Below are 230,686 nucleotides of genomic sequence, written 5' to 3' on the forward strand. Positions count from 1 at the left end.
GCCGCGCAGCTGTGCGCCGACTCGGTCCTCGTCTCGTCCAGGCGCGGGATAGACGCCGACGAGCCCGCCGCGGCGGCCAGGCTGGAGGCGATAAGGGACTGCCTGCGCCGGGGGCTGTCGCCCGAGCAGATGGCGGCGCGCAACGGCGGCCCGGTGGACCTGTCGCCGTCGACCATCTACCGCTGGGTCTCGGCGGGCTACGACGGCATGACCAACATGGAGCTCAGGCGCAAGGTCGGCTACAGGCCGAGGAAGCGCGCCGCGTGCCGGGCGGCGACCCGCCACTCCGCCCGCAGGTCACATGCCGCGTTCCTCGCCCTCGGGGAGGACGCGTGCGCCGCGGCCTGGGAGATGGACACCGTCGAGGGGGCCCGGGAGGACAGCGCCTGCCTGCTCACGCTGCTGCACCGCCCCAGCAGGCTCCAGCTCGCGCTGCCGCTGGAGGAGAAGACCGCCGGGTGCGTCGCGGGCGCCCTGGAGGGCGTCCGGGCGGTCCTCGGCGCCGACGGGACGCGCCGCGTGTTCCGCGCCGTGCTCACCGACAACGGCCCCGAGTTCTCCGACGAGGGCGCGATCGCCGCGCTGCTCGGCGAGGGGCGGGGCGAGACGAGGCTGTTCTACTGCGACCCCCGGCGCAGCGACCAGAAGGGCGCCTGCGAGCGCAACCACGTCGAGATCAGGAAGCTGCTGCCCAAGGGCCGCGGCCTCAGGTTCGACCGGCTCGCCCCGGCCGACCTGGCGCTGGCCATGTCGCACGTGAACTCCGAGCCCCGCGGCGCGCTCGGCTTCGCGACGCCCGCCCGCGCCTTCCGGGCGATGCTCGGCGGCGACGCGGCGGCGCTGCTCGAGGCGTACGGCGTGGAGGACGTGCCCGTCGAGGAGCTCGACCTGACGCCGGGGCTCATCGAGCGGGCGCGCGCGGAAAGGGGCGATGCCCCGCTGTCCTAGCCTAGAAGGAAAAACGGAATAGACGGACCGACCGTCCGGCTGAGTCTGGGAAGAGGCGCCGGGCGGCGGGCGGAGCATGGCCACCGGACCCATCGAAACACATCTCCACCGTTCCTTCAACTGGGAAAATGCCGCCCCCGGACCCCGGGAGGGGCCGCGGGGGCGTTCGGCTAACTGCGGGAATGGGCTATTTGCTCAATGTGTTCGGCTGAGATTGGAAATCAACCACGGAGTGGTGATTAGGCTGTTCACACCCCGACCGAGGTTCGAATCCATGCGGCGTCTGCCTAAAAGAAAAGCCCCCGTTGCCGGAGGCTTTCAAGTTCAATTGGTGCGGCGTATAGGATTCCGCGCATCCGCTTCGCGGATCCGCACCGGCTTCGCCCGCCCGCCGGCGGACTCGCCCGCTCGCTGCGGACGCTCCGCGTCCGCTTCACGCCCGCGCCTCGACCGAGGTTCGAATCCATGCAGTGCCGGCGTAAAAGAAAAGCCCCCGTTGCCGGAGGCTTTCGATTTCAATTGGTGCGGCGTATAGGATTCGAACCTATGACGTTCTGATTCGTAGTCAGACCCTCTATCCAGCTGAGGTAACGCCGCAGCGCAAGACATATAAAACCACTTTAGTTCGTTAGAGTCAAGCAAAATCTCAAACTTTTTTTCGCGCGGGCCGCAATTTGTCACGCTGCACCACAAGCATCAGCGCTTCTTGTGCGATCGATTGGCTTCTCAATCACATCGAACCCGGCGCCAAGCTCCCCCAGAAGCGAACGCACCCGTTGGGCACAGTCGTAGTCGGCAAACGAGATACTCAGCATGCGCGCCACCTGGTTAGAAGTTCCCACCTCATAAAACCGCTCAAGCGCCACAAGCCCCTCGTGCGTCACAAAGGTCTCGACCACATGCGGCGACTCCTCATAGCACCATTGCGTCAATGGTCCCTCACTCGTCTGCCGAACCACCAAGCCACCCATACCCGACGGCTCGCACGTTACCAGCAGGTGTTCCCCGCCCTCATCGCTCTGGAACAAAACAACCCGCTCGTCGAACAGCTCCATCGCGTCCCCTTTCTCTCGCTCTTATCTAGTAAAAGCATAGCAGGTAGATGACTGTATACAGAACAGTTGTTCGTGTATTTTCTATTGAGCTGTCCGCACGGCATGGTATGGACCTGCGCACGAAATAGGGCGCCCCCGAAGGAGCGCCCTTGCATATCGCCTATGCAGCCAAGTTATGCGACCGGCTCGATCTTCTCGAGGCCGCCCATGTAGGGACGCAGGACCTCGGGGATCGTGATGGTGCCGTCGGCGTTCTGGTAGTTCTCCAGAATGGCAGCCATGGTACGGCCAGCCGGCAGGCCGGAACCGTTAAGGGTGTGCAGGTAGCGCGAACCCTTGAAGTTCTCGGGGTCGCGATACTTGATGTTGGCGCGACGGGCCTGGAAGTCACCGCAGTTGGAGCAGGAGCTGATCTCCTTGTAGGCGTTGTAGCTCGGCAGCCAGACCTCGATGTCGTAGGTCTGACGGGCAGAGAAGCCCAAGTCGCCGGTGCACAGGCTAATCACGCGATACGGAAGGCCCAGCTGCTGCAGCAGGTACTCGGCCTCGGCGGTCATGCTCTCGAGCTCCTCGTCGGACTCCTCCGGCTTAGCGAACTTGACCATCTCGACCTTGTCGAACTCGTGCTGACGGATGATGCCACGGGTATCGCGACCGGCGGAACCGGCCTCCTCGCGGAAGCAGGGGGTGAAGGCGGTGTAGCGGCGCGGCAGGGTGTCGGCGTCGAGGACCTCACCGGCGTGCAGGTTGGTGAGCACGACCTCGGCGGTAGGGATCAGGAAGTTGTCGCCCGAGACGTGATAGGCGTCGTCCTCGAACTTGGGCAGCTGACCCGTACCGAACATGGTCTGACGCTTGACGACGATGGGCGGCCACCACTCCTTAAAGCCACGACTCGTGTGCGTGTCCAGGAAGAAGTTGATAAGGGCGCGCTCCAGGCGGGCGCCGGCGCCACCGAGAACGGTGAAGCGGCTGCCGGAGAGCTTGTTGCCGCGCTCGAAGTCAAGGATGTCGAGGTCGGTGCCCAGATCCCAGTGCGGCTTAAAGTCGAAGTCGAACTCGCGCGGGGTGCCCCAACGACGGCGCTCGATGTTCTCGTCCTCGTCCTTGCCGTACGGCGTGGCCTCGCAGGGAATGTTGGGCAGGTGAGCCATGAAGTCGTACTGCTCCTGCTCGAGGGCGGTGCGGCGCTCGGCCAGACCGTCAATCTTCTCGTTGACGGCGCGCACGGCCTCCTTGGCGGCCTCGGCCTCGTCCTTCTTGCCCTCCTTCATCAGGGCGCCGATCTTCTTGGACTCGGCATTGCGCGTGGCTTGAAGTTCCTCAACCTCGGTGATGACGGCACGACGCTCGTCGTCGAGCTCAAAGAACTTCTCGCGATCCCAAGACGTCTGGCGGTTAGCCATGGCGACATCGATGGCATCGGGGTTCTCGCGAACAAACTTGATATCAAGCATTAGATCCTCCGGCGATATACATTCCATTTAGGTTGCAACCTTGTACATGTATGGGCAAGTATATACTTATGAGCGTTTACGACCCAACTCAACTACGCAAGAAGGCACCCAATGGACGCAGTTTTTTCCTTTTTGTTTGGCACCCGCACCGGTTTTGCCATCCTTTTCGCCGGCGGCATCCTGCTGTTTGCGATTATTGCCTTTGTAATGGAGAAGCGCACCCATAAGATGTATGTCGACCGCGGCCCCAAGTCCGAGGACGAAGAAGACAGCTTCTGGGACTAACCTGCCAAAAAGGGACAGGTTTATTTTGGTCGGTTTTATCTGGGCAAACGCAAGTGCCCCGCAACTGGAATTGAGCCAGTTGCGGGGCACTTTTCGCTAAAAGGACAAAACCGCAGGAAAAACCTGCCAAAATAAACTGTCCCTTTTTTGGTCGGTTTTACTGGAGGGTTGCGTCGATTGCCTTGACCAGGGCGCTGCGCATGCCGGCGTCCTCGAGTGCAACGACGCCCTTGATGGTGGCACCGCCGGGCGAGCATACGGCATCCTTCATCGCCGCAGGATGCTGGCCAGTTGCAAGCTGCAGCTTTGCCGTACCCAGCACCATCTGGCTCACAATGCGATAAGCATCCGCACGCGGGATACCGTGCTTGACCGCCGCATCGCCCAGGGCCTCGATTGCCATGGCGACAAACGCCGGAGCGCAACCACCCACCGTGCCGCCCACAAACAGCAGGCTTGTGTCGAGCTCGACGACAGCGCCAAGCTTACCGAGCAGGTCGAGCACCACAGCACGCTGCTCGTCGTTAAGCGTCGAAGCCTTCTCGCAGGCGATGACGCCCTCGCCCACCGAAACCGGCGTGTTGGGCACCGTCGAGATATGCGCGACGCCCGGCAGGACCTGCTCCCACTTGGCACTGTCCCAGGTCCAGGCGACCGAAAGGATGATCTTGTCGGCTAGCGTATCCTTGAGTGAAGCGAAGACTTTCTCAATCATGTACGGCTTGACCGCCGCAACCACGATATCGGACGCGGCAACAACCTCCGCCGCATCATGGCAGGCAGCCATGCCCCGCGCCTCGCAACGCTCGACCAGAGCATCGTAGCGGCCTGCGCAGGCGCACATGTCGCCCGCGGCCACGCCGGCGGCAATCCAGCCATCGGCCATAGCGCTCGCCATATTGCCAAAACCGACAAATCCGATCTTCATATCACACAGTCCTCTCAGATGCGTTCCTCAAAACGAAAGCCATTGTCCCACGCTATTGTTTCGTATTGCCGACCTACTTGTGATACGGCTCGCCACGGCTGATCTTGCAGGCGCGGTAGATCTGCTCCAGCAGCACCACGCGCGCCAGGTTGTGCGGCAAGGTAATGCGCCCAAAGCTGAGCATCTCGTCGGCGCGGGCGCGCACGGCATCGCTCACGCCGTCCGATCCGCCGATTACAAAAGCGATGTCGCTGTTGCCTCGCAGCATGAGGTCATCGAGACGGGTCGAGAGCTCCTCACTCGAACGCTCCTTGCCCTCGATAGCCAGCAGAATCACATGTGCCCGCGGTGGCAGAGCGGCAAGAATCGCCGCACCTTCTTTGTCGCGCGCGGCATCCACGCCGCCCGCCTTGGCCGGATCGATATCGGCAACCTCGCGCATATCTACCTTGGCATAGGCACCTAGGCGCTTGGTGTACTCGGCGCACGCGTCCTTCCAAAAGCGCTCTTTGAGCTTGCCAACGCAAACAACAGTATATTTCACGCGCGTTTACTCCTTCGACTCGTTCTGAGCTTTGCCGGCGGTCAGCATCTGCTCGAACATCGAGGCCGACTGCGAGAAATCGCTCGGCAGCACGACCGTCGAGGTTTTGCCCGTGCGAGCGAACTCCGTCATCATCTCGGACCACTGCGTAAACATGAACAGCTGGTTAGCCTCGTCGTTACCGACGCCCGTCTCCTGGATGATCTCGAGCGAATCTTTGATGCCCAGCGCGATGGCCTTGCGCTGGTTGGCGATGCCCTCGCCCGCCTTTTCCATTGCCTCGGCCTCGGCGGTCGCCTCGGTAACGCGCTTGATGCGATCGGCCTCGGCGAGCTCCTGCGCAGCGGCGCGCTTTCGCTGGGCGGCGTTGATGTCGTTCATGGAGTTCTCGACCTCGGTCGGCAGCGCGATCTTGGTGATAAGTGTCGACACGAGGGTGAAGCCGTAGGCGGCCATTTGCTCGGACACGGTGGCGTTGACGTCCTTGGCGATATCGTCTTTTTTGGCAAAGACCTCATCGAGCGTGTAGACGGGGATGGAAGAGCGCAGGGCATCGGTGATGAAGTCACGCATCTGGTCGACGGGCTCCTGCAACATGTAGTAGCTCTTGTAGATGCCCGAATCTGCCGGGCCGGCGCCCATGTCATAGCTCACGTGGTACTGAGCAGAGACCTCAAGGCCGATAGTCACGTTGTCCTGGGTCTTAACGTCGATGCCAAAGCCGTTTTTCATGGTGCGCAGACTCACCGTGGCGGCTTTGCGGTCGATCACGGGCACCTTCATGTGGAAGCCCGCGTTGACGATGCGGTTGAACTTGCCCAGGCGCTCGATGATCACAGCATGCTGCTGTTCAACGACATAGCAGGCGTTGGGGAGCAGCAGCAACAAAATGATGATGGGAAGTAGAAGGCTCGTAAGGGTAGCGATGATACCGGACAACAGCATGGTTTCTCCTCTGAAAGGCACACGTTGACACTAGGATACCCGCACGAAGCAGCCACGTGACACCAACAGGAGGCCCATAACAAAAAAGCTCCCATTGCTGGGAGCTCTTTCATTTAATGGTGCGGGCGAAAGGACGTCCGCGTATCCGCTTCGCGGATCCGCACCGGCTTCGGCCGCCTGCCGGCGTCCTCGCCAGCTCGCTAAAAACGCTCCGCGTTTTCTTTGCGCTCGCTCCTTCACAGGTTCAAGTCCCTGCAATGGGCCCATAACAAAAAAGCTCCCATTGCTGGGAGCTCTTTCATTTAATGGTGCGGGCGAAAGGACTTGAACCTTCATGGGGTTGCCCCCATACGGACCTGAACCGTACGCGTCTGCCAATTCCGCCACGCCCGCGTGCAGGAATTAGAATAACGGAGCGCCACCGCGAACGCAAGAACTATTTTTGAAAAAGTTTGCGAGCATTTTCCCAGGCGGCCTGCGCAATCGGTTCAGGATCCTCACCGGTACGATCGACACGGTCATTGACTAGCGTGTTTGCCGTGATGGAAATCATTGCCGGCTCGCACTCAAGACCACGAATGGGCTCCGGCGCCATATACGGGCAATCCGTCTCGAACAAAATGCGATCGAGCGGGGTTGCCGCAAATGCCTCGCGCACGTCGTCGTTGCGCTTAAAGGTGGCCGCGCCACCATAGGCGATATAGCAGCCCAAATCCACAAAGCGCTCCATCGTGGCTCGATCCTCGCCAAAGCAGTGCAGCACGCAACCGGCCTGAGGAACACCCACCTCGCGCAGCACGTTGTACGCATCCATATGCGAGGTGCGCTCCCCATCCGAGTCCTCGTGCCGCAGGTGCAGCTCCACCGGCACATTGCGGCGCACGGCAACTTCGAGCTGACGCGCCATGCAATCAATCTGCACACTGTGGGGCGCCGGCGCGATGTCGTCGTCGTAATCCATGTGGTAGTCCAGACCGATCTCGCCGATACCGGCGCACAAAGGGTCATCGAGCGCAGCAACAACCTGCGCGTGAATGTCATCGGTATAATCCGGCGCGCCATAGGGGTGAACGCCAGCGAGATACTTAATCTGCGGAATATCCCGCATCGGCAGAATTTCGCGCACGAGCCAGTCGCTATAGTCCGTCACGCTGCGCTTGTCGGCGATGGGGTCGAGCATCGTCACCAACAGGTCGACGCCCGCGGCTTTGGCGCGCACGAGCGTCTCGGGCACCTCCTTGCCCCAAAACGAGAGCAGGTGCGCATGCGTATCGGCAAGCGGCGCCAGCGGCTCCGAACACGCAACCGTTTTCTTTTTCTTGGTAAACGTCACGCGTTCGGCATTAGGCGTCATGGATGAGCTCCTGGGCCAGACGGACAAAGTCGGCAACATCGAGCGTCTCGGCGCGCGTAGTGGGTGCGATACCGCAAGTCTCAAAGGCGGCATCGAGCACGTCCTTGGCAAAGCCGTTGGCGCTCATGGAATTGCGGATGGTCTTGCGACGCTGAGCAAATGCAGCGTCAATCACGCGGGCCACGAACTCGCGATCGAGTCCTTCGGGCACCACACCGTCAACACGGTCGATACGCACGACGGCCGAGTCCACGTGCGGCGCCGGCATAAAGCAACGCGGCGGCACCTCAAAGCGACCCGTAACCTGCGCATACAGGCCGAGCTTTGCCGTGTAGCCGCCATAGGTCTTGTTGCCCGGCGTTGCGGCAATACGATCTGCAACTTCCTTTTGCACCATGACGACAGCGCGCTTAAGTGCGGGCATCGTCTGGAAGAACTGAAGGATGATCGTCGCCGCCACGTTGTAGGGCAGATTCGCGACAAACACCGTCGGCTTACCGCCCGCAACCTGCTCGATTTGTTCCGGCGTCACCTTGAGCGCATCGCCCATGATAAAGCGGAAGTTGGCATAGTCGGCGGCGTGGGCGTCAAGCACCGGCTCAAGCTCGGGATCGGCCTCAATCGACGTGACGCACGCCGCCTCCTGCAGCAGGGCCAACGTCAGCGTACCGCAACCCGGGCCGACCTCGAGCACGCGCTCATCGCCCGCAAGCTCAGCGAGCTCACAGATACGTTCGATCACATGGTTGTCGATCAGGAAGTTTTGGCCCAGGCGATGCTTGGTCGCAAGGCCAAACTCCTCTAGCAGTTCCCTTGTTGCCGTGGGGTTTGCCAAAGGCGAAGTTGTCATAGTTGCCTCCTTAGCATGATGGCGGCGTCTTGAAACAAAAGGGCATGGACCGTTGCGGCCATGCCCTTACATCTAAACAGCAAATTGCCGATATGGCGCGCGGCGTCTTAGCCCAGACGCGGGAACAGCGGCTCACCCTTCTCGACGGGCTGACCACCGGCAAGCAGGCCCCAAGCGCAAATGCCCTTGAGGTCGTCGCTCGCGGCCTCGTCCTCGCAGGACAGGCGGCGCAGGGCTTCGGCAGAGGTCTGGGGCATGAGCGGCATCAGCAGGTGAGCGGCAATGCGGATGGCCTCGAGCAGGTTGTAGATCACAAATGCCAGCTCGTCAGCCTTGGCCTCGTCCTTGGCAAGTGCCCAGGGCTCAGAGTCCTCGATGTAGTGGTTGGCGGCGTGGATGAGCTCCATGACCTCGTCCTTGGCTCCGCCGTAATCGAGCACGTCCATCTTGGCCATGTAGCGCTCGACCAGGCCGTCGGCGATCTTTGCCAGCGGGTTGTCGAACGCATCGAACGATGCGGGCTTAGCGGGCGCGCAGCCGTCAAAGTACTTGCCGCTCATGTTGAGCGAACGCGAGATGAGGTTGCCCCAGCTGTTGGCCAGGTCGGCGTTGTAGACCTGCTCCATGCGATCGAAGCTGATGGCGCCGTCGGTGCCGGGGACGACGTCGGTCATAAAGTAGTAGCGATAGCCCTCGACGCCCAGCATGTTGATAACGTCCTGCGGAGCGATAGCGTTGCCGCGGCTCTTGGACATCTTCTCGGCCTTGCCGGTCTCGGCATTGCGCACGGTCAGGAAGCCGTGGGCAAAAACGTGCTCGGGCAGGGCCTCGCCGATGGCCATGAGCATGGCGGGCCAAATGACGCAGTGGAAGCGGATGATGTCCTTGCCCACGATGTGGAACTGCGCGGGCCAGCGATAGGCCAGCTCGGCACGTGCCTCGTCGGTGTCGACACCGTAGCCGACGGCCGTCATATAGTTGAGCAGCGCATCGAACCACACGTAGGTCACGTGGCCCTCGTCAAACGGGACCTGAATGCCCCAGTCAAAGCTCGTGCGGCTCACGGAAAGGTCGTTAAGGCCGCCCTCGACAAAGCTGCGCACCTCGTTCATGCGGAACGCAGGCTCGACAAAGTCGGGATGCTCGTCATAGAGCTTGAGCAGCTTGTCCTGGAAGGCGGAAAGCTTAAAGAAGTAGGACTCCTCCTGCACGCGCTCAAGCGGACGGTGGCAGTCGGGGCACAGGTGCTGGCCGACGCTGCCGTACTCCTCGTCGCCCTTCTGGACCTGCGTATCGGTGAAGTAGGTCTCGTCAGGCACGCAATACCAGCCGTCGTAGCTGCCCTTATACAGGTAACCGGACTCCTTCATGCGCTCCCACAGGTACTGCACGGCATGATGCTGGCGCGGCTCGGTGGTGCGGATGAAGTCGTCGTTGGAAATCTCGAGCTTGCTCCAAAGCTCCTTGAAGCGCGGGGCCTGGCTGTCGGTCCACTCCTGCGGCGTCATACCATGCTTGGCTGCGGCCTCGGCGACCTTCTCGCCGTGCTCGTCCATGCCGGTCAGGAACTTGACGTTATAGCCGGCGGAGCGGCGATAGCGAGCCTGAACGTCGGCGATGATGGTGGAATAAGCCGTGCCCAGGTGCGGATCGGCGTTGACGTAGTAGATGGGCGTCGTGATAAAGAACGAAGGCTTGCTTTGATCCATGGGGTTTGTCCTCCAGAAAAACGTTGCATACAGGGGATGATTCTAGCGCAAGGGCTGGATATCCTCCATCTATTGCATATCGAGCACTATGGCATAGACATCGCGCTTGCGGCGCGAATACTTCTGAGACAGGCGCTTGGCCACCGCAGAGGCGGGCTCCCCCTCCTCGAGTGCGGCGCGGATATCCTCGCGCAGGGCCTCGTCGGGATCCGCTGCCGCGGCGCCAACCGGCACGATGCCGGCATCCTCGTCCTCGCTCGGCGGCGCGATGACCAGCGCAATCTCGCCCTTTACCTCGCCGCGAGCACGCAGCTCTTCGGCGAGCTGGGCGGCGGGCCCGCGCAAGACCTCCTCGTGCAGCTTGGTGAGTTCGCGGCAGACGGCAACCTCACGCTGGGGAAAGACCTCCGCCACGGCCTCGAGCGTCGCCACGATGCGATGTGGAGACTCGTAGAAGATGAGTGCGCCGGGCACCACGGCAAGGCGCTGCAAACGACGCACGCGGTCGCCGTGCTTTCGGCCCAAAAAGCCCTCGAAGAAAAAATGCTCACAGGGAATGCCGGACGAAACGAGCGCCGTGACGCAAGCAGAGGGCCCGGGGATAACTTCGACGGGCACATCAGCCTCGCGCGCCGCCTCGACCAGCGCCTGGCCGGGGTCTGACACGCTCGGCATACCGGCATCCGAGGCAAAGGCGAGGGTCTCCCCCGCCAACAGACGGTCGACCAGACCGGCGGCACGGCTGGCGATCACATTCTCGTCGCAACGGACAAGCGGCTTGGAAATTCCCAGGTGCATCAGCAGCTTTGACGTCACACGCGTGTCTTCGCAGCAAATGGCATCGGCGACGGCAAACGCCTCGCCAACGCGCGGGGACAGGTCGCCCAGGTTACCGATGGGCGTACCGACCACATAGAGTTTGCCCGTGTGGGCGCTGTTTTGCGTCATATCAACCTATTCAATCATGCCGCGCTCGAGCGTACCGAGCGCCGCGCGAGCGTCCCATGCTGCAATGCGCTTCTCGGTCTTCCACGTTTGGAAGAACCAACCGGCAGCCGGCGCAAACGAAGCCAGCTGGTTGGCGATAAACACGCGCTCGTAGGCATTGCGGCCCTCGGGCGTAACCGACGAGTTGGCAAAGATCGCCGCACCCGACCATTCGCCCACCAGCACGGGGAACCCAGTCGAAATCGCTTCTTTAAGCTCGCGCTTGTTACGCGAAATCGCCGTCGTCAGCCCGCGGGGGCTCGTGATGTCGAGCGCATGCTCGTCGCGGTAATGGTACAGGTGAAGGTCCATGTAGACGTTCTTGTACTTGGCGCCGCGCATAAAATGCTTCCACTCGCTGGGATGCCCCGAAGACGAGAAGACGACGATCTTATCCTCGGGCATATACGAACGGACGAGCTCGTAGGCATCGCGATAGAAATTGCGTAGGTAGTGGGCCGGAATGCCATCCGTCATGGTAAAGAGACTCTTGCGGACGCTCATCTGTGGCGTATCCAGCAGCTCAATGCCCAGCAGGCTCTCGGCCTCGCCGTAGCGATCGGCCAAGCGCTCGAGCACGTCGAGCGCGACATGACGGCCGTTGGTGGACGAATGCCACTCGGCAACAGCCTCCGGCGTGGTGGGCGAATCATTGGAATCGCCCTGGCCACCGGGCACCGTCGCCAGATCGAGCAGCACGCGGATGTCATACTTGGCAGCCCACTCAATTGCACGGTCGATGTAGTCGACAACCGAGATGTAGGACGCATCGGACTCCTGCGAGCCAAAGGCATACCAGGGCACCGGCAGGCGCACGGCATTGAGACCGATCTGCGCCATGCGGCGAAAATCGTCCTCGCTCACAAACGTCTCGTAATGACGGCGCATGCGCTCGTTATAGGCGGCGGTGCCCATGGCCTCCTGCAGCTCGGCCGCGTTGGATGCACCGGTCGCCGCGTATAGCGACGGGGTCACCCAAGGCTCGGGAATAAACCAGCCAGAGAGATTAACGCCGAGTGTCCTCTCCATCACTGCCCCCTTCGGATCGTGCAGGCCGAGCCTGCATCGTATTGCATAGGAAAAGTATCGTTTTGAGTATACCCGCGCGTGCGGACAGACGACCGAACGGTCTGTAAAGTGGCGCAAAAGCGGGAGGAATGTCTGGGCGGGCGGGCACGAGCTGGTGCGCCGAGATGTGCACGCACGTCGGAAGTAAGCACCGGAAAGCGCATGCCGTTTTCTCGTTCAATAACGGGATGCATTTCCGCGGGTCTACATAAAAGAAAAGGACCCCTTTGCAGAGGTCCTAGTCAATTCAAGGTGGCGGGGAAGGGAATCGCGTCCGCGCGCTGCGCGGACGGACCGCTGCGGCGCTTGCGCGCCTTGCGAGCTACGCTGGCAAACGCTAACGCGTTTCCTCAGCTCCGCGCCCTCACGGGGTTCGATTCCGTGCAGGGTCTATATAAAAGAAAAGGACCCCTTTGCAGAGGTCCTAGTCAATTCAAGGTGGCGGGGAAGGGAATCGAACCCCTGACACGAGGATTTTCAGTCCTCTGCTCTACCAACTGAGCTACCCAGCCATTTGAGGTGTGCCTTGTTTCAAGACTTGATTAGTATAACCAAGGACACGCTCCGGTCAACCGAGAATTTGAAAAAAGTTTTTGAGCACGGCGTCGGCCACAAGTCCGACCCTATAGAACAGCACGTTGGAGACATCAACCCGCCGCAAGAAGTTTTTCGCTCAGGGCTGCACGGGCAAACTCACTTGGCGTCATTCCTTCAGCCGCCGCCCGTCGACGAATCGCCTCCTTCATCCCTAGGGGAATCTTGACCGATAGCGTTGCCGTCCCTTCGCTTGAGAGTGGAGGCCGCCCGTGCACGATCCCCCCAACGGTATGCTCGCCGTCCGGAAACTCGCCATGCTCGTACGACTCGCACCACGTGTCAATCATTTCATCCGTTATAACCTGACCATTGGCAGCCGTATACGCCTTGCTCATCATCGGCCCTTCCGTCAAGTGTTTTTTGGCGTTCGGATGGATCTCAACATCCATGCACCTTCTCCTCCATCTTACCCAATTTCGTATGACGAAAGTCCGCTGTCGCCAATTCTTACGCCGGCACTTGTTGGAGGGCGGGAGGTGTAGCGAGGATTGAAGGGCGTTCCAGCACCGCCCAGGCACCGGGACAGGAACACATGCGCCAAGGACGGACGTTTTCGTAGTGCGCGAGGACGTTGCCGTTTCGATCGATAAAGGCAATGTCGATGGGATAGGCCATAAAGCAGGTGTGAACCGAAGAGCAGCGTGGAAACGCCATAACGAGCGGCAACCCGTTGGCAGCAATCGGAGACTGTCTCAGCATGCCACGCAGGCGCACGGCAAACGACTCCGCCACCACAAACTCGGCAGGCGTCCAACCCAGCCTGTTGAGCGCCCGCGCGTAGGCAATGTAGGATGAGACCGCGGTCACATAACCACCCCCGGACGCCACGGATCGACTGTCACCGCGCGCTCGTGCGACAACTTTGCCGGCGCCCCCAGCGAAACGCCGGCGATGCTGAGCGAGCTCGGCCACGGCTCGTAGCGCATGGTGCAGGTATAGGTCCTAAACGTACCGGAAAGCGAAAGCAGACCGCCATCCGATGTCGTCGCACCCTGTTTGCTTGAGACCTCGATCTGCAAGCCATAGCCTTCCATGGCATGTTGAATCTGAGCCTGAACGGTCGCGGAGGCATCGATGGAGCTGTCGTCGCCCTCCCCGCTCGGAGCCACGGCGTGTGCTAGCACGATATCGGGCACCACGCGGTCGAAGCGTGCGACCGCACCGGCAAAGATCATGACGTTGTACACGATGAGTGCCAGAACCAGCAGGACGGGCGTGACCACGGCCATCTCGACCGTCGCCTGGGCGCGCTCCTCGCGCAGGCGCTTGCGGATGCTCATTACGACCCACCGCCCAGGGCACCCGCCAGCGTGGCAACATCGACGGTAAGTGGGATGGAACCGCCGCCGGGCAGCGGAATCTCCGCTAGCGTGAACACCGCACCGCTGATAGTGCGCTCGACTTGATATTCCAGCGCCTCGCAAAGCGCCTTGGGGTCGGTCACGCCCAGCGGAATACTTCGTAGCTTGTCCTGCACTTTAGAAAGACCTGTGATGTCAGACCCCGGGCTCTTGATGACATTGGCGGTGTCGGTCAGCACCGGCTTTCGTAGGCGCAAGTCGCACGGCTCCAAGCCCAGCGCCGCCACGGACGCCGAAACGGTATCGCCGAGCCACGACGCAATGGAGCCCAACGCACCGCTGCCCCCTCCCAGGCCATCGATCATCTCGCCCATGAGCTCGTCAGCCGAGCCTTGGATGTCTCCGTATCCCACAAGCAGCCGTCCCCAGACATCCATGACGCCATCGAGTACGCCGGCAACGCCACCCGAGCGTTCCTTCAATGTCGAGAAAAATCGCGAAAGCACGTTGTTTTGCGCCGTCGCCTCATCGGGCGCCAGCACCGCGGCAGAGATGGCACCGCGATCGCCAAGCCTGACTGCCGCGTTAAACGAAGAGTTGAGCTCATCGGGGCTCGAGATGGCACCCGAAACCGCAAAGGCAACCACGCCGTTGCGACCGGGCGGAGCGATACGCGGACGCTCGCCCGAAAGCGCTTTAATGGCCTGGTCAAACGCATTGCTCGCACGGTCGGCCTCATCCTCGGTCTGACGCATGAGCTCAAGCTCTTTGTTCCGACATTTGACGTATTCCTCCAAGGCCTTTTTGAACTCGTCGAAGTGATATTCGAAGCCGTTTTCGATAGAGGTTGAAGGCGCCGCAACAGCACCAAGCGACAAAACGCCAAAATGGCATTTGCTGCATTTATCCTGTCCATCGTAATCGGCAACCGAAGCAAATCCGCTCGGCGTCCCTTTCTTATAGTTAGGGCAGGTCGTCCCGTAATGCAGATACGCCTTGTCATCGTTCACGCTAGTCGGCCACACCGCATCGGTATAGAGTTCCGTCGCCCGAACCTCATCAGAGTTGCGCGGCAGCAGCGGAATATAGGAGGAAACCCTGTCTCCGTTCTCGGTTATATGCGCCCGATCGACCTCCGCGCTCGCATAGGTATAAAACGCCTTACGCGCCGCAGACTCTGCCTTCATCTCGACACTCGAGCCGTGGGGCTTCTCATTTGTCAGACGCCAATGGTAGTAGTCCTTCGCGCGATCAAGGGCAACTTGGGGCTCCCACGTAACGCTCGATGAGTAATGCGGATTTTGAACACCGGAGAGATCCGTTAGGCTTTTCGCACGCTCCCACATGCAAGAACAGCTGCCGACCGAGCCCTTGTCAGACCCACCACAATCCGCCAGCCAAGCACGCTCTTTAGCCTTCGCCGTGTCCTCAGAAGCCTTCCGCAGCTCCTCGGCCGCACACTCTAAATCATCTGATGTGTCTTTAATGGCATCGGTCGAGATCTCGGACCCCTCGAGCGCAGCGAAGTCAGACTCGGATGTCCTGGGCACGGCAAGCGCCGTACCGGTATAGGTCACACTATCGGTATCCTGCGCCGACACCGCCTGCGTGGCACGCGCGGCGATCAGATACGGCAGAGCCGTCTCGATTTTCTGTAAGCCTTCCGATGCGCTTTTGGCAAACTTGTTGCGCGTTTTAATGATCTCAATCCCGGTGTCGACCATATTGCCGGCAACCGGCTCGGCACCCGGGATGAGGATGGCGACCAGGCCCGTCCCGATCGTGGCAAACCCCGCCAGCCCCAGACTCAAGATGCTCGCATCAACCACCGTGGCAGCCGTGTGATAGGACGACACTACGTTGGCACCCGCCAGCGCGCCACTATCAGCCGCCACCTGAGTATCCCCGGCACGCGACATGCTCCATATCGCCGCGGTCGACGAAAACAACAATGTGAGCACCACTAGGATGACCACGGCAGAAGAAAGCGTGGTATAGGCGCCGTCTTCGATAAACAGATCGACACCGGCTCGACCCATAAAGCCGCCTCGTTTGCGGAGAGCGCCTGGTCGACGGCGGGCCGCAAACCCTTGCGTCACCCGCAACAGGCAGCGCCTAATCCCATGCAGCAATCCACGAATCATAATCTCCCTCCAGCCATTCGGGACGCGATTGATACGAGACATCGACCTTGAGCTCAACGTAGCCGCCCTCGGCGGTACCACCCATAGCCTGCGCAAACGCACCGATCACAGGCAACGGCTTGACCTCGCCGGAAACGGACACGGACGAGACGCCACCCGCACCGGCCCGGCCAAGCTCGATATCCCACGACAACGGCCCGCCGGCATGAAAGATCGAAACGTTGGGCACTGCGGCAAGTCGGCGGCGGGTGAACTCCTTAAGATCGTCGTCCTCCGCCGTCGTCGTGGTCATGAGCCGCGCGGTCTCGGCGGCGGCAGACTCCATGACCGCGCGCGTATAGAGCAGGCACACCGGTTGCAGCGCGAGAAGGATGAGTGTCAGAAACGTCGGCAGCAAAAAAGCGGCCTCGACCGTAGACTGCGCCCGGTCCTCGCGCGCGGCATCAATACAACGCGATGTCCTTAGCGGCCGCAGCGGCGTCGATAACCGACGTCGAGGTGACGCCGTGAGATGCCGTCCGCTCGACCAGCGCCGCCAAGCGCCCATCGGCACCGGCACGCCAAAGCCCTGCGATCGCCAGCACGATGGAAAGCAGTGCCACCGTGACGATGGCGTATTCGACCGTTGCCTGGGCAGATTCCTCGCGCAGGACATAATGCATTTCACGACCCCTCCTTTGAGTTCGTTGTCTGCGGGGTCAGGCGGACCACACGCAGGCAACACGAAGTATCACCAGCATCCGCGGCAACCGTCACCATATCGACCCAACCGCGTCCGTCACGCACGATGGCGCCCCACACGTTGCCCTTGATGTCGAGATAGCCGCTCAGAGCAAGTTGCGCCGTGGGCACCTCGCGATAGGCACGCAGCATATCCGCCGCCGCCTCGGTCATCGGTCGGCACTCGGACCATGCGAGACGAACAGCGACGGCATTGTTTGCAGATGAACCCGTTGCAGCGTCCGCTCGCTCGTCGAGTGCTTGCAAGAACGTTTGCGCCGTGACGGCGGCATTCGCATCGTCCGCGTCTCGCGCATCGTCTATTTGAGACGCCGCAGCCGAACCCGATCCCGCATCCGCGGCAGCCCCTAAACGTTGTTGCCGTGCTGCGTTAAGCCCCCAAACCGCCACTGCCACCGCCACGACCGCACAGGTGAGCACCAGCAACGTGCCGACGGGACGGGCGCCCTCTACAGGCTGTTGATGCCCTCGCTGATAGCGCTCCATAAATCTTGGACCTTGCCCTTAAATGCGACGATGGCAATGATGGCAATCACCACGAGCACACCGACTAGGATGGCGTACTCGGTGGTGCCCTGCGCGCTCTCCTCCCGCAGCAGTTCTTCGGCACGCTGGCGAGCGTGAATTGGCTGGCAAAACGCCAAGCTCCAGACCTTGCCAACAACGTCAGTCATCGTATTCATGTATTCCTCCCTACATCATCCCGCCTGCTCCCAGCAGCGGGCCCAATATGGACAGAAGCAACGCCGGCAAGATGAGCGTGCCGGTGGGAATCAGCAGCTTGACCGGCGCACGCTCAATCTCGCGCTCGACCGCGGCGCGATGGGCCGCGCGAATCTCGCGACTTTGGGCCGCCAGCGTCTCGGCAAGCGGGGCACCGAGGGCAAGCGCCTGCCCCGCTGTGATGGCAAAGGTCTCGAGCGCCCGCACATCCAGGTCGCGCGCGGCCGCCAGAAGCTCATCCTCTCGCGTCCCTACGCCCACACGCCATGCCATGCAGGCTCGCTCAAGGCGGAGCGCCAACGTCGATCGGCGATTGGCGCAAAAAACCTCAAGCGCCGCATCGAACGAAAGGCCGGCCGAAAGCCCCAGACGCACCACGTCGATCATCTCGGACACCTCGCCAAGCGACACCTGCGCCGTACCACCCGTGCCGAGCATGCCCCTCAACCGTGCTACCAGGACATCGGTCACCGATCGGGCAGCCGCAACAACCAGCAGCGCCTCGCGTTTGCAGACCTGGGCGATCTTGCATGCGTCCGCACGATTGAGCCCCGTCGCGACAAACACGCTGAGCGCGCACAGGCATGCCGCGACCCCGACCAGGGCGCTCATAGCTCCACCCGCATAATGCGTCGGATGACCACCAGGGCGACGGCGTTGAGGGCAAGTCCCAGTACCACGGCACCGGCACCCGCCGGCGTCGCAAGGCCGCGGCGAAAGTCGGCCGAAAGCAGCGCCAGCACCGCGCACATACCCGCCGGCATCGCCGAGACCATGTGTGCCGACATACGAGCCTGCGATGTCTTGACGTCCAAGCGGCGCTTGAGCTCAATGCGCTCCCCCACCATGCTCGACGCCTCGGACAACAGGTCGGCAAGCGGGGCACCGGTTCGCTGCGACACCTTAAGCGCCAAGGTGACAAGCGAAAGGCCGGGGGCATCGATACGGTCGAGTAGGTCATCCAACGCATCAGTCGCCGAGACGCCGCAGTCGATCGCCCCCGCCACGCGCAAAAACTCGGTATGCACCGGCTCTTGCGCGTGAGTTCCCACAAACCTCATGCCCTGGGCCAGCGAATGACCCGAGGCGAGCGACATAGAGAGCGCCGTAAAGGCCTCGGGCATGGCTTCTTCCACATCGTGTTGCTCGCGGCGACGGTCGAAGGTGTCGCGAGCGGCGCCTACGCCAAACGGCGCGAGCAACCCCAGGACAAAGCCGATGGGCGACAGCGATACGACAGTCAGGGCAATGCCGCAGACACCACTCGATAGCAGCAAGCATGCCAGGCGCGCCTCGTCATCCTCGATAACAAGGCCAACGCGATGTGCTGGAACCAGCGCCGCCCAAGAGCGGGCAATCTTTTTTAGCAGGTCGTTTTCTACCAACTCGCGCGGCAGCTTCTCGGCAACCAACTCAAGCGCATGGCTGACCAGCTCCGCCGGCGGCACGCGCGGCGCACGAGGCTCCGCCCCGCACGCCACCGCGGCAGAAAGTCCTGTCAAACCCCCTACGACGAGGGGCACAACGATCTCCACTCGTCCACCTCCTCTTGCGTGAGCGTTCCCGAGCGCAGGCCCTCTGCGATAAACGGAGGCTCGCGATCGAGCGTCCAGGCGCGCGTGGCGGCATCGAACGTCACGTAGCGCTCAAGCTCCACGCCGCCTGATGTGCCGCGTCGCACCCCCGAATAGGAGGACACGAAACGCCTGCCGTCCGCATGGCGCTCGGACATCACGATGCCGTCGAGCGCCATGGCAATCTGCTCCTCGATAAGCTCGCTCGGCAGGTCGATGCCATAGCGCGCAAGCAGCGTCAAACGCACCACGGTCTCCTGCTCGGTGCCCGCATGAAGCGTGGTGAGCGACCCATCGTGCCCGGTGTTCATGGCCTGCAGCATGTCGCAACATTCCGCACCGCGCACCTCACCCACCACGATGCGGTCGGGACGCATGCGCAGGGCGTTGGTCACCAGGTCGCGGATTGTCACCGCGCCCTCGCCCTCAATTGAAGCCTCACGCGCCTCCAGGCGAACCACATGCGGGTGATGCGCAAACTTGAGCTCGGCGGAGTCCTCGATCGTCACGATGCGCTCGCCGGTGGATATTTCGCACGATAGCGCGTTGAGCAATGTGGTCTTGCCCGACCCCGTGCCACCTGCAACCGCCAAATCCTGACGCAGCGATACCGCGCACGACAGCAGCTGTGCATACCAAAGCGGTAGCGACCCCAGGCCCACAAGCTCGTCCAACGAACAGATGCGGTCTGAAAACTTGCGGATGGTGAGGATCGGCCCATCGATCGCCACAGGCGGAATCACCGCGTTGACGCGATAACCCGTCTTGAGGCGCGCGTTGACGATGGGGCTGCGCTCGTCGATGCGTCTGCCCAGTGGCGAGATGATGCGGTCGATGAGCACGCGGATCTGCTCGTCATCCTCAAACGCATGCTCGATGGGATATAAGACGCCGCCGCGCTCAAAGAAAGCCGATCGGCAGCCGTTGACCATGATCTCGGTGACGGTGTCGTCCTCGATGAGCGGCTGCAGCGGGCCCAGGCCCACCACGTCGTCCAGGATCTCATCGATGATGGTCTCGCGCTCGGGCGTCGCCAGGTCGCCCGGCTCCTCCACGTTGAGCGCCGCCTCCACCGCAGGACGCAATTCCGAGCGGGCGCGCGCCGGATCGATGTATGCGCTAATACGCGCCACCTCGTCATAGCCCATGCGATCCATCACGGCGCGCTTGGTGCGGCGCTTGACGGCACGGTGGCGCCCTGCGTCAACAGGCACTGTCGCCGCGGCCGCGCCGGCCGCCTTAATCCTTGTTTGCAAGCTCATCGCGAATCACCCTCGCGCGACCAGGGAAGACGGATGCGCGGGCGCTCGGTGCGTGTCGCACGGTCGGTGACCATGTCACTCCAGGGACCGACGGCGCAGCCCAACTCCACGAGCATCTTGCGCGTGGCTTCGCGCACGCTGGTGGCAAAAGCGCTGGTCTGGCCCACTGCCTCGTCAGCACGGCCGAACGCCATGAGCGCCGCCAAGTCCTGCCCGCCGTCGGCGATGCGGATCTTGGAACTCAACGCACAGGTAATCTCAAAGCGCATGGCGACATCCTCGTCGGCGCCGCGCGCGCCAAACCGGTTGAACACGGCGCTCATGCGCGTACGCGGCACGCCCACACGGCTCGCCAGCTCGATGACGCGCGCCGCGGACGTCGCAGACGACACCGATGGATCGCCCACGACCAGGCAGCGGTCGCTTGCCGCCACTGCGGCCGCCACGGCGTCGCCCCAAAAGACCGAGGTGTCGACAAGAACCACGTCGGATTCGCGACGCAAGACGTCGAGCAGCAGCTCCACCGGGCGCGCCATGAGCTCAGCCTGTTCGGGCGCGGCGACCGGGCCCCAAAGCGTGACGCCCGGAGCCACACGCATCGAGGCGGCCACGATGTCCGATTCGGCAAGTGCGCCCGCAGCCGATGGCTCGATAAGCGTCGCCATGTCATGCGGGGCATCGGCACCCAACAGGTCGTAGAGGTTTCCAAACATCAGGTCCAAATCGAGCACGGCAGCACGCAGGCCCAGCAGCGACGCCGCGTGCGCCATGGCGGCGACGATTGTCGACTTGCCGCAACCGCCCGAACCCGAGACGACGCAGACAACCGGGGCTCGATGCGACGGAGCGGCGGCATCCGCTGGCGACGCGGGGGCAGGCGACGCGGGCACGGACGGCAACGCCCCCGTCTCCCCGGCAGCGCTCATATGCTGCGCCCAAGCCGGTATGGCAGGTTGCTCGGTCTGCGGAACCGAGTCTGGAGACTTCACGGTCGCATCGACACGCACGCTGTCGCTCCCGGCAAGCCCCTCCACCTCGTCGAGTTCATCGACCAGGCTTACGCCATGCACGTATCCCATATCTACAGCTAAAAGATCCTCGCCATACGGCACCGGCTCTCCGACTTCATCGTATGCAAGGGGGTCCCGGGGACACCGACCATGCTCGGCTTCCGCTTTTCCACAATCATCAACACGCGGGCCTCTTGTAGCGCGAGGCGCCCCGGGTTCCCTATCAACAAAAGCATCGGGCTCAATCGTCAGACACCGGTCGTAATCAACCGTTCCCTCGCCCGCGCGCCCGTTGCCGCATATGCTGCGCGCAGCGATAACCTCGGTCGCCCCCGCGCGAAACAGCCTCTCGATATCCGAAGGATCGAGCGTCTCTATCAGTACGACCACGCGACTCACGCGGCCCTCGGCCGTCAGACGCGCAACGGTCTTTCGCACGTCTTCGGCATCGAACAGGGCTGCCGCGATAATCGCCGCCCCGCGGCGCGACGGAAACGCCCGCGCCATGGACACCAGCCCATCCAGGTCGCCCACGCGAAGCACCTGCGCGCCCGCATCGCGGCCCTCGACTTCCCGCTGCAGCAATCCGTAATCACCGCACGCGCAGCATGCAAGCCAGATCGCCTTCATCACTCGTCGCCTCCGCTCTTTTTGCCGCGCACCGTGGCGGGGATCGTCAAACTGACCGTCCCCTTACCCGAGGCCCCCAGCAATTCCTTAACGTCTTCGGGGTCGGCCGCCAGAGTCACCCATTCGATCTTGCCTTCGCGCGTGGCGCCGGCCACTTCGCTGGTATCGATCACGCGCGCGCCGCACAGCCGATCGGTCACGCCGTCCTTTTGCACGTACACGTCCACGTAGCTGCCCACGCCCGTGGCGCCCCCGACCGAATGCTCGGCATCGACCGCCACCGAAACGGCGACCTTGCCTTTGGGCACCTCGAGCGTGTGGCTTTCGGCCTTGGTGTAGACATCGCAAATCACGGCATTTTTAGGGATGCGCGAGGTCGTCACGTCACCGCGCACCTGGCGCAGCTCGGTCGCCGCATCGCGCGGCAGCAGGCTCACCAGCCATTCCTGGGTTATGACATTGGTCTCGTCGAGGGTCTCGCCCGCATCGATATCACGCGCCGCGACGCACACCTCGACGCGATCGCCGCCGTACTTGGCCAGTGTCTCGGCCTGGGCCTGCTCTGCCTGCGAGCGAATCGATGACGCGTAAACCATACAGAGCAGCGCGGCGAGCACGCCCGCGATCAGACTGATGGCGATGCGCTTGCTCTTGTTCACGGCCGCTCCTCTCAAGGTAGCACCGGGCGGATGCCCGTACCACCATTGTCCGAGCGAGCAAGCGGCAAAACAACGCGATCGCAATCTTGGTTTTGAGTGTCAAACCAATTGCCGACCAAAAGCTGACCGGCCCGTCAAGCTCGTGGCAAGGTTTTTGTCAGCACGTCGGATAAATGCACGTTTAGGGGCGCATCGGCAATAAAAAAGCCGCCTCCCGCACCATTGGGAGACGGCTGTCATAGATAGATTCAATTACAGATGAACATCGGGATCGAGCATCTGAGCACTCACGCGCATGGATGACGCCAAGTTTTGGAACGTCTCCAAACGCAGGCTGTCGATCCGCCCGGCACCCTCGGCCTCGCGAACGGCACAGCCCGGTTCGTGAGTATGTGTGCAGTCGGCAAACCGGCACGCACGCGACGCCTCGACAATCTCGGGAAACGCGCGTGCCAAGCCCCGCTCATGCCCCACGAGCGGCAGACTGCGCAGGCCCGGCGCGTCAGCAATAACGCCGGCTTCGCCCGGCAGCGCCACCATCACGCGCGCGACCGTGGTGTGGCGACCCTGGTCATCGCGCTCACGTACGCCGCCGGTCGCCAACGTATCGTGACCCAGCAGCGCGTTAAGCAGCGTCGACTTGCCAGCACCCGATTCACCCAAGATCATGGCGCAGCTCCCGGCGGGCACGCAGGCGCGCACCTCGTCCAGGCCACGACCCTCGGCAGAGGACGTCACGATCACGCGCACGTCCGGACCCACCAAGCGGTGCACACGGTCCAGATCGCGCTCGAGCTCATCGGCGTCGCAGCGGTCGGCCTTGGTGAGTACCACCACCGGCTCGGCATCGCAGTCGAGTGCCAACACCAGCGAGCGCGCCACGCGGTCGAGCAGTACCTCGCCGGCGCCGAGCGCCTGCACGATCAGCACGCTATCCACGTTGGAGCAAAGCACCTGACGCTCGCCGCGAGCGCGTCCGCGCCAGCGCTCAAAACTCGTGCGGCGTGGCAGCACGCACTCGATCACGCCCATGTCGTGCCCGGGCGCACGACGCACCGCCACGCGGTCGCCCACGGCGGGCAGCAGAACCTCGTCCTCGCCACGCGACTTGGCAAACCCCACGGCATGCTCGGCACGAAAGGTGTCATCGGCAGTCGCCACCAGTGGAAACCCACGATCCAGGCGCACCACGGCACCAAGCTGCATCTGCTCGGGCTCCTCGGCCCGAGCACAAAAATCATCGAAGGCAGCCCGCTGAGCATCATCGACCGGCAGATCGTCGAACGCCGGAACATCCTGCAGCGCATCGAGTCCCGGCACGCTTGCCAGCAGCTCCTCGGCAGACGCGGGAGCTTCGGTCGCAAGCTTCCGACGACGATCGCGCTTAGCCCGCGCCCCCGTCGTCTTTTTCTTCGCCTTAGCCTTCGCCTTGCCCACAAGCGCCTCCCAGCACCACAAATCACAACTGAGCAGGTATTTTACCCACAAAAAAGAGCTGGTCGAGCAAACGCTCGACCAGCTCACATACTTTCCCTTAGCCAATGGTCCCGAGAGGTTATCCGAAGGCCCGCCCGCCGGGAGGGGTTTCTTCTGAGCGATCCCGCAGCGCGAAGCGCGAGGACCAGCGAAGAAGAAACCCCGCAGGCGGTCGGACCGGTGGGAAGGTTGACCTTTCGACCTACTCCTTCTCGACCGCGCGCATGATCGCCTTGTAGATCTCCATCAGCGGGATGATCAGGAAGGCAAGGCCCAGCGCGGCGATAACGCCCTTGAGCTCAAGCGTCACGGGGCCAAAGAACATCTCGGCAAGCGTCGGCTGCACGGTTACGATCACCGTCAGCACCAGCGCCAGCGCGGCAGAGGCCCACAGCCACTTGTTCTGCTTCTTCATGCTAAACAGCGACGCACGACGGCTGCGCATATTGAAGCAGTGGAAAATCTCGACCATGTTGAGCGTGATGAAAGCCATCATCACGCCTTCCTCGTCGGCATTGCCGGCGATCATATCGGCGATGTGGATGTAGCCCATGTCAAAGTACACGCCCACAAAGAAGCTCGCCAGCACCAGCACAGTGATGATCAAGCCCTGGACCACGCAGTCCAGGCCCATATTGCCGGCAAAGACACCATCCTTGGCGTTGCGCGGCTTGCGCTTCATGATGTCGCCCTCGGCATCCTCCATGCCCAGCGCGAGCGCGGGGAAGCAGTCGGTGACCAGGTTCACCCACAGCAGCTGCACCGGCTGGAAGATGGTGAAGCCGATGAGCGTGGCGATAAACACCGAGAACACCTCGGCAAGGTTAGCCGAAAGCAGGAACTGGATGACCTTGCGGATGTTGTCGTAGATGCGACGGCCCTCTTCGCAGGCACCGATGATGGTGGCGAAGTTGTCGTCGGCGAGCACCATGTCGGCGACGTTCTTGGTGACGTCGGTGCCGGTGATGCCCATGCCAACGCCGATGTCGGCGCGCTTGATGGACGGGGCATCGTTGACGCCGTCGCCCGTCATGGCCACGATCTGGTCACGCGACTTCCAAGCCTCGACGATGCGGGTCTTGTGCTCGGGCTGGACGCGAGCGTACACGCCGTAGTCCTCGATGTGCGCGTCGAGCTCCTCGTCGCTCATGCGATCAAGATCGACACCGGTGATGGCATGGCTGCGATCGGTGACGATTCCCAGCTGTTTGGCAATGGCCACGGCGGTGTCGATATGGTCACCCGTGATCATGACGGTACGAATACCGGCATCGTGGGCCTCGCGGATGGCGTCGGCGACCTCGGGGCGGACAGGATCAATCATGCCGGATAGGCCGCAGAAGACCAGGTCGTGCTCGAGCGCAGCGGGGCTGCAGTCGCTCGGGACCTCGGTGTAAGTGCGGCTTGCCAGCGCCAGCACGCGCAGGGCCTCGTCGGCCATGGCCTTGTTGGCGGCCACGAGCTCGGCGCGACGCTCCTCGGTCAGCGGGACGACCTTTTCGCCCTCGTAGATATGGGTGCACAGGCCGATCACCACGTCGGGCGCGCCCTTGGTGTACTGCTCGTACTCGCCGTCCAGGGTCTCGACGACCACAGACATCATCTTACGGCCCGAGTCGAACGGGGCCTCGCCCACGCGCGGGTGCTCGGCAGTCAGGCCGGTGAGGCCCGCCTTGCCGGCATCGTTGACGAGCGCACACTCAGTCGGCTCGCCCACGGCCTCGCCCAACTCCTCGTCCCACTGGGCATCGGAGCACAGTGCCATACCGGCCAGGAACTTCTCCTTGGGCGCAGCGAGCTCGTGCTTGACGACGGTCATCTTGTTCTGGGTAAGGGTGCCGGTCTTGTCGGAGCAGATGGTCTGCGTGCAGCCGAGGGTCTCGACGGCAGAAAGCTTGCGGATAATCGCCTGGCGCTTGGCCATCTTGGTCACGCCGAGCGACAGCACGATGGTCACGACGGCGACCAGGCCCTCGGGGATGGCAGCGACGGCGAGCGAGACAGCGACCATAAAGGTGTCGAGCAGGGCGGTCGGGTCGGTAAGGACGTTGCCCACGCCGTGGCGGAGGATGTCAACGCCAAAGATCACGACGCAGATGATAATCACCATGATGGTGAGGATGCGGCTGAGCTCGGCGAGCTTCACTTGCAGCGGCGTGAGCTCTTCCTTGGCCTCGGCCAGGGCGCCGGCAATCTTGCCCATCTCGGTGTCCATGCCGGTGCCGACCACGACGGCGCGACCACGGCCGTACACAACGGTGGAACCCATATAGCACATGTTCTTGCGGTCGCCGAGCGGCACGTCATCGGTGCCCGCGGCGAGCTCGATCACGTTGGTATGCTTCTCGACGGGCACGGACTCGCCGGTAAGGGCGGCCTCTTCGATCTTCATCGTGGCGCTCTCGAGGACGCGGCAGTCGGCCGGAACGGAGTCGCCCGCCTCGAGCATGATCACGTCACCGGGCACGAGCTCGGCGCTCGGCAGGTGCACGAGCTTGCCGTCGCGCAGTACCTTGGACTGCGCCGCGCTCATCTCCTGCAGGGCCTCGAGGGCTTCTTCGCTCTTGGCTTCCTGGACCACGCCCAGCACCGAGTTGACGATAACGACGAACATGATAATGACGACATCGGCAAAGTCGGGCTCGCCCTTGACCATGCCCGTGAGCGCACTGATGACGGCGGCAACGATCAGCATGATGACCATGGGATCGGCCATCTGCTCAAAGAAACGCTTCCACAGCGGCGTCTTCTCGGCTTCCTCGAGCTTGTTAGGGCCTGTCTTAGCGAGGCGCGACGACGCCTCGTCGTCGCTCAGGCCGAGGTTCTCATCGACACCCTGGTCGCTGAGCACCTCCGCCGCGGCGGACAGGTATTCCTTTTGCATATAGAGTCCCCTCCTGGGATTCGGGCCACTCAGCAGATTGATGCCCGATCATAATTCCCAGGAGAAGGGCAAGGGCTCATCAAGGCTGCCGTGCTGAGCGGCAGTTGATAGTGGAGCTATGGTACCCCAAAGCAACGCGTCTAGCCAAAACAATCCATTTGGAAATATGGTCCATAAGCAACGGTGCAGGCCGTGTGATGCTCAACATTGATAAAACGTTTTTTCTTCGGCGCATCATCAAACTGAAATATCGCCCAGATAACAGCGGTTAGAACGGTTGGTAAAGTTTTTGCATATACCGTTTTTCCGCAAAAAATGAACTTCTAATTCGGCATACGGTCGATTTTTTGGGGTATTCGGTCGGCATTTCGTTATAATCAACACGGTTTTATTTCTTATGGTTTATCTATCAGCGCAAGACGATGTCAGATGGAGGTCTGAATGTACAAGCGCACTAAGATTGTATGCACCATGGGTCCCGCCTGCGATAGCGACGAGACCATCCGCGAGATGATCAAGGCGGGCATGAACGTCGCCCGTTTTAACTTCTCGCACGGATCCTACGACGAGCACCACGGTCGCATCGAGCGCGTCCGTCGTATTTCCAAGGAGCTCGGTATGCCCGTCGGCATCCTGCTCGACACCAAGGGCCCCGAGGTCCGCACCGGCCTTCTGGTCAATGGCAAGAAGGTTGCCGTCAAGACCGGCGACAAGATCGTCGTCACCGCTCAGCCCACGACCGAGGATTTCCACGGCACCGCTGAGCACATCTCCCTCGACTACCTGGCTCTGCCCTCCGAGGTCGAGAAGGGCTCCCTCATCCTGATCGATGACGGCCTGGTTGCCCTCGAGGTCGAGTCCGTCGACGGCCAGGACATGACCTGCGTCGTCAAGAACGACGGCCTGATCGGCGAGCGCAAGGGCGTCAACATGCCCAACGTCAACATCTCGCTGCCCGCTATCACCGAGCGCGATCGTCAGGACATCCTCTTTGGCCTGACCGAGAACATCGACTACATCGCCGCTTCCTTCATCCGTGACGGCGAGTCCGTCCGCGGCATCCGCGAGCTTTGCCGCGAGAACGGTGGCGAGCACGTGACGATCTTCCCGAAGATCGAGTGCGCCCTGGGCGTCGAGAACTTCGACGAGATCCTCGAGGCTTCCGACGGCATCATGGTTGCCCGTGGCGACCTGGGCATCGAGATCAAGCCCGAGCTCGTTCCCCACATCCAGAAGGAGATCATCGCCAAGTGCAACGCGGCCTACAAGCCCGTTATCACCGCTACGCAGATGCTCGACTCCATGCAGCAGAACCCGCGCCCGACGCGCGCCGAGGTTGCCGACGTTGCTAACGCCATCTACGACGGCACCGACGCCGTTATGCTCTCTGGCGAGTCCGCTGCCGGTAAGTACCCGGTCGAGGCCGTTAAGATGCAGGCCAGCATTGCTCTCGAGACCGAAAAGTACCTCCCGGCTCACGCTCCGCTCGAGGTTCCGGCCGATGCCCACGGCACCCGTGTTGTCAACAACGTTGTGGGTATGTCCGCTGTGAACATGGCTACCACCGTTGGCGCCAAGTGCATCACCGTGCCGACGACCACCGGCCGCACCGCTCGCCTGATCTCGCACTTCCGTCCCAACATGCCGATCTGCGCGTTCTCCCGCCACGAGTGGGCCGTCCAGCAGATGATCATGTACTGGGGCGTTATCCCGCACCAGGCCGAGATTACCCAGGGCACCGTCAACGGCACGATCGTCAAGGCGATCGAGACCGCTAAGGAGCTCGGCTACGTCGAGGCCGGAGACCTGACCGTCGCTACCGCTGGCGATCCCCGCATGAGCGTCCAGCTCGAGGACAAGGTCTCCTCGACCAACGTCGCTTACGTCGCTCAGGTGCGCTAAGTCGTACTTGCAAGCACACTTGCATTGCAAAGGGCCCGGAAGGCAAAGCCTTCCGGGCCCTTTTTCTATGCCAATGCCGGCGCACAGCAAAACACGCACTCATTTCTTTACCAAAAGTGCGAAATCCACCCTTCGAGGCCCAATGAATAAAGTCCCAAGCGCTAAAAGTGTTCGCCCGGTGGCAAACCCACACCTTAACCGACGCTGATAAATCGTTTTAGCAAGAGCCAGATCGACCTGGTTTTCGGAAGTGCGGGGAAAAATTGCTTACCTCCGAGTACAAGCCCTTTTATTTCAACAAAACCCCTGATAAAGTTCGCTCAAATACCGCTTGTGGTTTGCCTGTTTGTCTTTTTCCCCGCACTTCCGAAACCGATAGCTTTTCTAGCCCAAACTACGCTCAAACGATCGGATCGCCATGTCATTTCTTGCCTGCGGACCCACGGCTTTTCAGTACTATCGCATCCCGCCCCAGATACTGGGACTCTATCCGGCAATCCTGCCGCCCGACCATGACCATCGCTTGGTACACTACTCAAAACAACCAGTATTTAAAGACTTGCTCGGCACACCAGTTTGGAGATTCGTGGGCGAAAGAAAACAGCGCGCGAACGGAAAGCTATTTCATAGCCGTCTGCTAACCCAAGAGCCGCCTCCTGGGTCGTTTAGGCAGACTGAGCATGGGTTTGATGTCACTTCACCGGAGTTCACGCTGCTCAGCCTTGCCACGCAGGTCTCACGCAGCCAGTTACTCATGGCTTGCTACGAGATGTGCGGCTCCTTTGCAGTGTTTAAGCCCTGCGAGCGAACGCAACAACAACTCGATGAAGCTATTTCGCTTAAGCTCATTCCGCCCAGCTGCGGCTGGGAGCGAGCTAACGACACCAAGGGCAATGACACCAACTTGTGGAAGCGCACGCCGCTTCTTACCGCAGCGGATATCGCCGCGTTCGCCAAGCAGGCCGCAGGCCTGCGCGGCGTTAAGCAGCTCCGCTGGGCCGCCGAACGCATGACAGGACAGACCGCCTCGCCCTTTGAAGTCCAGACGTCAATTCTCATCTCGCTCCCCCGCGATGAGGGCGGCCTGGGCATCGACATCACCAATAACGCGCGCATCCCGCTCAGCGAAGCCGCGCGTTCGCTGTATGACAAAACCTGCTGCTACGCCGATATCCTCATCGAAAGCGCCACCGACAGCATGGGCGTCATCCTTGAATGCCAAGGCCGCTCCGCCCACGACAGCGAAGCCGCGAGCCTCTCCGATGCCGAGCGCGCCACCGCACTCACAAGCATGGGCTACGACGTCATCCAAATTACCTATGACCAGATCAAGGAGAAGAAGAGCTTCAACCACATAGCCGAGCTCATCCATAAAAAGGCTGGGCTTCCCTACACCCCAAAGACTAAACAGGAGCGCACTGCCGAAGATGCCCTGCGGCAAGAGCTACTTGTCGATTGGGTTGAGCTATTCACTGCCGGGCCGGCCAGCTAGCAGCTAGCAATCAGGGGCAGCGCAGACACATCGGGCGATTCGACACGGGCGGCAAAACCCGCCTCGGTTAGCTCGACGACCTCGGTAAACGTTGCATCGAAAAACTCCTCGGTTAGCAAGCGATACGGCGGATGATCGGGCTCGCCGGGGTTTTCGCGCACAATCTCGTGCATGACGCCAATGGTCTTGAGCACATACTCTTGCGGAATCGAATACTGACCAAACTGGGCCGCCGCGGTATAGAGGCGATCGGTCGCACGCGGGATAGAAACGATGCCGAGCGTCTTGCCAAACCAGTCAAAGTCGCCTTGCTTTTTAATGCGGAATTCCTCGCACGGCTTGCCGCCGTGCGCCTCCAGGTACTGGTTCACGCGGGTGTTCCACACGGTATCGGCCACGAGGTGAGACCAAACGCCCAGCGTCAGATCGAGCAGCGACTGCGCCACGTCATCGGGCGCGAGCGAAAGCTCACTAGCACCGGGACCGGCAACCGGCTCGGCGTCCTTGTAACGTTGGGGATAATGTACACGATTGAGTCGCTCACGCTCCTCGACAATCGAGGTCGCGGCAGCCGGCGTACCAACAGGCGCCCCTTTGAGCAACGGTGCCACATAGGTATCCCAGAACTCATGCTCACGAGGCTTGGGGATAGGCTCGGGCTTTGCAAAGTGCGTAATGCGGTACGGGATGGGATCGGCGATGCCAGGGACCATATAGCCCACGAAGATATCCGGAACCACGCAGCCAAACAAAAAGGCATTGCGGTCGCGCACGCTATTGGCAAGCGCACCGGTGCGCTCCAGCAAACGCTCCGTCTGAGCGATATGAATGTTCCAGCTTGGCATAGCCACCCCCATAAAAACCTGGATAACTATACCATCACGGCAAAGCCGCGCGGGCGGCTACGCACGCTCTACGCAGCAACTATTCCGCAGCGCCGCTCTCGGTTCCATACGACGACACCGGCGCCTCAACCACATGGTGATATCGATCGATATAGATGGCGCGGGCACCCAGGCGCCGCACCAAATCCTGATGGTGTGTGCTCATCAAGACCGTCTTGCCGGCAGCAACATAGGCCAGTAGAAAGTTGACCACGATGTCGCACGAGTCCTCGTCAAGTCCGTTGGTGGGCTCGTCGAGCACCAGGATATCCGGGTTCATCGACACCACCGCAGCCAGCGCAACGCGCTTCTTTTGCCCGCCCGAGAGCTGATAGGGAGAGACGTCGGCAAGATCGGCAACCTGGAACAGCTCCATGGCATCGCGGACGCGGCGCTCGAGCTCGTCTGCCGGCAGCCCCATTTGAGCCGGGCCAAACGCGACTTCCTCGCCGACCGTGGCACAAAAGAGCTGCGCATCGGCGTTTTGGAACACAAAGCCCACGCGCTGATGGAACCGCTGGGCCGTCGCGGAATCCTTGAGATATGCGGCATCGACCGCATACCCGTCGAACAGGTACGCACCCGCGTCCGCAAGCTCAAGGCCGTTGATAAGACGCATGATCGTCGTCTTGCCGCAGCCGTTAGGACCAAGCAGAGCAACGAGCTCCCCACGGTTCACCTGCAATGAAACGCCGTCGACCACCGTATGACCCGCATAGGAAAACACCACGTCGCGAAACTCGATGAGCGGCGTGACCTCGGCGCCGGCAACACCGCTCACACCCATCGCGTTATTCGTATCGTTTGCCAAAACGTCGCCCTTCCCTACTCACATCGACGGTTCGACCGTCCGCGCTACAACATCGCGCACAACACGGCGAGCAACGTCACAACGGCCGCGTAAGCCGCATCGCGCCAGCCAAAGCCGCTCCGTGCAGGCGCCGGATACACGCCGGCAAAGCCGCGGCAGAGCATGGCCTCGTCCATCGCGCGGCTGCATTCCATCGCCTTGATAAACGTCATGCCCATGATACCCGCCAGCGAGTCGGTGCGCGAAAAACCCGCAGGCGCGGAACCGACGCTGCGCAGCATGACCGATTCGCACAGATCGTGCGCCGTGCGTCCCAGCACCTCGATATGCTTGAGTGCCATATCAAAGGTAAAGATAACCTCGTCGGGCAGGTGCAGCATCTTAAGCGCCGCCGACATGCGGCTCCAGGTGAGCGTCCACGAAACGCCCAGTACCAGCGACACATTAATAAACGTCTTGAGCGCGATCTTGAGCATGGCGCCCGCGGCAGAAGCGCCCAGCAGCAGGGCAGGCAGCGCCAGAACCACGGCAAGCCCCGCGGCAGCCAACGCCGGCACAAAAGTCGCCCGCAGTCCGCGCACCGGGCGCACCGCGACCAGCACCAGCGCGATAGCCGCCATCAGCATCAGGTACAGCGGGCGCTGCGTCAGACACACGCACAGGACGCAAACGAACATCCCCACCAGGCGCACCGGAGCCGAAACGGAAGAAAGGGCGCGGTCGATCATCGACCCGCCCTCGTGTGCGCCGCCGCCTAGGCGAACCCGCTCAAGCAGGCTCGCCAGGTGCAGGACGTTCTTTTGCATCACGCGATGCCGAGCCCCCACGGGCTCATATCGCTCCTCGGCCGCAAGCCAACTAGGCAGCTCGACCATCTGCATGCGCTCAGTTTTCCTTAACCGTCAGCGAGATCAGGCGGAATACGATGGTGAGCACCGCCACGCCAATCACGCCCGAAAGGATATACATGGCAGCCTGGCCGCCAAAGCCAAGGCCCTGTTCCTCGGAATAGACCTGCAGGTAATCACCCGTGGGCAGCGCGTCGGCAAAGGTCGGAGCATCGAGGCCGACCGAAGCCTGCAGGCTGTTGTCGCCAGCCTCCTGAACGGCGGTCGCGGCGCCCTCGGCGTCCCACTCACCCCAGGCGTCACCGGTGGCAAGCAAGCCGAGCGGCGTAGCCACGACAAGCACGGCAACCAAGATGAGCGTGGGGATCAGCGAGGTCTTCTTGGCGGTTGCGCCCTCGGACTCCAGCAGGCCGTCGGAAGCCTCGGGGCCGACGATAAAGCTCGGCGCCGTCTTCTTGATAAAGCCGTAGATAGCGGCGGTCGCCACGCCCTCGACCACACCGGCTACCAGCATATGCGGGATCAGCATGGCCGGAATGGAAACGGACAGCGGGAAGGGGCAGTACAGCGGAGCACCCGAGGCGTTGGTGAAGAGCATCGGCTGAATACCAAACTCGATTGCCGCGCACAGGGCCGCCAGGCACAGGCCGACCCAGCCGCTTACGATGGCCGAAACCGAGATGCCCCAGCTCTTGTCGTGCAAACGGCTGTTGAGCGCACGGAACACGATAGCAGCGGCAAACGGCAGCACGAAGGCCATGTTAAAGCAGTTGGCGCCAAAGGACAGGATGCCGCCGTCGCCAAACAGCAGCGCCTGCAGCGCCAGCGCGACCGAGACGGCAATGGCAGCAGCCTCGGGGCCTAGCAGCAGCGCGATGAGCGCGCCACCAACGGCGTGACCAGTGGTACCGCCGGGCAGCGGCACGTTGAACATCATGAGCAAGAAGGAGAATGCGGCGCAGATGCCCAGGAACGCCATGTGCTCGCGATCGAGCGTGGCGCGCACCTTCTTGATGCAGTGAACCCAAACGGGCACCATTGCCACCGCCATGACGGCATCGGTCTGCGGAGACAGATAATTATCTGGAATGTGCATGTACGCCTCCCGGTTATCGGCGCACGGAATTGCAACGCCGCTTAAATCACCTTAAGAGTGTTACGTATTGTTAGATTCGTAACACGCCGCGGGCTATCATAGCAAAACGGCGCACTGCCGACAAAGCAGCACGCCGTTATGTAATGCGCGTGTCATATATGCAGGCTCAGCGGTGTCTCATACCGAGCATAGCGGTCACGTAGGACTCAGCAGCAGCCACAGCTGACCTATACCCAGCGCAAATCCTAGCCGCGGACCTCGCCGTTTACGCCCTTGCACACCTTGGTGACGATCTTCTGGTGCGCCTTCTCGACCTCTTCGCTGGTGAGCGTGTGGTCGTCGGAGCGATACGTAAGCGCGAAGGCCATGGACTTTTTGCCCACGCCCACGCGGACCGGATCGCGATAGACGTCGAACAGACGCACGCCCTCGAGCAGCTTGCCGCCGGCGCTGGTAATGCGGCGCTCAAGATCCTCGCAGGTCACGGAGTTATCGACCACGATAGCCAGATCGTGCTCAACAGCCGGATACTGCGAGAACTCGCGGTAGTTCTCCTGATTGCGGGCGCCCTTGATCAGCTTGTCCAGGTCGAGCTCAAAGGCAACGACGACCTCATCGATGCCCATCGCCTCGCGCGCCTCGGGGTGGATCTCGCCGACCCAGCCCAGCACGGTACCGCCGGACAGAACCTCGGCGGCGCGACCCAGCTGCAAGAAGGCATAGCCCTCGCCCTCGGCGGGACGGAAGCGGACCTTCTCGATACGCAGCTGGGCGAGCAGCTCCTCGACAATGCCCTTGCCAAAGAAGAAACGCAGCTTGCGGTACTTCATGCTCCAAGACTGCTCGCTCCACTGGCCCGAGAGCACGCCCGCCACGGACTTGGTCTCCTTGGGCAGGCTGGCATTCTCGCGGCCGTGGAACAGGCTGCCGACCTCGTACAGGTGCACGTTGGGCGTGCCGTGGGCCTCGTTATAGGCCACGGATTGCAGCAGGCCCGGCAGCAGCGAGCGACGCATCTCGGTCTGCTCGGCCACCAGCGGATTCATGAGCACCACGGGGCAGCCGCGGCCCTCGGTGGACATGCCGATCTTCTCCAGGTCGCCCGGGGCGGCAAAGCCAAAGGTCGTGGTCTCGTTGAGGCCGCAGGCGCGCAGGATCTCGCCGACCTTGCGGGTGAGCTTCTGCTCGCGGGTCAGACCGCCGATGTGGTTCTTGGCGGCCGGGATGGTCGCCGTCACGCGGCCCATGCCCCACAGGCGCAGGACCTCCTCAATCAGATCGATCTCGCGCGGCAGGTCGGGGCGGAAGCTCGGCGGAGTGACCATAAAGTCCTCGCCGTCGCGCTCGACGGTGCAGCCCAGGCGGGTGAGCGAACGCTCGATAAAGTCGGGCTCGATGTCGGCGCCGCAGATGGCATGCACGCGGGCCAGGCGCAGCTTGATGCTGTCGATGGTCTTGGGCGCGGGGAACACGTCGACGTAGCCGGGAGCGACCTCGCCGCCGGCGATCTCCTCGATCAGCGCGCAGGTAACGTTGGCGACATCCACGCAGCCGGTCTCATCGACCTGGCGCTCAAAACGGATGGAGGCGTCGGAGATCAGCGACAGATCGCGGCTGGTGTGCGAGGTGCGACCGGCGTTGAAGCAGGCACTCTCGACCATCACGTCGACGGTGTCATCCTCGATCTCGGAATCCATGCCGCCCATAACGCCGGCCAGCGCCACGGGACGCTCGCCGTCGGTGATGAGGCCCATGCCGGCGTCGAGCGTGCGCTCCTCGCCGTCGAGGGTCGTGAACTTCTCGTCCTGTTGGGCGGCGCGAACCACCACGCGGCGATGGCCATCGCGTTCGGCAAAGGTATCCAGGTCAAAGGCATGCAGCGGCTGACCGGTGAGCATCATCACATAGTTGGTGATGTCGACGATGTTGTTGTGCGGACGCACGCCCAGGGCGTTGAGGCGCTTGACCATCCAGTCGGGCGAGGGACCGACCTTCACGTTGCGCACGATGCGGGCGACATAGCGGTCGCACAGGCCCTCGTCGGCAATCTCGACCGAAAGCTCGTCGTCGGTCGCGCGGCCAGTCTCCGCCTTGATGGCGGGCAGCTCAACATGGAAATCGCGGTCGAAGATGGCACCGGTCTCGCGGGCCATGCCAATCATGGACAGGCAGTCGGGACGGTTGGGCGTGATCTCGCAGTCGAGCACGGTATCGCTCGAGCCCACGTACTCGGCAAACGGCATGCCGCAGGGCGTATCCTCGGGCAGGATCATGATGCCGGAGTGATCGCCGCCCAGGCCGAGCTCGCGCGCAGAGCAGTTCATGCCCATGGACACGACGCCGCGAAGCTTGCTCTTCTTGATCTTAACGTCGCCGGGAAGCACAGCACCGATCATGGCCGTGACGATGTGGTCGCCGGCCTCAAAGTTCTGCGCGCCGCAGACGATCTGCAGCGGGGCGGGGTTGCCGTCGGCGTCGAGGTTCTTGTCGCCCACGTCGACCGAGCACACATACATGTGGTCGCTATCGGGGTGCGGGGTCTTGGTGAGCACCTTGGCAGTCACCACGTGGTCGAAGGACTCGCCCACGGTGTCGATCGCCTCGACCTCGGTGCCGGTACGGATATATTCGTCCGAAAGGGTCTTGGGATCCTCCGGAATATCGATCATGGTCTTGAGCCAGTCGTAAGAAACACGCATCTAGCTCTCCTTTCATACTGAAAGCCTGCGAAGAGATGCAGGTGGAAACTTCAACTTTGTGAACATTCCTTACAAAGCGAGGGTTGTCCAAGTGCGACAGATCGGCCCGAAAGAGGAGCGCCGCGTACTTTGGTACGCAAGCGACGAATGAGCGCCGAGGTGCCGTGCTTGGGCAAGCCGCAGCCTAGAACTGATTCAGGAAACGCATATCGCCTGTCATCAACGTACGCAGGTCGGGCAGGTCGTAGCGCAGGGCCGCGACGCGCTCGGCGCCAATGCCAAAGGCGAAGCCGGTGTACTTCTCGGGATCGATGCCGCAGTTGATCAGGACGTTGGGGTCGACCATGCCGCAGCCCAAGATCTCGATCCAGCCGCTGTGCTTGCAGAAGTTGCAGCCCTTGCCGCCGCAGACGTGGCAGCTCACGTCCACCTCGCAGCTCGGCTCGGTGAAGGGGAAGAAGTGCGGGCGATAACGCGTCTTGCGGTCCTCGCCAAACATGCACTTAACAAAGTAGTCGAGCGTGCCCTTAAGATCGCCAAAGGTGATGCCCTCGTCGACGACCAGGCCCTCGATCTGGTTGAACTGCGGCAGGTGGCAGGCGTCGGCCGTGTCGGGACGGTAGACGGTGCCCGGGCAGATCATGTAGATGGGCGGCTTCTGCGACTCCATGGTGTGGATCTGCACGCCCGAGGTCTGGGTGCGCAGCAGCACGTCGGACTCACCGTGGGCGTGAGCCTCGGGGTGCGCGACGCTGCCGGGGTTGTTGTCGACCACGTAGAAGGTATCGCGGGCCGAGCGGCTCGGGTGATCCATGGGGGCGTTGAGCGCGGTGAAGTTGTAGTAGGAGGTGTCGACCATGGGGCCGGACTCGACGGTGTAGCCAATGCCGCAGAAGATGTCCTCGGCCTCCTCGATGATCTGCTTGATCAGGTGCTGGTGACCGATCTGCGGACGGATGCCCGGCAGCGTGATGTCGACGGCCTCGTGCTCGAGTGCGTGCTTGAGGGCGGCGGCCTTCATCTCGGTGGTGCGCTCGTCGAGCATGCCCTCGATCAGCTGGCGCATCTCGTTGGCGCGCTTGCCCATCACGGGACGATCCTCGGGGGCGAGCTTGCCCATCATGCGCATCAGGCCGGTGATGCGACCCTTGCGACCGAGCAGCTCAACGCGCGCAGCCTCGAGCTTGGCGGCGTCGTCGGCGCCTGCGACGAGCTCCTTGGCCTCTTCCTCGAGTTTGACCAGATCATCAATCAGACTCATGTCTTCCCTTTCGTCTCTCGCGCATTCGCTTGCCAGGGCGACCAATGCCGCTTGGCGTTGCGAAAACGCGGCCCGGTTCGGTAACAAAAAACCGTCCTCGGGCATGTGCATTGCCCAAGGACGGTTGAATTCCGCGGTACCACCTTGTTTGACCCGACGGATGTCTGGCCCGCCGCGCCCACTCTTTGCCCCTTGTCGCGAGGCTCACGGCTTCCCTACTGGGGACATCGCCGCCGCTGGCCGCGCGCCCGTTGAGGTCGCTGCTCGGGAGTGAACGCTTGGCCCTTGTCACCGCAGGAAGGCTTGCAGCCCATGACCTTCCCTCTCTTGCCGGCGACGCGGCGGGCAAAACCCTCTCCGTCAACGCATTGGGCTACAGGATACCACATTGTTTGGGTGTATCGCCGCGTTCCGTTTTGTTCGTGCTGGGTACAAGGCAGGTAGCTGTGCAAACTGGCCGCGCCGCCGCGTGCGACGGGCGACCTGCGAGATCAAGGATATGGTATGGGAAAGAAGCACGATAAGAAGGCCGAGCCCGCAGCGGGCAAGACGCCCAAAGGCATGAAGGTCGATAAGGCCGTCAAAAAATTCCGCAAGCTCGAGGGCAAGCTGTGGACCCGCGAGTACCTGCTCAAGATTGCCGAGTTTGACGGCGCGACCATTGCCCCCGCCCATGGCGCCGCAGCGCGCGCCGACGCCATGGGCACCCTTGCCGGCGAGCATCATAAGCTCCTGACCAGCGAAAAGTCTGTCGAACTTGTGCGCTCGCTGGCACGCGAAACCGTCGCCGGCGGCAAGATCGACGACCCGCAGCTGCTCGACGAGATCCGCGTACTCGGCCGCGACCAGCGCGAAGCGAGCGTCATTCCCACCGAGGAGGCCGAGGCCTGGACCAGGCTCACCTGCGAGGCCGACGCCGTGTGGCACAAGGCCAAGACGGCCAATGACTGGGCGAGCTTTGAGCCCTATGTGGATAGAATCGTCGGCCAGCTTAAGCATCAGGCCGAGCTCATGGACCCCAAGCGCGACCCATACGATGTTTGGCTTGACCAGTACGAGCGCGGCCTTTCCGCCAAGAGCTTCGATGCGTTTTGCGATGAGGTCAAGGCGACGGTCGTGCCGCTCGTGCACGCCATCGGCGAGCGCAGCCAGCAGCCCGCTGCCGACTTTTTGCACGCCCGTGTGCCCGAGGCCGCCCAGCGCGCCATGAGCCTCGACCTTATGAAGCTCGTCGGCCTGGACCTGAACGACACCACGCTTGCCTTTACCGAGCACCCGTTTAGCGAGGGCTTTGCCGTGGGCGACGCGCGCATCGCGACGCACATCTATGAGGACGACTGCATCTCCAACGTCTACAGCATCATCCACGAGGCCGGTCACACCATGTATGAGCTGGGCGTGAACCCCGCCTATGCTCGCACCTGCCTGGAGGGCGGCACCTCCATGGGCATCCACGAGAGCCAGAGCCGCTTCTTTGAGAACACCGTGGGTCGCAGCCGCGCCTTTATGGGACCGCTGCTCGAGGTGCTGCGCCGCCACGCGCCCGAGGTCTACGGCAACGTGGACGAGGACGCGCTCTACCGCGCCGTGAACATCGCGCAGCCGTCGTTGATCCGCACCGAGGCGGACGAGCTCACCTATCCGCTGCATATTATGGTGCGTTACCAGATTGAGCGCATGCTGTTTGCCGGCGAGGCCACGGCCAAGGATATCCCCGCGCTTTGGAATCGCTTTATGAACGAGTACCTGGGCATTCCCGTTCCCGACGACACGCACGGCTGCCTGCAGGATACGCACTGGAGCGGCGGCTCGTTTGGCTACTTCCCCACCTATGCGCTGGGTAGCGCCTACGACGCCATGTTTGTGCCGGCCATGTGCCGCGACGGCGTCGACCTCAATGGCGCCTGTGCGAGCGGCGATTTGGCGCCCGTTCGCGCCTGGCTGGGCGAGCACATTTGGCAGTGGGGCCGCGCCAAAGACGCGCCGGAGCTCATCAAGGGCGCCTGCGGCATGGACTTTGACGCCCGCTACTACTGCAGCTACCTGCAGGACAAGTTCACCACGCTGTACCAGCTGTAAAGCTTAGGCAACACGTCAACGCAAAGGGGGCGCCGCGGGATCTATCCCGCGGCGCCCCCTTTTTCACCTAGTCATTGGGGACGTTTGCAGCGTCGAGCAGTTACGCGGTTTGGTAAAACCGCGTAACTATAGAGCTTCCAGCGCCGCGGCGATGCGCTTCATGGCGACGTCGGCAGCTGCCTGGTCGGGAGCTTCGGCCAAAACGCGGATCACCGACTCGGTTCCGCTCTTGCGCACCAGTACGCGGCCCTCGCCTGCCAGCGCGGCCTCGGCCTCGGCGATGGCGTTCTGCACGCCCATGTTCTCGAGCGCGGCGTCCTTGTCCGCCACGTGCACGGCCACCTGCGCCTGCGGCAGCAGCTTGCACGGAGCCGTGAGCTGCGAGAGCGTCTCGCGCTCGGCACGAATCACTTCCATCACGCGCAGCGAGGTCATAATGCCGTCGCCCGTGCGCTCGATATCGCCAAAGATCGTATGGCCCGTCTGCTCGCCGCCCAGGCTGTAGCCGCCCTCGCGCATCTTGGCATACACGTGACGGTCGCCCACGCCGCTGGTCACGGCACTCAGGCCGGCAAGCTCCAGCGACTTGACCAGGCCAAAGTTGCTGGCGATCGTCGGCACCACGGTACCGCCCGAAAGGCGACCGTGCTTGTTCAGGTACACGCCGCACACGTACAGGATCTGGTCGCCATCGACCACGCGGCCGCGCTCGTCCACGGCCAGGCAGCGGTCGGCATCGCCGTCGTAGGCAAAGCCCACGTCCAGGCCCTGCTCCACCACATGGCGCTGTAGGCGCTCCATATGCGTGGAGCCGCAGTCGACGTTGATGTTAAAGCCGTCGGGCGCGGCATTGATCACACGCACGTCGGCGCCCAGCGCGTCGAACACCGGCTTGGCCACCGAGGACGCCGAGCCGTTGGCGCAGTCGAGACCGATCTTAACGCCCTGCAGCGAAAAGTTCGCACTTGCAATGAGCGAGGCAATGTAGCGGTTGCGGCCCTGCATGTAGTCCACCGTGGCGCCAATGTGGTTGCCCGTAGCCAGCGGCACCTCGCTCTTGCCATCGATATAGTCCTCGATGAGCTCCAGCACGTCCTCATCCATCTTAAAGCCGTCGCTGTTGACGAGCTTAATGCCGTTATCGCAAAACGGGTTGTGGCTCGCACTGATCATGATGCCGCAATCGAAGCAGCCCTCCACGGTCTGATGCGCCACGCCCGGCGTCGGGATCACATGCAACATGTAGGCGTCCGCACCGCTCGCGACCAGGCCACTCACCAGCGCCGCCTCGAACATATAGCTCGAGCGACGTGTGTCCTTACCCACAATCACGCGTGCCTTGCACTCGCGGTTGGCACCGTAATACCAACCCACAAAACGGCCAATCTTATAAGCGTGCTCTACCGTCAGCCCAACGTTGGCCTCACCGCGAAAGCCGTCGGTGCCAAAGTACTTCATATCTTACTTATCCTGTTCGAACGTTTGAGCGGTTGGCGTGGTGCGAACCTTAAGCTCTTTGTGCCTAGAGTCCTTCGAAGTCGTGACCGTGTACTCGACCTTTATGTCTTGTCCAAGAAGCATGTGGACGCCGCCCCATGCAACCTTCAGGCCATCGTGCGTCGCTTCGTTCATCTCGATAGAACCGGAGCCCGAAGTCTTAATGTCCGAAATGCTGCCTCCCGCGGGAGCATAGAGATAGAGCCTCAGCACCTCGTCATCAATATCCTCGCTAATGCCGTTATGGCCCCGGAAATAACCAGGCATCTCGGCCTTCTCCTGAGGGGTCATCGTGTTCTTGAGCGTGGTGGTCACTCGATACGTCGTCGAACCATCGGCATTTTCAACCGAAGAATCGATGGTGACTCGCTTATCAAGGAACCAGTCCATCTTTGAATAGCTGTAGTTGTTCACAAAGACGCCCAAGATCGGAGCCTCAGACGCATCGTTTTGGAGAGCGCCGGAAATGCCAAGGGCCTTCGCGGCCTTTTCCTCGTCATCGTTTCTCGAATACATGAGGATGCGACCCTCGGAAGCACCCTTTTCGATGGCTCCAGCGATCTTAGTAATATCGCTGGAGCCCAGTTCGTCCACGATCTTGTTAAAAGCCGATCCGGCAACCGCCGCAAAAATGGCGTCCTGTTCCTCTACCGGGTAATTCCAATAAATATCGTGCAGCAGCACCTTTGCAGCGTTGCTTCCGTCGACGACGGTGCCGTCGGGAAGCTGCGTGCCACCTACAATGCCGAGCATATACTGCAAAAATACCGGATCGACTGCAAATACGCCGTCGATGTCATCTCCGACAATGGCCTTCTGCATATCGCTGGCAAGCTGAGCCGCACGCGGATAATCGGGCGTCATCGTAACATCGCCCATCGTGTATCCGAGCGTGTTGAATCCGGTCAGGCCCCATCCGGTCGTGAACAAGTTTGCCTCTTCATCGGTGATGGGAAGCGGGCTCAAGGGCTCTTTCATCATGTCGACTTTGACAAAATCGCCCAGTTCGAGCTTACCGTCAGTCACTGACATCACGCCGCGAGAACCCGGGAAACCGCCGCAGGCGCGGATCTCGACATTGCTCATCGCGAGCACAAGATAATGGCGCGTCTGGCCGTTGGCGCCGAGCATCTGGGGCAGAACGGGGGCGATCTTCTCTGCCGCATCGACTACACCGTCCAGGGTGGCAAAGCCGTCCTTTGCCTTATCGACCAGCTCGGTCACCTGGGCGATATGCGTATCGCCAATACCCTGCACCTTTTTGTTGGCGCCCTTGAACGCCTTCGAGCTATCGGAGAGCGAATCGGCGACCGCCTGCAGCGCGGACACGTTGATTGTCCCGTCCTGGAACAGCTTGCCGGGCGTTGCCTGAGCGAGATTATCGGCCATGGGGACCAGCGCGCCGCTCGAAACATCGGACAGAGCGTCGACCATGGTGCGGGCGGCGTTAATATCGCCGCCGTACACCGGAATGAACGAAGCCATCGTCCACACCGGACTCGAGGTCTCCTTCTTCATGCTGCTGCAGAGCTCGTCAATTTTTTTCGCATCGTCGGGCAGGGTCGAAAAATCGCCCGACGTGACCTTGTCCTTAAGGCCGCCGACGATCTCGACTGTTTCCTTTGCCTGGCTCTTCACGGTTTTTGCCGAGTTAAACAGCATGAAGCCACTCACGCCAAAAGCGACAAGAACCACCGCGACGATGACAGCAACAACGGCTGCAACGCGGCGCTTCTTGCGCTCGCCCTTGCGATGGCGATGGCGAACCAGGCCGTTCGAGGTCGGGCTCGTCGAGGAATCACCGCCGTAGTTCAAGCCAAAATCGTAATAATCTTCTTTAGAGCCCGAGCCCTTAAACTCGGCACCGTCGTCATTGAGACGGGCAAACGTGCCGGTTTCGGAAGCGCCCGTATAGATAGTGCCTAGGTTACCCGTAAGCCCTGCGTCTCCAGCAGAAGAAGCACTATTGGCGGGATTGGCAGAGTTGACGGGGCCGGCGTTGTGGGCGCGATGAGCGTTGTTAGCGGGGCCAGTGGAGCCGGCGACATTTGCACCGCCCGTTGGCGCCGGACGGACCCCGGCCGACGAAGCCGCAGAGCCCGCCCCGCCCGGAAATGCCTGCCTGCCTACGCGACCAGCCTGTTTTGCCTTTTGAGACTGTTCGTACAGAGCGGCAAACATCGCCGTTTCGCCCGGAGACGTACGGTTGCCAGCACCGTTTTGGCTGGATCCACTCGGTACGCCAGCGTTTCCAGTCCCATTTGAACGCGGCGGAACTGCAGGGCGCTCGCCGTCGCCGTTCTTAAAGTGGTTACCAGCCATAGAGGAGTCCTCGCAATACTAAAAGTCAATAACGCTATTAGTTTATGACATATTTGACATCGTCAGTTAAACTCCAGATGCAGGCACCAATTCACGAAATTGTGGTGCAACACCGTGTCCGTCTGGGCAGCGGCGTGAGCTATACCGTCAGAAACATCATCACGATGATCATGACAAAGCCAATCAAGTCGGTCGGCAAAAATACCGTGCCCAGCATAACGGCGCTGGTGATGGTCGCCGAGACCGGCTCCACGGTTCCGATGAGGCTCGCACGCACCGAGCCGATGTCCTTAACGCCCTGCATATACAGCATGTAGGCAAAAAACGAGCCAATGACCACAAACACCGCGAGCGCCTCGATACCGGCAGCATCGAGCACCGGCATATGAGCCCACGGCTGCACGAAGACGCACGAGACCACGCCCGCTGCGAGCATGGCAGAGCCTGTAACGATGGGGCTGCCGTATTCGGGCAGAATCTTGGCGGGAATCACCGCCATACAGGCTGCGCTAACCGCACACATAAGGCCTGCGACCAGACCAAGCGGCGATATGCTCAAACTGGTCGGGTCGCCGCCGGTAGCGATTAAAAAGGTGCCACCGAGGGCCAGACCAATGCCGATCGTCTCGCGAGCGCGCGGCATGCGGCGATCGACCACGCAGGCGTAACCCATGATGATGACCAGCTGCAGGCACTGGAGCACCGTCGCGGTTCCGGCATTGGTCAGACGCACGGCCGAAAGATAGCAGAACTGGTTGAACAGCAGGCCAAAAGCGGTAAAAAGCAGCAGTTGCCTACGGTCGGCGGGCGTCGTCCAAAGCTTGACCAGGCGTGCGCGGTCGTGCGTGACAACCACAGCCATAAAGAGCAGGCCGGCGAGAATCTGCCGTATGCTCATAAGCCACAGCGTATCGACATGGTAGGTATCGAACAAAAAACTCGCGCTGGTACCCGAGAAACCCCAAAACGAACCGCCCACCAGCGTGGCTAAAACACCCGTGATCATCTTGCGCGTCTGGGCATCGTTGAGGCGGTCGCGCCAGGCGCGACGGGTGTTGCGGCTGAACTCGTCAGTTCCCTCGGGCACGACAAAATCGGACGCCGCCGTCATCGGTACCGAAGTCTTTTTGCGTGCACGCTGCGCTGCGCGCTCCTGCTCCATTCCACTCCCCCGAAATCAATTGGCAACAAAGCGCTCAAACTGTAGCACGAATATCGGCATGAAAAAGCAGACGATTCGGAACATCTACGAGCATCCAAATTGCAGGGACGAAAGGCGCAGACGCGCTATGCCGAGTGGTTGGAATCGTCTAGGGCGCCGGGGTCGGCTTCCGCACTTTCATCGGTATGGCCACCGTCGTTCTGCTCCTTGGCGTTGTCCTGGCCTTCCTGCTCGCGGCGACGTTTTTCGCGAATCTGCTCCACGGCTGCGCGCAGGGCGGCCTCGTCCTCGGCGCGCGCCACCTCTTGCGTGGTCTTGACCATATGGCGAATCTCGAGCACCAGCAGCGCAATCAACGGCACCACGATCAGCGGAAAGAACAGCAGCGGATTGGTGAGCAGCGACACCACCACGCCCAGGCCTGCCGAGACAAAGACCACGCGGCCCACCACGTCGGAGGCAGGCACGGGCGCAGCATCCTCGACCGGATTGGCATCGCCCTTGGTGCGGTAGACCGGCGTGCCGTCGGCCGCATCCTCCACGGCAACGATGCGATGCGTGTTGAGCGAACCCTCCAGCGCGTCATCGGACGAATGGAAGGTGATGATGTCGCCGATCTGGTAGACCTGGCTGTTGTCGGTATCGACGACGATAAACGAATGCACGGAAATCGCCGGCTCCATCGAGCCGGTCAGCGTGCGCATAAAGCCGTAGCCCATGATGGTGGGAATCTCGCCGGCGGGCGTGAACACCGTGCGCAGCAACACCACAAAGGCGACCAGGATTACCACGGTCGCCAGCACGTTGATCACGCGGAGCACGTGCTTCATCACTTGTCGTCGTCCTTTGCGGAAAGTGCAGCGTCAGCGGCCTCGGCGGCGTCCTCTGCAGAAGCCGTAGCGTCGCCCTCGGCGCCCGCGGCCGTCTCGGCACCCGCAGCCGGCTCGCCAGCCTCGCCGCGCAAGCGGGCCAGCAGATAGCGCGACAGGCTGTTGCCCTCGGCACGGCGCTCGGCGCGGGCGCGATCGCGCTCGGCCTGCTCCAGTTCTTGCGCCAGTGCATCCAGACGCTGCTGCATCTCCGCGCGGGCGGCCTCGAGCTCACGCTCGTGCGCGGCCTTGGCGTCGGCGAGTTCCTGCTCAATACGCTCCCTCGCCTCGAGCTCGGCTGCAGCGATGCGCGCGTCGGCGTCGGCACGAGCCTCCTCGGCGGCACGCGCGGCGGCATCGCGCTCGGCAGCGGCAGCGGCGACCCTCTCGCTGGCGTCCACCGCAGCCTGCTCCACAGCAGAATCGGCGGCCGCACGGGCGGCATCGATCGCGGCATCGGCTGCCTGCTGAGCAGCGGAAACCTTTTCCTCGGCCGCGGCAACGGTGTCGGCGAGCTTCTGCTCCGCCACAGCAGCGGCGGCGTCGGCCGCCTCGGCCGCGGCACGGGCATCGCGCTCGGCCGTCAGCTGCACTTCCTCAATCTGCAGCTGGGCGGCGTCCAGCTTGGCATGCAGCTCGGCGAGCTCCTTGGCAGACGCCTCGCGCACCTCGGCGAGCTCAGCTGCGGCGGCGTCCTTGGCGGCCTGCAGCTCGGCGGCATCGGCTTCCGTCTTGGCAGCCAGGGCCGCAGTAGCGTCGCTCTTGACCTGCGCAACCTGCTCGGCGGCCGTCTGCTCGGCAGCTGCGATCTTGGCATCGGCATCGGCGTGAGCGGCCGCGACCTCGGCATCGGCCTCGGCACGCATCTGCTTAAGCTGCGCCGCCGCGGTCGAGCGTGCCTCTGCCGCAGCATCCTCGGCAGCCTTCTTGCCGGCCTCGACATCCTCCAGCGAGGCGCGCAGCTCCTCTACATCGGCCTCGGCAATCTGCGCGCGCTGCGTCAATGCCAGCTCACGCGTCTTAGCCTCGTCCAGCTCGTCGGCCAGGTCGTCACGCTCGTCGGTCAGTGCATGGGCCTGAACCTTCCAAGACTTGACCTGCCCCTGCAGCTCCTCAATCTGCTCGCGAGCCTCGGCCAGCGCCTGCTCGGCGTCGAGCTGGGCCTGAGTGACCTCCTCCACAAACACGCGACGGACCTCAACGTCGGGCAGGTCGGGGCTATCGACCTGCACCTCCTTAATCTCCTTAATAAACTTGGGCGCCACCAGCTCGGGATGCACGCTCTCGAGCTCCTGCAGATTGCGCTCGTCGTCGGTCAGGCTCTTAAAGACGGTGTAGTTGTTGATGAGGTTGGTGTACATCTGCACCATGTACTCGTCATCGAACGCCAGCGCCTGCTGCTGCACGTCGATGTTGTAGCCCACCTTGTCGTAGCGCTCCATAAACTGCCACAGCTGGTAGCACTTGCGGTAGTTGGGGTCCTTCATGATGAGGTTGGTGCGCTGGATGGGGCTGCGGACCGCGCTGCAGCCGTTCATAATCTGACAGAACGACGCACCGCGCAGCGCCATGACCAGACGGCGCACGCGGTCGATGCGCATAAAGACGTCCATGTTGTCGGCGTCGTTCTCGGCAAAGCTCTGGCGGTTCTTGACCGTCATCTCGACGTTGTACTCGATCTCTTCGTACGCGTCGTCGATCTTGCTGTGCATCTTAAAGCGGTTGCGAATCTCGTTGCCCGTCGACCAAAAGATCACGTCGGTACGCTTGTCCACAAACGTCAGCAGGCGCTGAATCAGGTGGTAGATAAAGCGGTTCTCGTACAGGTCGTACGTCTCGACGGTACTGACGTTGAGGATGCGCGTGGGGTGGACGTCACCATCGTCGCTCGGCGCCAGGAACTGCGTGTTCTGGCTCAGATGGCGAACGCTATCGGCGCTGATCTTTTTGGCGAGCGAGACCGGCACCACCTCTTCCTCGGTGGTGATAAAGCGGCGCGGATTTTCGATGATGGTGTTGATGGCGTCGAGCGAGTCCTCGATCATGCTGATCCACTCCTCGTCCACCACCTTGACGAGCTCCTCGCGCTGCTGTTCGATCGTGGTGCCCGAGGCCTGCGCCATCTCAAACAGATAGCGGAAGTAGCGGCTGCCCTCCTGGATGGGCTCCATCTGCTCGGAGAAGCTGGTATAGAGGTCCTGAATGGTCTCGGACATGGGTTACTCCATAGGTTGGATCGATCGGTAAGGGGCGTGACGACACCACACTGGGCAAACGCTACTGATTGTCTTGTCCCACGCCCCGCGCTTACGGCATTAGTAGAAGTTCTGGATCCGCTGCAGGTACATGACGGAATCGGGCAGGCCGCCCTCGCCAAAGGTCTTCTCGATGTACTCGATCAGGCCCTTCATCTCGTCGCGCACAAAGCTCACGTTCATGGACTCAAACTTCTTGAGCACCTTGCGGGCGATGATGTAGTCCATGCCGCCCAGCTCGGTGCCGCCGCACGCCACGTACACGGGAATAAAGTCGTACATCTGCTTGATGATACGGTTACCAAAGGCCAGCTTAAAGCGGGTCTGCAGGTACTGGTCCAGCTTGTGCATCTTCTGGAGCAGCTCGTCATCGATCACGTACTCGACCTTGGCCTTCTGGAACAGATACTGCAGGTGGTCGGCCGTCACATGCACGCGCTCGTGCGGCTCGCACTCAAACGCGTCGGCGCGCTCGTTGAGCTCGATGGGAATCGCGCGGTCGTACACCTTGTCCGTGATGGTAAAGGTGGAGTCGTCGTTGTTGGCCGTGCCGATAAACCACAGGCTGTCGGGAATGGTGAGCTTGCCGTCGTGCAGACCCTTGGGGTCGGCCGCCCACTGGGTGGGGACCAGATCGAGCACCCATTCGTCGTGGCTGGGCATCTCGAGCACCGACAGGATCTCGGCAAAGTAGTACTCCACGCGGGCGAGGTTCATCTCGTCGAGCACGATCATGGACGGGTCCTGGCGAAGGCCGGCCTCGTACACGGCGCGGAGAAACTCAGTCTCGTTAAAGCGCTTGGAAAACTCGTTGAAGTAGCCCAGCACCTCGGTACGATCGCGAAAACTCGGCTGCACCGACACGATGGTTGCGGGGTTGTCCAGATAGCGGCTAAAGCTGTAGGGCAGCGACGTCTTACCGGTACCCGAAATGCCCTCCAGAATCAGCAGCTTGGAGGCGGCCATGCCGGCCACAAAGCGGCGGATGACCTCGGGCGTGTAGTAGAGCTTCATCTGGCTGCAGGCGAACGCGCGGAAGCTGTCGACAAAGTCCTCCAGCGAGATGGCATCGTCGTAGGCCGGCGATTCCCAGTCGCGGTACTTAAGGTCCACAAGGGACAGCTTGGGGAAGCGGTTGGCCTGGGCGATTTCCTTTTCCTCGGCAAGGGTCTTGGCCTCGACGGTGGCCTTGGCCATGGCGGCCGCGGCATCCTTGACGCCATCGCCATCGAGCGCGAGCGACGCGTTGCCCGACACCACGGCGGCCGTGGCGCCCTCGCCCGCAGGCGCACCGGCGCCCGCAGCGGCGCCCACCACGTTGCCCACCGTGGGCAGATGGTCGTCGGCCAGGGCCGAGGCGCCCACGTACGGAATCTGCTTGGTGCCGCCCATGGCATTGACCTTGAGCGCCAGCAGCTTGTTCTTCTCGTCCATGAGGTCGAGCACCTGCTTGTTCAGGCGGCCGATCTCGCGATAGAGCGCCTTGTTGGACGTGTCGTCGCGATGCAGGCGGCGGTTGATGCGGTAGCGGTGGACCAGGATGGCCACGATCAGCACGGGGACCGCGATGAGCATGGCAAACAGAATGACCGCGCCGATCTTGCCCACCAGGTCAAACGTAGTGAAGTAGGTCATAAAGATGTTGAAGTACTCAACCCAGCCAAACACCAACAGGTTAAGGATGGAGCTCACGACGGCAACGACGTTGTAGACGACCTTTGCCAGCAGCTCCCAGGCAAATCCCAGAAACTCACTCACCGTCGGTATCCTCCTGCTTGGTCGCGTTCATCGCCGCCTCGGCCTCGGCCTTCAGACGACGGGCTTCCTCGAGCTTGGCCTCGGCCTGGGCGAGCTGCTCGGCGGCGTTATCGGCCGTGACGGCAGTGTCGCCCTTGCCCTCGGCGTCCACGATGGCAGCCGCGGCGGCAAGGCGGTCCTCCTCGGCCATAGCGCGCTTGAGGTTCATGCCCACCACGATGAGGTGATACACCTGGTAGATAAAGAACAGCAGCATGGGCAGCACAATCACAATGAGGAAGCCCATGGAGCTGGACAGGAAGTCCATGACCTTGCCCATCTGCGGCAACGCGAACAGGTACTTGCCCACGATGTCGCCGTCACTGATGATGTGCGTATCGGCCACGTCGTTGTTGTCGCCCTTGGTGGTAAAGCTGCGCATGCCGTTGACCTCGTCGATCGCGGCGATGCGGTGCGTGTTGAGCGCGTACTCGTTGTCGATAATGGTGTGGAACGTCACGATGTCGCCCACCTCGAGCTTGGAGGTGTCGCACTTTTTGATGAAGATGAGGTCGCCCTTGTTAAACGTGGGCGCCATGGAGTCGGACTGCACGGCGAGCGGGGTGAAGCCGGCGATGTCAGAAACGCTGCCGTCCTCGCGCGTGGCGAGCGTGGTAAACGCATACAGGGCCGCCACCAGGATGATGATCCACATGACGACGCTCAGCGCGATGGATGCGACTTTTTTAACAGATTGCATGATGTCCCTTACTACCGTGTCTGTCTAGGCCGTGCGCGGCCCGATGGCCGCCGTGCATATCTACTGTTCCTCGATGCCCTCGAAGCGCATCGATACCGAATAGTTAGCTCCCTTTAGCATATTAGTGCAATTTGGGTCCGTTCCCTCGAGCCATATGCGAACGGTTACTGGCTTGTCCGTTTCTGTTATCAGGTCGAACATGTCGCTGGCCGCGGTGGCAGCACCCGAGTCGAGCCCAAAGACGGTGGCCGCGCCGGACGAGCCCCCGCCCCCGTTGGGGTTGTAGACCCAGGTATGGTCGTCGGCGGTAAAGCTCATGCGCATGGCGCTGGCCATGCCCTGCGTGTCGGAGCTAAACCGCGTGCCGGACACGCCGCCGTCGCCATCCTGCCCGGTCAGGCGAACGCGCAGGTCCGTACTGCTCATAAAGTGCAGCGTAAACTTCAGGTAGGCGCCGGTGGCGGGATCGGCGGTGGAGCCGTCCTCGAAGGTGAAGGTCTGGTAGTCGCTCGTGGTGACGGGCTTGAGCTTAGACGCATCGATGTCCACGCCCTTTTCGCTAGCTATGCGCGCCGAGATCTGATCAAAGCCCAGGCTGTGCACGTATTCGTCGAACGCGGCGTGCCCGTCCAGGTCAAAGCGCAGCGAGCCGTCGGCGTTGGCGTCGATCATGAGCATGCGGGTCTTGGCGCTATCGGCGATGGAGAACCAGGCGAACGTTGCCATGGCTATCGCCACCAGGGCAAACAGGACCAGCACCACGGTGGTAGTGAGCTTGCGGCGCAGGTCGGTGTCGGCGGGCGCGGCGGCGTCGGGCTTGCCGGTGGCGGGCGTGCAGTTGGCGGCGGGTTGCTTACGCGTCATGGCTACTCACCGTCCAAGGTCGCAAAGAGCGCCAGGTGCAAGGTGCCCGGGTCTTGATGCAGGTAGTCGGCGCTATCGGGATCGGTGCCCTCGATGTAGTAATAGATATCCAAACGATAGGTCTGGTCAAGCCCCAGCGTGGCAAGCGTGTTTTGCGGACGCGCAGCCGTCTCGCTCGTGTCCAGCGTAAAGGTGGCCGGGTCCTGCGTCACGTTGGCGCCGCAGGTGAGTTGACCGTTTTGCCAGCCCAGGAGCATGCCCTCGGTGTAGCCCGCCAGGCCCACAGGCACGGTCGCGGGATGCTCGTCGCGATGGCCGCTATCGGAGCTGTCGAGCTCAAAGATGTTAGTGGCAAGCACCTGGTTGCCACTCGAAATCTTTATGCCCACGCGGGCTGCGCGTAGCAGCTCGGCATCGGCGCCCTGCGGGACCAGCGATTCGGCCAGATACAAGCTGACCTTACCCTTTACTTTGCTGGCGCCCGTTCCGGTAATGGTGGGGCGCAGATTGATCCAGCCGTGGTAGAACGCGGAACCGTTGTCTTTTGCCTGCTCAAACACCGTGGCATCGCCGGCGGAGTTGTTTTGCGCGCAGGCAGCAAAGCCGTTGAGATCGAAGGTCGAGACCGGATAGAGCGTCACGGCGCCAGTCGTATTGGAAGTCAGGGAAACATCGCCCTGCTGCGACCAGCTGCCGCGATCGGCGTCGCCCAGCTCCAGCACCAGCTTGGACGTGTCGCTGTGCACGCTCACCGAGTTGGTGTTGACCTTCATGTTGCTCGTGAACCACGCGTAGGTGGCGGCGCCCAAAGTGGCGGCAAGCGCCACCATGACGAGCGCGATGTAGGCACGCGCGCGGCGGGTGTGGCGGCGGGTGGTGGTTGCGGGCTCGGTGGGCTCGAAGGCGGCGGTTGCCGCCGTGTTGACGCGCGCCGTCTCTGCCTCGCTGCCGTCTAGCTGCATCTGCTTCTTATCTTGCATGCCACTCGTCCCCTTATGCCTTGTCCGCGGCAAAGGCAAGCTGCAGCACCACATCGCGGGCCTGAGCCTCGTCTATGCAATTGGCGTCGCAGCCTTCCATGTACACAACGTAGCGAACGCTTGCCACCTCGTTGGCGGCCAGCGTGCAGATGGGCGTGGCGCCCGCGCGCGCCGTGGGCGTGTCGCCGGTGCCATCCATGCTGTAAGCGCTTATGGCGCGGGCCGGGTCGGCGGTGTAGCTCCAGCCCGAGGCGGCGCCCGCTACGACCACGCCGCCCTGCGCCGTGGTGCGCCTGTTGGTGGCGCCTGCGGTGTTGCCCAAGTCGTCACAGGTAAAGATATGCGTCTGCGTGCCCGACTGGGTCGTGATTACCAGACCCAAACGCAACGCGGCCAGCAGCTGCGGGTCGCTCGTCATGCCCATCTGGCCCTGGTACAGGTACACGTTGAGCGCACTGTCGCTGCTCTTAAGGTACAGCGCGCCCGAAAGGGCGTAGTCATCCAGCTGCGCGGTGCAGTCGGCGTAGTCGGTCGTAATGCCCGCGGCGTTTTGGAACGTGCCGCGCCAAAAGCGGGAAAGGTCTGACGTCGAGATGGGATAGAGCGTCTTGTCGGCGGCGGCAAGTGTGGCCGTTGTGTCCCAGGGCCCGTTGGACGAAAGGCCAATCTGCAGGTCGGAGCTCTCGTCGCTTACCGCGTGTGCCACAGGTGTCACGTTGGTGTAGCGCGAGTTGCTAAACCAGGCATAGGTGGCGGCGCTCAGGGCGGCTACCAGCGCCAACATCCATGCGGCCGCGGTAACCATGCGACGGCGCGAGCCCAGGATGTCTTTGATGTTCGATGCACTCATCCCTGGTCCCCCTACGAACGTTTGCCGGCAAAGCGCAGCGCCAGCGATTGCAGGCTGGTTGCGGCCAGGTTGTTGGTACAGTCGGGGTCGCAGCCCTCCAGCCACACGTACACGTCCACGCGCACGGGCGTGCTGCGGCTGGCGCCCTTGGCGGCAGCGGGTAGGCTGCAAATCTTGGTCGTGGCCTCCTTGAGACTCACGATGCCGGTGTCTTCGTTGTAGTCGCAGAAGTTTGCGCTGGTCAGCTGGTCAAAATGGACCGTGGTGCCATCGGAGCTGCTGCTGTCGAGCACCAGGTGATTCTGCTCGTTCTCGCCGGCATCCTTGCCGTCGAGCGTGTTGTAGCGCGCCTGGGGGTTGTGCTCGCCCGAGACCTCAAAGACGTACTGACCCGTAACGGTGTCGCCCTGCCCTGGAGCATAGGTAACCAGCCCCACGCGCAGGGCGGTGGAGATGGGGTTTGCCGGATCCTGCTCGGTAAAGTCGATGCCCGACAGGTACACGTCGGTTGCGGCCGAGTTGGTGGCCAGGTACAGAGAGGTCTTGTAGTAGTCGGAATGTTCGGCCGTGCCAAACATGCTGGCAAACAGCGAGTCCTGCGTGGTTCCGCCGGTAAAGCCCGTTACCTTTTGAAAGCCGTTGAGCACGTTGTCGGTCGAGACGGGATCGAGCAGGCCCGCAAAGCTCAGGCCGGCGTTGGTCTTGTACTCGCCGTCGTACTCGTTGGAGATAAGGAAGGTCACGCCCGTGCCCGCGGCCATCTTGACGTCGGTGATATGGCGGTTAGCGTTGTAGATGTACCAGGCATACGTTACGGCTCCGGCAACAGCAAGGGCTACCAGCAACATGGCGAGCATGCGATTGAACTGTTTTTGCAGCGAACGCGCGTCCGACATGCCCCTCCCCCAGATGCCGTGTTGTAAACAGCCTGGACACCATTTGCCCATAATAGAGTTATTTTACGCGAACGTGCAGTTCATCGAGGGTACAAACGGAATATTTCGCGTGCCCTTCGCGCTGCATCGGGGCGGATAGGGTCGCAAATCGCCGCTTTTTAAAAAATAGTTCTTGCCACTGGGCGGGAGCTCCGTTATATTATTCCCTGCGCACTCGCGCACCCTTGATCGGGCGTTTAGCTCAGGGGGAGAGCGCTTCCCTGACACGGAAGAGGTCAGAAGTTCAAATCTTCTAACGCCCACCAAATGTTCGCAGCTCAGAGGCTTCGCCTCTGAGCTGTTTTGTTTTACGCCACCAAGTCAAGCGGACGCCGCGGCGCCCAAAGCCGCCTCAACAGCTCCAATAACCATCCCGGCCGAGGCCGATACCGCCTCGGCAGCGCCAGCAAACACCCCAACTGTGCCCAAAGCCGTCTCGATGCCGCCGACAGCAAACCCAACCAAGCCCACAGTCGCCCAAATAGTCTTGGCGACCGCCTCAATCGGGCTTGGATGGGCCTCGATACCGCATCCGGACAACCTTCCTATAGTCAGGTCTAATACTTTTCCGCGAAGTGAACGAGCTTATTTGGGCCCCCGAAGCATGCACACTTTTTGAAGCCAAAACCGCAGGATTCTAACGTCAAAACCGCAGGAAATGAGCCGCCAAAAGTGTCGATGCTTCGGGGGTCCATTTTGACTCGTTCACTTCGCGGAAAAGTATTAGACCTGAAAATAAGACCCCTGGCCCCACCGCCAGCAACCGCCCCTACCAATGTTGACGCGCCTCGATAACCGTTTGCCAAAGCTTAAACCGCTTCGTTTCGACGCGCTTGAGGGCAAAATATCGCTGCTCCTCGCTCATGGGCTTGTTAAAAATGGGTCGCTTATTCCGATGCAGCTTGCGCCGGATGCGCTCGCACAGGCGAACGAGTTTGTCGTAGTCGCTTGTCTGATCGGTCGTCACCGTAAAGTACGCGACCCCATTGAGCATCTGCAGCTCGTTGCGGCGCTCGGCATCCTTGTGGATTTTCTCGCTTCCATCATGAATGGCGTCGCTGTCGTAATCAACCAGCGCGGTAAGCACCTCGGGCAGCAAGCCAGCCCTTACTTTATCCAGGCCCACCTCTGCTTTCGCCGTAAGCGTGATGTCGGGCGTGCGCTCCAACACGCGCAGTTTGCGGTTGCGCCCATCGTTGTAACCGTCGCGAATGAAGTACTTCTTGTTCAGCTCGGCCTTGCCCAGTGCAAGCCCGCCGTAATGCGCAGGCAGCGACATAAACATGCAAAGCCCCGACTCCCTTGGAGACCGTGAGCCCTCTTCCACGTACGGAAGCAACGCCTTCGCCTTAGCGGCGCCTCTCACCTTTGATGCCCGGTCAAGGTACGCCGCGATGAGCTCCTTAGTCGTGAGCCTGCCATCGCGCATGCCCGTATCCCTGCTTGTTACCCCACCGGGAGCAAGGTTATCCAGCCGGTAGTCCGATGTCATGGCATAGCCGGCGTAGATGGCCGCCGCCGCATCGCCATCGTGCGCGGCCTGCAAAAACGCCAGCTCGGGAGAGCACACGTACGCATCCAGGTCACCCATCCAGTGGCCCAGCGAGATAAACGAACCCGCCGGGAGCTCGTTGGTGCACAGGTGCGTCTTAACATGCTTGCTCCGCCGACGGTCGGCTCGCGACGGCACCAACAAATCCAGCGTTTCGATCCCCAGGTCGTAGCGACCGATAAACTCCTGCGCCTCCTGGTCGCAGAGCGCGCAGGCGTCCGCAATCGACACGACCTCTGGTTCCGAATCCCCAAAGCGCGGGTTCGGGATGTGTGCCAAGAGCGCCAGCGCAGCGTTATGTGAAACGATAAAGTGCCCCATGGCGCGAAGATAGCACGCGCGTCGGCGGCGGCTCGCGACCCTGGCGAGTTTTCGACAAACAACCGGCGGTTTTTTGCCGCGGCGCGTCCAAACTGCTCATTCGTCGACGTCTAAATGCAAATCCGTCAAGCTTTTGGCAAGGTTGCCGCTCAACTGACCAAAAGCTGACCATGCACTTGCCCATTTGCTTGACGGCACGCCCCCGCCAAAATGCTCCGCGACTTCTCGGGCGGTCGAAGCGCTCGTTTAGCGACCACACACCCGCCGCTGGGGTATCCTTGGAGCACATGCACCGCAAGCCACACAAAGGAGCCGCCATGCGCACCGAGCTCGATGTTCCCTTTTCGCACAAAGACGAGGCCAAGGCCCTGGGCGCCAAGTGGGACCGGGTCAAGAAGATCTGGTACGTGCCCGATGGCGTCAACCCCGAGCCCTTTGCCGCGTGGCTGCCCGGCGTGGATCGCTCCGACCCCAGCGCGCCCTACATCTACCTGGTGCTGGGCAAGCGCGAATGTTGGAAGTGTCACGAGCAGACGACGGTCGCGGCCTTTGGCATTCCGTATTGGGCGGCCGAGGACTCGGGCAGCAAGGCTGCGCCCAGCGCAGCGCCCTCCATGGACGACGCTGGCCACATCGCAATCGACACCGCCCGCGCCAACGCCATAGCCATCGTTCCCGCGCTGGGCTGCGTGCCGGCCGAGATCCGCGACTACCTGCGCGAGCGCTGCGGCTACAAACCCGTAACGTCGCGCACCACCAAAACCGTATCGCTCGCCAGCACCTGCACCGCCTGTGGCGCGCTGCAAGGCAGCCATTACCTGTTCGAGGAGCCCACGTCGCCGTTTGCACTTACGGCCATCAACAAGCTGCCCGCGCTGGAGTTCGTGCGCGTGGAAGTCGCCGGCGTCTATGGCATCCCTGCCACCAAAGGCGACTTCGACCAGGCGCTCTTCACCTGGGCACGCGACCACCACACCCAGTTCCACAAGAGCCTGTTCGAGGGGATCTACCTGTAGGGCAAAACTCGAAAATCGAGTCCAGATTTCCTCGAAAATCGAGTGTGAAAATCCTCGAAAATCGAGTATGATTATCCTCGAAAATCGAGTATGCGCAGGTAGTGAGGTCTATCAAATCATGATCTCTTATGGTTCGGAACAGCCCAAATCCTACCGTCCTCGCCTTTTGGACGAACGACTGCAAACCCTGCTCCAGATTTTTGGAGCGGTCGAGATTCGGGGCACAAAGTGGTGCGGCAAATCATGGACCGCGCTCGCATTCGGTGAGAGCGTCGTTCATCTTGACGACCCAAACGTAAAGTCGCTGGTCGAAGCCGATCCTTCGCTCGCCCTTCAGGGCAATAAGCCGCACGTCATCGATGAGTGGCAGGAGGCCCCCGCAACATGGGACGCCACACGCCGCGCCGTAGATGCATCCGGCGGCGAGAAGGGCCTCTTTATCCTCACCGGGTCGTCAACGCCGGCAAAAGACTCTGTCACTCACAGCGGCGCCGGTCGCATAGCCCGTCTCGACATGAGCACCATGACGCTTTGGGAACGAGGGCTTTCAACGGGATCCGTTTCGCTGCAAAACCTATTCGAAGGATCATTCGAACCTTCGGCCTATACAGGCTCGCTCCCCATGCTGGCCGACGCAATTTGCTGCGGAGGATGGCCGGCGCTTGTCGGGGCGAGCCCTCAGATGGCCGCAGAGGTCGTCAACCAGTATCTCGATGCCATGTACGAAGTCAGCGTTCCGCAAAAAGGAGGCGTGGGGTCTACGGCACGGCACATTGTGTCCTCGCTCGCGCGCAACGTTGCGACCTCTGCCACGCTCAACACCATCGCGGCAGACGCCTCGTTGGGCGACAGTGACGCCCAGCCGGCAACTTCGACCGTGGCGTTTTACCTCGACATGCTGGAGAGCATGTATGCGATTGTAAATCTGCCCGGTTGGGATGCACCCGTCCGCGCAAAGTCCCGCCTGCGCACCAAGCCAAAGCGCTATTTCGCCGACCCCTCCATTCCCGCAGCCGCGCTTGGAATGAATCCCAAAAGGCTGCTTGCGGACGGTCAGACTTTTGGCCTGCTCTTTGAGTCTCTGTGCATTCACGATCTGAGCGTCTACACCTCGTGCCTGCCCGGCTCGCATCCGGGCTCGCTCCACTACTATGGCGACTCCGACGGGCTTGAAGTTGATGCCATTATCGAGTTGAACGATGGCCGCTGGGCAGCGATAGAAATCAAGTTCGGCGAATCCAAGGTTAGCGACGGAATCCGCAACATCGAGCGCCTGCGCCGCAAGGTCGCTCTGAACCCTGCCGCGCGCAACCCCCAGCCGGAGTTCTGCGCCGTCATCACCGCGACCTCGCCCTTCTGCCGCTACGACGCCGAGCACGACGTCTACGTGTTCCCCATTGGAGCGTTGCGGGCGTAGGGCGGTGATTCGGGGCACTGGGTTTGTTTAATGGGTAATTCGATCTTCGAAGCTACGGCTCCGTCTCGTCATAGGTAATGGCACATCCGCAGGTTGGGCATTGCTGAGGATAGACCGGGAGACGCAGACCTGTTCGAGCCCGCGGGTCGGTGGCGTGTTTGTCGCGGGTGTCGATGAAGCTGATGTCTAGGCATGGGAGGTCTGCGCCGCAGCGAGGGCAGGGCAGACAGATTTGGCTGCAGGTGACCTCGACGAGCGGGAACAGGCTCCGGCCCATTAACGCTCGCGGCAGGTTTCCGTACACACCTCGCGCGATATCACTTCGCCATCCCATGGTCTCCCCTTTCCCGTTTTAACTGTTGAGGAGAGAATGGCAGGATCGCGCAGCTCTCGATGCGGCGCGGCGCGATCCGATCAATCGACATGATTGGGTTGCGACGGACCGCATCTGCCTAATACGGAGCAACGGCTTCCGCCCGACGGCGCGATTCCGAGAAATCGAACTCGGCGCGGTGGGCTTCGAGGAATCGGGAATTGGGGCGCAGGCGATGCTCATCCGGCTCGCGCAATACCGACCCTGCAAACGCGGCATAGTCCGTATGCTGCAGAAGATACGACCCGCAAAGCTGATAGTCGCCGCGTACCAGCTCAAACGAAATCAGATGGGCATCGAACAGCGAGTGCAAATCGCGGCGCAACAGAATGCCGTTGCTGACAACTTGAGATTTGGGACCCGAGTAGTTCTCGATATGCGCGGCTTCGAGCGCTTCGTTAACGCTACAACCCGAGACGGCGCATCGACCAGTGTAGGCCTCAAAGAGCTCAGTGCGAAAACGCTGCTGGCCGATTCGCTCGCGACGCAGCGCATAGCGAACCTTTTCATCGTCGCTCGCTGGAGCGCCGGAAAACTCCGCTGTGACCGGAGCGTCCTTCATGTAGCTCATATCCGGGAAGAAACGAGCGTCGGGTCCGCCCTTATGGACGGGGCCGTGCAGTACAAACCAGCTGTTCTCCGGCTCGTAGCGCTCAACAAACGCTAGGCCCAGCACCTTGTAGCCAGCGCCCGTTGCAAAGAACACGCCAACGGGAACGCCGCACTCCATGCAGTTGATCATTTTTTGGTTGTAGCGCTGGTCGCGCCAGTTTTCGACCGAAGCACTTTGCGATGAATACTTGAACACCCACGTGCCGTCCTCAAGATAGAGCGGGGGAACATCGGAATAGCTCCCACTTGTAGAGTTATGCACCGAAAGCGCAAAGGTCTTTTCCACAGGATGTTTGATGCGTCCACGACCCGGCCAATAAATACCTGCATGACGCGAAACGCAAAAGGTCTCAGAGCCAATCGTCATGCGATAAGGATACTGGGGGCTATCAGCTTTAATGTTATGAAGAAGTTTTTCCCAAATCTCGCCACGCTGCTCCTCGCGCAAGAACCACTCCCAAGCCAAAACATACTCAGACGTCACAAGGCTACAAGCGCGGTCAAAACTCGGCCGAGCAATCAGCGGAACACCAGAAGCGATGCCGTCCATAAGGAACCTCCAGGAAGAACAGTTCCTCACATTATCGCCTACGCAGCAATGACGCCATACGAAAAGGGCCCACTTCCTTCGAAGCGGGCCCTTGGCAATCTGCATTTTAGCGAACGTCGGCATTACGACCTTGCGACACCGGCGAGTTTGACACTGACGTTATAGGTCGTCGGGCTGTTCTCGATGGACTTGCCGTTAACGCAATCCGCATCGGTGCCTTCCATCCAGATATAGACACGCACCGCAACGCCGTTGTAGCCAACGCCCCTAGCAATCGGCTTGGTGCCCTCAGCAACCGAGTAATCGCCGCTATCACCCTTAGTAGCAACCCATCCGTCCGTGCCGCCTTTAAAGATATGGGGATAGGTTGCTTTCGCGAGCGTCGGAGTGCCATTCTTGTTTTGGATGCTCGTCCAGCCATCGATAGCGCTTGCATCGTTACCCTTGCCCGTCTCATCGCGCATGGCATATACAACGCGCAGTTTTTCTTCGCCGACACACGACTTGCCGTCAGACCCAATCTCCTGCGTGGTAATCGCAACGCGCAGAGAACCAACCATGGTCTCCGACGCCTCGCCGCCCACGGGCTCAATCGTTACGGGCTCACCGTCAGACGTGTCAAGGTAAACGTCAGCCGTGCCAGTATCGGTAATGGTGTAGACGATGTAGTCGCTTTTAATGAAAGCGTTGTACTTCTTGCTAGCAACCTCATACTCGCCTGGCAAAGCTTCAGCAGTGGTTGAGAAAGCAGGCGTTGAGTAGTCGGTTACCAAGCCCTGGTTGTTCCAGCCGTTGCAAACGTACCAGTTTTTAAGGTCGTCAGTCGAGGACGGGCTGAGCGTGGCACCCGTGGTCTGAGCCTCCAACGACTTTTGCTCGCCACCGTGCTGGGCGCCGTTTTTGAGCTCATCGATCTGAAGGATGAAGCCATTAGTCGTCGCGCTGATGGTTGACGTGGTTGCGGAAACCTTTGTGTTCGCAACATACCACGCATAGGTCGCTGCCGACAGAGCAAATGCAGAGAGGACCACGCTAACGGCGGCCGCAACAAGTTGTGTTTTAAGGCTTTTAGACGATTGCACGTGATCCTCCTTTCAAAAACAGAACGGGCGCCCGGCGCATAAGCCGGGCGCCCGTTAAAACGCGATGGATTTGAGATTAGCCAACGTTAACAGCGTTGCCATCCGTATTGACCGGAGTAGCAGTAAACGCAACGGTGACACCACAGTTCTTCAGGCTAGCAAGGTTGTCGGAGTAGACCGCAGAAGCCGAGCCGTCGTAGAAAACATATACATCAACGGTCTCCGTGGCGTTTGCCGCAATCTCGGCAACAAGAGCATCGTCAACAGACGTTCCAGCTTTTCCAGTCAAATTGTTAGTAATGGTCGTTCCATCACCGTAGGCAGTCAGCTCGGTACCGTCGGTGGTCTCTTTGTAAACACCCCATTTGTCTCCGCACTTAACAAGAACGCAAATAGCACCCTTGAGACCTTCGGAGTTATTGCCGGCATTCACCTTTACAGACGCCACCCTGAGATTCTGGAATGAACCGGCCTTATCATCCGTGGTACCGATCTTGAAAGATTGCTTAAGCGCATAATCGGGACGATACTTCGCATCAACTCCGCCAACGGCGAAACGCGAGTCCTTAAGAATATCCGGTTTACCCGCATCAGATGCATATGCAGACTCAAACTGATAGGTACCATCGACTACCAGATGATTCCACTGAGACGGATAGAGCACGACCTTATCGTCCGTGCCCGCAACCTGAGTCTCCTCAGTCTTCGTAAGCTCGGTGTCAGTATCCTTACCAATCTTCAGGAACGGAGCGTTCGACTGAGCGGAAACCGACGCAGTCGTCGCCTTAACGCTGTTGTTGCTCACGAACCATGCGAACGTGGCGGAGCCGAGGGCTACGGCTGCCACGAGGACCATGGCGATGGCGGCGCCCATTTGCTTCTTTAGTGCCTTGGTATCCATGCGGACCCCTTTCTTTCCCCATTCATCCCAGATGACCCTCGAGAAGCCCGGAAGGGGAGCCCGCGCTTTCGTGTTGGATGTTGCTTGCCCATCCTTTAGACATGGAGTTGAGAATACCATAATTCTTACGATTTCCTTATAAGTTTTCGAGAGCTTACATTCCGGCAGATTCATAGGTCCACCTCGGGTTATATGTGGTGCTATGTGAGCATCGTTCACCTTATTTGACCTCTCCCCCGCAAAGCCGTAAGTCCCTCTTAAGCCTTGCGGCCGCAGCGCCACGCCATCGCATACATTCACCCTCCGCCGAGCTTCGCCCGAGCCTCTCCCCACTCGCTATACTGGTGCAGAACGTGTAATTTTCGCCTGTTAAACGGGCTATTTGTTGGGAGGGCCCCATGGCTGCCGCCAATCAACCCAAGGGAAGTATTTCAGCCGGATCGATCAAACCGGTGACGCGCAAGGCTGTTCGTTGTCAGCGCGAAGTCGCCTGGCTGGTCACGCAAGCGGCCGGTAAGCTCGTCGCCACCACCGACGACGTCAATGCGCCCACGCCCAGCTTTGTACTGACGGCGGCATTGTCGTACACCCGCAAGCAGGAGCAGGCCGCTCAGGACCGTGGCACCGCGATCGACTACAAGGCCGTCATGAACCCCGACCTTGCGAGCTTTTGTCAGGCTGCGGGGCTGCCCGCAGCACCCAACGCGCTTTCGGACGCGGGCTACATGTTCACGCTCTCGGGCGCGGACCTCATCCGCGACCTCTACGCCTACTGTAGCGACCTGGGCGAACGCATGGGAGACGCGGCGCAGGTCAAACCGGGCTACGCGATCAAACTCGCGCTGCGACTGTTCCTGCTGGACGCCGCCGCTGGCGACGTCACCTCTCCCAAAGACAACACCTCGGCATAGCAAAAGCGCCGGGCCGGAACATCAATCCCGGCCCGGCGCCTGTTCGTTCTACTTGCCCCCGTCTTTCACGGGCGAGTTCTTTTGGTTGCGGCGGTTACTCCACGTCACGTTGTGCTCCTTGTAGTAATCGGGCGCCTCGTTGCCGCTCGCGCTAATGGGGTCGTTGCCGGTCAGGGTGTCGGCAATATCCTGCACGAACTTAATGAACAGGCTCGAGTCGTCGGTCTCGGACGAATCAAAGTCAAAGCCAAACTCCACCGCGCCGCCGATAATCTTGTCCACGCACTCCGGGTCGTCGCCGTCCAGCCAAATGACCACGGTGTACTTGTCCACATCGCCCACGCGGAAGTTTGCGTGGCTAATGGTCGTCACCACGTCTTTGGACGCAAACGGCTCGGTGTTGGGCTCGGGATTGCCGTCGGCCGCGGCAGCCGCATAGGTGGTGGGCTCGCCATTGCGATACACCCGCACGCGCGCCGCCTTCTCCACGCCCTTGCTGGCGCTGACCACCTTGAGCTTGGCGCTGTAGCCCAGGTCGGTCTTGCCGGCGTTGCGGATATAGAAGGTGTACGCCACGTAATTCTTGCCGTTGTGGCTGCCGTCGATGTCGTCCAAGTTGTCGGGCAGGTCGTCGGCGGCGATATTGGTGCCGTTGTCCACAGCGTCGGCCGCCAGGCGCGCGGTGGCGTTGTTAAAGTCGCCGTTGTCGGCAATGGCCACGCCGCGGCGGAACAGCTCCAGGCGGTTGAGGTTGATGGTGAAGTTGCCCATGTTTTCCTGCATAAACGACAGGGCGAACAGCACGCCAAAGGCAAGTGCCAGCACCACGAGGGCCTTTTGCAGCTTGTCCATGCGCAGCAGCGCCGTGCCGATGCGCTCCATGCGGCGCTTGGGCATATACATAGATACAACCGCGTCGGGGTCGATGTCGTCGAGGTCCTGGTCGGCCAGCGCCTGCTCCAACTCCTCGATGCGCACCACGCCGCGCAGGTCGCGCTTGGGCTTGCGTTTGGGCTTGGGCTTGGATTTGCCGAAGCGCTTGCGGGAGGTGGGGTCGGTGCTGGGGGTGTCCTCGGGCTGACTCTCGGTCAAATCCTCAGTCATGCCCTCAGCCAAATCCTCGGCAGCTTGATCTTTATTGTCGTTACGCTTGAACAGTGCCATGGCGATCAGATCTTATATTTGGCGCGGATGTAGCCGACGTATTCTTTGACGAGCTCGCGCTCCATGTCGTCGGCATAGCGGAACTGCAGGCCGCAGACGTTGCGGTACAGGCTGCCCTTGGGCGCGCGGCGCACCCAACACACGATGCCCAGCTGCTCGGGCAGCTCGTGGCGCTCGCCCTGCAGGCGGATCGTGGGCATTTGCACGGCCAGGGCCTCGCCCACATCGGGGAAATCGTTGAGGTAGATAGCCAGACCGCCGGCCGAGACGTCGATGGTCATGGCGTCCTCGGGCTCGGGGGTCGGCGCGTTGTCGCGCTGGTAGGTCAGGCGCATGGCGACCTTAAAACGCTCGTCGCGGCGCTTGACAAAGGTGCGCTGCTCGGCGACTCTACGCATTTTCCAGTAGGTGCGGATGCCCTTTTTCTCGACTGCCTCGGGATAGCCGGCGAGCACGAACGTCTCCTCGCCCACTTTGTATTGCAGCAGGAGCTTTTGGTTTTCGTCCATGAGGAGCGGCTTGCCGGCGAGCATGGGCGCGCTCATAAGAAAGTACGCGTCGTCCAGGTTCTCTTTGTACGTGGCGAGCATGTTGAAGTCGGTTTTTTGGCCCATGGGCACGTCGAATGCCACCTGAAGCTTAGTCCCCGGCGTTATCTGTTGCTCTGCCATGTATTCTCCCCCAGTCGCGGGCGCCGATATCATCGTCGTGCGCGATGCGCATTGGGCTATTGTACCTGCTTTGCCGGAGGTTTCGGCGGGCAGTGCGCGAAATGGCGGGATGTGGGGCACGGGTGAACGCGCAGCCGCTCTGTGCGCGGCATCAATCTGGCAGCGATGCATGTCCCCCGACAGACCGTCTGTCTGTCTCTCAGCTATCTCTCGTAATTATCTCTCATCTCTCATTTATCTCTCAGCTTAGAGATGAGTGAGAGATGAGAGACAAATTGGCCGTTATTGGTTCAATCAAATCACGTTCGCACAGGTAAACGCATGCATGCGGGAACTATGACTCGATCCCCCGGCCACCTTGCAGCATTGCTATCTCTCATATTTATCTCTCGTCTTTCAGTTATCTCTCGTGTTAGTGACGAATGAGAGACGAGAGATGCGTGAGTGATGGACGAGTGTGATTTTTTGGACGGTCGGAAAATCCCTCAAATAAAAAAACGGGGCCGGCCTTACGCCGAGCCCCGTTTTCAAACGGTCAGTTAGTTATCCAACGCGCGAGCATTGCAGTCAACATTACGCCGCCGCGAACACTCCCAAGCCCGTTCCGATGATGCAGATTGCGAAGATGCCCAAGATGATCCAAATGGTCTTGACGCCCTTTTTATAGAGGGCAACGCAAGCGAACGTTGCCAGCAAGGGCAGCAGACCGGGGAAGATCGAATCGAACAGATCCTGCAGGACAATCTCCGAACCACCCACGTCAAAGGTCAAAGCCGTGGACAGCGAGACCTGTGCCGCAATCATGGCGCCGATAACGGTCATTCCGAGAACACCGGCAGCATGCGTCATGCGAGACATAAGGTTGCTCTCTTCGGACTGCTGCAAAAACTTGGTTCCCAAGTCGTAACCCAGATGGGCGGCGACGATACGCGTTGCAAAGTTAATCACGGAGTAGATGAGCGCGTACACGATGGGGCCGAGCGGGTTGCCCGTCGAAGCGATGCCAATACCAATGCCGGCGGCAACCACGCGGAACGTACCCCAGTAGAACGAATCGCCGATGCCGGAAAGCGGTCCCATAAGGCCGACCTTCATGGCGTTAATCGAGGACGTGTCGAAGTTCTTATCGGCAGCCGCCTGCTCTTCCATCGAAACCGTTAGGCCGGCTACAAACGGAAGCACATGAGGCGTGATGTTAAAGAACTCGGTATGGCGATCGAGCGCCGCATAGTAATCGTCGTCGTTGGGATAGATCTTTCGCAGGGGCTTCTGAATGGTGTACATGAAGCCCATTGCCATCATCTTGTCGTACGACTGCGAGCACTGGCTCGTAAACTGGCGAAGGAACATGCTCCGATACATATCGGGAGTCATAATCGCGTCCTTCTTGGCCTCTTTGAGGTCGGTGTTCTGGATAGCCATTAGAAGTCCTCCTCTTCATCTGCAGCAACCGTCTGCGGACCGGACGAGCCCTCGCGGAAGGCCAGGAGCAGCGCGACGCAAATGGCAGCTGCGGCGACGCCGACCACGTCCATCTTGAGGTAGATGACCATAATGAAGCCCAGGAACAGCCAGGGAAGGAGCTTGTTATCGCCCATGGTCCTGATAAGAAGAGCGAAGCCGATGCAGACCATGACGCCGGACGCAACGTTGAGGCCGTCCATCACAAACTGCGGAATCGCGTTGAGCGCATTGTTGATAAGGTCGGCACCAAAGAACAGCGAGCCAAACACCAGCAGTGCAGACGGAATGCCAATCGACAGCGGCACGATGGTCAGATGGTACAGATTCGCCTTGGCAAGATCGCGATTTGCCAGAGCGGTCTCAATCTTCTTGCAGGCAAAGGCACCCGGAACGGCGTAGCAGAAGTTGCGCCACACCTGAAGGAAGACGGAGACGGGAAGGGCGAGCGCGACTGCAGTTGCCGTGCCCGTACCCGTAATGACGGCAAACGCGCAGCCAAGCACGCCGGAGGCATAGACCTCGGGAGGAACCGCCGCGCCGACCATGATGGCGCCCATGAACATGGACTCCAAAGCAGCGCCGACGATAACGCCCTGCTGGACATCGCCAAGGATCAAGCCGACAAACAGGCTCGTAAACAGCGGACGACCAAGCATCGTAATGCCAAATAATTGCTCGTCCATGGACGCAATAAATGCGACCAGTGCAACTAGAAGATACTGGACAACCATTTCGATCAACCCCAGAAACAGGTCTGCAGGCGAGGCATTCTGCGCAGCTCGCCTGCAGACAACCGCAGCAATTTGAGAGGATTAGTAGTTCATCTGGTGATAGTAACGACGCGTGGTGAGCGGGTGGTTACGGACGTGCTCGAGATGGCAGCTCAGACGCTCGGTGATGGTGTAGGTGACCATCGGGGAGACGATCTTGCGGAACTCGGGGTCGCTGAACGGCAGCTCGACCTCGGCGGTGTCAAACTTGTTCACGCGGACGTTGACGCCCTTCTCGTCGGCGAGCATGTGAGTGAAGTTGTCCACGCGGTCCATGAGCTTGCGGGTGTCGTCCTCGCCGTAGAGCATGATGAGGCTCGTGCCCTCCTCGCACAGCTCGATGGTGCCGTGGAAGAACTCGGCGGCGTGGATGGACTTGGTCTTGATCCACTGCATCTCCTCGAGGATGCACATGGCGTAGTCGTAGGCCTCGCCCCAGAGCATGCCGGAGCCGATCACCATGTGGTAGTCGGTGTCCTTGAAGTCCTCGGCCATGGCGGCGCAGCGCTCGTCCTGGGCGTCCTTGGCCTTGATGAGGTACGGGGCGATGTTGCCGAACTCCTCCATGAAGGTGTCGTACTTGGGAAAGGCGCCGGCGTTCTTGAGGAAGCGGGCGACCAGCGTGATCTGGTAGGTGTAGATGGCCTCGCACAGGACGTCGTCCTCGGCGAAGCTGAAGAACTTGTAGTCGGCGTACTCGGTGGCCGGGGTATTGTCGTTGGAGACGTACATCAGCGTGCGGGCGCCCTGCTCCTGGCAGAACTTGGCAGCCTCAATGATCTCGGGGGTGGTGCCGGTACGGGTGGAGAAGACGCAGACAGAATCCTTGTTGAAGGTCTTGGGCGGGCAGGCGAGGAACTCTGCGGCGATCTCGCAGTGGACATCGACGTCGGCCGTGGTGGTCTCGACCCAATACTTCATCGGGAGCGTGTGGGCCCAGGTGCCGCCGCAGCCGATGAAGAAGATGTTGGAATAACCCTGCTCGCAGACCTCGTCCACGGCAGCCTCAATCTGAGGACGGAGAGCGAGGGCATCGCTCACAACCTTCTCGTAACGAGGCTCATCGAAATTGAACATCCCTTACTCCTAACTCACTTGGATGAACCCTTCATTCATCCCATGACGTTATAATACTTTATATAACTAACTATGCAAGAACTATTTCAGATTTTTTTGATTTTTCTTTAATCAAAACCACCCCTAAAAGGGGTGGTTTGCTCTTAGGGTATAACCCTTGGATTTCCGGCACGCGTCTAAAGGCGCCGGCCCTCACGGGGTTCGGGCCGCACTGCAGGTTGACCCGTGACGGGCCGGTCAAACCGGCGCTATTTGCGCCCCGGCCCCCTATCGAAGGGGTCCTCGTACTCCTTGACACTCAGCCGGTCGAGCGCGATGTCGGCCTTCTCCTGCTCCCGGATGTACTTCGCGATCGTGGCCTCGTTCAGGCCGACGGTGGACACGTAGTAGCCCTCGGCCCAGAACTTCCTGTTGCCGAACTTGTACTTCATGTTCGCGTGCCTGTCGAATACCATCAGCGAGCTCTTCCCCTTCAGGTAGCCCATCACGCTGGACACGCTGTACTTCGGCGGTATCGCCAGCAGCATGTGGACGTGGTCGGGCATCAGGTGCCCCTCGATGATCTCTATCCCCTTGTACTGGCAGAGCTTCCTGAAGATCTCCCCAAGGTCGGACCTTATTTGGTTGTAGATGACTTTGCGCCTATACTTCGGCGTGAACACGACGTGGTACTTGCACATCCACTTCGTGTGCGACAGGCTGTAGGCCTTCTGGGCCATACGCCACCACCGCCCTCTCGACTCGGATTCCTTGCGGCCTGAACAATCGCAAGTGTCCGGCGAGGGGGCGGCTTTGTAAAGCCGGTTGTCCCCACCCGCATAGCGGGTGGTTTCTGATGCGGCGCGCTGCGCGCCCCGCACAGGCTAAAGCCTTTAATAAAAAGCCCGCCGATCAAATGATCGACGGGCATAGGCATAGAGCATTGGTTCAATAAATGCCGAGCATCAACGTGTTTCCGGCTAGAAAACGTCCTTGGCAAACACCTTAGCGTCATTGGGGACCTGACGGATTTCGATGGCCACGCCATCGCCCAGGAGCTCTTGGATATGCTCGGCATCTTTCTCGGTCGCAAAGATCGCAGGGGTCGGATGAAGCGTGGTCTCAGGGGTCTTTCGAGTTCCGCCCAGATTGATCTCTTTGATGTCTTTGCAACCCTTAGCGAGACGATAGACATCTTCAATCGTCTCAGTGATGATAAACAGCGAATACTTGTCGGTAACGCCGCTGTTGAGCGCCTCGATAGCAGCGTCAACATCCTTGATGACGAGTTTAACGCCGTTGGGGCGGGCGAGCCTCAAGGCCGCCTTCCTCATGTCGTCTTTTGCCACAGCATCGCTGGCAAGCAAGATGCAATCTACATCCAAAGCGTGAGTCCAGGACATGGCAACTTGGCCGTGAATCAGTCGGTAATCAACTCTCGTAAGCTTAATCATCGTTATCATCTCCGCACGTGATAAAGGGAATGACAGGTGTGGCCCCTAGCAAGGGCTCGAACCAGAACTAACTAGAACTCTTCTTCCTCGGCGCCGGCAAGCATGTCCGCCGCCTCGCAAAGCTGAATAAACGAACGCGATCCCTCGACCGCGGCTTTGGCCTTGTCCGCATCCAGGGAGTCCAGCTGTGTAACCATTTCCACCAGCAGCGGCAAGTTCATTCCAGCGATTAACGTAAACGATCCGTCGGTCTGCCTCTGAATGAATTCGTTGTTTACAGAGCCGCCAAAGATGTCAGTCACGACAAACCAAGAGTCGGCAGGGTCCCTCGTCTCCATCCATGCATCAATCAACGCCGCGACGTCCCTTGAATCGTCATCGACATAGGCGCACAGGCACTCGATTCGGTCGTTGGTGCCCATCAGAATCTCCAGAGAGCTTTTCATGCCTTGGGCGAGATAACCATGACTCGCTAGCAATATCTTATTCATAGTTCTCCAATACCAATAGGACGTACTATATTGTCATAACAAAGTATATTAGCAATCTACCCTACGTGGTGTGTCTATTTTCCAAATCCGCGAACGGTAACAATTGGTCGGTAAATCGACCAATCTATCTTTAATTTACAAATAGAACTTCAGTCGCTCGGTGCAGTACACCTGACGGGAGATGAAAAGCGGCTCGCCACTTGGAGCATAACGTCTATCGACAAACAGAAGCAGCGAAGAGTCCAGCTCCACGTTAAGGTATGCCGCCTCGAGCTCGCTCGCATAGCAGACCTCGAGCGTACGCGTGTTGGGACCCATCTTGATCCCCTGGCGATCGAGTACCGCCATCAGTGAATCATCGAGGGACTCATGCTCCAAAAAAGAAAGCGCAGCGGAATAGCTATTGGTTTCCAGCATCGTGGGCTTGCCATCCACAAGGCGCAGACGACGGCTACGCAATACCTTTTGGGTATCGTCTACGCCCAGGAACTTCGCGTCTCGCAGACTTGGGAAGTCCCAGCCCATTTCGAGAACCCTGGTAGACGCCTGTTTGCCCGCAAGCTGGCACGAATGGGTAAAGCTCTCACGGTCGTCCGCGGCATACATCTGCGTGTCCGACGAAACGAACGTGCCCTTGCCGCGGGCCCTCTCAACAAGCCCAGCATCTTCCATTTCTTTAATTGCGGAGCGAACCGTTATTCGGCTCACACCAAATTGCTCGATAAGCTCCGCCTCGGTCGGAAGCTTATCTCCCGGGCGGTACGTGCCGTTGGCGATTGAATCAGAAAGCGCACGAACAATCTGTTTGTACAGGGGGATAACGCTATTTGCCTCAACCATATCAACCATACCTTTACAAGGAATCAGCAGCCTATAGATAAATGACTTATATTGTATTAGAACTTTTTAGCACTCCACGCCATTTCCTATAATGTTTTAGCAAACGAGGGGTTATTTTGCGTAAGCGGTGTAGAGTCCATCCATTTCCGCATACAGCTTCAATCTGATGGCGGTATATGCATCCGATAAGCCGATTGATTTTTATCTTCTACCTGTCTCACATTCATCCCTCGTCGTAGAGATGCATGTGAGGTGAGAGATACGTACTTGACGCGCGAGCGTGGATATTTGGACGGTTTTTGGGCTTTTGGCGGCCGATTTCGTCCGAAAATCCACGCTCATCCGGCAGATTGGTCGAGGGCCCCATATGGGTATACTCTCGAGGATTCGACTCGATTCGCCCCCGCTGGGGCGTCAAAGGAGGCTGCATATGCCCACCACCTCAACTGACCCGCGTGCCGCTGCCGCCGCGCTGCTGGTGCCCGGAACCACCTGCCACGGCTTTGCCGTCGAGCGCTGTGAGACCGTGCCCGAGCTCGACTCGGACGCTTACGTACTGCGCCATACCACCTCGGGCGCGCGCCTGCTGTACCTAGCGTGCGACGACGAAAACAAGGCCTTTGCCATTGGCTTTAAGACGCCGCCGGCCGATTCCACCGGCGTGTTCCATATTCTTGAGCACTCGGTACTGTGCGGATCGGCCAAGTTCCCCGTCAAGGAGCCGTTTGTCGACCTGATCAAGAGCTCAATGCAGACGTTCCTCAACGCCATGACCTACCCCGACAAGACCATCTACCCGGTCGCCACCACCAACGAGCAAGACCTGTACAACCTGATGGACGTGTACCTGGACGCGGTGTTCAACCCGGCCATCTATACCAAGCCCACCATTTTTGAGCAGGAGGGCTGGCACTACGAGCTGGACCTGCCGGAGGGCGCTGGCGGCGACGGCAGCGCCGCCAGCCTGCGCGAGGGAACGCTGCGCTATAACGGCGTGGTGTTCAACGAGATGAAGGGCGCGCTGTCCGACCCCATGAGCGTGCTGGACGACGCCGTCAACGCCGCGCTCTATCCCGACACCGCCTATGCGCACGAGAGCGGCGGCGACCCACGCGCGATTCCCGCGCTCACCTACGAGCAGTTCCTGGATACGCACGCGCGCCATTACAACCCCTCCAACTCCTACATCACGCTCTACGGCGACCTGGACGTGGACCGCGCGCTGGCCTTTTTGGACGAGCGTTATCTGTCGCAGTCGAGCGCCGCGAGCCGCCGCATGGACGCAGCCGTTGCCGCTGGCGAGGACCCGTCCGCGCTTGCGCCCAATCCGCTGAGCGTACAGGCACCCGTGACCTGCGAGTACAAGCGCGTCGAGATGGCCACCACGCCCGAGAACGCCCTGGTGGGCCTGGGCCTAGTACTGGGCAGTGCACTCGACCGCAAGCGCACGATCGCGGCGGACATTCTGTTCGAGGCGCTGCTTGGCTCCAACGAGGCGCCTGTTAAGAAGGCCATTCTGGCCGCCGGCCTGGGCGGCAACGTGGTGAGCTACACCGCGGCCGAGAGCCTGCAGCCCTACGAGCTCATCATGCTGCAAAACGCGCAGCCCGGCGTGGCGCGCGAGCTGCGCCGCGTGTTCCAGGACGCCTGCCGCGACCTGTGCGAGCACGGCGTTCCGCGCGAGCGCCTGGAAGCCATCATCAGCAGCAACGAATACGACCTGCGCCAGCGCGACTACGGTATCGCCGACGGCGTGGCCATTGCGTGCGACGCGCTGAGCACCTGGCTCTACGATGACGACGCCGCGACGCTGGCGCTCAAGTACGGCCCGGTGTACGAAGAGCTGCGTGGCGAGCTGGACGGCAGCTACTTTGAGAACCTGCTGCGCGAGCTGGTGCTGGAAAACGACCACATGGCGCTGGTCGAGCTGGTGCCGGTGGACGCCGCCGAGGGTTCGGAGGGCGCCGAAGCTGCCGAACTGGCAGCCAAGCGCGATGCCATGACCGATGCCGAGCTTGCCGACGTGGTCGAGCGCACGGCCGCGCTGCGTGCCGCGCAGGAGGCCGAGGACACACCCGAGGACAAGGCCACGCTGCCGCGCCTGCGCGTGTCCGACATTGGCGAGGCGCGCCCCGAGCCGCCGCTAGTCGTGGACACGACCGCGCCCATCCCCTGTCTGCGCCACGGCATCCCCACCAACCGTCTGGCCTACGCCATGCAGTATTTCGACCTGAGCTGCGTCGCGTTTGAGGACCTGCCCTATGTGACGCTGCTCTGCCGCTTGCTCAAGCAACTGCCCACGCGTAAGCATTCGGCCGAGGAACTCGACAACCTGCTCGCCGGCAAGCTGGGCTTTTTGAGCTTTACGACCGAGGTCATGACGCAGCCCAACGTGGACGGCGTGCGCCCCTACCTGCTGGTGAGCGCCGGCGCCCTGTCCGAAAAGATCGACGCGCTGGCGAGCCTGCCGCGCGAGGTGTGGTCGAGCACGCTGTTGCTCGATGCCGACGCCGACCGCGTGCGCGACGTGCTCACGCAGATTCGCATTGGGCTTGAGCAGGGCTTTATCAACAACGGCCACTCGGCGGCGCTGGGTCGCGCGATGAGTTACAGCTCGCCTTCGGCCGTGGTGCGCGAGCAACTTTCGGGCGTGGACTTCTACCTGTTCCTGCGCGATCTGCTCGAGCACTTTGACGAGCGCCTGGACGACCTGCGCGCCAAGCTTGCCGAGCTGGCGGGCCGCATCTTTGTGGCCGATGGCTGCCTGGCGAGCTTTACCGGCAGCGACGAGGACTTTGACGCGTACTGGGATGCCGCGGGTAACCTGGGGCTGGACGCTGGCGACGACGTCGATGCCGGCCGCGACGCGCTCGTGGTGCCGACGCCGCGCGACCGTCACGAGGCCTTTGTCATTCCCAGCGACATTTGCTTTGCGGCAAGCGCGTGCGACCCGCGTCGTCTGGGCATTGACGTGACGGGAGCCTGGGCCGTGGCTGCCAACGCGCTCTCCTACGACTACCTGTGGAACGAGATCCGCGTGAAGGGCGGTGCGTACGGCTGCGGATTCCGCGCAGCCGGCGAGCGCCAGACGGCGTTCTATACCTACCGCGACCCGGCAATCGACCCCTCGATTGAGCGTGTGGAACGCGCAGGCGAATGGCTCGGCAGCTTTGAGCCCGACGAGGCCGCCTTCGAGGGCTTTATCGTGAGCTGCGTAAGTGGCATGGACGCGCCGGTGAAGCCGTACGCGCTCACCAAGCGCCGCAACACGACCTACCTGGCCGGGCTCGATCCGCACGCGCGCGAGGAGCGTCGCGCCCAGATGCTCGCCGCCACGCCCGGTGAGCTGCGCTCGCTCGGCGCCGATGTGACGCGCATCGCAGCCGAGTCGCCCACCTGCGTCTTTGGCGGCCGCGACGTCATCGCAAAGAGCAACGCCGGCTTTAACGTCATCGACCTGCTGGGCTAGCCACAGCAAGCAAAACCACCACAAAGGGGACAGGCACCTTTGTAGTGGTTCGAACACTTGTTCTATACGTACACATGTTCTATAGTATGGGTGATTGCATCGGATTTAAATTGCAACTAGAATATAGTTGCAGAATGTGAGGCGGGATGACTCGAGCCGATAAACTCATCGCCCAACTGTTTAGCTGCCCTTCGACGTATCGGTATGCCGATTTTTTAAAAGTCATGGCCTCATATGGCTTTGAAATGGACAGCAAAGGCAAGACATCCGGATCGCGCGCTCGCTTCTACAGGCCCTCAGATGGCAGGATGTTCGTGATGCACGCGCCTCATCCATCTGACGAATTGACAGCGGGGACAATTCGAAACATCGTTCGATTTCTGCAGGATGTCGGAGGCAGTCATGAGTAACGTTTTGGCATACAAGGGCTATTTCGCCCCAGTCGAGTTCGATGCCGAGCAGCATGTACTAACAGGTATGGTCGCCGGCATTAGGGACGCAATCGTATTTGAAGGCTCCACGGCTGAAGAAGTGGAGCAATGCTTCCACGACGCCGTCGACGATTACCTTGAGTTTTGTGCCGAAAAGGGCAAGGAACCAGAGCGGGCTTTTAAGGGCTCGTTCAATGTGAGAACAGGCTCCGAGCTTCACAAGCAGGCAGCACTGGCGGCGGCAAAGAAGGGCGAGTCACTCAATAAGTTTGTGACCGAAGCAATCGCCGCGGCGTTATAGCGTTAACGCATGGACCAAAACCACCACAAAGGGGACAGGCACCTTTGTGGTGGTTTCGACATTTGCCCAGATAAAACCTGCCAAAATAAACCTGTCCCTTTTTGGTAGGTTTGGGAGAGGAAGCCGGGATGGACAAGACTGAGTTGCGGCGGGCGGTGATTGCTCGGCGCGATGCTCTTGATTTGGACTTGCGGGCGGCGAAGTCTGCTGATATCTGTGCGCGGCTGGTTGAGCTGCTGGGCCGCTTGGATGCCGCGGCGCCGCACACCGTTGCCGTCTATGCCGCGATGGGTTCCGAAGTCGACTCAGCCGCGTTTGCCGCAGCTGCCGCCAAACGTGGCTGGCGCGTGGCCTATCCGTGCATGCTCTCGGCAACAGACGCCGCAGCTTGTGGCCAGCGCATGTGTATGCGGGTAGTTGCTGCCGGCGACGCGGACGCGGCTCCGTTTATCGCCCACCCCACGCGGGCCTTTGCGGCCACGGACATCGACAGCAGCCGCTTCCCTATCGTGCCCGCCGAAGCTCTCGACATGATCGTCGTGCCGCTCGTAGCATTCGACCGCGCCGGCGCGCGCCTGGGCTACGGCGGCGGCTGCTATGACCGCTACCTGCCCATGCTCTCGCCCGCATGCCAAATCATCGGCATCGCCTTTGACGAGCAGCGTGTCGACCACGTTCCCACCGACGCCCACGACCTGCCGCTACCCCACATCATCAGCGCCTAACGGCTGGCGCACCTCCCGACGGCCTAGTGCTCCTCGCCGGCGCGGGCCAGGTCGTAGGGCGTGGTCTGGTAGACGTAGTAGTTGAGCCAGTTGGTGTAGAGCAGCTGAGCCTGGCTGCGCCAGACGTTACGCGGCTCGGCGGCGGGATCGTCGCCCGGGAAGTAATGCGCCGGCACCTGGGGGTTGAGCCCGCGCTTCACGTCGCGCTCGTACTCCAGACGCAGCGTGTCGGTGTCGTACTCGGGATGGCCAAAGACAAAGAAGCGGCGGCTGTCGGTCGACTTGACGATGTACAGGCCCACCTCGTCGGACACGGCCACGACCTCGAGCTGCGGCTCGGCCTCCACATCCTCGCGGCGCACGTCGGTGTTGCGCGAATGCACGGCATAGAAGCGGTCGTCGAAGCCGCGGACCAGCGGGCTTTGCGGCTTCACCAGATAATGCTCGAACACGCCGCTCGCCTTTGCCGGCAGGTCGTACTTCTGAATACCGTAATGATGGTAGAGCCCCGCCTGCGCGCCCCAGCAAATGTGCAGCGTGGAGTGCACGTGCGTGGTAGACCAGTCCATAATCTGGCAGAGTTCGGGCCAGTAGTCGACCTCCTCGAACGGCATCTGCTCCACGGGCGCGCCCGTGATGATCAGGCCGTCGTAGTGGATGTCGCGGATGTCGTCGAACGTACGGTAGAACGTCTCCAGGTGGCCGGCACTCACGTGCGTGGCCTCGTGCGTCTTGGTGCGTAGCAGGTCCACCTCCACCTGCAGCGGCGTGTTGGAGAGCTTGCGCATGATCTGCGTCTCGGTGGCGATTTTGGTGGGCATGAGGTTGAGGATGAGCACGCGCAGCGGACGGATGTCCTGGTGCAGCGCGCGGTACTCGGTCATGACAAAGATGTTCTCGCTCTCGAGCTGCGCGGCGGCAGGGAGGGCGTCGGGAATGCGAATGGGCATGGAAGCTCCTAACGAGTCAGTTGCAGCTATGGTACAACGAGCGACCCCATCCGCGCGAGCACATCGCCCAGCGATGCCGTCAGCGGCCCGAATCACTCCAAAAGTAGAGATTACGGCATGCCCCAAGAATCTACGGCGCTTTAGCCTAGCAAAGTGGGCGCAGGACGCTACAATGGTTCGACGCGAAAAACTCGGCCGAAAGGATACATATATGTACCAGACGCGTAAGATCGGTGTGGTCGGCCAGGGCCACGTAGGAGCACATGTCGCCAACAGCCTGCTTATGCAGGGCATTGCCGACGAGCTGTACCTGTGCGATATCAACGAGGCCAAGGTGACGTCTGAGGTCCAGGACCTGCGCGACTCCCTTTCGTTTGTCCCGTACAACACCAAGATCGTCAACTGCTACGACCACTACGAGGAGCTGGCCTGCTGCGACGTCATCGTCAACGCCGCCGGCAAGGTCGCGCTGGCCGCCGGTAGCCGCGACGGCGAGCTGTTCTTTACCACCGACGCCGCCCGCACCTTTGCCAAGCGCATCGTCGACGCCGGCTTCGACGGCATCTTCGTGAGTATCTCCAACCCCTGCGACGTCGTGTGCACCGAGCTGTGGCATCTGACCGGCTACGACCCCAAGAAGATCATCGGCTCGGGCTGCGGCCTGGACTCCGCCCGTCTGCGCACCGAGATCTCCAAGAAGGTCGGTGTGAGCCCCAAGTCCATTGACGCCTACATGATCGGCGAGCACGGCTTTAGCCAGCTTGCCGCCTTTAAGGCCGCAACCATCGCCGGCAAAAACCTCAACGAGCTTCAGGCCGAGAACCCCGACAAGTACGCCTTTGACCACGTGGAGGTCGAGGAGCTCGCGCGTAAGGGCGGCTATGTGACCTACCAGGGCAAGCAGTGCACCGAATACGCCGTCGCCAACTCCGCCGCGCGCGTCTGCGCCGCCGTGCTGCACAACGAGCACGCCGTGCTTTCCGCTTCCACGCTCATGACCGGCCAGTATGGCGAGGAGGGCATCTTTACCTCCCTGCCGTGCGTGATCGGTGCCGAGGGCGTCGAGGAGGTCTACACGCTCGACCTGTCCGAGTACGAGCTCGAGGGCTTCCACAAGAGCTGCCAGCACATCCGCGACAACATCGCCCAGCTCGACTGGTGGGACACCGAGGCCTACGACGCAAAGTAGGCCGATGGCTGCCGCAACCTTGCGAATCTAAGCGCGATACTAAGCGGGCCGCGCCGGAAATCCCCGGCGCGGCCCGCTTTTTTGACTCACGCAGTGCCCTTGCGAATCGAAGGTGAATACTTTTCCGCGAAGTGAACGAGCAAAAACGAGCCCCCGAAGCATCGACACTTTTCAGACGCCGTTTCCTGCGGTTTCGCCGAGTTTTTCCTGCAGTTTTGGCGTCAAAAAGTGTGGATGCTTCGGGGGTCCAAAATAGGTCGTTCACTTCGCGGAAAAGTATTCACCTTCGTTTTCGCGCAGACACGAATCCGGCCGCCACAACGCAAAACGGGGCCCGCGCGCAGCGCAGACCCCGTCAAAAAAGATAATTCCCGTTACCTAGTACTGCTCGATGCCCATGTAGCGACGAACCTCGGGGCTGTGGTCGAACACCTTGCCGCGGGCGGCGCGCAGCTCGCAGCTCATGTTGTAGAAGAAGATCGGCTCCAGGTACGAACGCACGCTGGCAGGCACGTCGCCCACGCCGTACTCGAGTGCGTCGAGCACCATGACCGTATCGGCGTGCGTGTTGAGGAACGCCAGCGCGCGCTCCTCCATGGGGCGGCACTCGCCCGATCCGAGCTGCACAAAGTAGAACACGCCGGGCTCGGTGGCTTCGAACGGGCCGTGGAAGTACTCGCCGGAGTGGATGTAGCAGCAGTGCTGCCACTGCATCTCCATGAGCGAGCAGATGGCCATGGCGTAGGTCTGGCTAAAGTTGGGGCCGGATCCCAGGATGTAGAAGAACTCGTGCTGCTGGCAGAGCTCGGCAAAGCGATCGCCCAGCTCGGCATTGACCTTCTCGCGGGCAGCGGGCAACAGCGCATCCATCTGCTTAAGGCCGGCGTACATATCGGCGAGCGCCTCGTAACCCTCCTGCTGGTCGAGCAGCTCGGCAGCCATCAGGATGCCGATACCCTGCGGTACCTCGGCCTGTGGCACGCCTTCGCCCCACGGATAGACCCAGGTGGTCCACTTGCCGTTGTCGATCTTTGAGCCCTCGCAGTCGGTGAGGGCAACGACCTTGGCTCCGGCAGCCAGCGCCATCTCGCAACCGTCGACAACCTCCTGCGTGTTACCGCTGTGGCTGCAGGCGACGACGAGCGACTTCGGCCCTAGGCTCTTGGGGGCCATCAGGCAAAACTCGCGCGCCGTGTAGACCGTCGAGGTAAACGTGGTGGCCTCGCGCTTGAGCAGTTCGTTAGCCGGCATGAGGTCGATCATCGAACCGCCGCAGGCGATCCAAAAGACATTCTCGACCTTGCCCTTGCGCTCGATAATTTCCTGAATCAGATCATGTGCGTTCATGCTGATGCTCCTCCTTGTGTGGTGGCTTTTGGCGACGGATGCTCGTAGCTGTGGTCGTTCTATGTTGTCCTATTTATAGCACGCACAACGACGCCCGTGAAGCCATTTCACTAAACTTGTTCTATGTTGTTCTATTCGTGAACGTTAGATGTCAAACACGTAGCGCGAGCCCACGATCTTTTGGCGCCCGAGCAGCAAGGGCCGCTCGTCCGCATCGGTAAAGTACGCCTCCATATAAAAGAGCGGCTCGCCGACCGGCACCTCCAGCAGCGGGGCCGCCTGAGCATCGGCAAGCGCAATCTCCACGGTGCAGGGATCGGACTTGAGCGGCGCGCGACCCGAATGCTCGGCAACGAGCGCAAAGATCGAGTTATCGGTGAGGTCCTCGGCGGCCAGCGTCTGCAGGTAGGGATGGTCGGCGAGCACAAAGGCGTTGTTCTCGAGCATGACGGGGATGCCGTCGGCCGTGCGCACGCGCTCGACCACGATAAGCTCACTGCCGGGTTCCACCCCAAAAAACGCCGCGTCCTCGCGCGTCGCCGCAACCACCGTGCGCGACACCAGACGTGCTCCGGCCACCATGTCGTTGGCAGCGCAACCCTCGGAAAAGCTCTGAACATCACCCTTCTGGACAATCTTGCGCTTGAGTTTGGGCGCACACACAAACGTGCCCCTCCCCTGCTGGCGGTTGAGATACCCCGCCCGCGACAGCTCCTCGATGGCGCGGCGCACGGTGATGCGTCCCACGCCGTAGTACTTCGCGAGCTCCATCTCGGAAGGAATGCGCGAGCCGGATGCGTACACGCCACGCGCGATCTCGCCTTTTAGGTCGTCCATTACCTGCTGGTACAGCGGCACGGCGGACACCTCAGTGCGCTCGGTTTTATCGTCGGATGCCATCGTTATGCTCCATTCCGTGCATGCTCGGACTCAAACTCTTCAATCGCCGCCATAAACTGCTCGCCAAAGGCGTCGGCCTTTTTCTCGCCGATGCCGTTGACCTGGATAAGCTCGTCGCGCGTCTGCGGGCGCAGGCGGCACAGACCGCGCAGAGCCTTGTCGGAGAAGACCATGTACGGTGCCATCTCCAGCTCGGTCGAAATCTCCTTGCGCAGGGCACGCAGGCGCTCGAACAGCTCGGCATCGTCACCCACGCGCGGGCGCTGATCCAGCTCGGCCTCCTCACGCAGCAGATCCACCGCACGGTGGGCGCGAGCCGAGGTCTTGCGCTTGGACGCGCGACGCTTAACGGTAAAGGCGAACGCTTCGTCCTCGACCTCGCCGGCGCGCGGGCCCAGCCCCACGACCGGGTACTGCCCCTGCGAGGTGGCCAGGTAACCGCGGCCGCACAGCTGGCCGATGATGTCCTTGATGCGCCCGACCGATTCGCTCGACAGCTCACCGTAGCCGCGGTCCTCGTCCAGATGCATCTGGCGAATGCGCTCGGTGTTGCCGCCGTGGAGCACGTCGGCGATCAGCGACTTGCCAAAGCGCATGGGTCGCGCGGCCACGTAGCGCACAGCGGCGCGGGCCATATCGGTGACGTCCTCGACCTCGAACTGCGTGAGGCAGTTGCTGCAGTTGCCGCAGCCGTCGGCCTCGTCCATGGCGGTGCCGCCCGCACCAGCCGCGGCAGTATGCTCGGCCGCGGCCTCGTCGCCAAAGTAGCGCAGCATGTATTCGCGCAGGCAACCGGTGGTATTGCAGTAGCCCTCCATCTGGCTGAGCAGACGATATCGATTCTGGAGCGCCCACGCGCGCTGCTCGTCGTCAAGCGCCTCATCGGCAGCATCGCCGCGGTCGATCAGAAAGCGGCGCATGCGAAAATCGTTGCCGTTCCACAGCAAGTGGCAGCTTGCCGGGTCGCCATCACGGCCGGCGCGGCCCGCCTCTTGGTAGTATGCCTCGATGCTCTCGGGCACGTTGTTGTGGATCACGTAGCGCACGTTGGGCTTGTCGATGCCCATGCCAAAGGCGTTGGTGGCAACCATCACCTGAATGTCGTCGTCGATAAAGGCACGCTGGCTCTGGCGGCGGGCGTCGTTGCCCATGCCGGCATGGTAGCGACCCACGCGAATGCCGCTGGGGCCCAGTGCCTCGGCAAGCTCGCCTGCCAGCGCGTCGACCGTCTTGCGGGTCGAGCAATACACGATGCCGCTCTCGCCCGAATGCGCAATCACATAGTCGCGCACCCAGGCGGTCTTGGCCTTGTCGCCCATCTCCTCGCAACCAAAGTAGAGGTTCTTGCGATCGAAGCCCGTCACCACCGTCGCGGGGTTTTGCAGGCCGAGCATTTGCTGAATGTCCGCGCGCACACGCTCGGTCGCCGTAGCGGTAAAGGCTGCCACGATAGGGCGCTGCGGCAGGGAATCGATGAACTCGCGAATCTGCAGGTAGGCGGGGCGGAAATCCTGGCCCCATTGGCTCACGCAGTGGGCCTCGTCAATGGCCACGAGCGGCACGCCGATGCCGCCTTCGGCCGCAGCTTCCTGCGCAAAGGCCAAAAAACGCGGCTCAAGCAAGCGCTCGGGCGCCACGTACATAAGCTGATAGCGGCCCTCGCGCGCCCGCTTGAGCACGGTGTTTTGCTGGGCCGGGGTAAGGCTGGAGTTGAGATAGCTGGGTCGCGCACCCGCCGCGAGCAACGCACGGGTCTGGTCCTCCATAAGCGACAGCAGCGGACTCACCACAAAGGTGATGCCGGGCAGCATGAGCGCGGGCACCTGGTAGCAAATGGACTTGCCGGCGCCCGTGGGCATAACACCCAACGCATCGCGACCGGCAAGGATCGCATCGACCATGCGGTCCTGTCCCGGGCGAAACGAGGTGTAGCCAAAATAGGCGCCGAGCGTGTCGAGCGCCATCTGCTGCATGCTATCGGTCATGGTTTCCTAACGTCCAAGTCATCTGCCGCCGATTATACGCCGCCACGCGGACCGGTGCCGCGCGGCTGCCGGCCACGGGCGATGCAATCCAAGGCGAACGAGCGTGGGATTTTTGGACACTTTCCGGATGAGCGTGGATAATCTCCCACTTTGAGCCCCTCACCAAACCAAAAACGGGAGATTATCCACGCTCATTCTGCGGGTAGTCGATGTTTTGGCAATGTCAGCGAAAGCCCGCCAGAGCGAGCAAGGTGCCTTGAAACAAGGCGGCATTGACCTTCTGGTCATGCCGCCGAAGTTGAAAGGCAGATTGCCGCTCTGGCGGGCTTGCAGCGTCGGCCCGTTACGCGGTTTGGTAAAACCGCGTAACTTACATCACCATAACGTAGCGCGATCCCACGTAGTACTGCTTACCCATCAGGACCGGCTCATCGTTGGGACCAGTAAAGCCGGCACGCAGGTTGAGTAGTGGATCGTGCGGAGCAATGCCCAACTCGGCCGCCTGCTCGGCATTGGCGCGAACGGCCTCGACCGTACGGTAGCCAACCGAGACAATCGGGATTCCGCCAACACGCTCGACCTCGGCAAAAATCGACTTGTCCTCAAGATCGGCCGTCAACAGCTCACGGTAAGCATCAAACGGCACAAAGATGTTCTCCTCAAAGATGGGCTCGCCGTCGGCCGTACGCACGCGCTTGATATGCAGCAGCAGCGCATCCTTCTGCAGGCCAAAGAACTCCATCTCGTTTTGACGCGCCGGCACAATCTGGCGATCGATCACGTGCGCACCGGCTTTCATGCCGTTGCCGGCACACAGCGCGGTAAACGTCTGCAGCGTCGAGGCGTGAAACTGGCGATTGATGTGCGGCGTGGAGACAAAGGTGCCGCGGCCCTGCTGCTTAACCAGGTAGCCATCGGAGCACAGCTCCTCGACAGCGCGGCGCACCGTAATACGGCTCACCTCGTACTGCTCGGCTAGTTCAAGCTCGGACGGAATACGCTCCTTGGGTGCATAAACACCTTTCTCGATCGCATCCTTGATTTCGTCGTAAATCTGCTGGTAAAGCGGTGCATTTTTGGGCGCGGGCATATCTGACCATTCTTATCGAAATATTGAAATAACTAATACGTATATAACGTCTAGTTTCATGTTACCTCATATTGATAAAACGATACACCCTCCCTACCAAAAAGCGACAGCTTCATTTTGGTAGGTTTTATCTGGGCAAACGAAAGCCCCCCGAAAGCAGCGAGGCTTTCGGGAGGCTCAAGCGGACAGGATTGCGCCAGGCCGGCAAAATGCCAAAACCCTACTTGCCGTCGTCCTGCTGCAGGCTGTCCTGCTCGCTGAGGCGCGCCTGCCTGCTGGCCATGCGTGCGGGCTTGTCGGGATCGGGAACGGCCGTGGGCATGGGCTCGTCGACATGACCGCCCCACCAGCCGCCCACAAAGTTGAGCGTGTGGAACACATTGATCACGGCGCCGGGATCAATGTCGCACACCAGCTTGATAATGTCCTGGCTCTCGTAAGTCGAGACAACGGCGTGCAGCAGGTACATCTTTTCGCGGCTGTATCCGCCGATGACCTCGGCGCAGCTAATGCCATGCTGAAAATGGTCAACATAGGCGGTCATGACCTCGTCCGCCTTGCGCGTCGTGATCTGCAGCGTTACGCGGTCGTAGCGACGATAGAAGCTGTCGATGGTCTTGGTCGAAATAAACTGGAACACGATGGAGTACGCCGCCTTGTCCCAACCAAACATAAAGCCAAAGATCGCCAGGATAAAGCAGTTAAAACCAAAGATGACGCCCCAGATGGTCTTGCCCGTGTGGTTGGAAACCCACAGCGCGATAAAGTCGGTGCCGCCGGTGGATGCGCCGGACTTAAGCGCGATGGCAGCGCCCAGACCCGAGACCACGCCGCCAAAAATGATGAGCATAATCTTGTCGCCCAAAAACGGCGCGAAGTGAAAGACGTTGAGAAACAGCGATGAGAGCACGACCTGCATCATCGAGAAGATGACGAAGCGCTTGCTAATGCCACTCCAGCATAGGAGCGCCACGGGGATGTTGAGCGCAAGCATGCCGAGAGAGATGTCGATGTGAACGCCGTCCAGCGAGGTAACGCGATCGAGCAGGACCGCGACGCCGGTAAGACCGCTCGGAAGCAGGTCGGCGGGCTGAATGAACGCCTGGATCAGGAATGTCTGGAGGACGGCGGAAATTGTGACCGCCACGGCGGTAATAGCGCGGCGAACGATGGTGAGACGGCCGAGCATGAGCACGCGGTCCGCGAGCTGATCGATGGCGTTCGCCACGTAGGCTCCTTTCGAAGGCAGATGTGGTTGTGGGGCATGCCCGCGATTGTAGCATGGAGCGTGCGGGGGCGCTTCAATTCACCCTCCCTCGACAACCAAAGCGGGACCAGCAACCCCCACGACCAAAGGCCCAAATTACAAGTGAGTAGACTTTGCGCGGCCTGCAGAACACACCCAAAACCGCCGCCTCTGTGACCTGCGGTTTTACAAAGGAAAATATGCATTGTGCTCGGCCTGCGCCAAAAAGCCTACTCACTTAGCCCGAATCGAAGCCAAACAGATCAAAATCGAAACCAAATTGAGCCAGTCCACCGCAAAAAACGTTTGAACCCGTGCTTCTTGCGGTGAATCGACGCTACAGAGCAGTCAAAATGTCGGTCAGGTTGTCGATGATAGCGTCGGCGGCGGACTGGTCCAGGTTGACGCCTTCGTGCGGGCGCAGCGCCAGGACGCGGGCGCCGGAGCGCTTGCCGGCCTCGATACCCAAAGGCGAGTCCTCGATAACCAGGCACTCGGTAGGCTCCACCCCCAACGCCTCCATGGCACGCAGGTAGATCTCGGGATCGGGCTTAAACGCACTGCACTCGTGACCGCTGATGGTGTAGTCTAGCACGTCGGCGATGCCGGCAATCTCCACCAGCTCGTCGATGAGCTCGCGATAGGACGAGCTCGCGATAGCGCACTTCACGCCACGCTCGTGCAGCTCGCGCATCACCGGCTCCGTCTGCTCGTTGAGCAGCTCGGCATACGGAACGGGATGGTCCGGGCTATAGACCTGCTTGTACTCCACGCGCAAACGCTCGCGCAGCTCAATATCGTCGGGCACCAGCGCCTCCCAAATGGCGGGCTCGTTAGACCCCGAAAGATCGGGAATCTCGTCAAAGTGGAACCCCTTCTCTTCCATAAACGCCACGCGGCGACGGTTGTAGAACCACTCGGTATCGACCAGCACGCCGTCCATGTCAAACAGCACTGCCTTGATCATACGCATCTCCTCCCACCTGCCAAAAAGGGACAGGTTTATTTTGGTAGGTTTTATCTGGGGTTTTATGGAACGACGAACACGCCCTCCCCAGAGCAAAAAAGGGGACGGGGCACAAACCCCATCCCCTCTCAATCAACCCGTAAGGTCTACTTACTTGTGATTAGTAGGAAAGCTTCCACATGTAGCGACGCATGGTCAGCGGGTGCTGACGGGCCTCGGCGATCTGGTTGCCGTACTCACGCATAACGGCGAGGTGCAGCAGCGGGTTGAAGTAGGTGATGACGCTCGCGGGCACGGCGTCAGCCAGGCCGTAGTCCTTGGAGTCGATCAGAGCGACCTTGGCGCCCATGCGCTCAAGGAAGGTGAGGGCGCGGGCGTCCATCGGACGGGTGGCGCCATCGGACATGAAGAAGACGTAGGGCTTACCCTCGGTGGAAACCTCGAACGGGCCGTGGAAGTACTCGCCGGTGTTGTAGGCGGCGGCGTCGATCCACTGCATCTCGGTGAACAGGAAGGCGGCGTGAGAATAAGCCATCTTCTCGGAGGCACCGGAAGCCATGAAGTAAATCATCTTGTCGTCCTTGAAGTCCTCGGCGAACTTCTTGGCGAGCTTCTTGCAGTGCTGAGCGGCGTTCTCGCAGAGATCGAAGATGTTGGTGAGGCCGGTGATCATGTCCTCGTAGTGGTCATAGCCCTCGGTCTGCTGAAGGATCTCGAGAGCAAGAGCGATAGCATAGCCGGGCTTCTCGCACTTGGCAGCGTAGTTGGCGTGGAAGCCGTGAACGATGACGTGGTCGGCGTCAACGGTCAGAGCGGAGCCAGCCTTGTTGGTGAGGGAGACGACCGGGCAGTTGTGCTTCTTGGCGGTCTTGTTGGCCTCGACGGTCTCGGGCGTGGAGCCACCGAGGGAGCAGGTGATCACGAAGGTGTGCTCGTTGACCCAGGAGGGCGTGTCGTAGTTGAACTCGTTAGCGGTGAAGATCTGAACGTTCAGCTTGTCCGTGTTGTTGGCCAGGAAGTACTTGGCGGGGTACAGGTCGGACATGGAAGCGCCGCAGCCGACGAAGGCGACGCTGTGGATCTCGTGGTTGGACAGGACGTCAGCGACGATCTGCTTAGGGAGGTTAAGGTCGATCTCGTACATCTGACACATTCCTTTCGATTTTTGCGGCGCCACATTGCCGGGCGCTCGCAGGGTTACCGTGGTTTGGACCGAGTCGCCGGCCCGTTGAGGATGCGACAAAGGAACTGTCCCTTTGTCACATTATTGGGGATGGAAGCCTGCCTGGGGTATGGGATGCCAGGCAGGCCCCCGGGGGAAAGCGGTTAGGCGCTTAGTCGCGACTAGGCCAGGATGCCGGCCGCGGAGAGGGCGATGCCGCCCACGATGGCGATCACGAGAAGCCAACCGGTGTTGACGTTCTTCTTGATGAGCCAGTACATAAGGCCGGTGAGGCCGAGGGAGATCATCTGGGGCATCATGCCGTCCAGGATGTCCTGGATCACGACGGTACCCTCAGCGAACTGCAGCGGGGTAGTAGCGCCGATCAGCGTAGCGATCATGCCGCCCACGGACATAAGACCCACGATGCCGCAGACATACATGAGCTTCTCCATGAGGTCGCCGCCCTGAAGCTTGCTCAGGTACTCGTGGCCACCCTGATAGCCCATCTTGGCTGCGAACCAAGTGATCAGCACAGAGGGGACGATGGAGATGAGCATGGCCAGGATCGGGCCCATGATGGAGCCCTGCTGAGCCAGCTGAACGCCCAGGCCAAAGGCGATAACGCGGATGGTGCCCTGGAAGAAGGAGTCACCGATGCCGGAAAGCGGACCCATGAGGGAGGTCTTGACCGCGTTGATCGAATCGGGATCGAAGTTCTCGGGATCCTTGGCGTACTCCTCCTCCATGGAGGCAGCGAGGCCCAGGATGAAAGCGCTCGTCTGCGGGGTGCAGTTGTAGAACGCCATGTGACGGTGGTAAGCCTCTTTCTTAGCAGCGAGCTGCTTGGGGTCGGACTCATCCGGATAGAGGCGATCGAGCGTGGGAACCATGCCGTAGAGGAAGCCCATGTTCATCTGACGCTCGTAGTTCCAAGAGGCCTGGATGGCCCAGGAGCGCCAGAAGAACTGGCTGACCTTCTTGTTCAGGGACACGTCCTTGGTTGCGGTTGCCATAGTGTGTTCCTCCTTAGTCTTCGTCGTCTTCGAGCGGATCGTAGTCGGAATCGACACCGGCGGCTGCATGGGAACCGTTGAACTTGAAGCCCATGAAGACGACAGCCAGGCACACACCGATCAGAGCGACCGCGATGACGGACAGGTTGAGGTAAGCGGCGAGCAGGAAACCGATGAACAGGAACGGAGTCATACCCTTCTTGATCATCATGGTGAGCAGCAGGGCCAAGCCGTAGGCGGTCATGATCTTGGTCGAAACGTTAAGACCAGTGGACAGCCACTCGGGAACCATGTTGACGATGGCCTGAACCAGGTCGGTGCCAACAAAGACGGCGAGGAAGATCGGCAGGAAGTACATGACGGCGTACAGACCGGAGCCGGCGCAGATGTGCATACGGTAGGCGGTCTTGAACTTTCCGTTATCGATCGCGCTATCTGCCACATGGGTGAGGGCGGCGATGATGGAACGGAACACGATGCCGAGGAGCTGACCCAGGACGGCGACCGGGATGGCGATCGTCATGGCGGTCTCGGCGGAAGCATCGGTCAGGCACGCAAAGGCAGCGGCCACGATGCCGCCCAGGACCATATCGGGCGGAACGGCGGCGCCGACCTGCACCAGGCCCATGGACACGAGCTCGACGGCGGCACCGACGGCAAGGCCGGTGGGCACATCGCCCAGCAGCAGACCGACGAGCGTAGCGCCAACGAGGGGCTGCTCGAAGTTAAGACGACCGAGCAGGCGGGAGTCCCACATGCAGAACACGCCGACGAGGCCGACGAGCACCGCACTGATGAACGTATTCATACCCTTCTCCTTTCAGTCAGGCAAAAGCCTGGTTGATTACAGCTTGGCGTCGATGTCGACGCTCTGATACGTAGGGGTCTGCTGGACGTAGAGCTTAATGCCCATGTCGAGCAGCTGGTTGACGTCGGCCTTCTGGGTGGCGTCGAGGAAGACGGAGCTGTCCTTGCCGCCGACCTGATCGGCACCGTCGTGGTTGGCGGTGGCGCCCAGGTTGATGGCGTCGAGCTTGTAGCCCTGGCAGAACTGCAGCATCTCGGCAGTGTTGCCAAAGACGAACATGACGCGCTCGCCGAGGGTGTTGAGCTTGTCCATCTTGGCGAGGGCACGCTCGACGGTGAAGACGTTCAGGCGCACGCCCTGAGGCTTGGCCAGCTTAAGAGCGCCCTTCTTGATGTCATCGTTGGCGGCAGCGTTGTCGACGACGATGATGCGCTCGGCCTGAACCTTGGTGGTCCAGGTAAAGACGACCTGGCCGTGCAGCAGACGGTAGTCAAGACGTGCGAGGACGATCTTGGCGGGACCGGAGCTGTGACGGGACGCCTTGGCCTTCTTGGCGGGAGCCGCGGCAGCCTCGACCGGTGCGTTGGGGTTGGTCAGACCGGTGCGGGCCTCGTTGATGAGGGCTGCGAGCTCGGCGCCCTTGACGGGAACGGGGCTCATAGCGAGCGTGAGCGCCAGCGGGATGTTGAAACCGCTGACAACCGTGAACTTCGTGCCGTTCTTGGAAAGCTCGACCATGTTGTTGTTGACCGAGCTGCCGAGCATATCGGTCAGCACATAGACGGTGTCGTCCGCGTTGAACGTGGCGATCATGGCGTCCACCTTATTGGTGATGGGCTCCTTGTCGTCACGAGCAAGCGACACGACGTGGACGTTCGACACGTCGCCGAGAACCATCTCGAGCGTGTCTTTGGCGCCTGCGGCCAGGCCGCCATGAGATGCGAGAATGATCTGATTCATCTTGCCTCCTCCTTTTCGTTATGGTCATTATAACGTCTTATACGTTGCTTATATTGCTAATTAGTATAAAGACCGTTCGCGGGTGAAAATCGACCGTTGACGGGTTTAACGCGATCGAAACGTTGGTGCAGGGTAGGTCGGCGCTGCCTTGGCGACGCCCGATCAGACGCCTCGCCAATCCCCTATCGCACGAAGTACCAGGGGCTTTCCTGCACGGTGGGCTCCAGCGCGATGCCAGTGCGTTCCTTAAACAGATCCATGTCCTGCGATTTCTCCGTCCACCACGCGTTGGGCTTAAAGGTCATGCTCTCAACGACATGACCGACAAACACGCTGTTGCGCAGCTTGGAGAAGTCGGTATTCATGATCAGGATGGACGCGAGCACCAGCACAATGCCCAGAACCTTGATCGCGCCGGCGGGCTCGGCATAGACACCAATGCCCACCAGTACGGTGACGACCGTCTCGAAAGACATTACGACGGGAACTTTCGATGTCTCGAGCCCCATGGACAGACCCTGCATATATAAGATGTAAGCCACGGCTGTGGGGATGAGTCCAAAGCCAAGGAACAGCAGCAGCAGCTGTGGCGACATCGCCGCGGCGACATCCGGCCACGGAGCCGCGATAGCTGCCATAACCGCACCGCCAAAAACAAAGCCCCAAAACGTGACAGCCAGCGGGTGGACCGTCTTAGTTGCTATCCGGCTAAACACCGCGAGCGACGCACCGCAAAGGCCCGCAATCACGCCCGACGTGACGCCCCAAACCGAAAAATGAAAACCGGAAAGGTCGCCATTGGTCACTGCAAGCACGCAGCCAACGATGTTGAAGACAATGGCAACGAGCTTGTTGGGGGTCACGTCCTCGCGATAAAGCACGCGACCGAGCATGACGCCAAACACCGGCGAGGTGTAGAGCAGCACCGAGGCCGTGGACATGCCCACCTCGCCCATGCACTCGTAATAGCAGGTGTTGGCGGCGGCCAAACCGACGATACCGACAAGCGCGCAGGGAACAAGCTCTTTAGGGCTTGCCTTGAACAGGGCCAGCGGACCCTGAGCCACGGTAGACCCCTCACCCGGACGGCAGCCCATAAACATCAGGACCGGCGCCAAGATAAGCGCTCCGACCAACAAGCGAAAGGCAGCCATGCTCTGGGACGAGACGCCCATGGCCGAGATGCCGTTTACAAAGATTCCGATGCTGCCCCACATAAGCGCGGCGACCAGCACCAGCACATAGCCCAGATTGCTTTTCTTCAACGCAGCCTCCTCGGTATTGTTTCCAATATGTTTCACACTACGTTATAGTCGTTATATACATTTTTCAAGACACAAATCGGCGAACGAGGAAATGATTCCCAGGAGTGTCCCCAAGTGCCAGCACAAAAGAAACGTCCCCAAGTGCCAACCACGGCAACGCCGACGTTTTGGCAATGTCAGCGAGCGCCCGTCATTTGAGCCAAGGTGCCGTGAAATGAAAAGGCGCTGACCTTCTGGTCGCGCCTTTGAAATTGAACGGCAGATTGGCCAAATGCCGGGTGCGCAGCGTCGGCCGGTCCGCCGTTCGGTAGAACGGCGGAACCAATATCCCCTAGTAATCCAGCTTCCACATGTAGCGACGCGTCATGTAGTCCTTGTGGGTGACGGCAGAGAGCGCGCGCATGTACACGTTGTTAAGGATCGGCGCAAAGATCAGGTGGTTGAAGTACTCGCTCACGCTATCCTTGATGTCGTTGAGGCCGAGCTCCTTGGCGTCGAGCTGATAGACGCGCTCGCCACCGTACTGGTTGACGAAGCGGATGCCGCGCTCGTCGTTGCAGCGGCTGCGGCCGACGCTGATGAGCTGGAACAGCGAGGTGCGCTTGTCCAGAATCTCGAAGGGGCCGTGGAAGAAGTCGCAGGTGTTGATGGTGCAGGAGTCGATCTGCAGCATCTCCTGCACGTTGCAGATGCTAAAGACGTAGGCGGCACCAAAGAGCGGGCCCTGAGCCATGACGTTGATGCAGGGCTTGTCGGCGTTCTGCTCGGCCCACTTGGCAGCGAGCGGACGAGTGTACTCGACGGCCTTGCGATAGATAGGGTCGACCAAGTCGAACGCGGCCATAGCGGTCTCGTACTCGGCATAGCCCTCGGTCTGCTGCGTGAGCTCCATGGCGATCATGGTCACGACGGCGGAGTTGGTGCGGCCCATGCAGGACTCGTCGACGGCCAGGCTGTCGTACTGGATCTTGTAGTCGCAGACCTCGGTGAGGCCGGACTCGTCAACATAGATGGCGATGGTGCTGGCGCCGTGGTCCTTGGCGACCTGGGCGGCGACGATGGTCTCCTTGGTGCCGCGCATGGACACGACGACGGCCAGGGTGTTCTCGTTGACGTAGGCCGGGGTGGCGTGCACGAACTCGTTGCTGGTGTAGCTGGAGCTCGCGACCTGCGTGGCCTCGTGCTCCATAAAGTACTGGGCAGGATAGTTGCCGCCGTTGGATCCGCCAGCGCCAATCCACACGACGCGCTTGATGCCGCCCTTGTCTGCCTTGTCAGCCAAAACCTGGGAGACGACATCCTTAACCTGTTCCTGAGTAGTCATCGTGCATCAGCCTTTCTTCTCGTTTGATGCTCTCGATGGCATACAAGTTACATACATGTTTTGGTTATGTCGACTAGTTGTATGCTATATTTGTCTTAGAAATTTTGCTGATGCGGTTTTCGATAACTAGCTACCAGCGGTTTTGTTGTTGTATTGAATACATGCTTGATTAGATACGCATACAAGTTAGATACAGGTTGATCGCATGAACGCTTCGTCTAAAAAGAAACTGAGCCAATACGAGCGTTTGGCGGACATGCTGCGCGACCGCATCGCCGCCGGCACCTACGCGCGCGGAGACAAGCTGCCGTCCGAGATGGAACTCATGGACGAATCGGGCCTGTCGCGCAGCACCGTGCGCCACGCCCTTAAGGTGCTCGTTGATGAGGGCCTAATTCGTACCGAGCGCGGGCGCGGCGCCTTTGTGGCCGACACGCCCGCGCTCCACGAGAACAACCTAGTGTTTTCGAGCTATACCAAGCAGGTCGAAGGCCAGGGCATGAAGCCCACCACGCGCACCGTGGACTCGGGCTTTGCCAAGGCGGCCGGCAGCATAGCTAAGTTCTTTGACGCCGCCGTGGGCAGCAAGCTCGTCAAACTTGTCCGCCTGCGCTATCTGGACGACGCGCCGCTGTGCCTGGAGACCACCTACCTGCCGCCAAGCTTCGAGACGCTCATCGATCGCGATATCAACGGTTCACTCTACGCCACGCTACGACAGGAGTTCCATCGCGCGCCGGCACAGGGGCATAAGACCTTTGAGGTGTGCTATGCCTCGCAAAACGAGGCGTTTTTGCTCAACGTTGAGCGCGGGCAGGCGCTGATCCTGATCACCGACTACGTCTACGACACCGACGGCCGCCCGCTCCATGTCTCCAAGCGCATCCAACGCACCGACCGTGCCAAATACACCGAACCCATCGGCTAACCAACACCAAAACCACCACAAAGGGGACAGGCACCTTTGTGGTGGTTTTAGGCGAGGAGGTCGGGGAACCAGGTTGGCTTAGGTTGGTTAGGGACGCGCTCGGCCAGGACCAGCTCCATCCAGCACATGTCGTACCAGCGGCCGAACTTTTGGGCGCAGCGGTCGAAGGCGCCCACCAGGCGATATCCCATATGGGCATGGAAATCCTGGCTGTTGTGCGTCAGGTACTCGTCGTCCTTGTCGTGCGGCACGGCAATGAGCGCGCACATGTTGGTGATGCCCATCGCGATCAGACATTGCTTGAGCGCGTCGTGCAGCTTGCGGCCCAGCCCGCCGTGGCGCACATCGCGCGCCAGGTAGATCGATGTCTCGACCGACCAGTCGTACGCCTCGCGGCTGTTAAGCGAACTCACGTAGGCATAGCCTACCGGACGCCCGTCCAACTCCATCACCAAATATGGATAGCGCTTGAGCGTACGCTCGATGCGCCCAGCGAACTCCTCAACGCTCGGCACCTCGTATTCGCAGGTAATCGCCGTCTGGCGCACATACGGCTCATAGATGGCAAGCAACGCCGGCGCATCATCGGGCGTCGCCAGGCGAATCGTCGGCTCGGACATCTCGGTCATACAACCCTTCTCCCCAAAAGCAAAGGCCGCCCTGCGCCAAGCTCAGGCGCAGGGCGGCCCCTTGTCATTACATCAGGCTACAGGACAGCCGCCAACGCGTCGATATCCTCCTGCGTCGTGGCCCAGCTGGTGCAAAAGCGCACCACCGTGTGAGTATCGTCGTACTTTTCCCAGTACTCGATCGCCGCATGCTCGCGAATGCGGGCCATGTCCTCGTTGGGCAGAATCACAAACTGCTGGTTGGTCGGCGTCTCCAAGAAGAACTGGTAGCCGCGCTCGTGCAGCACGCGACGCAGCGCCTGAGCGGTCTCAATCGCCTGGCGACCAATCTCAAAATACAGGCCATCGGTAAAAAGGGCCTCGAACTGCACACCCGTCAGGCGGCCCTTGGCAAGCAGCGCGCCGTGCTGCTTAATACGCGGAATGGGATGCGCCGGGGTGTGCATGCCGCAAAACACCACAGCCTCGCCACACAGAGCGCCGCACTTGGTGCCGCCGATGTAGAACACGTCGCACAGCTGCGCCAGCTCGGGCAGGGTAATGTCGCACTCATCGGCCGCCAGCGCATAGGCCAGGCGGGCGCCATCCACAAACAGCGGAATCTCGCGCTTCTGGCACACCGCGTGAATCGCCGCGAGCTCGGCCTTGGAGTACAGCGTGCCGTACTCGGTCGATAGGCTCACGTACACAGCGCCCGGGAACACCGTGTGCTCGTAGCTCTCGTTTTCGTAGAACACCTGGATATAGTTCTCGAGGTCCTCGGCGCGCATCTTACCCTCATAGCCGGGGATGGTGAGCACCTTGTGACCGCCAAACTCGATGGCGCCCGCCTCGTGACAGGCGACGTGGCCAGTCTCGGCAGCAACGACGCCCTCGTAGGGCGCAAGCAGCATGTCGATCACCGTCGCGTTGGCCTGCGTGCCGCCCACCAGAAAAAACACGTCGGCATCGGGGGCCTGACAGGCCTCGCGGATAAGCTGCTTGGCACGCTCGGTGTGCGCATCGGTACCGTAGCCGGGCTGCGGCTCCATGTTGGTGTCGACGAGCGCCTGCAGCACTGCCGGATGTGCGCCGTGGGAATAGTCGTTGTTAAACGCGAGCATGGCAATCCTCTCTAGCCGGGCACGGGCCCGATGATTCAAACGGGGCTATTGTACGCCGTTGGGATAGGCAACGCGCGCGGCAAGGCACTCAAGCGCCAACACCAGGGCAAAGCCGCAGCTCACGTCGCTCAAAAAGTGAGCTCCGATCACGATACGGCCAAAGGCGACGAGCGCCGCGACCACAGCCGCCGCCCAAAAGATCACGCGGCGACGCGAAGGTTTTTCCTTAAAGGCTGCCGCGGGAAGCCCGGCGAGCATAAGGCCGATCGCCGCATGCGCGGTGTGCCCGCTCGCGAACGACTTGAACCCGTCCTTGATCACGCCGGCGGCGATATAGGTCCACTTGTCGGGATTGCCGATTACCCACCACGGCTGAAAATTGAGCCCCGGCGTGACCTCGATCACGCGCATGCGCGGGCGCGACCACAGCGGCTTGACGATCACGTTGAGGATAATGGCCTGAGCGACCCACACGACAAGTACCATCAACGCCCAGCGCGTGAGCTCGTCGGGCGCGGTGTCGCGCGTAAGGCGATAGGCAATAACGTTAACCGCAATGACCAGCACAAACGTCAGCACCAGCTGAAACGCGATGAGCTTGCCGCCGACGCGCAGCGATCCGATAATCTCGTAGCCGACCAGACCCACGTTGATCAAAACGCCCAGCGCAGCGAGCCATTTGCTCCCCCTGGAATCGGGGCGTGCCGAGCGCACGAGCATAACGCCCGCGATGCTCGCCGTCAGCTCGAACGGCAGCTCGCCGGCCGCCTCGACAAAGTGACCGTACATGCTGCCGATGTTGAACAGCGCGCTCGAAATCTGATAATCGAAGAAACTGCCCACGCCCAGACAAAGGCACAGGACAACCGCGATAATGGCGACATCTTTCTTATAGATGTATCCGAACATGCTTTCCTTTCGATGGAGCCAGATTGCCCAAACGGGGCGTTTGCAGCGTCGACCCGTTAGTCGTCGTCGCTCGCACCCAGCTGCTGTAGCAGCATGAGCGCCGCGGCCACGGGGCCGGTACCGTCATTGGCGTCGAGGCCGCGACCCAGGCCGCTGCCCGCACCGGCGCCTGCCTTGTAGGGTACCGACAGCTTGCGGCTCTTGGGGAAATTCACCGCGCCATAGCGAGTCTTAAGCTCAAAGGCCACCTTCTTGGGCACGTCGACGCCCAAAAACGTGATGCGACCGCCACTGAGCGTGACGCTCTCGAGCCCCAGACGCTCGCCGCGAATGCGGATGCGCGCGCGGTTGAACAAGTTGAGCCCCGCCAACGGCAGCTCGCCATGCGCAGCCTCGGTCTCCTCCTGCACCTCATCGATGCTCTCCAGGTCCTCGGCCGCTGCGAGCCTGCGGTACACGAGCACGCGCTGATCCACCGCCGGCAGGTACTCCTCGGACAAGAAGTAGTCGGCCGGCAGGTTAATGCCCACGCTCGCCGCCTCCACGCCGGCGTCGTCATCGCCGCGCGCCTCGGCCACCGCCTGGCCCAGCATCTGCGTAAACAGGTCAAAGCCCACGCTCGACAGGTTGCCGTGCTGCTCGGCGCCCATAAGCGAGCCGGCGCCGCGAATCTCCAGGTCGCGCATGGCGATGCGCATGCCGCTGCCCAGGTCCTGGAACTCGGAAAGTGCGGTCAGGCGCGCCATCGCCTCCTCGGTGAGTGGCAGCTCGCCCGGGAACATAAAGTACGCGTAGGCCTGCGTGGCAGAGCGACCCACACGACCCTTGAGCTGGTAGAGCTGCGCCAGGCCCAAGCGCTGCGAGTCCTCGATGATCAGCGTGTTGGCGGTCGCGTTGTCGATACCGCTCTCCACGATGGTCGTGGCGATAAGCACGTCGATCTTTTTGGTCGCAAACTCGATCATCACGTCCTCGACCTCGCGCGGGCTCATCTTGCCGTGCGCCACGCCCACGCGCGCCTCGGGCGCGGCCTCGTGCACGCGCGCCACGGCATCGTCGATGGTCTTGACGCGGTTGGACACGTAATACACCTGACCGCCGCGGCCCACCTCTAGGCGAATCGCCGCACTCACCACGTCGGGGTCGTACTCCCCCACGTGCACGATCACGGGACGACGCCCGGTCGGCGGCGTGGTGATCAGACTCATATCGCGCACGCCGCTCGTGGCCATCTGCATGGTACGCGGGATGGGCGTTGCCGAGAGCGTGAGCACGTCGATTTGCTCGCGCAGGTTTTTGAGCTGCTCCTTGTGCTGCACACCAAAGCGCTGCTCCTCGTCGATGATCACCAGGCCCAGGTTCTTGGGGTTCACATCGGCAGAAAGCAAGCGGTGCGTGCCGATGAGCACATCGATCGTGCCCTCGGCAAACGCCTTGAGCGCGCGCTTTTGCTGCGCCGAGGTGCGGAAGCGGCTGAGCACCTCGACCTCCAGGCCAAACGGGGCAAAGCGCTCAAAGAATGTCTCGTAGTGCTGTTGGGCCAGAATGGTCGTGGGGCAGAGCACCATGACCTGGCGGCCGGAGTCCACGCACTTAAAGGCCGCGCGCAGGGCGACCTCGGTCTTGCCGAAACCCACGTCGCCGCACAGTAGGCGGTCCATGGGCTTGGGTGCCTCCATGTCGGCCTTGATGTCGGCGATAGCCTCCAGCTGGTCGCGCGTCTCGTCGTAGGGGAAGCTTTCCTCCATCTCGATCTGCTCGGGCGTGTCGGGCGGACAGGCGATACCGGTAATCGACGAGCGGCGCGTATACAGGTCGACCAGGTCAAACGCCAGCTTTTTGGCATTCTTGCGCGCCTTGTTGGTGGCCCGCGTCCAGTCGGCGGTGTTGAGCCTGGTCAAGCGCGGTTTATCGCCGTCGGGACCAACGTAGCGCGTAATGCGGTCAACCTGCTCCAGCGGCACGTAGAGCTTGTCGCCATCGGCGTATTCCAGCAAAAAGTAGTCGCGTTCCTTGCCGCCCACTTCCTGGCGCGCGATCTCGCTAAAGAGCGCGATACCGTGGGTAGCGTGCACCACGTAGTCGCCCGGCTTAAACGGGAAGGTGATCTGTGTAATGTCAACCTTGCGGCGGCTGCGCGCGCGGTTGGCATCCATGCGAGCGTTGAGGTCGGCGATCGAGAACACGGCAAAATTGGCGTCGGGCACCACCACGCCCTGCGGCAGGGCAGCGTCCACAAAGGTCACGCGCCCGCGCGAGATGGTGGGCACGGCGGCGCCGGCGGCAGCCTGCGCGGCGCCCGCCTCGAGCGGGCGGGCGTTGAGCGCGTCGGCGCGACGCTCGCGAATGGAAGCATGGGCCTCCTGGCGTGCGGCACGGTCGGCGGAATCCGCCGCTGCCACGCGCACGCGGTCGCCGATAGCGCCGGTATTTTCGGGCGCCGCGGTCAGCGATTCCTCAAAGGTAATGCCCTCGTCGCCAAAGGTGAGCTCCATCGACTCGCGCGCACCGCGGTCGGGGATGGCAAACACGCAGGCATAGCGCTTGCCCACGACCTCCTGGATGCGCGTCATAAAACGGTTGTCCGAGCCTGCGATAGCAGGCTGCTCAATCTTGAGCTCGGCCGTCACCGCACCGCCGGCACGGATGAGGCTCACGTAGTTCAGGCGCTGTTGAGCGCCAAAGTCGAGTTGCTGGGCACGCACGTACAGGCCGTCCAGGCGGTCGACCCCCGCCTCGCCGGCACGCGCCTCGATATCCTCGTAGACGCGCAGGCAATCGTCGAACAGCGAGCGCGGCTCGGACAAAACCACGAGCGCCTTGCCGCTCACGTGCGCCAGCGGGCTTACGGTCTGGCCGTACATCACCGGCAAAAAGCGGTCGAGTTCAGGCGTGACGATACGTGCATCCACCATCTCGAGCAGCGCCGCCAGCTTGCTGTCGTCCTGGCTTGCGCGGTAGAGCGCCACGTGCATGTTGTGGACGGCCTCGTCGGTAAGCGCCAGCTCGCGGCACGGGAAGATCTCGATGCTGTCTTCGTTGCCGATGGTCTGGCCCGTTGAACTCACCATGCGGCGGATGCGGTCGATCTCGTCGCCGAAAAACTCAATGCGCACGGGCGCCTTTTCCTGCGCGGGAAACACCTCGACGGTGTCGCCGTGCACACGGAACAGGCCGGGCGCGTCGGCGGCGCCGGCATTGGTGTAGCCCATGCCCACCAGACGCTGTGGCACCTCGTCAAAGGGAATCTCCTCGCCCACCGCAAAGGTCGTCGACTCCCAGTAGCGGCTCTCGACCGGCGGCACGCAACGCAGCAGTGCGCGGGCCGAGGCGACCATGATGCAGTTGTCCCCGCGTACGATGCGCCCGAGCGCCTCGCAGCGCTGGGCTACCACGGCGTCGTCGGGCGCCTGCTCGCGCCACGGATAGTCCTTGCGCTCGGGAAAACGGCACACATGTGCTAGGCCCACGTAGGCGGCAAGGCTGCGCGCGGCGCGATCGGCCGCGTCCTCGCCGCTCACAATGTAGACCGTCGGTCGCGGACGGCGCGCAAACTGGGCGGCCGCCATAAGCGTACGGCCCGACTGCGACACGGCCAGCGTCACGTCCTCGCCGGCATCGAGTCCGGCCTCGACGGTCTGCAAGGCCTCGGCAGTGTAGAGCTGCGCGGCTATACGGTGAATGAGCATGCTGTTCCTCCGGCATTGCAACGCCAAAAGCCCGCCGGGGCAAGCTCGGCGGGTCGTTCGTCAAAAGTCTTGATTGTCATGGTAGCGCATGAGATGGACACGCCAGCGCACGCCAAACAGCTACCCCAAAACGCGCACGCTGGGGCAAAGGTCTGCCAGCGGGCACTCGTCGCACTTAGGCTTGCGGGCATCGCAGATCTCGCGGCCAAAGGTAATCCACTGGTGGTTGACCGACTCCCAATACTCGTGCGGCAAAATCTTGAGCAGATCTTGCTCGGTCTTGAGCGGCTCCTTGGCATGCGTCTTGGGGCTCAGCATCAGGCGGTGTGCAATGCGGTTGACGTGCGTATCGACCGCGATGCCCTCGACAATGCCAAACCCCACGCTGAGCACGATGTTCGCCGTTTTGCGCCCCACACCCGGCAGTTTGACGAGCTCCTTCATGTCGGCCGGTACCTCGCCGCCGTAATCGGTGACGATCATCTGCGCGGCTTCCACGGCGTGCTTGGCCTTGCTCTTATAAAAGCCGAGTGACTTAATGGTACCGGCCACATCGGCCACGCTCGCCCCCGCCATGGCCTCGGGCGTGGGCCACTGGGCAAACAGCCGCGGCGTCACCTTGTTGACCTGCGCGTCGGTCGTCTGCGCCGAGAGCAGTACGGCAATGAGCAGCCTAAAGGGATTCTCGTGATCCAAAAAACACTCGACCGGGCCATAGCGACGGTTGAGGCGCTCGCACACCTCAACGGCGCGCTCGCGTTTGGCGGCATTGGTCTCGCGTGGCATAATGACTCCTCGCTTCAGCGGCATAACAAACCTATGGGCACGATTGTCCCACGTATGGGGTCTTTACGCCTCCAAAAATGCGCCGGTCTGGCGGCCCCACAGGCTTGCGTACTCGCCGCCCGCCTCGACAAGCTGCGCATGCGTACCGTCCTCGACAATCTCGCCGTCCGCCAGCACCACGATGCGATCGAGCGCCGCCACGGTAGACAGGCGATGTGCCACCACAATGGAGGTGCGACCGCGCATCAGGTTCTCGAGCGCCTCCTGCACCAGCGCCTCGGACTCGCTGTCCAAGGCAGACGTCGCCTCGTCGAGCACCAGGATCGGCGCGTCGGTCAGGATAGCGCGGGCAATGGCCACGCGCTGGCGCTGACCGCCCGAAAGCTTAACGCCGCGTTCGCCCACCATGGTGTCAAAGCCGTTGGGCAGACGGTCGATAAACTCCAGGGCATTTGCCAGGCGCGCGGCCTCGCGGATCTGCTCGTCGGTGGCGTCGGGGCGTCCGTAGGCGATATTCTCGCGAATGGTGCGATGGAACAGCAGCGCCTCCTGCGGCACGTAGGCAACCTGGCGGCGCAGGCTCTGCTGCGTACAGCGCGAGACGTCCTGACCGTCCACGAGCACGCGGCCGCCCTGTACGTCGTCCAGGCGCAGCAACAGCTTGGTGAGCGTCGTCTTGCCCGAGCCCGATTTGCCCACCAGGCCCACGCGCTGGCCCGCCGCCACGTGAAGCGTCAGGTCGTCGAACACGTTCTCGCCCGCCGCGGCGTCACGGTATGCAAAGCTCAGGTGCTCAAAATCAATCGCACCTTCGGTCACTTTAAGCTCGGGAGCGTTCTCGTCGTCTGCCACCAGACGCGGCTCGTCCAGCACGCGCGTCATCTCGGCCGCATCACCGAGCGCGCGGTTGATGCGCTGCATCATGGAGCTTACGTAGTTCAGACGCATGGTGAGGTTGTACGTATAGGTAAAAATCATGACGAGCGCGCCGGCAGAGATGTCAAACCACGCGTTGCCTCCCGCGACGAACACGCTCACCACGGCCATGGTGATGACGATAAGGCCCGAGGTCGTAAAGTTGCGCTGCATCATGGCGTGCATCGAAACCGTCTCGGCGTCGCGCGCGGCGCGGTCGGCGGCATCGAACAGGTCGCGCTCAAAGTCCTCGCGCCCACAGGTCTTGACGGCCAGGATGTTCGTGACCGCGTCGGACAGCACACCCGACAGCTTGTTCTGCGCGGCGGACGTCGCGGCCGAAAGCGGCATGATGCGCTTATACATAAGCCAGACAAACGCGATGTAGACGACCATGATGCCCACCAGGATCACGGTAAACGTCGGCACCACCGGAGCGAGCGCCGCCACCGTGCAGACAACCGAGGTGATAGTGGGAATGAGCGAATACACCGTCACGTCTACCAGCCCCGTATAGCCGCTCATAAAACGACTCGTCTGGCTCACGAGCGATCCGCCAAAGCGGCTGGTGTGAAATGTCATGGATTGATTGGAGAGCGTGTCGAAGCACAGGCGCGCCAAGTGATAGTTACCCGCAATCTCGAGCTTGTAGACGGTGTAGTCCTGCAGCTTGGAGAGGATCTGGCCCACTAGGTTAACGAGCACGAGCGCCAGAATGTAGGGACCAAAGACCTCGAATACTTGATCGCCCGCCACGGAACCCGCTTGGACGCGGTCGACGATGAGGGCCATCACGTAGGTGTTGGCAAACGTGAGCAAAAAGATGTAGCCCGCCGACGAGAACACCGAGAGAAAGACGATCAGCGGCTGCGTGCGCGTGACGTCCCAAAAACGCTGCAGCGTGCGGCGCACGGTGGAGCGTTTGAGCGGACTGGTGTTTCTCTGAGACATGGGCTTCCTTTCGCGTCTGATAGGGCGAAACGCCATTGTTGCACACTAAAGCGCACTTCAGGCAAGTGCGACGCGAAAAGCGCCCGCGTCCCGCGCTTGCGCAGGCGCCCCGCCGTCAGATGCAGCTAGTCCTCGTCTTTTTGGTCTGCGAGCAGCTCCGCAGACGTGAGTCCCAAGATCTCGTCGGCCTCCCGCGCGTCTTCCAGCGCGTCGATATCCTTGAGCTTGCGCTCCATAACGTTGGTACGCGTGGTGATGATGCCCTCGACCGTCTTTCCTGCGGTCTCGATCTGCTGCTGGGCGCGGCGCAGCGCCGCCTGATAGCGCGGCAGCTCGGCCTTGACGGCAGAGAGCACGCGCAGCACGTCATCGGTGCGTTTTTGCAACTTAAACGTCTGGTAGCTCATCTGCAGGCTGTTGAGGATGGCCGCCATGGTGCTGGGGCCGGCAACGTTAACGTAATAGTCGCGGCCCAGGGTCTCGATAAGCCCGGGGCGGCTGACGACCTCGGCGTACAGGCCCTCAAACGGCACGAACATAATGCCAAAATTGGTGGTCGCGGGCACGCTCAGGTACTTTTCGCAGATGTCCTTTGCCTCGCGTTTCACCATAGCGTCGAGTGTCTTGCGCGCGGTGGCCACAGCTTCGGCATCACCCGACTCTTGCGCGTCGAGCAGATGCTCGTACGCGTCGCCCGGGAATTTGGAGTCGATCGGCAGCAGCACGGGATCGCCCTCGTCCACCGGCAGCTTGACGGCAAACTCAACGCGCTCCGAGGCGCCGGGCTTGGTGGCGACGTTTTCCAGATACTGGTCGGGCGTAAGGATGTCCGCCAGGATTGCACCCAGCTGTACCTCGCCCAAAATGCCGCGCGCTTTTACATTGCCCAGCACGCGCTTGAGGTCGCCCACGCCGGTGGCGATAGACTGCATATCGCCCAAACCCTTGTACACAGCCTCGAGCTGGTCGCTCACCTGCTTAAACGATGCAGACAGGCGATCGTTGAGCGTACGGGAGAGTTTCTCGTCCACCGTCGCGCGCATCTGATCGAGCTGCACGTTGTTGTCCTTGCGGATGGCGCCCAGCTGGGCATCGACCGTCTCGCGCACCTTGTCCAGGCGGTGCTCGATGCCCTCGCGGTTGGCACCGAGCTGTTGGGCCGTCTCGCGGCGCAGGTCATCCATACGGTCGCCAGCCTGCGAGAGCTCACGCGCGATGGTCAGGTAACGCTGCTGCTCTACGGCCGCATCGGTCGTCTGCTGTTGCGCGATGGCATTTGCCGTGCGGCGGGTTTCTGCCAACGCGACGTTGAGGGTGTCGAGCGCGTTGTTGGCCTGCTCGAGCGCAGCCAGCATCTCTGCCCCGTCATCGCCACGCTCCTGCAGCTCGGCACGAAGGCCCTTAAGCTGCAGGGCACAAGCCACAGCAACCCCCACCGCCACCAAAGCAATCACAACAAGCACGATATCAATAGCAGACATAGACTCCGCCCAACAAACTCAATCGATCATCAATCAAAACCGCGGTCAATCTTACCCCGCCACACGCACCGGGCGTCACGCGGCAATCGGACAAATGGATTTTGGGCCACAGGTACTAAAACGCTAACTCTCCCAGCCGGCGCGGATGGTTGCTACGACATCGCTTAGGCGCTGGCCGAGAGCTGCTAAGTGCTCAAGCACCTCGCTGGGCGAGGCGCCGTTGAGAATGCACGTGAGGGCATATGAGGCCAAGAAGATTGCCGCGAGCCCTAACGGGATCAGCACGATCATCGCCAGCGTACGCAGGCGCTGGGTCCAACGACGGCGACGCGCACGACGCTTGTCGAACGCAAGCTCCTGCGCATATGAATCTTGTTGTACGGAATAGTTTTCTGGCGCCGATCCGCCCGCAGGCGAAACCGCAGGCGTGGCATTTTGCGCAGGGGGCTGGGCGGCTACCCCTTGCATTTGCATCTCCATGAGCCGTTGCTGCTGACGCAACATGCGCTCAGCTTGTTGCTGCGGAGTCTCAAGAAACAGGTCCATGCTGGCCTCCAAAATCGGAGCATTCGACGCTTACGCCCAGCATCCCGCACCGCCAAGGCCACGGCAACGCAATCCGTAGCAATAGCCGCAAAGTTTCTTGTTGACAAAAGCTGTCGAAAACCTCAACAACTCTCCTACCAGCACTTTCTCTGAGCTTTTTTCGCCAGCAATCTTTTGCCTTTCTGCCCTTTCGCCAACCGACCAAAACCTAACCAAAAGCTTGACGGAAATTGTGAAGACCGGGACCCCACACAAAAACGTGCCGCCCCTAAAGGGGCGGCACACAAACTTCTAATCAGCTTTTCAGTAACGAGCACGCGACGACCCAACGCCGGGGCGCGGGGCGGGAGGCCGGATTGCCTTCCCTCAACGCGACCCTGCGGAGCCGTGAGCGGGGAGGGAAGGCAATCCGGCCTCCCGCCCCGCGCCCCGCAGCAACCAGCGCCACGCGCTAGTAGTTCACCACCTGCTCCTCAAAGTACGCCTTCGGGTGGTTGCACACCGGGCACACCTCGGGCGCCTCGGCACCAACATGCAGGTGCCCGCAGTTCAAGCACTTCCACACCTTTACGCCCTCGCGCTCAAACACCTCACCCGATTCAATGCGCTCGACGAGCTTGTTATAGCGCTCTTCGTGGGCCTTCTCGACAGCGGCGACGCCGCGGAACTTCTCGGCGATCTCGGCAAAGCCCTCCTCCTCGGCGGTCTTGGCAAACTCGTCATACATCGTGGTCCACTCGTAGTTCTCGCCCGCGGCGGCGTCGCGCAGGTTGTCCAGAGTGCCCGGAACGGCGCCGTCGTGCAGATACTTAAACCACAGCTTGGCATGCTCGGACTCGTTGCCCGCCGTCTCGGCAAAGATATTCGAGATCTGAACGTAGCCGTCCTTTTTGGCCTTGGATGCATAGTAGCGATACTTGGTGTGTGCCTGGGACTCACCGGCAAAAGCAGTCTCGAGGTTCTTCTTGGTCTGAGAGTTCTCAAAATCCATAGGTGTACTTCCCTTCAACACGTGCCGCCCATAGGCTTTGAGCGGCCCTGTCTTTAGGATGCCCTCATGCCGAGAATTTAAACCTTATAATCCTGTTCTTCAGATTTGAGCGGGCTACACGCTCAACCAACGATCGCCCTCGGAGCGGCAAAAGCCCTCGCGCTCCAGATCGGCAAGGATGCTTGCGACCAGTTCGCGCTCGACCGACTCTCGGCCGGCTGCCGTCTCCATCTCGTTAACGCCTGTAACAGCTTCATCAACCGTAATACCTGCCGGCTGCCCATCGCGCGCCGCCAGCAGCATGCGCACAATGTGGGCGCGCTTTTGGCGACGCGAGCCCTCAAACTTGGACTGACGACTATAGCCCGCCGATCGCCTGGACGGATTGGGCAGCGTCTTTTTAAGATACGCGCCGTAATCCAGCAACGCGTAATACCACGCGCGCGGCGTGTCGGCATCGTCTTGAGGCGCGGCAAAGGGCGCAATTTCGTCCGCCGCCGCACCGGGGGCCGCCGGACAGGCGGCTTGAATCAGCGGCACCAGCTCGCGATCGGGAACGGCCGGCACATCGGGAAAGAAATGATGCAAAAAGACCGTGCGCACGTTGGTCTCCAGATACACGCCTGGAAGATCGAATGCAAACGAACGGATGCCCTGCGCCGTCGCCGGGCCAATGCCGGGCAGCGCGACCAGATCGTGCGTCTCGCGCGGAAACTCCCCATCCCAGTCCTCCACAACGCACTGTGCAGCCCTGTGAAGCGCCAGGGCGCGGCGATTGTAGCCCATTCCCTGCCACGCGTCCAAGACATCGGAAGGGGCGGCCTGAGCAAGCGCTTGGACAGTAGGAAAGCGATCGAGCCACGCCGGCATGCGCGTCTCCACGCGCGGCACCTGCGTCTGCTGCAGCATGACCTCGGAAAGCCAGATGATATACGAGTCGCGCGTGCGGCGCCACGGAAGGTCGCGATAACGCAGGACCCCTTCCGAACGAATCATCGAACGAAAGGGGTCCTGAATCATGACAATGCTCCTTATGCGTCGCTATTCCTCCCGGCAAGCATACGCGCAAGCGGCGTACTCGGGAAACGCATCGCGGTCGGCGAACTTGGGATCGACAGCCGGAAACTGGCGATGGGCGACGATATCGCCGAGCGAAACGGAATCGAGATAGTCGCGCATCAGCGCCTGGGCTCCGGCCCACAGGGGATGATAGCAGCACGTGCCCATGCGCGCACAGTCGCCATCGGGCGCGGTGCAATCGTTCATAACCATGGGGCCTTGAACGGCCTCTACGACCTGACGGATCGTGACATCGTCGGGGCTCACCTTAAGGCGCATGCCGCCATGAACACCACGCAGGCTCTCCACAATGCCGGCCTGAACCAAGCCGTGCTGAATCGAACGGGCAAACGAATACGGAACATTGACCTCTTCGGCAGCAGTGCGAACAGAAAGCAACCGCTCCGGCTCCTCGGCAAGCATCGCAAGCATGCGAAGGGCATAATCAGTCTTCCTCGATATGTCCATGTTTCCCCTTTCAAGGAATACGAACAGCTCGAACGAGCTCCGGGGCCGAGCTTGTGTCGAGACGCCAAATGACCGCCTGAACAACCAAATTATAAAATGGGTGTTCACTGAATGCCGCACTTGAAGACTAGCTGAATCAGGTACGGCCTAAAGTGCAATTTAGTATAACCGAACCCCCTGCTTCATTGAACAGATGTTGCGCAACAAACCCCCTGTTTGAACACATATATCAGTAGAGGCCGGCTCGCTCGTTGCGAATGCGGTGATTTGGATAAAGAGGCATATAAGATCGAGGGCCTATTAAACGCAAAAAGCCACGTCCGAAGACGTGGCTTTAATTGCGTTGGCGGGAAGTACGGGGCTCGAACCCGCGACCTCCGACGTGACAGGCCGGCGCTCTAACCAAACTGAGCTAACTCCCCAGGCAGTCGTTCGCGTTTGTTTCCGCTCGCGTGCGCTGCGGGGATTAGTATACACAGAAGTCTGTCCGGCGCGCAACAACTTTTTTGAAAAAGTTTTTCGGTCCCTCCGGGAGGGTCTCCGGGGCCGGCTGGCGCGGGTTGAGTTTGCTGCTCTACAGTCCTGCGCAAGACGGAAAGCACATTAAGTGCTTTCCTTTGCGTGCGGAACTCGCGACAAACTCAACCCGCGCCAGCCGGCCCCGGAGACCCTCCCTGCCGTCACTTGCTTCAAAGACTTTGTTCCTCGCCGCTTCCGCGGCTCGAGGTCCCCGTTCTCCTCGGCAGGGTTGTCTAAGATTGTTGTTGAACTTCGGCCTTTGGCTCAAAGAAAAACGGGAGATGCGATCTGCATCCCCCGTTTTTGTTGCACCTACTCTAGGTCAATAAATTTGGTGCTCAGAATCTTGCCGTCCTTGACGAGCATTCTGGCCATGGTGGGGCCTCGGGTGCCTCTTGGATAGCTGGCACTGCCTGGGTTGAGGACCAGGCAGCGGCCTACTTGGGCTTCTTTGGTTACGTGGGTGTGACCGTTGATGGCTACGTCCACGGATCCCACCGGAAGGTCTTCACGGTAGTGGGCTACGGCGAACTTGAGGCCTTCGTAGGTAAAGAGCGCCAAGCGGTCCACATCGGGGCCGTAGTCGCGGTAGTAGTCGTTATTACCCAGCACCGCTCGCACGGGGGCGATGGTGCGCAGATGCTCGTAATCCATCTCCGACGTAAGGTCACCGGCGTGGATAATCAGATCCGCACCCTTAAGCTCGTCCAAGAGCGCAGGCGAAAGATAGCCGTGGGTGTCCGAGATAATGTCGATACGCTTGGCGCTTGCACTGTTCATGGGATCCCTTCCGCAAAAAGATTTGGTGCATTCATGCAAAAAGCCCCACGGCTCCGCAGACGATTTTGGTCTACAGGGCTGCGGGGCCGGTGTACTAGAGGCTCAGGGCCTTTTTGAGTGGCACGACGCGACGGCGCGAAACCGGTACGCGTTCGTCGACGCCCGTAATGCCCAGCTGGATAGCGCCCGAGGGAACCGTCTCGACGTCGGTGACACACGCCAAGTTGACGATATAGCGGCGGTGAACGCGGAAGAAGCCAAAGTCGCAGAGCTTGGCCTCGAACTGTGCCAGCGAGGTCGTGGACAAAAAGCGGTCATCGACCGTATAAATACAGGAGTAATCGTCCTTGGCCATAATAAAGCGAATGTCGTCCACGGGGATGAGGACCTTGCGGCCGCCCTTTTCCACCGGGATGCGCTCGATGGTCACCTTGCTGTCCGTGACAGGCTTGGCGCGTTGCATAACCTTATCGATCGCTCGATCCAGGCGAGCCTCCTCGACCGGCTTCATCAGATAGTCGACGGCATCCACATCAAACGCCTCGACCGCATGATCGCTGTACGCGGTTACGAATACGATCGCCGGCGGATTCTTGAGCTTATGCAGTGCCTCGGCAAGTTGCAGACCCGAAGCGCCAGGCATCGAGATATCGAGGAACACAACATCGACGCGGCTCTCCATAAGCATCTCGATAGCGGAGCGAACGCTCGACGCTTCTGTGATCGTGCCGATCTTGCCCGTCTGCTCGAGCAAGAAGCGAAGTTCCGAACGGGCCGGGGCCTCATCATCCACAATCATCGCACGCAGCATAGGGATAAAACCTTTCGTCAACTAACTACGTCGGGCATCCGCCAACTAGCGTTAAACCCGTAACCTATCATTCTACTCTTGAATGTCGAAGATGCTCTCCGACAAATCGAGATGCAGGAGCACTTTAGCGCCCTTGCCCGGGGCCGATTCGACGCGTGTATAAGAGTGCGGTCCATAAAAGCGATGGATGCGCTCCGAAATATTGTGCATGGCCACACCGGCGCCGCCGCCCTGCGGGGAGCTGGCGTCGGGACGGGCGGAGCGTTCGTCAAACAGTCTGGCAGCGGTGCCTTCGTCCATGCCCACGCCGTTATCGGCGACCACAATCAAAATCGCATCTTCGCCATCCCTGTGGACCGACACGTCGATCCTCAGTGCATCGTCGTCGCCCATACCATGGCGCACGGCATTCTCGACGATTGGCTGGATTACAAATGCCGGCACCAGCGTGTCCTCGACGTCCTCGGACACGTCGAAGGTCGCCAGCACGCGATCCTCGCCAAAGCGCGCCTTCTCAAACGTCAGGTAGCGCTTGGTCTGCGCGACCTCGCGCGACACGGGAATGAGCGAGCCCGAATTGTCGAGCGTGGCGCGATAGAACGAGGAGAACTCGCGCAGCAGCTCGCGGGCGCGCAGCGGATCGGTACGCGTAAACGACGCGATGGTGTTGAGCGTGTTGAACAGGAAGTGCGGGTTGATCTGCGCCTGCAGGGCACGCACCTCGGCACGGGCCGTGAGCTCCTTTTGCACCTCGAGCTCGTGGATGGCGAGCTGCGTGGACAGGATCTCGGCAAAACCCGAGGCAAGCGCGTACTGAGTGCGGTCGACGGCACGCGGGGTCTTGTAGTAGAACTTGAGCGTGCCGACGGTGCGGTCACCCACCTTGATAGGAGCGATGATACCGGCGGGAACATGGTTGTGCGAGCCATCCGAACCCACCACGTCCACCACACGGTTGAACGACTGGACGATACCGTGCTCGATGACGTAGCGCGTGGCAAGTGTGTGGATGGGCGAATCGGGCAGCAGCTTTTCCTCAAACTCGCCCGCGCAGGCCAGCACGTTGCTCTCGTCGGTGATGGCAACCGTCATGGCACGCGTCTCGGGCAAAATGCGCTGGCACACCAGACGCGCCGACTCCTGCGTCAGACCGCCTTTGATGTCCTCGAGCATGGCAGAGGCCACCGAGAGCGTCTCTTCGGTGTACTGCGAACGCACCGAATCGGGATTGAGCGTCAAATAGATAAAAATGCACAGAAAGATGCACAGCAGTGCGCAGGCGACCACGGTCGCGATCGGCTCGATTCCAGTCGCCAGGGCAAAAATAAAGTACACCAGCACGCAAATGGCGCAGACAACGGCAATCACGCGAAAGATTGATATTGAATTATCGCGCTGGGCGCGGCGGTCGATCATTCAGTCCCCTCCAGGATGCTGGTCAGTTGTGCGTCGCGCCAGAGCCCGTCCATGATCTTGGGCCAGAAGCTCTGGAAACGCAGGTAGCTTGCGGCGTTTTGGCGCGCGTAGGTCTTGGCTTCGTCAATACCGTGACGCCAAATGCGCAGGTATCCCTCGTGCTCGCGGGTAAACATGCTGCGGACCATGGCGGTCTTGCGCACGCGGTCGTCGAGCTCGCGCGAAATCCACGGGCCCGGATAGGGCATGAGTGACGCGGCCGTGACGGGAACGAGCTCCTGCTGGTGCGCGGCAAATGTCAGCTTGGCACGCTCGTAGTACCAACGGTACACGTCCTGCATAAAGCGCGGCGAGCGCTTCTCGGACTCGGGCGGCAGGTGACGAACGACCCACTCGTTGTCAAACCACACGTCGTAGCCAAACATGCGCATGTTAAAGAGGTAATCTAGGTCCTCGCCTCGGGTGATAAACGGGTCAAACGCCACACGGGTAAAGGCGCGGGCATGAAGCGCCACAAGGCCGCCGCACACGTAGTTTGAACGAGAGATACGGGTGCCCGAGAGCGCCTTTTTCATCCAGCGATTAAACTCGATGCGTTTGGTCCACCAACGATGGCAAATGCCCACCTTGTCTGTGGGCGCCAACGGCGATCCGTCTCGATCGTAAAAGTAACCGCTCTTAACCAAAATCGGCAGGCCTTGACGCGTCTGCTGGCCCAGTGCATAGGTCGCGCGCTTCATAAAGTCGGCATCGATAACGGTCTCGTCGTCATCCAAAAAGACAACGGCATCGTGGCCGAGCACCGCAGCGCAGGCAAGCCCCATATTGCGAATGGCGCCGTATCCGCGCAGACTCACGCACTCGCCCGAGCCCTTGGGAGCAATCTGCGCCACACGGTCGGCGATACGCGATGCCTGGGTGTTGGTAACCACGGTGACCTTGAGCGTAGGGTGCGCGTCGACGATTTCGTGGACACGCTTCGACACATCAGCCGTGGCCGAGATGGGACAGACCACCAAAAGGATAATCCTCGGAATGTCGCGCACCTGCTCGAGCGAGGCCAGGCAGCGGTCGAGCTCGGGATTGGTGGCGTTGAGCTTCGTCGAGTGGTCATAGACGCCGGGAGCGTTTGCACGGGCATCATCGCCCGCCCAGTATGTTGGAATCACAACCGTGGCGTTCATGCCTTCCCTCCCTGCAACACAAAAACGGGGCGCCGCCAAACACAGGCGACGCCCCGCGACCTAGCTGATTCCATCATACCCACTTGGGCAAATCATTGCTCGCAAGTCGCAATGTTTATTGCGGATAACCCCAAAAGAGTACCGCGGACAGGCACAATAGCCGCTCGCTTCTATGCGGCCCGCTCTGCCGCCTGAGTCATGCGAGACAGGCGGACCAGCAGCACAAAGCCAACGACCAGCAGCACGCCAATGGAAAGGACGCCTAGCGACGGGTTGCCGGTCAGTGAGGTGACGACCGACACTAGGAAGGTGCCCATGACGCTTGCATAACGACCAAAGATGTCAAAGAAGCCGTAGTACTCGTTGGATTTTTCCTTAGGGATAATGCGGCCAAAGTAGCTACGGCTGAGCGCCTGCACGCCGCCCTGGAACAGACCGACCATAATGGCAAGCACCCAGAACTCAAAGGCGGTCTTTAGGAAGAATGCGGCGAACAGCACAATGCCCATGTAGGCGGCGACCGCCACCAGGATCATATTGAGCGTGCCCACGCGTCCGGCGAGCTTGCCGTAGATGATGGCGGACGGAAAGGCCACGAACTGCGTAACGAGCAGCGCCAGCACCAGCTGGGTCGAGTCGATGCCTAAAGCCGAGCCGTAGCTGGTAGCCATGGAAATGACCGTGTGGACGCCATCGATATAGAAGAAGAACGCGATCATGTAGACCAGCACGGTCTTGTTGTGGGCGATCTCGCGCATGGTGTGTCCGACCTCGGAGAACACACCGCCCACGATGTGGCCGATGGTGTCCTCGGGACCGCGCTCGCGACCGTACTTTTGCTTATAGGTGCGAATGAGCGGCAGGGTAAAGATGAGCCACCAGGCACCAGTGATGATAAACGACAGACGCGTTGCCAGCATGGTGGGGACGCCAAGAGCGGGGCCACCCATGATGAGCGCCAGGCAGATGATGAACGGCACGGTGGAACCGATGTAGCCCCAGGCATAGCCCGAGCTGGACACGGCGTCCATGCGCTCGTCGGTGGTAATGTCGGGCAGCATGGCGTCGTAGAACGTCATAGAAGAGTTAAGGCCGATGGTGCACAGCACGTACACGGTCAAAAATGCCATGGCGGACATTGGGATAGCCTGCGCCAGGCAAAGAACCAGGCCCGTGAGGAAGAAGCCCAAGAAGAACTTAATCTTGTTGCCGGCGTAATCGGCAAGCGCGCCCAGAATGGGCATGAGCATGGCAATGACCAGCGAGGCGATCGTCTGAGCGTTGCCCCAAGCGACCACCAGGTCTGCCGAGGAAGCACCGGTATTGATGGCGTTAAAGTAGATGGGCACCACCGAGGTATTGAGCAACACGAGGGCCGAATTGCCCACATCGTACATAACCCAGTTACGCTCGAGCTTGGTGTATTTCATGGACAGGGCCCCTTCGTATTCGCCCGATATGCAGTTAGTTCATCGTACCCCAATTGCACAGAAGCGCTGGTAAGGATTCGGCAAAGGGGCACGCACGGGCCCTACTCCTCGCGGTCGAACTCCTCGTCGGCGTCGAGTACGCGGCCGCTATAGTTGATATGGCCGGTCACGGCATCCATGTCACCGGTCTCGATAAAGCGGGCAACGGTGAGCTCGTAATCGGTCAGCGCGCGCTCAAAGACCTCGGGGAAGCTCTCGGTCGAGACCTCATCGGTAAAGGGATTCTTCCATGTCAGGTGGCCCAGGTTACCGGTGCGCTCGGGCAGCTCCGTCGTCACGCGATGAGCAAGGCCGTCGAGCAGCGAGTAGTCATGCACCAAGCCCTCAACCAGGGCAATCGCGCGCGTCTTTACCGAGCCGGCCGGCTCAATGGTGCGATAGAGCATCTGCATGTCCGAGACGGCGCCGGCGTACTCCCCCGCCGGGATGTCGATACCGTACACGCGCCCGGCGATGTAGCTCATCAGCACGCCGGCCACACGGTTGATGCGGTCGGTGGTGACGATCTCGCCCGCCGGCGGGTAATCGTCGACCGTAGCGCCATCGCGCTTAAGCTGCAGCATCAGTACATCCAGGTCGCTCTCGATCACGGCATGGACCTGACTGCTCGAATCCTCAAGCTCTGAATCGGACTCCACGATGCCAAACTGCTGCTCATAGACAAAGGGGTGGGCGTTGCGGTCGAGCACGTAATGAGACAGCAGGCCCAGCGCAAAGGCGCGACCCAAGCTGGCGTCGCGCGGCAGCAGATGCGACACGCCGTCGCGCAGGCACGCGAACTGGCGAGACATGCGCGAGCGATGCATGACCTGCGCCAGCAGCGTACAGTCGGAAACACGCGGTGTCAGAATGTGAAAGAAAAACGGGTCGGGGCCTTGGTTGCCCAAGATAAAGGCAATGCGCTCTTCATCGGACGTGATGACGCCCTGCGGAAGACGGTCGATGCTTTCCTCGCCAAACAGATGATGGGTGATAAGCGCGGGCATAATGATCCTTTCGATTTCATTCGATGCCACCCATTATGCCCACCGCGCGCCCATACCAAACCTGCGATGGTAAACGACGGCACGCAAGCCTCTTACGCAAGCCCCAGGTGCGACTTGACCTCGGCGGCACGACGACGGGACACCGGCACCGTCGAGCTCACGCGGTCGAGCCTGAGCTCCATCAGGCCCGTGGAGCCAATCTCAACATTGTGCACGTCTTCCAAATTGACCAGATAGCTGCGATGAACGCGAATAAAGCCCTCGGAGCCCAAGCGACGCTCGAGCGAAGAGATCGACTCATTGATCAGATACGTCCCCTCAGCGCAGACGGCGTTGCAAAAATCGGCGCGCGCCTCAAAGTAGCAGACATCCGCCACGGGAATGAACACCTTTTTGCCCCCGCGATCCACCGTCAGGCGCAAAGGCTGGTGCGGAGCATGGACGACACGGCGAGCGCCCAGGGCAGTCTCAATCTTGTCGAGCGCCTTTGACAAGCGGGCATCCTCGACCGGTTTGACGACGTAATCGACAGCATCGAGGTTGTAGGCATCGGCCGCATACTCGGCAAATGCCGTCACAAACACCACGACCGGCGGCGTCTTTAGGTTCTGCAGCGTCTCGGCAAGCTCAATTCCCGAGCGACCGGGCATGGTAATGTCTAAAAACAGCACGTCGGGCTTGTTCGACAGAATCGACTCCACGGCTTCGGTGACATTGCCCGCCTCGGCAATCTGACCCACACGCGTATCCTTTTCCAACAGATAGCGTAGCTCAGCCCTAATAGGAGGCTCGTCATCAACCACCAAGATGTTCCATCCCTCGGACATATGCGCTTCCCCTCTTTTTCTCTCAATCCAACCGCGCGCTACGCCGTCATCGGCGCCGGCTCATGCGGCTCGCCGTTCAGCTCGACGATGACCTGCGTTCCCACGCCCTCCTGGGACTTCACGCGCATGCCGGAATCTTCTCCGTAAAAGAAATGGATGCGCTGAAGCACGTTGAAGAGCGCCAGGCCGCAACCTCGCTTGATGGAGCCGTCGGCGGTAATGCTCTCGGGCTCCTCCAGGCGATGCTGCTCAAACAGATGCGCGCAGACTTCTTCGCTCATACCGATGCCGTCATCTTCGACGATGATCTCCAAGCCGTCATCGGTCTCGAAAGCCCTAACACGAATAGAAAGCGGCTCGGTCTCGCGCTGCGCATGCTTGATGCAGTTTTCGAGCAGCGGCTGCAAGATAAACGGCGGCACCAAGCTGTCGCGCACCTCAAAGTCGATATCGACCGAGACGCGCAGACGGCCGTCGCCATACCGGGCCTGCATAAGGTTGATGTAACGAGTGCCCTGTTCCACCTCGTGCTCGAGCGTGGTGAGCGTATCGGAGTCAGAAAGCGTCTGACGGTAATAATTGGAAAAATCGATCAGCAACGATCGCGCCTTGTCGGGCTCGGTTCGAACGAGCGACACGATGGTGCTGATAGTGTTGAATAGAAAATGCGGGTCGACCTGCGACTGCAGGGCACGCAGCTCCACGCGGGCCGTGAGCTCGTCCTGGCGCTCGAGCTCAAAGCTGGCGAGCTGCGTGGAAATGAGATCGGCAAAGCCCGAGGCCAACGCCGTCTGGCGCATATCGATGCTGCTCAGGCGGGGGTAATACAGCTCGAGCGTGCCCACGCAATGCCCGCGCACGGTCAGTGGCGCGACAATGCCGGCGCGCAGACGGGGAAAATAGCCGCCCGTCTCATTGGAGGCGTCGCGCGAAAATACGCTCTGTTCGCCGGACTCGATCACGTTGAGCGTGGTCTTGAGCACGACCGGGGTGCCGGCAGGGCACCTTGCCGAGTCCTCGCCCCAGCTTGCCAACACCTGTTTGCCATCGGTAAAGCAGATGGCAGAGGCGATGGTCTCGGACAGGATGATCTTAGAGGCGCCCTGGGCCGCTTCGGGCGTAAGGCCGCGCGACGTGTAGGCGAATATTTTTGATGCGATGGCGAGCGTACGGTCGGTTGCGCTCGATGTGAGGTCGTCGGGGACCACAAAGACATACGAGAAAAAGAAACACAGCATGACCAGGCCGGCAATAACGACAACGCCCGGAACGGGATTGGGATTATCGGTTAAATCCCAGATAAGCAGCAGGATAAGCGCCGGAACGACAACACCGAGCAGGATGGCCTGAACCACATGCTGGGCCGTACGAAAGACCTTGGTAGAGTTGTAGCTCTTGCCCAGAATCAGCCTGTTTAAATCCACCGTCATCCCCTCTTGTCCGTAGCACCCATAGCAATAAAGAGGGCCGCAAGCGACCCTCTCCATTGCATTATGCAATCAAAAACTGTGTTTTACATCCAGCCATCGACAAACGGTAGCTTAGGCGCTGTATTTGTTGGCCTCGCCAAAGGTGCCAGCCTCGACGATCCAGCCGTCCTTCATGATGACGTCCATGTTGTCGGTGTTGAGCACGTGGATGTCGGCGGCGACGTCACCGTTGACGACCAGCAGGTCGGCGCACTTGCCGGCCTCGATGGAACCGGTCTCGTCCTCGATGTGGCACATCTTGGCACCGTTGAGGGTGGCGCAGGTGATGGTCTCGACCGGGGTGAAGCCGATCTTGTCGACGAACTCGTACATCTCCTCGATGGAGCAGGTGCCATACGGGGTGACGAAGGAGAAGGAGTCGGAGCCGATCGTCATGACGACGCCGCGCTTCTTGGCCTCGCGCAGGCAGTCGTAGTTGCGCTGCAGCTCCTTCTCGACCAGGGTGCCCTCGTACTTGTCGTGCAGCTCGGGGACGTAGACGGGCGGATAGGTGGCGTACCAGGTGGGCAGGAAGGCGATCGTCGGGGTGAAGAAGGTGCCCTGCTCGGCCATGAGGTCCATGGTGCGCTCATCGATATCGAAGCCGTGGATCAGCTGCTCGCAGCCAAAGCGGACGGAATCGTAGGCAGCGGCGTGGTTGTTGTAGCAGTGGCTCCACACGGGGATGCCGACCATCTTTGCCTCTTCGACCACGGCCTGGATCTCCTCGGAGCAATAGTGCTGGTCGCGACCGGAGTCCCAGCGCCAGATGCCACCACCGGTAGCCCAGATCTTGATGGCATCGGGGTTCTCGCGCAGGCGACGACGGACGGCCTTGCGCAGATCCCAAGGACCGTCGACCTGGTCGCCCCAGGGATGGGATTCCTTGTTGAGCTCCTGGGTGCAGTGGTGAGAGTCGCCGTGACCGGCAACGCGGCAGAAGCCCAGGCCGGTGGCCAGAACGCGCGGACCCTTAAAGACGCCCTTGTCGATGCAGTCACGGATCTGGATACCAAAGCGGCCGATCTCGCAGACGGTGGTGAGGCCGTGGGTGAGGCAGTCGTAGGCCTGCTTGACGGCGACGGCCTGCTTCTCGAGGAGCGGCTGCATGACCCAGTCGGTGTCATCGTCGGTCAGGTTGCCCGAGAAGTGCAGGTGGGTGTCGATCAGGCCGGGAAGGACGGTCTTGCCGGCGGCGTCGATAACCTCAACGCCCTCGGGAAGGTCCTGCATGACACCGGCGTACTCGATCTTGCCGTTGTCGTCGACGAGAACGAGGGAGTTCTCGACCGGCTCGGCACCGGTACCGTCGATGAGCTTACCGCCAACGATTGCATACTTAGTGGACATGGTTCCTCCTTATGGATCCATATAGTGGGCGAGGCCATGTTGGGTTAAGGCCTCACAAAGCTACCCAAGTGGTGCCGGGTTCGGTGCGCAGAAGAGAGGGTTCCGCGCACCCGATCCGCCCCGGCTAGGCGTTACTTTTTGCGGGAATTGGTGAAAGCCATGAGGGCCAGGCCAATGGCCAGCCAGCCGATCACGATGCTCCACTCCACCATGTTGAGGGAGGCGGGAGAGAACGGGATCACGAGCAGGCCGATGATGACGGCGCAGGCAGCGACAGCGAGGCAGATGCCAAACTTGCCGCCGGGCACCTCGTAGGGACGAGGCAGGTCGGGCTCGGTGAAGCGCATGCGCAGGCAAGCGAGGGCGACCATGCCGCAGGAGAAGATGAAGGCGAGGGCCGACACATTGGTCAGAGGAATGAGCATGTTCTTGCCCAGGAACGGACCGATGACGGTGATGACGCCCAGGACGACGCAGGCGAGCTTGGGAGCGCCGGACTTGGGGTCGACCTCGGCGAATTTCTCGGGCAGCTGGCCCTTGCGGCCCATGGCAAGCATGATGCGGCTCGTGGCGCCATAGAAGGAGTTCATCGGGCCCATGGGTCCAAGCGTGGCGATGACGAGCATGGCCAGGTACAGAAGCATGTTGATGCCCTTGAGGCAGGCAAGCGCGGGAACCGGGCTCTTAACAAACTCATGCCAGTCGAGGATGGTGCCGAACGAGTAGATGCAGACCATGTAGAAGCCGCCTGCGGCCAGCAGGGCTAGGGAGATGATCTTGCCGAACTTGTTCCAGTTGAGGCCCTCGGCTGCTTCCTCAGCCTGCTGAGGAATGGTATCGAAGCCGGCGTAGAAGAACGGGGTCAGAACCAGGACCGACACGATGCCGGCGAACAGGCTGGTGCCCTCGGTAGCGGGCTTGCCGCCGCCAGCACCGGTGACCTGGGAGAACACGGGCATGGCGTGTTCCGGCGAACCGGTGAACAGCGAGACACCCATGGCGAGCAGCATGCCGCAGAGCAGAGCTTTAGTCAGGAAGGCCTGGAGCTTGGCGGCCGAGCTGGCACCGCGGAAGTTGAGGAAGATGACGTAGACTGCAAAGCCGAGCGCGATCAGCGTCGGGAACAGGTAAACGTCGGCACCTAGGATGGTATAAAGCTTGACGGCACGCAGCCACTCAAGACCGGGCAGGCTGCCGAACATCTCGGACACGAGGGTCGAGATGGCGATTGCCTCCCACGGGCACAGGATGCCGTTGCCCAGGGCCAGGAGCCAACCGGTGATGTAGCTCAGCGTACGGCCAAAGCTGCGATCGACATACTCGACGATGCCGCCCGAGATGGGGATAGCAGCCGTGAGCTCACCGAAAACAGCTCCGACGGGCACGAGGAAGATTGCACCCAAGAGGAATGCGATCATAGCGGGAACGGGACCGCCGCCCACGACCATCCAGTCGCCGACCTGCAGAACCCAGCCAGTTCCGATGATGGCACCGAAACCGATGGTGAAGAAGTTCCAGAGCGAAAGCGTTTTCTTCATGCCGCCGTTACCTTCGACTGCAACTTCTGCGTTCTTGTCCGCCATTGTTCCCCTCCTTTCCTTATTGACGCCTCTTTGGCGTCACCCCTTGCGCGGTCCGTTTTGCCGCGCGCTTTTATTTCGTGGCTTTAAGATACGGCCTTGGCACAGCAGCGCCGCTTGTGGCTCGACCGAAGGCAGAACTGCAAAACGAGCGGCGCCGTTTTTGGGACGAACGGCACGGTTTGCCGCTCATTGTTGCCGCCCGCCCGACAGGCGTACGCTCATCGGACGCATATAGAGATGTTTTTGAGGCCGTGTGTTTTGCGCCTTTCGTACCGTTTACCGAGCTTTTGACGCGCAGACCCATTTGTTGCACATCTTTTTTGTAGGATAGACAGGTTATACATGAGACAAGGCGGTACGAATGGCATACGGATACAACGACGGTGATCAACGGCGACAAAGCGTTCGCCTTGCTGGCCGCACCACGCCGACGCCCAGAAGTGCCACGAGCAGCAATCCGCAACGCCCTCAAGAGCAACCCAGGCCTTCGTCTCGGCAGCAGACAAGCAGAACACGGCAGAGTGGCCGTCCGAGCACGGGCACAAGCGCGCAGCAAGATAGCCGCTTGGGTGCGCGCACTCGACAGCGTCAGGCCGAGGTTCCGCAACTGCGCCGCAACGGCGCACGTCAGCCCGGCATCCATATCAACCGCTTCTTTTCGCATCCCCAAGGCGGACGCGACGGCAAGCCCTACCGCTCGACATCGTACGTGAATGCCCCCGCCCTGCCGGCTCGTCGGCTTCGCCTCGCACTGTGCTCTATCCTCACCTGTCTGGTCTTTGTGCTTATGAGCTCCTGTATGTCCCACGGCTCGGCCGGTCTCGAGCCCACCGCCGAGGACAAGCTGCTCAAGGCCCCCGTCGCGCCCGGTTATTCTTTCGCCTTTTCGACCCCGCGCTCGCAATGGCAAGCCGGCACGATGCCCCATATCTATCAGATCGACCCCGCGTGGTCGGAGTTGCCTTACGCCGGCGGCACCATCCGCCAAAATGCCTGCGGGCCTACGTGCCTCACCATGGTCTATATCTTTAAGACGGGACGCACCGATATGACCCCCGTCGATATGTGCGCGCTTTCCGAGGCGGGCAATTACGCCCCCACCGGTGCAACCGAATGGTCTTTTATGACGAGCGGCGCGTGGCAGTTGGGACTTAACGGAACGGAACTCCATAACGATCGTGACTCGATGACTCAGGCGCTGCGTTCGGGAGCGCCCGTCATCGCCGCCGTTCGGCCGGGCATCTTTACCAACGTGGGCCACTACATTGTGCTTTACGGTATTGACGACGCCGACCAGATTGAAGTCTTCGATCCCAACTCGGCCAGCCGCAGCGCCCGCCGCTGGGGCGTCGTAGAGGTCCTCAACGAAGTCGAAGCCATGTGGGCCTACTACTAGTCACTGGGGACAGACTTAAATGAGTGGTCTCTGGATGCCCGGAACTGCCGGCACGGAAAGCGCATCCTGCTTTGGGGCCCAATAGCGGGGTGCGCTTTCCGTTAGCGGCCCGTTTGGGAAACTAGGGACCGCTTTTCGACAATAATCCGGGATGCATTTTCCGATTGAGGGCCTCAAGGGAAACCGCACCCCATGTTGGACGCTCATTCTGGAATGTGCTTTCCGCAGTTGATCGATGCGGCCTTTAAGGACTGTCCCAAGCTGCCGGCAGGAAAGGAACGTCCCCAAGTGCCGGGTTTCCGCAGCCTGCAATGCTCCTCATGAACAGCCGCCTCAATAACAAAAGCCCCCGCGGCCGAAGCGGACCGCGGGGGCAACAGACCTGCAAGAGTTAACTCAAGTCCTCGCCATTTGATGCAATGACCTTTTGGTACCAGCAGAAGCTGTCCTTTCGGTAGCGATCGAACGTGCCTTTGCCCATATCATCGGCATCAACATAAACAAAGCCATAGCGCTTCTTCATCTGCCCCGTCGAGGCCGACACCAAATCGATACAGCCCCACGGCGTGTATCCCATCAGGTCAACACCGTCCTCGACAATTGCATCGCGCAGCGCAAGAATATGCCTTCGCAGGTAATCAATATGATACGCATCGTGGACTTTGCCGTCTTCCAGCGCATCGAGTCCGCCCACACCGTTCTCGGCGATAAAGAGCGGAAGATGGTAACGATCGTGGTAGCCGGCAAGCGTCACGCGCAAACCCAGCGCATCGATCTGCCACTTCCAGGCAGTCTCTTTATCCTTGAGGTACGGATTGCGCAGCGTCGGGAACACGTTGCCCTCCGCCTTCTCGGCGATCACCTGATCATCGGCGCACACCAAGCGCGAGCAATAGTACGAGAACGAGATGAAGTCGACCGTATGCTCTGCCAGATACTCCGTATCGCCCGGCTCAAAGGGCACGTGAACACCCTCTTTCTCGAGTGCACGCAGCTTCCAAGCAGGATAGGCGCCCGCAGCCATCACGTCTGTGTAGAAGTAGCGGCCGCGGTCCTCCTCATACGCAAGCCATACGTCCTCGGGCGCACAACGGTACGGATAGGTCGCACCGGCAGCGACCATGCAACCCACCTTGTTTGCGGGATCGATCTTGTGCAGAATCTCGACAGCGCGAGCGCTCGCCATAAACATATGGTGCGAGAACGCCGCGGTCACGGCTGCACGGTCACGCTCATCCTCGAGCGTGGCACCCGCGTTGAGATAGGACAGCGCCACGCTGTTGATCTCGTTGAACGTAAGCCAATAACGCACGAGGCCCTGGTACGCGCGTCCGACGGTCTCGACGTAGTGCGCATACCGCTCGATCATCTCTCGGCTTTGCCAGCCACCATAGCGCTCGACCAGAGCCAACGGATAGTCGTAGTGCGACAGCGTCACAAGCGGCTCGATTCCATGCTCGCGCAGCGCCTCGAATACCTGACGGTAAAACTCCAAGCCCTCGCCGTTGGGCTCGGTCTCCATCCCTGTGGGAAAAATACGGCTCCAGCAAATTGAAAGACGCAGGCACTTAAAGCCCATCTCGGCAAAGAGCTCGACATCCTCGTGCCAATGATGGAAGAAGTCGTTGCCCCAGCGGCATGGATACAGCCTGTCCGGATCGTCCACGGGCTTTTGCCTGCCAAACATTACATCCCAGCGGTCGGAACCCTGTGGGATCAGGTCGGAGTGCGACATGCCGCGGCCGCCCTCGTTCCAGCCCCCTTCGGCCTGGTTGGCGGCGAGGGCACCACCCCACAAAAAGCCCTCGGGCATACCGGCGGCAGACGTTCTGTCAAAGTAACTCATGCTACTCAGTATCCTCGGCAGAAGCTGCCGCGGCGTTCTCCTGCTCCTGAGCCAGGAGCTGGTTATCGTACACCTTAAAGAACGGGTACCAGACCACAGCCATGACCACGATCAAAACGATCGTAAACACCCAGATGCGCGGGTCGAGGCACTGGACAAAGCCCTGAACGAAGATGGGGAACGTGCCGCTCACCAAGATGTAGAAGTTAGAGACAAGACCCAGTGAGACCGCACCCCAATACAGCAGGGCCGAGATCATGCCGCCTAGCACAAACGGAATCATGAGGATCGGGTTGAAGATGATGGGCGCGCCGAAGATCGCGGGCTCGGAGATACGGAAGAAGCTCGGCACGATCGATGCCCTGCCAAATGCCTTGAGCTGCTGCGACTTTGCCCTAAACGCGCAGAGCGCCACAAAAGAGAACGTATTACCCGTGCCGCCGATGAGGTTGATGGCCAACGACATGAGCACCGGGTGGAACTCAAGCGGCTGCCCGGCAGCATAGAGCGAGGCGTTGGCGGCAAAGGCGGCAAGCGAGACCGGGGCGGTGATGGGCATTACGATCATGTTGCCGTGGACGCCAAAGCACCAAAACAGCAGAGTCATGAAGCAGATAAGCAGTGCGCCGGGCACAGAGTCAACTGCGACGGAAAGCGGGGCAGCGAGCAGCTTCTCGATAACCGAGGGGATGGACAGCGCGGGATCGATCATCTGGATCAGCAGGTTGCCGCCAAAGAAGATGAGGATGTTGGCGAGCATAGGTACGATGGCGCCAAAGGTTTCGGACAAAAACGGCGGCACGCCATCGGGCATCTTGATGGTGATGCCCTTGGTCTGGCAGAAGCGCGTGACCTCGACGGAGACCAAGGCAACGATGATGGCGGTAAACAGGCCCTGCGCACCCAGATAGGTGCAGGGGACCGCCTGGAGCACGGACTCGTCAGCAAGCTGGTAGTAGGACGACGGCGCCGCGGCGATCAGGAACATCACCAGCGAGGTCATGCCGGCGTTAAGCTTGGGCATCTTGTAGGTGCCCGCCAGGTTATAGGCGATTGCGAACGTCACGATCACCGACAGTATGCCCATCGTCATATTGAAGGGGATGAGCAGCGTGAGCTTATTGGCCGTCGCAAAATCGAGCCAAGGGCCAAAGACGGACCAGAACCCGCCCTGCGCCACCAGGTCGGCCGTGACCGGCGGGTTGGCGAGGATCATAAAGACGGCAGATACCAAGATGAAGCTGATCGCGCTCATAAAGCCCTTTTGCATGGAGGCAAAGTGGCGCTCGGTGCCGCAGAAATTGGCGATAGGGGTCAGTTTTTCCTGAAGCAGGGTCATGAACTTCTCCATGGTCGCCTCCTAACCCAACAGCGACTGGGCGAGTGCCAGCACGTTGGCGGCGTTGCCCATGCCGTAGTCCTGTGCGGGGATGACCGCGGTCGGCTTACCGCTCCCCTGCTTGACGGTGTTGAGCTGGTAGGACACCTGCGGCCCCAAGAGCAGCACGTCATAATTGGCGCACGTCTCCTGATACTCGCCGATACCCACCGCATCGATATCGAACTCGATGCCGTTTTGCTCCGCATATTTCTCGAGTTTCTTCATCAGAATGCTTGTAGACAGACCAGCTGCGCAAACAAGAAGGATCTTCATAAGGGATTCCCTTCGCATTGATTGGTTGGATAGTCACCGCACGCCGCTAGGCGTTCTTGGTTGCAGTGCACTCATACAGGCAGATCAGCTCCTGCACGAGCTCCTGAGCAAGCATGGAGCACATGAGGTGGTCCTGAGCATGGACCAGCAACACATCCACCGACAGATGCTCGCCCGCTGCCTCAGTCGAAAGCAGCTGCGTTTGAATGTGGTGAGCCTTGATTCCCGCATCCTTTGACTGCTTCATGAGTTTGGCGGCGGCGTCAAAATCCCCCGCTTTTGCCTTTTCAAGGGCTTCGAAGGCAAGGCTGCGTGCCTCTCCCGCTGCAGCGACCAGCTGAAACGAAACCATCTCGGTTCCCTGATCGTCCATAACGGTCTCCTCTCCCGTGATGTTTGGTTTGTACTTGAATATTCGAAACGCCTATCTCCCGCCCGCAATCCTCGAGGTTTATTGCAGGTAGACAGACAGGGTTATCGACAAAAGAAGTCTTAAGCCGTATGCGCTTGCACAAGCGCCATCAGCTCATGCCAGGACCGGCGCTCGCGTAGGCGCTCGACCCCCTGGCGGTCCATAAAGATCTCGGCGAGCAGTGAGCTCAAGATCCGCGCCTCATCGCCGCCCGACCGGGCAAACGACACCATAAAGACGATATCGACCTCATGGCCGTATTCGTCCCAAAGAATGGGATGTTCGAGCAGGCCCACGGTAACAAAGGCCTCGGCGCTCAAGGGATGCATCCCATGGGGCATGGCTACCCCATTGCCAAACGAGGTGGCACTCGCGCTCTCGCGCTCGGCGACCTCTTGGGCAAACGGGGCATCGACACGGCCGCTCTCGACGGCGCGCTCGGAGAGATATCGGAGAACGGCCTGCTTCGACGACGCCTCAACGCGGTTGAAGAACAGGGCACGGCTAAAGAAAGAGCTTACGGAGTCCGATTGCGCAGTGTCGTCGCTCAGCACCTTGCGGATAGCGTTGACATCGCTCGTCTCCAAGAAGAAATCGGCCTCGCGGACGGGCACGGGCAACTTGACGTTGAGCGGCACCGTTGTGAACACGTAGTCGATGTGCGAAAAATCGAACGTTCCCACGCGGGCGACATCGCATGTCTCAATCGAATCGATATACATGCCAAACTGCTTGCGGTACTGGTGCTCGAGCATACGGGCGCTTCCCGCTCCCGAGGCGCACACGATCAGGATGCGCTTGCGACGCGGCTGGTCGGCTTGCTGCTCGAGGGCCAGGGCAAATGCCATGGCGATGTAGCCGAGCTCTTCATCAGAGGGCTGGCTGCCAAAATGACGCTCGAGTACCTGCGAGGTGCCAGCTGCCATCGAATAGGCCAACGGAAACCTCGTCTTGATATCGGGCAGCATGGGGTTATCCATATGCATGTGATATTCAAGGCGATAGCCCAGAGGGCCGATATGCCGAGCAAGGTTCATGCGAAGTTCAAGATCGCCGCTAAAGTCAAACCTAAACTCATCGTTGACCGCACGTACCATCTCGGAAGCAATCTCCCACATCTCGTCCGAGATAACGACAGAGCCCTTCTCGGGCACGCCCGTGCCCCTGCCGAGCAAATGGATTGCGATAAAGGCAACCTCTTCTCGGGGCATGCTCACGCCCAGGGCATCCTTGATGTTTGCGGCAATCTGGAAAGCCGCGGCGTATTCGCGCGTTCCCTCCAGTTTTTGAACGTCCGATTCTGCAGCTGGGACATAGCAGCCCTGCTCGATGCGGCCAAGAGCAATGTAAAGATGCATGATGAGATTGCGGGATGCCAGCGAGCTCACCGTGACGGGCGAGGCCGTCAGGGCATCGTCCACACATGCGGCGATGGCCCGCAGGCGCTCGGCGAGCTTTGCATCGTCGGTGTCGGGCAACACGGGCCTCACCAGCGAGGCCAGGCACAGGCGCCGTTGTGACTCCCCGCCCGCAACGCGGATTCCGTAGCGTGGGCGCTTTTCGAGCGTTAAGTCAAATTGGGCGAGTTTCTGCTCTACCAGACGCATGTCATTGGACAGAGTTCGCGCCGAAACGTAGAGTAAATCCGCATACTCCTCAATCGTCACCCACTGGGACCGCATGAGGAGGTCGTTAAGAAGGAAGGACACACGGCCATCGCGCGTATCAGGAATGCCCGGATGGGCCAGAGCCGCACCGTCTAGCAAGCGAGCAAGCTCATCTGCACGTGCAACATCGATACGATACTGCCCCTTGCTGCCAACGATGCGTGCAACCCCTGCAAGGCTGTCGTTTGCGCGATGGATATAGTTTCTCACGGCGCGCTCGCTTACCTCGAGACGCTTGGCAAGTACCGCGACAGCGACAGGCTGAGCGTCCTCGATCATATTTACAAGCTGCTTGACGCGAGCATCCATGTCCTCCTCCTTTCCCTGCGTCTAGTCTAACGCGGTAAAGAATGACACTCCACGTCGCGCTCGTTCCGCCAACTCGGAACAGGTTGCGGGGAGTCCAGCTGAGCTATGGAGAGCCTGGGGAGAGGGCCCGAAGGCAATGCGTCGGTGTGGGATGCGCCTTCCCAGCCATTGGGCAGTCATTGGGGACAGACTTAAATGAGTAGTCGTTGGGGACGTTCTTGTTTGACTAGTCGTTTAAGAACGTCCCCAATGACTATTAAGGACTGTCCCAAGCTGCCGGCAGGAAAGGACCGTCCCCAAGTGCCGGGTTTGTCCCCAATGACTAGGTGAATAGCAAAAGCCCCGCAGTCGGAGCGGACTGCGGGGCTCATGAAGAGAGGCTAGTTTGCGGGCGTCTTGCCTGGCGCCCACGAGAGAGGCAACGAAGTAGAGACTACTCGTGGATGCGGGTACCGGAGAGACCGGCCATGGTCTCGGCGGCCTTGTCCAGGGCGCCGATGATGCAGGTGCGGCCCTTGCGGGAGCGGGCGAACTTGATGGCGGCGCGGACCTTGGGCTCCATGGAACCCTTGCCGAACTGGCCCTCGTCGGCCAGGCGCTCGGCCTCGTCGGCGGTGATGTCCTCGAGCTCCTCCTGGTTGGGCTTGCCGAAGTTGATGGCGACGTGCTCGACGGCGGTCAGCAGGAACAGGACGTCGGCGTCGCAGTCCTCGGCCAGCAGCTCGCCGCCCAGGTCCTTGTCGATGACGGCGGGAACGCCCTTGTAGCAGCCCTTGTTCTCGTAGTCGCGGACGACGGGGATGCCGCCGCCACCGCAGGCGATGACGATGAACTCGTTGTCGAGCAGGTTGAGGATGGAGTCGGCCTCGACGATCTTCTTGGGATCGGGGGAAGCGACGACGCGACGCCAGCCGCGGCCGGAATCCTCGACGAATACCTTGGAGGGATCCTCGGCCATGAACTCCTTGGCCTGCTCCTCGGTGTAGAAGGGGCCGATCGGCTTAGTCGGGTTCTTGAACGCGGGATCGTCCGGGTCGCACTCGATCTGGGTGACGACGGTGGCGGCGTGCCAACGCTTATAGCGCTTGTGCATCTCGCGGCCGATGCCCTGCTGCAGGTGATAGCCAATGTAGCCCTGGGACATGGCGCCGCACTCGGGCAGCGGCATCTCGGGGGTGCCGATGGCGTCGTGGGCGGCGGCGAAGGCGTTCTGGATCATGCCGACCTGCGGGCCGTTGCCGTGGGTGATGATGATCTCGTTACCCTGCTCGATAAGACCAAGGAGAGCGTGGGCGGTGTTGCTCACGGCCTGGATCTGCTCGACGGGGTTGTTGCCGAGGGCGTTGCCGCCAAGGGCGACGACAATACGATCGGGCTTGCCAAGAGGCTTAGACATTGCTGGAATCCTTTCTGTAAAAGGCCTACAACCCATTAATAACCCGCGTCCGTGCAATACGCGAGTTTATTAAGGTTTATATTCTCTTTATCGCTCATTTTATTCATTTTGAAAATAGTTGAACGGTGAACGGTCGTTTTTATCCGCTCAGCGTACAGAACCCCAGCTTAGGCATATCTACGCCATTTACGTGCGACTTTATTTTAATAGAGCAGGGATTAGACCAGATTATGCGAACTATATCTCCGCTAAACGCAAAACTGGCAGCGTAATATCTTACTCGCACTATACGAGATTCTATGCATTAATAAGACGAGTATGCACCTCTGCAAAAACATGGGGCTTTTCATTCAGCATAAGGAATAAAGATGAGCTCCAAAAAAGCAACCAGCCCCAAAGCACGGGGATAGAAGGTAGCAACAGCCAAAACCTCCATCCATCCCCAAAGTAACGCGAGTTTTCGCGGCAAAGCCGCGAAACAGCGAAGGGGACGGAATACCCGACCAACCACGTCCTTCATCAGCCCACACAATCCGAGGACGTAGTCGTAGCAGGATCTGAGGGCTGACCTTCGAGGACACTCCGCAGGACGAAAGAACCCCCGCCGCACGAAGTGCGCAGCGGGGGTTCTTTCATGTCCGAGGACGTCCGCGAAGGTCAGCCCTCAGATCCTGCAGTGAGAGACCTAGGCCTCGTTGTACACCGTCTTGAGCTTCAGCAGGTGAGCGTAGCGGTCCATAGCGGCCTGCTCGTTCTCCTTGAAGAGCTCCTCGGCGCGCTCGGGGAAGGAACGCGTCAGCGAAGCATAACGGGCCTCGTTCATCAGGAACTCCTGATAACCGCCCGCGGGCTCCTTGGAATCGAGCGAGAACTTCTTGCCGGCAGCAGCCTCGGGGTTGAAGCGGAAGAGGTTCCAATAACCGCACTCGACAGCCTTCTTCATCTCGGCCTGGCAGTTCTGCATGCCGCCCTTCTTGATGGAGTGCATCTCGCAGGGGCTGTAGCCGATGATGAGGGACGGGCCGTCGTAGGCCTCGGCCTCGTGGATGGCCTTGAGGGTCTGAGCCGGGTTGGCGCCCATGGCGACCTGCGCCACATAGACGTAGCCGTAGCTCATGGCAATCTCGGCCAGGGACTTCTTCTTGGTCACCTTACCGGCAGCGGCGAACTGAGCGACCTGGCCCAGGTTCGAGGCCTTGGAGGCCTGACCACCGGTGTTGGAGTAAACCTCGGTGTCGAAGACGAAGACGTTGATATTGTGGCCGGAAGCCAGGACGTGGTCCAGGCCACCGAAGCCGATGTCGTAGGCCCAACCGTCGCCACCGAAGACCCAGAAGGACTTCTTGGTGAGGTAGGCCTTGTCGGCGAGGATCGCCTTGGAAGCATCGCAGCCGCACTTCTCGAGCTCGGCAACGTAGGCAGCGGCAGCGGTCTTGGAGGCCTCGGCGTCGTTGACGGAGTCGATCCAAGCCTGACCGGCGGCCTTGAGCTCGTCGGACGGACCGTCAGCGGCGATGATCTCCTGCGTAGCAGCGATCAGCTTCTTCTGAACGGCCTCATAGCCAACGGCCATGCCCAGACCGTGCTCGGCATTATCCTCGAACAGGGAGTTGTTCCACGCCGGGCCGTGACCGTCCTTGTCCTTGCAGTAAGGAGCGGTGGCAGCGGGGTTGCCCCAAATGGAGGAGCAGCCGGTGGCGTTGGAGATGAACATACGGTCGCCGGCGACCTGGGTCACCAGACGTGCATAGGCGGTCTCGGCGCAGCCGGCGCAGGAGCCGGAGAACTCCAGGTAGGGCTGCTTAAACTGGCTGCCCTTGACGTTGGCCGCGATGAGCTCCTTCTTCTCGGAGACGTTCTCGACCATGTAGTCCCAAACGGGCTGCTGGTCCATCTCCTGCTCGGTGGGAACCATCTCGAGGGCGCCCTTGGGGCAGACCTTGACGCAGTTGGTGCAGCCCATACAGTCGAGCGGGGACACAGCCATGGTGAACTTCATGCCCTTGGCCTTGGGGCCCATAGCGTCGAGCGTGCGGGTAGCCTCGGGCGCGGCGGCAGCCTCGTCCTCGGTCATCGCAAACGGACGGATGGTGGCATGCGGGCACACATAGGCGCACTGGTTGCACTGGATGCACTTGGTCTCGTCCCAGTGGGGAACGACCACGGCGACGCCGCGCTTCTCGTATGCGGAGGCGCCCAGCTCAAACTGGCCGTCGGCACAATCGACGAAGGCGGAAACAGGCAGGCTGTCGCCATCCATGCGATCGATGGGCTCGAGCAGGTTCTTGACCTGCTGGGCGATAGCGGACTTGGTCTCCTCGGAGAGCTCGACGGGAGCGGCATCCTCGGCAGTTGCCCAGTCGGCCGGAACCTCGAACTTGCGGAAGGCGGTAGCGCCGGCATCGATGGCCTTGTGGTTGGCGTCGACGATGGCCTGGCCCTTCTTCATGTAGGACTTGGTGGCCGCGTCCTTCATGTACTGCAGGGCGTCCTCGGCGGGCAGGACCTTGGCCAGCGCGAAGAAGGCGGACTGGAGCACCGTGTTGGTGCGCTTGCCCATGCCGACCTTGGCAGCCAGATCGATAGCGTCGATCAGGTAGACGTTGACGTTGTTGTTCGCGATGTAGCGCTTGGCCACGGCGGGCATGTGCTCGGCGAACTCCTCGTCGCTCCACTGGCAGTTGACCAGGAAGGTGCCGCCCGGCTTGACGTCGCGGACCATCTTGAAGCCCTTAACGATGTAGCTGGGGTTGTGGCAAGCGACAAAGTCGGCCTTGGTCACGTAGTACGGCGAGCGAATCGGGGAATCACCAAAGCGCAGGTGCGAGACGGTGACGCCGCCGGTCTTCTTGGAGTCGTACTGGAAGTAGGCCTGGACGTACTTGTCGGTGTGGTCGCCGATGATCTTGATCGAGTTCTTGTTGGCGCCGACGGTACCGTCGCCACCCAGACCCCAGAACTTGCACTCGATGGTGCCGGGGGCTGCGGTGTTGGGCGCATCCTCGGCCTCGGGCAGGCTCAGGTTGGTCACGTCATCGACAATGCCGATGGTGAACTCGCGCTTGGGCTCGTCCTTCTTGAGCTCCTCGAAGACAGCGAACGCGGACGCGGGAGGCGTGTCCTTGCTGCCCAGGCCGTAACGGCCGCCGACGACCTTGATGCCCGTCTTGCCGGCCTCGTAGAGAGCGGAGACGACGTCCTGGTAGAGCGGCTCGCCGATGGAACCCGGCTCCTTGGTGCGGTCCATGACGGCGATCTTTTTGACGGTCTCGGGGAGAACGTCGACAAAGTGCTTGATGGAGAACGGACGGAACAGGCGAACCTTGACCAGGCCGACCTTCTCGCCGTGAGCGTTGAGGTAGTCGATGACTTCCTCGAGCACGTCGCAGAAGGAGCCCATGCACACGACGACACGATCGGCATCGGGAGCGCCGTAGTAGTTGAACAGGCCGTAATCGGTGCCGAGCTTTTCGTTGATCTTCTTCATGTAGCCCTCGACGACGGCGGGAAGCTCGTCGTAGACCTTGTTGCAGGCCTCGCGGTTCTGGAAGAAGATGTCGCCGTTCTCGTGGCTGCCGCGGGTATGCGGGTGCTCAGGGTTGAGCGCGTGATCGCGGAAAGCCTGGACGGCGTCCATGTCGCACATCTCGGCCAGATCCTTGTAGTCCCACATGGCAACCTTCTGGATCTCGTGGCTGGTGCGGAAGCCATCGAAGAAGTTAAGGAACGGGGTCTTGCCCTCGATGGCGGCAAGGTGAGCCACCGGCGAAAGGTCCATGACCTCCTGGACGTTGCCCTCGGCGAGCATGGCGAAACCGGTCTGGCGGCAGGCCATGACGTCGGAGTGATCACCGAAGATGTTCAGGGCGTGGGAAGCGACGCAACGCGCGGAGACGTGGAAGACGCCCGGGAGCTGCTCGCCCGCGATCTTGTACATGTTCGGGATCATCAGGAGCAGGCCCTGAGAAGCCGTGTAGGTGGTGGTCAGAGCACCGGCGCCCAGCGAACCGTGAACGGTACCGGCTGCACCTGCCTCGGACTCCATCTCGACGACCTTGACCGGGGTGCCAAAGATGTTCTTGCGGCCCTGGGCCGCCCACTGGTCGACATGGTCGGCCATCGGGCTGGACGGCGTAATGGGATAAATTCCCGCTACCTCGGTGTACGCATACGAAACATATGCGGCCGCCTCGTTGCCGTCCATAGACTTAAACTTACGCGCCATATACCCCTCTCCTCTCATATAGGTATACAGGCCCCGGCGATTGCCGGGATGTTGGCGTGATGGGATTTTCGCTGTTGCTTCCAATCATCTGGCAGGCAGACTGAGCAGCAGGCACATGGCGTGGAGAGAAGGCATGCCAAGGCGAGGAGGGCTGCACGCGCTCCACAGGCCCAGCTACCCGTCTTGCACATGACCGAGCGCCGCAAAGGCCGCATGCCGGATGCTCCCGGGCACGCCCCGGCGATGGGAAGCGCCCGCAACGGAAATCCGCATGCGGGCTTATTGTACCCCGCCGCCAAGCCATATTTCGACAAATATAGGTGGGCGGTAAAGGTTTACCTTAGGTGACTGCCAAGGGGCGAGATGGCCCCTCGGACGGAAAAGTCGCAGCCTGCATCGAGAGTGGATAATCTCCCACTTTTTGCCTGTATCTTGACCAAAAGTGGGAGATTATCCACTCTCATGGGTTGTGCGTCCGAAAATCCTCTCTCGTGCGTCCGGAAATCCACTCTCGTTTCTCTATCGCCGACCACACGGCAGTTGCGGTGAAATAGGGGCTGTTTTTGCCGATCGCGGCCTTAAACAGTCCCTATTTCACCGCAACTCATTGAGGGGATGAGCTAGAGGGCGCCGAGGAGGATGGCGTAGGTGGTGGATTCGCCGAGCCTGAGCTCGTCACCGGGGTTGAGCTGAGCGGAGCGGCCGGGCTCGACCTGGGTGCAGACGTTCGTCGCGCCGTTTACCACCACGGTTCCGTTGGTGGACGACAGGTCCTCGACGTACCAGGCATTTTGGTCATCGCACCACACGTGGGCATGGCGAGCCGAGACGTCATCGCCCACATCGGTGATATCGCCTTCCCCCGTCGCCAGCGCACCGATCTCCACACCCTGCTCGCTCGGCTGAATCCAGCGCGGGGCACTTACCACGTAACCGTCCTGCACGCGAAGCAGGCCCAGCGGGTGCGCAGGCGCCGCCTCGTGCTCGCCCGTGACCGTCGAGGTGCTCAGCGAGCGCGGGGTCGATGTGGCACCACCGCAAGTCGCGTGCGCATAGTCGATGGCATAGGTCACCGAGGATCGAACATCTGCCGAGCAGCCGACGGCGACAAACAGCACCAGCACAGCCTCGGCACGCTCGGCGGGCATAAGCTCCGCCGCCTGCGACAGACGCTCGGCCGCATTGCGGTAGAGGTTCGTATCCTGATGGCATTCCTCGAGCGCCCGCACCATGGGCTCGCCAGCGGGCCCGCACACCATGTTGATCACCGCCATGGCATTCATGGGATTGCGTCGGCGCAGGGCCAGATGCGACATGATGCGCGCGGCCGAGGTTCCGTAATCGGCAAAATAGCGCTCCCGCAGCGTGCCGACCGGAGCGCGCACGATAAAACGCGAGACCCAGGAGCGATCGGCGGCGCGGCTCTGGGGGCTGCGACCATCGGCCAGCGGACGGCTCGAAAGCACCATGCCACATAGCTCGATATGGCTCAGGTGCGCCGCGCGTTTAAAGATGTCGAACATGGCTCCACACGGGGTGAGCTCGATTTGAGATGCCATGGCCTAGACCTCCTTGGTCGTTGAACTCGTAACGGACGACGCCTCGGTCGCCCCGCCAAAGGCGCGAGCAGCCGCGGCTCCGCCGGCAAGCGGCGGCGCCATGGGAATTTTCGCACGTCGTGCTGACACGACGGGAAGCTCAAAGGCAAACCCCATCGCCAGCAAAAACCACACGAGCGCGTATGTTGCAATTAAGGCGGCGACAAGGCCGCTCGCTACGGCGCGCTGGGAAAACACGGTGCATGCAACCGCGATGAGCACCGGAACCTCGCAGGCAGAAAGTGCCAGCACGCCATGCAGGAACCCCGTGCGACGATCGTGCGCCATGGCGCCGGCGGCAATGCCCGCCATGCCCGGCAGTGCCAGCGCGAGCGCGGCAACGATACCCGGCAGCGTACCGGACCGCGAAATGTGCCCCACGGCAACCGTCACGCGAGCACCCGACGCCAGCAGTGCCGCCGACACCACCACAACGGCCCACACAAGGCCGCAGACAGCCGCTGTACCGATCATCGCAGCGCGACGGATCACGCGACCGGACGCATCCATGGGACAGGGCGTGAGCGGCTCGCCGCGAAGCGAACGGCCGACGTTTTGCGAGTAGTGGTCGCAAAACGTCGTAAGCGCCGCCTCCACCGCGACGGGCTCGGGACGATCGCCCTGATTACACGACAGGCAGGCCATGACAACGTCGAACAACTGGGCATCGACAAATGCCAGCGCGTCGCGAAGCTCCTCGGAGTCCGGCTCGAGCCCCATCTGCTGTGCCTGCTCGGCGGCGGCGAGCGCAACATCGGGCTCACGCCGGAGCAGCTGGGTCAGGTCGCAATCGGGTGCATGGGCGCCAACGGGATAGTCGGGGCGCGTATCCATCTTGAGACGATAGGGGCTGGCAATATCGCGCGTCTTTTTGCGCGAACCCGAGGTGCCCGATGCGCTCGGTGCCACCTCGTACGGTGCGACACCGGCGATGAGCTCATAGACCGTGCTCGCCGCGGCATACACGTCAATTGCCGGCGACATGCGCAAAACGCGCAGGTCGGCAATATCGTCGGTGAGCATCTCGGGCGGAGCGTAGGCAACCGTCGCTCGGCGCAACGTAGCGTAGCGCTCTGTAAAGGACTCCTTGCCGCCACCTCGCGCCACCGCAGAGGCGGACTCGAGCGCCAGCGACGAGCCAAAATCGATGAGGCACAAATCGAACGTGCCCTCGGCAAGCTGTCGGTCGAGCGGCAGGTGCGCCGTGCGAACCATAATATTGGCAGGCGAGATATCGCGATGGACAAAGCCCTCCCCCACCAGGTTCATGCGGCAGAGCAGGTCGAACAGGTCGCGGCCCAGGCGAGCGGCCACGAGCGGCGACAGGCGACCGGCATCGTCCACGGCAAGGCGCGAGCGCAGGCGGGCAAGCGTCTCGCCCTCGACCCACTCCATGACAATCGCGGGCACACCGTCGACCTCGCCCCATCCATACAGGCGGGGAAAGCCTTTGAGGCCCGAAAGGGCGCGATGGCATTCGTATTCCTCGCGAAACGCCGCCTTGAACTTGGTGACCAGCGCCTCGTGGGCGACATCGTCATCGAACTCGTCGCAAGTCGGCAAGATGAGCTGCTTGAGCGCAACGGCCTCGCCCTGCGCATTGACGGCACGCGTCACGCGACCGATGCCACCACGGCGCATGGTGCCGTCGTCGGCAAACAGCATCGCAAATCGACGCTGGTAGACGGGCAGCTCATCCGGACTCAGCGCAATAGCAGGCTCAAAACCTCCAACGCGCGCCAGGCGCAGGCCCACCATGGGGTCGCGGTTAAGTGCGCACGATGTGCTAGAAGCAAGGCTATTCGTCATAGGGCGATCGCCGCCACTTTGGTATTGAAGTTATTGAGCGCGACGTCGTCATCGCCGTAATGCCCCACCCATTGGCACAGGTTGGTGTAGCAGCCCCATAGGTTGGCGTATTGCTGATACCACTTTGACTGGGGAGAAAACGTTTGCCGGCCAAACTCGGCACGGATGACAAACATATCGTTGGCCAGGCTATCGCACGGTCCGGCATCGCCTGTTGCGTTATAGGTCGAGACCGCGCTATTGGCCCGAGAGACATAGCCGTCGAGCATATTGCACTTGGTCACGAGCCAGCTGTGTATGCTTTCCTCCTCGGCAGCCGAAAGGCCGCTGGAGTTTGTATTGCCACCGGTGCTACCGCCCGTCGAGCCGTTGCTCCCAGACCCACCGGAGGCGGAGCCCGAGCCGGAGCCACCGCTCGAGTTCGACGAATCGGAGCTGGAACCAGACGAACCAGAGCCGCCAGGTTTCCCCGACTGCTGCGTATCCTGACCCTTTTGCTGCTCGGCCTTGTTTACGACGGCCGAAACACTGTTATCGGAAAGGTGATGGACGATCTTGGTGTTGGTGAGCACGATGGTTTTGCCATTGGCAAGCGTGACTTCGTTGTCCGGGGCCTCGGCGCCGTCCGCATCGTCGGTGCCAAACACAATATGCCCGACCACACTTGCCCAAGCATATCCAGTCGTGGTGCCCAGATCGCTTTTGACCTCATGCCCCACGCGCGGTTCGCGTGCGGCATGCGCCTGCATCATGGACGGCACGGTCATGCCATAGGCAGAAACGCCAGCTATGACCAGCACCAGCGAGCACGATAGCAGTGCGTACGCCCGCGGCGCCAAGCCCAGTCGGCGTCGTATGCGCACCGCGGCGCCGCGCTTTGTCTGAGTGCCACCGGGCCGCATGCGTTCTCCTCCAACAAAAACACGCCGCTCGGGAGCGGCGCATTCATTCGAATCCATATTTGAGTGTATCAGCGAACCCAAAAGGTTGCGCAACGAATGAGCAAATTAAGGATGCGAGCGGAAGCATCCATGCGATAAGCGGATACGAAGCATCTTTGTTGCACAACAAACTCACAGTCGCACGGGGAAATTATGACTACCCCGTGCGACTGTGAGGAAAACATACGGCAGGAGCAGGCTCGCCACCTAGATCGCGCGACGGGCCTCGATAGCACGGCCAAGCGTGAGCTCGTCGGCATACTCCAGGTCGCCTCCCACGGGCAGCCCGCTCGCCAGACGCGACACCTCGACGCCCAGTGGCTTGATGGTGCGAGCAAGGTAGCTCGCCGTGGTCTCGCCCTCGATATTGGGGTTGGTGGCGATAATGACCTCGTGGATATCCTCATGGCCCAGGCGCGCCAGCAGTTCGCGGATATGCAGCTGCTCGGGACCGATCTTGTCCATGGGGCTTATCACGCCGCCCAACACATGGTAGAGGCCGTGGTAGCTGCCCGTGCGCTCGATTGCCTGGACGTCGCGCGGCTCGCCCACCACGCAAATGCGAGTGGTATCGCGCATCGGGTCCTGGCAGATGGAGCACTCGTCGGCCGTGGCGTAGTTAAAGCAACGGCTGCAAAAGTGGACCTCCTGCTTGACCTCCAGGATGGCCTCGGCCAGGCGGCGGGCCTCCTCGGCATCGGCCTCGAGCAGGTAGTAGGCGATGCGCTGGGCCGACTTGGGACCAATGCCCGGCAGACGACCCAGCTCATCGAGCAGTTTTTGCAGACTGTGATTCGCACTCATTATATGCGTGTCTTAGAACGGCATGCCCGGGATGTTGAGACCGCCGGTGATGGCGCCCATCTGCTTGTTGGCGAGCTCGTTGACGCCGCGGACGGCCTCGTTGACGGCAGCCATGATCATGTCCTGCAGCATATCGACGTCCTCGGGATCGAGCGCATCGGGGTCGATGGTGAGGTTGACGAGCTCCATCTCGCCGTTAACGGTCACCTTGACCATGCCGCCGCCGGCAGAGGCATCGACGGTCTGGGACTTGAGGTTTTCCTGCGCGGCGGCAAGCTGCTCCTGCATCTTGCGGGCCTGCTTCATCATCTGCTGCATGTTCATACCGGCCATGATGGCTCCTTTACGTGCGGCCGCGCGACAAGCTGCAAGGGCAGCCGAGGCGCGGCGGGACTTTCAAACTCAAAAATCGTACCACGGCGCGGGGCAAGCGAGCGGGGCGGTCGTGCTACCTCAGTCGATATACACGTCCTGGAGTGCAAGCCGCGCCCAAAGATTATGCATAGTTGAATAATTCGCATCTACATAAATGTCTCAAATTAAATCTAGCAGGGCCGGAACCCGGCATTTTCTGCATCCAGCTAGATAGCAAAATGCTAAACCGCCGCTCGAGGTGGCGCTCATGACGGCATGGTAAAATTTGATTGTCAAAGATCGCAATTTGGAGGTGCCCCATGAATGCCCCCGACGCGCTCCAAAACATCCGCTCAAAACACCCCGTTGCATATGTGGTTCTCTATCTCTTTGTCGGCTGGGCATTGCTGGTTGTCATCACCCATGCCATAGCCTTTGGAGCAGAACTGCTGATAGCCAGCTCGGACCAGCCCGTCGTCAAATGGGAAGCGGCCGATGAGTGCACCGACGGAACCCGAACCATTTACTACAACAGCCCGTCCCTCTACCAAGAGTTCAAGGTCAAGATAAAGGACTCCAAGATTGTCGATGCCGAACTGGGCTCTTTATTTACAATCGGAGCAACCGTCAACGCCGAGCAAGTCGAGTACACGGACAGCCATGCGACATATCGTATCGACCTCAGCATCCTAGGCCGACCGTCACGTGCCTGTCTGCTCGAATGCGATATACGCGGCACCACACTACACATGTCCGAAATACAGATGCGCCCGGACAAAGAGATCTCTTCTTGAGCAGCGTACCCGCCCGCACGGTTACTCCACCGGTTTGAAGATGGTGGCCTGGCCAAAGACGCTGCGGATGAGGGCTTTGGCCTCGTCCTCGGTCTGCGGGATGCTCGGGGCTGCGCCCTGGTGGCCGAAGGGACTGCCGGCGCCGGGGTTGGACTCCCAAGGGGCAGCGGGGGCGTCATCGCTTGCGGGAGCGGACGTCGCAGCTGCGGGAGCCGCGGCTGAGGCGGCAGGGCTGGGCGCAGGCACCGCGGCAGGCACGTCGAACGGAGGAAGATCCTCCCCGCCCGCATCGCCGGCAAAGCCACCGACCATGGCGTCGTCGTAGGGCACCTGCTCGGATTCCCAAGGCGCAGCCTGCGCAGACGGCTGAGCCTTGGGAGCGGACGCGCGCTTGGGCGCTCGGGGCGCGGGCTCGGTCGGGAGCTTGCCCGTGGCAGGAGCACCGGCAGGGTTGTCGGAGCGCAGCCAGGGGGCCTTAGCCAGGTCGGATGACTTGGGTGCGGGTGTGGCAGCGGGCTTGGGCGCGGGGGTCGGAGCAGCCGGTTTGGGCGCAGCAGGTTCAGGCGCCGACGGAGTCGGTGCCGCTACCGGTGCCGCTTTTGGCTGCGTCGCGCTGGCGCTCGAGGATGCAGGGACCGCCGAGGACACGGGTTGCGGGTCCGCAGATGCCGCAGCCCGTGCAGATGGAGAATGCTCCTCATGTTGAGGAGCCGGCGTGCCACCCCCATCCAGGACATAGTCGACGGTGCGACGACCGAAGACTGCACTGACTGTCGGCAAAAACACCGCCTGTGTATCAGCACGCCCGAGCATCTTGATAGCAAATGCCGTAGGGAACGAGACCGTGAGCTTAGAACCATCGTCTGCCGTAGCGCGGGCGTTCAACAGGAGAGCCGCATAAGAAGGTTGTTGGGCCTTGACGCGCTCGACGACCTCGGCCCATTTGCGCTGGAGCTCGCCGGCATCCTCGACCGCGGGGGTCTCGGCGGCGCCGGCGGCAGCAACCTGGGCGGCGCTGTTGGGCTTGAACACCGGCACGGTCGATGCCGCAGGCGCGGGAGCCGCAACGGGTTGAGGTGCAGGCGTTACAGGTTTGGGCGCCGACGCAGGAACCGCGGACTTGGGCGCAGACTGGGCCGCCGGAACAGCAGTGCCGCGGTCCCAAGGCATGCCACCCTGATGCGCGGACGTAGCAGCGGGGGCGGCAGTCGCCGCGGGAGTAGCGGCTCGGGCACCCGAAATCAGCGTCGGCTGCTGGGCAGCAGCGGGTGCGGATGCAGCAGGCGCACTCGTTTGAGCAGCAGCCACACCCGCCGGCACCGCGGCGTTGGCGACCATGGCCTCCAAGCGTGCCACGCGCTCGGCCAGGGCCTCAATGGTCAGATCGGCCTCGGGACGTGCCAGGCGCGTGCAGGCGATCTCGAGCACCAGGCGCACGTCGCTCGCGCCCCTCATCTCCAGCGCGGCATCGTCAAGCACCGTCAGCACGCGGGCCAGGCGGTCGGCCGGATGCTCGCCAAAGGCAGCGGCCTCGGCAGCAAGCGCCTCGGCCTGCTCGATCCCGCCCTCAAACAGCTCGGCACGGGCACCGGCAACGCAGGCCACATACACGTCGCGCACATGCGCCACCAGGTCGCGCGTCAGCTCAAGCAGGTCATTGCCCTCCTCGACCTGTGCGCGAATGAGCCCATAGAGCTCAGCAATATCACGCTCGGCGATGGCGCGCGCAAACTCGCCCAGAATCTGGTCCGAAACTTCGCCCAAAAGCGAGCGGGCATCGTCCGCGTGCACGGTACCGTTGCCGAAGACGCTCAGCTGCTCCAGCGTGGAGAGCGCGTCGCGCATGCCGCCCTTGGCATGACGCGCCACGATAGCCAGCGCCTCGTCGTCGTAATCGAAGCCCTCCTGCTCGCACACGTAGGACAGGCGATGCTCAATATCCTCGTTGCCGATGCGATGAAAATCGAAGCGCTGGCAGCGCGAGAGGATGGTCTCCAGAATCTTTTGCGGGTCGGTGGTGCACAGCACGAAGATCACGTGTGCCGGCGGCTCCTCGAGCGTCTTGAGCAGCGCGTTGAACGCCGCCGTCGTGAGCATGTGAACCTCGTCGATGATATAGATCTTGTACTTGCCGCGCACCGGGGCAAAGTTGACGGAGTTGATGATCTCCTCGCGCACATTGTCCACGCCCGTGCGGCTTGCGGCATCGAGCTCGTAGACATCGGGGTGGTTGCCCTCGGCGATGAGCTCGCACTCCTCACAGGTGCCGTCGGGCATGCACCCGCTTGCGCCCTCGGCGCGCGCTGCCTCGGCATTACGGCACAGCAGCGCCTTGGCAAGGATGCGCGCCATGGTGGTCTTGCCCGTGCCGCGCGGTCCGCAGAACAGGTATGCGTGGGACAGGCGCCCCTCGGTGATGGCGTGCTCGAGCGTCGAGACGATATGCTGCTGGCCCACCACGGAGTCGAAGGTGAGCGGGCGATACTTTCGGTACAACGATTCCATGGGTGCTCCCCCGGGTATACTGAGTCTTGTTGCCGCGACGGCCATGCGGTCGCACGGCATACTGCATTCATAATAACCCGTACGGCGAGCCCGCCGCGATAGGAGTCCAAAGAGCATGGCAGACGCAGAGAGCAACCTCGTCCCCTCCGAAGCAGCCGACCAGGTCGAGGTCGCGCTCGAGGAGCAGGCCGCAGCCGACGACGGCATCCTGTACCTCAACGAGTACCAGTACGAAAACGACCTGGTCACCGACTTCGCCCGCCTGGTCGCCTCGCCCAGGCGTCGCGGTTCGCTGTATGTCGCCGCGGCAATTGCCGCGCTGATCGGCATTGGCATGCTGGTGGCCGGCGGTAACTGGATCAAGTTTGGCGTCGTCCTGATCGTATTCGGCGCCTTTTTGGCCTGGTGGAGCAAAAACCTGCACCACACGCTCGCCCGTGACTTTATCGACGCCGTCGAGGCCGACGAGTCCATGGGTGGCCGCTATCGCCGCGTCGCTGCCAACGAGGACGGCCTGATGGTTTGGGGCAAGAGCGGCAAGTCGCAGTTCTTCCCGTTTGAGAAGCTCGACCACGTACTCGACGGCGAGCGCATCTTTGTAGCCATGTTCGCCGACCAGGGCGTGACTATCCCTAAGGACACCTTTATCCGCGGCGATGCCGAGCAGTTTGGCCCCTTCCTTAAGGCGCGCATCAACAAAAAGCTCCGCATCGAGACCAAGAAGAAGAAAATGAAGGCCGAGAAGGCTGCCGCCGAGGCCAAGCGGGGCGACAAGGCCGACAAGCCCCAGGACAACAAGGGCAAGCAGCGCAAGCAGAAGAAGAGCAAGAAGAAGCGCTAGGGCCGAGCGCCACTGCGAAGGGAATCTCATCCCGCTTCAGCGTAGGATGAGGCTCCCCCAACAGGGCCTTCGAGCTATTTAACTTCAAACCTGAAGAGCCTTCGCTCCGGCAGATCGGTCATCTTCATCGTATAGGTCCCGGGAAACGCTTTCTCAAAACGGACGGTCTCGTAACCTTCGAAATAGTCGTTGGTGTTTTGCATCATGAATGGGACGAGTAACTCGTTCTCCGCCCCAACCTGTACAGCAAACGCAGCAGAACCGCCCAGCACCGGCATTGCCTGCGTTATCAGATCGGTATTGACCACAAAGTCATAGTTTGGCGCAGACTCCGGCACCAAATGCCAAACATACGCTTTAATTCCGCCTTCGACATTGTCCTTATTCCTGACACGCATCTTTACGGCGATAACACACGTGATGTCGGCGTCCTTCAATTTCGTTTTCGTATCTACGATGCCATATTTTGAATAATCATCATGCGCACGCTTGAGATACTCGCGCGGCGTGAGCAGCTCTGCCCCGTCTATGCAAAACGAATACCCGTCAGTCGCCACATCCTTCGACCCCAGAAACGCCCCATCCATCGAGAGCCATTCGCCCTCCGCGTAATATTTTTCAGGAATGACTGTCCGGTTCCCGTTAACGACGCTCACCCTCATGCCCGCAAGGCCGGTAACAGCACAGCCAAAAAGCGCGAGCATCGACCTTCTCGTCAACAGGGCCTTCTTCATCGCGCTCACGACCTTTCCCGAACTTTCACAACGGCACCGTCGCGCATGCAGTAAACACGATCGGCTAGCTCCTCGAGCACCTCTCCGTCATGGCTAGACAGAAGAACCTCGCGACCCGTTGATGCCGCCATCGCCACAACGCGCTTGAGCATTTCCACGCCCGCTTCGTCGAGGGCATTCGTTGGCTCATCGAGAACAAGCAGCTTCGGCTTTTCCATAATTGCCGCAGCTATTCCCAGACGCTGCTTCATCCCAAGCGAGTATGCTCGAAACTTCTTTTTTTCGTCTGCATCGAGCCCCACGAGCCGCAGGGCAGAGCGAATGTCCTCGGGGGTGGCAACGCCATTGATTTGAGCTATGAGCTCCAGATTGTCGTAACCAGACAGATATCCTAAAAAGGAAGGCGCCTCTATCAACATCCCCAGACTCGGCGGAAACGAGATATCCGCCCCAAGTCTTTGGCCATCGATAATAATCTCGCCCTCGGTGGGTCTAATCAATCCGCAGACCGCTCGCATGAGCATGGTCTTACCCGAACCGTTTATCCCCTGAAGCCCGACCACAGTCCCAGGGTCAACCTCGATAGACACGTTGCGCAGGACATCGTTTTTGCCCATGCGCTTCGATACGTCCCTAACGATCACACTCATATCTTGTCCCTCTTTTCGATAAGGTCGGCCCTTCGAAACCACAGTCCACCCAACGATAGGCATAACGACATAATCACAATTGAAAACAAGCCACTCGAGCCCGTCGCAATTCCTTCTTTGACGATTCCACCCCAGCGCAACAGCATCAAGGCATTTCCCAGCAGCGCCCAATGCCGCGCATATGCCGAACAGATCAGGTAGCTCATTACAACCGCAAATGAGGCTGACGGCCCAAGCACAAACCCAACCGCTGCCTGTGCAAACGCAAGCGCCTCAAAAGCAAAAAAGAGACCTATGAAAAACGGCAGCGCATCCGCCTCGCCCACTTTGAGAAACCACGGCGCCAAATTAGCCAGCTGAAGCGACTCGCCATGGATGACCGCGCTGAACGAGGCGCTCACCATCAAGCTCCAAATCACAACAGAGCAAACCACCACAAGCAGCGAAAATGCCGTTATTGCCGTTACTGAGATAAAACGCGAGACCCACCAAAGGGTTCTCGCCCGGCATCGGACAAGCGTTTGCAAACCAAACCCGTGCAACGATTCGGCGGGATAATCGAGTGTTGTATAGAGAATAAGCAGAATGAGAAATAGCCATCCTAGCGGAGGCACAAACATGGCCCCGGGCCTAGGCTCAAACGGAGCAGATCCGGCAAACACGAGCGCAAGATTGTCCGCAAACCCCAAGGTATCCGTCCTGACCCCATACACAGAAGACAATCCGTAGGCGTACACCAGGTTCGCAACGGTCACTGCTGCAATCGCAATAAAGGTAATGATGTTCTTCTTCAAAACGGTCCTCAGGTCCGCGGCGACCAGCCTAAACAGCATCAGACCATCTCCCGCCTTTTCCACGCCCCAGAAAAAGCCAACGAAGCAAGGGTCAATAATATGATTTCCGCAAAACCGGCTCGAATGTCTGGCCAGTTATTCAGCGATTCCGACCTGATGCTGTTGAGGATATTGCAGTTAAACCCCACGCAAGCCATTACGCCGAAGATCCAGCCATTTGCAAAATGCCACGCAACCATTAGCAGATACGGGACAATTATCGCTTTGATTCTGCTACGAAACAAAATTGAGAAGCCAGTTACAGCCATGGATAAAGTCCCGAGCGTGACAGCATCGAACAGCGTGTATGCGAGCACATACGACAAAGGATGCGAATAAAATAGACCGGAGAAGTAGCTATGCAGGTAAAGTCCTACGTAAGTCGACTCATCGACCCGAGGAAGATACGCAGGAAAAAGCATCGAGACGATCAGGAAATTGACGAGCAGAGGAATGGCAGTCACTGTAAACGCGGAGAGGAAAGCAGACAGCATCTTTACGTTCACGTACGCCTTTCTGGAAACGCGCGTGCATATCTGCATGTCATAACCACTCAAACGCTCAAAGAGGCACGACCAAGATCCAGCCAACATTGCAAGCAGGGGCAGTGCATAGAAAAACACCGACGCAGACAGCGGCGCGTTCGCGCTCACAACAATCCAGTTACCGAAGCTGCTTTCACGTGTTTGACCGAGATAATTTTTGGCTTGCATGCCAACGCCGTAACCAAAAGAAAGAAGGTTGTGACGTTCTTTTTCCAAATTTGCCCACGGCTCCAGCGCGGCAACTATTGCAACTGCGACTGCAATCAAGAGAGCAAAGATAAAAGCTGGACGTCTTATCGTTTTCGACAGTTCGTATCTTGCGAGCTTTTGGTTCATACGTACTCCTCCCCCTTCCGACCCAGAAAGCCGGAGGGAGCCATTTAAAACAACTATGCGGGAAGCTTGCGGAAATGCCCGACGCAGTCGGGGCTCCATACACCAATAACAGTGCCGTAGCCAGACTCCGCCCATGCAGTCAGTCGCGCCGCAGATCGCCCGTTCTCACGGACGAGGTTATACATTTCCCACTGTCCCTTGTGATTCGAACGATACGTTCCCTGAGTACAATTCATGCTGCCGCTACCGCTTGTGTTATACGCACCGTCTGTATATAACCGAAGCGGATTTCCCGTATAGCCCTGGATATCCAGATAGAGCGATGAGGAATCATCCTTTTGACGGTAGCCAGTTGCACTCGTCCCGGCACATTGAAAACTAAATGCCTTATCGGCATTGTTCGTACAGGTCGTAATTCCCGTATCGGCGTTTTGAGTAATGCTGGAAACCTGAGAGGTGTCAAACTCCTCTTGAGCAAATGATGCGGCAGGTGCACCCATCGACAAGCCCGCAACAATCGCCAAGCCGACTCCGATTCGAGCAATAGCGCTCCTTGGCTTAATCATGGCCTTCTCCAATCAAAAGCGGTTAACAATGCGTCGACGCACGGCAACCTTTGCATGAATGGAGAAAGATGTCTGTAAACACTCGCTATTGAGTTGATAATCCAGGCGTTTACACGTTATCCACCTGCGATAACAATGAAATAAGCTCCGCTTTGTTCTTGATCTTCAACTGGCGATAAGATGCGGATCGCAACGCTTGCACCGTAGATGCAGCATAACCTACGTCCTCCGCAATGGTCTTTGTCGTTGCGCCCTCTGCCGTCATCAGCAAAATTTGCGACTGAACATCAGAAAGGGAGCGCGATGTAAGCAAAGCCAGCTGGCGCACGCGAGCCGTTTCGGTGAACCCATTCGCACGGTACTCCAAGACGGCCCTCTCGTTCTCAACCGAGTGGGCGAGCGCGATGTGCGTGACGAACATGGGCACAGACCAGCAGACGACCACCGTTGCCACGACGACATTGACAGCCGAACTATGCCCCAACAGCGACGCAAGGAACAGCGGCTCGAAAACCATCAGATCCTGCGCCATGTTGAGCAAGACGACCCAGACAGGAGCCGTCGCCCCAAAGCAAAGCATCCATACCCCAAGCATTTTTCGCTGCGGACAGCTTCGCAGCACTACATATGTGAGCAGTATCCCCGCCAGCACCACAAACCCATGAATTCGCCCCCTAGTGGCTGCATAGATCAAAGCGGCTACACCTATTGACACCAATGGCGCGATAGCCCGAGCACGGGCATGCACCTTAAACGGACGCAGCCCAACAGCGAGCGAAGCCGTAGACGCCACGCCGCAAAACAGGACCGGCACGGCCATCAACGGAACGCGTATGCACATCAATGCCGTGATATAGATAAAAGACCATTCCGCAGCAGACAGTATCGCCCACATGCACGGACCTCCGAGCTCAATCGCCCCATCCACTCTATCCAGATCAGCGTCATGATTCGTCTTTACAGCCGCGCAATACGGCGAAAGAAACAGTCCGAGGCCCAATGTATAGCTTGCGAGAGAAAAGGCGACTGCCCGCGTAACGCTAGATCCCCAATCACTATTCGCCATTACCAAGGGACCTGCCGCAAGGAAAATAAAAAAAGATGTGGGCAGATATCGAAGCAGCCGGCGCGTCCGAGCTAATGCCAACATATCGCCGGCATGCCGCTGCGACAGCTCAGACTCTACAGCTTCGCCCCCACCCGCAAACAGCGCCACCAGCTCACGCGAGCCCGCAACCGACGCCTTCCCGTATGCTCGATGAAGCGTGGTCCGCACCGTCGATGGCTTCGTATCCGTCTCCCTGGCAATTTCCGCCGGCGTTTTCCCTTTGAGCAACAATCGAACAAACTGCTCTTCTCGAGGCGACAGAGAGGGAGAGAACGCTCCCGCATCGAATGGGTCGGACGTGCGAGGGGTATCCGAATTGTTGTCCCGTTTCTCCCTTAGCAATGTGCATACGAAGGCGGCAACAGCAATAGCGGACCCCATCGACAGTGATGCAATGACTGCGGCATCGCTTGCAAAGTATGCCACCTCAACAGCAGGAACAAGGCCAATGGGAACTGCTACAAGCACAGAACGGGCGAACACGTCGCTCTGTCCCCGACCAAAGGCGCGGGGACAGCAAAGCAGCGGGACCGCAGCCAATACGAGATAGACCAGAGGAATTAAAAGCATAAGGCCAATTGATGCGGCCGTTACAGAGGGCATCCCCCATGGCTCGGGAACGACTCTCCATGAAACTCGACAGCAAAACAGCAGGCAAGACAGGACAACTATTGTTTCTGCAAAAAGTGCGCTCTGCGGTCGGCAGGTCCCCCTTTCGCCGTCCCGCGCCGCCCCCCGTATCAAAGGAGAGCCCGCCGTATTCCAAATTACATATGAGAGGAGCAGCGACCCAGTGAAGCACAAGGCACACGAAACGCCATGCAACAGCCAGATTGGTGCAAACACGATTGGAACAGAATCTCCGCGAGCATAGAAGGCCAAGTCGACCCATTCGGGAACCACCGCAATAGCAGAAAGGAAAACACCGAAGACGCCAAGGCGACCCGGCCGTCTTATTTCTCTCCCCTTGCGGAGCGCAACGCCATGACCAAACGCCGCGAGGCATGCGCCAAGGATAACGAGCCAGGTCATTGCACCTGATGCCAAGCCGATTGAAGATGAAAACCGGTGATAAGGGGTAACCGCCATTACGACGAGCGCAATGGCGAAAGCAGATGTGGCAGAACAGCGGGAAAAGAGCATATGACCTCCATAGCGTGTCATTATATCGCTCGGGCTGCTCGTTTATCTCCACGCCCACACCAGCCAGCATCAACGATTCAGGCGAACTCCAATCCGAGCCAGATCACGGTTCAGCTTTTGTCCGCAGTCCCCGCATCAAAGCGGGATGCGGTTTCCTTTTGAGCGTCGATCTGGAAACTGTATCCCGTTCTGAGTCAATATTCTGGGACGCAGTTTCCGCAGCACACCCCATTCGGAAAGCGTGTCCCAGTATTTGGCCGCAAACTGGGGCGCGCTTTCCGGATGGGTCGAGACGAAGGCCAAGCCAGACAGGCAGCCTCGCATCCCGCCATCCTCCCCATGCACCTGAGCGTGCTACACTAGCAGCATCTATGCCACCGCGAACGGCTCGGCCCCGCGCCCGCCGCTCGCAAACGAACTTTAAACGCACGAGGGTTGGCCATGCCGCTTTTCTCGCAACATACCGCCCGGTTCTCGCCGGACGTTCCCTTGGAGGGCACTAGCTCTCGCGAGCTGCTCAAGCGGTACCAGCCGCTCGAAACGCTTGCGACCGGCGGTTTTGGCTCCATCGAGATTTGCCGCGACACACACCTGCGCCGTCGCGTGGCCATTAAGCGCATCCCCCTCACAGACGGCGCTGGCATGCCCGCCAGCGACATTATGGATGTGCTGCGCGAGGCGCATACCGCCGCCATGCTTCAACATCCCAATATCGTGCAGGTTATCGACTTTACGCACGACACCGCCTATGCCTACCTGGTCATGGAATATGTCGACGGCATGTCCCTAGCCGAGTTTTTGCATCGCGTGGACGGCCATTCGCTCACCTTTGACGAGGCCGCTGCCATTGCCGACGCGCTGGGCCAGGCGCTCACCTTCGCCCATAGCAACGGCGTGCTCCACCTGGATATTAAGCCCGCCAACGTGCTCATCGACCATTCGGGCAATGTAAAGATCACCGACTTTGGCATGGCGCGGCTGTCGTCCGCCGGCGGCTTTGGCGGATCGCGCGGCGGCACCATCGGCTACATGCCGCCCGAGCAGCTCGATATCGAGACCGGCACGGTCGACGAACGTGCCGATGTCTTTGCCCTTGCCTGCGTGATCTACGAGGGCCTGTGCGGCAGTGCCCCCTTTATGGCGGCCACGCCTGCCGACTCGCTCGACCGCATCATCGGCGGCGCCACCTATCCCAGCGAACTGATCCCTCACTTTCCCCCGGGGGCCGAGGCGGCGCTCATGAGCGCTCTCTCCCCCATGCCGCAAGACCGCCCTGATAGCATCGAGGCATTCTGCGACCGACTCCTTGCCGGCTTGGGGAGCGTGCGCGAAGGCCGTCGCAGCTTGGAGCAGATGGTAGGCGAGCTTTCGAATGACGAGTGCGCGGCAGATGATATCGAGCCATCGAGCTACGAGGATGACACCGTCGAGGTCGACCCCGCACTTGGCTGGGCGGGCACGCGCTGGGGCCGCGCACGCAATTACACCATGCGCGGCATCTCGGCGCTCTCATGCGGAGCCTTCAGCTTTTTGCTTATGCAGACAGCCGGCGTCGCGGCGCTTCCCGGGCTGGTCGTGGCGGCCGTCGCCATTGGCGCGGCGGCAGGCTTGGCCCCGCAGATTGGCTCGGCCATCTCGGCCGTGGGCTTTTTGGTGCTCATGGCCAACGCCACCATGCAGGCGCAGGGCATCCTGTCGATGCTGCCGGTCGCGGTCATTTTTGCCGCTGCCATGTCCGGTTGGTGGATTGCTTGGGGACGCACCGAGGCAGCTGCGAGCACGACGCTCACCTGCGCGCTTGCGCTGGGTTGCCTCACCGGCGACGCCCTCCTTGCCGCCGGAGCCGCCGCGAGCATCGCGGCGTTTTGGCTCGCTCCGGCAAGTGCCGCGGCGGCTACGGGCATGGGCGCACTCTTTGCCCGCCTTGCTGCAGCGGCTCTCTCTGCGGGAGGCGTACTGGGGCTTAGCAATGTCGCCGCAGCGCTGGGAGACGCGCTCCTTCTCGCTGCAATCATGCTGGTTGCAGCAACAGCCGCGGCAACATCGCTGCTGCTCAATGCTCATGCCAAGCGCGCCGAGCAGGGATCGAACCTTGCCGCCATCGTCGCAATTGCCGTCGCCGGCATCGGCTCGGCCGTATCGTTTTGTCTTGCACACCATATGGAAATTGCCAGCCTTGCGGGCCCGGTCGTCGCCAAGGCGGCGGTTACGGGAATCCTATCCTCTATAATCGTCGGGATATGCCTTTATTTGCTCGGATACCAAAGAACCTATACGGAGAGTGATCTTTCGTGAACTTCCTGAACATCTTCGAGGACCACGTGGCCGGCATCTTCGGTGCCACCCGTGCCCCGTTCTCCTTTAAGAAGCTTGCCAAGCAGGCCGCTCGCGACATGGAGGATCAGACTCTGGTGATCAACGGCGTCAACACCGCGCCGGCACTCTATACCATCCTGATTGCCGCCGACGACGATCCCATGCTCGCCCCGTTCTATCCCGAGCTTTCGCGCGAGGTCCGCGAGTTTGTGAAAGCGCAGGCCGAAAAGCGCCGCTACGTCTTTGTCGGCGAGCCCCTCGTTCGCTTTATGATCGACCCGCAGCTGCGCGGCGGCAAGTTCTCGGTCTTTGCCGAGAACGTCGATGCCCCTACGCTCGGTCGCCTGTACGAGGAGGAGCGCGCCTACCAAAACGGCCTGGGCCAGAACAACTCGGCCGCGAGCCGAGCCGCCAGCGCCCCGCGCGCCGGCCAGCAGCAGTTTGCCGCCCCGCAGCAGCACCCCGCTGCCATGCCGCAGCAGCAGCCGGCACCTCGTGCTGCCACTCCCGACCCGCTTGCCACGGCCGACCCCTTTGCGCCCAATATGCCCGATCCCGCCGCCGCACCCATTCCCGTGCCCCAAACCATCTCGCGCGACGCGCTTGCCGGCATGGGCGGAGCCGCCGCGACCGGCGCCGCCGCTGGCCTTGGCGCCGCAGCTGGCATCGCCTCCAACATGGCAAGCTCTCGCGCCCCGCAGCGTCCGCTCGCCCAGCTCGTCGACGTCGTGAGCGGCGAGAGCCACGCCATTACCTCCGCACAGGTGACCATCGGTCGCGAGCGCTCGGTTTCCGACATCGCCCTGCGCGACCCCAACGTGTCGCGCCGTCATGCCCAGCTCACCTTTACCGGCTCGGACTGGTCGATCGAGGACCTCAACTCCACCAACGGCACGTTCGTCAACAACCGTCGCATCACGCGCTGCCCGCTGCGCAACGGCGACCTGCTGACGTTTGGCCTGAGCACGTTCGAATTTAGGGGATAGTCGCTTATGAACATCGATATCGTCCTGTTTGCAGGCCGCATCGTCCTGGTCGTCCTGCTTTATATCTTCCTGTTTGCCGTCATGAAGACCGGCGTGGGGCTCGTCCGCGGCCAGCGCCGCGACTCGGCCATCTGGACGATCGATGTGGACAAGGGCCCGCGCGGCATCCGCGGCATCCACGTGGATATGCTCGGCCCCGTCATCGTCGGCCGTTCGCCGTCGTCGGACATCTGTATCAACGAACCGTTTGTCTCGGCCTCGCATGCGCGTTTTTCGCTGCAGGGTCCGGCACTTATTATCGAGGACCTCAACTCGCTTAACGGCACACTCGTCAACGGCCGCCAGCTCGTGGAGCCCGCGACGCTGCGTGAGGGCGACGAAGTCCAGATTGGCGACGTGGTCATGAAGGTGAACCGTCGATGATCGACGAGGAGAACAAGTCCGCGACTATGACCGAGGCACCGGCTGCCGCCACAGCTGCGCCGGCCCACGCCGCTCCGGCGGGCTCCGCACCCGTGGAACCCGAGGACACCGTGTTCTCCCTGCCTCTTTCGCATGTAACGCATGATATTTCGGATCTCGCCGATAACGAGGACGAAGAGGATGCCGTAGCGGCGCCCATCGGCGCACATGCCGCGGAACAGCCCACAGCGCCCGAAGCAACCTCGGCGCCAGCTCACTTTGCAGAGCCTGTCGCCGCGGCAATCAACGAGAGCGCTGCGGTGTTTGCGGCACCCGAGCCCGCCGCGCCGGCGTTTCCCATAGCCCCGGCATCCGAGGTTGCGCCCGCGTCTACGCCGGCGCCCGAGCCTATAGACGTCAGCCCGCAAGACGACGAGTCGACCGCCCGCGTGTCCGAGGAGCCCGACTCCCCGGACACCGGCGATTCCGAATCAAACGCCGAGACCGACACCGTCTCTCCCGGTGACACAGCCGAAATCGACGTTGCCGCCGTTGAGGCCAAGCTCAAAGACCCCGGCTCGACCATGAGCTTTGAGCCCCTGACCGAGGAGCGCATCGAGACCGACTCGACCTATGATGCCGGCACCACCACGCAACTCATGTGGGGCGCCCGCTCCGACGTTGGCTGCGTACGCCCGCACAATGAGGATTCCTACCTGGTGCAGTCGCCGCTCTTTTGCGTATGCGACGGCATGGGTGGTCACGCTGCCGGCGAGGTGGCCTCTTCCATCGCCGTTGAGACTATTGCCAAGACGGCCCCGCAGTCCGCCGACGCCGCACGCCTGGCGGCAGCCGTCGAGGCCGCTAACGCCGCCGTAATCGAGGCCGCCTTGAATGGCCTAGGCAAGCCCGGCATGGGCTGCACAGCCACTTGCGCCTATATCGAAAACGATACGCTCGCCATCGCCCACGTGGGCGACTCGCGCGCCTACCTGCTCCACGAGGGCACGCTCATCCGCGTGACCCGCGACCACTCCTATGTGGAAGAACTCGTGGACGCCGGCGAGATTACGGCAGATGAGGCTCGCGTCCACCCCAACCGTTCGGTCATCACCCGTGCGCTGGGCTCGGACCCCGCCATGTATGCCGACCACTTCACTCTGCATATCGAGGAAGGCGACCGCCTGATCCTGTGCTCCGACGGCCTTTCGAGCATGATTCCCGATAGCGATATCGAGAACATCGCCACGCAGTCCTCAACCGCGCAAATCTGCGTCGACAACCTAGTGGACGCGGCGCTTGCCGCCGGCGGCCACGACAACGTGACCGTAGTAGTCGTTGACCTGGTTGACGATGGCGTTATGCGCGAGGCGCAACGCGTGCGTCGCCGCAACGTCACCATCGGCGTCGTCTTAGGTCTCGTCTTGGTGCTGGCGGCTGCCATCTGGGCCTACACGGGTGTCACCGGCTCGTACTACCTGGGTACCTACCAGGGCAATGTCGCCGTCTGGCGCGGCCTGCCCGGCAAGCCGCTCGGACTCAAGCTCCACTGGCTCGAAAGCGAAACCAGTATCAAGCTGTCCGACCTGCCCGAAGACACGCAAAACCGCCTCAAGGCGGGCATTCCGCAAACAAGTGTCGACGATGCGCAGGACACGATATCCAAGTACCGCCACCAGATCGACGAGGAGCAGACCCGCCAGGTGATCGACGCGCAAACGATTCGCGACAACACCGACCAGGGATCGACCTCCGAATCAGATTCCGAGAAAACCGCCGAACAGTCCGCCGAGGCCGAAGCCTCCGAAAAGAACTAGAAAGGGAGTGCCGCTTATGAGTCGCCGCAACACCGAGCTGCTCTTGCTCATCGCCTCGGCGTTCCCCGTCATCCTGCTGTATGCGATGTACGTCCTCACCGCGGGCGCTGCCATCTCCTTTGAGACGCTCGCCGTACCGATCGGCCTCTTTGCCGCCTTTGCCGCGGCCCACATTGCCGTGCGCATCTTGGCGCCCGGTGCCGACCCCGCCATCCTGCCCATTGTCTTTGTGCTTTCGGGCATCGGCATCACGTTCGTGACGCGTCTCGCCCCCGCTCTCGCCATCTCACAGCTCATCATCCTGTTTGTCTCGGTGGCCCTGATGGTGGGAACGCTCGCGTTGGTTAAGAACCTCGACGTAGTCATGCGCTACAAGTACACCTTTGGCATTATCGGCATCATTCTGTTGATGCTGCCTATCTTTATCGGCACCACGATCTCGGGCTCCAAGCTGTGGATTCGCATCGCGGGCTTTACCATCCAGCCCGGCGAGTTCGCCAAGGTCTTTATCGTGCTGTTCCTGGCCGGGTACCTGGCCGAGAACCGCGAGCTGCTCTCCATCTCCAACCGCAAGATCCTGGGCTTTAAGATCCCTCGCCTGCGACTGCTGCTGCCGCTGTTTGCCGTGTGGGGTGTGTGCCTGCTCGTCGTCGTCTTCGAACGCGACCTGGGTTCGGCCGTGCTGTTCTACACCATCTTCTTGCTGATGCTCTACGTTGCCACGGGGCGCTTTTCGTATGTCGTTATCGGCCTTGCGCTCTTAGCCGTTGGAGCCGTGGGCGCCTACAAGTTCCTGTCTCACGTTCAGGTGCGTTTCCAGGTTTGGGTCGATCCGTTTAAGGACGCCCAGGGCCAGGGCTACCAGATCGTCCAGTCGCTCTTCTCGCTTGCCGATGGCGGTCTGGTCGGTGTTGGTATCGGCAACGGCATGGCCAACAACATCCCTGTCGTCGAGTCCGACTTTATCTTCTCGGCCATCGGCGAGGAGATGGGCCTTTTGGGCGGCGGCGCCGTGCTCATCCTGTTTATGCTCTTTGCCGTGCGTGGCCTCACCACGGCTGCCCGCGCTAAATCCGACCTCGCCGCCTTTAGCGCCACGGGCCTTACGGCCGCCATCAGCTTCCAGGCCTTTTTAATCGTGGGCGGCGTTACCCGCCTGATCCCACTGACCGGCGTCACCCTACCCTTTATGAGCCAGGGCGGTTCCTCGCTGCTGGCAAGCTTTATCATCGTCGCGCTCCTGCTGCGCGCCGGTGACGAAGCGACCGGACGCGAGGCCGAGCTTACCGGCACCGGCACTATGGCCGCCATCACCGATGATCAGGTCGCATCTGCCGCCGCCCCGACGGGCACGCGCTTTGCCACCTCGTCTTCCTACGGCAGCGGCAGCCATTCCGTCGGCTCGCGCATGCGCCGTCGCCTGCTCGACACGCCTGAATCCGGTGTGCTCGGCCGCGTTGCGCTCGCCAACCGTCTAACCCGTGCGGTGCTCGCCTTTACGGCGCTATTCGCCATCCTTATCGGCAACCTCACCTATGTCCAGGTCATCAAGGCCAAGGACTATCAGGACATGCCGACCAACAACCACACCATCGCCCGCTCCAAGTACATCCAGCGCGGTTCCATCATCACGTCCGACGGCGTGACGCTGGCCGAGTCGCTGCAGCAGGAGGACGGCACCTACGTACGCTCCTACCCCAACGGTAACCTGGCAGCGCACGTGGTTGGCTACGTGAGCCAGCAGTATGGCACCACCGCCATCGAGAGCGTCATGAACGACACGCTCACCGGTTCTAAGGACTACTCCAGCTGGAACAACGCCATCGCGTCGCTCGCGGGCCAGACCCAGCCGGGCAACACCGCCAAGCTCACCATCGACTCGCGCATCCAGACGGCGGCCGAGCAGGCACTCAAGGGCTTTAAGGGCGCTGTAGTGGTCATCGACCCGCGTACCGGCGCGGTGCTCGCATGTGCCAGCTCGCCCACCTACGACAACACCAACATCGACGCCCTACTGCAGGCTGGCGGCGGCGAGGACGGCTCTATGTACAATCGCGCCATGGACGCGCTGTACACGCCGGGCTCCACGTTTAAGGTCGTTACGCTTTCCGCGGCACTCGAGACCGGCACCGCCAGCCTTACCAGCACCTACCAGGCGCCCGGCTCCATGGACATCGGCAACGCACCGGTCACCAACTATGCCAACGAGAGCTACGGCACCATCAGCCTGCAGCAGGCCTTTGCCGTGTCCTCCAACGTCGTCTTTGGCCAGGTGGCAAACGAAGTTGGCGCAAACACGCTCGTGCAGTTTGCCAACGCCTTTGGCTACGGCCAAAAGCTCGGCCAGGACCTGACCTCCGCGGCCTCCATCATGGCAGACCCGTCGCTCATGACCGAGTGGGAGACCGCTTGGGCCGGCGCCGGCCAGCCTGTCGGCATGGACCACACGCCCGGCCCGCAGACCACCGTCATGCAAAGCGCCGTGATTGCCGCCGCCATCGCTAACAGTGGCGTGGTCATGGACCCGTACTTTGTAGCCCAGGTACTCGCCCCGGACGGAACTGTGGTCAAGACCACGCAGTCCCGCTCGCTGGGTCAGGCCGTCAGCTCCGCCACGGCCGACCAGGTCAAGCAGGCCATGCTCGCCGTCGTCCAGTCCGGTACCGGCACCGATGCCCAGGTCCCCGGCGTCAAGGTCGCCGGCAAGACCGGCTCGCCCGAGACCGGCGGCACCAACGTCAACTCGACGTTCGTTGGCTTTGCACCTTACGATTCACCCACGGTCGCCATCTCGGTGGCCTTGGAGGATTACGACAAACACGACGTCAAGGCGGCCAAGATTGCCGGCATCGTCCTGACCGCGGCGCTCGCCGCACAGGGAGCGTGATGCCCATGATTGAATCGGACACCCGAGGCGCGCCGCGGCCGAAGAGTTAGCGGCAACGCGCCACACGGCCCCAGCGGCCACATCGTAGGTACTACACACATCGTTGAGCGAATAGTTATGTTAGGAGCAGGAATGGAACAGAGGGTCCTCGGGGGAAGATACCTCCTCAAGGATAAGGTGGGGACAGGCGGCATGGCGACCGTCTACCGTGCACAGGACCAGGTCCTCGACCGCACGGTTGCCGTCAAGATCATGCTGCCGCAGTATGCTGGCGACGCAACCTTCGCCGCACGCTTTAAGCAGGAGGCCCAGGCAGCAGCCGGTCTCTCCTCCCCCTATATCGTGGGCGTCTACGATTGGGGCAAGGACGGCGACACATATTACATCGTCATGGAGTACCTGCGCGGCACCGACCTTAAGAGCGGCATCAAGAGCCACGGCGCCCTCGACCCCAAGAAGGTCGCCCAGATCGGCTCGCAGATCAGCTCCGCGCTTTCGGTCGCCCACAAGCACGAGATCATCCACCGCGACATCAAGCCGCAGAACATCATGGTGCTGCCCGACGGCAACATCAAGGTGATGGACTTTGGCATCGCGCGCGCCAAGAACAGCCACCTCACGCAAGACAACAACGTGCTGGGAACCGCCCACTACGTCAGTCCCGAGCAGACCCGTGGTCAGGACCTCGGCCCCACCTCGGATATCTACTCGCTGGGCGTCGTGATGTACGAGTGCGCCACCGGCCGCGTGCCCTTTGACGGTGATGACGCCATCTCGGTCGCACTCAAGCAGGTCAACGAGCTGCCTATTCCGCCGAGCCAGATCAACTCCGGTGTCGACGCCGACCTTGAGCGCATCATCCTCAAGTGCATGGAGAAGGACCCGGCAAACCGCTTCCAGACCGCCGACGAGCTGCGTCAGGTGCTCAACAGCTACCTGTCGGGCCGTGCCGTCAACATCTCGGAGCCCACGCGCATCATCGGTGCCGCGGGCGACCTGGGCGCCACCAAGACCCGTGAGCTGTCTGACTCCACGCGCGCTATGGTTCGCCCCGTATCGGGCGTAAGCGGACAGACCAACCCCCGCAGCGCCGTCTCGGGTTCCACCGGTTCCTACGAGGTCGATCAGCCCAAGTCCAACAAGAACAAGATTATCGCCGCCGTAGTCGCCGCAATCGCCGTGGTTGGCGTTGTGGTGGCCTTCGCCACCGGGCTCTTTGGGGGCGAGCAGGTTACGGTGCCCGATGTGCTTAACAAGGACCAGCAGACCGCTATCGAGCTGATCAAGGAGGCCGGCCTTGAGGTCGGAACTGTCGACCAGAGCTATAACGACGATGTCGACGAGGGCAAGGTTGCCGAGCAGACCCCCAACGGCAACACTAAGAAGCCCAAGGGCTCCAAGGTTAACCTGGTGATCTCCAAGGGCCCCAAGCCCTCCGAGAAAGTTGAGGTTCCGCAGCTCGTCGGCCTAACCAAGGACCAGGCCGAGGCCGCGCTGGCAAGCGTGGGCCTGAAGGGCAACGCAACCGAGGAGGCCAACGAGGCCGACGAAGGCCAGGTCTTTGAGCAGGGCACTGATGCCGGCAAGGAAGTCGAGAAGGGCACGACCATCTCGTATAAGGTCTCCAGCGGTCCTGACACCACCTCCGTCCCCGATCTGACCGACATGACCGAGGCCCAGGCACGCAACGCTCTCGACATGGCCGGTTTTGGCGTCAACGTGAGCTACCAGGAGAACGATTCCGTCACCGAGGGCACCGTCATTAGCTGGAACCCCAGCGGCAAGCAGAAGCCCGGCGCCACGATCACCGTCGTCATCGCCAAGAAGTCTGGCAAGGCCAGCGTTCCGGGCAACCTGTACGGCAAGAGCATCTCCGCCGCCGTCACCGCGCTCAACAACGCCGGGTTCTACAACATCGCATTCTGCGATCAGAACGGCAATCCCGTGAGTGGCAACGAAAACGCCACCGTGACGGGCGTCTCCCCCACTGGCAAGCAGTCCACCGACAGCACGATCACGTTGACGGTTTCGCTTTCTGGCTCCGATTCGGGCGACGATTCCGGCACGACTAACTAGTCGAGGACCCATCACCCGCAGCGGCTAGGGCCGCAAACATATTCGCTCAACGGCGCCCGCTTGCTCCCCCGCAAGCGGGCGCTTTATTTATCGACAGACCATGGCCCCTTAGCAACGCAAAGAGGCCCGCAAAAGCGAGCCTCCCAGGTGACAACAGAATATGTAATGCAGTAATTACTGGCCGCAGAACTTCACCATGATCTCGACCATGGACTCTTGCCTATGGACAAAATGTCCATAGGCAAGGAGATGAAAGAGTAAGGACAACGCCCTCTAAAAGAAGGCCGTATATGAAGATTGCATATCCCTTTTGCCTTCATATACTCAAGAAGCACCCCTCGAAGCGCTCCTGAGAGGCCCCCTTGGATGCAACCCAGGGGATCCAGATTCTGGTAGACATCGGCGCAGCAAAATCCTGCCGCGCAGGCACGAACGGACATCTTGACTCCTAACGCAATGCGGGGCGCCCCAAGACACCCCGCCACGACAAAAAACTAGTTCTCGTAGACCAGCGGGTGGCCCCAACTGCCCTCGATCTTGCAGGTCTCCGCCGCAAAACCGGCAGCGAAGTCCAAGCTCTCGCGAATCGCGGCCTTGCCGCACTCGCCGGCCTTCTTCTTGGAAAGATAGGTGACCAAAAACGCCGTCAGCAGTGAATCGCCGGCCGCCATAGCGTCTTTGAGCTCCTCGGGCGCCACGGGCTTGATGCCCTGCTCGTAGAAGTTTTCGCCGTCATAGGCGACGGAGCCCTTGCTCCCGCGCGATGCGCATACGATTTGAGGGCCAAGGGCCTTCACCCACTCGAGCTTCGCCTTGATATCCTCCAGGGAAGCGTCGCCCATGGACATAAAGGCGTACGTCACAAATGGCGCAATCTGCCCGAAGTACTCGTCGGTGGAGTCATCGGAGAAGTCGAAGCTGATAGGCACGCCGGCAGCCTTGATCTTGGGGAGCTCGCGCTCGGTGAAGCAGTAGTTGCCGCTGTGCACCAAATCGAAGCCGCTGACGTACTCGGCGGCGAAGCGGTCTATCACGTAGCGCATGTCGCCACGTATGCCGCCTTCATTGGAGCCCAGGAAGATACGGTCCCCGGTCTCGTCAACGGTCACGCGAGCGGCGCCGTTGACGCCCAGGACCTGCTGGCAGCGAAGAAGCTCGACGCCCTCGTCCTCGAGCGATGCTATAACGTGCTCGGCCTCCTCATCTGATCCGAAGATTCCCATGTAGGCGCTGCGATCGACGCCGAGCTTCTTGGCGAAGACGGCGAAGTTAACTGCATTGCCGCCGGGATACATGGTCTTGATGTGCTCGTACTTATCGACAACGTTGTCTCCAAAGCCAAGCACGCTTATAGGATAGGCTGCCATGGTTATCTCCATTCAGGTAAACCGCCGTGGTTACGGCGAGCAGACGGGGCGCGAGGGATTCGCACGTCTCAACGCGCCTCGCGCCCCGTTTTAAAATCGCTAGTACTTCTCGATGCCCATGTAACGACGCACGTCCGGGTGATGGTCGAACACCTTGCCGCGAGCGGAGCGCAGCTCACAGTTCATCGCGTAGAACAGGATTGGATCAAGGAACGCGCGAACGCTCGCCGGTACTTGGTCCATGCCGTACTCCATGGCGTCGAGCACCATAAGAGTGTCGGTATGGGTCTCGAGGAATGCGAGGGCGCGCTCATCCATGGCTCGGCACTCACTAGAAGACATCTGCAGGAAGTAGAAGACTCCGGGCTCGGTCACCTCGAAGGGGCCGTGGAAGTACTCGCCGGAGTGGATATAGGCGCAGCTCTGCCACTGCATCTCCATAAGCGAGCAGATAGCGAAGCCATAGGCCTGGCTAAACACGGGACCGGACCCCAAGATATACAGGAACTTGTGGTCCTGGCACAGGGCGGCAAAACGGTCGCAGAGTTCGGCGTTGACCTTCTCGCGAGCTGCAGGCAGGATCTGGTCCATCTTGGCGATGCCTTCGTACATGTCGGCAAGGTCGGCATAACCTTCCTGCTGATCCAGGAGCTCGGAAGCGAGAGCCAAAGAGATGCCGGCGGGCACCTCCGCCTGCGGAACTCCCTCGCCCCACGGATATACCCAGCACGTCCACTCACCGTTATCGATGCCGGAACCCGCGTTGTCCGTCTGCACGATAACGGTCGCGCCCGCCGCCTTGGCGATCGAGCACGCATCGATTACCTCGGGGGTGTTGCCGGAGTGGCTGCAAGCGATGACAAGGGACTTTTCGCCCAGGCGCTTGGGACGCATGATATCGAACTCGCGGGCGGTATACGCCTCGCTGGCAAACGCAGTCGCCTCGCGCTTGAGCAGCTCGTGGGCGGGCAGCAGGTCGATGAGGGAGCCGCCGCAGGCAACCCAGAAGACGCTATCGAAACCGCCCTTTTCAGCGATTGCGTCGGCGATAAGATCATGTGCGTTCATTGTTATTCTTCCTTTCGATACGGCGGACGAATCCGCCAACGTTTACTGCGAGTCTTCTCGTCAAGCGTGTTGACTTCCCCACGCGAATGGGAGCTACGCGCTAGTCGACAAAATACCTCTCGAAGGCGTCCATGTTGTGCCGGTCCGCTGCTGCGGGATCATCGAAATACCTTCCATCGGTGATCTCCTGACCAAGATAGCCCTCGAACCCATGCGCGTTGAGGACGCGTACGAAATCGTCCATACTGTGCTTTCCATCGCCCCAAACCAGATGGCCATATGGGTCGCCATCAATGAAGCGCATGTTCCTTATGGCACCATCGCCAAACTCGGCAAACCACTCTTCAAGGCTCTCGCCGGCGACTCCCATAGCGGTAGTGTCCACCATTGGAGTAAGGTGCGGGCTGGCTACTTGGTCAAGCATGCGCCTGGCGTCCGCGAGTGTAACCACCAAGTTGCTCTCTTCCGGCCTCAGGCTCTCCATGCAGAGGGTCACGCCGTGCTCGCCGGCATAGTCCGCAAGAATCGCCAAGTGCTCGGCAGAGCGCTTCCAAGCCTCCTCGCGGTCCTCGTCCCAATCGCCCCAACCGGAGTTGATGGACATATACGGGGCGCCGAGCACCTCGGCGAGCTCGATGCCGTGCTTAAAGTAAGCGAGGCTCCGCTGCGCGTGGAGGGGCTTTCTGGCAGCGTACTGCCACGGATACACCACGTTCTCCGGACACAGGGAGCTCACGGAGAGTCCGCGGGACTCGATCTTGCGGCGAAGCTCGTCGGCCTCGAAATACCCCGTGTGGTCCAGCGTCACGTGCGGCTCGGCCGCCCAAAGCTCGATGGTTTTGAAGCCAAGGCGCTGCTGAGCATCAAGGAAGTAATCGAGCGACCACATGATGTAGTGAATGTTCATGCCGGCGACCTGCTCGCGACGCAGACGGGGTGTGGAAGCGCTTAAATCCATGCTGGGCACCTCCTACATCGGCAGTAGGCCGGAGATCACAGTCGCGACCAATCCGAACAGAACCATGAAGATAAAGAACTTCCAGATGGTCTTCCACCATTGCCCGAAGGAGATCTTCGCCACGGCAAGACCCGCGACGGTCATGCCCGCAACGGGGCTGATGGTGTTGACGGTCTGGTTCGCGAACTGCAGAGCGGTGACGGCAGCCCCGGGATTGAGGCCCATAAGCTCGGTCAGCGGGCCCATGACGGGCATGGTGAGTGCAGCGAGGCCGGAGCTGGAAGGAACCAGCAGCGAAAGCAGGCCGAGGACGATGTACATGAAGGTGGTATAGATGAAGGACGGAGCGCCCGCAAGGAGTCCGACGAGCCAGTTAAGAATAGAGTCGATGATCATTCCGCCCTCTGCGACGACCAGGATGCCGCGGGCGATGCCGATGATGCAGGCTGCGTAGGCGAAGTCGGCGATTCCGCGGACGAACTCCTCCGCAATGGTCTTCTCGTCCAGGCCGCCGAGTATGCCGGCAAGAAGGCCCATGGCCAGGAACACCATGGAGATCTCGTCCATATACCAGCCCTGGGTAACGAGGCCCCACACGATAACGCCCATGCCGACCGCGAAATCAATGAGGACGAGCTTGTGGCGAAGCGTGAACTCCTCTTCGATAGAGGCATCGGTGACAGAGAACTCGATGCGCTTCTGCTTATCGTCCTCATAGGTGATGGAGGACTTGGGATCGAGCTTGACGCGGCGCGCGTAGCGCATGGCCCAGAAAATGCCCGCGGCGGTGAAGATGACCCACAGGATGGCGCGGAGCCAAAGCTGGGGATTTCCCTCGATGCCGATAACGCCCTGGGCGATCAGCACGTTGAAAGGATCAATAGTGGATGCGCAGTAACCAAGGTTGGGGCCGAGGAAGCAGATGATGAACGCGGTCATGGAGTCATACCCGATGCTCAGCATGATGGGGATGAAGATCGCGTAGAACGGCAGCGCCTCCTCGGACATGCCGAACGTGGTGCCGCAGATCGAGAGCAGGATCATGGAGATGGGGATGATCAAGATGTCCTTGTTCTTCAGCTTCTTGATCACGCGGCTCATGCCGGCGTTTAGGGCGTTGGTCTTGGTGACGATGGCGAACGATCCGCCGATCAGCAGGACGAACGCGACGACATCGGCCGCAGCCTGAATGCCCTTGGCGGGAGCCTGCAGGACGGCATCGATGCCCTGTCGCAGATCGACGGTCTCCCCCGTCTCCGAATCGGTGTAGACCTTGTCGACCTCTTGGTACGTTCCGGCTACGGCGACTTCTCGCTCGCCCGCGGCCGTCTGAATGGTCTGGCGGTCGAACTGACCCGATGGGACGATCCATGTGAGCACCGCGAAGAACACGATCAGCATGAACGCGATGGTGTACACATGGGGAAGGTGGAGATGGAATCTGCGCTTGGGCTTCTCCTGTTTGGCATCCGGCATTCTTAACCTCCTGCCAGAGCAACGATGCTTGCCAAAAATCCTTCACGTATAGGCAAACATCTTAGGTTGTTCTATGTATAACCTGCATGAAGGCGTCGGTCAAGAAACATATTAGGTTGTTCTATAAGTGGTAACTTTTACGCGCTAAACGGACCTGCCGCGGCAATACGAGAACAGCGCTGTGTGAGACAGAGCCGCTAGATATCGAAGCTGTAGCGCGAACCCACGTAGTACTGTCTGCCATAGCAGAAGCGCTCTCCGTTGGAATCGAGAAAGCCCGCGTTCATGAAGAACAGCGGCTCCCCTACTGGGACCTTGAGCTCGCGGGCGGCATCAATTCCCGCACGGGCGATCTCCAGCCTGCAGGGATCGGACGAGCAGGGATACCTACCCGTACGCTCCCCCACGGCCTCGAATATCGAACAATTGGAGAGACCGATATCTTTGAGAAATTCGAATCCATCGACAGGATAGTAGTTGTTCTCGAACAGGACCGGCACGCCGTCTGCGGTACGCACGCGTGAGACCAAGATGAGGTCAGAGCCTTCATCCAAGCCAAAGAAAGAAGCGAGGTCGCGATCGGCGGCAACGGTCTTGCGGGCAACGACGCGAGCGCCCGCCTTCATGCCGTTTTCAGCGCATGCTTGGGTAAAACTCTGAACATCGTCCTTCTGATGCACCTTGCGAATTATCTTTGTCGCAGTCACAAACGTACCACGCCCCTGCCGCTTGGTGAGATACCCCTCGCCCACAAGCTCCTCTATTGCGCGGCGAACCGTGACCCTTCCCACGCCGTACATCTTAGAAAGCTCAAGTTCCGTTGGAATCTGCGAGTCAACGGGATATGTCCCCTGTTCGATATCGCTCTTAAGCAAATCGAGCACCTGTTGATACAGCGGGGCGGAAGAGCCCCCATCCAGATGCGCATCCACAAAAACTCTCCCTTTAAGGCGTTCGCGATCTCAACGACTCCATTCTACCGCACACGGAAAAATGAGGTTAAACACATAAGGGCCCTGCATGTTTGAGCGTATCGGGAATCTGGTCGCTGATTTCGTCCGCATTTGCTTGCGAAAAACCAAAACGCTCCTCGCGCTTGGCGAACACGGTGAGGCCCGCCGCCTTGCACGCAGCGATCGATGATGCTCGTGTGATGTTGGCTTCCTTCCTTTGCTTGCGAGGCGCGTCACTCGTCCTGCTGAGCCGCGGGCCCATCGTTCGGCGTGGCCTGCCTGCGCGGGGCATGCCGGGAATTGATGTAGTCGTATGCGTAGGCGATCTCCGTGACGGGGACCTCCACGTGGTAATGGGCGGAAATGTCAGAGAAGCTCGTGCGGAATGCCTCGACGAAATCGTTGTGTTCATTGGCGAAGCGCTGCTCGTCTGCGTAGTTCTCGATGGGGCTTCTGGTCACGAGGCGCTCCACGAGACAACACAGGTGCACGTAGAGCCCCATGCTCACACGAGCGCCAATCACGTCTCCGGTGAGCTGCTGGAGCCGCTCTGCGGCACTCTCGATTTCGCCGAAGAGCTTGTTGGGGTTAAGGATTGTGATGGACTCGACCACGTTCCTGAGGGTCATGTTCTTGACGAGATTCTGGTGGAACGTGCGCAAGCTGTCCGCGTCGAGCAAGCGTGCGAAGGCGCGGTCTATCTGGGCCGTTCCTTCGCCGGCGATGAGTTCCTCGAGCGAAATGAACGGGACTCCGTCGGCGTGCGGATTGTCCGTGCCGATGACCGAGCGCACGTTGTACTGGGAGAAGGCGGCATCCTCAGATCCGTTATTGGCGAGCTGCCGCCAGTCAACGGCGACAAGCCGCGCGGGGGACTCGCCAGGCAGGCTCTGCGCCACGAGATCGCGGATCCGCGCAGCTGCGTCAAGTCCGCCTTCGGAGCAGAAGACAATCGCGTCCGGTCGGGCGTTGCGCGCCACGATGTGATAATTACAGGTGCAAGCTGCCGCAGCATCGTCGAGAACCTCTCGCACGGAGCGACCCGCGATAAGTCCGGCGCCAACCTCCACCGCAAGGCCGGTAGAGGCGTTGTTTATGATGCCGAGCGTCATGCCGGAGGTGGATTCCAGACTCTTATAAATATCCTGGAGCGATCCCATGTCCACGAGGATGACGACCTCGTCTGCGTAGGAGAAGCGGTCGATGATTTGCTGAAGAGGAACAGCGACGTCCGTAACCTTCTGGTCGTAGGGCATGTCGATGGCCTCGAAGACCCTCGTGTCAAGAATCCGATTGGCGGCGTCGGCGATGCTCGTGGCGGTCGAGTAGCCATGACTGAGGACGATACCGACGCTCCGACGACGCTTAGACGGGTCGAGTGCGAGTGCCGCATGCGCAAGGACGAGCAGACACGTGAGATCGTCGAGTGCGATGCCGAGCGTGGCCTTGAGTTCATCAGCGATGCAGGCGCAGACAGTAACGGCAAAGCGGTTGCGCTGGGCCACGACGCCGCGCATGCCGGAAAGCTCGCTTGCATGGGAGCTCTTCCAACGCGAGAGGCTTGCGGGCGGCCACAGCTGGAGGCAGATGCCCTGGGCGATTAGATGCGAGCTCTTTCGGGACAAATCGATCGAGTAGAGTTCGTTCACGGAAGTGACGACGCTGTCGGCGATCTGCTCGTATGCGTCGGACTTCGAGCGGCCCGGGTTTTGCCCGAACGCCAGGTAGTCCTCGAGGTCGCGGGCTCGCTCCACCAGCTGAGCGCTGCACGCGCCCCCATCAAGCGTGCCTTCGCGATAGCTCTCGTATGGCTCCAGCATGGCGTCGAGTACATGCCGTGCGCGGTCGTCCGCCTGGCTTTGGATGCTCCGGGTGGTGTCGATGAGCTGCATGTCGTTCTCGCTGCGCTCGAGTGCGGAGCCGGCAAGGATTGCGGAGGGAAGCTGGTAGGTGCGAATCTCCAGGCTTTCACCCTTCGTGTCTAGATAGGCCTCGGCGCAACAGTTGGTGATGCAGTCGCGCAGGCCGCGTACGTTCTCCTCGAAGTTGGTGCCGGCGAGGGCTCGGAAGGCTCCGCGACTTATGAGGATGTCGCGTCCTATGCGTCGGCCCTCCTCCTTGAGGAAGTGGAGAGTCAGTTCCTCACGCTCCTCCTGGGTGCGCTCGCGCAGAGACGGCACCTGGGCGGACATGGGGATGCGACGCGTGAGGCTGCGGCACTCGGTACTGTCTGCCTCGTTTGAGGTGGCAAAGATAAGGCGCACAGCAGGGGCTGGCACAATGGCGCCCGCCTGTGCGGAGGCCCACTCCAAGAGCGCGTCCTGGGCAGCGGGTGAGAGGGCGTCGACGTCCTTGAGATAAACGATGCCGCCGCTCGCCCGATCTGCAGGCCCGCCATCTGCGCACAGGTCGTGAGTGAGCGCGCGGGCATCGTCTGCGTAATGCGAGCAGTCGATGCTCACAAGCTTGGCTTCCTGCTGCAGGACGCCGACGTTCTTGCCGTATTCGAGGGCAAGTTCGGCGAGTAGACCCTTGCCGGTTCCCGAGGCGCCACAGAGCAGGATGGGCAGGCCAGCTGGCGGGTACTTGAGCGCGGCGCAGAGCTGGCTGATGCAGGGCGCAAGGCTCAGCTCGTGACCGATTGCGCGGTCGAAGTCGAGTCGCTCGCCGTTTCCGAGCGTGGCGAAGAGCTGCTCGACCGAAGGGTAGGTGCTACGCTCAATGCGAGACTGGAAGAAGCGTTCGAGGGAGCGGCGGTGGAAGTAGCACACCGGTCGTGCCCCTGCTTTCACCACGAGGCCAGCGCGCACGAGCTCGTTGAGATACTGACTTGCCAGGCTGCGCGAGATGGCGAGCGAGTCGGTTATAGATGCCGTGGTGAAGTGGTCGAGACGGTTCTGGATGCGCCCGCCCCGCGTGCTGCCAAGCTCGCGCGTGATGCGATCGAGGTAGGCAAGCAGGTCTTTCTGTGTCTCGGGGATGTTCATGCGGCTGGTCCTCCTTTCGTCCCACACCTTACGGGCGGGGTGGTGCTCGGGACGGGTTGGCGCCCGCGTTTTGTCACGGGCACGTGAACTTCGGCACTCCATGATACATCTGTAGTGGCATATGGCGACTTCTCGACACCTGCGCTCGACACAGCGAGCGGCAACAGCGCTGTCCGCCGAGCGCCTCACGGGCGTATCCCAACCGTAGGAGTGCGCTTTGCCACCTTTGACTGCCTCCCTGTCGGCAAGCGGCTCGCCGTTCGCTCCGTCTCTGACCACATCGCTCGAATCGACTCTGCCGCCGGCGCTGTGGTGGCCGTCGTGCCCGCAAAGGTCATCAAGCAGGCCGACGAGGTCACCGCGGGCAAGGTCTCCCTCGTCGACGCACTCAGGAATCTGTAGGCGAGGCCCCTAAGGCCGCCTCGCTGTCGGCAGCCCGGGGCCATGTGCCATCAGGGCACAGGACGAGTCCGGTCGCCGGAATGCGGCCGGACCCGTTGTTCGCGTGTTTTGCTGGGGGAGTCGCTGTGGCGACGAGGTTCACTGGCTTACTTTTCCTGTTCGCGCAGCCCCTTCGCCAAGGCTATGTTGGACAGTTTGAGTTCGCCATTCGTTACCGTAACAGCAAGCGAGTGGCCGAACTTCTCGCAGACGCGTGTCGTGAGTGCGGTACCGTCGAGGTAGAGGACGAGGATGTTGTCGTCAACGATGAGCTGCAGGTGGTAAGAACGCCCGGACTCGAGCCAGACTGGCCTCCAAAGCCCCTTATCCATTACGCGGAACCACTTGTAACAGGGGCTCTTGTCGAACGAGAGCCGATTCGCGTCGAGGTCGAAGCGGTATTCGTACGACTCGTCGGTCTCGAGATTCTTGTAGGCTCGAATTGAGAAGTCGCAAGCGTCCCTGAACGTCACGTCTGCCTCGAAGCAGAAGATCTCGCCTGCGTTTTCGGTGATTACGCACTCCGTTCGTTCGTGGTCTCCGCGAAGCTCGATATCCGGGACGGCATCAGGGCACTCGAACGCATCCTTTATGCTTTGGGGAGGGCGAACGCCGAGGGTGCCATTGGGGCGCTGGTACACCTCATGGGGCATAAACGAGCCACCCCAAAGCCAGTTGGCCCGGTCATCGTCGTTCTCGCGCGTGGGGACCCAGCCGGACAGAATCCTGCGCGATCCGTCGAAGGCGGTCCGTCCGGCGTAATACGCCCTCCCGTCGAAGGCGTCATCTCTCGGCTTCTCCCACGGACCGTAGAGATCGCGGCTCATGCGGTAGACGATCTTGTTCTCGTCGCTGTACTCAGAGTAGACCAGGTACCACCAATCGCCAATTTTAAAAATGTCTGGCATTTCGAACATGGTGTAGAGGCCGGGGGCCCAGAAGTCGCCCTTGAACTGCCAGTGCTCGAGGTCCTTCGACGTAAAGTGAACGAGCCTGCCAGTTTGGAGGGTTTTGGAGGGGTCGTCTCCCTTACGCGTGCCCAGTACGAGGAGGTATTCCTTCCGGTCGTCATCCCATATTACGAAAGGGTCGCGCCAGTTGCGCCCATCGTATCCTGGCTGAGGCGTGAGCTCTACTGCAACGCCCGTCTTTTTCCACGTCGCATAATCATCCGAGCAGGCCTTCGCCTGCATGAGCACCTGGGACGTTTTGCCTTCTCGCAGGTAGTTGCGGTTAAACCCGGTATAGAAAGCGCGTACCTCCCCTTTTGCCTCGTAAACGGTTCCGGCGTAGATGAACTGGTCTTGGTCGTCTTCTCCGCCGTGGGGGATCGCCGTTCCGTGTTCCTGGTACGTCACGAAGTCCTGGGTGGTCGCGAGCGACCACCCAAAGGGCTGTCCTTCGGCAAGCGGAGCGGGGTCGCGCGTGTCACGCTGGTGGTATAGATAGAACGTGCCGTCCTTGCCGAAGGGCATGACGTCTCCCACCCACACGTCCTTCGGTTGGTAGAACAGGTGCTGGTTATTGGTCGGGACTTTGCGCATGTCTCGTCCTCCTTACTGTCGCGTCTTTCCTATTCGTCTTCTTCGTCAACGTCCGGAGTAAGATCTCCGAGGTAGACGAGCTGCTCTTTGGCTTGGGTGACGACATGCCTCACCACATCGGGAGTAAGCTGTCCGGCGTGGAGCGAGAGCTCGAGGGCCACGGGAAGGTTTACGCCGGTCACTATGAACGCGCCTCGCGGAGCCGAGCAGGCTACGAGCTGGTTTACGCTGCCCTGAAGGATGTCGGTGAGAACGAGGGTCTCGTCATCTTCGGCGATGCCCTCGAATGCGCTGGCGAGCTTCTCCTCGAGCGGGGTTTCGTCTGTAAACGCGCAGACAACCCTGATGTCGTGCCCCGGTCCTATGATGGCCTTGAGCGTGTCTCCGAGTCCGGCTGCCAGGCCGTAGTGCGATGCAATGATGATGTGCCTCATAATGCGTCCTTTGTGGGTTGGTCTAGCCCTAGGCTAGGCAGCAAGAATGCCGAAAGCCGCGCACACCCACGAGATGATGAGGATGCCGAGGACAATCTTGTTGATGCTGACCTTGCGCTTGACGAGGGCGTAGACGATGGCTGTGGCTATTACGGGCAGCATGCCGACCATGATTTGGTCGAGGATGCCCGTCTGGACGTCGAGCGTGACGTCACCCATGGTGAACGTGAGACCACACGAGACCTTGATGACGGTGGGGATGAGCGCACCGACGACCATCATGCCAAGTGCCGACGTCGACTCGGTGAAAACGGACATCTTCTCGGCAAGGGTCGTGAAGAGCTTGTCGCCGAACTTATAGCCTATGCGCCAGTCAAAGAGCTTCCATACGAAGATGGCGATGGCGACGGCGAGCCAGAGAAGCACGCCGACGGGGTTTCCCGCCTGTCCCATGTAGGCGGCGATGGAGCCGAAGATGGTGGGAATGAGGATGGCGAAGATCGTATCGCCGACTCCTGAGAGGGAGCCCATGAGGCCAATCTTAAGGTCTTGGACCGCGTCGATGGCGTCATTGTGCCCCTTGTCCTCCAAGGCTAGGCCGGCGCCGAGGAGCAGGCCGCTTACCTGGGGAGTCGCATTGTAATAGCGATAGGTGCTCAGAAGTGACCTGCGGTAGCCCTCCTCGTCTCCTGCATAGATCTTGCGCAGGGCGGGTTCGGTTGCGAACATGACCGCCGGGGCACACTGGGACTCATAGTTATAGATGGACGCGCCGAGCATCCAGCGGCGGCCGCAACGGTCGAGATCGGAAACGGTGAGGACTGGCTGGTACGTTCCGTCTGCCAGGCGGGTTGGCGCTTCGTTTGCCTTGGTGGCGTTAACTTCGTTACTCATCTTCCAGACCTCCAGCGTCGAGGGCGTTTACGGACGGATTGCTGTGCGACTTGTAGTACTCGATGGCCGCGGCGGCACCGAGCAGGGCAATGGGGAGAATGCTTATCTGCAGGTAGGCGGCCAGAACGAAGCCAACGATGGCGTAGGCGATGAATTTCTTCATTGGCATGAAGGACAGAAGCATCGCAAGGCCGACGACGGGGAGGATACCGGCGGCGATGGAGAGGCCGGTCGTGAACCAGGAGGGCATGACGGAGAGGAAAGCGTTGACGGCATCGGCGCCAAAGAGCAGTACGGCAAACGTGGGGATGGCCGCCGTAAGGCCATAGAAGACCGGACCGAGGAAAAGTACGCTCTTCATCTGCGAGTACTTGCCCTCTTCGGCAAAGCGCTGCGAGGTACGCCCGAGGAAGCCGTTTGCCGTCTTGGCGATGACGTCGAGCTGAAGGCCGAGCATGCCGACTGCGATTCCGGCGGCAACGCCGACGCTCGCCTCCTGACCCGAGGTGATGGCAACGACGGCGCCAATGATGGCGGCAGTGGGATAGTCGGGGACGGAGGCTCCTCCCATGGCCGCCACGCCCAGGCTCATGAGTTGGACGATGGCGCCGACGGCGAGGCCGGTTACGGGGTCGCCGAGCGCAAGTCCGACGAACCATGCTGGCGTGACGGACATGTTCGTGAGAATTTGTCCCGCGTTCTTCTCGGCTCCGTAGATGAAGGCGATGAGTGTAACGACGGCTATCTGGATGATGGATGGTGTCATAAGTTCACTCCCTTGCTAAAGCGTGATGATGCTGGAGAGCTCTACGGGCTTGTCGGCCGGCACATAGCGAACGGTGATGTCGCAGCCGGTGCCAGCAATCGCTCGATATGCGGGCAGCTCGTCTTTGGTGACGTAGGCGCGACTGCTCACCTGGACGGCGTCTGACCCCTCTTCGGGAAAGACTGTGCCTCCGACCACGAGTGTGGGAACAACCTGGCCCGTCTGTATGACGTCGAGGATGGTCTGGGGGTCTCGCGCCACGATGAAGACCGTGTGGTCGTCGTACTTGCCCGCCCGATAGTTCGTGAGAGCCGTCTCCTTGTTGATAATGGAGAGGGCGACTCCCGAGGGCTTTGCCATCCGCATGGCGGCCTTCTTGGTCGGGTCGTTGGCGACGATGTCATCGATGACCATGAGACGCTGCGGACGGAACTCGGGTACCCACTGGGTTGCCACTATGCCGTGTAGCAGGCGGTTGTCGATGCGTGCTGCGATGATGCTCATGTGATGTTGGCTTCCTTCCTTTGCTTGCGTGACGCGTTTCGGCATGGCCTGTGCCGAAGCGCGTCATTCGTCCTGCCGGGCCGCGGACCCGTCGTTCAGCGTGGCCTGCCTGCGCGGGGCATGCCGGGAATTGATGTAGTCGTATGCGTAGGCGATCTCCGCGACGGGGACCTCCACGTGGTAATGGGCGGAAATGTCAGAGAAGCTCGTGCGGAATGCGATCGAGGTAGGCTCTGTGTCTCGGGGATGTTCATGCGGCTGGTCCTCCTTTCGCCACACACCTTACGGGCGGGGTGGTGCGCGGAACGGGTTGGCGCCAGTGTTTCGTCACGGGCGCGTGCACTTCGGCACTCCATGCTACATCTGAGTGGCATATGGCGACTTCTCGACACTCGCGCTCGACACAGCGAGCGGAAATGGCGCTGCCTGCCGAGCGCCTCGCGGGCGCATCCCGACCGCAGAAGTGAGCGCGAAGGCTCGTCGAAGTGCTGGGTGGGGGACCGGCGGTCTGGATACGCGGTTTCGTTCGGCGAAGGCGGCGAGGCGAATGGCATGGCGAACGTACGGGTTTGACGTGAACGGGTTGCCCGTGGCGGCGTGGTATCGGGAGGAGACGGTCGAGCAGGTGCTCGCGCCGCTGCTCACCCGTCTCGCGCGCTCGCATCAGGAGAAGGGGTCGCAGGCCCATCTCGGCAACCCGGTGCGCATACGCTATTGCGACCGGGACGGCCACGTGTCGCGAACGGATATCGTCCGCCAGGTGGACGTCGCGCCGCGAAATGCAGACTCGCCTCAATCGTCGGTAAGGGGTGCCGCGGGCGATACGATGGAATCCACGGACCGCACCGCGCCGCCGAGATTGCGACGCGAACGCAGGCGATGCGCCCGAAAAACTCCTCCGCGCATGTAGGGCGAAACGCCAGATTGGAGCTCCATGAACGATTTCTCCTTCTACTCCCCCACCCGCTTTGTCTTTGGGCGAAAAGCGACCGACAAGGTTGGGGGACTCTGTCCGCCTCCGGCTACCGCTGAGCGCTCATTGTCTACGGCAGGGGTTCCGCAGTTCGCTGCGGAACGCTCGTCCGCGTGAGGGCATCGCTCGATGCCGCGGGCGTGGAGCACATCGGGCTTGGAGGGGTGCGTCCAAACCCCGAAATAGGCTTGGCACGAGAAGGCGTCGAGCTCGCACGGGCAAACGACGCCGACATCATCCTGCCCGTGGGCGGCGGCTCCGTCATGGACTGCGCGAAGGCCATCGCACTGGGGCGGTATACGACGGCGACGTATGGGACTTCTTCCGCAAGCGCGCCGTTCCCGCCGACCGCATCGACGTCGCCTGCGTGGTGACCATCCCCGCATCCGGTTCCGAGGCCTCTAACTCCTGCGTTATCAGCAACGACGAGGAGCACCTCAAATGCAGCATTAACACGGACCTCAACCGCCCGGCCATCGCCTTCCTCGACCCGGAGCTGACCTTCAGCCTGCCCGCCTGCCAGACCGCCGCGGGAGTGACCGACATGATCGCCCATATCATGGAGCGACTCTTCTCCGGCGAGCCCGCCGTGGGCGTAACCGACAACATCGCCTGCGGGCTAGTGCGCGCCGCGAGGGAGGCGGCGCCCAAGGTGATGGAGAACCCCGATGACTACGACGCCCGCGCCGAGATCATGTGGGTGGGTACGCTCGCCCATAACGCCCTGCGCGACGGCGATTGGACCTGCCGCGGCCTTGAGCACGAGCTATCCGCACTGGACACCAAGATCACGCACGGCGCCGGCCTCGCCGTCATCTTCCCCGCCTGGATGCGCTACGTATGGCGAGAGCACCCTGAGCGCTTCCTGGAGTTCAGCGCCCAGGCCCTTGGCATCGAACCCATCGATTCGGACGCGGACGAGCTCGATGTGGAGGTAACCCCCGAGCAGGCAATCGAGTACGCGGTCGAAGCGACCATCGACGAGCTGCAGGATTTCTTCGTCTCGCTGGGAATGCCGCGCGCGCTATCGGAGTTCGGAGTCACCGAGGACGATATCGAAAAGATGATTCCGGGCCTCAAGATCAACCGCGGAGAGCTCTTCGGCAGCTTCAGGAAGCTCACGCTGGACAACGCGAGAAAGATTTACCGCAGCGCACTCTAGGAAACAGATGCCAGTCCCCCACGGGCGAGCAGCACGGCGGCCCCCGCAAACCAGAAACGGCGCCGCTCCCGCGACGCCGTCATATTCCCTGGTGCCCCCGGGCGGATTCGAACCGTCGACACCCGCTTTAGGAGAGCGGTGCTCTATCCCCTGAGCTACGGAGGCATGTTGTACTAGTGTAGCAGATTTACCCCTTTGCCATGTAGCGCATGGCCACTCATCGAGAAGGCTCTATAGCGAATAGTTTCCGAGGGCAATCCTCAATATCGGAAAGAATAACCCGGAATAACGCGAAATAATGGGACAAGCTTTCCCAACTGGCCCTCAAAAGGAAAATGCATCCCGGAATGAGAACAAATTCCGGGATGCATTTTCCGCCATCTATCGCCAACGATTAGCTGTCTCTGTGGAAAAGGCTCTTGATGGCAGCGGGGATGCTCTTGGCGCCCTTGGCCGTCACATCGATAAAGTCGGGCGAACGCACGAGCTTATTCTCGTCGACGTACTTGCGGACCGCGCGAAGCGTCTCTTTGTCGTCGCGCGTCGAAAACGTAAAGTGACCGTTGTCCTTGGTGAAGATGGCAAAACGCGTAATCTTCTTGGTGCCGCGCAAAACCTCGGCGGCAATATAGTCGACCTCGTCCCACGGGATTTGAATATAATCCTCGGGATTGCGCTCGTTATAGTACTCAAACGCCTTATTGCCCACCATCACGTTACCGTGGCTGGTAAGCCCCATCAGGCAGGTTGCCGGCGTTGCCAGATCGACCGTGCTGTTCTGAGATTGCGCCATACGCGCCTCGCCCTCCAATAAAAACAATCGGACCGCATCCAGTGTACCCACCGGGTGCGGTCCGTTTCAATGGCTCAAAAGCCCTTACCTAGCAACTCTCGGTCTTAAGCCGAAGCGTGCTTACATGAAGCCGCAGAAGCGACCGATGATGCCGACGGCGAAGAGAGCCAGGATGATGACGATCGGGCTAACCTTCTTCTTGAGGAGCTTGCAGACCAGCAGGGTCAGGCACACGGCGGCAAGGCCGGGGATGAGCTGATCGAGGTTACCCTGGAGCGTGGTGACCTTCATCTGATCAAGGGCGGTAGCACCGACGGAGTTGTACATCGTCAGCGCTTCCTTGATACCCTCGGAACCGGAAGGCAGGCTAGCCCAGTCGATAAAGGCGCCAGCAGACTGCTTGACCGTGGAGACGATCGGGGTGAAGGAAATGGACACCCAGCGCTCGACCAGGGCGCCGATGATGAACATACCCAGGATGGAAGCGCCCTCGGTGACCTTGCCCATCAGACCGCCGGAGAGGTCCTTGGCGATAGAGGAGCCGACCTTGTAGCCAAACTCCTGTGTGTACCACAGGAAAGCGTAACGGATGATGTTCCACGCGAAGAAGAACAGCAACGGACCGACGATGCTGCCGGACATGGCCAGGGAAGCGCCCAGAGCGCCCAGAATCGGGCGAAGGGTGAACCAGAAGACGGGGTCACCGACGCCGGCGAGCGGGCCCATCATACCGACCTTGACGCCCTGGATGGCGACGTCATCGATCGGAGCACCGTTGACGCGCTCCTCCTCGAGGGCGAGGGTAACGCCAATGACGGGGGCGGAAACATAGGGGTGGGTGTTATAGAACTCCAGGTGGCGCTTAAGCGCGGCAATCTGGTCATCCTTGCTGGTGTAGAGCTTCTTGATCGCAGGGATCATTGCGAAGCACCAGCCGCCGTTCTGCATACGCTCGTAGTTCCACGAGCCCTGAAGGAACTGATGACGGAAGCAAACCTTCTTACGGTCAGCCTTGGTGAGCTGAATCTTGTTCTCTGCCATATGTATCACTCCCCTCCTACTCGTAATCGTTCAGAATGTCGCCGAGCGGGTCGCCGGAGCCACCGCCCGTGCCGCCACCCTGCTTGGCCAGATCCTTAAGGCCAAGGTAGATGAGGGCAAGGGAGATGCCGATGAGGCCAAGGGCGATCAGCGTGAGCTGAGGGATGGCAGCAAGGACAAAGCCGAGGATGAAGAACGGCCAGGTCTCCTTGGTGGCCATCATGTTGATGACCATGGCGTAACCGACGGAAGCGACCATGCCGCCGCCGACGGCCATGCCGCCGGACAGCCAGTCGGGCATAGCGTTAAGCGCGTTGGTAACAGCCTCGGCCGGGATAACACACAGAAGTACTGCCGGGATGGCGATACGAAGGCCCTGCATGAGGATGGCAGCGTACTGCCAGCGCTCGATGCCGGAGAAGTCGCCCTTCTCGGCGCAACCGTCCATGGCGTGAGCGATAGCGGTAGCAATGGTACGGCAGATCATGGTCAGGAACAGACCAGCGACCGACAGCGGGACGGCGACGGCGATGGCCGCGGTAACGGCCTTGGCCGAATCAGTGGCGCCGCCGTTGAGGGCGAGCACCATGATGATCGAAGAAGCGACCGAGGCCAGAGCGGCGTCAGGCGCGACGGCGGCGCCGACGTTAGCCCAGCCAAGGGCCATCATCTGGAGCGAACCGCCCAGGAGGATGCCCTCCTGAAGGTGACCGGTTACGAGACCGATAAGCGTGCATGCCACGAGCGGCTGATGGAACTGGAACTCATCCAGAATGCCTTCCATACCGGCAAGCAACGCGACAATCGCAACAAGCAGAATAGTGATTGCAGACATGTATCGGACCCTCCTTTACTATGCTTGAGCGGCCAGTTCGGCCTTAGCTTTCTTCAACATGGCATCGAGATCCTCGGAGGCATCCGAAGGAACCTTGCGGACCTCGAACTTGACGCCCTTGGCCTTGAGGGCCTCGAGGGTCTTAACGTCGTCATCGCCCATAGCGACGGCGTTGGTGACGACGACCTTGCCCTTGGAGTGAGCCATGGAACCGATGTTGACTTCCTTGATGTCGACGCCGGCCTCGATGGCCTTGAGCAGATCCTGCGGGTTCTCGAAGAGCAGCATGGCCTTGGTGTCACCAAAACGCGTGTCCTTGACGACCTCGGCCATCTTCTTGATAGGCACGACGTTGGCATGGACTCCCGGAGGGGCAGCCTGCTCGATCATGGTCTTGCGGAGCTCGTCGTGAGCAACGCCGTCGGAAACCACGATGATGCGGTTGGGGTTGATCTGCTTGGTCCACGTGGTGGCCACCTGACCATGCAGCAGACGGGTGTCGATACGGACGTGGGCAATCTTGATGTGCCCGTCGCCGATGACCGTTCCCGGAGGGATGGCGCCTGCAGGAGCAGCGGCGGCCGCAGCCGGCTTCTTCTCCTCGGGCTCCAGAGACTCGGGCTTGACGCGCACGCCAGCCTTAGCCTCAGTCACGAGATGTTTTGCGATCGCATGTGCAGTGTTCTTTGCATCAAAGCGCTGCGAATATGCCTCGATGAGCATAGGCAGGTTGACACCGGTGACGATAGCCCAGGAATCATGGCCCTCGATGAGCCCGCTAATCTGGTTGAACGGCGTGCCGCCCCACAGATCAACGAGGAAGAGCACCTGCTCCTGGTCCTCGAAGGAAGCGATTGCTTCCTCGACCTTAGCACGGAAGTCGTCGGGGCCCATGCTCGGCTCGAGCGAGACCACGGCCACAGACGGCTGATCGCCAAAGACCATCGAGCCCGTCTGCTTGATTCCAGCTGCCAAGTCCCCGTGGCTAGCAAGAACAATACTTACCATCACATAACCTCCTTTTTGTCTACGTGATTCCTACATGACATGAAAGGAGTATACCTGTTTGGTTTGTGGAATTATAGCTAAATCCGCAAAAGGTTGGATTATTTGTTTAAACGTCTAAGTTTGTTACAAGTTGGTTACGTTGCTGCTTTTCGACTCATTACCCGCCAAGGCGTCGCTCATCAAGCCACGCATTTTACAGATACAAGCAGACTGTTCATTAATATCGATTTTAGGCAAGCGCGAATGCGCTTGTACTGCCGCTACATTGTTCAAACAGGTATGACTTGACTATTTGCGCGACTTATGATCTACGAAACCACTCAAAAAAGTTGCGGTGGAATAGTTCTTGTTTAAGAGCCAGAAGGCTGGATTTAGGAACTATTTCACCGCAACTTATAGGGAATCCTAGACGATGTGGAGGGGGTGGGCGGCATCGACGGCGTCGAGGACGTCGGAAGGGCCGTCGGGGGCAGCGTCTGCCGGTTCCTCGTCGGGGGTCTCAATCTGCTTAATCATGACCTCCTGGCCCTGCAGCAGGTATGTCTCGCCGCTGCCGCAATGAGGGCAGGTCTTGCCGTGCTCGACTGTCGCATAGTCGCGGCCGCACGCCTCGCAATGCGTCACGGCCTCGACAGGCTCCACAATAAGCTCCGCGCCCTGCGCGATGGGCTTTTTATCTGCCGCCCAGCGCCAAGCGTCGAGCAGCAAGTCGGGAACGACGCCCGAGACCTCGCCCAGCAGCAGCGTGACGCTCGAAACGCGACTCACGCCATTGGCGCGCGCCACGTTCTCGACATCGCGAATGATGTGGTAAACGATTCCGAGCTCGTGCACTTTTAATTCCTTCCGCCGTTCTAACGAACGGCGGTCGGCTTGACGCTGCGCGAGCCCCAGACGGGCGATCTGCCTTTCAATCGTCGGGCATGGGCAAAAGCCCTATGCCCTCCTCTTTCAAGGCACCTCGCCACGCCTGGGACCCGCTCGCTGTCCAACCGTTCTCTGCGCCGTTCGCTTACTTGTTAGGTTCTTTTACTTCTTCCCGAATTTGATTTTGATGGCGCGCTTGAGCGCGTACTTACCCAGGCTTGGGAGCTTTTGCTCGTATTTGACCATCGTGGAGCACTCGGGGCGATCGCGATCCAGGTGGATGGCATCGAACGCGCACTTGGTGGTGCACAAGCCGCAGCCGATGCACTTGTTGGGGTCGACGATCGAGGCACCGCAGCCCAGGCAGCGGGCGGTCTCGGCGCGCACCTGCTCCTCGGTAAAGGTCTCGACGTACTCGCTAAAGGGTGCAGCCTTCTCGCGCTCGCGGTCGACATGCGCCACCTCGCGGCTCGCGTTGTCGTAGCTCTCGATCACGACATCGTCGCGGTCGAGCGCGGTGTAGTGGCGCTGGTTGCGGCCGATGGTGAGCGTGGATCCCGGCTGCACAAAGCGATGGATGGACACGGCGGCCTCGTGACCGGCGGCGATGGCGTCGATGGCAAAGCTCGGACCGGTGTAGACGTCGCCGCCCACAAAGATGTCGGGCTCAGCGGTCTGATAGGTCTGGGGGTCGGCAAGAGCACCCTGGCCGCGGCCGAGCTCCACCTTGGAGCCAGCCAGCAGGTCGCCCCACACAATGGACTGGCCAATCGACATGACCACGCGGTCGGCATCGACGCGGCGCAGATCGTTCTCGTCGTACTCGGGCGCAAACCGGCCCTCGTCGTCAAAGACACGCGTGCAGCGCTTGAAGGTGATACCGCACACACGACCGGCCTCGTCCAGGTGAACCTCCTTGGGGCCCCAGCCGCAGCTGATGTGAGCGCCGTCCTCAACGGCCTCGCGACGCTCCTCCTCGCTGGCGGGCATCTGGGCCTCGCTCTCCAGGCAGAACATCTCAACGTGCTCGGAACCCAGACGGCAGGCGTTGCGCGCGACGTCGATGGCCACGTTGCCGCCGCCCACCACGATGGTGCGGCCGGGCAGCGCGTCGATCTTGCCACTGTTGACCTCGCGCAAAAAGTCGACGGCCACGGTCACGTCCTCGGCATCCTCGCCCGGAATACCGGCGAAGCGGCCGCCCTGGCAGCCGATGGCAACATAAAAGGCCTTAAAACCCTGCTCGCGCAGCTCGTCGAGCGTCACGTCGCGACCGACCTCCACGCCATAGCGGAACTCGGCGCCCATCAGGCGAATGACCTCGACCTCGGCCTCGATAACATCCTTCTGCAGCTTAAAGCTGGGAATGCCGTAGGTGAGCATACCGCCCGGGCGCTCGTTTTTCTCGAACACGACGGGCTTGTAGCCCTTCTCGGCCAGATAGAAGGCACAGGACAGACCTGCCGGACCGGCACCGATGATGGCGATCTTCTGGTCGAAGCCGCCGGCACGCGTCGGGGTCACCACGGGTGGGACATAGCGGGTCGCGGCATCAAGATCGCGCTGGGCGATGAACTTCTTGACCTCGTCGATAGCCACGGCGGCGTCCACACGGCCGCGGGTGCAGGCATCCTCACAGCGGCGGTTGCACACGCGGCCGCAGATAGCGGGCAGCGGGTTCTCACGCTTGATGAGCGCCAGCGCCTCGTCATAGCGGCCCTGAGCCGCGAGCTTCAAATAGCCCTGAACGGCGACATGCGCGGGGCAGGCCGTCTTGCAGGGCGCGGTGCCGGACTCATGCGTCTCGATGCGGTTGTCGTTGCGGTAGTTGGGCGACCACTTGGTGTGGTCCCACTTGGTGGCGTCGGGCAGCTCCTGGCGCGGATACTCGGGCACCTGTCCGCCGGCCTTTTTGCTGCAGAGCTTCTGGCCCAGCTTGGCGGCGCCGGCCGGACACACCTCAACGCAGCGACCGCAGGCCACGCACTTGTCCTTCTCGACCTTGGCGACATAGGCCGAGCGCGACAGGTTGGGCGTGTTGAACAGCTGAGAGGTGCGCAGGGCATAGCACACGTTGACGTTGCAGTTGCAGATGGCGAAGATCTTGTTCTCACCGTCGATATTGGTGATCTGGTGCACAAAGCCGTTGTCCTCGGCCTGGCGCAGGATGTCGTAAACCTCCTCGCGCGTCACATAGTGGCCGCGGTCGGTCTCAACCACGTAGTCGGCCATATCGCCCACGGCGATGCACCAGTCGGCGGGGTCGTCGGCGCAGCCCTCGCCCATCACGCGACGGCTCGCGCGGCAGCTACAGGTGCTGGCGGCATACTTACCCTCGTATTTGTCGAGCCAATGCTCGATATGCTCGATCGGCACCGACGTGCTCGCGGCATCGATAGCCTTCTCGACCGGAATGACGTGCATGCCGATGCCGGCGCCTCCGGGCGGCACCATCGGCGTGGCCTTGGACAGCGGTCCCTTGGACGCCTGCTCAAAGAACTTGGCGTAGACCGGGTGCTCTTCGAGCTGGCTCACGCGCATGTTGAGGAACTCGGCGGAACCCGGTACCAGCATGGGCAGCACCCACTGCTTGGCGCGCTCGGGGTTTTCCCAGTTGTACTCGAGCAGGCCCGTGTAGCTCATGTCGTCGAGCATCTTCTCGATCTGGGCCTCGGGCATGCCGGTGAGCTTGATCATCTCGGGCAGCGTGTAGGGACGGCGCATCTTCATCTTGCAGAGCACCTCGGCCTGCTCGTCGGTCGCGGCCTCGGCAAACGACCAGTACTCGTAGCCCAGCAGCTCGTCGCGATGCAGCAGACGGTTGGTGCAGTGCTCGCACAGCTTGACGATGGCCTCGCGCGGATGCTCCGGCAGCGGCGGCACAAACTCCGAACCGATATCGGGCTCGGTGTAGCTAATTCCCGGTCCGTTGAGAATCATGGTTGTCTCTTCTCTTGCCACAGCCCGGCGAGACCGCGGCGCCCCTCTTTTTACGGGCTCGACATGCCCCCACGCCGTTCACCCGTTATTGTTGACATTGTGTCAAAAACAGTATTGACGAACCGTCAACAATATTCAAGACTGTTAGGCGAACGGTCAGGCAAAAGAGGATGAAAGGCGGCAAAACATGGGCGACAACACAGCAGATACCTCTGTGGTCGATGCCGTCCCCGCATCCGATAGCGCGGCAAAGCGCTTGACGGGCGACGAACGCCGTCGCGAGATCCTCGCCGCCGTGCGCACCGTGAGCTCCGAGCTGGGCGTGTCGCATCTATCTGTCTCGGCCGTGACCAAGCGAGCCGGCTGCACGCGCTCATTGTTCTACCACTACTTTGCTGATATGGACGCCGCCGTCACCGCTGTCATGGACGAGGCAATCGACGGTTTTATCTCCGAGCTCGAGCAGTGGAACGCCGGCCGCACCGTCGGTGATATCGAAGGCGCGCTCGACACCGTCGCCCCGCTCTTTAAGCGTCTGGTCGTGAGCGGCCATGAGCTGCCGAGCACGCTCACCTCGAGCAGCGGTGCGCTCTACGGCGGCTTTTTGCACAACGTGGCCCAGCGCGTGGCGCAGTATATCTGCGACACCACCGTGGTGGATTTTGTCGCCCATCATGAGCTACGCATCGACCATGTCTACGAGACGTTCTACACCCTCATCATGGGGTTGTTGATGTATATCCGCACACACCCCGATGTGCCCGACGAGACGGTCAAGGAAATCATCGCCTCGACACTCCACATCGAGGGCTATACCGCCAAGTATCCGGAGCGCAAGCCCCAGAACTGACGACATTTGGCCAAACTGCCCGCGATCAGAAGAGGGGCCGCGGGCGTGTGAAAGGAGAGCAGCATGCTGTTCGATGTTTGGGGTAGCGATACCCTTATCCACTGGGCCGGCTGGGCCATGGTCTTTATTGGCCTCATCGTGCTCAACGAGGTCGGCCGCCGCACCAAGCTGGGCGCGGCAATCATCTTTGGCGTGGCTCCGCTGGCCATGACCATCTACTGCGTCGCCATCGCCGTCGGCGTTTCGCAGGGTGCCGAGTGGGCGCTCACCAACCCCACCCACGTGTACCAGAACAGCTGGTTCCACTACGCCAAGGTATACGCGGCGCTGGCCGGTTGCTGGGGCTTCATTGCCATTAAGTACCAGTGGGGCAAGATCGGCAAGGCGCATTGGTTCCGCGCATGGCCGTTTGTGATCGTCGCCATCAACATCATGATCGCCGTCGTGTCCGACTTCGAGAGCGCCTATCACTTCTTTGTCCTGGGCCAATCCACTTGGGTCACCTCCGAAGGTGCTACGCAGCTGGCCGGCTGGAACAACGTGTTCAACGGCATCGCCGGTATCATCAACATCTTCTGCATGACCGGTTGGTGGAGCGTCTACGCCTCCGAGGATCAGACCGACATGCTGTGGCCCGACATGACCTGGGTCTACATCATCGCCTACGATATCTGGAACTTCTGCTACACCTACAACTGCCTGCCCACCCACTCCTGGTTCTGCGGCTTTGCGCTGCTGCTGGCGCCCACCATCGCCGCCTTTATCTGGAACAAGGGCGGCTGGATCCAGAACCGCGCCTTCACGCTGGCCATTTGGTGCATGTTTGCCCAGGTGTTCCCGTACTTCCAGGAGGAGTCCATCTTTGTGACCCACTCCACGCTCGACCCCGGCGCCGCTACCGCGGTCTCGATCGCCGCACTGATCGCCAACGTCGCCGCGATCATCTACATCGCCTACCGCGCCAAGAAGCTCGGCCGCAATCCCTACAAGCAGGATGTCTTTGAGGGCACCAGCGACTGGGAGAAGGCCACCGCTTGCCGCGCCAAGGTTGATTACGCGCACGCTGAGTAACGCGCCTGACGCAAACATCGCTTGAGTACGAAGCCGCATAACCGGCTCCGCGCAACTCAACGCATTGCAGGGCCCCCGGAATGTGATTCGTTCACGTTCCGGGGGCTTTTTGCTGCCGCGAGGATGCGGCTAAACGATGCACTCGGGTTAAATCGGATCTTATATTTCGCATGCGCTTTATATGGCTCCATTTTTGGGTACAGTGTTGTCCCGATATTGAGCTTGGGGGATATATGAAAGATGAGACGATGGGCCAAGAGGATGCGGCCCAAGATGCAGAAGCGTGTGCCGAGGCCCTGGAGAGCCTTGACCAGATTGCACTGGCCGAGATTGCGTTTGACGATTCGAGCGTTGATGTGCGAGATGAGCCGGAAATCGAAGCGCAGCCCGATGATCAGGATGCAAAAGACGATGGCGCCGCGCCCACCGAAGACGAGGCGGGGCACGAGGAATCCGAATGCGAGGCCGACGACCAGCCCGAATCCGACACGAGCGAGGAAACCATCTTGCTCGACAGCTTGCCCGCCGAAGATTCGCTGACCCGCGAGCTCCCTGGCTTAGGCTCTGCGCCTGCCGTAGACGAGACCATCGCCATGGGCGATATTCCCCTGCCGTCCGTTCCCTCGGCACGCGAGGCCGAGGTTCGCCATCGCAAGATGTCGCCCAGGCGACGCAACCTGATGGTGGCAGGCGTTGTTGCCATCGCGCTCGTCGCCGGCGGCGCGGGCTATGCGGCTTGGAACGGATACCAGCAAGAGCGGGCCGCCGTGGTTGCCGCAAACGCCCATACCATGATGTCGGTGCAAATTGGCGTACATGCCGCGGGGCTCGACTGCTCCACCGGCTCAAAGATCCCCGTGCAGGTGAGTGGCCAGGACTCCGACGGCTCTTCTGTGAGCGAAACGCTCTACGTTGACGAGCACGGTCGCGGCATTAAGCTGCTGCCCGGCGATTACACGCTCTCCATTGCTGGATCCCCCATCGCGGAAGACGGCACCATCTACACCGTCCCGACCACCAAGGCGCAGGTCACCATTAAGAGCGATGGGCAGGATCTGCGCGCTCAAGCCACCTTTAAGCTCAAGGTACCTTCGGCCGACACGGTGACTGACGACCAGATCGATGCCGCCGCCAAGTATGCCGAGGAAGGGGGCGCAAGCTCTGCCGCCGCGGCAAAGATACTCCAGCAGGCGGCAATTACGCGCCGCGATGCCGCCGCCAACGCCGTAAGCGCAAGCGAGGCTCAGTCCGCCCGCGATGCCGACGCTCGGCACAAGGCGACGAACCTGTATCAGCTCGATATTCCGGTTGAGTGGTATGGCAAGGTCGCAACCTGGCAAAACGGCAGCACGCTGTGCATTTATCTGGACAGCGACACCAACACACCGCTCGTGACGCTTGTCGCAGTGCGCGACGGCGAGACCTTTACCCCCGATGACGGCGATACGGTTTTGGGCACGGTCAGCCTGGGCAACGGCTACACCGTCTACGCCAGCGGCCCTGTCTATCCGTACGTGATTCCGCAAACCATCAACGGGCGCACGCAGAACCCCGTGTCGACCTACCCCATGGACACGGTGATTGAGCTTGTCGAGCTCACGACCGGCAACCGCTACACATACAGCCAGATCAAAAACGACCTGGTCGGTAAAGACGGCAAGGCAGACACCGCGACCAAACTCGAGACCGACTACCTCGCCCAGATTCTCCTGCCGAGCATCAAGGCCCAGGACTAGCCAGCCCGAAGACAGCCGCCCGACATCCACATCCCTAACGCAGTTGCGGTGGAATAGGGACGGTTTTTGCTGATCAAACTGCAAAACAGTCCCTATTTCACCGCAACTTATTGGCGGCCTTTTGGGTGGCACTCAGCGCCACGGGTCGGCTTCGAACATTGGCTCGCGCTCGGGGCGGCGATCGCTGTAGGGATCGTAACCGTCATCGTCCTCGTTCTCGGCACGGATATAGGGGTCGCGCGGCTTGGGCGCCGGTTTAGGCGGAGTCTTCGGTGCGGCGGGCGCCGCCTCAGCCACCGGTGCGTTCGTCTTGTTCTCGTCTTTCATCTGCATAGCTCCTTGCCATGTGCTCACGTTCAACACCATCGATTGTCGCACGAAAAAGGGCGGCGGACCCAATCGGATCCGCCGCCCTTGGCGTTCGGCTCAAAAGGCAGATTTTAAGGCATGGCCCAAAATCTACTCGGCGTCGGGGACCTCGTAGGTGGCCGCCGGCGTATTGTCGCACACGACGGTAAAGCCGCCGTCCTTGTCGACATCGACCGTCACCTGATCGCCCTCGCGCACCGTGCCGTCGATGATAGCGGCGGCGATGGCATCCACGACCTCGCGCTGGACCAGACGCTTGAGCGGACGGGCGCCAAAGACCGGGTCCAGGCCGCCCACGGCGAGCATCTGCTTGGCCGCCGGGGTGATGGCAAGCGTCATGCGCTCCTTGGCCAGACGCGCGCGGACGTCGGCGAGCTGGATGTCGACGATTTTCTCGATCTGCGCCATGCCGAGCGGATGGAACACCACGATATCGTCGATACGGTTGAGGAACTCGGGGCGGAAGGTCTGAGCCATGGCCGCGTTGACCTGATGGCGCATCTCCTCCTCGTCCTTGCCGGAAAGCTCGGCGATGGCCTTGGAGCCCACGTTGGACGTCATGATGATAATCGTGTTCTTGAAGGACACCTGGCGACCCTGACCATCGGTTAGACGGCCGTCGTCAAGCACCTGCAGCAGCACGTTAAAGACATCCGGATGAGCCTTCTCCATCTCGTCGAGCAAGATCACGGAGTACGGACGACGGCGCACGGCCTCGGTGAGCTGGCCACCCTCGTCGTAGCCCACGTATCCCGGGGGCGCACCGATCAGACGCTGAACGCTGAACTTCTCCATGTACTCGGACATGTCGATACGCACGAGCGCGCGCTCGTCGTCGAACAGGCACTCGGCAAGCGCCTTGGCGAGCTCGGTCTTGCCCACGCCGGTGGGGCCCAGGATGAAGAAGCTGCCGATGGGCTTGTCTGGATCGGAGAGGCCCGCACGGCTGCGGCGCACAGCTGCGGCGACGGCGGAGACCGCCTCGTCCTGGCCGATGACGCGCTTATGCAGCTCGCCCTCCAGGCCCTTCAGCTTGTCGAGCTCGCCCTGCATCATCTTGGAGACGGGCACACCGGTCCAGGCGCTCACGACCTCGGCGATCTCATCGGAGGTCACCTGTTCGTTGAGGCCCTCGCCGTCCTGCTGCTTTTGTGCCTCGAGCGCAGCCTCGGAATCCTGAATCTGCTGCTGCAGACCCGGGATCACGGAATAGCGCAGCTCGGACGCGCGGCCCAGATCGCCGTTGCGCGTCGCGCGCTCCTCTTCGCTCCTGGCCTCGTCGAGCTGTCCCTTGAGCTCCTGCACGTGGTCGATGGCGTTCTTCTGGTTGAGCCAGCCGGCCTTTTGCACGTTGAGTTTTTCCTGGACCTCGGCAATCTCTTGGCGCAGGGCCTCCAGACGCTCCTTGGAGGCGTCATCGGTCTCCTTCATGAGCGCCTGTTCCTCGATCTGCAGCTGGGTGAGCTGACGCGTGGTGGCGTCAATCTCGACCGGCATGCTGTCGAGTTCCATGCGCAGACGGCTTGCCGCCTCATCGACCAGGTCGATGGCCTTGTCGGGCAGGAAGCGGTCGGCGATATAGCGATCGGAGAGGTCGGCGGCGGCCACGAGCGCGCTGTCGGTGATGTGCACGCCATGGAAGATCTCGTACTTCTCCTTGAGGCCACGCAGGATTGAGATGGTGTCCTCGACGGTAGGCTCGCTCACCATAACGGTCTGGAAACGACGCGCGAGCGCCGCGTCCTTCTCGATATACTTGCGGTATTCGTCGAGCGTGGTCGCGCCGATCGCATGCAGGTCGCCACGGGCGAGCGCCGGCTTGAGGATGTTACCGGCGTCCATGGAGCCCTCGGTGGCACCCGCGCCCACAATGGTGTGGAGTTCATCGATGAACAGGATGACCTTGCCCTCGGACTTTTGCACTTCCTTGAGCACGGCCTTCAAACGGTCCTCGAACTCACCACGGTACTTGGCGCCGGCGACCAACGCGCTCATGTCAAGCTCGATGAGGTCGCGGTCACGCAGGGTGCTCGGCACGTCGCCGGCCACGATACGCTGGGCGATACCCTCGACGATGGCCGTCTTGCCGACGCCCGGCTCGCCGATGAGCACGGGGTTGTTCTTGGTGCGACGGGACAGGACCTGGATGGTACGACGGATCTCGTCGGTACGGCCGATGACCGGGTCGAGCTTGCCGGCACGGGCAAGGTCGCAGATATTGCGGCCGTACTGCTCCAGCGCCTCAAACTGAGTCTTGTCCTCGGCAGACGTCACGCGGTCATCGCCACGCAGCTCCTCGTAGACTTGCTCGATGCGCTCCTTGGTCACGCCGGCGTCGCGCAGAACGCGGCCGGCCTCACCCTTGTCCTCGGCAAGTGCCATCAGCAGATGCTCGGTCACCACAAAGCTGTCGCCCATCTTGGTGGCCTTCTTCTCGGCCTTCTCGATGACGCGGACGAGCTCATTGGAAAGACCCATCTGCTGGCCCTCGCCCGAAACCTTAGGCGCATGGTCGATGGCATCCTGCGTGGAGCGTGCGAGCTGGGCCGGGTCGGCACCGATGCGCTCGATAATCACGGAGATATTGCGCTCACCAGCACCGAGCAGGGCAGACAGCAGGTGAATCGGCTCCACCGCGCCGGCCTGCGCGTCGGCAGCCGTGCTCATGGCGGTCTGCAGCGCCTCGCGCGACGTCATTGCTAGCTTATCGATTCTCATGGAATCACCTCTCTTGGGGTGGCCGCCCTACGGGGCGGCTTCACGTTGTTCGAGATGTATTGTTGCCAGCTTTGCGCGATCTTATACATAAATCTAAGTCTCTATATATAAGATTTTCTGAGTGATTAAGAGATAGGGGGCAGACCCGCTCGCCCGCTGCGGCCTCATCCCCTTACTATCTCAATCTGTAACATCTATCGACCGTTTCCGGCTCCAGATGTTACAGATCGAGACGAATTATTCAGCGGCGCCCGTTTGTCTCAATCTGTAACATCTAATCGGCAAATTAGGGTCTAACTGTTACAGATCGAGACGAACAGAAAACACCCGGATCAAAAATCTAAATCTGTAACACCAGGCCCACTTTTAGCGGCCAAGATGTTACAGATCGAGACAGACCGAAAACCACCACAAAGAGGACAGGCACCTTTGTGGTGGTCGCGGTCTCTACTCCTTCGCCGAACCCGTACTTCCCGATTCGACGGTCCAGGGCATCTCATCCTCGAACAGCCATGTACGGGCAGACCCACTATCGCGTGCAGTCTGCGAGTCAGGCAAGCAGGTCTGTTTATAGGCATCTTGGATACACTGACCCATAAAATCGTTGAGCTCGGTCTGGTCGCCCTCCATGACATAGGCGACATCGCCGTCCATGATGTAGATGCCCGGACCCTCATTGCCCTCGTAGCCTGGATCGTACGAGACATCACATAACTTTGCGCCGTTTGCAGTGTCCAGTTCGATGGAAGAGTGGCATCCGCCAACCATGTCGTTCGCTTTTGCCCGATAGGACGCATATCCGTACCAACGCTTAAATGTTTTGCCCTTGAGTAGCTCGGACGCCCTATCGATCAGGCTTGTATCCGTGGTATAGCGCATGGCCCCAAGCTGAATACGCGGATAATTGCTAATACCCAGCACAGCCGGCTGCTCATCAAAATCAACGGTAATGGTCTCGGGCTTGTCGTCGCCGGTCAGAAGTTCGACAGATTGAGTCACAGGCTTGACCACCGGCTCCGTCACCGCAGCAGGTAGAAATGCCATACCGACAGCGCCCGCGCCAACCACAGCGATCGCAAGCGCCAAGACAATCAATCCAATACGGCCAGGACAGCTCACGGCAAAACACCTCACAATGCAAACCCGCGCCATTTGCACTAATGATACCGCCAGCTAACACTATTACCAAAAGAAGCCGCGCGCTCCTCACCACCACAAAGGGGACAGGCACCTTTGTGATGGTTCTCGGTTTCGACGGCCAGCTGTCACACGTTATGAGATTAAAATTGAATTGTTAGCTGAGATTATTCATTTGTCATCGAGCTTGCCTGCTCTTTGTCTCGAGGAGCGCATATGAAGCCGCCTCATTCCACCGGTCGCAACGTCATCGCCATTCTCGCCGTACCCATCGTGATGCTCTTCCTTATCGTCATCACGCCCTTTTCCCTTGGCATCGCCTCGCCCTTCGATTTACGCGGAATGGTCGACGCCGGCTCGCGTGCCACCTCGCTTTCCTTTATCTGTCGCGGCGTGTTTTACGAAGATGGAATTCCCACCGGAATTTGGCGGTCAAAGTTGCCACTGCTCGGTCAGATCGACGGACGGCCTCCTTATTTCTGCCTTGAACCTCAGGCGATGAATTATTTGATCGACGACCAGCCCCTCGATTCCATCACCCTCGCCTACGACTATGCTCCAAACACCGACGAGCGCCACATGAACCAAGTCCTCGACAAGCTACTTGGACAGTGCGGGCTCACCGACGAGGCCGGTCGAACCGTCAATAATGACCCGAAGCTGATGCAAACAGAACTCCGTCGCATCGGAGAAATCAGGGGACGAGGTAGGGCTGCCTACTGGCAGGCCTGGGCGATGCGCAACAAGAGCGAATTTGGACACAGCACCTATATGGTCACCGTCTACACCAGAGACGGAATCAAGGACAATGTTGACGATTTCGCGTCATCCAAACTCGGCATCCCCAAAACAACCAAACCCGCCAGCCCGGATGAAATCCTGTAGGAACGCTCATTAGAATGTCGTTCAACGAGCACGGCAACATCGAGCTCGCCCCCCACCGCCACAAAGGGGACAGGCACCTTTGTGGTGATCTTCGGCCCCGGCGTTCACCATCTCAATCTGTAACATCTAGCGGCCGTTTTTGGGTCCAGATGTTACAGATCGAGATGAATTGTTCAGCGGTGCCCGTTTATCTAAATCTGTAACAACTGCTCGGCAAATAAGGGTCTACCTGTTACAGAACGAGACAAACAAAAACCACCACAAAGGTGCCTGTCCCCTTTGTGGCGGTTTTCGACAAAAAGAAGCCGCCCCATTAACAGAGGCGGCATCAAGCAGGTCTATTTATTAGCGTCCCTCAAGACCCAACGAGAACGCAGAAATGTAGCCCGGGGCTTACCCTTTCCCGAACGCGACCCTCGCGAAGCGCGTGAGCGGGCGGGAAAGGGTAAGCCCCGGGCGGACAATTAAGTGCGTTACTCGGCAGCGGCCTTGAACTTGTTGTAGTTGATCAGGCAGCCGGCCTTGACGATGGCACGCTCCTCTGCCGTCATATCGGCAATGTAAAGCTCAATCTGCTCGACCGCGCCGTCGGCACGCACCACGTAGGCGGCGATGTCCTTTAGGTCGCCGTCGAGCGCGGCGCGGACACCCGGCACAAAGACGTAGTCGCCCACCTCAAAGTTGGGCTCGGCCTCCATCTGGAAGGGCACCATGCCCCAGTTCATCACGTTGGAGCGATAGCGCTTGGTGGCGTACTCGTGAACGATATTGGCCAGACCGCCGATTACGCGCTGGCAGCTCGCGGCCTGCTCACGAGCAGAACCGTCACCGGGCTTCTTGGCATAGAGCATGGAGCCGTACTCGGTCGCCTTGGCGTCGGCAGCGACACCCGCGCCGGCCAGTGCCTCAAACACGCCGGCAAGCTCGGCATCGAGCGCCGCCAGGTCGCCTGCTGCCTCGCCAGCAACGCGGCGCTTCTCCACGGCGTCGACCTCCTTGGAACGACCCACGTAGGCCGGGTCGCGACGGCTGAGCGTAAACTCGGCCAGACCCAACGGGTTGGAGCGGAAGGAGCTCGTCTCGCCCGAGGGAATGAGCTCGTCAGTCGTGGTGACCGGGTCCATGATTTTGGAGCACACCTTGAGCAGGATGTCATCGCCGAGGGGCTCCATCGCGGGCCACGGCTTGATGTTGGGACCCTCGACCAGCTCGTCGGCAGGCTCCGCCTTGCCAAAGCCCCAGTACACGCGCTTTTTGTACGGCGCGTCGTCAAAGGTGTACTCGCAGGCCTCGTCCCAAGTCTCCTCGGGCAGGTCGGTCGCCGGCGTCAGGACGCCGCCGTTGGCAGCCGTCGCCGCAATGGAGCGGGCATCCATCAGGGCCACGGCGCTCAGCTGGCCATTACCCGGCTTGGAACCCTCGCGGTTGGGGAAATTGCGCGTGGTGTGGCGGATGGACAGGCCGTTGTTGGCAGGCGTGTCACCGGCACCAAAGCACGGGCCGCAGAACGCCGTGCGCACGATCGCGCCGGCCTCCATAAGGTCGTAGATATAGCCGCGGCGTGTAAGCTCGAGCGCCACGGGCTGGCTTGTGGGATAGACCGACAGCGAGAACTCGCCGCAGCCGGTGTTAGCGCCCTTGAGCACGCGGGCAGCCTGGACCACGGAGTCGTAGTTGCCGCCCGAGCAGCCGGCAATAACGCCCTGCTGCACGTGCAGCTTGCCGTCGACGATCTTGTCGAGCAGGCTAAAGTGCGTCTTGCCTTCGCCGATCTTGGCAGCCTCGAGCTCCACCTCGTGCAGGATGTCCTCGAGATTCTCGTTGAGCTCGTCAATCTCGAAGCCGTTGGAAGGATGGAACGGCAGCGCGATCATGGGCTTGACGCTCGACAGATCGACCTCGACGCAGCCGTCGTAGTAGGCAACATCGGCGGGCTTGAGCTCGCGGTAGTCGTCGCCGCGGCCGTGCATGGTCAAAAACGCGTGTGTGTCCTCGTCGGTAGCCCAGATGCTCGACAGGCAGGTGGTCTCGGTGGTCATGACATCGACGCCGTTGCGGTAGTCAGTCGTCATACTCGCGATGCCGGGGCCCACAAACTCCATGACCTTGTTCTTAACGTAGCCCTTGGCAAAGACGGCGCGGATGATGGCGAGCGCCACATCGTGCGGGCCGACGCCGGGGCGCGGGGCGCCCGTGAGGTAGATGGCGACGACGCCGGGATAGGCAACGTCGTAGGTGTCGCGCAGCAGCTGCTTTGCCAGCTCGCCTCCGCCCTCGCCCACGGCCATGGTGCCCAGGGCGCCATAGCGGGTGTGCGAGTCGGAACCCAGGATCATCTTGCCGCAACCGGCGAAGTTCTCACGCATAAAGGAGTGGATGACGGCGATGTGCGGCGGAACGAAGATGCCGCCGTACTTCTTGGCCGCGGAAAGGCCAAAGACGTGGTCGTCCTCGTTGATGGTGCCGCCCACGGCGCACAGCGAGTTATGGCAGTTGGTGAGCACGTAAGGCAGCGGGAACTGCTCCATGCCCGAGGCACGCGCCGTCTGGATGATGCCGACAAAGGTGATGTCATGGCTCGCCATGGCATCGAAGCGAATCTTGAGCGCCTCGGGATCTCCGGACGTATTGTGTGCCTGGAGGATCGAATACGCGATAGTGCCACGCTTGGCATCCTCGGGCGTCTGCGTAATACCGCGCTCGGCGGCCTCGGCCGCAGGCACAACCTCGCTGCCGTCGCGCAGGTAGATGCCGTCCTCGTACAGCTTGACCATACTGTCTCCCACTCTGCCCAAAAGATTTGGGCGCATAGCATACATTCGTTCAATATCGTGCCATAGAACGGTTGCGAGTGGGTTACGAATCTGCACGTTCACTTTATCTCGGTAAAGTAAAGGACGAGCCCAGTGTGGGCCGGAAGATTTGGTGCAAGAGCGTCCCTTTCGACTAGTCATTTAAGAACGTCCCCAATGACTACCCATAACAACGCCGATGTTTTGGCGCGGACAGCGAAAGCCCACCAGAGCGAGCAAGGTGCCTTGAAACAAGGCGGCATTGATCTTCTGATCATGCCGCCGAAGTTGAAAGGCAGATTGCCGCTCTGGCGGGCTTGCAGCGTCGACCGGTCCGCCGTTCGTTAGAACGGCGGAACCAAAGGCGCAGCGTCGAGCCGTTACGCCGTTCGGCAGAACGGCGTAACCTACAGATCCCCGCCGGCGCCCAGCAGCTTGCGCATGACCTGTTCGGGGTTGACTGAGCCGTCGCGCGGGGCCAGGGCGGTAATCTTCTTCTGCATCTTGTACTCGTGCAGCTCGTCCTCGAGCTGGCGCACGCGGGCGCGGAGCTTCTCGTTTTCGCGCTCACGCTCCTCGGCACGCTCCTTCATATCGAGAATACGCACCACGCCGGCAAGGTTGATGCCCTCGTCGGTCAGCTGGTTAATGAGCTCCAGGCGCTCGATATCGGCACGCGAATACAGACGCGTGTTGCCGCCCGAGCGCTGGGGATTCACCAGGCCCTTGGACTCGTAGACGCGCAGAGTCTGCGGATGCATGCCGGTCAGCTCGGCCGCCACGCTGATCATGTACAGCGGTTTGTTCCTATTGTCCTCGGCCATGCTACCTGACCCCTTTCCGTCTCGTTATCGTCCATCATAAGCCCGCGGGCGTGGGCGTGTGCCACGACCGCCCTAGTACGTCGCCTTGTAACGGTTGACCTTCTCGCGGTAGTCGCGCGTGTCGGCCTCGCGCAGCTTGGTCATGGCATCGCGCTCGTCGTCGGACAGGTTCGTGGGGACCTGTACCTTGATCTCGACGAGCAGCGCGCCCGTACGGCCACGGTGCTTAACGTCGGGCGCGCCCATCTCCTTAAAGCGGAACTTCTTGCCTGTCTGGGTACCCGCGGGCACCTTCAGACGAACCGTCGCACCGCCGGGCGTCGGCACGTCCACCGTACAGCCGAGCGCCGCCTCGTAGACCGAGACCGGTACCTCCATGGTCACGTCGGCGCCCTTGCGCTTAAACAGCGGGTGCTCCTCCACGTGCGTGGTCACGACCAGGTCGCCGCGCTCGCCACCCGCAACGCCATACTCGCCGCGACGCTTGTAGCGCAGCTTGCCGCCGTCGACCGCGCCCGCAGGCACCGAGACCGTAATGGTCTGCTGCTCGCCTGTCGAGGGAATGCGATAGGTGACCTTGTGCGTCACGCCGCGGAACGCGTCCTCGGCCGAAACATCGACGGTCAGCGACAGGTCGCCGCCCTTGCGAGCACGGCTGCGGCCCGCGCCGGCACCGGCAGCGCCCGCAGCCCCGGCAAAGCCCGAGCCCCAATCGCTGCCCCAAGCGCCGTTGCCGCTAAAGATGCTGTCGAAGATATCGCCCCAGCCGCTGGCGCCCGCGCCGGCACCGTAGCCGCCGCCATACGCGCCGCCCGCGCCCGGCATGCCGCCAAACATGAGCATCTGGTCGTACTCTTTGCGCTTCTTCTCGTCCGAAAGCGTCTCGTAGGCCTCGCTGATCTCCTTAAACTTGGCCTCGTCGCCGCCGGCATCGGGGTGATATTTTTGCGCGAGCTTGCGAAACGCACTCTTAATCTCTTTGTCGGAGGCGCTCTTGGATACGCCCAGGATGTCATAGAAGGTTTTGCCTGCAGCCATCGTAGCTCCTCTCCTGTTATATCCGCCGCCCCTGCGGACGGCGGCTCATACTGTCATATGGCACTAGGCCAGAAAGGGCCCCGGGTGTTGCCCCGGGGCCCTTCTCAATTACTCCTCGGTGCTCTCGGCCGTATCGGCCGTAGCATCCTCGGGCGCCGCTTCGGGCTCCGGTGCGGGGCGCTTCTCGCCACCGTAGGTCACCGTCACCATCGCGGAGCGCAGGATACGATCCGCCATGCGGTAGCCCTTCTGGTACACATCGTTGACGGTCTCGTCATACTGCGATGCGTCCTCGACGCGACCCACAGCCTGGTGCTCGAGCGGATCGAACGCCTCGCCCTTGGGGTCGATGGGCTCAACGCCCTCGTGCGCAAACACGTCGAGCAGCTTGGCATGTACCGCGTCAACGCCATCGACGAACTGCTTAAAGTCGTCGGAAAGCTCCTGGCTGCGGGCATGGTCGATCGCGCGCTCGATATCGTCGATCACCGGCAACAGCGCGGTGACAAGCTTCTCGGTCGCGCGCTCGCGCTCGGCGATGCGCTCGTTGGCGGTGCGGCGACGGAAGTTCTCCCAGTCGGCCTGCAGACGAGCGGTTCGCTCGGTAGCGTCCTTCGCCTTGTCCTCGGCGGCCTTCTGGGCCTCTGCCGCAGCATCGAGCTCATTGCGCACGTCGGCAAGCTCCTTTTGGGCCTGCTCGAACTTGAGCTTAAAGTCGTTGTCGGCGGCTTCCTCACCGGCGCGGATAGCGGCTTCCACCATCTCGTCCTCGGTCATCGTCGCCTCCTTGTTGGAATCCTCTACCTGGTTCTCGGCAGCCTCGGCGGCCGGGGCCTCGTTGGCCTCGGTATCGTCTGCGGCCTCTACGGGAATCTTCACGTCCTTCTCCTCAGAGTCAACGGGGGCGGCGCCAGCGGCAGCCGCCTCCGTGCGAGCTTTACGGGCGGACATGATTACTTGTCCTCGTCGTCCACAACCTCGTAGTCGGCGTCGACAACGTCATCGTCGGCAGGCTGGGCACCGGCGGCACCGTCGGTCTGCTGCTGAGCGTCGGCGTAGACAACCTGGGCCAGCTCGTAGGCCACGGACTGCAGGGACTCGCCGGCGGCCTTGATGGCCTCGACGTCAGAGCCCTCGAGCGCCTTCTTGGCGTCGGCGATAGCGGCCTCGGCCTTGGACTTCACGTCAGCGGAAACCTTGTCGCCCAGCTCGTTGAGGGTCTGCTCGGTGGAGTAGCACAGGCTGTCGGTCTGGTTGCGGACCTCGACCTCTTCCTTCTGCTTCTTGTCCTCCTCGGCATGAGCCTCGGCGTCCTTGACCATACGATCGACTTCGTCGTCGGACAGAGCGGTGGAGCCGGAAATGGTAATCTGCTGCTCCTTGCCGGTGCCCTTGTCCTTAGCGGAGACCTTGACGATGCCGTTGGCGTCGATGTCGAAGGTGACCTCGATCTGCGGCACGCCGCGGCGGGCAGCCGGGATACCGGTCAGCTGGAACTTACCGAGCGACTTGTTGTCGCGGGCAAGCTCGCGCTCTCCCTGGAGCACGTTGATCTCGACGCTGGTCTGGTTGTCGGCAGCGGTGGAGTAGACCTCGGTCTTGGAGGTCGGGATCGTGGTGTTGCGGTCGATCATCTTGGTCATGATGCCGCCCATGGTCTCGACGCCCAGCGACAGCGGGGTAACGTCGAGCAGCAGGATGCCCTCGACGTCGCCGGTGAGCACGCCGCCCTGGACGGCAGCGCCGTCGGCAACGACCTCGTCGGGGTTCACGGACATGTTGGGCTGCTTGCCGGTCATGGTCTTGACGAGCTCCTGGACGGCGGGCATACGGGTGGAGCCGCCGACGAGGATGACCTCGGTCAGATCGGAGAGCTTAAGCTTGGCGTCGCGCAGGGCGTTGGTGACAGGCTGCTTGCAGCGCTCGAGCAGGTCACGGGTGATCTTCTCGAACTCGGCGCGGGTCAGCGTGTAGTTGAGGTGCAGCGGGCCGGACTGGTTCATGGTAATGAACGGCAGGTTGATGGTGGTCTGCTGGGCGGCGGAGAGCTCCTTCTTGGCGTTCTCGGCGGCCTCCTTCAGACGCTGCAGGGCCATGGGGTCCTGACGCAGGTCGACACCGTTCTCCTGCTGGAACTTATCGGCCATCCAGTCGATGACGCGCTGATCCCAGTCGTCGCCGCCCAGGTGGTTGTCGCCCGAGGTGGACAGAACCTCAAACACGCCGTCGGCGAGGTCGAGGATGGAGACATCGAAGGTACCGCCGCCCAGGTCGAAGACCAGGATGCGCTGGTCGGTGCCCTGCTTATCCAGGCCATAGGCCAAAGCAGCAGCGGTCGGCTCGTTCACGATACGCTTGACGTTGAGGCCGGCGATCTTACCGGCGTCCTTGGTGGCCTGACGCTGGGCGTCGTTGAAGTAGGCCGGGACGGTGATGACGGCGTCGGTGACGGTCTCGCCCAGATACTTCTCGGCGTCGGCCTTCATCTTTGCGAGCGTCATGGCGCTCACCTGCTCGGCGGTGTAGTCCTTGCCCTCGATGTCGACGACAGCACGGCCACCCTGGCCCTCCTTGACCTCATACGGCACGGTCTTGATCTCGGAGGTGCACTCGGAGTACTTGCGGCCCATGAAGCGCTTGATGGAGAACACGGTGTTCTTGGGGTTGGTGACAGCCTGGTTCTTAGCGGCCTTACCCACGACGCGGTCGCCGTCGGCACGGAAGCCCACGACGGACGGGGTGGTGCGGTCGCCCTCGGCGTTCACGATAATGGTCGGAGAACCGCCCTCGAGAACGGCCATTGCGGAGTTAGTAGTACCAAGGTCGATACCAAGAATCTTGCCCATTAGAAATTCCCTCTCTCTTGTGCGTTTGCACCGACTCGGCGGTCTGCCGCGCGGTGTTTCGGCTTGTCTTTCAGGATGTAGTGTATCCCCTTATGGGCCGGAATATACAAAATCTAAGTCAATTCATATAAGATTTCTTATTGCTGAGAGTTTAGGTTCACAAATGCGCAGGTAGACGCACTGATTGAGTTCTCGGCAAATCTATCGAGATCTATGTAGAGATGGCTGAGGTTTGGGCCCGAGGCCGCATGGGGTGGCTTGAGGCGACCCCGGGGGAAAGCGCGACCCGTTTCGAGCGTCGATTCCGGGACACGCTTTCCAAAAGCGCGCTCAATCGCTCAATATTTCAAGTCACCTTTAGCTAACATTTGCGCAGCTCAACGGCCCCACCTGCACGTTTTTTAGTAAACCTTGGCATACTCGGCGAACGGTATGAAGATGCCGGCCAGAGGGTATTGCAAACGGTCGCTCCCGTGGTATGTTTTTGCCCGAATCAAACCGGCGCGCATCGTCTGTAGCGTCGGTCAACAGAGAGGAAACTACCATGGCTCATCCCGTAATTGATGCCGACGAGTGCATCGCTTGTGGCGTTTGCGTCGACACCTGCCCCGCTGGCGTTCTGGAGCTCCAGGACGTCGCCACCGTCGCTGACGAGGACTCCTGCGTCGCCTGTGGCGCTTGCCAGGACGCTTGCCCCGCTGGCGCGATCACCGAGATCGTCGAGGAGTAACAACTCCCCCGCTTGCACACTCAAAAGTACACCGTGCACAAAAAGGAGGCCTCCGCATCGCCGCGGAGGCCTCCTTTTGTTTGTGAGGATAACTAATTTGGCACCGCCGCAGATTGCCGCTTAGGAGCGTTTGCAGCGTCGGCTAAGAGAGATCGTCCTCGTAGGGCATTAGATCTGCCAAGTAGCCTTTCTCTTTGAGCATGGCCTCGATCTCGTCGAGGGTTTGCTCGTCATCTGCCGCAATGCGATGGAAGTGATAGCCACTCGTCACCGTTAATAGCGGAAAGCTCTTGCCGCTCTCGATATCGTGCAGGTAGCGCTCAACATCGCGACGATTGCGAATGTCCAAGTCGGCCGTGATCTTACCGTACACGCGGTGATTGACGATCACGTTGAGCACGGCGCCACCGGCGTCGACGATGCTCGTGAGCTCATCGCCTGCCTGCTCCACGCTGTGGCGAACCTTGACCAAGCGCGTGGGCACGGCGGGGCTGCTGGGGGCCTCCTGCAGCACATAACCACGGTTGGTCGCCACGATATCGTGCCCATCGGCACGCAGCAGGGCAATATCCTGCACCACGACCTGACGGCTCACGCCCACCTCGCGGGCAAGCGCACTGCCCGAAACGGGCCCCGTGGCTCCCTCGAGCACGCCCATGATGGCACGGCGACGCTCGCGGGCGTCCATTATTTACCGTCCAGCAGACGCAGGTGCTTAAGCGAAAGGTCGAGAATCGGCGCAGAGTGCGTCAACGCCCCCGAGCTAATAAAGTCAACGCCCAGGTCGGCGAGCGCGCGGATATTGCTGGCGTCCACGTTGCCCGAGCACTCGGTCTTGGCGCGGCCGTCGATAAGCTCAATCGCGGCAGCCATGTCGTCGTGGGTCATGTTGTCGAACATGATGATGTCGGCGCCGGCTTCCACGGCCTCGCGCACCATATCCAGGTTCTCGCACTCAATCTCGACCGTCGTGGTAAACGACGCATGGGCGCGCGCCATCTCAATCGCGCGCGCCACGCCACCGGCGGCGTCGATGTGGTTGTCCTTGAGCATGACAGCCGTCGACAGGTTGTAGCGGTGGTTGCTGCCGCCGCCGATCTCGACCGCAGCCTTCTCGAAGACACGCATGCCCGGCGTGGTCTTGCGTGTGTCGACAAGCACGGTCTTAGCACCCTCGAGCGCCGCCGCCATGTTGTGTGTGTAGGTGGCGATACCGCTCATACGCTGCAGATAGTTGAGCGCCACGCGCTCGCCCGAAAGCAGCACGCGCGCGTCGCCGCGCACCTGGCCCACGTGGTCGCCGGCGTGCACCTCGCCACCGTCGGCAACATCAAACAGCACCGAGCTCTGCGAATCCAGCAGCTCAAAGGTGCGGGCGAACACATCCAGGCCGGCAATGATGCCGTCGGCCTTGGCGATGAGCTCCACCGTGGCGGGGCGCGCCGTGGGGCACACGCTCGCCGTGCTCACGTCCTCAAACGTAATGTCCTCGCGCAGAGCCTGCAGAATCAGATCATCGACGACGAGTTTCATAGTAATGGGATTCATGGTCTACTCCTCCACGGCCTGCGTACCGGCGGCACGGGCCAAATCATCGATTGCCAGGGCGTCGGCGCTCAGGGCGCGATGACGGCCATCGAGCGCGGGCTCGCCCGCCTGCTCCACGGCAAGCGACTCGCCGGTGCGCATACGCCACGCGGCGCGGCGACCCCAGACTAGGGATTCGAGCAAGCTGTTGGAAGCTAGGCGATTCTTGCCGTGCACGCCATTGCAGGCCGTCTCGCCGGCGGCGTAGAGCTCGGGCATCGAGGTGCGGCCGTCCTTGTCGACCCACACGCCGCCCATAAAGTAGTGCTGCGTGGGCGTGACGGGGATGGGCTCATCCAGGATGTCGCGACCGTCCTCAAGGCAGCGCGCGCGGATGTTGGCGAAGTGCCCGGTCACCACGTCGCGCTCGACGGGGGCAAAGCTCAGCCACTCGTGCTCGGTACCGTCCTGCTTCATCTGCTCGCGAATGGCCGCGGCGACCACATCGCGCGGCTGAAGCTCATCGGTAAAGCGCTCGCCGGCGGCGTTGAGCAAAATCGCGCCCTCGCCGCGGCAGCTCTCGCTGATCAGGAAGGTGCGGCCCGGCTGCGGCGAGAACAGCCCCGTGGGGTGAATCTGCACGTAGTCCAGGTGCTCCATCTTAATGCCATGCTCCTGAGCAATGTAGCAGGCATCGCCCGTGAGCTGCGGGTAGTTAGTCGAATGGTCGTATACGCCGCCGATACCGCCCGTAGCCCACAGCGTGTGGCGGGCATGGATCTTAAACGGCTCGCCGGCATGCACGCCCTCGGCGGCGTTTGCCAGCTCGTCGGCGGGACGAACCGAGTTGTCCTCGTCCACGGAAACGGCAACGACGCCGGTGCACACCGTGGCGCCATCACGCTCGCCCGTCAGGATGTCGGTCATGGCCACGTGCTCCAAAATCTGCACGTTATCCAGCTTGCGAACGGCCTGGAGCAGCTTGGTCGTGATCTCCTTGCCCGTAATGTCGGCATGGAAGGCAATACGCGGACGGCTGTGCGCGCCCTCGCGGGTAAAGTCGAGGCTGCCGTCGGCCTTGCGCTCAAAGTCCACGCCCATCGCTAGCAAGTCGTTGATGACCGAGCGGCTCGAGCGAATCATGATGTCGACGCTCTCGCGGCGGTTCTCGTAGTGGCCGGCGTGCATGGTGTCCTCAAAGAAGGCATCGTAATCCGAGCCTTCGGGCAGCACGCAGATACCGCCCTGCGCAAGCATCGAGTCGCACTCGTCGACAGCGCCCTTGGAGAGCATGATCACGCGCGTGCTCGTCGGCAGATTGAGGGCCGCGTACAGGCCCGCCACGCCGCAACCGGCAATGACAACGTCGCACTCCATATCGGGGTATTGTTTGGTTTCCACAGGAATCCTCTCCCTTGTAATGTGACATAAGGGACTGCCCCTCATGTCACATCGTTCTAGCGCGCCGCGTACTCGAGCATGCGGTCGAGCGTGAGCTTGGCCTGGTCGGCGGCCTCGTCCGACACGCCGATCTGCACCTCGCCCTCGCCCGTCTCCAGACAGCGTGCGAGCTTTTCGAGCGTGATGAGATCCATGTTGACGCAGGTGGGCTGCACCGCGGGAAAATAGAACTTTTTGCCGGTGCCCTCGCAGCGGCGCTCGAGCTCGTAGAGCACGCCGCGGACCGTCACGATGATGAACTCACTCGCGTCCGACTCCTCGGCGTACTTGATGATGCCGGCGGTGGAGCCGATGTAGTCGGCCTCGGCAAGGACGTCGGCCTTGCATTCGGGGTGCGCCAGCACGAGCGCGTCGGGATGCGCCTCCTGCGCATCGACGATCTGCTCGACGGTGATGATGTGATGGCGCGGGCAATAGCCATTGTTGAGGATGACGTGCTTTTGCGGCACCTGCTCGGCTACGAAGCGGCCCAGGTTTTGATCGGGGATGAACAGGACGTGCTGCTGCGGCAGCTCGGACACGATCTTGACGGCGTTGGAGCTGGTGACGCACACGTCACTCCAGCTCTTGATCTCGACCGTCGAGTTGACGTAGCAGACCACGGCAAGGTCGTCGCCGTACTCGGCGCGCACCGCATCGACCGTCTCGCGCTTGACCATGTGCGCCATGGGGCAGTCCGCGCCCGGCTCGGGCAGCAGCACGGTCTTGGTGGGGTTGAGCAGCTTGGCGCTCTCGCCCATAAACTCCACGCCGCACAGCACGATGGTCTGCTGCGGCAGGCTCTTGGCGAGCTTTGCCAGGTAGAAGCTGTCGCCGACGTAATCGGCAACGGCTTGGACCTCGGGCGCCACATAGTAGTGCGCCAAGATCACCGCGTCACGTTGGGTTTTTAGTTGCTGAATGGCCTCGACGAGCTCTGCGGGCACCAGTGCCGCGCGCTCCGTTACCGTCGTTGCCGATGCTAGGCCGGCCGCGATATCGCGCGCAAGCTCCGACGCATCCATGTTCGCGCTCTGTGCCATCAAGGCCCCTCTCTTTTGGCGAATCTTGGGGCTTTAGTATGACACCTAGGTTTACAGCTGACAAGACAGCTGTAAACCTAGGTGTAAAGTTGAAATAAAGATTCAATCATGCGGCAGGCCTGACAAGTTAAGGACAGTCGAGCTCTCGATAGCGCAGGAGGCATCTTTCTCCACCGCAATACCACTTGGCGCGAGTTGCACGCCGTGGGGCGCAAACGGCGCGCACCCCCGCGGGCGGTACGCACCCAATGTGGCAAAATCGAACTACTAAGGGGGCCGAATGCTCAAGATTATTGCCTGCGACGACGACGTCGCTTTTCTAGATAGACTGCACCGGATGATCGACCGTTGGTCGACCGAAACGGGCACGGCGGTCGATGTTGCGCTCGTCACGCGCGGCGAGGACCTGCTAGCCGCCATGCCGCATCGCGCGCCGACATCATCCTGCTCGACATGATCATGCCGCTCGTCAACGGCATGGACACCGCGCGCGAATTGCGCCAGGCCGATACCGCCGTGCGCCTGGTGTTTCTCACCTCATCGCCCGAGTTTGCACTGGAGTCCTACGAGGTCCGCGCCTTCGACTATCTGCTCAAGCCCGTGACTTACGAACGCCTGGCGCAGCTACTCGACGAGCTTTCGAGCATGCGCCCGGCGGCAACCGACGAGCTCGTGATCAAAACGTCCTTTGGCTACCACGCCCTGCGCTTATCCGATATCGAATATGCCGAGGCGCGCAACAAGCACGTGGTCTTCCACCTGCGCGATGGCCGCGATATCGAGGCACTCGAGTCGTTCCGCAGCGTTGAGGACCGTTTGGCACAAAATGCCACCTTCTTTAAATGCCACCGTAGTTACCAGGTCAACTTGCGCAACATCGACCACTTCGATCGCACGGACATCGTCATGCGCTCGGGCGCGTGCATTCCGCTGTCGCGCAGCAGCAAGCAGGGATTCCAAGACGCCTACTTTGCGATGCGCTTCGAGGGCGGGAGGCGCTAATGCCCGCAACGGTCGAAATGGTCCTTTGGGCAATCCACCACGCCACGACGTTGCTCTTTGGCGTCTTTGCCTCGGCGGCGCTGTGCGGTGTCGAAATCAACCGACGCCACGCGCTTGAGCTGCTGGGGGTCGGCGTCGTGACCGGCGCCGCCTTCTCGATCGCCAATGTCGTTGGCGGAGAGCTTTTTGCCCGCCAGGCTTATCCGCTTGTCGTGCACCTGCCGCTTATCGTCTACCTGTGCGCGCGCTACCGCCTGAGTCCACTGCTTGCCGCGCTCGGCATTACGAGCGCCTATCTGAGCTGCCAGTTCAGCAACTGGATGGGTATCGCCGCATTTGCCGCGACCGATTCGCAGATCACGTACTATCTGGCGCGCATCGCGACCACGCTCGCCGTCTTTGCCGTCCTGTTGCATTGGGCCGGCGACATCGGTCCGCGCCTGGCGATTAAAAGCACCACCGAGCTGAGCATCCTTTTAATCCTGCCGCTCGTCTATTACGTCTTTGACTATGCCACCAACGTCTACACCACGCTGTTCCACTCGGGCTCGGTGGTGACGGTTGAGTTTTTAGCCTTTGCGCTCTGTGCCTTCTATCTTATGTTTCTTGCCGTTTACCTGCGCGAATACGAAGAAAAGGAAGCCGCCGAGCGAGAGCGATGGATGCTCGAAACCCGCGACAGCGCCGCCATCAAAGAGCTCGAGGCCTGGCGTCAATCTGGGCGCGAGCTGTCGATTCTTCGCCACGATATGCGCCACTTCCTACGCGGTCTGGCCGCTTTGATTGAGGAGGGCCACACCGACGAGGCGCTCAAACGCATCGACGAACTCTGCGAAGCCGGCGACCGCACCGCCGTACGCCGCTTCTGCGCCAACGAGACCGTAAACATTGCGCTTTCGTCATTTAACTCGGAAATTAATAGAAACGGCATTACCGCCAACCTGCGCGCCGCCGTACCCGAAACCATCCATGTAGGTGACGCCGACCTGTTTAGTGTGCTCTCAAATGCCTTGGAAAACGCTATCACCGCCGCAAGCGCCGCGCCCCAAGGAAAGCGATTCGTCGACTTTGACCTGCGACTTGAGGACGGTCAGCTGCTGCTGTTAGTTTCCAACACGTTTGACCGCGCGCCGCGCATGGTCGACGGCATGCCTATAACCCAGCATGCGGGCCACGGCTTTGGCACCAAGAGCATCAAACTTGCCGTAGAGCGCATGAACGGCAACTGCCAGTTCCGCATTAACGGCGATCGGTTTGAGCTGCGCGCTGTGGTGTAGAAGTGCGGCGCCGATCTTGCGGCGTGGTTTGCCCGCCAGGCAATCGCTCGCCGGCGCCAATCCGCTACAGTGGAGCAGCCGCCGGGGTCAGCTGCTTGATATAGGCCCACATGCGCTGCTTGGCCGCTTTGTCGGTCAGCGCCGCCTCAAAGCCATCGAGTGCGAGCACGCGGCGGCCCTGCACATGGGCGATCAGACCGGGCTTGAGCATGGCGGTGTCGAAGTCATCAATCGCCACGAGCATGTCGGCGTAGGTTTCGCGCATGACATCGGCCGCGCTGTTATCGAGCAGCAGCACCGCCTCGGGGTCCAAGGCCTCAAGCGCCTCGCGGAACAGGTCGCACGGCAGGGCGTGGCCCACCGCCACAGCTCCGTCGCCTGCGCCGGCAACACTCGCCAGCACACAAAAATCTTCGGGCGCGTAACCGATTGCCCCGAGCGCCTTGCGCAGCGCGGCACCGTCCGGACCGGCAGCCAGCTCGCCGCCCGCACGCTCGGCATCGTCTAAATCACCTTTTACCAGCACAATCGGCGAGCACGCGTTGCCTGCGATACGCACGCCGCGACCCGCGAGCGATGCGAGCTCCTGCTCGGTCGCCTGGGCGATGGCTTCTTTTTTCTGGCTTTGTGACGTGGACATGCGCTCTCCAATCGTTTACGTGCCCACCATTATATAAAAGAGCCGACCGCGAGTGGTTGCATTGCGGGCCGTTGGGTATAAGCACGGTCGTACTGAGTTTTACGCGGCCGAGCCGCGTCGCACTATGGAGGTCACCATGGCTGACATTAAGCAGATTACCCCCGAGAACTTCGATTCCGTCGTTAACGGCAGCCTTCCCGTGCTGGTTGATTTTTGGGCACCGTGGTGCGGTCCCTGCCGTTCGCTCTCGCCCATCGTTGACGAAGTGGCCGACGAGCTGGCCGGCAAGCTTGCCGTCGCCAAATGCAACGTTGACGACAATCAGGACCTGGCCATGAAGTTTGGCGTTATGAGCATCCCCACGCTGGTTGTCTTTAAGAACGGCGAGGAGGTCGACCGCTCGGTCGGCGCGCTGCCCAAGGCAAGACTGCAGGCACTGCTGGAGAAGCACCTGTAATACGCTGGTTACATTTTGACGTCCTGCCGCCGTCCATGAGCGCTTTTGCACCGCTCGCCGGACTTCTGGGTGCACCGCATGCGACCACGGATAGTATGGTAGTCACAAACAGCCCCCAGTGAACGGGTGCGGGTCACACAGACTCGCACCCGTTTTCTTATGCGGTAGTGCCCCGCGCGGGCGTAGTAGAATCTGAACCACTGGATTGCCCCGAACATAAGGAGATCTCACATGCATGACGTCGGAATGAACATGAGCCAGCTTGCCATGAGCGTCAAGCAGGTCGACGACACCATCGAGCTCGCCCACGAGTGGAGCCATCAGCTGCTGCATTCGACCGAGAATTTTGACATGGAGCGCATTGGCGCCAAGCTCGAAGCTGCCATGACCGCACTGCACGAGGCGCATGACGCGCTCGAGGGCTACGAGGAAGCCATCGAGGCTGACCACAACTCCGTCGGCTCCGTAAAGCTGGTGTAGGGTGTCCGAACACGAACACGAGCACGGCTGCGGGCACGACCACCGCAACGGCACGGGCGACGAGGCGAGCTGCCGTTGCGGCGGCGGCTCCGAGCTGGTCCGTTTTTCGGTCACCGCGCCCGATGACCTACTGCGCCGCTTTGACGAGCAGATCGCACGCCGCGGCGACGTGGCCAACCGCTCCGAGGCAGTGCGCGATTTGATTCGCGCCTCAATCGCCAAAGAGCAAATGCGCACGCCCGATGAGCACGTTATCGGGTCGCTCACCATGATCTACGACCATCACACCGGCGACCTGACGCGCCGCCTGGACGAGGTGCAGCACGACTACACCGACGAGATCGTATCGACGATGCACGTGCATCTGGATCACCACAACTGTCTGGAGATTCTGGCGCTCAAGGGTCGCGGCGAGCGCGTCTACGAACTGGCCGACCGCCTGCTGGGCCTGCGCGGCGTTAAGCACGGCGAGCTCACCTGCGCCGCCACCAGGCAAAGTCTGGGGCTATAGCGGGATTTCCCGCAGCGCACCTGCCAAAAAGGGACAGGTTTGTTTTGGCAGGTTTAGAAGTTTTACCTACCAAAATAGACCTGTCCCTTTTTGGTCGGTTTTGATGAGGGGTGTCGCATGCGGCATGTGCATATTCATGTGGCGGGCATTGTGCAGGGCGTTGGCATGCGACCGTTTGTGTATCGCGAGGCCATGGCGCATGGCATTTGCGGCTGGGTGCTCAATGCAGGCGACGGCGTGCACATCGAGGCGCACGCTCCGGCCGATGCGCTCGATACTTTTGTTGCCGCGCTTTCTGAGCATGCGCCTGCGGCAGCCCGCGTAGAGCATGTCGAGGTTGTGGACTTGGCAGTCAACGGTTGGGATGCCGCCAATGAACAGGGTTTTCGCATCGTAGCATCGCAGGACCAGACCGCGCACACGACGCTCGTCTCGCCCGATATCGCCACCTGCGACGATTGTCTGCGCGAGTTGTTCGATCCCGCCGACCGACGCTATCACTACCCCTTTATCAACTGCACTAACTGCGGCCCACGCTTTACCATCATCCGGTCGCTGCCTTATGACCGAGCGGCCACGTCGATGGATTGCTTTCCCATGTGTCCCAAGTGCGCCGCGGAGTATGCCGACCCACTCGACCGGCGTTTTCACGCGCAGCCCGATGCCTGCTTTGACTGCGGGCCGCATATTACCTGGCGCGAGGCAGAGGGCGACATGGAGCTCGAAGGCTCGGGGGCGACGCCAGCCGTCGGCAGCACGCGCGAAACCAGCGATGCCATTATTGACCGCTGTGTCGAGTTGCTGGCCAGCGGCGGTATTGTCGCCATCAAGGGCCTGGGCGGATTCCATCTGGCTTGCAACGCCGCCAACGAGCAGGCAGTGGTCGAGCTGCGCCGTCGCAAGCGCCGCAGCAACAAGCCGCTTGCCGTTATGGTGCGCAGCCTTGCCGATACTGAACGCCTGTGCCATGTCGATGATGCCGAGCGCGGCTTGCTAACCGGTAGCATCCGCCCCATCGTGCTATTGCGCCGGCGTGCTGTTGGCGAGGGAGATTCCCCCGACGCCCTTACACTCGCGCCATCCGTCGCGCACGTCCTTCCCGAGCTCGGCGTCATGCTCCCCTACACCCCGCTTCAGCATCTGTTGCTTGCCGCGGCAGAAGCCCGCGGTATGTACGCGCTCGTCATGACCAGCGGAAACCTGAGCGAAGAACCCATCGAGACCGACGATGACCTTGCCTGGGAACACCTCGTTGCCGCCGGCATTGCCGACGCGCTGCTCGGCAACGACCGCGCAATCCTCTCGCGCTACGATGATTCCGTGGTGCGCACGGTCGGTGGGGTCGTTATGCCCGTGCGCCGCGCTCGCGGATATGCGCCTCGGCCGTTGCCGCTGCCGGCACTCGACGCTGTCGCGCCCTGCGTACTCGCCTGCGGCCCACAGCAAAAGGCAACGATTGCGCTCACGCGTGAAGGGACGAACGGCGAGGCAACCTGTTTTGTGTCGCAGCATATCGGCGATGTTGAAAACGGCGGGACCTTCGATGCCTGGAACGCCGCGCGCACGCGCTTGGAAGATCTCTTTGACTTGGCGCCCGCCGCCTTGGCCTGCGATCTACACCCCAGCTATCTATCGAGCCAGTGGGCGCGCGAGCAGGCGCGAAAATGCAATCTGCCGCTCGTTGAGGTGCAGCACCATCATGCGCATATCGCGAGCGTAATGGCCGAGGCTATCGTCGCGGACCAGCTTACAACCGACGCGCGCGTCCTTGGCATCGCCTTTGACGGCACCGGCGCCGGCACCGATGGGACCATTTGGGGCGGCGAGTTTCTTGTTGCAAGCCTTGGCGGCTTTGAGCGCGCCGCGTATTTGCGCACCTGGGCGCTCCCCGGCGGGGCGGCCTCCGTGCGCGACGCCCGCCGCAACGCCTTTGCCCTGCTCAGCGAGCTCGGCCTGCTTGAACACCCGGGGGCTGAGCGGCTCTTGGGCGGCCTAGACGAGCAAACACGCAGCGTGACGGCAACAATGATCGAACGTGGCATCAACAGCCCGCGCACCAGCAGTATGGGTCGCTTGTTTGATGTCGCAGCCGCGATCCTGGGCATTTGCGGCCAAGCGACCTACGAGGGTGAACCCGCCATCGAGCTTGAGGCCGCCGCCTGGCGCGCGCTCGGCGGTAAGACCGTTCGTCTCGACGGCAATCATGCAGGCGTATTCACGTCTGCCGACGACTCCCCCATCTTGGACCCCCAACCGCTCATCGAAGCTCTTCTGAATGGAATCGAGGCAGGCGCGCCGGCCGACAGGCTCGCCCTCGGGTTTCACATCGCCATTACGCACGCTACGACCCACATCGCAAGCGAGATCTGCGCCCGTGAAGGCCTCGACACCGTCGCGCTCTCGGGCGGCGTGTTCATGAACCGACTTTTGCTTCAGCTCCTCACCCGCGAGCTCAAAAGCGCAGGCCTTACCGTACTTGTCCCCCACACCGTACCCGTCAATGACGGCTGCATCGCCTACGGTCAGGCGGCGGTCGCAAGCGCTCGTCTTGCGCAGATTGCATCGCAGTAGCTCGCCCTCACACGCCGCTGTGCCCAGCCGTCTCACAGGCGTAACGCGTTTGCCCGCAAACCCCGCGAGCGCTACCATCAACTGATGGATTATTGAGCGCCTATCCAGCGCAAAGCGTCTAAAAGGGGAACAATATGTGCCTTGCCGTTCCCGGTAAAGTAGTCAAACGCGACGACGACCTCAAGGCCACCGTCGACATGATGGGCATCGAGCGCCCCGTGTCGCTACGACTCGTGCCGACGGCGCAGGTTGGCGACTATATTCTCGTACACGCCGGCTTTGGCATCCAGATCGTCGACGAGCAGGAAGCGCAGGAGACGCTCGACCTGGTCAACACCATGACCGAACTGGCCGAAGAAGACCAACTGGCCAGCAACCCGGCCGAGGCATACTAGTGGCGGCCGGACAGCCGGCTCGCTCCGGTATCGACTTTTCGGCATTTCGCGATTCCAAGCTGGCCCGCGAGCTCATCGAACGCATCCATGAACTCGTCGGCGACCGCACCATCAACCTTATGGAAGTCTGCGGCACGCACACCGTGAGCATCGGCCGCTATGGCTTTCGCTCCATTATGCCGGCCGGGCTCAAGCTGCTGAGTGGCCCGGGCTGCCCCGTCTGCGTAACCGCCAACTGCGACATCGACCACGCGATCGCGCTCGCCAACATAGACGGCGCCATCATCACCACCTTTGGCGACATGATGCGCGTGCCCGGATCGTCCACCTCGCTCGCTGCGCAAAAGGCGGCAGGGCGCGACATCCGCATCGTCTATTCCCCGCTCGACGCGCTCGACATCGCCGAGCAAAGCCCCGATCGTCCGGTCATTTTTATGGGCGTGGGCTTTGAGACTACGACGCCCACCATCGCCGCCGCCATCTTGGAGGCCGAGGCACGCGGGCTTTTGAACTTTTCGGTCTATTGCGCCCACAAGACCACGCCGCCGGCGTTGCGCGCCATCGCCAACGACCCCGAGACCGCCATCGACGGCTTTATCCTGCCGGGCCATGTCGCCACCATCACGGGCTTGGCGCCCTTTAGCTTTTTGGTCGACGAGTTCAATACCCCGGGCGTGGTCACGGGATTTGAACCGGTCGATATCCTGCAGGGCATCTGCATGCTGGTCCAGATGGTTGTCGAGGGCAGGCCCGCGATCGACAACGCCTACCGCCGTGGCGTCAACGCAGACGGCAACCCCGTGGCGCGCCAGTTGGTCGAGCAGGTGTTTGAGCCATGCGGCACCACGTGGCGCGGGCTGGGGCCGATTGCCAACTCGGGCCTTTCTATCCGCCCCGAGTTCTCGCGCTTTGATGCCCGCGCTCGCTTTGACGTGCCCGTTGAGGCGACGGTCGAGCCGCGTGGATGCCGCTGCGGCGACGTGCTGCGCGGGACCATTACGCCGAACAGCTGCCCGCTCTTTGGCCGCACCTGCACGCCCGAGCACCCCGTCGGCCCGTGCATGGTGAGCTCCGAGGGCAGCTGCGCGGCGTACTACCGTTATCGCGACTAGCCCGGACGCACCCGCACGCCGGCACCACCCACGATTGGAGTTTTGGATATGTCCCATAGCACCACCGATAGCACCGTCCTGTTGGGCCACGGCTCTGGCGGTCAGATGATGAAACGCATCATCGATGAGGTCTTTTTGGATGCCTTTGGGTCGCCCGAGCTGCTCGAGGGCAACGACGCCGGCGTCGCCGCGCTGCCCGCGAGCGGGCGCATCGCCATGTCGACCGACAGCTTTGTAGTCTCGCCGCAGTTCTTCCCCGGTGGCAACATCGGCCGCCTTGCCGTGTGCGGAACCGTCAACGACGTCGCGACCTCGGGCGCCAACGTGCGCTACCTGTCGTGCGGCTTTATCCTCGAAGAGGGCTATCCCATGGATAAGCTCCGCCAGATTGTGCAGACGATGGCCGAGACGGCGCGCGAGGCGGGCGTGTCCATAATCACGGGCGACACCAAGGTGGTCGAGCGCGGCGGGGCCGACGGCGTCTACATCAATACCGCCGGCGTGGGCGAGGTTCCCACGGGCGTGGCGCTCAGCGGCGCCAACTGCCAGCCCGGCGATGTCATTCTGGTGTCGGGCACGTTGGGCGACCACGGCATCGCCATCATGAGCCAGCGCGAGGGCCTGGCGTTTTCGAGCACGATCGAAAGCGACGCCGCGCCGCTCAACCACCTGATTGCCGACGTTTTGGCCGCAGCGCCCGGCACGCGTTGCTTTCGCGACCCCACGCGCGGTGGCCTGGCGTCCACACTCAACGAGTTTGCCCAGGCCAGCGGTGTTGCCATGGAGGTCGACGAAGATGCCGTGCCCGTGCGTCCCGACGTGCAGGCCGCCTGCGAAATGCTCGGCTACGATGTGCTGCAGGTGGCAAACGAGGGCAAGATGGTTGCCGTCGTGCCGGCCGAGCAAGCCGATGCGGCGCTGAGCGCCATGCGCGCCGCCCGCTACGGCGAGAACGCCGCCATCATCGGTCGCGTGTTGCCACTTGCCGAGGGCTCCCGTCCCGCCGTGCGCGTGCGCACCGGCTGGGGCTCGACCCGCATCCTCGACATGCTCGTGGGAGAGCAGCTGCCGAGAATTTGCTAGCGGCTGCTCTGCAAGCTGCCCAGCATCCGGCCACAATCGGCCCGCCCATTTTCACTGGGACGTTGGCCCACTCAAACTGCGGGGAGATGGAAGGGCCCTCCTGCCGAGCTGATCGGCAGGAGGGCCCTTCGCTTTGCAAAACCATACTCCTTGCAGTATTTACCTGTCAGGCAGACGCTCGCTACGCCGCGCGACGCTTGGTGTAGAAAAACCAGCCGCCGACGGCCGCGATACCGACGATGCCCACGGCAACACCGGCGATGGCAAAGCCGTTCGAGCCCGCGTCCGCAGCCTTGTTGGCGGCGCCGGCGCTCAACGCGGCGGTCTTGCCGGACGTGCCCGACTTTTTGCCGCTCTTGTCTGTCTTGCCGGCGACGGAAGACTCCGTCGAATCCTTCTTGCCGAATTCGGCCTCGGCCTTGGAATCGCCAGCTGCCTTGGCGCCCTCGCTCGAGGAAGCACCGGCCATCTTGGCGGCCACAGGAGCCATTACGCCCGCAAAACCGGCGGTCCCGTTGCCGGCACCGCCGTCCGACCCGGCACCCGGCGTCAGGACGCCCGGCGCCACCGTGGGCTTCTGCGGGTCCTTGCTGCTCGAGCCCTTGCCCGCCGTCACGGCCGTCTTCCAGGCAATCGTCTCTCCCGAGGAGACACGATACGTCGTGAGCGCGCGGAGCGCCTGCTCGGTCGCCATGGCGTTGGCCGCGCCGCCCTTGCTGTGCGCATAGCCGTTGCCGCCGTCCACGCGGTACAGGTCCAGCGCGCAGACCACGTTGGTCACGGCATTTGCAAACCCGTTAACGGGGTTGGCCGGGTCACGGTCGAGCGAAAGCAGCGCGAGGATCACCTGGGCATTGGCCTCGGCAGAACCGAAATCACAGGTGCCCGCGCTCATCTTGCCCTTGAGGTAGGAGAGGCCGTTCTCGATGGCAGCATCGACCTTGGTGTCGCCCTCATAGGGCGCCACGGCCTGGATCGCCATGGCCGTCAGGTCCACGTCGCCCAGACGCGTACCCTCCACGGCGTCGTCGCTGCCGAGAAGCTCGCAGACGGCGTCCGCGAGGCTCGCGCGCGTCCAGGCAGAACCGGCGGGTACATCCGAGCCGCTCGCATTAAGCGCCATCAGCGCAAAGATCTTCTCGTTAGCGCGCGTCATATCGGTGCGGCTGCAGATGAGCTCGACCAGGTTGACGCCGTCATAGTCGGTGATGTCCTCGCCGATGGCGGAGAGAGCCAGCGCCACACGCTCGGTCTCGGTCAGAGCGCAGGTCGCGCTTCCCCACTCGGCCTTGTGCTCGGCCAGCGAGGCGTGGTAGTTGTCGAGCAGCCCGGAATCGATCGTGCGGCCCGCCTTGGCAAAGTCATAAATCTCCCACTCGTCGCCGTACCGGAAGGCGTCGGAGCTGCGGCGCGCGTCGATGAACGCAGCAGCGGCATCGATGCCCGCCGAGGCGGACTCACTCGTAGCGGAGCTCGCGGCCACGCCGGCCACGGTGATGGTAAGCGTCACGGGCTCGGCACCGGCGGTCGCGTCCACCGGCGTACCCGTCGCGACCACCGTGCCGGCCGAAAGCGCCGTCACCGTGTAGTCGCTCGAGGCCACGTACAGGCCGTCGTCGGGAGCGCCGTCGACGTGCTTCCAGGCGCCCTTCTCGTTGCGGTCGATGCCCACGATACCCGAGGCGTCCTTGCCGTCGAGCGTCTTGAACGTCCAGATGAGGCCGGGCTCGGTCACGCTCCAGCCGTCCGCGTCGTTCTTACCGGTAAAGGTCAGGTCGAGCTTTTGCGCCGAACCGGCCTTGAGGTAGAGGCTGTCCGTGCCGGCCGTCACGCTCGCAAGCGGATTTTGGTAAGCATAAGTCACGTCGCACGACGCGCTGATGACCTTGCCATCGGCGTCCGTGTCGGGCAGCGTCGCAGTAAACGTGGTGGTGCCAGCCTTGTACGCCGTGTAGCCGATCTCGCCCGCGGTGGTGTAGGCCGCCACGGCAGGATCGCTGCTCGTCACGGTAAAGTTGTCGCGGTTGGTGGCGTTGTCGGGCGCCACCACCGGGCGTGCGTGATCGGTCAAAAACGCGCCGCGCTCGGAGAGTGGGTTGCGGCCCTGCAGGTAGACGGTGGCGCCGTCCTCGTTATAGCCCATCGAGATGGACGTAGCGGTCACGGCTTCGGACGTCAGCGTCACGCTCTTGGAGCCGGCGCCCGCAGATGCGGCGTCGCGCGGGGTAACGGTGATCGTGGCACTGCCGGCATGCTTGAAGTAAAAGCAGGCCGAGTAGTCGTTGCTGTAGATGGTCGTAGGATCGCTCGAGGCAAAGTGGAAGCGGCTGAACGAAACGGGCACGTACTCGCCCTTATCGGCGTCGACGTAATGCACGCGAATCTCGAGGTTGCGCACCTCGGAGCCCTGGACGGTAGCCGCACCATCGGTCACGTTGCTCACGGTGCCGTCGGAGGCACGATACCACAGCTCAAAGTCGTCGAACTGCTTGGCCTTGGCCTTGATCTTGATGGTAGCCACGGTCTGCTCGGAGCCATCGCCCTTGTGCTCGGTGGCGGTCACCGTGCCAGTAGCGTTGTCGTAGACGTAGAGCTCACCCGTGGACTCGTTGATACCGATGTTGCCGCGGTTGGCGTCATCGGTGCCCCAGGTGATGGTGCTCGTGGCCGGGACGCCCTTAAGTGCAAAGACGCCAAGTTTGCGGTAGGCGTCCACAGCATCAGGCGAAACCTCGAGCATATGGCCGGCAACTGTCTGGCTGGTGCCGTCGTTGGCCGTGAAGCTCACGGTGTAGGCGTCGTCGGGCGTGGTGTCCTCGGGCGCCTGGTAGCTGTTGCCCGAGCCAAAGACCGGCGTGCCATTTTTATCGATACCCCAGCTGCTGCCGTTGGCGCCGCAGTTGGCGTTGATGAGATCGGCGAAGGCATCGGTGGCCATGTCGGCGGGGTCGACGGCATAGGAGTTGACGAGCGCCGAGGCGGGAGCGTCCATCTTGTTGGTGAGGAATGCGCCCCAGTAGGTGTTGACGAGCTGGCCCGCGCTATAGGTCGCGAACAGCGCGCCCGCTGTGCCCTCGGAGGTCGACACGCAGTTGGACACGATGCCGCCGTCGAGCGTACGCGCAAAGCCCGCGACGCCCTTGCCGGTCACACTCGTGGAGCAGTTGAGCACGGCACCCTGAACCTTGTTGCCCAGGGGGCCGAACGCCTTGCCGTCCGTCGCCTGCTTCAGTTTGCCGGCAAACGAGATGTTCTGCACCACGCCCGTGGAGGCAACGCCGTCCATGAGCGACTTCACGCCGCCGCCGTTGGCGAAGGTGATGGTGTGGCCCTGTCCATCAAGCGTGCCCGCGAGCATGCCCGTGGGGGCAAAGAACCAGCTGTCATCGATGGTGACGTCGTTGTCGAGAACGTAGTAGGCGTCGGCGTCGGCGGGTTTGAACCTGTTTTTGAGGTCGCTCTGCGAGCTCAGGTGCACTACGTTCTGCGGCTGAGCCACGGGCTCGGTGGGCTTGGGCTTCTCGAGCGCGGCAATGGCATCGGTGAGCGTCTTGGTTGCGGCGTTGACCTCGGCCTGCTTGGCGTCATCGTTGGCGTAGACATCTTGAGCACTCACAAGGGCCTCAGCGAACTTGGACCAGCTCTCGGCCGTGTAGCCGCCCTCGACCTTGGCGCTGGCATCGTCAATCGCAGCCTTGAGGGCATCCTTGTTCACAACAGCCGCAGCGCCGCCCGAAATCAGCACGGGCAAACCGCCCTGCGCAGACCAGGTAAAGCCGGTGGCAGGGACATCGGTGTTGAGCTTATCGACCGAGACCTGGGTCTTGAGCTCGTCGACAGAAATTTTGCTGCCGAAGGAAGAATCGACCTTGTAGCCGCACGCCTGATCGCCCGCAGTGAACAGATTGTTGGCCACGGTGCCAGACTTGTAATATCCAACAAGACCGTGGGCGCAAAAACCCGACATCGATCCGGAAACGTAGGAGTTGATTACAGATCCACCGTTGAGCGTTCCCACCAGGCCACCGTAATCGGCCCAGGAGCCGTCATCGCTCAAAGCCGCCGTCGACCAGCACATCTGCACGGTTCCCGAGCAATTGATCGCAAGGGCGCCCTCATAATCGCCCATGGTTGCCCGGCCCGTCACGCCCAGATTCTGCACCGTACCAGCCACGCTCTTCGCCAGCGTCTTGCCGTTGAGCACGATGCTGTGGCCCTGGCCATCGAGCGTACCGGCCACGGTCTCGATCTGTTGGTCAGCCTCAAGGCTGATATTCGCCGCGAGCTTCACGACAGCCCCGGCCTCGATGGTGGTGGGCAGCTCATCGGCAAAAGAGACCATCACGGTCTCGCCGGCCTTGGCGACGCGCGCGCCGCGTGCCTGCTGAGCATCGGCATCCTCGTCGTCGATGTCCGCCGCGGCAGCAAGGCTCTCATCGGCAGACGGAGCGGCCTCGGAGCTCGCCTCGTCCGCCGATGCCTCGGCGCCTTCAGCACCCGTCTGCTCGTCCGCAGTGAAACTCGACTCGTCGGCATTCTCGGCAGTATCCGCCTGCTGCGAGGCCTGGGCCTGCGCCTGCACAGCGATCTCTGCCACGCCCTCGGCAAATGCCGACGTACCCGGCATCGACCAGACGAGCAGCGCCGAGAAAGCAGCGGCTCCCAGGCGCTTGAGCATAATGTTGTTTCGCGTCACCCGTTCTCCTTCTTTCGCGAACCTGCAATAGAGCCATGGCGAAGAAGGCGGGGCAGGCGATACCCCGGCAGCACAAAGGCGCACGTCAGCCACCCTATCGGCAGCAAAACGCACGCTCAGCAGCACCCCTTGTAGACCGGAATCCAGCGGCAAACAGAGCGGCCCTCGGTTTCGAGAAGAGCGCGGGCAGGTAATCTGACTCGCGGGCGCGCCCGCATACAGTAACCGCCTTGCTCGGGATTCTCACCCGATTCCCCTTTATGCGCTCGCGCGCACCCGTGCTCCGGCTTCTATTTTTAATCGGAGGAAGTGTACGTTACCGCAGGTAAATCGGTCAATGCGCTACACAAAAACCGCCATACCCGAGCCATATGGCTCCCGGATGACCACCTATAGGCAACCCATATCGCCACTAGGCCGCCAACGAACCAAGCCCGCCCGCAAGATTGAGCAGGCCGAATGTCCCCCGTGGGGCTGAGGGGGCCAAATGTACCTGCTAGAAGCCATTTAAGCGTTTTAACAGGGACTTTTGGCCCCCTCAGTCCCACGGGGGCTTTTTGGCCCGCTCATTTTGCTTTAGCTCAAGCAAACGGTCCCGCACGATTACTCGTACGGGACCGTTTTTAGTTAGGGCTGTCGTCTATGACCCGCTCCGGTTAATTCGCACGCTTGCGGATAAGCACGGCCCCCATAACGGCCAGAACTCCAGCCACCGTCAGAAGCGCCACGGTCACCACAGACGAATCACCGGTCTTGGCAAGCCCTCCCTTGGTCGCCTTCTTGGCGGTATCGGTCTTGACGTCCGTCTTCACATCCGTCTTCTGACCGGGCTTCTGCCCAGGCTCCTCCTGCGCAGCCTGCGTCACGGTCACCGTCGCTTCATCGGACGTGGAAACCAGCCCGGCAGCACTCGTCACCTCAACGCGATACACCTTTGAACCGACCTCGGTCGTCGCGGCGACGTACTCAGCCGCCGTCGCGCCGTCGATGGCAGAGAAGTTACCGTCCTCGCCCTTGACGAACCACTGGTAGGTAAGCTGGGCATCCGAGCCATCCACGCTGTCATCAACCGTCGCGGCAACGCTCAGCTTGGCCTCAGCGCCCTGAGCACACGTTACCGACTGCGGCTGAGCCGTGATGCTGGGAGCAACAAAAGCGGACGCGTACATAATCGGGGTCCGGGAGGTTCCATTCTCGGCGTCATAGTCGCTCGGCATAAACGCACTCGAGGTATCTCCCGCATTCACATAGGCGCGCATCTCATCGAGAAGCTTGGCCGCCTTGTTGTAGACCTGTTCGCTCACTGCGGCAAACGCCTTGTTGGCAAGGTCCGTGCGCTGATCGGCAGGGGTCGCCTGCATCAACCCGTCAACAACGTCCTGCTGGGCGATAACCTGCTTCTGAAGGACATCGAGGTAGGCGCGCACGTTCTCACCCATCGAGGCACGGTTGTTGTAGGCGAGCGTGTTGATGTCCATGAAGACGTAGTCGAGGTTCTTGCCGTCCTTTTCGACCAAAGCCTGCGCAACGTCGTCCTTGCGTCCTGTATAAGTGCCGTCCACCGTGTTCCACGCCGGGAAGTAGTCAGCCGGAACTTCCGTCAACAGCGCAGAGTAGCTGGGCAGGTACACGCTGAACTCGCAACGCGAAAGCGCTTCCCACTGAATCGTGGCGATATCACTGGAAAGGCCGGACCGAATCTGGAAGATATTGCCCTCGGTCGTCCTGTTGTTGCCGATGGCATACAGGGCACTGTTGAGATTGGCGTTGAGGCTGTCATCCTGCTCACCGCGGGCAGCGAGGGAACGCAACGCCGTGAACGTATCGGATTTGATGCCCGGCGTAAACGTCAGCTGCGGGTCGATGAGCGAGGTGACGCGACCCTGTTCATCAACGGTATAGTCCGTCTGAGGCGCAAGGGCAGCACCGAAGTAAGCACGTCCCTGGGCCAGGCGCGTATTCTGCGACGAACCCGAATTCTCCTTGCCATACGTCTTGAAGATGTTCGGCGTGCCGTCGTCATAGGTTACGAGAACGCCGTTGGACTCGGGCAGCGTCACGACATCGGCCGAGTGCAGGCACTGACTCGCATCGTCAAGATCGACCTTATACTGCAGGCCGCCGATGTTGGGATTAACGGACGCCACGTCGTCGCTCATCTTGACGGCAATCCACTGATGGCCCGAAAGCTGAGCGAAAATCCAGGTCTCGGTATTGTCGGCAATGACGATCTGGTTGCAGTCCTGAGAGCCATACTGATCGATGATGGCACCGAGCTTCTCCACGCCGTCGCGCGCCGTGGACGAAACGCTCAACAGGTAGTCGGCCAGGTTATACTCGCCGATGCCCGTGTCGACACGAGGGTCGAGAGCATCGATTCCGTCGTTGTAATCCGTTGTGAGCGTCGCGGAAACGGAGACGCCGCGCTCGTTGGTGCCGGCCTCGGAATACACGCGGGACGCTGCCTCGTCGTCCTGGGCATCCCACTCATCGGGATTGTCACGAACATAGGTGTAACGATACGAGCGACCCTGATAGGTGTACTCAAAGCCGGTCCCCGGCACAGAATCGTTCTCGAAAGAACGGAAGACAGGGTTGTCGATCGGCTGCTGCACGCCAAAGGTCTTGCAGTAGCGAGGTGAAAAGTCCTCGGCGCGGCCGACATAGGTATCGCCCGTCGTTGTCTGGTTCTTACCGATGTAAACCTGCGTGCAGGCGAGCGCGGGCGCGGGCATGGCAAGCACAAGCGCCGCGACTATGCCCCCCCTAAACGCCTTCTTAGCAAAAGCCGGTAACCTCATACGTTCTCCCCTCCACACGGAGCCCGAACTACCCACCAACAATATGCGTAATGAGAACACTTTAGCTGGGTAAATCGGATTGAATATGCAGTTATCAGCTTATCTTATGTGTTAAGGAAGTATGGACACGGCACTCGTAACAACCCGTGACTGGTCGTTTGCATCTGGCAGGCGGCATTCCCCGCAGGGTTGAACAGGCCGATAAGCCCCGTGCGCAAGATTGAGCGGGCCGAGTGTCCCCCGTGGGGCTGAGGGGACCAAATGTACCTGTTAGAGGCCATTTAAGCGTTTTAACGGGGACTTTTGGCCCCCTCAGTCCCACGAGGGACATTTGGCCCGCTCATGCCCGACTGGAACGGCACGCGCTATCATGGGTGCCGTTTTGATGAGTCATCTTGATGGGAGCGTACCTATGGCAGCTTTTTCCACCGTGATCTTTGACCTTGACGGCACCATCCTCAACACGCTCGAGGACCTGGCGGCCGCCGGCAACCATACCTGCGAGATGCACGGCTGGCCCACGTTTGCTGTTGACGAATACCGCTATAAGGTGGGAAACGGCATGCTCAAGCTGGTCGAGCGCTTTATGCCTGCCGAGTACGCGGGCGACGGCCGTATGTTTGAGCAGACGCTTGCCGAGTTTAGGGCCTATTACGGCGAGCACAAGGAGGACCACACCTCACCCTACGCCGGCACGATTGAGATGCTCGACCGTCTGCGCGCAGCGGGCGTTCAGCTTGCCGTGCTCACCAACAAGGATCATATTTCGGCAGCCCCGCTTATCGAGAAATACTTTGGCCGCGATCGCTTTGCGCTGGTACAGGGTCGTGTGGACGCATTTCCGCCTAAGCCCGAGGCACCCGTCACGCTACACGTGATGAAAGAGCTGGGTGCCGATCCGGCAACCACGCTCTATGTGGGCGATTCGAATGTCGATGTTCTGACCGGTCACAACGCCGGCCTTAAGAGCACGGGCGTCAGCTGGGGCTTCCGCGGCCGCGCAGAGCTGGAGGCCGCCGGCGCCGACTACGTGGTAGATACGCAGGACGAACTCGCCGAGCTAATCTTGGGCGAGTAGCGAGCGACACCGCTTAACGCAGCTGCGACAATTCTTCCACGCGGAAAGTGCATCCCGTTTTGGAGCTCCGAAATGGGATGCACTTTCCGTTTGAGGCGCGTCGGGGAAACCGCATCCCGTTTCAGAGCAATATTCCGGGTCGCGGTTTCCGCAACCCACCCCATCCGGAAACCGCGACCCGGAATTCGGCCAAAAACCGGGTCGCATTTTCCCGACCACTCGATGCAACGTCGGCACAAGGAGTGTCCCCAACTGCCGGCAGAAAAGGAACGTCCCCAAGTGCCGCACCATGGCAACGCCGATGTTTCGGCAACGACAGCGAGCGGGCACCAGAGCGAACAAATTGGCATGAAAAGAGGACGGCATAGACCTTCTGGTCATGCCGTCCTCTTTGAATGACAAGTTGTCGCTCTGGTGCCCGCGCAGCGTCGGGCAGTTACGGCGTTTGGTAAAACGCCGTAACGAACTACCGCGCAACGAACTAGCTCATCATGGCATTCATCATCTCGTTGGTTGCGGAATCGTCGGCAGACCACTCGCCGTCGTCATTGCAGGAATACTTGAAGGTGACTGTGGTGTCCTTGGTCTTAGCAGCCTTGGTCACATCGACCATAACCTGACCGGCCATCTTGTACAGCTCGTCATCGGAAGGCATCGAATCGAGCGCGGTGACCTTCTCCTGGTACTGGGTGGCAAAATCCTCAACGATCTGGTTCATGGACTTGCAGGTAATGGTGACCTCGGCAGTCGCGGTACCCTTGTCCTCGTCGACCGTCACGTCGCCGATCTTGTAGTCAAAGCCCTCGAGATAGCTCTTGGCGTACTCCTTGGGATCGATGCCCAGCTGCTCAAACTCGTCGCCCGAGGCCTCTTCCAGACCGGCGAGGAAGTCGTCGCCACCGTTCTTGACCTCGTCAAACTGCGTCGTAAGATCCTCGGTAATGAGCTCCTCAACCGAAGGACCTCCGCAGCCGGAAAGCACAACCACGCACGCGACCAGAACAGCCATCAGGGGCGCAAGCAGCAGCTTCTTCTTCATGACATTCCTCCCAACAAGCGGCACCGCGTTTCCCAACACGGTGCACGTCGTAACAATAAGGCCATACTAGCCGATAACGAACACCCCCGGCAAAGCAAAGGCGCAATCGGCTCGATTTAACGTCCGAACGGTTTACCGGTCCGCCCAACGCGCAATAAAACGTTCCGCCGCATTGTAATAAAAAAGGGCGGCCGGATAACCCGACCACCCTTGCACATCCTTATGTTGCCGCAGTTTACTTGCGGACGACCTTGACGATGGCATCGCCGGCGGCGACAGCAGAGTCAGCCTCGACGGCGAGCTCGACGTCGGCGAACTCGGCGGTGTTGGACACAGCCACGACGACGCAGTCCTTGTAGCCGGCAGCGGCGATCTTGGCGCGGTCGATCTTGAGCATGGGCTGGCCAGCCTTCACGACATCGTCGGCCTTGACGAAGCCCTCGAAGCCGTCGCCGTTCATGTTGACGGTATCGACGCCAACGTGCACCAGGACCTCGATTCCGCTATCGGACTGCAGGCCCACGGCGTGACCCATGGTGACGGTCACCTTGCCGTCGCAGGGAGCGTAGACCAGATCGTCCTCGGGCCACACAGCGCAGCCCTTGCCCAGAACCTCGCCACCAAAGACGGGATCGGGCACGTCGGCCATCTTGATGACCTTGCCCTTGACGGGCGAGCACAGCACGTCGGCGCCGGCAGAAGCAGAGATGGAGGCCGGAGCAGCGGCAGCCGCGGGCTCAGCCTTCTTCTTGAACATGTCAAACAGACCCATACATTTTCTCCTCTTGATTAAGCGCAACGTTATGCGCATGCCTATGGTGATTATAGTGCCAAATGATCAAATTGCTAAGGTGAGGGCTCGAATCGAGAGCCCGTCCCAAGGCTTTCCCCGGTGGCACTCATCTTGTCAATTAAGCCAGGCCCTCGGTACCGTTGGACTTGATGATCTTCTGGTAGGCGAAGAAGCTGTCCTTGCGGCGGCGCTCGTAGGTGCCGGTGCCGTCATCGTACTTATCGACGTGGATAAAGCCGTAGCGCTTGCGCATCTCGCCAGTGCCGGCGGAAACCAGGTCGATGGGACCCCACCAGGTGTAGGCAATCAGGTCAACGCCGTCGGCGATGGCCTCGCCCATGGCCTTGATGTGGCTCTGCAGATAGGCGATGCGGTACGGGTCGTGGATGGAGCCGTCCTCCTCGACCTCATCGTAAGCGCCCATGCCGTTCTCGACCACCATCAGCGGAATCTCGTAGCGGGCGTAAATCTCGTTGAGGGCGATGCGCAGACCCAGCGGATCGATCTGCCAGCCCCAGTCGGTGGACTCCAGATAGGGATTCTTGCCGCCAAAGGTCATGTTGCCCTCGGTCATCTCGTGATCCTTGTGGGTGCCCACGGTGCCGGACATGTAGTAGCTAAAGGTGTAGAAATCGACCTTGCCGTCGGCGATATCCTGCAGGTCGCCGTCCTCCATCACGAGCTCAACGTCATTCTCGGTCCAAAAGCGCTTGGCGTAGAACGGATACTTGCCGCGCACCTGCACGTCGGAGCAGTACCAGTTCATGGTATTCATCTCCTGCTGCGTTGCGAACACGTCGGCCGGATCGCACGTGGCGGCATAGGAAAGGATGAAGCAATCCATGTTGCCCATCTTAAACTGCGGGTAGTGCTCGTGGGCATAGCGCACGACACGGCCGCTGGCGACAAACTGGTGATGCAGGGCCTGCATACGGGCCTGCGGCGTGGTGTGGACCGCCGAAGCCGGGCCCTCAAAGCCCTGGATCATGCTGGTCCCAAAGAGATTGCCCATGTCCTGGGTGCCGCAGTTGATCTCGTTGAAGGTGAGCCAGAACTTGACCTTGTCCTGATAGCGGTCGAAGACGGTCTGGCAGTACTTCTCAAAGAAGCCGATGAGCTCGCGGCTCGCCCAGCCGTTGTACTTCTCGACCAGGTGATAGGGCATCTCGTAGTGCGACAGGGTCACGAGCGGCTCGATATTGTGGGCGCGCAGGCAGTCGAAGACGCGGTCGTAGAAGGCGAGGCCGGCCTCGTTGGGCTCGGCGTCGTCGCCGTTGGGGAAGATGCGGCTCCAAGAGATGGACATGCGGAACATGTTGAAGCCCATCTCGGCGAACAGCGCGATATCCTCCTCGTAGTGATGGTAGAAGTCGATACCGTCATGATTGGGGTAGAAGCGGTCGGGGTCGATGTCGATCGTAATCTGACGCGGCTCCTTGTAGCTGCCGCCCAGGAAGTGGTCGTCGACGGAAGGGCCGCGGCCGTCCACGTTCCAAGCACCCTCAAACTGGTTGGCGGCGGTGGCGCCACCCCAATAGAAGCCCTCGGGGAACTTGATGTTTGCCATGAGTATCTCCTTTGCATCGCGGTTCGATAAGCCGAGTATCGCCCACGCACGCGACAGGCAGGGGCAGGGGTGCCAAACCCGACACTTCTTTTCGCAGCGGCACCCCGCCGCCACCCCGCCCTTGACACTTCCTGATACCTGCCAAAAAGGGACAGGTTTATTTTGGCAGGTTTTATCTGGGCAAACGCCGGCGGTAGGCGGCCGGCGTGCAGCCATAGCGCTCGGCAAACTTTTTGTAGAAGAAGCTCATGTTGGCGTAGCCGGCCTCGCGCGCCGCGGCTTCCGCAGTGGAGCCGGCGTCGAGCAGCGTTGCCGCGCGTGCCAGGCGGCTCTCCTGCACGAGCTGCATAAACGTGTGGCCCGTCTGCCGTTTGAGCAGCGCACTTGCGTAGTTGGAACTCAGATGGAGGTGGCGAGCTACGTCCTCGAGCGTACAATCGCAAGCATGGCGCTCGATGTAGCCCACGGCGGCCGCAACCTGCGCCGAGGGAAGTGCAGGTGTGCCCGCTTGCAACAGTGCGGCCTCATAGCTTTGCATCAGCTCAACCAGCAGCAACTCAAACAGCCTCGACACGATCTGGGGACTCGCCGCCGTCGGCTCCAGAAGCTCGCACAGCATCTCCTGCATATATCGGCGCACGCGGCGGCTGTTGCCCGTGCGGAAATGTACATGACCGCGGTGGTCGGTTTCGTCATTGAGGGCATTAATGAGGAACTGCGAGACAGTGCTTGACGGCGAGAGGCTCTGCTCTAGGCTGCGGTGCAACATCGGCCGCGAGATGACGATGCTCAGCATAATGTCATGCTCGCCGAGCTCGCCCACGGCATGTGGACAGGCCGCGTCGAGCAAGAGCACCTCGTGTTGAGCAAGCGTAAGCTGTTCCCCGTTGACGACCTGCGGCGCGTGCCCGCGATAGACATAGCTGATTTCGACATAATCGTGCACATGCTCCGGTACAGGGTTGAAGCGCGAGTTGCGCACGATTGATAGGCCCTCGGGCATGCCTTCTTGGTGCAAGGCTTGCGTCGGGTCACCGATTTTATGGATATGTTTTTCACCGATACCCTGCTGATGACCCCAGCTGAACGCATCATTCCAGTCATAGCGGGCGCCCGCGTGGTAAGCACGCTCGCTGTCGGTCAGCTCGAGCAGAAGGCTGTCTAAATGCGTAAGATCCATGGCATCACAATCGTTGATTCGGTCATATTCTGCTGTGGTTTTGATATTAGCAGGACGGCGCGCTCGGCGTACTCTGACTTCAATCGATTTAAAAGGTTGGTTTTAGAGGAGTGGATATGGCGGCATACGACAACCATGTGCTTCCGTTCTTGTGGCTCAAGGGCGAGGCGCACGAGACGATTACCGAATACTTGGAGCAGATTGCCGGTGCGGACATCCGCGAGGTCTGCCTCGAATCGCGCACGCATCCCGAGTTTTGTCGCGACGGCTGGTGGGCTGACCTGCGTTTTATCATTGGCGAGTGCAAGCGCTTGGGGTTGAAGATCTGGCTGCTCGACGACGCCCATTTCCCCACGGGCTACGCCAACGGCGCGCTTGCGGGCGAGGATGTTGACCCCGCGCTTAAGAAGACCGTGCTCAAACATCGCACGGTTATGGTCGTTGGTCCCCAGCCGTCCACGGTCATCAAGCTCGGCGATCTTATGGATCCCACGGAGCGCTTTGTGGGTGCGGCGACTTTCGACGCCGACGGCGCACCGCTCAATCTTGAGATCACTCTTGAGCAGACCGACGGCGGCACCCCCGCTCGCCTGCGTTTTGACGCGCCCGACGGCATCGCCACCGTCGAGCTCTACGTCACCATCCAAAAAACCGGCTTTCGCGATGAGTACATCAACATGGTCGACGCCGCCTCGTGCCGCATGCTCATCGACGCCGTCTACGAGCCCACGTTTGCGCATCTGGGCGACGAGTTCGGCCGCACCATCCTGGGCTTCTTTACCGATGAGCCGGGCTTTATGAACGAGAAGGGCAGGGCTCTCGACGATGCTTCTACCAGCAGCTTTATTGGACGCGGCGATATGGCACTACCCTGGTCGGACGAGCTTGCCAGCCGCCTGCGCAATGCACTTGGCGAGGACTGGCTCACCAAGCTACACGGCCTTTGGACACGCAAGGCAGATGGCGCCCGAGTCCGTCACACCTACATGGACATTGCCACGCAACTCTACCGCACCTGCTTTGACGAGCAGATCGGCAACTGGTGCCGTGAGCACGGCGTCATGCACATCGGGCATGTGATTGAGGACAAAAGCTGCCACACGCGCCTGGGCCAGGGCGCCGGGCACTACTTCCGCGCGGTCGCGGGACAAGATATGGCGGGCATCGACGTTGTCATCAACCAGCTTGCCCCCGGCGTCGACCACGGGCGCTACAGCTACTTCCACGGCGCGTGGAACATGGAGTTCTTTACCTACGCACTTGCCAAGCTGGGCTCTTCGGCCGCGCGCCTCGACCCAAAAAAGCAGGGGCGCTGCATGGCCGAGGTCTTCGGCGCCTTCGGTTGGCACGAGGGCCTGCGCGAGATGAAATGGATCGCCGACCACATGCTCGTCCGCGGTATTAACTGGTTTACGCCGCACGCGTTTAGCATGGCGCCCTTCCCCGATTGGGACTGCCCGCCGCACTTTTACGCGCACGGCAACAATCCGCAATGGCCGCACTTTGGCCAGCTCATGAGCTATATGAACCGCACTGCCACGCTGCTTTCGGGAGGCAGCGCCACGCGCCCCGTCGCCATCCTGTACCACACCGATGCCGAGTGGGCCGGCGGCGCCATGCCTATCGAACGCGTGGCTGCCGAGCTCACACGTGCGCAGATCGACTTTGATTTTGTGCCCGCCGAGGCTTTTGAGGATGAGGACCGTTACGAGGTTTCAATTGCCGATGGAATGCTTACCGTAAACGGCTGCCGCTACCAGGCGTTTGTTATGCCAGGAGCTTCATTTATTGGCTCGGCGACGGCGCAGGCCGTAAAGCGCATGATGGCGGCGGGCGTTATGGTCCTCGCTGTCGACGAGGTGTCGAGCGCGCTTTACGACGCCGATGGCGTGGTTGAACTGGGTGAACTTGCAGCGACTCCGCTTGCCGATATGGCGGGCGTGCTGGCGAGCGTTGGGCTGCAGACGGTTGTCACCGACACGCCCCAGCCCTGGCTGCGCGCGCTTCGCTACGAGCACGCCGACGAGACCTACGTCATGCTGGTCAACGAGCACCCGCGCGAGTGCGTCGACTGCACAGTTAAACTCGCGCAAGGCGAGCGACTTTGCGGCACGCGCCTCGACCTGTTGAATGGCACCGATCCCGTTGCGTTTGACGGAACGCTTGAGCTCGCACCCTTCGAGAGCTGCTTCGTTGCCTTGGAGACGGACGGCGAGCTGGAGTCCGGGGACGGCGCGGACATGGGCTCGAGCGATGCGCTCGCCCTCGACATCAACGGACCTTGGACCGTCGCCCTCTCCCCTGCCGACAGCGGAACCTTTGGCGCCCCGCAGGAACTCGAGCACTTATGCGATCTCACTGCCGAGCGATTCCCCGATGCATGCGGGACGTTCCGCTATCGCACATTGTTCGAGCTGGCGAACGACCTTGCCGATGCCGCAATCGACCTGGGAGATGTCTACGAAGTCGCGACACTTACGCTCGATGGACACCCACTCGGCACACGCATCTGTCCGCCCTATCGCTTTGCCATCGACCCGCTTGCCGCCGGCACGCACGAACTCACCGTCGACGTCATCAACACGCTCGATCATGCGATTCCCGACATCTTCGCCCTCACCGAACCCATCGCCCCGAGCGGCATCCTCGGTCCCGTTACCCTTTGCGGGCAAAACCTGCCAAAATAAACCTGTCCCTTTTTGGCAGGTTTGTTGAGCGTGGGAGTTCGCATGGATATCAAACGCAAGATTTCCGAGGCACAGGGCCTTACCCCTACCGAGCAACAGCTCGGCATCTCGGCCCTTGCCATGGGCGAAGACGTCCGCGGGCTCTCCATCAAGGAATTTGCCGCCCGCACCAATGTTTCGGTCGCGAGCGTACACCGCTTTTGCAAAAAGCTCGGCCTCGAGGGATTCAAAGACCTCAAGGTCGAGCTCATCCGTCAGGCGACCGAGGCGGGTAACCGGCGCGACGTGGACATCAACTTTCCCTTCGATGCCACCTCCACCCCTGCGCAGGTGATGGAGCGCATGGAGGGGCTCTACCAGACCACGCTGGCCGAAACGCAGGAGCTGCTCGACCCCGCACAGCTCGACTACGCCGCCAAGCTCGTCGCAAACGCCCGACAGGTCGACATCTACACGGGCTCGCACAACCTCTATCCAGCGGGAATGTTCCGCGACCGCCTGCTCTCCGCCGGTAAAAGCGCGACGTGCCACGACGGTGTCGAGGCCCAGGTGCGAACGGCGCTCGCCTCAGGCCCCGACCATGTGGCAATCGTCATTTCCTACAGCGGCCTTGCCCCCAACTTCAAGGAAATCTTGCCGATCCTCAGTAGTCGGCATGTCCCGGTCATCGTCATCGGCACACCATACTGCGCCCGCATTCACCCCGGCTTTGCCGCCTATCTCATGGTGAGCGACCACGAGAGCATGACGCACCGCATCACGCAGTTTGCCAGCCACATCGCCGTGCAGTACGTGCTCGATTCGCTCTATAGCAGCTACTTTGCCAAAGATTACGCCCGCTGCTCCGAGTTCCTCGAGCGATTGTTTCCCTACACCCGCCTGCCCGGGCTTAAGTAGCGACGAGCGTGGATTTTTGGACACTCGAATAACGAGCGTGGATAATCTCCCACTTTGAGCCCACACACAGACCAAAAACGGGAGATTATCCACGCTCATTTCTGACTAGTCATTGGGGATGTTTTGACAACGACAGTGCGCGGGGCGCATCCGGAGCAAGACAACGCCGCAGGTAGAGGACGGACAGCGAGCGGGCCGCATTTGAGACAAGGTGACGTGAAACGAAAGGGCGCTGACCTTCTGGTCGCGCCCTTGAAGTTGAACGTCAGATTGTCCAAATGCGGCCCGCGCAGCGTCGAGCAGTTACGCGGTTCGTAGAACGCCGTAACTAACGAGCTCCGTACTGCTCGTAGTAGGCGTCGATGGCGGTCTTGAGCTCGTCGTCGATGACAACCTTGCCGTCGATCTCGTGGTTGTAGAGCGTCTCGACGACCTCGGCCATGGAGACGATGCTCGCGACGGGGAAACCGTACTTGGCCTCGATTTCCTTCTGCGCGGTGGTCACGCCGCCCTTGCCGACCTCCATGCGGTTGAGGGACACGATGAGGCCCTTGATTTCGACGTCGGCAGCAGCCTTGACCTTGGGATAGGTCTCGTCGATGGACTTGCCGCTGGTGGTGACGTCCTCGACCATGATCACACGGTCGCCGTCCTGGGGCTCATAGCCCAGCAGGTTGCCCTTATCGGCACCGTGGTCCTTGGCCTCCTTGCGGTCGCAGCAGTACTTGACCTCCTTGCCGTACAGCTCGTGGTAGGCAATTGCGGTCACGACGGCCAGCGGAATACCCTTGTAGGCCGGTCCAAACAGCACGTCAAAGTCGTCGCCAAAGTTATCGTGGATGGCCTGGGCGTAATACTCGCCCAGCTTCTTGAGCTGATAGCCCGTCACGTAAGCGCCGGCGTTCATAAAGAACGGGGACTGACGGCCGCTCTTGAGCGTAAAGCTGCCGAACTTAAGGACGTCGGACTCGACCATAAACTTGATGAACTCTTGCTTGTAAGCCTCCATGCGGGCTCCTCTCGTAATCGCGTACGTGCCTTCCAGTTTAGCGCAGGCAGGGCGTCGATGCGGGCGGTTCACGCCGGCCTTTATCTTTTTCGGCAGCCTCGTTTGGCTTACGTTACAGCAGGCGCATGGCTTCCTGGACAGCACCGTAAAGGTTGGCGTCGTTGCCGAGCTCGGCCACCTTTATCTGCGGCACAGGAATGCCGGCAAGGGTCCCTTCGTAACCCGCGAGGGCCAGCGGCATCTGCGCGCGCAGGGCATCGATGAGCTCGGGATGGCACGAGATGCCACCTGCGATCACAAAGACCTCGGGGTCGAGCACGGCCTGCAGGTTGATGAGCTGTCCGTCAAAGGCGCGAGCGTAACGGTCGAGCGCGCGCTGCGCCGCCTTGTCGCCGCCCGCGATCCACTCAAAGACGCGGCGGCCGTCTACCGGAGAACCCGCAGGCAGGCCCTTCTCGGCAACGACAGCATCGCGGAGCGCACGCCAACCGCCCGAATCGGCAAAGGAGTTTCCCATGTTCGCGGCAGTCGTGACATCGTTGCGCAAGAAGCTGAACTCGCCTGCAAAGCAGTGCGCACCGCGCAGGACCTTGCCGTCGATGACGATACCGCCGCCGATGCCCGTGCCAATAGCGAGCACCACGCCAAAACGCGTCCCGCGCAGGGCGCCAGCCGCATACTCACCGAGTGCACAGCACTTACCGTCGTTATTGACGGCAACCGGCACCCCCAGCGCCTCGCGCATGAGCTATCCCAGTGGGCAGCCGTCCATAAACGTGAGCGCACCGCCGCGATGGATCGTTCCCGTGACATCTCCCTCGTAGATACCGCCGGGTGCGCTCACGCCTACGGCGCTCACGCGCTCACGGTACGGCTCGACGAGCCCGATCAGCGCCGAAACCGTCTCCTCAGCCGTGGTAAAGCCCGTCAGCAGGCTCCCGCGCTCGCGGATGGAAAAATCCTCGCCCAGCACAGCCCATTTAACGGCCGTACCGCCCACATCGATTCCAAAGAACTCCTGCATATTCGCCCCTCACGCGCCATAGTCCCGGACACGCATCGCCGCGACCACCGCAGGGGCTGCCCCTTATGATGGTCATACAGCAAATCGCGCCCGGAGCCGATTTTCTCTCTATTTTACGCCCCTACTTTAGTCAGACGAAGCAGCATATATTGTTTGCTAGGGAGGTCGATGCGGAACTTGCCCTCAAAGGTTCCGGGAAGCTCCTCCTCCGTCATGTCCCATGTGTCCACGACATTCACCTTGTAACGAGCGCCCGCCTCACCCTCAAACTCACGAGACCACTCATTTAAGTACGTCCCCAATGAGTGCGACGGAATGACTCCCCTTGGCAGTTTA

The 230,686-nt window shown here is 61.1% G+C and carries 191 protein-coding genes, 6 tRNA genes, 1 pseudogene and 1 riboswitch; of the genes and pseudogenes, 46 read left to right on the forward strand and 152 right to left on the reverse strand.

The window, feature by feature from the left end; genetic code table 11:
• A partial coding sequence (locus tag AAAX73_RS00005) for an IS30 family transposase (protein WP_349124659.1) occupies window positions 1-948 on the forward strand: 948 nt, incomplete at its 5' end.
• Window positions 949-1,468: 520 nt separating this feature from the next.
• Here AAAX73_RS00005 and AAAX73_RS00010 read toward each other — a convergent pair.
• The 3 genes from AAAX73_RS00010 to serS form a co-directional block, all read right to left on the reverse strand.
• Window positions 1,469-1,545, reverse strand: a tRNA-Arg gene (locus tag AAAX73_RS00010).
• Window positions 1,546-1,625: 80 nt separating this feature from the next.
• Window positions 1,626-2,003: a hypothetical protein gene (locus AAAX73_RS00015; protein WP_349124660.1), complete on the reverse strand. Its 378-nt coding sequence runs from the start codon at window positions 2,001-2,003 to the stop codon at window positions 1,626-1,628.
• Between the two features lie 173 nt (window positions 2,004-2,176).
• Window positions 2,177-3,460 carry a serine--tRNA ligase gene (gene serS, locus AAAX73_RS00020; RefSeq protein ID WP_055285929.1) on the reverse strand — a complete coding sequence of 428 codons (1,284 nt, stop codon included), beginning with the start codon at window positions 3,458-3,460 and terminating at the stop codon, window positions 2,177-2,179.
• Window positions 3,461-3,571: 111 nt separating this feature from the next.
• On the opposite strand from serS, the gene AAAX73_RS00025 reads away from it, so the two are divergent.
• Window positions 3,572-3,745 carry a DUF6724 family protein gene (locus AAAX73_RS00025; protein ID WP_168170424.1) on the forward strand — a complete coding sequence of 58 codons (174 nt, stop codon included), beginning with the start codon at window positions 3,572-3,574 and terminating at the stop codon, window positions 3,743-3,745.
• 157 nt (window positions 3,746-3,902) lie between these two features.
• Here AAAX73_RS00025 and proC read toward each other — a convergent pair whose 3' ends face one another.
• From proC to AAAX73_RS00150, 25 genes are all read right to left on the reverse strand, one after another.
• Window positions 3,903-4,673 carry a pyrroline-5-carboxylate reductase gene (gene proC, locus AAAX73_RS00030; protein WP_349124661.1) on the reverse strand — a complete coding sequence of 257 codons (771 nt, stop codon included), beginning with the start codon at window positions 4,671-4,673 and terminating at the stop codon, window positions 3,903-3,905.
• Window positions 4,674-4,746: 73 nt separating this feature from the next.
• Window positions 4,747-5,217, reverse strand: coding sequence for a 23S rRNA (pseudouridine(1915)-N(3))-methyltransferase RlmH (gene rlmH, locus AAAX73_RS00035; protein WP_349124662.1), 471 nt, complete (start codon window positions 5,215-5,217; stop codon window positions 4,747-4,749).
• Between the two features lie 6 nt (window positions 5,218-5,223).
• Window positions 5,224-6,162, reverse strand: coding sequence for an SPFH domain-containing protein (locus tag AAAX73_RS00040; RefSeq protein WP_349124663.1), 939 nt, complete (start codon window positions 6,160-6,162; stop codon window positions 5,224-5,226).
• Window positions 6,163-6,468: 306 nt separating this feature from the next.
• A tRNA-Leu gene (locus AAAX73_RS00045) sits at window positions 6,469-6,555 on the reverse strand.
• A gap of 43 nt (window positions 6,556-6,598) precedes the next feature.
• On the reverse strand, window positions 6,599-7,516 hold the full coding sequence (locus tag AAAX73_RS00050; RefSeq protein ID WP_349124664.1) for a TatD family hydrolase: 918 nt from the start codon (window positions 7,514-7,516) through the stop codon (window positions 6,599-6,601).
• Entirely contained in the window at window positions 7,506-8,366 is an 861-nt protein-coding gene (gene rsmA, locus AAAX73_RS00055; protein ID WP_118080814.1) for a 16S rRNA (adenine(1518)-N(6)/adenine(1519)-N(6))-dimethyltransferase RsmA, read from the reverse strand. Before rsmA ends, AAAX73_RS00050 begins: the two co-directional genes overlap by 11 nt.
• Window positions 8,367-8,473: 107 nt before the next feature.
• A complete protein-coding gene (gene metG / locus AAAX73_RS00060) occupies window positions 8,474-10,075 on the reverse strand; it encodes a methionine--tRNA ligase (protein ID WP_118080812.1) in 1,602 nt (533 codons plus the stop codon).
• 69 nt (window positions 10,076-10,144) lie between these two features.
• Window positions 10,145-11,023, reverse strand: coding sequence for a 16S rRNA (cytidine(1402)-2'-O)-methyltransferase (gene rsmI, locus AAAX73_RS00065; RefSeq protein ID WP_118080810.1), 879 nt, complete (start codon window positions 11,021-11,023; stop codon window positions 10,145-10,147).
• Between the two features lie 6 nt (window positions 11,024-11,029).
• Window positions 11,030-12,091, reverse strand: a complete 1,062-nt coding sequence (locus AAAX73_RS00070) for a cellulase family glycosylhydrolase (protein ID WP_118080808.1) — start codon at window positions 12,089-12,091, stop codon at window positions 11,030-11,032.
• A 478-nt stretch (window positions 12,092-12,569) separates the two neighbouring features.
• Window positions 12,570-12,642, reverse strand: a tRNA-Phe gene (locus tag AAAX73_RS00075).
• Window positions 12,643-12,777: 135 nt separating this feature from the next.
• Window positions 12,778-13,116: a ribbon-helix-helix domain-containing protein gene (locus tag AAAX73_RS00080; RefSeq protein WP_349124665.1), complete on the reverse strand. Its 339-nt coding sequence runs from the start codon at window positions 13,114-13,116 to the stop codon at window positions 12,778-12,780.
• Between the two features lie 58 nt (window positions 13,117-13,174).
• Window positions 13,175-13,534 carry a DUF192 domain-containing protein gene (locus AAAX73_RS00085; RefSeq protein ID WP_349124666.1) on the reverse strand — a complete coding sequence of 120 codons (360 nt, stop codon included), beginning with the start codon at window positions 13,532-13,534 and terminating at the stop codon, window positions 13,175-13,177.
• On the reverse strand, window positions 13,531-14,007 hold the full coding sequence (locus tag AAAX73_RS00090; protein WP_349124667.1) for a hypothetical protein: 477 nt from the start codon (window positions 14,005-14,007) through the stop codon (window positions 13,531-13,533). The genes AAAX73_RS00085 and AAAX73_RS00090 overlap by 4 nt, the downstream gene beginning before the upstream one ends.
• Entirely contained in the window at window positions 14,007-16,067 is a 2,061-nt protein-coding gene (locus AAAX73_RS00095) for a hypothetical protein (protein ID WP_349124668.1), read from the reverse strand. The genes AAAX73_RS00090 and AAAX73_RS00095 overlap by 1 nt, the downstream gene beginning before the upstream one ends.
• Window positions 16,068-16,143: 76 nt before the next feature.
• Window positions 16,144-16,647, reverse strand: a complete 504-nt coding sequence (locus AAAX73_RS00100; protein ID WP_349124865.1) for a TadE family protein — start codon at window positions 16,645-16,647, stop codon at window positions 16,144-16,146.
• Window positions 16,616-16,834, reverse strand: coding sequence for a hypothetical protein (locus tag AAAX73_RS00105; RefSeq protein ID WP_349124669.1), 219 nt, complete (start codon window positions 16,832-16,834; stop codon window positions 16,616-16,618). The genes AAAX73_RS00100 and AAAX73_RS00105 overlap by 32 nt, the downstream gene beginning before the upstream one ends.
• A 1-nt stretch (window position 16,835) precedes the next feature.
• Window positions 16,836-17,399: a hypothetical protein gene (locus tag AAAX73_RS00110; RefSeq protein ID WP_349124670.1), complete on the reverse strand. Its 564-nt coding sequence runs from the start codon at window positions 17,397-17,399 to the stop codon at window positions 16,836-16,838.
• A complete protein-coding gene (locus AAAX73_RS00115; RefSeq protein WP_349124671.1) occupies window positions 17,363-17,596 on the reverse strand; it encodes a hypothetical protein in 234 nt (77 codons plus the stop codon). Before AAAX73_RS00115 ends, AAAX73_RS00110 begins: the two co-directional genes overlap by 37 nt.
• A gap of 10 nt (window positions 17,597-17,606) precedes the next feature.
• Window positions 17,607-18,248, reverse strand: a complete 642-nt coding sequence (locus AAAX73_RS00120) for a type II secretion system F family protein (protein WP_349124672.1) — start codon at window positions 18,246-18,248, stop codon at window positions 17,607-17,609.
• Complete coding sequence (locus tag AAAX73_RS00125; protein ID WP_349124673.1) at window positions 18,245-19,171, reverse strand: type II secretion system F family protein; 927 nt, start codon at window positions 19,169-19,171, stop codon at window positions 18,245-18,247. Before AAAX73_RS00125 ends, AAAX73_RS00120 begins: the two co-directional genes overlap by 4 nt.
• On the reverse strand, window positions 19,144-20,472 hold the full coding sequence (locus AAAX73_RS00130; protein ID WP_349124674.1) for a CpaF family protein: 1,329 nt from the start codon (window positions 20,470-20,472) through the stop codon (window positions 19,144-19,146). The genes AAAX73_RS00125 and AAAX73_RS00130 overlap by 28 nt, the downstream gene beginning before the upstream one ends.
• On the reverse strand, window positions 20,469-22,112 hold the full coding sequence (locus AAAX73_RS00135; RefSeq protein ID WP_349124675.1) for a P-loop NTPase: 1,644 nt from the start codon (window positions 22,110-22,112) through the stop codon (window positions 20,469-20,471). Before AAAX73_RS00135 ends, AAAX73_RS00130 begins: the two co-directional genes overlap by 4 nt.
• A complete protein-coding gene (gene cpaB / locus AAAX73_RS00140; RefSeq protein WP_349124676.1) occupies window positions 22,112-22,771 on the reverse strand; it encodes a Flp pilus assembly protein CpaB in 660 nt (219 codons plus the stop codon). Before cpaB ends, AAAX73_RS00135 begins: the two co-directional genes overlap by 1 nt.
• Before the next feature lie 252 nt (window positions 22,772-23,023).
• Window positions 23,024-24,103 carry a ribosome small subunit-dependent GTPase A gene (gene rsgA / locus AAAX73_RS00145; RefSeq protein ID WP_349124866.1) on the reverse strand — a complete coding sequence of 360 codons (1,080 nt, stop codon included), beginning with the start codon at window positions 24,101-24,103 and terminating at the stop codon, window positions 23,024-23,026.
• A 346-nt stretch (window positions 24,104-24,449) separates the two neighbouring features.
• The gene (locus tag AAAX73_RS00150) at window positions 24,450-27,131 is read right to left on the reverse strand and encodes a cation-translocating P-type ATPase (RefSeq protein ID WP_118080788.1); all 2,682 of its coding nucleotides are present in this window, start codon (window positions 27,129-27,131) and stop codon (window positions 24,450-24,452) included.
• Window positions 27,132-27,572: 441 nt separating this feature from the next.
• Between AAAX73_RS00150 and pyk the strand changes: the two genes are divergently transcribed.
• Window positions 27,573-29,033 (forward strand): pyruvate kinase, encoded by a 1,461-nt coding sequence (gene pyk / locus AAAX73_RS00155; RefSeq protein ID WP_349124677.1) that lies wholly within the window; start codon window positions 27,573-27,575, stop codon window positions 29,031-29,033.
• Window positions 29,034-29,619: 586 nt separating this feature from the next.
• Complete coding sequence (locus AAAX73_RS00160; RefSeq protein ID WP_349124678.1) at window positions 29,620-30,525, forward strand: hypothetical protein; 906 nt, start codon at window positions 29,620-29,622, stop codon at window positions 30,523-30,525.
• Here AAAX73_RS00160 and AAAX73_RS00165 read toward each other — a convergent pair.
• From AAAX73_RS00165 to pheS, 6 genes are all read right to left on the reverse strand, one after another.
• Window positions 30,522-31,370, reverse strand: coding sequence for a hypothetical protein (locus tag AAAX73_RS00165; RefSeq protein ID WP_349124679.1), 849 nt, complete (start codon window positions 31,368-31,370; stop codon window positions 30,522-30,524). The genes AAAX73_RS00160 and AAAX73_RS00165 overlap by 4 nt on opposite strands.
• 79 nt (window positions 31,371-31,449) lie before the next feature.
• Complete coding sequence (locus AAAX73_RS00170) at window positions 31,450-32,220, reverse strand: ABC transporter ATP-binding protein (RefSeq protein ID WP_349124680.1); 771 nt, start codon at window positions 32,218-32,220, stop codon at window positions 31,450-31,452.
• A gap of 44 nt (window positions 32,221-32,264) precedes the next feature.
• Window positions 32,265-33,101 carry an energy-coupling factor transporter transmembrane component T gene (locus tag AAAX73_RS00175; protein WP_349124681.1) on the reverse strand — a complete coding sequence of 279 codons (837 nt, stop codon included), beginning with the start codon at window positions 33,099-33,101 and terminating at the stop codon, window positions 32,265-32,267.
• 4 nt (window positions 33,102-33,105) lie between these two features.
• Window positions 33,106-34,164 (reverse strand): cobalt transporter CbiM, encoded by a 1,059-nt coding sequence (cbiM, locus tag AAAX73_RS00180; protein WP_349124682.1) that lies wholly within the window; start codon window positions 34,162-34,164, stop codon window positions 33,106-33,108.
• 245 nt (window positions 34,165-34,409) lie between these two features.
• The gene (gene pheT / locus AAAX73_RS00185; protein WP_349124683.1) at window positions 34,410-36,863 is read right to left on the reverse strand and encodes a phenylalanine--tRNA ligase subunit beta; all 2,454 of its coding nucleotides are present in this window, start codon (window positions 36,861-36,863) and stop codon (window positions 34,410-34,412) included.
• A 184-nt stretch (window positions 36,864-37,047) separates the two neighbouring features.
• On the reverse strand, window positions 37,048-38,124 hold the full coding sequence (pheS, locus tag AAAX73_RS00190; RefSeq protein ID WP_040359117.1) for a phenylalanine--tRNA ligase subunit alpha: 1,077 nt from the start codon (window positions 38,122-38,124) through the stop codon (window positions 37,048-37,050).
• A 504-nt stretch (window positions 38,125-38,628) separates the two neighbouring features.
• Between pheS and AAAX73_RS00195 the strand changes: the two genes are divergently transcribed.
• Window positions 38,629-40,203 (forward strand): carboxypeptidase M32, encoded by a 1,575-nt coding sequence (locus tag AAAX73_RS00195; RefSeq protein WP_349124684.1) that lies wholly within the window; start codon window positions 38,629-38,631, stop codon window positions 40,201-40,203.
• A 126-nt stretch (window positions 40,204-40,329) separates the two neighbouring features.
• Here AAAX73_RS00195 and glmM read toward each other — a convergent pair whose 3' ends face one another.
• The 11 genes from glmM to AAAX73_RS00250 all read right to left on the reverse strand — a co-directional run bounded on the left by glmM (window position 40,330) and on the right by AAAX73_RS00250 (window position 54,395).
• Complete coding sequence (gene glmM / locus AAAX73_RS00200) at window positions 40,330-41,661, reverse strand: phosphoglucosamine mutase (protein WP_349124685.1); 1,332 nt, start codon at window positions 41,659-41,661, stop codon at window positions 40,330-40,332.
• Between the two features lie 3 nt (window positions 41,662-41,664).
• Window positions 41,665-44,022, reverse strand: a complete 2,358-nt coding sequence (locus AAAX73_RS00205; protein WP_349124686.1) for a DUF4012 domain-containing protein — start codon at window positions 44,020-44,022, stop codon at window positions 41,665-41,667.
• Window positions 44,023-44,161: 139 nt separating this feature from the next.
• Window positions 44,162-45,184 (reverse strand): EamA family transporter, encoded by a 1,023-nt coding sequence (locus AAAX73_RS00210; protein ID WP_349124687.1) that lies wholly within the window; start codon window positions 45,182-45,184, stop codon window positions 44,162-44,164.
• A 125-nt stretch (window positions 45,185-45,309) separates the two neighbouring features.
• The gene (locus AAAX73_RS00215; protein ID WP_349124688.1) at window positions 45,310-46,014 is read right to left on the reverse strand and encodes a signal peptidase I; all 705 of its coding nucleotides are present in this window, start codon (window positions 46,012-46,014) and stop codon (window positions 45,310-45,312) included.
• Window positions 46,014-48,269: a DUF2357 domain-containing protein gene (locus AAAX73_RS00220; RefSeq protein WP_349124689.1), complete on the reverse strand. Its 2,256-nt coding sequence runs from the start codon at window positions 48,267-48,269 to the stop codon at window positions 46,014-46,016. Before AAAX73_RS00220 ends, AAAX73_RS00215 begins: the two co-directional genes overlap by 1 nt.
• Before the next feature lie 99 nt (window positions 48,270-48,368).
• Window positions 48,369-50,066 (reverse strand): hypothetical protein, encoded by a 1,698-nt coding sequence (locus tag AAAX73_RS00225; protein ID WP_349124690.1) that lies wholly within the window; start codon window positions 50,064-50,066, stop codon window positions 48,369-48,371.
• A complete protein-coding gene (locus tag AAAX73_RS00230) occupies window positions 50,059-50,805 on the reverse strand; it encodes a signal peptidase I (protein WP_349124691.1) in 747 nt (248 codons plus the stop codon). Before AAAX73_RS00230 ends, AAAX73_RS00225 begins: the two co-directional genes overlap by 8 nt.
• Window positions 50,806-50,865: 60 nt before the next feature.
• Entirely contained in the window at window positions 50,866-51,669 is an 804-nt protein-coding gene (locus AAAX73_RS00235; protein WP_349124692.1) for a hypothetical protein, read from the reverse strand.
• Between the two features lie 2 nt (window positions 51,670-51,671).
• A complete protein-coding gene (locus AAAX73_RS00240) occupies window positions 51,672-52,649 on the reverse strand; it encodes a hypothetical protein (protein WP_349124693.1) in 978 nt (325 codons plus the stop codon).
• A gap of 13 nt (window positions 52,650-52,662) precedes the next feature.
• Window positions 52,663-53,499 (reverse strand): hypothetical protein, encoded by an 837-nt coding sequence (locus tag AAAX73_RS00245; protein ID WP_349124694.1) that lies wholly within the window; start codon window positions 53,497-53,499, stop codon window positions 52,663-52,665.
• 11 nt (window positions 53,500-53,510) lie between these two features.
• A complete protein-coding gene (locus AAAX73_RS00250; RefSeq protein WP_349124695.1) occupies window positions 53,511-54,395 on the reverse strand; it encodes a hypothetical protein in 885 nt (294 codons plus the stop codon).
• Window positions 54,396-54,625: 230 nt separating this feature from the next.
• Between AAAX73_RS00250 and AAAX73_RS00255 the strand changes: the two genes are divergently transcribed.
• Window positions 54,626-54,700, forward strand: a tRNA-Val gene (locus tag AAAX73_RS00255).
• 503 nt (window positions 54,701-55,203) lie between these two features.
• Here the strand turns inward: AAAX73_RS00255 and AAAX73_RS00260 are convergent.
• A complete protein-coding gene (locus AAAX73_RS00260) occupies window positions 55,204-56,217 on the reverse strand; it encodes a hypothetical protein (RefSeq protein WP_349124696.1) in 1,014 nt (337 codons plus the stop codon).
• Window positions 56,218-56,624: 407 nt separating this feature from the next.
• Here AAAX73_RS00260 and AAAX73_RS00265 point away from each other — a divergent pair, with 407 nt between their 5' ends.
• Both AAAX73_RS00265 and AAAX73_RS00270 read left to right on the forward strand, forming a co-directional pair.
• Window positions 56,625-57,323 carry a DUF5710 domain-containing protein gene (locus AAAX73_RS00265; protein WP_349124697.1) on the forward strand — a complete coding sequence of 233 codons (699 nt, stop codon included), beginning with the start codon at window positions 56,625-56,627 and terminating at the stop codon, window positions 57,321-57,323.
• Between the two features lie 118 nt (window positions 57,324-57,441).
• Entirely contained in the window at window positions 57,442-58,740 is a 1,299-nt protein-coding gene (locus AAAX73_RS00270; RefSeq protein WP_349124698.1) for a DUF4143 domain-containing protein, read from the forward strand.
• A gap of 452 nt (window positions 58,741-59,192) precedes the next feature.
• Here the strand turns inward: AAAX73_RS00270 and AAAX73_RS00275 are convergent, their stop codons facing one another.
• The 3 genes from AAAX73_RS00275 to AAAX73_RS00285 form a co-directional block, all read right to left on the reverse strand.
• A complete protein-coding gene (locus tag AAAX73_RS00275; RefSeq protein ID WP_349124699.1) occupies window positions 59,193-60,275 on the reverse strand; it encodes an HNH endonuclease in 1,083 nt (360 codons plus the stop codon).
• A 122-nt stretch (window positions 60,276-60,397) separates the two neighbouring features.
• The gene (locus AAAX73_RS00280; protein WP_349124700.1) at window positions 60,398-61,357 is read right to left on the reverse strand and encodes a hypothetical protein; all 960 of its coding nucleotides are present in this window, start codon (window positions 61,355-61,357) and stop codon (window positions 60,398-60,400) included.
• Between the two features lie 76 nt (window positions 61,358-61,433).
• Window positions 61,434-62,258, reverse strand: a complete 825-nt coding sequence (locus tag AAAX73_RS00285; RefSeq protein ID WP_349124701.1) for a hypothetical protein — start codon at window positions 62,256-62,258, stop codon at window positions 61,434-61,436.
• A 452-nt stretch (window positions 62,259-62,710) separates the two neighbouring features.
• On the opposite strand from AAAX73_RS00285, the gene AAAX73_RS00290 reads away from it, so the two are divergent.
• Window positions 62,711-63,169, forward strand: a complete 459-nt coding sequence (locus tag AAAX73_RS00290; protein WP_349124702.1) for a hypothetical protein — start codon at window positions 62,711-62,713, stop codon at window positions 63,167-63,169.
• Window positions 63,170-63,217: 48 nt separating this feature from the next.
• Here the strand turns inward: AAAX73_RS00290 and AAAX73_RS00295 are convergent, their stop codons facing one another.
• From AAAX73_RS00295 to AAAX73_RS00335, 9 genes are all read right to left on the reverse strand, one after another.
• The gene (locus tag AAAX73_RS00295) at window positions 63,218-64,333 is read right to left on the reverse strand and encodes a hypothetical protein (RefSeq protein ID WP_349124703.1); all 1,116 of its coding nucleotides are present in this window, start codon (window positions 64,331-64,333) and stop codon (window positions 63,218-63,220) included.
• A gap of 5 nt (window positions 64,334-64,338) precedes the next feature.
• Window positions 64,339-65,004 carry a PilZ domain-containing protein gene (locus AAAX73_RS00300; RefSeq protein WP_349124704.1) on the reverse strand — a complete coding sequence of 222 codons (666 nt, stop codon included), beginning with the start codon at window positions 65,002-65,004 and terminating at the stop codon, window positions 64,339-64,341.
• A 573-nt stretch (window positions 65,005-65,577) separates the two neighbouring features.
• A complete protein-coding gene (locus tag AAAX73_RS00305) occupies window positions 65,578-66,426 on the reverse strand; it encodes a PTS system mannose/fructose/sorbose family transporter subunit IID (protein ID WP_192924133.1) in 849 nt (282 codons plus the stop codon).
• Window positions 66,426-67,199 carry a PTS sugar transporter subunit IIC gene (locus AAAX73_RS00310; RefSeq protein ID WP_117563725.1) on the reverse strand — a complete coding sequence of 258 codons (774 nt, stop codon included), beginning with the start codon at window positions 67,197-67,199 and terminating at the stop codon, window positions 66,426-66,428. The genes AAAX73_RS00305 and AAAX73_RS00310 overlap by 1 nt, the downstream gene beginning before the upstream one ends.
• Before the next feature lie 81 nt (window positions 67,200-67,280).
• Complete coding sequence (locus AAAX73_RS00315; RefSeq protein ID WP_117640663.1) at window positions 67,281-68,315, reverse strand: SIS domain-containing protein; 1,035 nt, start codon at window positions 68,313-68,315, stop codon at window positions 67,281-67,283.
• Window positions 68,316-68,563: 248 nt separating this feature from the next.
• Complete coding sequence (tnpA, locus tag AAAX73_RS00320; RefSeq protein ID WP_117734320.1) at window positions 68,564-69,034, reverse strand: IS200/IS605 family transposase; 471 nt, start codon at window positions 69,032-69,034, stop codon at window positions 68,564-68,566.
• Window positions 69,035-69,274: 240 nt separating this feature from the next.
• Window positions 69,275-69,748: a PTS sugar transporter subunit IIB gene (locus tag AAAX73_RS00325; RefSeq protein ID WP_117634363.1), complete on the reverse strand. Its 474-nt coding sequence runs from the start codon at window positions 69,746-69,748 to the stop codon at window positions 69,275-69,277.
• A 71-nt stretch (window positions 69,749-69,819) separates the two neighbouring features.
• Window positions 69,820-70,239 carry a PTS mannose transporter subunit IIA gene (locus AAAX73_RS00330; protein ID WP_117629024.1) on the reverse strand — a complete coding sequence of 140 codons (420 nt, stop codon included), beginning with the start codon at window positions 70,237-70,239 and terminating at the stop codon, window positions 69,820-69,822.
• Window positions 70,240-70,374: 135 nt separating this feature from the next.
• The gene (locus AAAX73_RS00335) at window positions 70,375-71,079 is read right to left on the reverse strand and encodes a GntR family transcriptional regulator (protein WP_117563729.1); all 705 of its coding nucleotides are present in this window, start codon (window positions 71,077-71,079) and stop codon (window positions 70,375-70,377) included.
• A 430-nt stretch (window positions 71,080-71,509) separates the two neighbouring features.
• On the opposite strand from AAAX73_RS00335, the gene AAAX73_RS00340 reads away from it, so the two are divergent.
• From AAAX73_RS00340 to AAAX73_RS00350, 3 genes are all read left to right on the forward strand, one after another.
• On the forward strand, window positions 71,510-74,548 hold the full coding sequence (locus tag AAAX73_RS00340; protein ID WP_349124705.1) for an insulinase family protein: 3,039 nt from the start codon (window positions 71,510-71,512) through the stop codon (window positions 74,546-74,548).
• A gap of 402 nt (window positions 74,549-74,950) precedes the next feature.
• The gene (locus AAAX73_RS00345; protein ID WP_022094981.1) at window positions 74,951-75,280 is read left to right on the forward strand and encodes a type II toxin-antitoxin system HicB family antitoxin; all 330 of its coding nucleotides are present in this window, start codon (window positions 74,951-74,953) and stop codon (window positions 75,278-75,280) included.
• Window positions 75,281-75,408: 128 nt separating this feature from the next.
• Window positions 75,409-76,005 (forward strand): 5-formyltetrahydrofolate cyclo-ligase, encoded by a 597-nt coding sequence (locus AAAX73_RS00350; RefSeq protein ID WP_349124706.1) that lies wholly within the window; start codon window positions 75,409-75,411, stop codon window positions 76,003-76,005.
• 23 nt (window positions 76,006-76,028) lie between these two features.
• Here the strand turns inward: AAAX73_RS00350 and metA are convergent, their stop codons facing one another.
• Window positions 76,029-76,955 carry a homoserine O-succinyltransferase gene (metA, locus tag AAAX73_RS00355; protein ID WP_117655848.1) on the reverse strand — a complete coding sequence of 309 codons (927 nt, stop codon included), beginning with the start codon at window positions 76,953-76,955 and terminating at the stop codon, window positions 76,029-76,031.
• Window positions 76,956-77,166: 211 nt separating this feature from the next.
• Here metA and AAAX73_RS00360 point away from each other — a divergent pair, with 211 nt between their 5' ends.
• Window positions 77,167-78,144, forward strand: a complete 978-nt coding sequence (locus AAAX73_RS00360; protein WP_349124707.1) for an L-lactate dehydrogenase — start codon at window positions 77,167-77,169, stop codon at window positions 78,142-78,144.
• A 378-nt stretch (window positions 78,145-78,522) separates the two neighbouring features.
• Here the strand turns inward: AAAX73_RS00360 and AAAX73_RS00365 are convergent, their stop codons facing one another.
• The 12 genes from AAAX73_RS00365 to AAAX73_RS00420 all read right to left on the reverse strand — a co-directional run bounded on the left by AAAX73_RS00365 (window position 78,523) and on the right by AAAX73_RS00420 (window position 92,214).
• Window positions 78,523-79,491 (reverse strand): SIS domain-containing protein, encoded by a 969-nt coding sequence (locus AAAX73_RS00365; protein ID WP_349124708.1) that lies wholly within the window; start codon window positions 79,489-79,491, stop codon window positions 78,523-78,525.
• Window positions 79,492-79,635: 144 nt separating this feature from the next.
• Complete coding sequence (locus AAAX73_RS00370; RefSeq protein WP_349124709.1) at window positions 79,636-80,391, reverse strand: GntR family transcriptional regulator; 756 nt, start codon at window positions 80,389-80,391, stop codon at window positions 79,636-79,638.
• Between the two features lie 2 nt (window positions 80,392-80,393).
• Window positions 80,394-82,376, reverse strand: coding sequence for an ATP-dependent DNA helicase RecQ (locus tag AAAX73_RS00375; RefSeq protein ID WP_349124710.1), 1,983 nt, complete (start codon window positions 82,374-82,376; stop codon window positions 80,394-80,396).
• 370 nt (window positions 82,377-82,746) lie between these two features.
• On the reverse strand, window positions 82,747-83,466 hold the full coding sequence (locus tag AAAX73_RS00380; RefSeq protein WP_215674215.1) for a GntR family transcriptional regulator: 720 nt from the start codon (window positions 83,464-83,466) through the stop codon (window positions 82,747-82,749).
• Between the two features lie 220 nt (window positions 83,467-83,686).
• Window positions 83,687-84,694, reverse strand: coding sequence for a YitT family protein (locus AAAX73_RS00385; RefSeq protein ID WP_349124711.1), 1,008 nt, complete (start codon window positions 84,692-84,694; stop codon window positions 83,687-83,689).
• Between the two features lie 355 nt (window positions 84,695-85,049).
• Entirely contained in the window at window positions 85,050-85,679 is a 630-nt protein-coding gene (locus AAAX73_RS00390) for an HAD family phosphatase (protein ID WP_158567269.1), read from the reverse strand.
• Between the two features lie 160 nt (window positions 85,680-85,839).
• Window positions 85,840-86,823 (reverse strand): SIS domain-containing protein, encoded by a 984-nt coding sequence (locus AAAX73_RS00395; protein WP_226790479.1) that lies wholly within the window; start codon window positions 86,821-86,823, stop codon window positions 85,840-85,842.
• Window positions 86,824-87,023: 200 nt separating this feature from the next.
• The gene (locus tag AAAX73_RS00400) at window positions 87,024-87,857 is read right to left on the reverse strand and encodes a PTS system mannose/fructose/sorbose family transporter subunit IID (protein ID WP_117848824.1); all 834 of its coding nucleotides are present in this window, start codon (window positions 87,855-87,857) and stop codon (window positions 87,024-87,026) included.
• 13 nt (window positions 87,858-87,870) lie between these two features.
• Window positions 87,871-88,665: a PTS sugar transporter subunit IIC gene (locus AAAX73_RS00405; RefSeq protein ID WP_006235136.1), complete on the reverse strand. Its 795-nt coding sequence runs from the start codon at window positions 88,663-88,665 to the stop codon at window positions 87,871-87,873.
• A 36-nt stretch (window positions 88,666-88,701) separates the two neighbouring features.
• The gene (locus AAAX73_RS00410; protein ID WP_055252120.1) at window positions 88,702-89,625 is read right to left on the reverse strand and encodes a PTS mannose/fructose/sorbose transporter subunit IIAB; all 924 of its coding nucleotides are present in this window, start codon (window positions 89,623-89,625) and stop codon (window positions 88,702-88,704) included.
• Between the two features lie 182 nt (window positions 89,626-89,807).
• A complete protein-coding gene (locus tag AAAX73_RS00415) occupies window positions 89,808-90,890 on the reverse strand; it encodes a DMT family transporter (protein ID WP_138341689.1) in 1,083 nt (360 codons plus the stop codon).
• Between the two features lie 331 nt (window positions 90,891-91,221).
• Complete coding sequence (locus AAAX73_RS00420) at window positions 91,222-92,214, reverse strand: SIS domain-containing protein (protein WP_349124712.1); 993 nt, start codon at window positions 92,212-92,214, stop codon at window positions 91,222-91,224.
• A 205-nt stretch (window positions 92,215-92,419) separates the two neighbouring features.
• Between AAAX73_RS00420 and AAAX73_RS00425 the strand changes: the two genes are divergently transcribed.
• Window positions 92,420-93,142, forward strand: a complete 723-nt coding sequence (locus AAAX73_RS00425; protein WP_349124713.1) for a GntR family transcriptional regulator — start codon at window positions 92,420-92,422, stop codon at window positions 93,140-93,142.
• Window positions 93,143-93,189: 47 nt separating this feature from the next.
• Here the strand turns inward: AAAX73_RS00425 and AAAX73_RS00430 are convergent, their stop codons facing one another.
• From AAAX73_RS00430 to AAAX73_RS00535, 22 genes are all read right to left on the reverse strand, one after another.
• Window positions 93,190-93,771 (reverse strand): GNAT family N-acetyltransferase, encoded by a 582-nt coding sequence (locus AAAX73_RS00430; RefSeq protein WP_118080704.1) that lies wholly within the window; start codon window positions 93,769-93,771, stop codon window positions 93,190-93,192.
• 77 nt (window positions 93,772-93,848) lie between these two features.
• Window positions 93,849-94,874 carry an aminotransferase class V-fold PLP-dependent enzyme gene (locus AAAX73_RS00435; protein ID WP_349124714.1) on the reverse strand — a complete coding sequence of 342 codons (1,026 nt, stop codon included), beginning with the start codon at window positions 94,872-94,874 and terminating at the stop codon, window positions 93,849-93,851.
• Window positions 94,875-94,919: 45 nt separating this feature from the next.
• Complete coding sequence (locus AAAX73_RS00440) at window positions 94,920-95,783, reverse strand: phosphatase PAP2 family protein (protein WP_349124715.1); 864 nt, start codon at window positions 95,781-95,783, stop codon at window positions 94,920-94,922.
• Window positions 95,784-95,839: 56 nt separating this feature from the next.
• The gene (gene mfd / locus AAAX73_RS00445; protein ID WP_349124716.1) at window positions 95,840-99,472 is read right to left on the reverse strand and encodes a transcription-repair coupling factor; all 3,633 of its coding nucleotides are present in this window, start codon (window positions 99,470-99,472) and stop codon (window positions 95,840-95,842) included.
• 120 nt (window positions 99,473-99,592) lie between these two features.
• Window positions 99,593-100,258, reverse strand: a complete 666-nt coding sequence (nth, locus tag AAAX73_RS00450) for an endonuclease III (protein ID WP_349124717.1) — start codon at window positions 100,256-100,258, stop codon at window positions 99,593-99,595.
• Window positions 100,259-100,321: 63 nt separating this feature from the next.
• A complete protein-coding gene (locus AAAX73_RS00455; protein WP_118080694.1) occupies window positions 100,322-102,124 on the reverse strand; it encodes an ABC transporter ATP-binding protein in 1,803 nt (600 codons plus the stop codon).
• 125 nt (window positions 102,125-102,249) lie between these two features.
• Window positions 102,250-103,605, reverse strand: a complete 1,356-nt coding sequence (gene rmuC / locus AAAX73_RS00460) for a DNA recombination protein RmuC (protein WP_118080692.1) — start codon at window positions 103,603-103,605, stop codon at window positions 102,250-102,252.
• 123 nt (window positions 103,606-103,728) lie between these two features.
• On the reverse strand, window positions 103,729-104,151 hold the full coding sequence (locus tag AAAX73_RS00465) for a hypothetical protein (protein WP_349124718.1): 423 nt from the start codon (window positions 104,149-104,151) through the stop codon (window positions 103,729-103,731).
• Window positions 104,152-104,602: 451 nt separating this feature from the next.
• A complete protein-coding gene (gene rbr, locus AAAX73_RS00470; protein ID WP_006235152.1) occupies window positions 104,603-105,142 on the reverse strand; it encodes a rubrerythrin in 540 nt (179 codons plus the stop codon).
• Between the two features lie 114 nt (window positions 105,143-105,256).
• Window positions 105,257-106,162, reverse strand: coding sequence for an adenine glycosylase (locus AAAX73_RS00475; RefSeq protein WP_349124719.1), 906 nt, complete (start codon window positions 106,160-106,162; stop codon window positions 105,257-105,259).
• 21 nt (window positions 106,163-106,183) lie between these two features.
• The gene (locus tag AAAX73_RS00480; RefSeq protein WP_118080686.1) at window positions 106,184-106,669 is read right to left on the reverse strand and encodes an Rrf2 family transcriptional regulator; all 486 of its coding nucleotides are present in this window, start codon (window positions 106,667-106,669) and stop codon (window positions 106,184-106,186) included.
• Window positions 106,670-107,013: 344 nt separating this feature from the next.
• A tRNA-Asp gene (locus AAAX73_RS00485) sits at window positions 107,014-107,091 on the reverse strand.
• Between the two features lie 409 nt (window positions 107,092-107,500).
• On the reverse strand, window positions 107,501-107,968 hold the full coding sequence (locus AAAX73_RS00490; RefSeq protein ID WP_118080684.1) for a YfcE family phosphodiesterase: 468 nt from the start codon (window positions 107,966-107,968) through the stop codon (window positions 107,501-107,503).
• Between the two features lie 94 nt (window positions 107,969-108,062).
• Window positions 108,063-108,779 carry a response regulator gene (locus AAAX73_RS00495; RefSeq protein ID WP_118080682.1) on the reverse strand — a complete coding sequence of 239 codons (717 nt, stop codon included), beginning with the start codon at window positions 108,777-108,779 and terminating at the stop codon, window positions 108,063-108,065.
• A gap of 72 nt (window positions 108,780-108,851) precedes the next feature.
• Entirely contained in the window at window positions 108,852-110,195 is a 1,344-nt protein-coding gene (locus AAAX73_RS00500) for a histidine kinase (protein ID WP_343001629.1), read from the reverse strand.
• Complete coding sequence (locus tag AAAX73_RS00505) at window positions 110,192-111,379, reverse strand: glycosyltransferase (RefSeq protein ID WP_349124720.1); 1,188 nt, start codon at window positions 111,377-111,379, stop codon at window positions 110,192-110,194. Before AAAX73_RS00505 ends, AAAX73_RS00500 begins: the two co-directional genes overlap by 4 nt.
• A 170-nt stretch (window positions 111,380-111,549) precedes the next feature.
• Entirely contained in the window at window positions 111,550-112,809 is a 1,260-nt protein-coding gene (locus AAAX73_RS00510; RefSeq protein ID WP_118080676.1) for an MFS transporter, read from the reverse strand.
• 101 nt (window positions 112,810-112,910) lie between these two features.
• Window positions 112,911-113,855, reverse strand: a complete 945-nt coding sequence (locus AAAX73_RS00515; protein WP_349124721.1) for a zinc dependent phospholipase C family protein — start codon at window positions 113,853-113,855, stop codon at window positions 112,911-112,913.
• Between the two features lie 92 nt (window positions 113,856-113,947).
• The gene (locus AAAX73_RS00520) at window positions 113,948-114,682 is read right to left on the reverse strand and encodes a response regulator (RefSeq protein ID WP_349124722.1); all 735 of its coding nucleotides are present in this window, start codon (window positions 114,680-114,682) and stop codon (window positions 113,948-113,950) included.
• Window positions 114,683-114,720: 38 nt separating this feature from the next.
• Entirely contained in the window at window positions 114,721-116,106 is a 1,386-nt protein-coding gene (locus tag AAAX73_RS00525) for a histidine kinase (RefSeq protein WP_349124723.1), read from the reverse strand.
• A gap of 117 nt (window positions 116,107-116,223) precedes the next feature.
• A complete protein-coding gene (locus AAAX73_RS00530; RefSeq protein WP_118080668.1) occupies window positions 116,224-117,501 on the reverse strand; it encodes an amidohydrolase family protein in 1,278 nt (425 codons plus the stop codon).
• A gap of 131 nt (window positions 117,502-117,632) precedes the next feature.
• Window positions 117,633-119,084, reverse strand: coding sequence for an APC family permease (locus tag AAAX73_RS00535; protein ID WP_117629718.1), 1,452 nt, complete (start codon window positions 119,082-119,084; stop codon window positions 117,633-117,635).
• Window positions 119,085-119,649: 565 nt separating this feature from the next.
• Between AAAX73_RS00535 and AAAX73_RS00540 the strand changes: the two genes are divergently transcribed.
• On the forward strand, window positions 119,650-120,480 hold the full coding sequence (locus tag AAAX73_RS00540) for a C39 family peptidase (protein WP_233542989.1): 831 nt from the start codon (window positions 119,650-119,652) through the stop codon (window positions 120,478-120,480).
• 391 nt (window positions 120,481-120,871) lie between these two features.
• Here the strand turns inward: AAAX73_RS00540 and AAAX73_RS00545 are convergent, their stop codons facing one another.
• From AAAX73_RS00545 to AAAX73_RS00600, 12 genes are all read right to left on the reverse strand, one after another.
• On the reverse strand, window positions 120,872-122,326 hold the full coding sequence (locus AAAX73_RS00545; protein ID WP_349124724.1) for a family 1 glycosylhydrolase: 1,455 nt from the start codon (window positions 122,324-122,326) through the stop codon (window positions 120,872-120,874).
• 1 nt (window position 122,327) lies between these two features.
• Complete coding sequence (locus AAAX73_RS00550; RefSeq protein ID WP_349124725.1) at window positions 122,328-123,677, reverse strand: PTS transporter subunit EIIC; 1,350 nt, start codon at window positions 123,675-123,677, stop codon at window positions 122,328-122,330.
• Window positions 123,678-123,686: 9 nt separating this feature from the next.
• Complete coding sequence (locus AAAX73_RS00555; RefSeq protein ID WP_349124726.1) at window positions 123,687-123,980, reverse strand: PTS sugar transporter subunit IIB; 294 nt, start codon at window positions 123,978-123,980, stop codon at window positions 123,687-123,689.
• A 46-nt stretch (window positions 123,981-124,026) separates the two neighbouring features.
• Window positions 124,027-124,353, reverse strand: coding sequence for a PTS lactose/cellobiose transporter subunit IIA (locus tag AAAX73_RS00560; protein ID WP_117648559.1), 327 nt, complete (start codon window positions 124,351-124,353; stop codon window positions 124,027-124,029).
• Between the two features lie 119 nt (window positions 124,354-124,472).
• Entirely contained in the window at window positions 124,473-126,368 is a 1,896-nt protein-coding gene (locus AAAX73_RS00565) for a BglG family transcription antiterminator (RefSeq protein ID WP_118080664.1), read from the reverse strand.
• 433 nt (window positions 126,369-126,801) lie between these two features.
• A complete protein-coding gene (arcC, locus tag AAAX73_RS00570; RefSeq protein WP_117716147.1) occupies window positions 126,802-127,764 on the reverse strand; it encodes a carbamate kinase in 963 nt (320 codons plus the stop codon).
• A gap of 685 nt (window positions 127,765-128,449) precedes the next feature.
• Entirely contained in the window at window positions 128,450-131,989 is a 3,540-nt protein-coding gene (gene nifJ, locus AAAX73_RS00575) for a pyruvate:ferredoxin (flavodoxin) oxidoreductase (protein ID WP_349124727.1), read from the reverse strand.
• A 620-nt stretch (window positions 131,990-132,609) separates the two neighbouring features.
• The gene (locus AAAX73_RS00580; protein ID WP_349124728.1) at window positions 132,610-133,548 is read right to left on the reverse strand and encodes an FHA domain-containing protein; all 939 of its coding nucleotides are present in this window, start codon (window positions 133,546-133,548) and stop codon (window positions 132,610-132,612) included.
• A 3-nt stretch (window positions 133,549-133,551) separates the two neighbouring features.
• A complete protein-coding gene (locus AAAX73_RS00585) occupies window positions 133,552-135,396 on the reverse strand; it encodes a hypothetical protein (protein WP_349124729.1) in 1,845 nt (614 codons plus the stop codon).
• Window positions 135,393-136,298, reverse strand: a complete 906-nt coding sequence (locus AAAX73_RS00590; protein ID WP_349124730.1) for a hypothetical protein — start codon at window positions 136,296-136,298, stop codon at window positions 135,393-135,395. Before AAAX73_RS00590 ends, AAAX73_RS00585 begins: the two co-directional genes overlap by 4 nt.
• A 246-nt stretch (window positions 136,299-136,544) precedes the next feature.
• Window positions 136,545-137,141, reverse strand: coding sequence for a recombination mediator RecR (gene recR / locus AAAX73_RS00595; RefSeq protein ID WP_006235173.1), 597 nt, complete (start codon window positions 137,139-137,141; stop codon window positions 136,545-136,547).
• A 12-nt stretch (window positions 137,142-137,153) separates the two neighbouring features.
• Window positions 137,154-137,474, reverse strand: a complete 321-nt coding sequence (locus tag AAAX73_RS00600; RefSeq protein WP_006235174.1) for a YbaB/EbfC family nucleoid-associated protein — start codon at window positions 137,472-137,474, stop codon at window positions 137,154-137,156.
• Window positions 137,475-137,815: 341 nt separating this feature from the next.
• On the opposite strand from AAAX73_RS00600, the gene AAAX73_RS00605 reads away from it, so the two are divergent.
• Window positions 137,816-138,289 (forward strand): hypothetical protein, encoded by a 474-nt coding sequence (locus AAAX73_RS00605; RefSeq protein ID WP_349124731.1) that lies wholly within the window; start codon window positions 137,816-137,818, stop codon window positions 138,287-138,289.
• Window positions 138,290-138,310: 21 nt separating this feature from the next.
• Here the strand turns inward: AAAX73_RS00605 and dnaX are convergent, their stop codons facing one another.
• Window positions 138,311-140,794 carry a DNA polymerase III subunit gamma/tau gene (dnaX, locus tag AAAX73_RS00610; RefSeq protein WP_055250764.1) on the reverse strand — a complete coding sequence of 828 codons (2,484 nt, stop codon included), beginning with the start codon at window positions 140,792-140,794 and terminating at the stop codon, window positions 138,311-138,313.
• A gap of 115 nt (window positions 140,795-140,909) precedes the next feature.
• Between dnaX and AAAX73_RS00615 the strand changes: the two genes are divergently transcribed.
• On the forward strand, window positions 140,910-141,635 hold the full coding sequence (locus tag AAAX73_RS00615; RefSeq protein ID WP_346981635.1) for a hypothetical protein: 726 nt from the start codon (window positions 140,910-140,912) through the stop codon (window positions 141,633-141,635).
• 74 nt (window positions 141,636-141,709) lie between these two features.
• On the opposite strand, the gene AAAX73_RS00620 is transcribed toward AAAX73_RS00615, so the two are convergent.
• The 6 genes from AAAX73_RS00620 to AAAX73_RS00645 form a co-directional block, all read right to left on the reverse strand.
• Window positions 141,710-142,369 (reverse strand): DUF5028 domain-containing protein, encoded by a 660-nt coding sequence (locus AAAX73_RS00620; protein ID WP_270226316.1) that lies wholly within the window; start codon window positions 142,367-142,369, stop codon window positions 141,710-141,712.
• Window positions 142,370-142,374: 5 nt separating this feature from the next.
• Window positions 142,375-143,019: an ATP-binding cassette domain-containing protein gene (locus tag AAAX73_RS00625; protein ID WP_270226961.1), complete on the reverse strand. Its 645-nt coding sequence runs from the start codon at window positions 143,017-143,019 to the stop codon at window positions 142,375-142,377.
• Window positions 143,016-143,813 (reverse strand): DUF2705 family protein, encoded by a 798-nt coding sequence (locus tag AAAX73_RS00630; RefSeq protein WP_349124732.1) that lies wholly within the window; start codon window positions 143,811-143,813, stop codon window positions 143,016-143,018. Before AAAX73_RS00630 ends, AAAX73_RS00625 begins: the two co-directional genes overlap by 4 nt.
• A 38-nt stretch (window positions 143,814-143,851) precedes the next feature.
• Complete coding sequence (locus AAAX73_RS00635) at window positions 143,852-144,733, reverse strand: ABC transporter permease (protein ID WP_055250774.1); 882 nt, start codon at window positions 144,731-144,733, stop codon at window positions 143,852-143,854.
• A gap of 53 nt (window positions 144,734-144,786) precedes the next feature.
• Complete coding sequence (locus AAAX73_RS00640) at window positions 144,787-145,299, reverse strand: hypothetical protein (RefSeq protein ID WP_349124733.1); 513 nt, start codon at window positions 145,297-145,299, stop codon at window positions 144,787-144,789.
• Between the two features lie 109 nt (window positions 145,300-145,408).
• On the reverse strand, window positions 145,409-147,550 hold the full coding sequence (locus AAAX73_RS00645; RefSeq protein ID WP_349124734.1) for a LuxR C-terminal-related transcriptional regulator: 2,142 nt from the start codon (window positions 147,548-147,550) through the stop codon (window positions 145,409-145,411).
• 441 nt (window positions 147,551-147,991) lie between these two features.
• On the opposite strand from AAAX73_RS00645, the gene AAAX73_RS00650 reads away from it, so the two are divergent.
• The 6 genes from AAAX73_RS00650 (at window position 147,992) to pknB (ending at window position 158,034) form a co-directional block, all read left to right on the forward strand.
• Window positions 147,992-149,845, forward strand: a complete 1,854-nt coding sequence (locus AAAX73_RS00650; protein ID WP_349124735.1) for a serine/threonine-protein kinase — start codon at window positions 147,992-147,994, stop codon at window positions 149,843-149,845.
• Window positions 149,842-150,852 (forward strand): FhaA domain-containing protein, encoded by a 1,011-nt coding sequence (locus AAAX73_RS00655; RefSeq protein WP_349124736.1) that lies wholly within the window; start codon window positions 149,842-149,844, stop codon window positions 150,850-150,852. The genes AAAX73_RS00650 and AAAX73_RS00655 overlap by 4 nt, the downstream gene beginning before the upstream one ends.
• Window positions 150,853-150,858: 6 nt before the next feature.
• Complete coding sequence (locus AAAX73_RS00660) at window positions 150,859-151,275, forward strand: FHA domain-containing protein (RefSeq protein ID WP_055250779.1); 417 nt, start codon at window positions 150,859-150,861, stop codon at window positions 151,273-151,275.
• Window positions 151,272-153,071 (forward strand): Stp1/IreP family PP2C-type Ser/Thr phosphatase, encoded by a 1,800-nt coding sequence (locus AAAX73_RS00665; RefSeq protein ID WP_349124737.1) that lies wholly within the window; start codon window positions 151,272-151,274, stop codon window positions 153,069-153,071. The genes AAAX73_RS00660 and AAAX73_RS00665 overlap by 4 nt, the downstream gene beginning before the upstream one ends.
• 16 nt (window positions 153,072-153,087) lie before the next feature.
• Entirely contained in the window at window positions 153,088-155,958 is a 2,871-nt protein-coding gene (locus AAAX73_RS00670) for an FtsW/RodA/SpoVE family cell cycle protein (RefSeq protein WP_349124738.1), read from the forward strand.
• Window positions 155,959-156,090: 132 nt separating this feature from the next.
• Window positions 156,091-158,034, forward strand: coding sequence for a Stk1 family PASTA domain-containing Ser/Thr kinase (pknB, locus tag AAAX73_RS00675; RefSeq protein ID WP_349124739.1), 1,944 nt, complete (start codon window positions 156,091-156,093; stop codon window positions 158,032-158,034).
• A gap of 494 nt (window positions 158,035-158,528) precedes the next feature.
• On the opposite strand, the gene AAAX73_RS00680 is transcribed toward pknB, so the two are convergent.
• The 6 genes from AAAX73_RS00680 to AAAX73_RS00705 all read right to left on the reverse strand — a co-directional run bounded on the left by AAAX73_RS00680 (window position 158,529) and on the right by AAAX73_RS00705 (window position 166,843).
• Entirely contained in the window at window positions 158,529-159,401 is an 873-nt protein-coding gene (locus AAAX73_RS00680) for a PfkB family carbohydrate kinase (RefSeq protein ID WP_349124740.1), read from the reverse strand.
• A gap of 99 nt (window positions 159,402-159,500) precedes the next feature.
• Complete coding sequence (locus AAAX73_RS00685) at window positions 159,501-160,469, reverse strand: SIS domain-containing protein (protein WP_250787026.1); 969 nt, start codon at window positions 160,467-160,469, stop codon at window positions 159,501-159,503.
• Window positions 160,470-160,569: 100 nt separating this feature from the next.
• A complete protein-coding gene (locus AAAX73_RS00690) occupies window positions 160,570-161,427 on the reverse strand; it encodes a sugar phosphate isomerase/epimerase family protein (protein WP_118080253.1) in 858 nt (285 codons plus the stop codon).
• A 12-nt stretch (window positions 161,428-161,439) separates the two neighbouring features.
• The gene (locus AAAX73_RS00695) at window positions 161,440-162,903 is read right to left on the reverse strand and encodes a YfcC family protein (RefSeq protein WP_349124741.1); all 1,464 of its coding nucleotides are present in this window, start codon (window positions 162,901-162,903) and stop codon (window positions 161,440-161,442) included.
• Between the two features lie 197 nt (window positions 162,904-163,100).
• Entirely contained in the window at window positions 163,101-163,835 is a 735-nt protein-coding gene (locus AAAX73_RS00700; protein WP_118080248.1) for a GntR family transcriptional regulator, read from the reverse strand.
• A gap of 254 nt (window positions 163,836-164,089) precedes the next feature.
• On the reverse strand, window positions 164,090-166,843 hold the full coding sequence (locus AAAX73_RS00705) for a PRD domain-containing protein (RefSeq protein WP_158567254.1): 2,754 nt from the start codon (window positions 166,841-166,843) through the stop codon (window positions 164,090-164,092).
• A gap of 114 nt (window positions 166,844-166,957) precedes the next feature.
• On the opposite strand from AAAX73_RS00705, the gene AAAX73_RS00710 reads away from it, so the two are divergent.
• Window positions 166,958-167,245 (forward strand): hypothetical protein, encoded by a 288-nt coding sequence (locus AAAX73_RS00710; RefSeq protein WP_199574332.1) that lies wholly within the window; start codon window positions 166,958-166,960, stop codon window positions 167,243-167,245.
• A 146-nt stretch (window positions 167,246-167,391) separates the two neighbouring features.
• Here AAAX73_RS00710 and AAAX73_RS00715 read toward each other — a convergent pair whose 3' ends face one another.
• Genes AAAX73_RS00715 through AAAX73_RS00735 form a run of 5 tightly spaced genes read right to left on the reverse strand, consistent with a single transcriptional unit; the run spans window position 167,392 to window position 171,426 of the window.
• Complete coding sequence (locus tag AAAX73_RS00715; RefSeq protein WP_118080243.1) at window positions 167,392-168,828, reverse strand: family 43 glycosylhydrolase; 1,437 nt, start codon at window positions 168,826-168,828, stop codon at window positions 167,392-167,394.
• A 29-nt stretch (window positions 168,829-168,857) separates the two neighbouring features.
• Window positions 168,858-169,262 carry a PTS N-acetylglucosamine transporter subunit IIBC gene (locus tag AAAX73_RS00720; protein WP_118080241.1) on the reverse strand — a complete coding sequence of 135 codons (405 nt, stop codon included), beginning with the start codon at window positions 169,260-169,262 and terminating at the stop codon, window positions 168,858-168,860.
• Window positions 169,263-169,295: 33 nt separating this feature from the next.
• Window positions 169,296-170,156 carry a PTS system mannose/fructose/sorbose family transporter subunit IID gene (locus tag AAAX73_RS00725; RefSeq protein WP_118080239.1) on the reverse strand — a complete coding sequence of 287 codons (861 nt, stop codon included), beginning with the start codon at window positions 170,154-170,156 and terminating at the stop codon, window positions 169,296-169,298.
• A complete protein-coding gene (locus AAAX73_RS00730; RefSeq protein ID WP_118080237.1) occupies window positions 170,149-170,922 on the reverse strand; it encodes a PTS sugar transporter subunit IIC in 774 nt (257 codons plus the stop codon). Before AAAX73_RS00730 ends, AAAX73_RS00725 begins: the two co-directional genes overlap by 8 nt.
• A 15-nt stretch (window positions 170,923-170,937) precedes the next feature.
• A complete protein-coding gene (locus AAAX73_RS00735; RefSeq protein WP_118080235.1) occupies window positions 170,938-171,426 on the reverse strand; it encodes a PTS sugar transporter subunit IIB in 489 nt (162 codons plus the stop codon).
• A gap of 589 nt (window positions 171,427-172,015) precedes the next feature.
• Between AAAX73_RS00735 and AAAX73_RS00740 the strand changes: the two genes are divergently transcribed.
• The 3 genes from AAAX73_RS00740 (at window position 172,016) to AAAX73_RS00750 (ending at window position 173,561) form a co-directional block, all read left to right on the forward strand.
• A complete protein-coding gene (locus AAAX73_RS00740) occupies window positions 172,016-172,336 on the forward strand; it encodes a hypothetical protein (RefSeq protein ID WP_233542971.1) in 321 nt (106 codons plus the stop codon).
• 176 nt (window positions 172,337-172,512) lie between these two features.
• Complete coding sequence (locus tag AAAX73_RS00745) at window positions 172,513-172,773, forward strand: iron-containing alcohol dehydrogenase (protein ID WP_308196324.1); 261 nt, start codon at window positions 172,513-172,515, stop codon at window positions 172,771-172,773.
• Entirely contained in the window at window positions 172,752-173,561 is an 810-nt protein-coding gene (locus AAAX73_RS00750; protein ID WP_308196325.1) for an iron-containing alcohol dehydrogenase, read from the forward strand. The genes AAAX73_RS00745 and AAAX73_RS00750 overlap by 22 nt, the downstream gene beginning before the upstream one ends.
• A gap of 89 nt (window positions 173,562-173,650) precedes the next feature.
• Here AAAX73_RS00750 and AAAX73_RS00755 read toward each other — a convergent pair.
• From AAAX73_RS00755 to AAAX73_RS00785, 7 genes are all read right to left on the reverse strand, one after another.
• A tRNA-Arg gene (locus AAAX73_RS00755) sits at window positions 173,651-173,726 on the reverse strand.
• Window positions 173,727-173,955: 229 nt separating this feature from the next.
• Entirely contained in the window at window positions 173,956-174,354 is a 399-nt protein-coding gene (locus AAAX73_RS00760; protein WP_118080233.1) for a DUF956 family protein, read from the reverse strand.
• A 120-nt stretch (window positions 174,355-174,474) separates the two neighbouring features.
• Window positions 174,475-175,395, reverse strand: coding sequence for a PTS system mannose/fructose/sorbose family transporter subunit IID (locus AAAX73_RS00765; protein ID WP_349124742.1), 921 nt, complete (start codon window positions 175,393-175,395; stop codon window positions 174,475-174,477).
• A 16-nt stretch (window positions 175,396-175,411) separates the two neighbouring features.
• Window positions 175,412-176,230, reverse strand: a complete 819-nt coding sequence (locus AAAX73_RS00770; protein WP_035136637.1) for a PTS mannose/fructose/sorbose transporter subunit IIC — start codon at window positions 176,228-176,230, stop codon at window positions 175,412-175,414.
• Between the two features lie 18 nt (window positions 176,231-176,248).
• A complete protein-coding gene (locus AAAX73_RS00775) occupies window positions 176,249-177,238 on the reverse strand; it encodes a PTS sugar transporter subunit IIB (protein ID WP_055250789.1) in 990 nt (329 codons plus the stop codon).
• 405 nt (window positions 177,239-177,643) lie between these two features.
• The gene (locus tag AAAX73_RS00780) at window positions 177,644-178,072 is read right to left on the reverse strand and encodes a hydrogenase maturation nickel metallochaperone HypA (RefSeq protein WP_055250791.1); all 429 of its coding nucleotides are present in this window, start codon (window positions 178,070-178,072) and stop codon (window positions 177,644-177,646) included.
• A gap of 195 nt (window positions 178,073-178,267) precedes the next feature.
• Window positions 178,268-181,045, reverse strand: a complete 2,778-nt coding sequence (locus tag AAAX73_RS00785; RefSeq protein ID WP_349124743.1) for an FAD-dependent oxidoreductase — start codon at window positions 181,043-181,045, stop codon at window positions 178,268-178,270.
• Window positions 181,046-181,232: 187 nt separating this feature from the next.
• Here AAAX73_RS00785 and AAAX73_RS00790 point away from each other — a divergent pair, with 187 nt between their 5' ends.
• From AAAX73_RS00790 to AAAX73_RS00800, 3 genes are all read left to right on the forward strand, one after another.
• The gene (locus AAAX73_RS00790; RefSeq protein ID WP_349124744.1) at window positions 181,233-181,895 is read left to right on the forward strand and encodes a TetR/AcrR family transcriptional regulator; all 663 of its coding nucleotides are present in this window, start codon (window positions 181,233-181,235) and stop codon (window positions 181,893-181,895) included.
• A 63-nt stretch (window positions 181,896-181,958) separates the two neighbouring features.
• The gene (locus AAAX73_RS00795; protein ID WP_349124745.1) at window positions 181,959-182,966 is read left to right on the forward strand and encodes a DUF5692 family protein; all 1,008 of its coding nucleotides are present in this window, start codon (window positions 181,959-181,961) and stop codon (window positions 182,964-182,966) included.
• Between the two features lie 233 nt (window positions 182,967-183,199).
• On the forward strand, window positions 183,200-184,702 hold the full coding sequence (locus AAAX73_RS00800; protein ID WP_349124746.1) for a hypothetical protein: 1,503 nt from the start codon (window positions 183,200-183,202) through the stop codon (window positions 184,700-184,702).
• A 132-nt stretch (window positions 184,703-184,834) separates the two neighbouring features.
• On the opposite strand, the gene AAAX73_RS00805 is transcribed toward AAAX73_RS00800, so the two are convergent.
• The 3 genes from AAAX73_RS00805 to AAAX73_RS00815 form a co-directional block, all read right to left on the reverse strand.
• Window positions 184,835-185,035, reverse strand: coding sequence for a hypothetical protein (locus AAAX73_RS00805; RefSeq protein WP_349124747.1), 201 nt, complete (start codon window positions 185,033-185,035; stop codon window positions 184,835-184,837).
• Window positions 185,036-185,161: 126 nt separating this feature from the next.
• Window positions 185,162-187,789 carry an ATP-dependent chaperone ClpB gene (clpB, locus tag AAAX73_RS00810; protein WP_349124748.1) on the reverse strand — a complete coding sequence of 876 codons (2,628 nt, stop codon included), beginning with the start codon at window positions 187,787-187,789 and terminating at the stop codon, window positions 185,162-185,164.
• A gap of 447 nt (window positions 187,790-188,236) precedes the next feature.
• Window positions 188,237-188,908 carry a hypothetical protein gene (locus AAAX73_RS00815; RefSeq protein ID WP_147350641.1) on the reverse strand — a complete coding sequence of 224 codons (672 nt, stop codon included), beginning with the start codon at window positions 188,906-188,908 and terminating at the stop codon, window positions 188,237-188,239.
• A gap of 234 nt (window positions 188,909-189,142) precedes the next feature.
• On the opposite strand from AAAX73_RS00815, the gene AAAX73_RS00820 reads away from it, so the two are divergent.
• Window positions 189,143-189,811: a hypothetical protein gene (locus tag AAAX73_RS00820; protein ID WP_118080218.1), complete on the forward strand. Its 669-nt coding sequence runs from the start codon at window positions 189,143-189,145 to the stop codon at window positions 189,809-189,811.
• A gap of 473 nt (window positions 189,812-190,284) precedes the next feature.
• Here the strand turns inward: AAAX73_RS00820 and AAAX73_RS00825 are convergent, their stop codons facing one another.
• The gene (locus AAAX73_RS00825) at window positions 190,285-192,585 is read right to left on the reverse strand and encodes a hydratase (protein WP_349124749.1); all 2,301 of its coding nucleotides are present in this window, start codon (window positions 192,583-192,585) and stop codon (window positions 190,285-190,287) included.
• 195 nt (window positions 192,586-192,780) lie between these two features.
• Between AAAX73_RS00825 and AAAX73_RS00830 the strand changes: the two genes are divergently transcribed.
• A complete protein-coding gene (locus tag AAAX73_RS00830; RefSeq protein ID WP_158567253.1) occupies window positions 192,781-192,951 on the forward strand; it encodes a hypothetical protein in 171 nt (56 codons plus the stop codon).
• 59 nt (window positions 192,952-193,010) lie between these two features.
• Here AAAX73_RS00830 and AAAX73_RS00835 read toward each other — a convergent pair whose 3' ends face one another.
• The 4 genes from AAAX73_RS00835 to dnaK form a co-directional block, all read right to left on the reverse strand.
• Complete coding sequence (locus tag AAAX73_RS00835; RefSeq protein ID WP_006235210.1) at window positions 193,011-193,427, reverse strand: helix-turn-helix transcriptional regulator; 417 nt, start codon at window positions 193,425-193,427, stop codon at window positions 193,011-193,013.
• Between the two features lie 72 nt (window positions 193,428-193,499).
• Window positions 193,500-194,465 (reverse strand): DnaJ C-terminal domain-containing protein, encoded by a 966-nt coding sequence (locus AAAX73_RS00840; RefSeq protein ID WP_006235211.1) that lies wholly within the window; start codon window positions 194,463-194,465, stop codon window positions 193,500-193,502.
• A gap of 108 nt (window positions 194,466-194,573) precedes the next feature.
• Entirely contained in the window at window positions 194,574-195,416 is an 843-nt protein-coding gene (locus tag AAAX73_RS00845; RefSeq protein ID WP_118080212.1) for a nucleotide exchange factor GrpE, read from the reverse strand.
• 2 nt (window positions 195,417-195,418) lie between these two features.
• The gene (gene dnaK / locus AAAX73_RS00850) at window positions 195,419-197,311 is read right to left on the reverse strand and encodes a molecular chaperone DnaK (RefSeq protein WP_006235214.1); all 1,893 of its coding nucleotides are present in this window, start codon (window positions 197,309-197,311) and stop codon (window positions 195,419-195,421) included.
• Between the two features lie 544 nt (window positions 197,312-197,855).
• On the opposite strand from dnaK, the gene AAAX73_RS00855 reads away from it, so the two are divergent.
• Window positions 197,856-198,041 carry a 4Fe-4S binding protein gene (locus AAAX73_RS00855; protein WP_118080210.1) on the forward strand — a complete coding sequence of 62 codons (186 nt, stop codon included), beginning with the start codon at window positions 197,856-197,858 and terminating at the stop codon, window positions 198,039-198,041.
• Window positions 198,042-198,183: 142 nt separating this feature from the next.
• Here the strand turns inward: AAAX73_RS00855 and AAAX73_RS00860 are convergent, their stop codons facing one another.
• The 4 genes from AAAX73_RS00860 to nadA are packed head-to-tail and all read right to left on the reverse strand — an operon-like array spanning window position 198,184 to window position 202,051.
• Window positions 198,184-198,729, reverse strand: coding sequence for a transcription repressor NadR (locus tag AAAX73_RS00860; RefSeq protein ID WP_118080208.1), 546 nt, complete (start codon window positions 198,727-198,729; stop codon window positions 198,184-198,186).
• The gene (nadC, locus tag AAAX73_RS00865) at window positions 198,729-199,589 is read right to left on the reverse strand and encodes a carboxylating nicotinate-nucleotide diphosphorylase (RefSeq protein WP_349124750.1); all 861 of its coding nucleotides are present in this window, start codon (window positions 199,587-199,589) and stop codon (window positions 198,729-198,731) included. Before nadC ends, AAAX73_RS00860 begins: the two co-directional genes overlap by 1 nt.
• A gap of 3 nt (window positions 199,590-199,592) precedes the next feature.
• On the reverse strand, window positions 199,593-200,969 hold the full coding sequence (locus AAAX73_RS00870) for an FAD-binding protein (RefSeq protein WP_349124751.1): 1,377 nt from the start codon (window positions 200,967-200,969) through the stop codon (window positions 199,593-199,595).
• 56 nt (window positions 200,970-201,025) lie between these two features.
• The gene (gene nadA, locus AAAX73_RS00875; RefSeq protein WP_349124752.1) at window positions 201,026-202,051 is read right to left on the reverse strand and encodes a quinolinate synthase NadA; all 1,026 of its coding nucleotides are present in this window, start codon (window positions 202,049-202,051) and stop codon (window positions 201,026-201,028) included.
• 280 nt (window positions 202,052-202,331) lie between these two features.
• Here nadA and AAAX73_RS00880 point away from each other — a divergent pair, with 280 nt between their 5' ends.
• Genes AAAX73_RS00880 through AAAX73_RS00890 form a run of 3 tightly spaced genes read left to right on the forward strand, consistent with a single transcriptional unit; the run spans window position 202,332 to window position 204,330 of the window.
• Window positions 202,332-202,508, forward strand: a complete 177-nt coding sequence (locus tag AAAX73_RS00880; protein ID WP_349124753.1) for a hypothetical protein — start codon at window positions 202,332-202,334, stop codon at window positions 202,506-202,508.
• 2 nt (window positions 202,509-202,510) lie between these two features.
• Window positions 202,511-203,053 carry a LytTR family DNA-binding domain-containing protein gene (locus AAAX73_RS00885; protein ID WP_349124754.1) on the forward strand — a complete coding sequence of 181 codons (543 nt, stop codon included), beginning with the start codon at window positions 202,511-202,513 and terminating at the stop codon, window positions 203,051-203,053.
• Entirely contained in the window at window positions 203,053-204,330 is a 1,278-nt protein-coding gene (locus AAAX73_RS00890; RefSeq protein WP_349124755.1) for an ATP-binding protein, read from the forward strand. The genes AAAX73_RS00885 and AAAX73_RS00890 overlap by 1 nt, the downstream gene beginning before the upstream one ends.
• A 64-nt stretch (window positions 204,331-204,394) precedes the next feature.
• Here AAAX73_RS00890 and AAAX73_RS00895 read toward each other — a convergent pair whose 3' ends face one another.
• Window positions 204,395-204,970 carry a hypothetical protein gene (locus AAAX73_RS00895; protein ID WP_349124756.1) on the reverse strand — a complete coding sequence of 192 codons (576 nt, stop codon included), beginning with the start codon at window positions 204,968-204,970 and terminating at the stop codon, window positions 204,395-204,397.
• 136 nt (window positions 204,971-205,106) lie between these two features.
• Here AAAX73_RS00895 and trxA point away from each other — a divergent pair, with 136 nt between their 5' ends.
• The 7 genes from trxA to hypE all read left to right on the forward strand — a co-directional run bounded on the left by trxA (window position 205,107) and on the right by hypE (window position 211,579).
• The gene (gene trxA / locus AAAX73_RS00900; RefSeq protein WP_117806570.1) at window positions 205,107-205,427 is read left to right on the forward strand and encodes a thioredoxin; all 321 of its coding nucleotides are present in this window, start codon (window positions 205,107-205,109) and stop codon (window positions 205,425-205,427) included.
• A gap of 231 nt (window positions 205,428-205,658) precedes the next feature.
• A complete protein-coding gene (locus AAAX73_RS00905) occupies window positions 205,659-205,907 on the forward strand; it encodes a hypothetical protein (RefSeq protein ID WP_349124757.1) in 249 nt (82 codons plus the stop codon).
• A gap of 1 nt (window position 205,908) precedes the next feature.
• Window positions 205,909-206,418 carry a nickel-responsive transcriptional regulator NikR gene (gene nikR / locus AAAX73_RS00910; protein ID WP_196026349.1) on the forward strand — a complete coding sequence of 170 codons (510 nt, stop codon included), beginning with the start codon at window positions 205,909-205,911 and terminating at the stop codon, window positions 206,416-206,418.
• A gap of 117 nt (window positions 206,419-206,535) precedes the next feature.
• On the forward strand, window positions 206,536-208,989 hold the full coding sequence (hypF, locus tag AAAX73_RS00915; protein WP_349124758.1) for a carbamoyltransferase HypF: 2,454 nt from the start codon (window positions 206,536-206,538) through the stop codon (window positions 208,987-208,989).
• A gap of 134 nt (window positions 208,990-209,123) precedes the next feature.
• The gene (locus AAAX73_RS00920; protein WP_195920097.1) at window positions 209,124-209,384 is read left to right on the forward strand and encodes a HypC/HybG/HupF family hydrogenase formation chaperone; all 261 of its coding nucleotides are present in this window, start codon (window positions 209,124-209,126) and stop codon (window positions 209,382-209,384) included.
• Entirely contained in the window at window positions 209,384-210,496 is a 1,113-nt protein-coding gene (gene hypD, locus AAAX73_RS00925) for a hydrogenase formation protein HypD (RefSeq protein WP_349124759.1), read from the forward strand. Before AAAX73_RS00920 ends, hypD begins: the two co-directional genes overlap by 1 nt.
• A 48-nt stretch (window positions 210,497-210,544) precedes the next feature.
• Window positions 210,545-211,579, forward strand: coding sequence for a hydrogenase expression/formation protein HypE (gene hypE, locus AAAX73_RS00930; protein ID WP_349124760.1), 1,035 nt, complete (start codon window positions 210,545-210,547; stop codon window positions 211,577-211,579).
• Window positions 211,580-211,760: 181 nt separating this feature from the next.
• Here hypE and AAAX73_RS00935 read toward each other — a convergent pair whose 3' ends face one another.
• Window positions 211,761-216,275: an FIVAR domain-containing protein gene (locus tag AAAX73_RS00935; RefSeq protein WP_349124761.1), complete on the reverse strand. Its 4,515-nt coding sequence runs from the start codon at window positions 216,273-216,275 to the stop codon at window positions 211,761-211,763.
• Between the two features lie 167 nt (window positions 216,276-216,442).
• A riboswitch (cobalamin riboswitch) is annotated at window positions 216,443-216,570 on the reverse strand.
• Between the two features lie 361 nt (window positions 216,571-216,931).
• Window positions 216,932-219,076: a C69 family dipeptidase gene (locus AAAX73_RS00940; RefSeq protein WP_349124762.1), complete on the reverse strand. Its 2,145-nt coding sequence runs from the start codon at window positions 219,074-219,076 to the stop codon at window positions 216,932-216,934.
• Window positions 219,077-219,488: 412 nt separating this feature from the next.
• Between AAAX73_RS00940 and AAAX73_RS00945 the strand changes: the two genes are divergently transcribed.
• On the forward strand, window positions 219,489-220,154 hold the full coding sequence (locus AAAX73_RS00945) for an HAD-IA family hydrolase (protein WP_349124763.1): 666 nt from the start codon (window positions 219,489-219,491) through the stop codon (window positions 220,152-220,154).
• A gap of 481 nt (window positions 220,155-220,635) precedes the next feature.
• Here the strand turns inward: AAAX73_RS00945 and AAAX73_RS00950 are convergent, their stop codons facing one another.
• From AAAX73_RS00950 to AAAX73_RS00965, 4 genes are all read right to left on the reverse strand, one after another.
• Window positions 220,636-221,193 (reverse strand): hypothetical protein, encoded by a 558-nt coding sequence (locus tag AAAX73_RS00950; protein ID WP_349124764.1) that lies wholly within the window; start codon window positions 221,191-221,193, stop codon window positions 220,636-220,638.
• A 235-nt stretch (window positions 221,194-221,428) separates the two neighbouring features.
• Window positions 221,429-221,965, reverse strand: a complete 537-nt coding sequence (locus AAAX73_RS00955; protein WP_055310775.1) for a PTS glucose transporter subunit IIA — start codon at window positions 221,963-221,965, stop codon at window positions 221,429-221,431.
• Window positions 221,966-222,104: 139 nt separating this feature from the next.
• Complete coding sequence (locus tag AAAX73_RS00960; RefSeq protein WP_349124765.1) at window positions 222,105-223,553, reverse strand: glycoside hydrolase family 1 protein; 1,449 nt, start codon at window positions 223,551-223,553, stop codon at window positions 222,105-222,107.
• A gap of 172 nt (window positions 223,554-223,725) precedes the next feature.
• On the reverse strand, window positions 223,726-224,733 hold the full coding sequence (locus tag AAAX73_RS00965; RefSeq protein ID WP_349124766.1) for an AraC family transcriptional regulator: 1,008 nt from the start codon (window positions 224,731-224,733) through the stop codon (window positions 223,726-223,728).
• Window positions 224,734-224,849: 116 nt separating this feature from the next.
• Here AAAX73_RS00965 and AAAX73_RS00970 point away from each other — a divergent pair, with 116 nt between their 5' ends.
• On the forward strand, window positions 224,850-227,420 hold the full coding sequence (locus AAAX73_RS00970; RefSeq protein WP_349124767.1) for a glycosyl hydrolase: 2,571 nt from the start codon (window positions 224,850-224,852) through the stop codon (window positions 227,418-227,420).
• A gap of 42 nt (window positions 227,421-227,462) precedes the next feature.
• Window positions 227,463-228,317: a MurR/RpiR family transcriptional regulator gene (locus AAAX73_RS00975; protein WP_349124768.1), complete on the forward strand. Its 855-nt coding sequence runs from the start codon at window positions 227,463-227,465 to the stop codon at window positions 228,315-228,317.
• A 328-nt stretch (window positions 228,318-228,645) separates the two neighbouring features.
• On the opposite strand, the gene pyrE is transcribed toward AAAX73_RS00975, so the two are convergent.
• From pyrE to AAAX73_RS00990, 3 genes and pseudogenes are all read right to left on the reverse strand, one after another.
• Complete coding sequence (pyrE, locus tag AAAX73_RS00980) at window positions 228,646-229,326, reverse strand: orotate phosphoribosyltransferase (RefSeq protein WP_349124769.1); 681 nt, start codon at window positions 229,324-229,326, stop codon at window positions 228,646-228,648.
• Between the two features lie 112 nt (window positions 229,327-229,438).
• A pseudogene (locus tag AAAX73_RS00985) lies at window positions 229,439-230,350 on the reverse strand (ROK family protein).
• Between the two features lie 113 nt (window positions 230,351-230,463).
• Window positions 230,464-230,652 carry a DUF5605 domain-containing protein gene (locus AAAX73_RS00990; protein WP_349124770.1) on the reverse strand — a complete coding sequence of 63 codons (189 nt, stop codon included), beginning with the start codon at window positions 230,650-230,652 and terminating at the stop codon, window positions 230,464-230,466.
• Window positions 230,653-230,686: the final 34 nt, after the last annotated feature.

The organism is Collinsella sp. CLA-ER-H9 (assembly GCF_040092295.1).
Classification (GTDB): Bacteria; Actinomycetota; Coriobacteriia; order Coriobacteriales; family Coriobacteriaceae; genus Collinsella.

Bases quoted from the DNA above. Each gene is read 5' to 3' on its own strand.
- AAAX73_RS00015 (WP_349124660.1), bottom strand. From the start codon at position 2,003: ATGGAGCTGTTCGACGAGCGGGTTGTTTTGTTCCAGAGCGATGAGGGC.
- serS (WP_055285929.1), bottom strand. From the start codon at position 3,460: ATGCTTGATATCAAGTTTGTTCGCGAGAACCCCGATGCCATCGATGTC.
- AAAX73_RS00025 (WP_168170424.1), top strand. From the start codon at position 3,572: ATGGACGCAGTTTTTTCCTTTTTGTTTGGCACCCGCACCGGTTTTGCC.
- proC (WP_349124661.1), bottom strand. From the start codon at position 4,673: ATGAAGATCGGATTTGTCGGTTTTGGCAATATGGCGAGCGCTATGGCC.
- AAAX73_RS00040 (WP_349124663.1), bottom strand. From the start codon at position 6,162: ATGCTGTTGTCCGGTATCATCGCTACCCTTACGAGCCTTCTACTTCCC.
- AAAX73_RS00050 (WP_349124664.1), bottom strand. From the start codon at position 7,516: ATGACGCCTAATGCCGAACGCGTGACGTTTACCAAGAAAAAGAAAACG.
- rsmA (WP_118080814.1), bottom strand. From the start codon at position 8,366: ATGACAACTTCGCCTTTGGCAAACCCCACGGCAACAAGGGAACTGCTA.
- metG (WP_118080812.1), bottom strand. From the start codon at position 10,075: ATGGATCAAAGCAAGCCTTCGTTCTTTATCACGACGCCCATCTACTAC.
- rsmI (WP_118080810.1), bottom strand. From the start codon at position 11,023: ATGACGCAAAACAGCGCCCACACGGGCAAACTCTATGTGGTCGGTACG.
- AAAX73_RS00070 (WP_118080808.1), bottom strand. From the start codon at position 12,091: ATGGAGAGGACACTCGGCGTTAATCTCTCTGGCTGGTTTATTCCCGAG.
- AAAX73_RS00080 (WP_349124665.1), bottom strand. From the start codon at position 13,116: ATGGATGTTGAGATCCATCCGAACGCCAAAAAACACTTGACGGAAGGG.
- AAAX73_RS00090 (WP_349124667.1), bottom strand. From the start codon at position 14,007: ATGAGCATCCGCAAGCGCCTGCGCGAGGAGCGCGCCCAGGCGACGGTC.
- AAAX73_RS00095 (WP_349124668.1), bottom strand. From the start codon at position 16,067: ATGGGTCGAGCCGGTGTCGATCTGTTTATCGAAGACGGCGCCTATACC.
- AAAX73_RS00105 (WP_349124669.1), bottom strand. From the start codon at position 16,834: ATGCATTATGTCCTGCGCGAGGAATCTGCCCAGGCAACGGTCGAATAC.
- AAAX73_RS00110 (WP_349124670.1), bottom strand. From the start codon at position 17,399: ATGGAGCGCTATCAGCGAGGGCATCAACAGCCTGTAGAGGGCGCCCGT.
- AAAX73_RS00115 (WP_349124671.1), bottom strand. From the start codon at position 17,596: ATGAATACGATGACTGACGTTGTTGGCAAGGTCTGGAGCTTGGCGTTT.
- AAAX73_RS00120 (WP_349124672.1), bottom strand. From the start codon at position 18,248: ATGAGCGCCCTGGTCGGGGTCGCGGCATGCCTGTGCGCGCTCAGCGTG.
- AAAX73_RS00130 (WP_349124674.1), bottom strand. From the start codon at position 20,472: ATGAGCTTGCAAACAAGGATTAAGGCGGCCGGCGCGGCCGCGGCGACA.
- AAAX73_RS00135 (WP_349124675.1), bottom strand. From the start codon at position 22,112: ATGAAGGCGATCTGGCTTGCATGCTGCGCGTGCGGTGATTACGGATTG.
- AAAX73_RS00150 (WP_118080788.1), bottom strand. From the start codon at position 27,131: ATGCAAAAGGAATACCTGTCCGCCGCGGCGGAGGTGCTCAGCGACCAG.
- pyk (WP_349124677.1), top strand. From the start codon at position 27,573: ATGTACAAGCGCACTAAGATTGTATGCACCATGGGTCCCGCCTGCGAT.
- AAAX73_RS00165 (WP_349124679.1), bottom strand. From the start codon at position 31,370: ATGCCAAGCTGGAACATTCATATCGCTCAGACGGAGCGTTTGCTGGAG.
- AAAX73_RS00175 (WP_349124681.1), bottom strand. From the start codon at position 33,101: ATGCAGATGGTCGAGCTGCCTAGTTGGCTTGCGGCCGAGGAGCGATAT.
- cbiM (WP_349124682.1), bottom strand. From the start codon at position 34,164: ATGCACATTCCAGATAATTATCTGTCTCCGCAGACCGATGCCGTCATG.
- pheT (WP_349124683.1), bottom strand. From the start codon at position 36,863: ATGCGTGTTTCTTACGACTGGCTCAAGACCATGATCGATATTCCGGAG.
- pheS (WP_040359117.1), bottom strand. From the start codon at position 38,124: ATGAGTCTGATTGATGATCTGGTCAAACTCGAGGAAGAGGCCAAGGAG.
- AAAX73_RS00195 (WP_349124684.1), top strand. From the start codon at position 38,629: ATGGGAAAGAAGCACGATAAGAAGGCCGAGCCCGCAGCGGGCAAGACG.
- glmM (WP_349124685.1), bottom strand. From the start codon at position 41,661: ATGAAGTACTTTGGCACCGACGGCTTTCGCGGTGAGGCCAACGTTGGG.
- AAAX73_RS00205 (WP_349124686.1), bottom strand. From the start codon at position 44,022: ATGGCTGGTAACCACTTTAAGAACGGCGACGGCGAGCGCCCTGCAGTT.
- AAAX73_RS00210 (WP_349124687.1), bottom strand. From the start codon at position 45,184: ATGGAGCAGGAGCGCGCAGCGCAGCGTGCACGCAAAAAGACTTCGGTA.
- AAAX73_RS00215 (WP_349124688.1), bottom strand. From the start codon at position 46,014: ATGAAGCACGTGCTCCGCGTGATCAACGTGCTGGCGACCGTGGTAATC.
- AAAX73_RS00220 (WP_349124689.1), bottom strand. From the start codon at position 48,269: ATGTCCGAGACCATTCAGGACCTCTATACCAGCTTCTCCGAGCAGATG.
- AAAX73_RS00230 (WP_349124691.1), bottom strand. From the start codon at position 50,805: ATGCAATCTGTTAAAAAAGTCGCATCCATCGCGCTGAGCGTCGTCATG.
- AAAX73_RS00235 (WP_349124692.1), bottom strand. From the start codon at position 51,669: ATGACGCGTAAGCAACCCGCCGCCAACTGCACGCCCGCCACCGGCAAG.
- AAAX73_RS00240 (WP_349124693.1), bottom strand. From the start codon at position 52,649: ATGCAAGATAAGAAGCAGATGCAGCTAGACGGCAGCGAGGCAGAGACG.
- AAAX73_RS00245 (WP_349124694.1), bottom strand. From the start codon at position 53,499: ATGAGTGCATCGAACATCAAAGACATCCTGGGCTCGCGCCGTCGCATG.
- AAAX73_RS00250 (WP_349124695.1), bottom strand. From the start codon at position 54,395: ATGTCGGACGCGCGTTCGCTGCAAAAACAGTTCAATCGCATGCTCGCC.
- AAAX73_RS00265 (WP_349124697.1), top strand. From the start codon at position 56,625: ATGCGCACCGAGCTCGATGTTCCCTTTTCGCACAAAGACGAGGCCAAG.
- AAAX73_RS00270 (WP_349124698.1), top strand. From the start codon at position 57,442: ATGATCTCTTATGGTTCGGAACAGCCCAAATCCTACCGTCCTCGCCTT.
- AAAX73_RS00275 (WP_349124699.1), bottom strand. From the start codon at position 60,275: ATGGACGGCATCGCTTCTGGTGTTCCGCTGATTGCTCGGCCGAGTTTT.
- AAAX73_RS00285 (WP_349124701.1), bottom strand. From the start codon at position 62,258: ATGGATACCAAGGCACTAAAGAAGCAAATGGGCGCCGCCATCGCCATG.
- AAAX73_RS00295 (WP_349124703.1), bottom strand. From the start codon at position 64,333: ATGGCACTGTTCAAGCGTAACGACAATAAAGATCAAGCTGCCGAGGAT.
- AAAX73_RS00300 (WP_349124704.1), bottom strand. From the start codon at position 65,004: ATGGCAGAGCAACAGATAACGCCGGGGACTAAGCTTCAGGTGGCATTC.
- AAAX73_RS00305 (WP_192924133.1), bottom strand. From the start codon at position 66,426: ATGGCTATCCAGAACACCGACCTCAAAGAGGCCAAGAAGGACGCGATT.
- AAAX73_RS00310 (WP_117563725.1), bottom strand. From the start codon at position 67,199: ATGGTTGTCCAGTATCTTCTAGTTGCACTGGTCGCATTTATTGCGTCC.
- AAAX73_RS00315 (WP_117640663.1), bottom strand. From the start codon at position 68,315: ATGTTCAATTTCGATGAGCCTCGTTACGAGAAGGTTGTGAGCGATGCC.
- tnpA (WP_117734320.1), bottom strand. From the start codon at position 69,034: ATGGCCCAGAAGGCCTACAGCCTGTCGCACACGAAGTGGATGTGCAAG.
- AAAX73_RS00325 (WP_117634363.1), bottom strand. From the start codon at position 69,748: ATGATTAAGCTTACGAGAGTTGATTACCGACTGATTCACGGCCAAGTT.
- AAAX73_RS00330 (WP_117629024.1), bottom strand. From the start codon at position 70,239: ATGAATAAGATATTGCTAGCGAGTCATGGTTATCTCGCCCAAGGCATG.
- AAAX73_RS00335 (WP_117563729.1), bottom strand. From the start codon at position 71,079: ATGGTTGAGGCAAATAGCGTTATCCCCCTGTACAAACAGATTGTTCGT.
- AAAX73_RS00340 (WP_349124705.1), top strand. From the start codon at position 71,510: ATGCCCACCACCTCAACTGACCCGCGTGCCGCTGCCGCCGCGCTGCTG.
- AAAX73_RS00345 (WP_022094981.1), top strand. From the start codon at position 74,951: ATGAGTAACGTTTTGGCATACAAGGGCTATTTCGCCCCAGTCGAGTTC.
- AAAX73_RS00350 (WP_349124706.1), top strand. From the start codon at position 75,409: ATGGACAAGACTGAGTTGCGGCGGGCGGTGATTGCTCGGCGCGATGCT.
- metA (WP_117655848.1), bottom strand. From the start codon at position 76,955: ATGCCCATTCGCATTCCCGACGCCCTCCCTGCCGCCGCGCAGCTCGAG.
- AAAX73_RS00360 (WP_349124707.1), top strand. From the start codon at position 77,167: ATGTACCAGACGCGTAAGATCGGTGTGGTCGGCCAGGGCCACGTAGGA.
- AAAX73_RS00365 (WP_349124708.1), bottom strand. From the start codon at position 79,491: ATGAACGCACATGATCTGATTCAGGAAATTATCGAGCGCAAGGGCAAG.
- AAAX73_RS00370 (WP_349124709.1), bottom strand. From the start codon at position 80,391: ATGGCATCCGACGATAAAACCGAGCGCACTGAGGTGTCCGCCGTGCCG.
- AAAX73_RS00375 (WP_349124710.1), bottom strand. From the start codon at position 82,376: ATGACCGATAGCATGCAGCAGATGGCGCTCGACACGCTCGGCGCCTAT.
- AAAX73_RS00380 (WP_215674215.1), bottom strand. From the start codon at position 83,466: ATGCCCGCGCCCAAAAATGCACCGCTTTACCAGCAGATTTACGACGAA.
- AAAX73_RS00390 (WP_158567269.1), bottom strand. From the start codon at position 85,679: ATGATCAAGGCAGTGCTGTTTGACATGGACGGCGTGCTGGTCGATACC.
- AAAX73_RS00395 (WP_226790479.1), bottom strand. From the start codon at position 86,823: ATGTACGAGATCGACCTTAACCTCCCTAAGCAGATCGTCGCTGACGTC.
- AAAX73_RS00400 (WP_117848824.1), bottom strand. From the start codon at position 87,857: ATGGCAACCGCAACCAAGGACGTGTCCCTGAACAAGAAGGTCAGCCAG.
- AAAX73_RS00405 (WP_006235136.1), bottom strand. From the start codon at position 88,665: ATGAATACGTTCATCAGTGCGGTGCTCGTCGGCCTCGTCGGCGTGTTC.
- AAAX73_RS00410 (WP_055252120.1), bottom strand. From the start codon at position 89,625: ATGAATCAGATCATTCTCGCATCTCATGGCGGCCTGGCCGCAGGCGCC.
- AAAX73_RS00420 (WP_349124712.1), bottom strand. From the start codon at position 92,214: ATGACTACTCAGGAACAGGTTAAGGATGTCGTCTCCCAGGTTTTGGCT.
- AAAX73_RS00425 (WP_349124713.1), top strand. From the start codon at position 92,420: ATGAACGCTTCGTCTAAAAAGAAACTGAGCCAATACGAGCGTTTGGCG.
- AAAX73_RS00430 (WP_118080704.1), bottom strand. From the start codon at position 93,771: ATGACCGAGATGTCCGAGCCGACGATTCGCCTGGCGACGCCCGATGAT.
- AAAX73_RS00435 (WP_349124714.1), bottom strand. From the start codon at position 94,874: ATGCTCGCGTTTAACAACGACTATTCCCACGGCGCACATCCGGCAGTG.
- AAAX73_RS00440 (WP_349124715.1), bottom strand. From the start codon at position 95,783: ATGTTCGGATACATCTATAAGAAAGATGTCGCCATTATCGCGGTTGTC.
- mfd (WP_349124716.1), bottom strand. From the start codon at position 99,472: ATGCTCATTCACCGTATAGCCGCGCAGCTCTACACTGCCGAGGCCTTG.
- nth (WP_349124717.1), bottom strand. From the start codon at position 100,258: ATGCCACGCGAGACCAATGCCGCCAAACGCGAGCGCGCCGTTGAGGTG.
- AAAX73_RS00455 (WP_118080694.1), bottom strand. From the start codon at position 102,124: ATGTCTCAGAGAAACACCAGTCCGCTCAAACGCTCCACCGTGCGCCGC.
- rmuC (WP_118080692.1), bottom strand. From the start codon at position 103,605: ATGTCTGCTATTGATATCGTGCTTGTTGTGATTGCTTTGGTGGCGGTG.
- AAAX73_RS00465 (WP_349124718.1), bottom strand. From the start codon at position 104,151: ATGGACCTGTTTCTTGAGACTCCGCAGCAACAAGCTGAGCGCATGTTG.
- rbr (WP_006235152.1), bottom strand. From the start codon at position 105,142: ATGGATTTTGAGAACTCTCAGACCAAGAAGAACCTCGAGACTGCTTTT.
- AAAX73_RS00475 (WP_349124719.1), bottom strand. From the start codon at position 106,162: ATGATTCAGGACCCCTTTCGTTCGATGATTCGTTCGGAAGGGGTCCTG.
- AAAX73_RS00480 (WP_118080686.1), bottom strand. From the start codon at position 106,669: ATGGACATATCGAGGAAGACTGATTATGCCCTTCGCATGCTTGCGATG.
- AAAX73_RS00490 (WP_118080684.1), bottom strand. From the start codon at position 107,968: ATGAACAGTGCAAGCGCCAAGCGTATCGACATTATCTCGGACACCCAC.
- AAAX73_RS00495 (WP_118080682.1), bottom strand. From the start codon at position 108,779: ATGCTGCGTGCGATGATTGTGGATGATGAGGCCCCGGCCCGTTCGGAA.
- AAAX73_RS00500 (WP_343001629.1), bottom strand. From the start codon at position 110,195: ATGATCGACCGCCGCGCCCAGCGCGATAATTCAATATCAATCTTTCGC.
- AAAX73_RS00505 (WP_349124720.1), bottom strand. From the start codon at position 111,379: ATGAACGCCACGGTTGTGATTCCAACATACTGGGCGGGCGATGATGCC.
- AAAX73_RS00510 (WP_118080676.1), bottom strand. From the start codon at position 112,809: ATGAAATACACCAAGCTCGAGCGTAACTGGGTTATGTACGATGTGGGC.
- AAAX73_RS00515 (WP_349124721.1), bottom strand. From the start codon at position 113,855: ATGCCCGCGCTTATCACCCATCATCTGTTTGGCGAGGAAAGCATCGAC.
- AAAX73_RS00520 (WP_349124722.1), bottom strand. From the start codon at position 114,682: ATGTCCGAGGGATGGAACATCTTGGTGGTTGATGACGAGCCTCCTATT.
- AAAX73_RS00530 (WP_118080668.1), bottom strand. From the start codon at position 117,501: ATGTCCACTAAGTATGCAATCGTTGGCGGTAAGCTCATCGACGGTACC.
- AAAX73_RS00535 (WP_117629718.1), bottom strand. From the start codon at position 119,084: ATGGCGGACAAGAACGCAGAAGTTGCAGTCGAAGGTAACGGCGGCATG.
- AAAX73_RS00545 (WP_349124724.1), bottom strand. From the start codon at position 122,326: ATGAGTTACTTTGACAGAACGTCTGCCGCCGGTATGCCCGAGGGCTTT.
- AAAX73_RS00550 (WP_349124725.1), bottom strand. From the start codon at position 123,677: ATGGAGAAGTTCATGACCCTGCTTCAGGAAAAACTGACCCCTATCGCC.
- AAAX73_RS00555 (WP_349124726.1), bottom strand. From the start codon at position 123,980: ATGAAGATCCTTCTTGTTTGCGCAGCTGGTCTGTCTACAAGCATTCTG.
- AAAX73_RS00560 (WP_117648559.1), bottom strand. From the start codon at position 124,353: ATGGACGATCAGGGAACCGAGATGGTTTCGTTTCAGCTGGTCGCTGCA.
- AAAX73_RS00565 (WP_118080664.1), bottom strand. From the start codon at position 126,368: ATGGATGCTCGCGTCAAGCAGCTTGTAAATATGATCGAGGACGCTCAG.
- arcC (WP_117716147.1), bottom strand. From the start codon at position 127,764: ATGTCTAAGCCTCTTGGCAAGCCCGATCGTATTGTCGTCGCCCTTGGC.
- nifJ (WP_349124727.1), bottom strand. From the start codon at position 131,989: ATGGCGCGTAAGTTTAAGTCTATGGACGGCAACGAGGCGGCCGCATAT.
- AAAX73_RS00580 (WP_349124728.1), bottom strand. From the start codon at position 133,548: ATGGCATCTCAAATCGAGCTCACCCCGTGTGGAGCCATGTTCGACATC.
- AAAX73_RS00585 (WP_349124729.1), bottom strand. From the start codon at position 135,396: ATGACGAATAGCCTTGCTTCTAGCACATCGTGCGCACTTAACCGCGAC.
- AAAX73_RS00590 (WP_349124730.1), bottom strand. From the start codon at position 136,298: ATGCGGCCCGGTGGCACTCAGACAAAGCGCGGCGCCGCGGTGCGCATA.
- recR (WP_006235173.1), bottom strand. From the start codon at position 137,141: ATGAGTGCGAATCACAGTCTGCAAAAACTGCTCGATGAGCTGGGTCGT.
- AAAX73_RS00600 (WP_006235174.1), bottom strand. From the start codon at position 137,474: ATGGCCGGTATGAACATGCAGCAGATGATGAAGCAGGCCCGCAAGATG.
- AAAX73_RS00605 (WP_349124731.1), top strand. From the start codon at position 137,816: ATGAATGCCCCCGACGCGCTCCAAAACATCCGCTCAAAACACCCCGTT.
- dnaX (WP_055250764.1), bottom strand. From the start codon at position 140,794: ATGGAATCGTTGTACCGAAAGTATCGCCCGCTCACCTTCGACTCCGTG.
- AAAX73_RS00615 (WP_346981635.1), top strand. From the start codon at position 140,910: ATGGCAGACGCAGAGAGCAACCTCGTCCCCTCCGAAGCAGCCGACCAG.
- AAAX73_RS00620 (WP_270226316.1), bottom strand. From the start codon at position 142,369: ATGAAGAAGGCCCTGTTGACGAGAAGGTCGATGCTCGCGCTTTTTGGC.
- AAAX73_RS00625 (WP_270226961.1), bottom strand. From the start codon at position 143,019: ATGAGTGTGATCGTTAGGGACGTATCGAAGCGCATGGGCAAAAACGAT.
- AAAX73_RS00635 (WP_055250774.1), bottom strand. From the start codon at position 144,733: ATGAACCAAAAGCTCGCAAGATACGAACTGTCGAAAACGATAAGACGT.
- AAAX73_RS00640 (WP_349124733.1), bottom strand. From the start codon at position 145,299: ATGATTAAGCCAAGGAGCGCTATTGCTCGAATCGGAGTCGGCTTGGCG.
- AAAX73_RS00645 (WP_349124734.1), bottom strand. From the start codon at position 147,550: ATGCTCTTTTCCCGCTGTTCTGCCACATCTGCTTTCGCCATTGCGCTC.
- AAAX73_RS00650 (WP_349124735.1), top strand. From the start codon at position 147,992: ATGCCGCTTTTCTCGCAACATACCGCCCGGTTCTCGCCGGACGTTCCC.
- AAAX73_RS00660 (WP_055250779.1), top strand. From the start codon at position 150,859: ATGAACATCGATATCGTCCTGTTTGCAGGCCGCATCGTCCTGGTCGTC.
- AAAX73_RS00665 (WP_349124737.1), top strand. From the start codon at position 151,272: ATGATCGACGAGGAGAACAAGTCCGCGACTATGACCGAGGCACCGGCT.
- AAAX73_RS00670 (WP_349124738.1), top strand. From the start codon at position 153,088: ATGAGTCGCCGCAACACCGAGCTGCTCTTGCTCATCGCCTCGGCGTTC.
- pknB (WP_349124739.1), top strand. From the start codon at position 156,091: ATGGAACAGAGGGTCCTCGGGGGAAGATACCTCCTCAAGGATAAGGTG.
- AAAX73_RS00680 (WP_349124740.1), bottom strand. From the start codon at position 159,401: ATGGCAGCCTATCCTATAAGCGTGCTTGGCTTTGGAGACAACGTTGTC.
- AAAX73_RS00685 (WP_250787026.1), bottom strand. From the start codon at position 160,469: ATGAACGCACATGATCTTATCGCCGACGCAATCGCTGAAAAGGGCGGT.
- AAAX73_RS00690 (WP_118080253.1), bottom strand. From the start codon at position 161,427: ATGGATTTAAGCGCTTCCACACCCCGTCTGCGTCGCGAGCAGGTCGCC.
- AAAX73_RS00695 (WP_349124741.1), bottom strand. From the start codon at position 162,903: ATGCCGGATGCCAAACAGGAGAAGCCCAAGCGCAGATTCCATCTCCAC.
- AAAX73_RS00705 (WP_158567254.1), bottom strand. From the start codon at position 166,843: ATGAACATCCCCGAGACACAGAAAGACCTGCTTGCCTACCTCGATCGC.
- AAAX73_RS00715 (WP_118080243.1), bottom strand. From the start codon at position 168,828: ATGCGCAAAGTCCCGACCAATAACCAGCACCTGTTCTACCAACCGAAG.
- AAAX73_RS00720 (WP_118080241.1), bottom strand. From the start codon at position 169,262: ATGAGGCACATCATCATTGCATCGCACTACGGCCTGGCAGCCGGACTC.
- AAAX73_RS00725 (WP_118080239.1), bottom strand. From the start codon at position 170,156: ATGAGTAACGAAGTTAACGCCACCAAGGCAAACGAAGCGCCAACCCGC.
- AAAX73_RS00730 (WP_118080237.1), bottom strand. From the start codon at position 170,922: ATGACACCATCCATCATCCAGATAGCCGTCGTTACACTCATCGCCTTC.
- AAAX73_RS00735 (WP_118080235.1), bottom strand. From the start codon at position 171,426: ATGAGCATCATCGCAGCACGCATCGACAACCGCCTGCTACACGGCATA.
- AAAX73_RS00760 (WP_118080233.1), bottom strand. From the start codon at position 174,354: ATGGCGCAATCTCAGAACAGCACGGTCGATCTGGCAACGCCGGCAACC.
- AAAX73_RS00765 (WP_349124742.1), bottom strand. From the start codon at position 175,395: ATGGCAGAGAACAAGATTCAGCTCACCAAGGCTGACCGTAAGAAGGTT.
- AAAX73_RS00770 (WP_035136637.1), bottom strand. From the start codon at position 176,230: ATGTCTGCAATCACTATTCTGCTTGTTGCGATTGTCGCGTTGCTTGCC.
- AAAX73_RS00775 (WP_055250789.1), bottom strand. From the start codon at position 177,238: ATGGTAAGTATTGTTCTTGCTAGCCACGGGGACTTGGCAGCTGGAATC.
- AAAX73_RS00785 (WP_349124743.1), bottom strand. From the start codon at position 181,045: ATGATTCTCAACGGACCGGGAATTAGCTACACCGAGCCCGATATCGGT.
- AAAX73_RS00790 (WP_349124744.1), top strand. From the start codon at position 181,233: ATGGGCGACAACACAGCAGATACCTCTGTGGTCGATGCCGTCCCCGCA.
- AAAX73_RS00795 (WP_349124745.1), top strand. From the start codon at position 181,959: ATGCTGTTCGATGTTTGGGGTAGCGATACCCTTATCCACTGGGCCGGC.
- AAAX73_RS00800 (WP_349124746.1), top strand. From the start codon at position 183,200: ATGAAAGATGAGACGATGGGCCAAGAGGATGCGGCCCAAGATGCAGAA.
- AAAX73_RS00805 (WP_349124747.1), bottom strand. From the start codon at position 185,035: ATGCAGATGAAAGACGAGAACAAGACGAACGCACCGGTGGCTGAGGCG.
- clpB (WP_349124748.1), bottom strand. From the start codon at position 187,789: ATGAGAATCGATAAGCTAGCAATGACGTCGCGCGAGGCGCTGCAGACC.
- AAAX73_RS00820 (WP_118080218.1), top strand. From the start codon at position 189,143: ATGAAGCCGCCTCATTCCACCGGTCGCAACGTCATCGCCATTCTCGCC.
- AAAX73_RS00825 (WP_349124749.1), bottom strand. From the start codon at position 192,585: ATGGTCAAGCTGTACGAGGACGGCATCTACCTGCGCGACGGCAGCGAG.
- AAAX73_RS00830 (WP_158567253.1), top strand. From the start codon at position 192,781: ATGACTACCCATAACAACGCCGATGTTTTGGCGCGGACAGCGAAAGCC.
- AAAX73_RS00835 (WP_006235210.1), bottom strand. From the start codon at position 193,427: ATGGCCGAGGACAATAGGAACAAACCGCTGTACATGATCAGCGTGGCG.
- AAAX73_RS00840 (WP_006235211.1), bottom strand. From the start codon at position 194,465: ATGGCTGCAGGCAAAACCTTCTATGACATCCTGGGCGTATCCAAGAGC.
- AAAX73_RS00845 (WP_118080212.1), bottom strand. From the start codon at position 195,416: ATGTCCGCCCGTAAAGCTCGCACGGAGGCGGCTGCCGCTGGCGCCGCC.
- dnaK (WP_006235214.1), bottom strand. From the start codon at position 197,311: ATGGGCAAGATTCTTGGTATCGACCTTGGTACTACTAACTCCGCAATG.
- AAAX73_RS00855 (WP_118080210.1), top strand. From the start codon at position 197,856: ATGGCTCATCCCGTAATTGATGCCGACGAGTGCATCGCTTGTGGCGTT.
- AAAX73_RS00860 (WP_118080208.1), bottom strand. From the start codon at position 198,729: ATGGACGCCCGCGAGCGTCGCCGTGCCATCATGGGCGTGCTCGAGGGA.
- nadC (WP_349124750.1), bottom strand. From the start codon at position 199,589: ATGAATCCCATTACTATGAAACTCGTCGTCGATGATCTGATTCTGCAG.
- nadA (WP_349124752.1), bottom strand. From the start codon at position 202,051: ATGGCACAGAGCGCGAACATGGATGCGTCGGAGCTTGCGCGCGATATC.
- AAAX73_RS00880 (WP_349124753.1), top strand. From the start codon at position 202,332: ATGCTCAAGATTATTGCCTGCGACGACGACGTCGCTTTTCTAGATAGA.
- AAAX73_RS00885 (WP_349124754.1), top strand. From the start codon at position 202,511: ATGCCGCTCGTCAACGGCATGGACACCGCGCGCGAATTGCGCCAGGCC.
- AAAX73_RS00890 (WP_349124755.1), top strand. From the start codon at position 203,053: ATGCCCGCAACGGTCGAAATGGTCCTTTGGGCAATCCACCACGCCACG.
- AAAX73_RS00895 (WP_349124756.1), bottom strand. From the start codon at position 204,970: ATGTCCACGTCACAAAGCCAGAAAAAAGAAGCCATCGCCCAGGCGACC.
- trxA (WP_117806570.1), top strand. From the start codon at position 205,107: ATGGCTGACATTAAGCAGATTACCCCCGAGAACTTCGATTCCGTCGTT.
- AAAX73_RS00905 (WP_349124757.1), top strand. From the start codon at position 205,659: ATGCATGACGTCGGAATGAACATGAGCCAGCTTGCCATGAGCGTCAAG.
- hypF (WP_349124758.1), top strand. From the start codon at position 206,536: ATGCGGCATGTGCATATTCATGTGGCGGGCATTGTGCAGGGCGTTGGC.
- AAAX73_RS00920 (WP_195920097.1), top strand. From the start codon at position 209,124: ATGTGCCTTGCCGTTCCCGGTAAAGTAGTCAAACGCGACGACGACCTC.
- hypE (WP_349124760.1), top strand. From the start codon at position 210,545: ATGTCCCATAGCACCACCGATAGCACCGTCCTGTTGGGCCACGGCTCT.
- AAAX73_RS00940 (WP_349124762.1), bottom strand. From the start codon at position 219,076: ATGAGGTTACCGGCTTTTGCTAAGAAGGCGTTTAGGGGGGGCATAGTC.
- AAAX73_RS00945 (WP_349124763.1), top strand. From the start codon at position 219,489: ATGGCAGCTTTTTCCACCGTGATCTTTGACCTTGACGGCACCATCCTC.
- AAAX73_RS00950 (WP_349124764.1), bottom strand. From the start codon at position 221,193: ATGAAGAAGAAGCTGCTGCTTGCGCCCCTGATGGCTGTTCTGGTCGCG.
- AAAX73_RS00955 (WP_055310775.1), bottom strand. From the start codon at position 221,965: ATGGGTCTGTTTGACATGTTCAAGAAGAAGGCTGAGCCCGCGGCTGCC.
- AAAX73_RS00960 (WP_349124765.1), bottom strand. From the start codon at position 223,553: ATGGCAAACATCAAGTTCCCCGAGGGCTTCTATTGGGGTGGCGCCACC.
- AAAX73_RS00965 (WP_349124766.1), bottom strand. From the start codon at position 224,733: ATGGATCTTACGCATTTAGACAGCCTTCTGCTCGAGCTGACCGACAGC.
- AAAX73_RS00970 (WP_349124767.1), top strand. From the start codon at position 224,850: ATGGCGGCATACGACAACCATGTGCTTCCGTTCTTGTGGCTCAAGGGC.
- AAAX73_RS00975 (WP_349124768.1), top strand. From the start codon at position 227,463: ATGGATATCAAACGCAAGATTTCCGAGGCACAGGGCCTTACCCCTACC.
- pyrE (WP_349124769.1), bottom strand. From the start codon at position 229,326: ATGGAGGCTTACAAGCAAGAGTTCATCAAGTTTATGGTCGAGTCCGAC.